Below are 226,978 nucleotides of genomic sequence, written 5' to 3'. Positions count from 1 at the left end.
CAACTTAGTAGTTCAGTAGAACGACCGGCAAGCCACCCCCCGCCCACTACGATGAGCCGGACGACAACGGAACGAGGAACGGAACGGCAGTGCGCAGACTCGGCGACCTGGAGGCGGAGATCATGGACCGCCTGTGGACCTGGGGCCGCCCCGCCACCGTCCGCGAGATCGTCGACGACCTCAACCGCTCCCGGCCGCTCGCCTACACCACCGTGATGACGGTTGCCGACATCCTGCACCGCAAGGGCATGCTGCGCCGCGAGAAGTCCGGCCGGGCCTGGAGCTACCGGCCCGCCTGCACCCGCGAGGCGTACAGCGCCGCCCTGATGCGCGACGTCCTCGGCGAGAGCCCCAACCCCACCGGCGCCCTCGCCCACCTCGTCGAACAGCTCACCCCCGCCGAACTCGACGCCCTGCGCGCCGCCCTCGACTCCGTCGACCGCGATCAGACCGATCAGACCGAGCCGACCGGCAGCGGCGAGCAGACCGCCGACCGCGAACGGACCGGCAGCGGCGAACAGGCCGGCAGCGGCAAGCGGGCCGGCAGCGGCAAGCGGGCCGGCAACGGTGAGCCGGGGAGCCCGCGGTGACCGCCGCGCTCGCCCTGCTCGGCTACGCGCTGCTGGTCGGCGTCCTCGCCCCGCTGCCGCTGGCCCGGGCGCACTGGACGCACCGCGCGCCCCGGCTGGCCGTCGCGCTCTGGCAGGGGCTCGCGCTGTCCTTCGTGACGGCGCTGGTGCTGGCCGTCCACCACCTCGCAGTGCCGGGTGGACACCTGCACCTCGGGCTGGCCGGGCTGATGCACCTGTGCGGCGTCGACCATCCCGACGGGCAGGCCCTGGACGGCGGTTGGCGACGGCTGGCACCCGTCGCGGCCGCGCTCTGGCCGCTCGGCCGGTACGCCGCCGTCCTCGCCCGCGCGGCCCGGCACCGCCGACGCCACCGGCAGCTGCTCGACCTGGTCGCCACCCGCGACCCGGAGCTCGGCGCGCACGTCCTCGACCACGACACCCCCGCCGCGTACTGTCTGCCCGGCCGCCGCTCCCGGATCGTGCTCACCCGCGGCGCGCTCGACCTGCTGACGCCCCCGCAACTGGCCGCCGTGCTCGCCCACGAACGCGCCCACGTCACCGGCCGCCACCACCTCGCCCGCACCGCCGCGGACGCCTTCGCCGCCGCGTTCCCGTTCCTGCCGCTGGCCCGGCTGGCCGCCCGGGAGACCCCGCTGCTGCTGGAGATGGCCGCCGACGACCGCGCGGTGCGCCGACACCCGCGCACCGCGCTCGCCGCCGCCATGTACCGGGTGGCCGGCGGGCAGGTCCCGCAGGCCGCGTTCGCCGCCGCCGGCACCGCCGCCCTGCTGCGCGTCCGCCGGCTGCTCGCCCCCGCCGCCGCCCCGCACCCCGCGCTGCGCGCCGCCGCCGTCCTCGCCGCGGCCGCCGCCCCCGTCCTGCCGCTGCTCTTCACCTGCGGCCCGGTGCTGCCCTGAACCCGCGCCCGCCCCGCAACGCGCCGCGCCGCCCGCCCCGCAACGCGTCGCACCGCCCGCCCCGCAACGCGTCGCACCGCCCGCCCCGCAACGCGCCGCGCCGCCCGCCCCGCAACGCGTCGCACCGCCCGCCCCGCAACGCGCCGCGCCGCCCGCCCCGCAACGCGTCGCACCGCCCGCGCTCGGACGCGTCGCACCGCCCGCGCTCGGACGCGTCGCACCGCCCGCGCTCGGACGCGTCGCACCGCCCGCCGGGGGCGGACCCGGGCGGGCGGTGCGGCGCGTTGCGGTGCGGCGACGGCGGCCTACATCGGCTTCGGCTTGATCATCGCGAACGGCGCGCCCTGCGGGTCCGTGACCACCGTCATCCGGCCCGCGACCATGTCGAACGGCGGGGCCAGCACGGTGCCGCCGGCGCGCACCAGGGCGTCCACGGTGGAGTCCACGTCGTCCACCGAGAAGTACGTCAGCCAGTGCGCGGGTGTGCCGGGCGGGTCGTTGGCGAGCAGCGTGACACCGCCGACGTCGCGGCCGCCGACCTTCAGCGACCAGTAGTTGTCCGCGCCCTCCATCGGCTCGATGTCGGCGCCGAACGCGTCGCCGTAGAAGGCGGTGGCCGCCGGGACGTCACTGGTGTGCAGCTCGTTCCAGGTCACCGCGCCGGGCTCGTTGACCACCTTGGCGCCGAAGAACTCGCCCGGCTGCCAGACGCCGAACACCGCGCCCTGCGGGTCGGACGCGATCAGCATCCGGCCCAGCTTGCCGACGTCCATCACCGGCGCCAGCAGCGTGCCGCCCGCCGCGACGATCGCGTCCTGGGTGGCCTGCGCGTCGGTGGTGGCCAGGTAGCTGGTCCACACGGTCGGCGGCTCCGGCATGCCCTCGGGGGCCATCGCCGGGCCGATGCCGGCGACTGCCTTGCCGTCCAGCTCGCAGACCGCGTACCCGCCGAACTCGGCCGGGCCGCGCTTGCCCTGCCAGCCGAACAGGTCGCGGTAGAAGTCCAGCGCCGCCTGCTGGTCCTTCGCCATCAGATCGACCCAGCACGGCGTGCCGGTCGCGTACGGTGTGGTGACTTCGGGCATTTCTCGCTCTTTCCGGTGAGGCGATCCGGTGTACCCCCGACAGTCACCCTCGCGGCCCGCCCCGCGATCCGCCACCGGACGTGCGCCGACGGCGGCCGGGCCGCGCACCCGGCGGGCCGTCCAAGGTATGGACCAAGTCGAGTACTGTCGGGCGTCGTCGCTACGGTGGGAACGTCGCTGACGGACCGTCACTTCCGGAGGGCTGCGCCATGACGCTCACCACCTGCTCCCACTCCGCCACGCCCGCCGACGGCCGTACGACACCCGGGCCCGCGGCGCCGTGCGACGAGGTCACCGGCCAGCTGCTGCGCACCCTCGCGGCGGCCCGGCCGGGCGGACGCATCCTGGAACTGGGCACCGGCACCGGCGTCTCCGCCGGTTGGCTGCTGGAGGGGATGGACGCGGACGCCACCCTGCTCAGCGTCGAACAGGACCCCGTGGTGGCGGCGGTCGCGGCCGCGCACCTGGGCGCGGACCCGCGGCTGGAGCTGGTGGTCGGCGACGGCGCCGAACTGATCGACGCGCTGGCCGGCCGCCGCTTCGACCTGATCTTCGCGGACACCCGGCCCGGCACGTTCCACCACCTCGACCGGACGCTCGACCTGCTGGCCACCGGCGGCCAGTACCTGGTCGACGACCTGCTCCCGCAGCGGAACTGGCCCACCGACCACGCCCGCGCCGTCCGCACGCTGATCGACCGGCTCACCACCGACCCCCGCCTGCACACCACCTACCTGGACTGCTCCACCGGCCTGCTGCTCGCCACCCGCCGCCGCTAGGGCCGCCCAGGGCCGATGGGCCGGACGGGGGAGTGCGGGCGTGGGGGCGGGGGACGCCGATCGTGCCGGTGCCTACGGTGGCGGGCATGTGGCACGACATGTTCCAGGCAGGGATCTCGTACAGCGAGAAGACGCTGCGCACCGTGCTGGTCTACCTGGCGCTGCTCGTGCTGCTGCGGCTGATCGGCAAACGCGGCCTCGCCCAGCTGAACACCTTCGACCTGGTGGTCATGCTGCTGCTGTCGAACGTGGTGCAGAACGCGGTGATCGGCAACGACAACTCGCTGGTCGGCGGCCTGTACGGGGCACTGGTGCTGCTGCTCACCGACTGGGTGCTGGTACGGCAGGCCGCCCGCTGGGACTGGTTCAACCGGCTGCTGGACGGCACGCCGACGGTGCTCGGCCGGGACGGCGCGTACGACCGGCGGGAGGTCGCCCGGCAGGGCATCCGGGTGCCGGACCTGGACGTGGCGATCCGCCACCAGGGCGGCGACTCCGTCGAGGAGACCTCGCTGATCGTGCTGGAACCCGGCGGCACCCTGCTGGTGCGGCTGAAGGACGGCGACCAGGTCGCCGACAAGAACGACGTGGCGGCGCTCAGGGCCGTGCTGGCCGCCATCGAGGCGCGACTGCCCGCCACCGGCTGACCGTTCTGTCCCGATTTGGGGCGTCCTGATGCAGACATTGACGAATCCTTAACGGCAGGCGTTAACGCCGTCCAGGCCTTCGATTCGATCACCCGCACCCGCTCTGGCCTGCGGAAATGTGGTCAGTCCGACCATCGGACGGGCTGCTTGTCTTAACGGCGATGACGCATACGCTCCCGTGCTGTGTTCAACCTCCCCCAGGCGCTCAAGCGCCTCGTGATCGGCCGCGCCATGCGCAGCGAGGAGCTCGGCGAGACGCTGCTCCCCAAGCGGCTCGCGCTGCCGATCTTCGCCTCCGATCCGCTCTCCTCGGTGGCCTACGCGACCGGCGAGATCCTGCTCGTCCTCACCGTCGGCGGCACCGCCTTCCTCTACCTCACCCCCTGGGTCGGGCTCGGCGTGATCGGCCTGATGGCCGTGGTGGTGATGTCCTACCGGCAGGTGGTGCACGCCTACCCCAGCGGCGGCGGCTCCTACGAGGTGGTCTCCCGCAACCTCGGCGCCAACTCCGGCCTGGTGGTGGCCGCTTCGCTGCTGGTCGACTACGTGATGACGGTCGCCGTCTCGGTGGCCTCCGGCGTCGACAACATCATCTCCGCGTTCGGCTCGCTCGCCGAGTACCGGGTGGCGCTGGCCGTCGGCTTCGTCGCGCTGCTCACCGCGATGAACCTGCGCGGCGTCCGCGAGTCCGGCCGGGCCTTCGCCGCCCCCACCTACCTGTTCATCGGCGGCATCCTGCTGATGGTCGTCACCGGCCTGATCCGCCTGGCCTTCGGCGACAATCCGCAGGCCCCCACCGCCGCCCTCGGCGTCGCCGCCGTCGACGGCAAGGACACCCTCCAGGGCCTCGGCCTGCTGATGCTCGGCCTGCGCGCCTTCGCCTCCGGCTGCACCGCGCTCACCGGCGTCGAGGCGATCTCCAACGGCGTCCCCGCGTTCCGTGCCCCCAAGTCCCGCAACGCCGCCGCCACCATGACCGTGATGGGCGTCGTCGCCGTGGTGATGTTCGCCGGCGTCACGCTGCTCGCGCTCACCTCGCACGTCCACTACGTCGAGGACGCCTGCCGGTTGACCGGCCTGGCCGGCGACTGCCACTCGTACACCCAGCAGACCGTGATCGCGCAGCTCGCCGCGACCGTCTTCGGCGGCTCCGACACGCTGCTGTTCTACTTCATCCAGGCCGTGACCGCGCTGGTGCTGATCCTCGCCGCGAACACCGCCTTCAACGGCTTCCCGCTGCTCGCCTCGATCCTCGCCCAGCACCGCTACCTGCCGCGCCAACTCCACACCCGCGGCGACCGGTTGGCCTTCTCCAACGGCATCATCGCGCTGGCCGTGGTGGCCGGCGGACTGCTCTGGTTCTACAAGGCCGACGTCACCAGCCTGATCCACCTGTACATCCTCGGCGTGTTCACCTCGTTCACGCTCTCCCAGATCGGCATGGTCCGGCACTGGAACCGGGCCCTCGCCACCGAGACCGACCCGGCGGTGCGGGCCGGCGCGCAGCGCTCGCGCCTGATCAACGGCCTGGGCGCCGTCACCACCGCGCTGGTGCTGGTGATCGTCCTGATCACCAAGTTCACCCAGGGCGCGTGGCTGGCCGTGGTCGCCGCGCTGCTGCTCTGGCTCACCATGCGCGGCATCCGCCGCCACTACGACGCCGTCGCCGCCGAACTCGCCGTCGAGGACGTCGCCGCGGAGAGCTCCCGTCCGGGCCAGGTCCACGCCGTGGTGCTGGTCTCCAAGCTCCACAAGCCGACCCTGCGCGCCCTCGGCTACGCGGAGGCCTTCCGCCCGGACACCGTCGAGGCCGTCACCGTGGACGTCGAGCCGGAGGCCACGGCCGACCTGCGGGCGCAGTGGGACGCCAGCGGCCTGGACGTTCCGCTCCGGGTGCTGGCATCGCCCTTCCGCGAGATCACCAAGCCGGTCGTCGCCCATGTCCGCGAGCTGAAGGCCGAGCGGCCCGGCGACGCGGTGGCCGTGTTCATCCCCGAGTACGTCGTCGGCCGCTGGTGGGAGAACTTCCTGCACAACCAGTCGGCGCTGTGGCTGAAGAGCCGGCTGCTGTTCACCCCCGGCGTGATGGTGATCTCGGTGCCCTGGCAGCTGACCTCGGCGAGCCGCCGCACGGGCCGTCCGGCGGGGCGGGCGCCGGGCGCGGTCCGGCGCGGCGAGCCCACGAGGGGGCGGTAGCGCCGCGGAGCCCCCGACGCCCCCGGGGGCTGTCGGGGGCTCGACTGCGAGGTTTGGTGCACCCCTGTTCACCTAGACTTGTCCGGGTTGTCACGTTTCAGATGCCTTAGGTTGACTGACGGGGAACCCAGGACAAGGACCGTATGGCCGTGATCACCGATTCCGACACCGCGTTGTTCCGTGCCCGACCCGCCTCCCCGCCGCGGACGCTGGTGGATGTGCTGGCGGCGACGGCGGCCGCGTTCCCGCAGGAGCCCGCGCTGGACGACGGGCGGGTGACGTTGAGCTATGCCGCCCTGCTGGGCGAAGTCGAGCGGACGGCACGGCAGTTGGGGGACGCCGGGGTCGGGCTGGGGGACCGGGTCGGGGTGCGGGTGCCGTCGGGCGGCAACGAGCTGTACGTGGCGATCCTGGGGGTGCTCGCGGCGGGGGCGGCGTACGTGCCGGTGGACTTCGAGGACCCGGACGAACGGGCCGAGCTGGTCTTCGGCGAGGCGGACGTCAACGCAGTGATCGGCGCGGACCTGCGGCTGGAGAAGGTGAAGCCGTCGGGGCACGGGGCCGGGAGCCCGACGCCGGAGCACGACGCGTGGATCATCTTCACGTCCGGTTCGACGGGCCGGCCCAAGGGCGTCGCGGTGACGCACCGCAGCGCGGCGGCGTTCGTGGACGCCGAGGCGGCGATGTTCCTCCAGGACGAGCCGATCGGGCCCGGGGACCGGGTGATGGCGGGGCTGTCGGTGGCGTTCGACGCGTCCTGCGAGGAGATGTGGCTGGCGTGGCGGCACGGCGCGTGCCTGGTGCCGGTGCCGCGTGCGCAGGTGCGCAGCGGGGCGGACCTGGGGCCGTGGCTGGCCGAGCAGGAGATCACCGTCATCTCGACCGTGCCGACGCTGGCGGCGCTGTGGCCGGCCCGGGCGCTGAACGAGGTGCGGCTGCTGATCTTCGGCGGCGAGGCGTGCCCGCCGGAACTCGCCGAGCGGCTGGTCACCGAGGGCCGCGAGGTGTGGAACACCTACGGCCCGACCGAGGCGACGGTCGTCGCGTGCGGGGCGCTGCTCACCGGCGCGCAGCCGATCCGGATCGGACTGCCGCTGGACGGCTGGGAGTTGGCGGTCGTCGACGAGGCCGGCGCGCCGGTGCCGATGGGCGGCAGCGGGCAGCTGGTGATCGGCGGCGTCGGCCTGGCCCGGTACCTGGACCCGGTGAAGGACGCCGAGAAGTACGCGCCGCTGGCCTCGCTGGGCTGGGAACGGGCGTACCGCAGCGGCGACCTGGTGCGGGCCGAGCCCGAGGGGCTGGTGTTCCTGGGCCGGGCCGACGAGCAGATCAAGCTGGGCGGCCGGCGGATCGAACTGGGCGAGGTCGACGCGGCGCTCCAGGCGCTGCCCGCCGTGTCCGGCGCGGCGGCCGCCGTCCGGACGGCACGCGGCGGCAACCAGCTGCTGGTCGGCTACCTGGTGGTCCAGGACGGCTTCGACCGGGACGCGGCCGTGGCCGCGCTGCGGGCCGAACTGCCCGCCGCGCTGGTGCCGCTGCTCGCCCCCGTCGACCACCTGCCGACCCGGACGTCCGGCAAGGTCGACCGGGACGCGCTGCCCTGGCCGCTGCCCGACCTGGAGACCTCCGGCCCCGCCGCACAGCTGTACGGCACCGAGGCGTGGCTGGCCGAGCAGTGGACGCAGATCCTCGGCGCCCCGGTGCGCGGCGCGGACGACGACTTCTTCGCGATCGGCGGCGGCTCGCTCGCCGCCGCCCAACTGACCACCCTGCTGCGCGGCCGCTACCCGGCCGCCTCGGTGCTCGACATCTACCAGCAGCCGACGCTGCGCAAGCTGGCCCGACTGCTGGAGAGGTCCGCGCAGTCCGCGGGCCCGGCCCGCACCGTCGAACCGACGCCGCGCCGCGCCCAGCTGCTGCAACTGCTGCTGATGCTGCCGCTGGCCACCCTCACCGGACTGAAGTGGTCGCTGGCGCTGGCCGCCCTCGGCACCGTGCTCAACCTGCTCGGCGACTACCCGTGGGCGCCCACCGCGCCCTGGTGGCTGCTCGCGGCCGGCGCGGCGCTGCTGTACTCGGCGCCCGGCCGGCTGGCGATCGCCGCCGGCGGCGCCCGGCTGCTGCTGCGCGGCGTCGGCCCGGGCAGCTACCCGCGCGGCGGCAGCGTGCACCTGCGGCTGTGGACGGCGGAGCGGCTGGCGGAGGCGTCGGGCGCGGTGCAGCTGTCCGGGTCGTGGCTGGTCAGGTACGCGCGGGCACTGGGCTGCCGGGTCGCCCCGGACGTCGACCTGCACGCGCTGCCGCCGGTGACCGGCCTGCTGCGGCTCGGCAAGGGCTGCTCGATCGAGAACGAGGTGGACCTGTCCGGCCACTGGCTGGACGGCGACCGGCTGGAGATCGGCGCGCTGCGGATCGGCGCGGGCGCCGTGGTCGGCACCCGCTCGACGCTGCTGCCCGGCGCGAAGATCGGCAAGCGGGCCGAGGTCGCGCCCGGCTCCGGCGTCACCGGCCACGTCCCGACCGGCCAGCGCTGGGCCGGCGCGCCCGCCGTGAAGACCGGCAAGGCCGAACGCGGCTGGCCCAAGCAGCGCCCGCCGCGCACCCTGCGCTGGTCGGCCGTCTACGGCGCCACCGGCTTCGTGCTGTCCGCGCTGCCGCTGCTGTCCGCGCTGCCCGCCCTGCTGATCGCCGCGCAGTTCGTGCACCCCGGCGACAGCCTGGCGCAGGCCCTGAAGGGCGCGCTGCTCGCCCTCGTCCCCGCCACGCTCGCCTACGGGCTGGCGTACGCCGCGAAGGTGCTGATCGGGGTCCGGCTGCTGTCGCGGGGGCTGCGCACCGGCTACCACCCGCTGCACGGCCGGATCGGCTGGCAGGCGTGGACGGTCAGCCAGCTGATGGACCTGGCCCGGGAGACGCTGTTCCCGCTGTACGCAGCGCTGATCACCCCGGTGTGGCTGCGGCTGCTCGGCATGCGGGTCGGCAAGGGCGCCGAGGTGTCGACCGTCCTCGCGCTGCCCAGCCTGACCACGGTCGGCGACGGGGCGTTCCTCGCCGACGACACCCTGATCGCCCCGTACGAGCTGGGCGGCGGCTGGGTGCGGATCGGGCGGGCCGAGATCGGCGAGCGGGCGTTTCTCGGCAACTCCGGCATGACGGCGCCCGGCCGGGCCGTCCCGGACCGGGGCCTGGTCGGGGTGCTGTCGGCGACGCCGAAGAAGGCCAAGCGCGGCAGCTCCTACCTGGGCATGCCGCCGGTCAAGCTGCCCCGGGCCGCCGACACCGCCGACCTGGCGCTCACCTACGAGCCCCCGGCCCGGCTGCGCTGGGCGCGCGGGGCGACCGAACTCGGCCGGATCGTCCCCGTGCTGGCCTCCGCCGCACTGGCCGTGCTGACCGCCGCCGCGCTGTGCGCGCTCGACCGGCCGCTGCTGTCCGGACTGGTCCTGCTGGCCGCCGGCCTGGTCGCCTGCGCCGTCTCCGCCGCCGCGAAGTGGCTGCTGGTCGGCCGCTTCCGGGCCGTCGAGCACCCGCTGTGGTCCGCCTTCGTGTGGCGCAACGAGCTCGCCGACACCTTCACCGAGGTGCTGGCCGTGCCCTGGCTGGTCGGCCGCGTCGCCGGCACGCCCCTGATGACGCTGTGGCTGCGCTCGCTCGGCGCCCGGATCGGGCGCGGCGTGTGGAGCGAGAGCTACTGGCTGCCCGAGGCCGACCTGGTCACCCTCGGCGACGGCGTCAGCATCAACCGGGGCTGCGTCCTGCAGACGCACCTCTTCCACGACCGGATCATGCGGCTGGACACGGTGGAGCTCCGCGCCGGATCCACCCTGGGCCCGGGCGGGATCGTGCTGCCCGGCAGCACCGTCGGCGAACGCGCCACCCTCGGCCCGGCGTCCCTGGTGATGCGCGCCGAGACGGTGCCCGCCGACACCCGCTGGCTCGGCAACCCGATCGAGGCCTGGCAGCAGGAGGACGCGCAGCAGGAGGACGCGCACCAGGAGGACACGCAGCAGGAGGACGTGCAGCAGGAGGACACGCACCGGTGAGCGCCGACCCGTACTTCCCCCGCAACGGGGACCCCCGCTACCGCGCCCACCGCTACGAACTCGCCCTCGACTACCGGCCCGGCCCCAACCGGCTGGCCGCCTCCGCCCGGATCTCCGCCATAGCGGGACCGGAGCCGCTGCGCGAGTTCACCCTCGACCTGGCCGCGTTCCGGCTCGGCAAGGTCCTCGTCGACGGCCGGCCCGCGCACTACGCGCACCGCGACGGCAAACTGCGGATCAAACCCGCCAAGGCCCTCGCCGCCGGCGCGCACTTCACCTGCGAGGTGCACTGGTCCGGCAACCCGCGCCCGGTCCGCAGTCCGTGGGGCGGCGTCGGCTGGGAGGAGATCGAGGACGGCGCCCTCGTCGCCTCCCAGCCGATCGGCGCGCCGTCCTGGTTCCCGTGCAACGACCGGCCCGCCGACAAGGCCGCCTACCAGCTGACCGTCACCACCGCGACCCCGTACACCGTCGTCACCGGCGGACGGCTGCTCAGCCGCACCACCCGCTCCTCCGCCACCACCTGGGTCTACGAACAGCCCGCGCCCGCCGCGTCCTACCTGGTCGGGCTGGCGATCGCCCCGCTGCGCGAGTTCCCGCTGACCGAACGCGTCCCCGGGACCGTCCCGCAGATCGCCTGGGTGCCGCTGGCGCTGCAGGCCGCGTTCGAGCACGACTTCGGCCGGCAGCCGCAGATGATGAGCCTGTTCGAGGAACTGTTCGGCCCGTACCCGTTCGGCGAGTACACCGTCGCCGTGGTCGACGAGGAACTCGACGTCCCCGTCGAGGCCCAGGGCATGGCCACCTTCGGCCGCAACCACGTCGACGGGCAGCGCGGCTGGGAACGCCTGGTCGCCCACGAACTCGCCCACCAGTGGTTCGGCAACAGCGTCACCATCGCCGACTGGCGGCACATCTGGCTCAACGAAGGCCTCGCCAAGTACGCCGAATGGCTGTGGTCCGAGCGCACCGGAGGCCCCACCGCGCAGGCCAGGGCCGCCGACGCCCACCGCCAACTGCGCGGCCTGCCCCAGGACCTCGCCATCGGCGACCCCGGCAAACGGCACATGTTCGACGACCGGGTGTACGAACGCGGCGGCCTCACCGTGCACGCCCTGCGCAGCGCCCTCGGCGACGCCGCGTTCTTCCGCCTGCTGCACGGCTGGGCCACCGCCCACCGGCACTCCGTCGTCACCACCGACGACTTCGCCGCCCACGCCTCGCACTACACCGACCGCCCGCTGCGCCCGCTGCTCGACGACTGGCTGTTCCGGCACGCACTGCCCGACCTCCCCGAGCTCTGACGGTTCGTGACCTGATGTACTGACCCCATGGCCGCGAAGCCACCGTCGGTTGTCGAAGTCTTCGGAGGAACGAGGAACATGAGCACGCACTACGACGTGGTCGTCCTGGGCGCCGGCCCCGGCGGCTACACCGCCGCCGTCCGCGCCTCCCAGCTCGGTCTGCGCGCCGCCGTGATCGAAGCCAAGTACTGGGGCGGCGTCTGCCTGAACGTCGGCTGCATCCCCTCCAAGGCGCTGCTGCGCAACGCCGAGCTCGCGCACACCGTGCTGAAGGAGGCCGACCTGTTCGGCATCCGGGTCGAGGGCAAGGTGTCCTTCGACTACGGCAAGGCGTTCAGCCGCTCCCGGCAGGTCGCCGACGGCCGGGTCAAGGGCGTCCACTACCTGATGAAGAAGAACGACATCACGGAGTACGACGGCTGGGGCACCTTCGTCGACGACCACACCCTTCAGGTCGCGCTGCGCGGCGGCGGGTTCGAACTGGTCACCTTCGACCACTGCATCATCGCCGCGGGCGCCACCACCCGGCTGCTGCCGGGCACCTCGCTCAGCGAGCGGGTCGTCACCTACGAGGAGCAGATCCTCACCGAGCAGCTGCCGGAGTCGATCATCATCGCGGGCGCCGGCGCGATCGGCGTCGAGTTCGCGTACGTGCTGCACAACTACGGCGTCAAGGTCACCATCGTCGAGTTCCTGGACCGCATGGTGCCGCTGGAGGACGCCGACGTGTCCGCCGAACTCGCCAAGCAGTACCGCAAGTTGGGCATCCAGGTGCTGACCTCCACCCGGGTCGACGCGATCGACGACTCCGACCCGAACAAGCCGGTCCGGGTCACCGTCACCCGCGACGGCAAGCAGGAGGTGCTGGAGGCCGACAAGGTCCTGCAGGCGATCGGCTTCGCGCCGCGCACCCAGGGCTACGGCCTGGAGGTCACCGGCGTGCAGCTCACCGAGCGCGGCGCGATCGCCGTGGACGGCCGGGGCCGCACCAGCGTCGACCACATCTTCGCGATCGGCGACGTCACCGCGAAGCTGATGCTGGCGCACGCCGCCGAGGCGATGGCCGTGGTCGCCGCCGAGACCATCGGCAAGCACGAGACCATGGAGATCGACTTCGTGATGGTCCCGCGCGCCACCTACTGCCAGCCGCAGGTCGCCTCGTTCGGCTACACCGAGGCGCAGGCCCGCGAACTCGGCCACGACGTCAAGGTGCAGAAGTTCCCGTTCACCGCGAACGGCAAGGCGCACGGCCTCGGCCAGCCCGTCGGCTTCGTCAAGGTGATCTGCGACAACGCCCACGGCGAGCTGCTCGGCGCCCACCTGATCGGCCCCGAGGTCACCGAGCTGCTGCCCGAGCTGACGCTCGCCCAGCAGTGGGACCTCACCGTGCACGAGGTCGGCCGCAACATCCACGCCCACCCGACGCTCGGCGAGGCCGTCAAGGAGGCCGTGCACGGCCTGGCCGGCCACATGATCAACATGTAGTTCCCCTGTTCGGGTGAGCCCGGCCCGCCCCGGCGTCCTCCGTCCACCGACGGAGGACGCCGGGGCGGTACGTTCTCCGTCCACCACCCCCCCCGGACGCGAGGAGTCGGCCCGCATGGACGTCCCGTACCTGACGGTCGAGGAGCGCACCGAGATCGGCCGCGCCGCCCGCAAGCACGCCCCGCGCTCCACCGTCGGCCACTGGCGGGCCGCCGCCGACCGCCCCGACCCGCTCGACGTGCTGCGTGCGCAGGCCGCCGACCGGGTGCCCGAACTCGTCCCGATCCGCAATGGCCGGATGGCCGCCTCCCCGTTCGCGTTCCTGCGCGGCGCGGCCGCCGTGATGGCGAACGACCTCGCCACCGTCCCCACCAGCGGCCTCACCGTCCAACTCTGCGGCGACGCCCACCTGGTCAACTTCGGGCTGTTCGCCTCGCCCGAACGCGCCCTGGTGTTCGACCTCAACGACTTCGACGAGACCCTGCCCGGCCCGTTCGAATGGGACGTGCAGCGGCTCGCCGCCAGCCTTGCCGTCGCCGCCCAGGAGAACGGCGAGAGCCCCGAGGACGCCCACCAGGTGGTGCTGGACGCCGTCCGCGCCTACCGCGAACACCTCCGCGAACTCGCCCGCCTCGGCGAACTCGCCGTCTGGTACCGGCGCATCGACGCCCAGCGCCTGGCCGACGCCCTCAAGGGCAAGCCCCGCCGCCGGATCGAGGCCGACCTCGCCGCCGCCCGCCGCCGCGACAGCCTCCAGGCCGCCGGCAAGCTCACCGAGACCACCGCGAGCGGCCGCCGCCGCTTCAAGGACCAGCCCCCGCTGGTCGAACACATGGGCTTCGACACCGACGAGGTGCGCGGCCTGCTCACCGACTACGCCGACAGCCTCCCCGACGACCGCCGCCGCCTGCTCGACCGCTACCGCTTCGTGGACGTCGCCCGCAAGGTGGTCGGCGTCGGCAGCGTCGGCACCCGCTGCTACATCGTGCTGCTGGAAGGACGGGACGCCGCCGACCCGCTGATCCTCCAGGTCAAGGAGGCCCTGGCGTCCGCCCTCGAACCCCACCTGGCGCCCTGTCGGTACCGGCACCACGGCGAGCGGGTGGTCGCCGGGCAGCGGCTCATCCAGGCCACCAGCGACATCTTCCTCGGCTGGATGACCGGCCCCGCCGACCGCCACTTCTACTGGCGTCAACTGCGCGACATGAAGGGCTCCGCGGAGGTCGGCGCCATGGCCACCCGCGCCCTCCGCGCCTACGCGGCGCTCTGCGGCACCGCCCTGGCCCGCGCCCACGCCCGCTCCGGCGACCGCATCGCCCTCGCCGCCTACCTCGGCCGCGGCGACACCTTCGACCGCGCGATCGCCGCCTTCGCCCACCACTACACCCAGCTCAACGCCGCCGACCACACCCGCCTCACCGAAGCCGTCGCCACCGGCGAGGTCCAGGTCCAGGACGCCTGACCCCCACCGGCCGGCACTAGCGCAGGACCGGGCGGCCGGATTCCAGGTGGGCGAGGAGGCGGGCGCCGTGGACGCCCGGGGCGTCGAAGCAGCCGTCGTCCTCGTCCTGGTCGGTGCGGAGGAGGGCGGGGAGGAGGATCTCGGCGGCGGGCGGGGTGGCGAGGTCGTCGCGGTCCAACTCGGCCAGGGCGTAGGGCGGGGCGAGGACGGGGCCGGTCAGGGCGCCGGTGATCTCGTCGGGGAAGAAGCCGGCGGACAGGACGGTGACGCCCGCGTGCAGGTCGCCGCCGATCATCACCAGCTTGTCCGTCATGTGGCCGACGAACGCGCCGACCCGGACGGTGCCGCGGACCAGCAGCTTGGCGTCGCCGCCGAGGTAGATCGCGCCGGCGGTGAGGTCGCCGAGGACGACCAGCGCCGGGCAGCCGTCGTCCACGTTGAGGATCGCGCCGGTCACCTCCAGGTCGCCGTCGATCACGAACCCGGTGCCGTACGGCTCGGTCGCGTCCAGGTCGAGCGGGCCGGTGACGGTCAGGCTGCCGGAGTGGACGTCGTAGGTCTCGTCATAGAGGTTCTGGTAGCTGCTCAGAGGCAGTCCGCGGCTCTCGAAGAGCGCGCCGGATTCGTCCCAACTGTGGGGCGTGGCAGTGATGTTCATGGCGCGGAGTCTGCCACGCGGCACTGTCGGCGGAGGCTTCGGAGTGCTCTCGGAGTGCTCTCGGAGCGGGCCCTGGTGTTCTTGTCTCACACCGCACCGGCCGACCGGACGGGCGGAGGGAAACACACCGAGGAGCACACCATGGCGAACGTCCTGAACCTGCAGAAGATGATCACCGTCGAGGGTGGCAAGACCGAGCCCGAGGAGTCCTGGAGCATCTCCTCTTGCGACTCGCACAGCTGCTGATCCGTAGAGGCCTTCGGGGCCTCGGCGGCGCACTGCCGCCATGCCGCGCCGGCCGATCGGCCGGGCGGACGAAGCACATACCGCAGAGGAGCACACCATGGCGAACGTCCTGAACCTGCAGAAGATGATCATCGCCGAGGGCGACGCGACCAAGGACCAGGAGTCCATCAGCGTCTCGTCCTGCGACTCGCACAGCTGCTGACCCGCAGCGGTCTTCCGAAGTCCGGCGGCGCACTGCCGCCGCACCGCGCCGGCCGACCGGTCGGGCGGACGAAGTACACACCGCAGAGGAGCACACCATGGCGAACGTCCTGAACCTGCAGAAGATGATCGTCGTCGAGGGCGGCCCGATCGACGACCAGGAGGCCGTCAGCCTCTCGTCCTGCGACTCGCACAGCTGCTGACCGAAGAGGTCTCCCGGGCCCCGGCGAAGCGCTGCCGCCGGGGCCCACCCCTTGCCTCCGCACCATCCGTCCGGAAGGGAAACACCCGTGCTCTCCTGGCAATCGCTCCAGTACTACCTCCAGTTCGACCGCCGCTGGTACGAGACTGCCGACCGCCACCGCCCCGACCCGGCGCACCTCGCGGCCTTCCGTGAACTCGTCCCGGACGGCTGGGCGACCCGCCGGCGCGGCCTGTGGTTCATGGCCGACCCGCCGGGCCGCAACACCCCCGCACAGGGGTGGAAGCTGCACGTCACCGCGGAGGCGGCGGAGAGCGAGGAGGTACTGCGGCTCGCCCTGCCGGTGCTGTTCGCGCACAACGCGGCGTTCAAGTTCCTGATCGACCCGTGGTCGGTGGCCCTGACCAGCGGCAAGACCTTCTCCCGGACCGCCAGCGGCAAGTTCATCACGGTCTACCCGGCCGACGACGCCGAATTCCACGCGGTGGGCAAGGGGTTGGCCGAAGCGCTGGAAGGCCGCAGCGGCCCGTACATCCTCTCCGACCGGCGCTGGCCCGGCTCGACGGCCGTCTACTACCGCTACGGCGGCTTCTCCGCGATCAAGCGGCTGCGGGCCGACGGCATCAACGACCTGATGATCGCCACCCCCGACGGCACCCTGGTCCCCGACGTCCGCAACCCGTACTTCGAGTCGCCGGCGTGGGTCACCGACCCGTTCCCGCCCGAGGAGGCCGAGGGGGGAAGCGCGCTGAACGGGCGGTACCTGCCGACGTCCGCGCTGATGTTCGGCAACCGGGGCGGCGTCTACCTGGCCACCGACCGGGAGACCGGCGCGGAGGTGGTGCTCAAGGAGGCCCGCCCGGGCGTGCTGGTCGGGCGGCCCGGACGGGCGGCCGTCGAAGTGCTGGAGAAGGAGTACCAGGTGCTGTCGGAGCTCGCCGACACCGGGTACTACGTGAAACCGCTCGACTTCTTCCACGAAGGCGGCCACGCCTTCCTGGTCGAGGAGTACATCGACGGCCCGCACTACAGCCGCCACTGCATCACCACCAACCCCGTGATCACCGGCAAGTTGGACGGGGACAGCCTGCGCGCCTACTACCGCACGCAGCGCGACGTGTGGCGGCAGATCGCCGAAGGCATCGCCGCCGCCCACCGCCGCGGCATCCTGCTCGGCGACCTCTCGTACACCAACGTGCACATCACCAAGGACGGCCGGGCCGTGCTGCTCGACCTGGAGGCCGCCGTCCGCGAGGGCGTCGACCCGCACCTCGGCGTGCACACCGTCGGCCTCGCCAGCCCCCGGCTGCGCGCCACCAACCGCTACGACCGCGCCAACGACTGGCACTGCCTCGGCGCGCTGATCTTCTCCTCGATCATGGTGGTCAACAACATCACCGGCTTCCACCGCCCCGCCCAGGACCGGTTCCTCGACGCGCTCACCGAGGACCTCGCGCTGCCCGCCGAACTCTCCTCACTGATCCGGGACTTGACTGACCCGGAGGCCGTGGACGGCGACTTCGACCCGGACGAGCTGCTGAAGCGGATCGACGCCCTGCCGTTCGACGACCCGGCGCTGTGGACGTCCCCCGTCCCGCTCGCCGAGCCCGCCACCCGCCGCTACCGCGACCCCGAGGCCGTGCCCGGGCTGCGGGACGCCGACCTCGCCGCCACCGTCGAAGGCATCGCCGCCGAGATCGAGGCCGCCGCCGACGCGCAGCGCGCCGACCGGCTGTTCCCCAGCAACCCGCTGGTCCACCAGACCAACCCGCTCTCCCTCGCCTACGGCGCCACCGGCATCCTGTACGGCCTGCACCGGCTGCGCGGCAGCGTGCCCGACCGGCTGCTCGGCTGGACGCTCGCCAAGGACGTCGACCCCACCGCGTACCCGCCCGGCCTGTACCTCGGCCAGTCCGGCCTGGCCTGGGCGTTCGACGCGCTCGGCCACCCCGCCGTCGCCCGCGCGCTGATGGCCTCCGCCCGCCGCCACCCGCTGCGGCACGCCCTGCCCGGCGTCCTGCACGGCACCGCCGGCCACGGCCTCGCCGCCCTGAACCTGTGGCACCGCCAGCACGACCCCGAACTGCTCGCCGACGCCGTCGCCGACGGCGAACACCTCGCCGCCACCGCCGTGCACGGCCCCGACGGGCCGCACTGGCCGCAGGCCACCCCCGGCGACGACCGGCTCCGCACCCGGCTCGGCCACGGCCACGGCGCCAGCGGCATCGCCCTGTTCCTGCTCTACCTGCACCTCGCGACCGGCGAGGAACGCTGGTACACCCTCGGCCGCGCCGCACTCGGCCACGACCTCGCGCACGCCGGCCCGCTCCCCGGCGGCACCCTCGCCTTCCCGTCCCACGGCGGGCCCGCCGAAGGCCGCACCATCCTGCGCAACTACTGGGACGAGGGCACCGCCGGCGTCTCGGTCGCCGTCGTCCGCTACCTCGCCGCCCGGCCCGACGACGAACTCGCCGCCGTCGCCGAGGAACTGCTGCTCGACTCGGCCCGCCGCTACGCCGTCTTCCCGCACCTCGCGCACGGGCTCGCCGGACTCGGCAACGTCCTGCTCGACGCGGGCGAACTGCTCGGCGAACAGCGGTGGCTGGACGAAGCCCGCCGGGTCGCCGACGGCATCCTGCTCAGCCGGATCGAACAGGACGGCGAGATCCCCGGCGGCGTCGGCTTCCCCGGCGAACAGGCCCTGCGGGAGAGCTGCGACCTGGCCACCGGCTCGATCGGCATCGCGCTCTTCCTCGACCGGCTGCGCCTCGCCCGCCCCGGCACCCGCACCGACTTCCACTTCACCGTGGACGGACTGCTGCCGTGACCACCGACGTTGCGGCCGACGTTGCGCCCGACGTACGACCGGACCGGAACCGGCGCCTGCTGCGCCGGTTCCGGCTGGTCGGTGCGAACCCGATGTTCCGACGGCTGTGGATCGGCCAGTTCACCTCCGAACTCGGCAGCTCCATGAGCGTGTTGGCGGTGCCCATGCTGGCCGTCGCGGTCACCGGATCGCCCGGGAAGGCCAGCGTGCTCGCCACGCTGGGCTTCCTCACCACCTGGCTGACCGCCGCCCCGTGCGGCCAACTCGCCGACCGGATCGCGCCGCGCCGCCTGATGCTGGCCTGCGACACCGCCCGGCTCGCCGCCGTCAGCACCGTCGCCGTCTGGGCGCTGGCGGGCGGCCCGCCGCTGTGGCTGCTCGCCGTCACCACCGTCGTCTCCGGCACCGCGCTCACCGCGTTCGGGCCCGCCGCCGGCAAGATGCTGCGCACCCTGGTGCCCGCCGACCAGCTGCCCGAGGCGGTCTCCGCCAACCAGGTCCGCGGCTACAGCGCCTCCATCGTCGGCCCCGCCGCGGGCGGCGCACTGTTCGGCGTGGCCCGGGCGGTGCCGTTCGTCGCGGACGCCGCCAGCTACCTGGTCTCGCTGGCCTGCGTCCGCGGCCTGCCGTCCGGCGCCGGGGACGCCCCGACGGCGCGCGGCTGGCCCCGCCTGGGCGAAGGCTTCGCCGTCATCCGGCGCACCCCGTTCCTGCGGGCCAGTCTCGCCTACTCGGTGCCCGGCAACCTCGCCGTCTCCATGCTGATGTACGTGCTGCTGCTGCGGCCCGACGCGGCCGGCGGGGGCACCGGCCTGGCGTTCAGCGCCGCCGCCGTCTGCGGGCTGCTCGGCTCGCTGTTCGCGGCGGGCGCGTTCCGCCGCTGGGGCCTGTGGCGGCTGATGGCGGCCACCGCCTCGCTGCGGCTGCTCGCCGCCCTGGCCGCGGGCGTGCTGAGCGGCGGCCAGCTCGGCCCCGCGGCCGCCCTCGCCACCGTCCTGCTGCTCTCCCCCGTGGTGGGCGCGGCGCTCGGCACCACCACGATGCTGGTCGTCGAGTACGAGGTGTACGGCCGGGTCACCGGCACCACCTCGTTCATCGGCGGCGCGCTCCAGCCGCTCGCCCCGCTGGCGGCCGGCGCGCTGCTCCAGTCGGCGGGCGCGGGCGCGGCGCTGACCGTGGTGGCCGCGCTGTTCGGCGTGGCGCTGACGGCCGTCGTGCTGGGGCGGCGGAGCCTGGACGTGAAGCCGCCGGAGCCGGCCGGCCCGACCGCGTGACGAGGACCCCCGGCGCCGGTCGGCGGCAGGGGTCCTCGACGTCGGTCGCTGCGGGCGGGGGCTCAGCCGGTGCCGAAGACGCCCTCGGCGGCGGCGGTCGCGAAGGCCGCCCAGGCCTCGTTCGAGAAGCGCAGCTGCGGGCCGCTCGGGTCCTTGGAGTCCCGGACGGCCGTGGTCGCGGCGTTCGGCACCGCGATCTCGACGCACGCGCCGGAGCCGCCGCTGTAGCTCGACTTGCGCCAGGTCAGCTCGTCGGTGGTCCTGCTCATGGGGGTCGCTCCTCCAACTCGGCGTTCGGCATGGCGATCCACGGATCCGGAAGGGTCCGTCGATCTGAGGAGATCATAGGGACGTGGACATGCCGAAACATCGACCGGGCGAAGATCGGCCGCCCGGAAGTCCGATCATCGGCATTAACGGTGTCCGGGCGGTCCGGGCGTGGGAGGATGCTGCGGCCTCTGCCCTCGTGGCGTCAGGCGGGCGGCGTCAGGCGGGCTGCTTGACCGCCCAGGCCGGCTCCGCCGCGAGGGTCGGGTCGTGGACCAGGACGCGCCGGGTGAGGTGGGCCAGCTCGGGCCCGGGATGGACGCCGAGCTCGTCGCGCAGGGTGCGGCGGGCGGTGTGCAGGACGGCCGCCGCCTCGGCCTGGCGGCCGCTGCGGTACAGGGTCCGGGCCCGCAGGGCCCAGCCGGACTCGCGCAGCGGGGCCTCGGTGGTGAGCAGCGCGCACTCGGTGACGGCGAGGTGGTGGGCGTCCAGGGCGAGCAGCGCGGCGGCGCGGATCTCCCGTGCGGTGCAGCGCAGTTCGGCCAGCCGCCAGCGCTCGGGGTCGAGGAAGGCCAGGTGGGCGAGGTCGGAGAAGGCCGGGCCGCGCCACAGGGCGAGCGCCCGGTCCGCCGCGGCGAGCGCCTCCGCGGGGCGCCGGGCGTGGGCGGCCGTACCGGCCCGCTCGACGAGGGCGGCGAACCGGCGGGCGTCGAGCGCGTCCGGGCCGAGCCGCAGGCGGTAGCCGCCGGGCCCGTGGCACAGCACCGACGACGGGTGGCCGGCCGGGCGGCCGGGCTCCAGGGCGCGGCGCAGGTCGGTCACGCAGGTGTGCAGGGCGTGGCGGGGGTTGGCCGGCAGGCGTTCCTCCCAGACGGAGTCGATCAGGTGCTGCTCGGGGACGACCGCGTCGCCCGCCGCGACCAGCGCCGCCAGCACCGCGCGCGGCCGGGGTCCGCCGAGCCGCACCGGAGTCCCGTCGACCGAGGCCGCCATCGGGCCGAGGACCTGCACCGTCGTCTGTGTCATGGTCGCATCCATGGGAAGAGCCTGACGCCCGGAAGGCTCCGTTCCCATCCGGGCGGCGCCCCCGATTTCCCTACGTACCGGCGGCCACCCGCCGCCCGTGCGCGGGAATATGGGGGCCGCCCCCCATGTCCGCGAACCCGCAGCTCGCCATGCTCATAACCATGACGGATCCCACAGCCACTTGGGGCCGGGACGGCGACGGCCCCTGGTGGGCACCGGCGTTGAGCCTGACCGAACGCCTGCCCGGCGCAGCCGACGAGCACCCGCCGCACCCGGCGGGGCGCTCGGCCGGAGCGCCGCGCACGGAGCCCGCCGAGCCGGCGGAGCGCCGACTCGCCGTCTGGCAGGGAGAGTTCGACGGCAGACTCGACGAGTGGCTGGCCGACCAGGGCGCGGACCGCGCCCGACTGCGGGCGCTGCTGGCCGAGCCGGCCGAGAGCCTGGCGGCGCGGGTCGCGGAGACGCCCGAGTGGGTCGGCTTCGTCCGGCACGCGGTCGCCGCCGCGTCCCTCCCGACGGGCGCCGCCGAGGAGTTGACGCCGTGGGCGGCCGGATTCGCGACCGTGGTCGCCCCGTTCACCGCCGCCGCACTGGCGGCGCTGCGGGCCGAACCGGACTGGAAGGCCGTCGGCGAGGTCGCGGAACTCCCGAACCTGGAACGGGACTTCGAGTGCAGCCTGACGTCCCGGCTGGTGCGGGTCGCCGACCGGACGCTGGTGCTGGAACTGAACATGGCCCGGATCGGCGGCGCCCTGCGCGGGACGAACGGCCAGGAACGGTTCGACGACTTCGTCCAACAGGCCCGGACGCCGCAGCGGTTGACCGCACTGCTCACCGAATACCCGGTGTTGGCAAGGCTGTTGGCGCACTGCTGCCAGGACGCGGTGGCCGCCTGGACCGAACTGGCGAACCGGTTCACCGCCGACCGGACAGCTCTCGCACAGGAGTTGTTCGCCGACGCCGACCCGGGCCGGCTGGTCCGGATACGGACCGGCGCGGGGGACCGGCACGCCCACGGACGCACCGTGGCCGTCCTGGAGTTCGCCGACGGGCGGCACGCCGTGTACAAGCCGCGCCCGCTGGCCGTCCACCGGCACTGGAACGAACTGCTGCGGCTGCTCGCCGAGTCGGTGCCGGACGCCGCGCTGCGCACGCTCACCGTGCTGGACCGGGGCGACTACGGCTGGCTGGAGTTCGTCGGGGCCGGGCCGTGCGCGGACCGGCACGGCGTGGACCGCTTCTACCGGCGGCTCGGCGTGCAACTGGCGCTGCTGCACGTCCTCGGCGGCACCGACATCCACTACGAGAACCTGATCGCCGCCGCCGACCAGCCCGTCCTGGTGGACCTGGAGACGCTGTTCCACCCCGACCAGGCGCCGGCCGAGCCGCTCGGCGACGACCCCGCGCGGCGCGTGCTCGCCGACTCCGTGCAGCGGATCTCGCTGCTGCCGTTCCCGATGTTCGGCGAGCACGGCGCACTCGACATCTCGGGCCTCGGCGGGGACGACGGCGCGCCCCTGCCGATGTCCGTGCCCGGCTGGGCGGACGCCGGCACCGACCGGATGCGGCTGGTGCGCGAACAGGGCCGGCTGCGGCGGGCCGACAACCGGCCCCGGCTCGACGGGGCGGACGTCGACCCGCAGGAGTACACCGAGTCACTGGTCGCCGGATTCCGCGCCGGCTACCGCGCACTCGCCGACGCCGCCCCCCGACTCGCCGCCCCCGGAGGCCCGTTGGAGAACTTCGCGGCCGACACCGTGCGCGTCGTGGTCCGCCCCACCCGGCGGTACGCGACGCTGCTGGAGGAGTCCACCCACCCCGACGCGCTGCGCGACGGCCTCGACCGCGACCGGCTGCTTGCCCTGCTCTGGCGCGAGTCCGCCGATGACCCGCACCGCCGCCCGCTGGCCGCCTCCGAACACGCCGAACTCTGGCGCGGCGACATCCCGCTGTTCACCGCCACCGCCGGAGACGGACGCCTGCACGCCGACGGCCGCCCCTGCGGCCCGGCCGCCGCCGACAACGGCGTCGACCGGACCCGGCAGCGGCTCGCCGCACTCGACCGCACCGACCTCTACGACCAGGAGTGGATCGTCCGCGCCGCGCTGGCCACCCGGTCCGCCGGACCCGGCTCGACACCGGCCGCCCCGCCCGGACAGTCGCGCCCGCCCGTCGCCCCCGACCCCGACCGACTGCTCGCCGCCGCCTGCGACCTCGCCGACCGCATCCTGGCCCACGCCCACGGCGACCGGCGCCGCGTCAACTGGCTCACCCTGGAACCCATCACCGACCGCCAGTGGGCCCTGATGCCGCAGGGCGCGGCCCTCGACGGCGGCTACCTCGGCACCGCACTGTTCCTCGCCCAGCTCGCCGCCCTCACCGGCACCGCCCGCTACGCCGAGACCGCGCGCCGCGCCGTCCGGGCCCTGCCCCCGCTGCTCGACGCCCTCGCCAAGGACCCCGCCCACCTCGACGCCGTCGGCGCGGGCGGCTTCACCGGACTCGCCGGCATCGCCTACGGGCTGGCCCGACTGGACGCCCTGCACCTCGACGACACCGGCGCACTGGCCGAGGCCGCCCGGACGGCCGTCCGGCTCACCGCCCGCGCCGCGAACGCCGCACCCCTCGAAGACCCGCACCCCGACGGGCAGTTGCTCTCCGGCGACGCCGGCTGCCTGGCCGCCATGCTGGCCGTCCACCGGCTCACCGGCGACCCGGCCGCCGCCACCGCCGCCGACCACTGCGCCCAGCGGCTCGCCGCCACCCCCGACCCCACCCCCGACGGAGCCGCGCACCGCCGCTGGGCCCTGCACCGCTACGCCGCCACCGGACGCAGCATCCCGCTGCCCGGACCCGCACCCGCCCGGGTGCTCGGCCCCGCCGCCCGCCTCGCCGCCGCCCACACCCCCGGAACCGCGCCGCCCCCGGCGCCCGTCGCACCCGCCGCCGACCACAGCCTGCTGCACGGCGACAGCGCCACCCTGGAACTCCTGCTCACCGGCCACCCGACCTGCACGGCCACCCGCGCCGCCGCCCTGCTCGGCGAGCTCGACCACGCCGGGCCCCGCTGCGCCACCCCGTCCGGCATCCCCACCCCGGGACTGCTCACCGGCCTCGCCGGCATCGGCCACACCCTGCTGCGCCTCGCCCACCCCGCGGACGTGCCCTGCGTCCTGCTGCTGGAGCCCCCGCGCAGCTGACCGCCCGCAGCGCCGATCCCGGCCGCGAGCCGTCGCCACACTCCCGCACCTCCCCCGCTCCGACGATCCGTCGGACGACACTCCCGCCGCGGCAGCCCCACCCGGCATGCCGTTCACCACGCCACCCAGGAGGACCACCATGACCACCGCCACCCTCGTCGCCCCGTGGGAGATCTCCGAGTTCGGCGCCGACATGCGGACGCCGCACCCCGCCGGCGAGATCGTCCCGGCCCTGCGCGGAACCGAACTCCCGCGGATGCGGCGGGCGTTGGTGCTGTCGGGATGGGTGGCGCCGGAACTCGGCACGTTCGACATCAGCACCAACGACACGACCGCGCCGTCCACCCTCACCTCCCTCTCGTTCACCGAGGACTGAGCAGGGTACGAAAAGTCCCCATGGCCCGATGACGGCGCGGGCGGCTAGCCTGCGTGAATGCTCACCTCCTCGCCCTATGTCGTGGGTCGCGCCGAGGAACTTCGGGTCCTGCTCGACGGGTTGATCGACGCCCGTCGGAGGATGGGCCGCGCGGTGTTCGTCGGCGGCGAAGCGGGAATCGGCAAGACCCGGCTGACCGCCGACTGCGCCTACCGGGCGGTCGCGGACGGGATGGCGGTGCTCCGCGGCCGGGGCAGCAGCGCCGGCGCGCCGGTGCCGTTCCGGCCGATCGCCGAGGCGCTGCTGTCGCTGTTCCGGGTGAGCGGGCCCCCGCAGGACCCGGCCCTCGCCCCGTACCGGTCCGCGCTGGCGGCCCTGGTCCCGGACTGGCGGGGAGAGCAACGTCCGGCCGCACCACCGTCGTTGACCGACATCGCGGAGGCGCTGCTGCGCCTGCTCGGCGCGGTCGGCCGGGCCGACCCGGACCGGCCGCCGCGCGGCTGCCTGCTGATCGTCGAGGACCTGCACGAGGCGGACGCGGAGACCCTGGCCGTACTCGACTACGTGATCGACAACCTCGACGGCCTGCCCGTCCTGCTGGTCGCGACGCTCCGTCAACACCCCGGACCGGCCCTCGACCTGGCGCTCGACACCGCCGCCCGCCGGCAGGCCCGGCGGCTCGACCTGCACCCGCTGGACGACTCGCAGACCGCCGAACTCGCCGCCGCCTGCCTGTCCGCCGCCCCCGGCGCGCTGCCCGCCGCCGTGGCCGAGCGGGTGGTCCGGGACGCCGGCGGAAACCCGTTCGTGATCGAGGAGTTGCTCACCGGCATGGTCACCGCCGGGGCGCTGCGCCGCGACCCCGAACGGGGCTGGGAGGTGTTCGGCGACCTCGGCATCGAGGTGCCCACCACGGTGGTGCGCAGCGTCGTGCAGCGCGCCGCCCGGATCGACCCGGCCGGCCGGGAGATGCTCAACGTCGCCGCCGTCCTCGGGCGGCGCTTCGCGCTGCCGGTGCTGCAACTGGTCACCGGCCTGGACGACCGCAGCCTGCTGATCCACCTGCGGGCCGGCATCGACGCCCGGCTGCTGTCGCCGAGCGGGCCGGTCGCCGACCGGTACGAGTTCCGGCACGCGATGGTCGCGGACGCGCTGCTGGCCGACCTGCTGCCCGCCGAACGGGCCGCGATCGCCCGCCGCGCGGCCGGCGAGGTGGAACGCGCCTACCCCGGACTGCCCGGCGAGTGGCGGCAGTTGGTGGCCGTCCTGCGGCAGGCCGCGGGCGAACCGGAGGCCGCCGCCCGACTGTTCGCCGAGGCCGCCGAGGAGGCCCGGCAGAGCGGGGCGACCGAGTCCGCCGTCGCACTGCTGGAACGCGCCCTGGAACTGGTCGGCGGGGACGGCGCCGCCACGGCCGCCGCCAGCGCGATCCGCGAGCAGCTGGTGCACGCCCTCGCCGACAGCGGCCGCTTCGACCAGGCCCGCGACCTCGCCCGGACGCTCCCGCTGGGCGGCCCGGCCGCGCTCGGCGACGACCGCACCGCCGCCCTGCACCTGCGCCTGGCCCGGGCCGCCGCCACCGCCGGCCGCCTCGCGGACGCCGCCGAACAGACCGCCCTGGTCCGCACCCTGCTCGGCCCGGCGGCCGGCCCGGAACGGACCTGCGCCCTGGAGGTGGTGGAGGCCCACCTCGCGCTGGCCGGCGTCGGCAGCGCGGCGCCGGACAGCGGGCTGCCGGAGGGCGGGGTGGCGGAGGGTGAGCTGCGCACCGCCGCCGCCGAACGGCTGGCCCGCCGCGCCGCCGAACGCGCCGAGGCCGCCGGGCTGACCGAAGTCGCCTGCCAGGCCTGGCAGTTGCTCGCTCTGCTGGAACGCCGCAAGGGCTTCGACCGGGCCGACGCATGCCTGCGCCGACTGCTCGACCTGGCCGCCCGGCACCGGCTCCCCGGCTGGCAGGTCGACGCCCAACTCCGGCTCGGAGTCAACGAGTTCATGCGGATCGGGGAGTCCGTCCAACTGGAGCGGGCGCACCGGGCAGCGGTCGACCTGGGGGCGCTCGACCTGGTCCGCTCCGCCGAGGCGACGCTCGCCATGCACGCCGTGCTGCGCGGCGACTACGCCCGGGCCCGGACCCTCACCGACCAGGGCCTGGAGGCCAGCGCCCGGCTGCGCAACGTCGACCACCACCATTTCCTGCTGCTGACCAGGGCGATGGTGGCCGCCCACCAGGGCCGGCGGACCGAAATGGCCGACGTGCTGGCCGAGTTTGACCGCTGGGACGGCGCGGACTCCTTACAGCTGCCGCTGGCCCACGGCAACTGCCGGGCGGTCTGCGCACTGCTGGAGGAGGACCGGGCGCTGGCCCTCGCCGAGTTCGACCTGGCCCGCCGCTGGGAGGCCCGGCACCCGTCCGTCTTCTACCTCAACGGCGCGCACGGCCTGTACCCGCTGCTGCGCGCGCTGGCCGGCGCCGAGTCCGCCGAGGAGCACGCCCGGACGGCCGCCGACCACGCTGCCACGCTGGCCTGGAACCGGCAGTTCGAACGGCTCGCGCACGCCGTCCACCTGGGCCGGGCCGGGCAGGCCGGGGCCGCCGCCGAGGCCGTCGCGGAGGCCGCCCGGGCGGCCCGCCCGTTCGAGATGGCCCGCCACCTGGGGCTGCGGCTGGTCGCCGAGGCCGCGCTCGCCGACGGCTGGGGCGAGCCGGTGCTCTGGCTGCGCAGCGCCGAGGAGTACTTCCACCGGGCCGGCGTGCCGGCCGTCGGCGCCGCCTGCCGCCGCCTGCTGCGCGAGGCCGGGGCGAGCGTCCCGCAGCGGCGCACCGGTACCGAGCAGGTCCCCGAGCCGCTGCGCGGACGGCGGGTGACGGTGCGCGAGTACGAGGTGGTGCTGCTGGTCGCGCAGCGGCTCGGCAACCAGGAGATCGCCGCCCGGCTCAGCATCTCGCCGCGGACGGTGGAGAAGCACGTGGCCAGCCTGCTGGAGAAGGCCGACCAGCCCAACCGGGCCGCCCTCGCCAACTGGGCGGCCCGGGTCACCTCGCCGTGACTCGGTACTGAGGTGACCCGGTACGGCGTGCGTCGGCCCGAGGCGGATCAGGACGGCGCGGGTTCGCCGATGGAGACGACCAGTTCGCCGTCCCGGGCGTCCGCGACGATGGTGTCGCCGGGCTGCGCGTCGCCGGAGAGCAGCATGCCGGCGAGCCGGTTGTCCAGCTGCGTCTGGATGGTGCGGCGCAGCGGCCGGGCGCCGAACTCGGGCTGGTGGCCGCGGTCCACCAGCCACTTCTTGGCCGCCTCGGTGACGTCGAGTTCCAGGCCCTGCGCCTTCACCCGCCGCTCGGAGTTGCCCAGCATCAGGTCGACGATCCGCAGCAGGTCGTACTCGCCGAGCGCGTCGAAGACGATGATGTCGTCGATCCGGTTGAGGAACTCCGGCAGGAAGCGGCCGCGCAGTTCGGTCATCAACCGGTCGCGGATCTCGTCGGTCTCGCCGCGGTGGGAGAGGATCAGCTGCGAGCCGATGTTGGAGGTCATGATGACCACGGTGTTGCGGAAGTCCACGGTGCGGCCCTGGGCGTCCGTCAGCCGCCCGTCGTCCAGGACCTGGAGCAGCGCGTTGAAGACGTCCGGGTGGGCCTTCTCGACCTCGTCGAAGAGCAGCACGCTGTACGGGCGGCGGCGGACGGCCTCGGTGAGCTGCCCGGCCTCCTCGTAGCCGACGTACCCGGGCGGGGCGCCGACCAGGCGGGAGACGGTGTGCTTCTCCTGGAACTCGCTCATGTCGAAACGCACCAGGCGGTCCTCGTCGCCGAAGATCAACTCGGCCAGGGCCTTGGCGAGTTCGGTCTTGCCGACGCCGGTCGGGCCGAGGAACAGGAACGAGCCGACCGGGCGGTTCGGGTCGGCCATGCCGGCCCGGCTGCGGCGCACCGCCTCGGAGACCGCGACCACCGCCTTGTCCTGGCCGATCACCCGGGCGTGCAGCTGCTCCTCCAGCTTCAGCAGCCGCGCCTTCTCGTCCTCGGTGAGCTGGGAGACCGGGATGCCGGTCTGCCGGGACAGCACGTCGGCGATGTCGTCGACGGTGACGGAGACGACGCCCTCGCGGCGCTCCTCGATCTCGGCGTTCTGCGACTCCAGGTCGGCGATCCGGGTCTTCAGCTCGGACGCCCGGGCGAAGTCCTCGGCGGCCACCGCCTCGTCCTTCTCCCTTTGCAGCTTGGCGAGTTCGTCCTCCCGGCCGATCACCTCGGTGGAGCGGCCCAGGCCGCGCAGCCGGACCCGGGCGCCGGCCTGGTCCATCAGGTCGATCGCCTTGTCGGGCAGGAACCGGTCGGAGACGTACCGGTCGGACAGGTCGGCGGCGGCCCGCAGCGCGTCGTCGGTGAACCGCACCTGGTGGTGCGCCTCGTAGGAGTCGCGCAGGCCCTCCAGGATCTGCACGGTCTCCTCGACGGACGGTTCCGGGATCAGCACCGGCTGGAAGCGCCGCTCCAGCGCCGCGTCCTTCTCGACGTACCGGCGGTACTCGTCGATGGTGGTGGCGCCGATCACGTGCAACTCGCCCCGGGCCAGGGCGGGTTTGAGCATGTTGCCGGCGTCCATCGCGCCCTCGCCGCCGGCACCCGCGCCGACCACGGTGTGCAGCTCGTCGATGAACAGGATGGTCGAGTCGGCGGCCTCCCGGACCTCGTCGATGACGCTCTTCAGCCGCTCCTCGAACTCGCCCCGGTACTTCGCGCCCGCGACCAGGCCGGACAGGTCCAGCGAGACCACCCGGCGGTCCTTCAGGGTGGCCGGGACGTCGCCCGTGACGACCCGCTGGGCCAGGCCCTCGACGATGGCGGTCTTGCCGACGCCGGGCTCGCCGATCAGCACCGGGTTGTTCTTGGAGCGGCGGGAGAGGATCTCGATGGTCTGCTCGATCTCCTCGGCCCGGCCGACCACCGGGTCGAGCCTGCCCAGCTTGGCGTCCTCGGTCAGGTCGCGCCCGTACTCGTCGAGTGTGGGCGTTCTGCTCTCCGGCTTGGCCGGGACGCCGCGCTCGCCCCGGGCGGCCGCCGCCTCCGCGCCGCGCTGCAGCCGGGACGCGTCCGCGCCGTGCGCGGTCAGCAGCCGGCCCGCCGCCGAGTCGGGGTCGTCCAGGAGAGCGGCCAGGATGTGCTCCGGCCCGATGTACGAGACCCCGGCGGCCTGCGAACGGGCGTGCGCGCCGATCAGCACCCGCTTGGCGGCCGGTGTCAGACCGGGCTCCACGGAGGGGTCCGCCTCGCCCGCCGGCAGCGTGCGCTCGATGGTGGCGGCGAGCTTGTCCGGGTCCGCGCCGGCCTGGGCCAGCAGCGACCGGGCCGGGTCGGTCAGGGCCGCCGCCCACAGCAGGTGTGGCGTGTCGAGGTCGGCGCTGCCGTCCTCCTGGGCGCGCAGCTCGGCCCGGCCGATCAGGTCCCGGGCGGACTCGGTGAGCAGCCGCCCGATCGGGACCCGCTGGACGGCGGGCGGGGCGGCGGCCGGGTTCAGGCCGAAGAAGCGATTCAGCAGTTCGGAGAAGGCGTCGTTGGGGCCGAGCGAGCCGAAGCCGGGCATGGTCATTGTGAGGGCACTCCCATGGGCGGACGGGCAGCAGTCCCCCAGAACTATGCCAATCCGTTACAAATGCCGCAAAGCGGTGTGATCCGGACAGGTGGTGCGTATGCGCCCCGGCCCGCGCCGAGCCCGTTCCCAGGAACCTTTCAGGAATTTGGGACAGCCATTACTGCCGCATGGGACGCTGATGACCTGAACTCCGACGGGCATCCCGGGCCGAACGCCCGGGGTGCCCGTCCGTGCCACCGGTCGAGGGGGAAGCCATGCCGACCACGGATCGCGCCGCCCGGCGCCGGGGGATCGACGCCCTGCTGCGACACTCCCCGCTCCAACCCGTCTTCCGGGCCCGGGCCGCCCGCCGCCTCGCCGTCCTCGCCTACCACGGCATCGACGACCCGGTCGCCTTCCGTGCTCAGATGGAACGCCTCGCCCGCACCGCCCACCCCGTCGGCCCCGAACAGGTCGCCGACGCCGCCGAACGCCGCCGGCCGCTCCCGCCGCGCAGCGTGCTGGTCACCTTCGACGACGGCGACCACACCGTCCTCACCCGCGCCCTGCCGATCCTCGCCCGCCTGCGCATCCCCGCCGCCGCGTACGTCATCACCGACCTCGTCGACACCGACCGCCCCTACTGGTGGACCGAGGCCGCCCACCTCGTCCGGCACGGCGGCCGCACCCCCGCGCTGCACGGACTCGGACCCGCCGCCGCCGTCCACCGCCTCAAGACCCTCCCCGACGCCCAACGCCTGCTCTCGCTGGCCGAGTTGCGCGCCACCGCCCGCCGACAGGCCCCCGGGCAGCGGCAGTTGAGCGCCCCCGAGATCCGCACCCTCCTCGACGGCGGCCTGACCATCGGCAACCACACCGCCTCCCACCCCTGTCTCGACCGCTGCGACGACGACCCCCTCGACGCCCAACTCGTCGACGCCCACGACCGGTTGACCGGCTGGCTCGGCCACCCGCCGACCACCTTCGCCTACCCCAACGGCAACCACGACCCGCGTGCCGAGACCGTCCTGCGCACCCTCGGCTACCGCACCGCGTTCCTCTTCGACCACCGCCACGCCGATCTCGTCCCGACCCACCGCCTGCGCATCAGCCGCCTCCGGGTCAACTCCCACACCGGCCCCGACCGCTTCGACACCATCCTCTCGGGCCTCCACCCTGCCGTTCACCGCCTCCGCGGCGGCCGGTGAAGACCGCGCCGCGGAGCCGGTCGCGGGTCGAACTGCCCAGGTGTCGGGGAGAGTTCGCCGTCGAGAAAGGGGAATCTGCTGTGACGGATGCGCCGGAGATCCTGCGCACGCCCGACCTGGACGGCGAACTCGTCCGCCAGTGGCGGGAGTTGATCGCCGACGACCCGGACGGGTCGTGGTTCGCCGGGCCGGACTGGGTGCTGGCGTGGTGGCGGACGCTCGGCGCCGGGCAGCGGGGCGAGGTGGCGGTCTGGCGCGGGCCGGACGGGCGGGTCGAGGCGGTCGCGCCGCTCGGCCGGGCGCGGGTGCGGGCGCACCACCGGGTGCCGGTCGCGGTGCCGGTGCTCACGCTGCTCGGCGCCGGGCCCGGGGCCGCCGACCACTGCGGGCCCGCCGTCCGGCCGCACCGGCGGGGCGAGGTGGCCGAGTGGCTGGCCCGGCAGGCCCGCCGGAGCACCCTGTGGCTGCCCTCGTGGGACTCGTCGCACGAGGACCTGCTGCCGCCCGGCGCCCGGCCCGTCACCCGGACCGCCTGCCCGCGACTCGACCTCGCCGCCGGGCCCGACCGCCTCGGCTCGCGCGACTTCCGGGCCGCCAATCGCCGCGCCCACCGCCGACTGGCCGCCGCCGGCGTCACCTTCGAATGGCTGCCGCCCGCCGCCGCCGGGCCCGCCCTGCTGGACGAACTGCTGCGCCTGCACCGGCTGCGCCGCCAGGCCGCCGCCGGCGGGGTGAGCAGCTTCGACGCGGGCCGGCTGCCACTGCACCGGGCACTGCTGGAGACCGCCCGGCCCGACTGCGGACCGGCCTTTCAACTCGCCCGCCACGACGGCGAGTTGATCGGCGTGCTGTACGGCTTCCGGTGGGCCGACCGGTTCGCCTACTACCAGATCGGCTGGGACCAGCGGTGGGCCGCCGAGTCGCTGGGCACCGCCCTGATCGACGCGGCGATCCGCACCTGCGCGGCCGACGGCGTGCGGGTCTTCGACTTCCTGCGCGGCGACGAGCCGTACAAGTACCGGTTCGGCGCGCAGGACCGCACCGACACCGGGTGGCTGTTGCCGCGCGGCGCGGGCGGGGCGCTGCTCGGCCTCAAGTACCGCCTGCTCAGGGCTGGATGACGCCGTCCAGGTAGACCCACTCGCCCCCGTGGCGGACGAAGCGGCTGTTCTCCTGCATCGCGCCGGCCCGCCCGCGCTCGCGGAAGTGGGCGCGGAACTCGACGGTGCCGTCCTGGTGGAACGGGCCGCCGTCGCCGGCGCCGAGGATCTCCAGGCGCTCCCAGCGCAGCGACGGGTCGAAGTCCACCGAGGCGGGCCGGGTGTCCGGGTGCCAGGACCGCAGCAGGTACGGCTCGTCCCGCACCGCGAAGGCACTGAACCGCGAGCGCATCAGCTGCTCGGCGCTGATCGCCGTCGCCTCGCCGCGGTGCAGCCGCCCGCAGCAGTCGTCGTACGCGGCGGGCAGCCCGCACGGGCAGGCAGTCGGAGCGGCAGGGGCGGAGGGGGTGCGTCGGCGGGCCATGGCGACCATTATCGCCGCCGCGCGAACGGGGCCTTTCGCTGCCGCACGAGCGGGCCTGTCGCTGCCGCGCGAGCGGGGTCGCGGCCATGCGGACGGGTGTGCCGGACAGGCGCACCGCAGGCCTCGCGGGGCAGGATGGGCGGGGTTGAAGCGACCGTCGGCGAAGGGGACCTGCGATGAGCGACCACCACCACAACGTGCTGCTGCTCGGCTTCACCGACCGGGCGGCGTGCCGGCGGGCGTACGAGGACGCGATGCACCTGCCGGGGGTCCGGCAGGTCGCGGTGCTGGAGCGCAGCGACGAGGGGATCGTCGACATCCCGGAGAGCCACATCCGGGGTGCGGGCGTGCCGACCGTCGGCTCGGGGCTGGTGGGCGGGCTGGTGGGGCTGCTCGGCGGTCCGATCGGGGTGCTGCTGGGCTTCGCGGCGGGCGCGGCGATCGGCAACGCCGCCGAGCAGACCGAGATCACCGACGGCGGCGCGGGCCTGATCGTGCTGTCGTCCCGGGTGGAGAACGGCCGGGCGCTGCTGGTGCTGGACGTGGTCGAGCACGACAGCGCACCCGTCGACGAACTGGCCGCGAGATACGGGGCCCCGGTGGAACGGATCTCCGCCGAGCAGTTCGCCGAGCAGGTGCGGATCGCCAAGGAGCGGGCCGAGCAGGGCTGAAGTCCGCTCAGGATTACGGGCGGTGGCCGTCGCGGAGCTTCTCCAGGTCGCGGCGGTCGCGCTTGGTGGGACGTCCGGTGCCGCGGTCGCGCAGACCGACCTCGGCGGGGCGTTCGGTACGCGGCGGCGGGGGCGGGCTGTGGTCGACGTAGCAGGTCTCGGCGACGGGCGCGCCGACCCGCTTGGCGATCGGCCGGACCACCCGGACGATCCGCTCCCGGCCCTCGACCCGCACCCGCACGTCGTCGCCCGCCTTGACGTGCTGCGCGGGCTTGGCGGTGGCCCCGTTGACCTTCACGTGCCCGGCCCGGCAGGCCGCGCCCGCCGCCGAGCGGGTCTTGATCAGCCGGATCGCCCAGATCCAGCTGTCGATCCGCACGCTCGCCTCGTCCGTACTCATGGCCCGACTCTATCGCCGAGCGGTCGCCGCCCAGCTTTGTGCAACTAGTTGCAGAGAAAGTCCGCCGCCCCCTACCGTTGGGTAACAAATCCTGACCGGAGGCGTCGATGACTGCTGCGTACCCCCACCTGCTGGCCCCGCTCGACCTGGGCTTCACCACCCTGCGGAACCGGGTGGTGATGGGTTCCATGCACGTCGGCCTGGAGGAGGCCGAGCACGGCTTCGAGCGGATGGCCGCGTTCTACGCCGAGCGCGCCCGCGGCGGCGTCGGCCTGATCGTCACCGGCGGCATCGCCCCCAACGAGGCCGGCCGGCCGTGGGGCGGCGGTGCCAAGCTCACCACCGAGCAGGAGGCCGCCGACCACCGCGCGATCACCGACGCCGTGCACGCCGAGGGCGGAAAGATCGCCCTGCAGATCCTGCACTTCGGCCGCTACGCCTACCACCAGGACCTGGTCGCCCCGTCCGCCCTCCAGGCCCCGATCAGCCCGTTCGTTCCGCACGAGCTGACCGAGGACGAGATCGAGCAGACCATCGAGGACTTCGCCCGCTGCGCCGAACTCGCCCGCTCCGCCGGGTACGACGGCGTCGAGATCATGGGCTCCGAGGGCTACCTGATCAACGAGTTCATCGCCCGCCAGACCAACCACCGCACCGACGGCTGGGGCGGCTCGTACGAGAACCGGATGCGCTTCCCGATCGAGATCGTCCGCCGGGTGCGCGAACGGGTCGGCGCGGACTTCATCGTCGTCTACCGGCTGTCCATGCTCGACCTGGTGCCCGGCGGCTCCACCTTCGACGAGGTCGTCCGGCTCGCCCAGGAGATCGAGGCGGCCGGCGCCACCATCATCAACACCGGCATCGGCTGGCACGAGGCCCGCATCCCCACCATCGCCACCTCCGTGCCGCGCGGCGCGTTCGCCTGGGTGACGAAGAAGCTGATGGGGAAGGTCGGCATCCCGCTGGTCACCACCAACCGCATCAACACCCCCGACATCGCCGAGGAACTGCTCGCCACCGGCCACGCCGACCTGGTCTCGCTGGCCCGCCCGATGCTCGCCGACGCCGCCTTCGTCAACAAGGCCGCCGCGGGCACCCCCGAGGCCATCAACACCTGCATCGGCTGCAACCAGGCCTGCCTCGACCACACCTTCAGCGGCAAGATCACCTCCTGCCTGGTCAACCCGCGCGCCTGCCACGAGACCGAACTCGTCCTCTCGCCCACGCAGCTGCGCAAGCGGATCGCCGTGGTCGGCGCCGGCCCCGCCGGCCTCGCCTTCGCCGTCTCCGCCGCCGACCGCGGCCACCACGTCACCCTGTTCGACGCCGCCGAGGAGATCGGCGGACAGCTGAACGTCGCCCGCCGCGTCCCCGGCAAGCAGGAGTTCGACGAGACGCTGCGCTACTACCGGCACGAACTCGCCCGCACCGGCGTCGAGTTGCGCCTCGGTACGCTCGCCGACGCGGAGGCCCTCACCGGCTGGGACGAGGTGGTGCTCGCCACCGGCGTCACCCCGCGCGTCCCCGAGATCGACGGCATCGACCACCCGAGCGTGCTCGGCTACCTCGACGTGCTGCGCGACGGCGCGAAGGTCGGCGACCGCGTCGCCGTGATCGGCGCCGGCGGCATCGGCTTCGACGTCGCCGAATACCTCACCGCCCCGGGCGCCGACTCCGACTTCCTCGCCACCTGGGGCGTCGACCCCGACCACACCACCCCCGGCGGCCTCGCCGCCCCCGCCCGCCCCGCCGTCCCGCGCAGCGTCCACCTGCTCCAGCGCAAGACCGGCAAGGTCGGCGCCGGCCTCGGCAAGACCACCGGCTGGATCCACCGCACCGAACTGCGCCACCGCGGCGTGGTCATGGTCCCCGGCGTCGAGTACCGCCGCATCGACGACGCCGGCCTGCACGTCGTCGTCGACGGCGTCGAACAGACCCTCCCCGTCGACACCGTCGTCCTCTGCGCCGGCCAGGAACCCCGCCGCGACCTGGTCGAGGCCCTCCACGCCCGCGGCATCACCCCGCACCTGATCGGCGGCGCCGACCTCGCCGCCGAACTCGACGCCAAGCGCGCCATCGACCAGGGCACCCGCCTGGCGGCCACGCTCTGACACCAGGTCAGCAGTAGGTGAGCGGGCGGCCCGTGCGCAGACAGCGCCGGGCCGCCCGCAGGCACATCGCGACGTAGAACGGCGCCGACACCGCGGCGGAGCGCCCTTTCCCGCTCACCCCCGGCCCGGTCCGGTCCGCCCGGTCTGTTCGGTCCGCCCGGTCTGTCCGGAGTGGCGAGGGGCGGTCGGGACGGGGTTCGCGCGCATCGCCCTGCGGTACCGGACCAGCCAGACGATGTCGAAGAGGCCGCGGGTCGCCGGGTCGCCGCGCATCAGCGGAGGGAGGCCGAGGTTCGCCCGCAGGCCCGCGTCCAGGACGGCGTCGGTGCGCCAGAACGAGGTGACCAGCCCCGTCGCGCACGCGAACCCGAAGCCGGTGGGCCCGATCCCGGCCGGGCGGAGCAGCAGGCCCACGGCGACCAGCACCGCGCAGACGACGAACAGCGGGACTCGCCGCCGGGCACCGGCGTAGCCGGCCAGAGGCAGCCCGACGGCGCCGAGGACCGCCAGTGCGGTGGCCGCGTTCACCGCGCACCTCCAAGTCGTCCGAGCCGCGCGACCTGCGCGGGTGCCGCCGAGAGCGCCGAATCGGCAGCCCCGCCCGCCCGATGTGCCGCCGTGGCCCGGCTCACTGCGCGCCCGTCAGCAGCCACACCGCGACGGCGAGGACCGGAAGCAGCAGCAGATCGGCCCACTCGACGCGGAACGTCCGTACGGCGCGGGGGAGTTCGGCCGTCGATGACGCCGCGGCCCGGGCCTCCCCGGCAAGGCGGCGCACCGTCCGCCGGGCGTCCTGCACCCGTCGGCCGTCGAAGACGGACGCCGACATCGCCCACAGGTGGACCTCGCCCAGCCCGTCCACGGCGATCGCGCTGCCCCTGGAACGCCCGACCGGGTGGACCGAGCGCAGGGGGACGCGGTAGGTGACGAAGGGGTTCACCACGACGAGGCGGTCGCCCTCGGTGTACACCCGGGGCGACACTCCGATGCGGCGGAAGCTCCAGGCTGCGGCGGCCGGCAGGGTCGTGACGAGCACCGCGTCCCAGGGCCGGGTGAGCCCGCCGCCGTCCATGAGCTGGAAGACGAGGACGAAGGGCTGCGCGCCGATCAGCGCCCAACTGGCCACGGCCAGCGGCAGGTTGCGGTACTTCACGAGAGGCCCGCCGTCGACTCGGCGTGGCGGGCGGCGAGTTCGGCGTCCGGCGTGGCGGCGACTGCGGTCAGGGCGTCGGTGCCGCTCGCGAGCGGGACCGGGCCGAGAGCGACGAGCCCCGGCCCGATGAGGTGGTGCGAGGGGTTCCGGTACGTCCGGGTGTTCATTCGGTGCGTGTTCCTTACGGTGGTGCCGGTGGGGCGCCGCCCGGGTCGGGCGCCGCCCCACCGTGTGGAGCGGGGGATCAGTAGAGCGAGACGCCGTACGCCGAGAGGGCCGCCGTGACGGGCTGGAAGAATGTGGTGCCGCCGCTGGTGCAGTCGCCGCTGCCGCCGGAGGTCAGGCCGATGGCCTTGGTGCCGTCGTAGAGGGGGCCGCCGGAGTCGCCGCCCTCGGCGCAGACGTTGGTCTGGATCAGGCCGCGGACGGTGCTGCCGTCGGAGTAGCGGACGGTGGCGTTCAGGGCGGTGACGGTGCCGCCGTGGGTGCCGGTGGTGGAGCCGGTGCGCTTGACGGCCTCGCCGACGTACGCGCCGGCCGCCGACCAGCCGCCGGGGTGGCTGGTCGAGCTGTACTTCACCAGCGCGTAGTCGGTGCCCGGGAAGCTGGAGCTGACGGTGGAGCCGACCACCGTGGACTGGCCGGAGTTGCTGTACCAGGTGCTCGCGATGTTGCCGCAGTGGCCGGCGGTCAGGAAGTAGTACACGCCGCCCTTGACCACGTTGAAGCCCAGCGAGCACCGGTAGCCGCCGCCGTAGATGGCTGCGCCTGCGGAGAGCAGCGGGTTGAACGTTCCTGCGGTGCGCTCGATCTTGAGGTGCTTGGAGCCGGCGGCCTTGCCGAGCTCGGCGAGCGCCGCGGGGGTGACGCTGCTGTCGGCCGTCACGACGACCTGGCCGGTGGCCTGGTCGGTGTGCCAGGCGATGCCGTTGACGCCGGCCTGCTCGACTGCGCTGCTGACCTGGTCCAACGCGTCGGCCGCCGGGGCGGCGGCGATGGCGCCGGGTGCCGCGAGGGCGGTCGCCGCGGCGAGTGCGACGGCGACGGCGAGCACCCGTCCGCGGGCGCGGGACGGGGTGGTGGGGGTGGTGCGCATGGTCCTCACAGTTCTCCTCCTGGGGTGTGGGGGAGGCCCGGACAGTCGACGGGCCGTGAGGCGCGGGCAGGCGGCGATCGCGGTCCGGTCGACTACCGCCGATTCCCGGACCCAGTTCTGATCTGCCCCTGACAAGCGCTGCAGGGAGTATTTCGGCACCGGCCGAACCGGCGCAAGACCCCCGACCGGACGTTGGCAGAGTCAACTGCCATTCTGTTGAGCCGACTTGAGGCAGTCGTTCAACTCCGTCGCGGTGCGCTCGACGTAACTGCGGGGGTGGTTCTGCGTCCACACCCCCAGGGCCGCGATGCTGCGGCCGTCCACCAGCTCGACGACCAGCCAGCCCTCGTTGCGGAAGCCGGCGATCTCCGACCAGCACAGCTCGTGGCTGCGCCAGAAGCCGCGGACCAGGACGCCGTCCGGGCCGCGCCGGACGCACAGCCGGGTCATCCGGGCGGAGACGGCCAGCAGCGCCGGGAACAGCGTCAGGCAGACTGCGAACTGGTCGGCCGCCATGGTGTGGAGCTTGCGCAGGGTGTCGATCGCCATGACCGCGCAGACGAGGGCCATCACCAGCCAGAGCGGCGCGGACGGCGTTCGGTACCTCTTCACGGCTGCGGGCTCCTTCGGGTGGCGGTGTGAAGAAAGCGTAGAGAGCGGTGAATCGGTCAAATCACGTCAATTGGTGCCGAATTCGCGCCAATCGAAGGTCAAGGGTTGGCAATTTTTACCAAGCTGTGATTCTCGACGACGGCCGCCCGCCCCGTACCATCGCCGCATGTCACTGCCGCACGCGATCCTCACCGCCCTGCTGGAGAAGCCGTCCTCGGGGCTGGAGTTGACCCGGCGGTTCGACCGGTCGATCGGGTTCTTCTGGTCGGCCACGCACCAGCAGATCTACCGCGAGCTGGGGCGGCTGGAGGGCGAGGGGCTGGTGCGCGCGTCGGGGCCGGGGGCGGGGCGCGGGCAGCGCAAGGAGTACGAGGTGCTGCCGGCCGGGCGGGAGCGGCTGCGCGAGTGGGTCGGGCAGGCGCAGGACCCGAAGCCGATCCGGGACCCGCTGCTGCTGCGGCTGCGCGCCGCGGCGGTGCTCGGCGTGGACGGCCTGGGCGAGGAGCTGGCGCGCCACCGGGAGCTGCACCGGGCGCAGTTGGCCGAGTACCTGGAGATCGAGCGCCGCGACTTCCCGCCGGAGAGGGCGGAGACGGAGAACCGCCTGCAGCACATGGTGCTGCAGGCGGGCATCCAACTGGAGTCGTTCTGGCTGGCCTGGCTGGACCAGGCACTGGAGCAGGACTGACCGGAGCGGAACCGGCCGGAGCGGAACCGGCCGGACCGGAGCCGGGGGTGCGTCAGACCAGGCGGGCCAGGTAGCCGTTGTCGACCAGCCAGCCGACGTTGATCCGGTTCGGCGCGCCCGGCACCAGTGCGGCGTCCAGCTGGTACTGGAGACCGAGGCCGGGCTGTCCGAACCAGGGGGCGATCGGGCCGGAGTGCACGGTGAACGCCTTGAGCACCCGGTAGTCGTGGTAGTTGCAGCCCGCGGCCGGGTTGCCGTCCAGGCTGGACGGCGGGATCGAGCGGGTGGCGTACGGCAGGCCCTCGGGGGCGAGGAAGGAGCCGTACTCGCTGCCGTAGCGGTCGATGTTCTGGCCGGGCCGGAGGGTGGTGTTGTACTCGATCGGGGTGCCGTCGGGCGTCAGCAGGTAGCCGTCGGACGGCGGGTACTTCCAGCTGCCGGCCGCGCTGTCGTAGTAGGTGGCGAGGAACTGCTGCTCGCCGAGCAGGCCGGTGCGGAAGTAGCCGATCAGCTGGCGGCCGACGGGCCCGGCGTTGGGCAGCTGGTCGGGGCCGAGGCGGGAGTCGCTGTGCCGGAAGTCGGCGGAGCACTCGGTGGAGACGGTGATCCTCAGCTCGGCCGGGGTCGCGGCGGCCGCGGTGGGCGCGGCGGTCACGGCGGTCGCGAACAGGGCGACGGTGGCGACGAGCGGGGCGAGGAACTGGCGCAGGCGCACGGACACTCCGGTGGGAGGCGGACGGCAGGGAGGGTGTCGGGCGGGCGGCCGGTGACGGTCCGCGCCCGAAAGCGTGCCCCAGGTAAGCGGAATGTCGGACCATCAGTCAACTCTGCGTATCCGATCAACTGCCGAGAGTGTCGGCGTTTCGGTCAACCGGCCGGGAATCCTGGCGGGAACAGATCGGAGTGGCATCGCGTTGCAGCGAGTGGTTGAATGTTGAATCAACCGAGAAGGAGTTGAGAGCGGTGCAGTTCGGCATCTTCAGCGTGGGCGACGTGACCACCGACCCCACCACCGGGCAGACCCCCAGCGAGCACGAGCGCATCAAGGCCATGGTTGCCATCGCGCTCAAGGCCGAGGAGGTCGGCCTGGACGTCTTCGCCACCGGCGAGCACCACAACCCGCCGTTCGTGCCGTCCTCGCCGACCACGATGCTCGGCTACATCGCGGCGAAGACCGAGAAGCTGATCCTCTCCACCTCCACCACGCTGATCACCACCAACGACCCGGTGAAGATCGCCGAGGACTTCGCGATGCTCCAGCACCTCGCGAACGGCCGGGTGGACGTGATGATGGGCCGCGGCAACACCGGCCCGGTCTACCCCTGGTTCGGCAAGGACATCCGGCAGGGCATCCCGCTCGCCGTCGAGAACTACGCGCTGCTGCACCAGCTCTGGCGCGAGGAGAACGTCGACTGGCAGGGCCGCTTCCGCACCCCGCTGCAGTCCTTCACCTCCACCCCGCGCCCGCTCGACGGCACGCCGCCGTTCGTCTGGCACGGCTCCATCCGCAGCCCCGAGATCGCCGAACAGGCCGCCTACTACGGCGACGGCTTCTTCGCCAACAACATCTTCTGGCCCAAGGAGCACTTCCAGCGCCTGATCGAGCTCTACCGCGAGCGCTACGCCCACTACGGCCACGGCACCGCCGAGCAGGCGATGGTCGGCCTCGGCGGCCAGGTGTTCATGCGCAAGAACTCCCAGGACGCCGTACGGGAGTTCCGCCCGTACTTCGACAACGCCCCCGTCTACGGCCACGGCCCGTCGCTGGAGGAGTTCACCGAGCAGACGCCGCTGACCGTCGGCAGCCCGCAGGAAGTCATCGAGAAGACCCTGGCCTTCCGCGAGACCTTCGGCGACTACCAGCGCCAGCTGTTCCTGATGGACCACGCCGGCCTGCCGCTGAAGACCGTCCTGGAGCAGCTCGACCTGCTCGGCGAGGAGGTCGTCCCCGTGCTGCGCGAGGAGTTCGCCAAGAACCGCCCCGCCGAGGTCCCCGACGGGCCCACCCACGCCGCGCTGGTCACGGCCCGCGCCCAGGCCCACGAGCGGGCCGACGCGCAGGCCCACGGGCAGGCCCACGAGAAGGAGGAGGTCGCCAAGTGAGCGCGCTGAAACTGGTCGTGGTGGCGGCGGGGCTGTCCGTCCCGTCCTCCACCCGGCTGCTCGCCGACCGCCTGGCCGGCGCCGCCGCCCGCGAACTGGGCGCCGCCGGACGGGAGGTGGACGTCCGGGTGGTCGAACTGCGCGAGCTCGCCCGGGACATCGCCGACAACCTGATCACCGGCTTCCCGCCGCCCGCGCTGCGCGATGCCCTCCGGGCCGTGGAGGAGGCGGACGGCCTGATCGCCGTCACGCCGATCTTCTCCGCGTCCTACAGCGGCCTGTTCAAGTCCTTCGTCGACGTCCTCGACCGGGACGCGCTCACCGGCACCCCCGTGCTGATCGCCGCCACCGGCGGCACCGCCAGGCACAGCCTCGCCCTCGAACACGCCATGCGCCCGCTCTTCGCCCACCTGCGGGCCGTGGTCGTCCCCACCGCTGTCTTCGCCGCCTCCGAGGACTGGGGCGCGAACGGCGCCGACGGCTCGCTCGCCGGACGCATCGACCGCGCCGCCGGCGAACTCGCCGCCCTGCTCGCCGGGCGACCCGCCGCGACGGGCCCGGTCGAGCGAGTGGTGCCCTTCGAACAGCAACTCGCTGCGCTACGGGCGCACTGACCGCCCGTCGATGCCCTATCGTCCGACCGACAGCCTCGAGAACCAGGAGCAACCCGCGATGGAACCCCAGGTCAGCGACAACATCGAGCAGTCCCGCTTCGAGATCCGCACCGACGCCGGACTCGCCGGATTCGCCGAGTACCAGCGCCGCGACGGCGGGCAGATCGCCTTCGTGCACACCGTCATCGACCCGGCGTTCGAAGGCCAGGGCCTCGGCGGCAAGCTGGCCCGCGCCGCCCTCGACACCGTCCGCGGACGCGGCGAGGCCGTCCTGCCGTACTGCCCGTTCATCCGCGGCTGGATCGCCAAGCACCCCGAGTACGTCGACCTGGTGCCCGCCGACAAGCGGGCCAAGTTCGACCTCTGAGCCGCTGCGCGGACGGCGGACGGCGGACGGCGGACGGCGGACGGCGGACGGCGGGCGCCGGGGACGAGGGCCGGCGCCCGCCGCGCGGCCGGGGCCGGAGCCGGGGCCGGAGCCGGGGCCGGTCCGGCCGAAGGTCCGCCGGTGGGGCGCTTCTTGACGGAATGTGCCGAGGCAGGACGGACCGTGGACGAAACGTTCCGCCCAAGCTATCGTCGCCCGTCGTGACCTTCTCCATCGTCGCTCGGCACGGCAACGCCTACGGTGTCGCCGTGGCCAGCAAGTTCCTCGCGGTCGGGGCCCTGGTGCCCGCCGCCGAAACCGACATCGGCGCCCTCGCCTCCCAGGCCTGGGCCAACCTCGCCTACCGCCCGCAGGGCATGGCCATGCTGCGCAGCGGCGCCTCGCCCGCCGACACCGTCGCCGCGCTGCTCGCCGCCGACGACGGGCGGGTCCACCGCCAGCTCGGCGTGGTCGGCCCCGAGAGCGCCTTCACCTGGACCGGCGAGGAGTGCCTGCCCTGGGCGGGCGGCGTCGCCGGCCCGGACTACGCGATCCAGGGCAACATCCTCACCGGACCCGAAGTGGTCCGCGACATGGCAGCCGCCTGGCTCGCCTCTGCCGAACTCCCGCTCGCCGACCGCCTGTTGAAGGCCCTCGCCGCGGGCGACGCGGCCGGCGGCGACTCCCGCGGCCGGCAGAGCGCCGCCCTGTACGTCGTCGACCCCGGCAAGGGCGTCGGCGGCTGGGGCGACACCTCGCACGACCTGCGGGTCGAGGACAACGCCGACCCGGTCGGCGAACTGCGCCGCCTGCTCGGCCTGCACGAGATCCTGCACGGCACCCCGGACCCGGCCACGCTGCTCCCGCTGGAGGGCGAACTCGCCGACGAGGTCGGCGCGTTGCTCGCCAAGGTCGGCTTCGACGACCTCGACCGCTGGGCCGGAGTGGAGAACCTCGAGGGCCGCCTCGTCGAGGGCCGCATCGACCCGCTGGTCCTCGATCACCTGCGCACCGTCGCCGGACGATGAGTCAGAGCGCCCTGGCGGCCGTCACCTCGTGCAGATGGATCAGCACGTCGTAGGCGGCCGCCGGGGCGAGCACCGGCACGGGCGTCGGGGTGTAGGTGGTCCCGGCGTCGTACGTGGGGTGCGCGGTCGCCAGCCAGCTGCTCGCGGGCGCGGGCAGCGGGCGCAGCGGCAGGTAGAAGTCGCGGTGGCGGACCTGGTCGAGGGTGTGTTCCAGGCTGCCGGGCGGGGCCGGCGGAACGCCGACGGGCTGCCACGCGCCGCCCGCGCCGTCCGCGGTGGTGAGGAACGCGCCCCGGTCGAAGGTGGTGCCGATCGCCAGGTAGCGCCCGTCGCCGAGGGCCTGGCGCAACTGCGCGCCCTGCGGGACCGGGTACAGCTCCGGCAGGGTGGACGCGTACCCGGCGTGGCCGTTGTGCGCGGACAGCAGGATGCGGTGGCCGGTCCGCCGCTGCCACCACAGGACGTTGTGCGTCATGGCGCGGTCGCGGAGCTGCTCGGCGGCGGCGACCGACAGCTCGTCGGCGGGGTCCATGGCGAGGAATGCGAAGGTGTCGGCGATCACCCGGGCGTGCTGCACGGTCTGCTCGTCGCCCACGGCGGAGACCAACTCGAAGGCTCGGCGGCCGAGTTCGGCGTTCGCCCGGCGTTCGGCGAGCGGACGCCGGGTGAGGTAGCCGACGGCGTCGTCCAGCGGGCGAAGCGGCGCGTACAGGTCGGCGAGCCGGGCCGCGTACTGCGGGCGGGCGGCGCGGACCGGGTCGAGGACGCGCCGGAAGACCGGGTCGCCGAGGGCGGGCAGCCCGAGGTCGGCGCCGAGGAAGCGGACGGGACGCCGCGGGGTGCGGCGGTTGTGGTCGCGCATCCAGCTGATCAGGTCGGCGAACTCCTCGCGGTGCCACGGCGATCCGGCGAGGGTGCGGTCGGCGACCCGGCGGGCGTCGCCCTCGCCGCCGAGGAGGAACTCGTCGATCTCCAGGCCGGCCGTCCAACTCGCCTCCAGGGCGAAGGCGGTGAAGCCGCGCTCCTCGACCAGGTACCGGAACACCCGGTGCTTGAGGGTGAAGAACTCGTGGGAGCCGTGGGTGGCCTCGCCGAGGCCGACCACCTCGGCGTCGCCGATCAGCTCGCCGAGCGCCTCCAGGTCGGTGCTGCGGCCGCCCGGCGCGGTGGAGCGCAACGGGTGCGCGGCGGCCTCCAGTTGCTTCACCACGAGCAGCTCCTGCCGGTCGGTCCGGTCGGCCGCCGCGGCGGCCGGGAGGCGCAGGGCGGGGACGGCGGCAACCGCCGCCGCGGTGAGCAGTCCGCGCCTGGTGAGGCGTCGCCGGTGGGCCGTCATGCCGCTGTCTCCCTGTCCGGGCCGCGCGGTGCGGCCCCGGTGACGAGCATGGCCGGACGGGGCTCTCCGGCGCGCTGGGGTGCGCCACCGGACCGGTGCGGGGGTTTTCCCCCGCACCGGGCGGTCCGGCTACCAGATCAGCGCCTTGCCGAGGTCGGCCTCCAGGTCGGCCGGGTCCTCCAGGCCCACGGAGAGCCGCAGCAGTGCCGGGACGGGCTTGTGGGCGTCCGCGACCGGGCGGTGGGTGAGCGAGGCCGGGTGCTGGATCAGGGTGTCCACGCCGCCGAGCGAGACCGCGTGGGTGATCAGCTCGCAGCGTTCGGCGATCGCCGCGGCGTGGTCGAAACCGCCCGCCGCCTCGAACGCCAAGGTGCTGCCACCACCCAGGAGTTGACGTCCGAGCAGCGGGGAGCCGGAACGGCCGGGGTAGTGCACGGCGGACACCTCGGGCTGCTCGGCCAGCCAGTCGGCGAGCCGGGCGGCGCTCTCCGAGGCGGCCCGCACCCGCAGCGGCAGCGTCTGCAGGCCGCGGTGCAGCAGGTAGCCGGCCAGCGGGTGCAGGATCGCGCCGGTGACGGCGCGGACCCGGCGCAGCCGCTCCGCCCACTCGGTGGTGCAGGCGACGGCGCCCGCCAGCACGTCGCCGTGCCCGCCGATCGACTTGGTGGCGGAGTGCAGCACCAGCGCGGCGCCGAAATCGGCGGGGCGCTGCAGCACCGGGGTGGCGAAGGTGTTGTCGACCAGCAGCGGCGCGTCGCCGCAGGCCTCGGCGATCGCGGCCAGGTCGACCAGGTCCAGGGTGGGGTTGCCGGGCGTCTCGACCAGCACGAGCCCGGTGTCGGGACGGACGGCGTCGGCGACGGTGTCGGGTGTCGCCCAGCCGACCTCGGTGCCGAGCAGCCCGGAGTCGAGCAGGTGGTCCGAGCCGCCGTACAGCGGGCGCACCGCGACCACGTGCCGGCGGCCCTCGGCGGCGGCGGCCAGCAGGCAGGCGGTGAGCGCGGCCATGCCGGAGGAGAACGCCACCGCCTGGGCACAGCCCTCGAGTTCGGCCAGCGCCTGCTCGAAGCGGGCGACGGTGGGGTTCCACAGCCGCTGGTAGACCAGCCCGCCGTCGGCGGGCGGACGGCCGCCGGTGGCCAGTGCCTGGTAGGCGTCGCCGCCGGCGGCGAGGTCGGGCACCGGATAGGTGGTGGACAGGTCGAGCGGGGGGACGTGCGCGCCGAGCGCCGCGAGGTCGTCGCGGCCGGCGTGCACGGCTCTGGTGTCGAGTCGGCTCATGGGCGTTGATGGTGAACTTGCCGACGGGCAAAGGCCAGAGCGGCAGTCGATCATTCGGCAGGAGGGGGTGCGGTCTTGCGGATGTTCGGTCCGGGCCGCCACGCTGGGTGCGTGCCGAACATTCCACGGGCCCGGGCGGCGCTGGACGAGACCGACCTGGCGATCGTCCGGGCGCTGCTGGGCAACGCCCGGATGGCGAACAACGCGCTGGCGGAGCTGGTCGGGATCGCCGCGTCCACCTGCCTGGCGCGGGTGCGGGCGCTGCGCGAGCGCGGAGTGATCCGCGGCTACCACGCGGAGGTGGACCTGCCGGCCGTCGGCCTGACCCTGCAGGCGATGATCTCGGTGCGGCTGCGGGCGCACACCCGGGAGCAGAACGGCAGCTTCCGCGCCGCCGCACCGCACCTGCCCGGGGTGCTGGCGGTGTTCCACATGGCCGGCAGCGAGGACTACCTGCTGCACGTGGCGGTGGCCGACCCGGAGGCGCTGCGGTGCTTCGTGGTCGAGCACCTGACGACCCATCCGGCGGTGGCGCAGACCCGCACCAACCTGGTCTTCGAACGGATACCCGGCGCGGAGCCCGTCATCTGAGCCGGTCGCCCGAGCCGGTCGCCCGAGCCGGTCGTCCGAGCCCGTCACGTGACGCCGAACGGCGGTGCGCGGGTGGCGAGTTGTGGCCACTGTCCAGCATCCGCCGCCGCAGATGGGCCCGTTCGGCCGTACCGTACTGATTATCGGTAGTCTGTCCGGTTCTTCTCGGGCGGGGCAGGGCCGCCGAGCCCCCACGCGGCCGGACGACGGCGCACCCCGCACCGACCCCGGTCGCCCCCGCCGTGAAGGGACCGACCATGGCTGTCGCGGACCCACCCCAGACCGTGCGGTACAGCCTGAGCCTGGCGACCGTACCCGCGTCCGTCCCCGAGGCACGTCGCAGCGTGCGCGCCGAACTGGCGGCCCGCGGCCTGGACGCGGACCACCCGCTGACCGACGCCGTGCTGCTGGTGGTCAGCGAACTGGTCACCAACACGGTCCGCCATGCCGCCCGGCGCTCGCCCCGCACCACGCTGCAACTCGACTTCGGGCCGGACGAGTTGACCGTCCGGGTGCACGACCGGCACCCGCACTGTCCGCGCCGCCGCGACGTGCCGTACCCGGACGGCAGCGGCGGCTGGGGGCTGAACCTGGTGCACGAGACGGCGCTGCTGGCCGGCGGCGGGACCGCGACGCTGGCCGACCCGGACGGCGGCGGCAAGACCATGGTGGTGCGCCTGCCGCTCGGCTGACGCCGCGACAGGGACGCCGCGGCGGGGGGAGGGGGCTGCTGCGGGGAGGAGGCTGGCGCGGGGCCGGCGCCGTGTCCCGGCGGACGCCGGTTGGGAAGACGATCGGAGGACGACCCCGCGGCCCCACTCTGCTGCATGCACTCAGTTATTGCAAGTAAGTCGCAATAAGGCGGGCAGGCGTGGGCTCAGCAACGCCGCAACGCCCCCGGCGCCCGCAGCGACTCCACCGACGGATAGCCGTCCACCGCCATCAGCAGATCCGCCTCCGCCAGCAGCGACCGCAGCACGTGCACCACCCCCGCCTCCCCGCCCAGCGCCAGCCCGTACACGTACGGCCGGCCCACGCCCACCGCCGTCGCCCCCAGCGCCAGCGCCTTCACCGCATCCGCACCGCTGCGCACCCCCGAGTCGAACAGCACCGGCAGGCCGTCCGCCGCCGCCACCGCCTCGGCCAGCGACTCCAACGCCGGAAGCCCGCCGTTCGCCTGCCGGCCGCCGTGGTTGGAGCAGTAGATCCCGTCCACGCCCGCGTCCTTCGCACGGCGCACGTCCTCCGGGTGGCACAGGCCCTTGAGGATCAGCGGCAGGTCGGTCAGCGAACGCAGCCACGGCAGATCGTCCCAGGTCAGCGGGTTGCCGAAGATCTGCACCCAGTCCATCACCGCGCCGCGCGGATCCCCGTCCGGGTCCTTCAGTCGGGCCCGGAACACCGGGTCCGAGGTGTAGTTCGCCAGACAGTGGCCGCGCAGCTGCGGGAAGCTGCCGCTGCCCAGGTCGCGCGGACGCCAGCCGGTCACCCAGGTGTCGAGCGTGACCACGATGCCCCTGAACCCGGCCGCCTCCGCCCGGTGCACCAGCGACTCCGCGAGCGCCCGGTCGGTCGGCGTGTACAGCTGGAAGAACCCCGGCGTGTCGCCCAGCTCCGCCGCCACCTGCTCCATCGGGTCCACCGACAGCGTCGACGCCACCATCGGCACCCCCGTGCGGGCCGCCGCCCGGGCCGCCGCCAGATCCCCGTGCCCGTCCGGCGCGCACAGCCCCAGCACCCCCACCGGGGCCAGGAACAGCGGCGACGGCGACTCCAGGCCGAACAGCCCGGTGCGCAGATCCCTCTCCTTCGCACCCACCAGCATCCGAGGCACCAGCCCCCAGCGCTCGAACGCCGCGACGTTCGCCCGCTGGGTGTGCTCGTCGCCCGCGCCGCCCGCCACGTACGACCACACGTCCGGGGGCAGCGCCGCCTGCGCACGCTCCGCCCAACCCGCGTACGTCATCGGGTACTTGGGGGAGACGCCGAACAGCGCCTCGAAGTAGATCTCGTTCTGGTAGTCGCCGAACTGCGGGGCCATCCGCGCTCCTCGATGGGTGATCGACCGGTGGCGGCCACCCTCCATCCGCTACTGGCGGGTGGTCAAGGGGATGCCGTGCGGGAGAGCGCCGCGAACGGGGCTGCCGCACGAGGGGCGCCGCGCAGCACCAGGCGGGTCGGCACCGTCTCGGTCCGCGGCGGCGAGACGTCCCCGTCCAGCCGCGCCAGCGCCAGCCGGAGCGCCGCCGCACCCAGCTCCGCCGGGGCCTGCGCCACCGCCGACAGCGGCGGATCCAGCGCCTCCGCCAACGGCAGGTCGTCGAACGCCAGCAACGCCACCTCCCGCCGGCCCGCCCGCGCCAACGCCAGCACCGCGCCCGTCGCCGCGTTCACGTGCGACGCGAACAGCGCCGTCGGCGGATCCGGCAGCGCCAGCAGCCGCTCCACCGCGAGCTCGGCGTCCGCCGCCGTCCGGGCCGCCGCGAGCAGCGCGCCGTCGCGCGGGACGCCCGCCCCTGCGAGCGCGTCCTCGTACCCCGCCAGCCGCTCCCGGCGGGTGTACAGCTCCGGCGGCAGATCGCCCAGGAACGCCACCCGGCGGTGCCCGGCCGCCAGCAGGTGGGCCACGCCCTCGCGGGCGCCCGCCCGGTTCGAGGACAGCACGCAGTCCGCGTCCGGGCCCGGCCGGTCCACGAACACCAGCGGCACCCCGGCGCTTGCGGCCTGCTGCGCGGACGCCTCCCCGTCAGTCGCCGGAACCACCAGCAGCGCGGCCGTCCGACGTGCCAGGAAAGCGCTTACCACGTCCGCTTCGCGCACCGGATCACCGCCCGAACACCCCAGCAGCACCGTCAACCCGCGCGCCCGCGCCGCCTCCTCCACCCCGCCCGCCAACGCCCCGAAGAACGGATTGCCCAGATCCGGCACCACCAGGCCCACCGTCGAATCCGGGCCGCCGGTGCGGATACTGCGCGCCAGCAGATTCGGCCGGAACCCCAGCCGCTCCGTCGCCGCCAGCACCCGCGCCCGGGTCGCCGCCGCCACCGGGCCGTCCCCGTTCACCACCCGCGACACCGTCTTCGCACTCACCCCCGCCTCCCGCGCCACGTCGTGCAAGGTCGAACGCCGCTCCATCCCGCTCCCCTCCCGTCCCGCCGTTGCACCGACCGTACCGCCGCCCTCCCGGCGGAAGATCCACCGGAGGTAGCCTGGCTGCGGATGTGGTGAGCATGCGAGGCAGTGACAACCCGACGTCCGGGACGACGATCCCCGAGGTCCCGTTCGCCGCGCCACCCGGCGGACCGGTCGGCGTCGAAGTGATGACCCTCGCCGAACTGCGCGCCCGCCGCGCCGCCGCCACCGACCGGGCCTTCCACCGCCCCCAGCGGCCCGCCTTCCACCACCTGCTCACCCTCGACCGCGGCGCCCTCCGCCACACCGTCGACTTCACCGAACACGACGTCCGCCCCGGCAGCTGGCTCTGGGTCCGCCCCGGACAGGTCCAGCAGTGGGGCGAACTCGGCGACGCCGACGGCACCCTCGTCCTCTTCGAACCCGGCTTCCCCGACCCGGCGACGGTCGCCGCCGCCCACCTCGACGACCCCTTCGCCGCAGCCGTCCTGCACACCGCCGGCCCCGCACGCGACGCCCTCCGGCAGGCGCTGCGCCACCTCCACCAGGAGTTCGCCGCCGGCGCCGACCTCCCTGCCGACATCCACCACGCCCTGCTCCGCCACCTCCTCGCCGCGCTCCTCCTCCGGCTCGCCAACCCCCCGAGCCCCTGCGGCACCACCACCGCCGCCGAACCCGGCGAGACCTACCGCCGCTTCCGCCACGCCGTCGAACACCACTTCACCCGCACCCGCCGCGTCGACGACTACGCCAAAGCGCTCGGGTACTCCCCCCGCACCCTCTCCCGCGCCACCCTCGCCGCCACCGGCATCGGCGCCAAGGAATTCGTCGACCGCCGCGTCATCCTCGAAGCCAAACGCCTCCTCGCCCACAGCGACACCCCCGCCGCCCGCATAGCCGACCACCTCGGCTTCGCCGACGCCGCCAACTTCGCCAAGTTCTTCCACCAACGCACCGGCACCACCCCCATCGCCTTCCGCACCACAGTCCGCGGCACCCCCGACGAGCCATAGCCCCCGGCGGTGCAGGGCAAGGCAGTTGAGTCGGGTGCTCGGGTGGGGCGGGTCGGTGGGGTCAGAGGGCGGCGTGGATCGAGGCTGCTGTGGAGGCCGCGTGGGCCGCGTCGCGGTAGTGGGTGCGGGGCCAGAAGAAGCCGCGGAGGCCGTCCTTGGGGTTGCGGGGGACGACGTGGGTGTGCAGGTGGGGGACGGACTGGCTGATGCGGTTGTTGGTGGCGACGAAGCTGCCGGCCGCGGACATGCCGCGCTCGACGGCGGCGGTCAGCCGGCGGACGCGGGTCCAGTAGGGGCCGGTCTCCGCGTCGGTGAGGTCGGTCAGGGTCGGGACGTGGCGGCGGGGGATCACCAGCAGGTGGCCGGGGAAGAGCGGCCGGTGGTCGAGGAACGCGACGACGGACGAATCCGCGAAGACGGTCTCCACCGGGACGTCGCCGGCCACCACGCGACAGAACAGGCAGTCCATCGCCCCATCATCACGACCCGGGCGCGCCGGTGGGAGCACCGGCGCGCCCGGGTCGGGCGTCAGGCGTGCGACCAGTTCGCGGCGGCGACCAGCGCGACGACCTGGTCCTCGTCGAGCGCACCCGGCCCGGTGGCGTGCTGGTTGCCGGTTCCGGGCGTCCACAGCTTGACGGTGACCACGGTGCGGCCGGGGAACTGTGCGGCGGCGAACCAGTCCGTGCCCTGGGTCTCGGGCGTGTGGCCGGGACCGGCGAGCGGGATCTTCTTGAGGAAGGCGTCGATGCCGTTCACGGTCTGGTGGATGTTCGCGGTCGAGCCCATCTGCTGGAACCTGACCCGCTCGTCGCCGGGCAGGCCGTACTGCCAGTTGTGCGCGACGGTGGCGACCACGTTGCTGGTGCGCCCGTTGAGCGTCACCGTTCCGTGGATCCGGCCGGGGACGTTCTGGGTGTCCTTGCCCGGGTCGAACACGGCCCCGGCGGGCAGCGCCTCGCGCAGGGCGGCGGCCACCTGCTCGGTGGTGACGGGCTCGGTGAACACCCTTCCGGGGGGCAGCTGGTCGAAGGCCGGCTTCCAGTCGTCGGAGGTGGCGATCTTCTGCAGGCCGTCCATCGGCAGCGGGGGCTGCTCGCGGTCCGGGTCGTCGGCGAAGCCGGTGACGATCTCGAAGGCGCGGATCATCCGGCCGTCGGGGGTGGAGAACGTCGCCGTCCAGGTGCGGGTGTCGCCGTTCCAGCGCGGGGCCTTCGCGGCGGTGACCAGGCGGGAGCCGTCCGGCCGGGCGGTGACGTGGCAGGTGGTGGTCGGCTGCTCCAGGGTGTCCGGGCACTGCAGGGCGGGGTCGGCGTCGGTGAGCGGCGTGACCACCCGTTCGGCGGTCACGCCGACCTGGGCCGGGCCGTGGCCGTCGTCGTACTCCGCGGAGGCCGACGGAGTCATCGACCTGTCGGTGCTGGAGATCTTCTGGGCGTCGACCTTGCCCTCCTTGGGCAACAGCGAACGCAGGGTGTGGGACATGAACCCGTCGGGGGGCGTCGGCGCCGCGGCCGACGGGGTGTCCCCGGCCGCGGAAACGTCCGCGGGCGTCCCCCAGGGCAGCAGGGCCAGCGCGCACCCGGCCGTGGCGACCAGGGCGACCGCGGAGGCCCCGGCCGCCCGGCGGCGCAGTACCCGGTTGCGGCCGCGGAGTTCGGCGTTCAGGGCGAGCAGGTCGCCGGCCGGTGCGGGGGCGAGTTCGGCGGAGGCCCGCAGCGCGCGGGCGAAGTCCTCTTCGGAAGTCATCGGTGGTCTCCGGAAAAAGTGCTGAAGGATCGTCAGATGCGGGCGAGTTCGGCGTACTCGCTGCCGAGGCGGTCGCGCAGGCGGCTCAGCGCCCGGGACGCGCGGGAGCGGACGGCGGTCGGGGAGAGCCGGAGTACGGCGGCGGTCTCCTCGACTCCGAGGTCCTCCCAGTAGCGTAGGACGAGCACCGCCCGGTCCTGCTGCGGGAGTTCGCCGAGCGCGTGGAGCAGGGTGAGGCGCAGGGCGGGGTCGGCGACGGGCACGGCGGACTCGACGAAGGTGTCGGTGACGTGTTCGCCGCTGCTGCGCCGGCGCCGGTGGCTGATGAAGGTGTTGACCAGGACGGTTCTGGCGTATCCGGCCGGGTTCGCCATCCGGGAGACCCGCCGCCAGCTGCCGTAGAGCTTGCCGAGGGCTTCCTGTGCGAGGTCCTCGGCGAGGTGGGCGTCGCCGCCGGTCAGCAGGTACGCGGTGCGCACCAGGTGCCGGCCGCGGGCCGCCGCGAAGTCCCGGAATTCGAGGGGTTCGGGGTGGTTCCCGGTCGTCGTCGTCCTGTCCATGTCCCTCTAACGCGGTGGGACTTCACTCTTGTCGCACCGCCGTACGGGCGCGGATCGATCATTCTTCGCCGAACGGGGTGTCGGAACGGGCAGAACGGGTCAAAGTGTGACGATGTCGCGGTGACCACCACCAGCGAGACCAGCCCGGCGGCCCCGCCCGTCCTCGACCGGCGGCAGCGCAACGTCGTGTTCGGCACCATCGTGCTCGGCATGCTGCTGGCCGCCCTCGACCAGACCATCGTCGGCACCGCGCTGCCCACCATCGTCGCGGACCTCGGTGGCGCCGCGCACATGTCCTGGGTGGTGACGTCCTACCTGCTGGCGGAGACCGTCACCACGGCGCTGGTCGGCAAGATGGGCGACCTGTTCGGCCGCAAGGTGGTCTTCCAGATCTCCGCGATCGTGTTCATCACCGGCTCGTTCCTGTGCGGCCTGGCCACCAACATGACGCTGCTGATCGCCTGGCGGGCGGTGCAGGGCGTCGGCGCGGGCGGTCTGATGGTCACCTCGATGGCGCTGATCGCGGACGTCATCCCGCTGCGCGAACGCGGCAAGTACCAGGGCGCGATCGGCGCGGTGTTCGGTGTCGCCACCGTGATCGGGCCGCTGCTGGGCGGGCTGTTCACCGATCACCTGTCCTGGCGCTGGGCGTTCTACGTCAACGTGCCGATCGCGATCCTGGTGGTGATCGCGGCGGCCCGGAACATCCCGGTGGTCCGCTCCGCGTCCCGGCCGGTGGTCGACTACCTGGGCATCGTGCTGGTCGCGATCGGGGCCAGCGCCCTGATCCTGGCGACCAGTTGGGGCGGCAACGAGTACGCCTGGGGCTCGCCCGTCATCATCGGCCTGTTCGTGGGCGGCGTGGTCGCGCTCGGCCTGTTCTGCTGGGTGGAGACCCGCGCCGTCGAACCCACCCTGCCGATGCGGCTGTTCCGCAACCAGGTGTTCACGGTCTGCTCGGTGCTCAGCTTCATCGTCGGCTTCGCGATGCTCGGCGCGATGACCTTCCTGCCGACGTTCCTGCAGTACGTGGACGGCGACTCGGCGACGGTCTCGGGCGTGCGGACCCTGCCGATGGTGCTCGGCCTGCTGATCGCGTCGATCTTCAGCGGCAACGTGGTCTCCAAGACCGGCACGTACCGGATCTTCCCGATCGTCGGCTCGCTGGTGATGGCGGTCGGGCTGTACCTGCTGTCGCGGCTGAACCCGGGCACCAGCACCTGGCTGGCCAGCCTGTACATGTTCGTGCTCGGCGTCGGCATCGGCCTGTGCATGCAGGTGCTCACCATCGCGGTGCAGAACACCGTCGACTACTCCGACCTCGGCACCGCCACCTCCGGCGTCACGTTCTTCCGCACCCTCGGATCCTCGTTCGGCACCGCCGTGTTCGGCACCATCTACACCAACACGCTGAAGACCAACCTCGCCGACGGCGTCGCCGCGGCCGCCCGGGCCACCGGCAGCAGCCCCGAGCAGATCGCGGCCGCCGCGCAGAGCCCGCACGGCGTGCAGGGCCTGCCGCCGGCCGCGGCCGAGCCGGTGATCCGGGCGTACGCCGACTCGCTGCACACCGTGTTCCTGTGGACGGTGCCGGTCGCGCTGCTGGGCTTCCTGGTGGCGCTGTTCCTCAAGCAGGTGCCGCTGCGCGACTCCGCCCGGGCCGGCTCCACCGACATGGGCGAGGGCTTCGCCCAGCCGTCCTCCGGCGACTCCGCGCGGGTGCTCGAATTCGCCGTCGGCAAACTCCTCGGCACCGCGGGCCTGGAGACCGCCCGGCAGATCGTCGCCGACTCCGGCACCCGGCTCGACATGGCCGGCGCCTGGGCCGTCATGCAGGTCGACCTGTTCACCCGCACCGTCGGCCACGCCACCCTCAACCTGATCGCCGCCCGCCGCCGCGTCCCGCCGGAGGTCCTCCGGCCGGTGTACGACCGGATGGTCGCCGAAGGATTCCTGGAGGCGCACGGCGACTTCTACGCGCACACCGAGGCCGGCGAACGCGAGGCCGCGACCATCACCCGCGCCTGGGGCCAGTGGCTGTGCCACCGCCTGGAGCAGGACCTCGGCCACCCCAGCGGCGCCGAACTGCGGGCCGCCGCCGACACCATCGCCAAGCGCATGATCGCCGAGGACCTCACGGAAGGGTTCCCGCAGGGCGGCGCGCTCGCCCGCCGCTGACCTGGCGGATCGTCACATCACTGCGGCGTTGGTCCGATTGTCGGGCCGGAGATGCCCGGATTCGGAGGGCGTCGGCCACAGCGCTTTGCGTCGGTGCCTAGGCTGGACCGCATGCTTCTGTATGCTCCCGCGGTCTTCTTCCTCCTGCTCGCCGCCGTCGGCGTGCTGCGCGACCGACGTCGCTTCAGCAATGCCGTGTACCTCGGACTCGCCCTCACCTTCCTGGCGTTCGCCCTGCTCGTCACGCTCGGGAAGGTCGACTCCGTCCTCGCCGAGGTCGTCCTGATCGTCGTCGTCCTCGCCCCGGCGCTCGCCACCCTGGTGCTCGCCGGGCTGTTGATCGCCAACGGTTTCAAGATGATCCGCAAGGAGGGCCGGCGGGTCGCCAACCTGCTGTCGCTGCTCTGCGGCGTCGCCATCCTGGCGGTCGTCGCGCTGCTGGTCGCCGCCCCCCAGGCCGACTCGCCCGCACTGTCGGTGGTCGCCCGCACCGCCCTCCTGCTGACCTGCTACCTGTCGTTCCTGTTCGTCTGCTTCATCGGCTACGCCTACCTGTACGGTCGGCTGATGCCCCGTCAGGACGTGGACTACGTCGTCGTCCTCGGCTCCGGACTGCTCGGCGGCACCCGGGTCCCGCCACTGCTGGCCAGCCGCCTGGAGCGCGGCCGCGCCCTGTACGAGCGGCAAGCCGCGAACGGCCGCCCGCCGCTGCTGATCACCTCCGGCGGGCAGGGACCCGACGAGCAACTCCCCGAGTCCCACGCGATGGCCGCCTACCTCACCGACCGGGGCTTCCCCGCCGACCGGATCGTCCTGGAGGACCGCTCCCGCACCACCGAGGAGAACCTGCGCTTCTCCCGCGAGCTGATGAGCGCCGCCGACCCCGACTACAGCTGCGTGGTGGTCACCAACAACTTCCACGCCTTCCGCGCCGCCCTCCTCGCCCGCCGGCAGGGCGTCAACGGCCAGGTCGCCGGCTCGCCCACCGCCGCCTACTTCTGGCCCAGCGCGACCATCCGCGAGTTCGTCGCCGTGCTGGTCGCCTACAAGTGGATCAACGTGACGGTCTGCGGCCTGCTGACCCTGGTCTCCGTCGCCGCGTAGCGACGGTGTCAGGCGCTGCTCTCCGCGGCGACGAAGGTGTACGCGCCGAGTTCGAGGAACAGCGCGTCCGCGAGCCCGGGCACACCGGCGAGCGGGACGGCGAGCCGGCGTTCGAGCGCCCCGGCGTTGTTGGTCACCGGGTTGTACGCCCGCAGCACGATCCGGGCGTCGCACGGCAGGGGCTGGTCGAACCGGACCACGACCGTGACCGTGCCGGAGTAGTTGGCGGGCAGCAGGACCGAGCGCGTGTACCCCTCGTCGGTGCCGGGCGCGTAGACCTGCGCGGTCAGGCTGAACGGCGCCCGCTGGTCGGTGTTGGAGAAGGTCGCGGTGCCGTTCGGCAGGTCGGTGCCGGAGATCCCGAAGACGAACCGCGTCGGGGTGTTGTTCAGGTTGCAGATCGCCAGGTTGGCGAGGACGTACTCGGTCTGCCGGCACGGGATCACGTCGATGTTGCGCCAGCCGACGTTGGGGTTGTACCGGACCCAGTTCAGGTAGTCGACGAGCGAGTTGAACGTGGGCAGGGTCGCCGACATCGGGTGGGCGGGGGAGTCCACGGTGGTGATCGTGCAGTAGTGGCCCGGCGGTGTCTGGCTCGGGAAGAGGAAGGCGGTCCTGGTGACGCAGATCTGTCCGGGCGGGATCTCCCGGGAACCGCTGCGGACGACGAACGGGACGCTGGTGCCGCCGCCCTCGACGGGGATCGGGGTCCAGGCCCGCGGGTCCAGGAGCAGCCCCCCGGGGGCGAAGTACAGCCGGACGTCGCCGGAGCTGGGGCAGCCCGTCCGCAGGTTCTTCCCCCGGACGTAGATCCGGTTGAGCTGCCCCTGCACGATGGGATGGCTCACGCCGAGGTCCGGGCCGTGGTAGCTGGACTCCAGCAGGTCGAAGCCGAGGATGTCGCTGCCGAAGGGGATGATGTCCGGCGATTCCCACACCGGGTCGGTGGTGGGGGTCTGCCCGATGTCCTGGAAATTGTCCCGGACCAGGATGTCGTCCCAGTTGGCGGCCGCGTTCATGGTTCCTCCCGAGAATGGTCGCGCCGCGGGCGTGCGTCGGTTCCGCGCGCGGCGGCGGGCTGTTTTCCGTGCTCGTCGGGGCGGTGCGAGCGCCGTCCCCGGAAAGGACCGGCGGCAGAAGCGGCCGTCCTCGTCGGCGGCCGAATGCGGGGCCGCCTGATTCGTCGGTGAGTCGGTCCGGTCGGACCGGGACGGCGAATACACCCGTTCGGGGGAGCGTCCCGGCGAATTCACTGTACGTGCTCGAACCATTCGGCCCAATGCCTCGGAAGAGTGAACGCGGGTCGGAGTGAACGCGCGTCAGGCACCGCCGCCAGCCCGAACTCCCTTCGGAACTAAGGAAGTTCGGGGCGCGTCAGGGCCGTCGCGAAGGGCTCGCCCGTTCGGCGTGCGTGCGTCATCCGCTCACGGACCTCGCTCAGGGTGCGCGGGCGGTAGCCGGGGCCGCCGCCGCAGCAGCCCTTGTGGAAGCGGATGCCGGCGTTCAGCAGGACCGACAGCGTCCGCCAGCCGGCGGTGTCGCGCCGCCTGGGCGCGGCGAACGCGGAGCCCGTGTGGATCAGCGGCGCGGCGCAGCGCGGGCAGCGCCGCTCGTGGCCGTCCGGGAACGGCTGCTTGTAGGAGGCGCGGCAGGGCAGGCAGACGTAGGAGGTCCTGGTGTGGGCCATGGCCGTCAGCGTAGGGCCCTGCCCGGGGGCCGTTCGAGTTGATTTCCTTCGCCGCGGCGGGAGTTACCAGCCGGTGGGTGGCGTCGCGCCGAGCCGGGCGGCGGTCAGGGAGTGGCGCAGGCGGCGGTAGGCGTCGTCGTCGAAGCGGCCGGCCCGGGGGTGCAGGACGGTGGCGGCGGACAGCGCCACCGCGTCCGGCAGGATCGCGGGCCAGCCGGCGTTGCCGGACAGGCCGGCGGCGAGCGCGGCGACGGCGGAGTCGCCCGCGCCGGTGGGGTTGCCGGCGACGGCGGCGGGCGGGGCGCACCGCCATGCGCCGTGGGCGTCGACCGCGAGCAGCCCGTCCGGCCCGAGCGAGGCGAGGACGGACTCCGCGCCGCGCCGCAGCAGGGTGCGGGCGGCGTCGTACGGGTCGGGCAGGCCGGTGGCGGAGGTCAGTTCGGCGGCGTTCGGCTTGATCGCGGTGGGCCGGGCGGGCAGCGCGGCGAGCAGCGCGGGGCCGTCCGCGTCGAGCACCACGGGGACGCCGAACTCGCGTCCCAGCGTGACGAGTCGGGCATAGCCGTCGGCGGGGGCGCCGGGCGGGAGGCTGCCGGAGAGGACCAGGACGGAGGCCTGCGGGAGGTGGCGTCCGGTCTCGGCGAGCAGGGCGTCCCACTCGGCGGGGGAGAGCGCCGGGCCGGGCTCGTTGAACATGGTGGCGTCGGCGGTGTCGACCACGGCGACGGTGCGGCGGGTGTCGCCCGCGATCGGGACGGCGGCGTGGTCGAGCCCGGCGGCGGCGAGTTCGGCGCGCACCGCCTCGCCGGTGGGCCCGCCGAGCGGGAGGACGCAGCGGGCGGGGCGGCCGAGCGCGGTGAGCACCCGGGCCACGTTGACGCCCTTGCCGCCGGCCTGCGCGGCGATCCCGGTGACCCGGTGGCTGGTGTGCGGGCGGAAGTGGGGGACGGTGTAGGTGACGTCCAGCGCCGGATTGGGTGTGACGGTGAGGATCACGACGGACGCCCCCAGAGAACTCGACTTGACTGTGTGAAACTGCTTGATCATAGCGAGATTCGCGCAGCTTCGAGCACAATGGGGCTGTTCACTTGAGCAGCCGGGACAGCCGGCGGTCCGCCAGCACCCGTCCGCCGGTCTGGCAGGTCGGGCAGTACTGGAGCGAGGAGTCGGCGAAGTTCACCGAGCGCACGGTGTCCCCGCACACCGGGCAGGGCTCGCCGGCCCGGCCGTGCACCGCCAGGTCGGCCTTCTTCTCCGACTTCAGCCCTTCGATCGGCACCGCCCTCAACTGCTCCAGCGCGCCGCCCAGTTCACGCCCGATCGCGGCGTGCAGCCGGGCCAGCCGCCCGGCGTCCAGGGAGGCCGCCAGGGCGTACGGGGAGAGCCGGGCGACGTGCAGGATCTCGTCGGAGTAGGCGTTGCCGATCCCGGCCAGCACGCTCTGGTCGGTGAGGAAGGTCTTCAGCCGCTGCCGGGCCCCGGCGGCCAGCGCGGCCAGCTGCTCGGGCGTGGCGGCGAGCGCGTCCACGCCGAGGCGGGCGATGCCCGGGACCTGCCCGGGCTCCGTCACCACGTACGCGGCCAGCCGCTTGGTGGTGCCCTGTTCGGTGAGGTCGAAGCCGCTGCCGTCGTCCAGCACCAGCCGCAGCGCGAGCGGGCCGCGCCGGCTCGGCGGCTTGGCCGGGAAGGACGCGCGCGGGTGCACCCAGCCGGCCCGGGCCAGGTGCACCACCAGGTGCGGGCCGCCGTCGGTGGCCAGGTCGAGGAACTTGCCGTGCCGGGTCACCGCGTCGACGGCCCGTCCGGTGAGCGCCTGCACCGGCGGGTCGAAGGTCTTCAGTGCGGGGATCGACAGCACGTCCACGCGCTCCAGGACGCGTCCGGCGCAGGCGGCGGCCATCCGCTCGGCGAGCGCCTGCACCTCGGGGAGTTCGGGCACCCGTCCAGTCTTGCCCGCCCCCGGCCGGGCGGGCCACCGGGGCGGTGCTGGGCGGGCGACGGCGGCACGCTAAGTTGTCTGTACAAGTTGATGGTCGGGGAGCTGTCGGAGGGAGACGCCGGTGAGTCAGGACGCCGTACCGGTCGTGGTGTTGGCGGCGGCACTGCTGCACGCGGTGTGGAACGCGCTGGTGCACGGGGTGCGCGACCGGCTGGCCGGGGTCGCGCTGATGAACGTGGTCTTCGTGGCCTTCGGCGCCGCTTTCGCGCTGGTCGTGCCGCTGCCGGGGCTCCGTGCCGTGCCCTACCTGCTGGCCTCGACCGTCCTCCAGGTCGGCTACCAGCTGCTGCTGGTCCGGGCCTACCGGCTCGGCGACTTCGGGCAGATGTACCCGATCGCCCGCGGCACCTCCCCGGCCGTGGTCGCGCTGCTCGCCGCGACCGTCCTGCACCATCCGCTCCCGGCCGGCCAGGTCGCCGCCGTCGCCGTCATCTCCCTCGGCCTGGCCGGGCTGGCCTTCGGGCCTGTCCGGCCGCGCCGCGACCAACTCCCCGCGCTGGCCGCCGCGCTGGGCACCGGCGTGCTGATCGCCGGCTACACCGTGGTGGACGGGAGCGGGGTGCGCGCCGCGGCCTCCACCGGCGGCTACATCGCCTGGATGTTCCTCCTCCAGGGCCTCGGCGTGCTCGCCGCCGTGGCCGCTGTCCGGGGCCGCACCCTGCTGCCCGCGCTGCGCGAGGGCCGCGCCGTCGCGGCGGCCGGCGGCCTGATGTCGCTCACCGCGTACGGCCTGGTGGTGTGGGCGCAGACCGTCGGCGACCTGCCCACCGTCGCGGCCCTCCGGGAGACCTCCATCGTGATCGCCGCCCTGATCGGCGCCTTCGTGCTGCGCGAACGCCTCGGCCCGCTGCGGCTGGCCGCCAGTGCCGCCGTGCTCACCGGCATCGCCCTGCTGGAGTTCGCCCACTGACGGCCCGGCCCCGACGCCCCCGACGCCCCAAGCCGTAGCGGTCGGCCGAGGTCAGCCCAGGGAGGCCAGCGCGGCGGCCAACCGGCCTGCGGCGTCCGTCAGTTGGGCGTGGTTCTCGGCGCCGCAGAAGCTCACCCGGATCCGCGGGGCCGGCTCCGCGGTGAAGTAGGCCGCACCCGGGGAGATCGACACGCCGTGGCGCAGCGCGGCGGCGGTGAACCCGACCGGGTCGAGCGACGCGGGCAGGGACAGCCACAGATGGAAGCCGCCGTACGGGAGCCGGGCCGCCGGCAGACCGGGGACGCGGCGGGCCAGCGCGGCCGCGAACAGCTGTCGGCGGTCGGCCAACTCCCGGGCCAGCAGCCGGAGATGACGGGGCCACTCGGGGGAGGAGACGAGTTCCAGCGCGGCCTCCTGGAGCGGGCGCGGGACGAAGAACGAGTCGACCGTCTGGACCGCCCGCAACCGGGCCAGCGCCGGTCCGCGCGCCACCAGCGCCCCCACCCGCAGGCTCGGGGAGGCCGCCTTGGTCAGCGAACGCACGTGCACCATGGTGCCGTCCGGGTCGTCGGCGGCCAGCGGCGCCGGCAGCCCGGGTGCGTCGGCGTGCGCCAGCAGCCGGGAGAAGTCGTCCTCCACCACGAACGCCCCGGCGCGCTTCGCGGCGTCCAGCACCGCACGCCGCCGGCCGGCGCCCAGCACCGCGCCCGTCGGGTTGTGGAACAGCGGCTGACAGACGAACAGCCGGGCCCCGGACACCGCGAACGCCTCTGCCAGCCGCTCCGGACGCACCCCGTCCTCGTCCACCGGGACCGGCACCGGACGCAGCCCCGCCGCCCGGGCGATCGCCAGCACGCCCGGGTAGGTCGGGGACTCCACCAGCACCGGCGCGCCCGGCGGGGCCAGCGACCGCAGCGCCGTGGTCAACGCGCTCTGCCCGCCGGCCGTCACCAGCACCTCCGCCGCCGTGACCCCGCCGCCGACCTCGCGGGCGAACCAGCCGCGCAACTCCGGCAGTCCCTCCACCGGCGGCCGCCCCCATGCGCCCGGACGGCGGCCCGCCCGCGACAGCGCACCGGCCAGCGCCCGTTCCGGCAGCAGCGAGGGATGCGGGTAGCCGCTGTTCAGGTCGATCACCTCCGGCGGGGCCGGGGCGAGCGCCGACAGCACCCCGGCGGCGTCCACCACCCGGGCCGGCGGCGCACCCGCCTCCGCGCTCAGCGCCACCTCCTGCCACGAGAAGTCGCCCTGCGGGACGGCCGCCGGGCGCGGCTCGGCCCGGAACACCCCCGCGCCCGGACGCGACACCACCACGCCCTCCGCGACCAGCTCGCGGATCGCCCGGGACACCGACACCGGACTCACCCGGTAGCGCTCCACCAGCTCCCTGCTACTGGGAATCCGCTCACCCGGCGAGTAGCGCAACACGGTGCTGCGCAGCGCATCCGTCAGCTCCTGCACGGTCATTGACAGGCCTTCCGATCGGCTCGGGTCAACTGCTACCGTCCTGTATGTCGGCACAGAATAGCGCTATCGCCCCGCTTCCAGTAGCGGTCACCGGAACGGCCCAGGCCGCCCTGGGGTCGCTCGCCTTCTCCTTCACCTTCCCCGCCACCCGCTGGGCCCTGGACGGCTTCGGCCCGTGGACGCTCACCGGCCTGCGCGGCGTCGTGGCCGCGCTGCTGGCCGGCGCCTGCCTGCTCGCGACCGGCGCGCGGGTGCCGCCGCGTTCCGCCCGGCCGGGTCTGGCCGCCGTCGCGGTGGGCTGCGTGATCGGCTTCCCGGTCCTGTCGACGCTCGCGCTCCGGGCCTCCTCCACCGCCCACTCGGCCGTGGTGATCGGCCTGCTGCCGCTGGGTACCGCCGCCGTCGCCGCCCTGCGCTCCGGCTCCCGCCCGCCGCGCCCGTTCTGGCTCGCCGCCCTGGCCGGGGCGGGCGCGGTGCTGGCCTTCACCGTCCAGCAGAGCCACGGGGCCGGCCTGACCACCGCCGACCTGCTGCTCTTCGCCGGACTGCTGATCTGCGCCGTCGGCTACGCGGAGGGCGGCCGGCTGGCCCGCAGCATGCCCGGGTGGCAGGTGATCGCCTGGAGCCTGGTCGCGGCCCTCCCCGCCACCGTCGCCACCACCGCCCTCGGCCTGGCCGCCGAACCGCTCCGCTGGACCTGGCCCGCCGTCGGTGGCCTCGCCTGGCTGGGCGTGGTCTCCCAGTTCCTCGGCTTCGTGGTCTGGTACCGCGGCATGGCCGCCATCGGCATCCCCCGGGCCAGTCAACTCCAGCTCGCCCAGCCCCTGTTGACCCTCTGCTGGGCCGTCCTCCTGCTCGCCGAACCGCTCCCCGGCACGGCCGTGCCCACCGCCCTCGCCGTGATCGCCTGCATCGCCGTCACCCAGCGCACGGCGGACGCCGGGCCGGGGCGTCGGAGCTGATCCGGCGGCGGCTCAGCCGGTCGGCCGGTAGTACAGCGACTGGCCGGCGGCCGTCGCCCGGTGGGCCAACTCGGCCAGGGCGCCCAGGAGTTCGGGTTCGATGGCGGGTATGGCCGGGTCGTAGGGGCGCAGCGCGGCCAGCTCGTCCGGGTCCGCGGCCGTCAGGGCGTCGCGGACGGCCGGGGTGAACTCCCAGGTCCAGGGGTCCTCGGTGTAGTTCGGGGCGGCCGACACGAAGCACCCCCACGCGGCGAGGTCGATCTCGGGCCAGACCAGGCCGGTGGTCAGCGGGGCGTCCGGATCGGGGGCGATCAGCTGCTCCAGCAGGTCCAGCACGTCCACCGGCGCGGTGAGGGCGTCGTATGCGGACAGCGCGGAGCCGCCGCCGAGGGTGGTGAGGACGGCGGCGGCGTCCGGGGCGCGGAAGATTTCGATGCGTTCGTTCAAGGTCAGCCGGAGAGGCAGCAGTACAGGTGCTGCTGGGCCTTCTGGGCGCGGCGGGCCAGGACGCCCAGGCGGTGGATCAGCTGGACGAGTTCGGCGGTCGCCAGCGGGCGGAGCTCCTCGGCGCGGCCCCAGCGGGCGGCGAGTTCGGGCAGCCGCTTGCGTTCGATGGCGGCGAGGACGTCGCGGGTCTCGTCGGAGAGTTCCACCACCCAGGGCCCGGTCATCCACGGGTTCTCCCGGTCGACCTCGGTGGGCTCGTCCTCCGTCACCCAGGGCTGCGGCCCGGTCGGCCACACCGAGCGGTCGGGCGTCCCGCCGGCCTCGAACTCCTTGATCTCCACGGCGGCGACCAGGCGGCGCAGCACGGTGGTCGGGTCGATCCGCCGGGCCCGCACGGATTCGAACGCCTCGGCGGGCTTCCCCTCCTTGTCGGCCAGCACCGTCCGCACCGCCGTCTCGTCGGCGGCCCGGAAGTAGTCGGTCTGCAGGTCAAGGTCCAGGATCATGTCGCACGCTCCCCTCGCTCGGCAAGGTGCCCAGTGGACCACGGGAGGCGGACGCTTGGGTACCGGGCCGCCGGTTCGCCGCCGTCCTGTGATCTACCGGTCAGGTGGAAGGCGCTTTCCGGCAACGTGCCTGGGGGTGCGGGCCGCGCGACGCCCCCGCACAAGGGAGTCGCGCGGCCCGTCCCGGTCAGTAGTTGCCGGGGATGTTCGCGGCGTGGCAGGCCTGCGCGAACTGCGGGGTGCAGATCTCCTCGGCCTTGTACAGGCCGCCCGCGACGATGGTCTCGGCGACCTTGGCCTTGGTGACGACCACCGGGCTGAGCAGCATGGACGGGATCTGCAGGCCGTTCGACTCGGTGGTCGCGGAGGCCACCGAGGTGAGGTCGATGCCCTTGACCAGGTAGACCGCCATGTCGGCGGCGGCCTCGGCCTCCGGCTGGTACGGCTTGTAGATGGTGTAGGCCTGCTCGCCGGTGAGGATCCGGCGGACGGCGTCCAGCGAGGCGTCCTGCCCGCCGACCGGGACATCGGTGCGTCCGGCCTTGTGCAGCTCGTCGATGATCGCGCCGGCCATGCCGTCGTTGGCGGAGTAGACGGCCTGGAAGCCGTTCTTGCCGAGCTTGTTCATCGCCTCGTTCATCCTGGCGGCGGCCACCTCGGGCTTCCACTCGCCGGACTGCTCGTAGGCTATTCGCTTGACCTTGCCGTCCAGCGCGTGGTGCGCGCCGGCCTTGAAGTCGCCCGCGTTCGGGTCGGTCTCCGCGCCGTTGATCATCACGATCTCGGCGCCGGACGCCCTGCTGCCGAGCGCGTCCAGCAGGGCCCGGCCCTGGAGTTCGCCGGTGCGCTGGTTGTCGAACGAGATGTACGCGGAGACCTTGCCGGCGGCCAGCCGGTCGTACGCGATGACCTTGGTGCCCTTCTTGGCGGCCTCGTCGATCCACGGCGCGGTGGCCGCGGCGTTCACCGGGTCGAGCAGGATGACCTTGACGTTGCGGGCCAGCAGCGCGTCGAACTGCTTCTTCTGGGCCTGCTCGTCGCCGTCCGCGTTGGCGTAGTCGATGGTGCACTTGGTGCACAGGCCGCTGACTGCCGTCTCGATCAGCGGCTTGTCGAACGCCTCGTACCGGGTGGAGGAGGCGCGCTCGGGCAGCAGCAGGCCGATCGCCTGGTTGCCCGACGAGGAGCTGTGGCCGCCCCCGCAGGCGGCCAGTGACAGCGTCATCGACACGGCGGCGGCGCCGATGACGAGTCGACGCGACATCGAATTCATGGTGGGTGGTGCCTCCCTGACGGCGCCGCGTCCCTGCGGCGAGGTGAAGGGGAGTCAAGCCCACCCGTCATGTGTCGTCAAGAAGTAAATCATTGGTCGGGGTAGTGGAGGCAAGTCGTTACCTTCTTGAAGGCTGGGCGGGCGGCAGGCCCGCCCGGCGTTCAGCGTTCGTTGCGGGCCACCAGGAACACCCCGGCGACGACTATCGCGCCGCCCAGCAGGATCGGCCAGGTCAGGGCCTCGGAGGCGAACATCCACCCGAGGAAGACCGCCACCACCGGGTTGACGTACGCGTAAGTGGCAACCAGCGGAAGCGGCGCGCGCTGCAACAGCCACGCATAAGACGTGAACGCGACGATGGAGCCGAACAGCACCAGGTACCCCAGCCCCACCCAGGACGCCGTGGACACCGCCGCCGGATCGAACCGGCCCGGCTCGCCCCGCAGGAACGACAGCGCGAACGCGCCCACCGCGCCCGCGAGCATCTCGTACACGCTCGCCACGAACGGATCCGCCGGCATCGGCAGCCGGGCCGCCAGCACCGAGCCCAGCGCCCACACCACCGCGGCGGCCATCACCGTCAGCAGCCCCGTCAGCCCCACCTGGCCGGTCAGGCCCGGCGCGCTCAGCACCACCAGGCCCACCAGGCCGACCAGCACGCCCGCCACGGTGGCCGGGCCGGTCCTCGTCCCGAACGCCCGGCGCAGCACCACCACCCACAGCGGCACACTCGCCACCAGCAGCGCCGCCAGCCCCGACGGGACGGTGCGCTCCGCCAGCGACACCATGCCGTTGCCGCCGACCAGCAGCAGCACGCCCACCAGTGCGGCCGAGGCGAACTGACGCCACGTCACCCGCAGCACCCGCGGCCCCCGGCGGGCCGCCAGACCCACCGCCAGCAGCACCCCCGCCGCGGCGAACCGCAGCGAGCCCGACAGCAGCGGCGGCATGGTCTCCACCACCACCCGGATCGCCAGATAGGTCGATCCCCACAGCACGTACACGATGCCGAGCGCCGCCCACACCGCCGCGCCCAGCCCGGCCCGGCGGTCGCCCGGGAGGGGCGAACCGTCGGCGGGTGAACAGTCGGGGTCGGCGGCGGACCGCGGAGAGGTCGCGGACATGTGCGTCTCCTTCACTTGCTCCTGACATGGACTCGGCGGAATGACACCACACTCCGTCCCCGCCCGGCAGGGAGTTTCAGCAGCCGATACGCGCGAACCCCGGCCCGCGCACGCCGGGCGCGGCCGACCGGATGAACCGGCGCACCACCGCACCCCCGACGGCCCCACCGCATCCGCCGCAGGTGGTAGGCATGGGGGCGGCCCGAGCGCAGCCGACCGACCCGAGGAGCGGCCGCATGGCGTGGTTCGCCGCCCCCGAGTACCGGCTCGCCCGCGAGCTGTTCCTGCGCCTGCTCGCCCTCGTCTACCTGTGCGGATTCCTCGCCGCCGGACGGCAGTTCCGCGCCCTGCTCGGCAGCCGCGGCCTGCTCCCGATCCCCCGCTTCCTCGCCCGCGTCCCCGCGCGGCACGCCCCCAGCCTGTTCCACTGGCACTACAGCGACCGCCTCTACGCCGCCGTGTCCTGGACGGGCGCGCTGCTCGCCGCCGCCCTGCTCGGAGGTGCGGCGAACCTGGTGCCGCTCGGCGCCGCCATGGCGCTGTGGGCACTCGCCTGGGCGCTCTACCTGTCCATCGTCAACGTCGGGCAGACCTGGTACGCCTTCGGGTGGGAATCCCTGCTGCTCGAAGCCGGCGCACTCGCCGTCTTCCTCGGCAACGCCGACACCGCCCCGCCCGTCCTCGTCATGTGGCTGCTGCGCTGGCTGCTGTTCCGCGTCGAATTCGGCGCCGGACTGATCAAATGGCGCGGCGACGCCTGCTGGCGCAAACTCACCTGCCTCTACCACCACCACGAGACCCAGCCCATGCCCGGCCCGCTCAGCTGGTACTTCCACCACCTGCCCCGGCCGCTGCACAAGGCCGAGGCCGCCGCCAACCACCTCGTCCAACTCGCCGTTCCCGTCGCCCTGTTCCTCCCGCAGCCGATCGCCTCCGACGCCGCCCTGCTGATGGCCGTCACCCAGCTCTGGCTGATCGCCTCCGGCAACTTCGCCTGGCTGAACTGGCTCACCGTCGCCCTCGCCCTCGCCGCCCTTGACACCGGCACCCTGCGGCGCGTCCTGCCGATCGCCCCCGACCCGCACTACCCCGCCCAACCCGCCTGGTACCAGGGCCTGGTGGCCGCGTACACGCTGCTCGTGGCGGTCCGCTCCTGGGGGCCCGCGCGCAACCTGCTCTCACCCCGCCAGCAGATGAACCGCTCCTACGACCCGCTCCACCTCGTCAACACCTACGGCGCGTTCGGCTCCGTCAACCGGGTACGCCACGAGATCGTCCTGGAAGGCACCTCGGACCCGGACGGCGCGCACGGCTGGCGGGAGTACGGATTCCACGGCAAACCCGGCGAAGTGCGAAGACTTCCACGACAGTTCGCGCCCTACCACCTGCGCCTTGACTGGCTGATGTGGTTCGCCGCGATCTCCCCCTCCTACGCCCGCTCCTGGTTCCTGCCACTGCTCGCCCGGCTCCTCGTCAACGACCCCGACCTGCTGCGGCTGCTGCGGCACAACCCGTTCCCCGACACCCCGCCCGTCCTCGTCCGGGCCCGGCTCTACCGCTACCGCTTCACCACCGGACCCGAACTGCGCGACACTGGCGCCTGGTGGCACCGCACCCCGCTGCGCGACTACCAGCGGCCCGTCGGCCTCGCCGAACTGGGACGACTCCTCCCCGAAGCGCCCGGGTGACCGTTGCCGACCCGACCCAACTCCCGTCCGCCGCCCCGGAAAGGCGTACTGTCGGTGCCGCTCCCTACCGTACGGACCACGCGAACGGGCCCAGGCCCGCCGCCACCGGTCCAGCGCGGCCCGGCAATTCACGGGGTCAGGTGCGTGCAAGCGTCGAACGCGCACCCGTATTCTGGCCTCCCGCGACGCCACCGCCGCCGCAACCACCCCGCCCGCACCCCTGCCCGCCACAGCCACGAACCGGACTTCACATGACAGTGCGCACCCTGAACGACGCCGACGACGCCGCGTCCGAGACCGCGTCCGCGACGGACGGCGAGACCCGCCAGAGCACCCGTGAGGAGCTCGGCCGGTTCGCCGACCAGGGCGGCTTCACGCTCAACCACGAGACCAACCCCTGGCTGGAGGCCGCCGAGACCCTCGCCGGCCCCGAGGACGCCCGCGCCGCGTCCACCGTCCTCGCCGAACTCCGCAGCCGCGACACCCGCGCCGTCGGCAAGGCCGCCAACGCCATCGCCGACAAGGCCGCCCTGCGCATCCCCGACACCCTCGGCGGCCTCACCACCCTGCTCGACCTGCTCCAGCGCGTCTACGCCACCACGCAGACGCTGCGCGTCGACGCCTACCAGCACGACCTGCACGAGCTCGCCGCCGCCACCGGCACCGGCACCTACCGCAAGGAAAAGGGCGCCAAGCTCGGCTGGAACCGCCGCCGCGTCCTGCGCGGCCAGGCCCGCGCCCTCGCCGCCGGCACCCGCGCACCCGGCCGCGCCGACCTCCACACCGCGCTGGTCGCCGCCGCGGCCGCCCACCGCGACTGGCTGGCGCTCGCCGCCGACACCGCGGCCTCCCGACCGTCCGTGCCCGTCGACGGGGCGCTGCTCACCGAGACCGCCAACGTCGTCGAGTCCCTCGCCGACGCCGTCCGCTCGCTGGCCCGCCTCCTCCCCGAACGCGCCCTCGACTCCCTGCCGCTCGGCGAACTCGCCGACCTCGTCGACCGCCTGGCCGCCGACGAAGGCACCCTCTACCGCCTGTCCGCCCTCCGGCAGCTGCGCCTCGAACTCGCCGAGCAGGGGCTGACGGAGCTGCTGGACGAGCTGACGGAGCGTCAAGCCGACAAGGACGCTGCGCTGGCCGCCTACGACCGCCACCAGTCCGCCCGCGCGGCCCTGGCGGCGGGACCGCGACAGTCGACGGACGAGGCTGCTGCGGTGGCCGAGGCCGAGGCCGAGGCAGAGGCAGCGGCTGAGGTTGAGCCGGTTGTCGAGGTTGCGGCCGAGGTCGTGGTCGAGCCGGTCGTCGAGGCTGAGGATGTGGTCGAGGAGCCGGTGACCGAGACTACTGACGAGGTCGAGCCGGAGGCCGTCGTCGAGGCCGCGGTTGAGACGGTTGCCGAGGTCGAGGCCGAGGTTGAGGCGGAGGAGCTTGCGGCGGAGGTTGAGGCCGAGCCGGTCGCTGAGGCCGAGCCCGTTGCTGAGGCTGAGCCCGTTGTCGAGGTTGCCGAGGCTGAGGCCAAGCCGGCGGCGGAGCCGGTCGCTGAGGCTGAGCCTGAGGCCGAGATCGTTGCCGAGGCGGAGACTGAGCCGGTCGTCGAGGTGGTGCCCGAAACCGAGGTTGAGCTGGTCGCCGAGGCCGAGACCGAGGTTGTCGAGTCCGAGGCTGAGCCGGTTGTTGAGGCGACGGCCGAGGTTGAGGCCGAACCGGTCGCGGAGGTTGTCGAGTCCGAGGCTGAGCCGGTTGCGGAGCCCGTTGCTGAGGCGGAGGTTGAGCCGGTCGTCGAGGTGGCACCCGAGACCGAGGCTGAGCCGGTGGCCGAGGTTGAGGCCGAGTCTGTGGCCGAGGTTATTGTCGAGCCCGTTGCCCAGGCGGAAGTTGAGCTGGTCGCCGAGGCCGAGCCGGTCGTCGAGCCCGAGGCTGAGCCTGTTGTGGAGCCTGCCGCTGAGGTTGAGGCGGAGCCTGTCACTGAGGAGTCGGTTGTCGGGCTTGCCGAGTCCGTTGCGGAGCCCGTTGTCGAGGCGGAGGTTGAGCTGGTCGCCGAGGTGGCACCCGAAAGCGAGGCTGAGCCGGTCGCCGAGACCGAGGCTGTCGAGTTCGAGGCTGAGTCGGTCGCCGAGGCGGAAGTTGAGCTGGTCGCCGAGGCCGAGCCGGTCGTCGAGCCCGAGGCTGAGCCCGCCGTAGAGCCTGCCGCCGAGGCCGAGGCGGTCGCTGAGGTTGAGGCGGAGCCTGTCGCTGAGGAGTCGGTCGAGGTCGTGGCCGAGCCGGTTGTCGGGCTTGCCGAGTCCGTTGCGGAGCCCGTTGCCGAGGCGGAGGTTGAGCCGGTCGCCGAGGTCGCTGAGGCCGAGGCTGAGACCGTTGCGGAGCCTGCCACCGAGGTCGTGGTCGAGTCTGTCGCCGAAGCCGTCGTGGAGCCTGCCACCGAGGTCGAGCCTGTGGCCGAGGCTGTCGAGTCCGAGACTGAGCCGGTCGCCGAGGTTGAGGCGGAGCCTGTCGCTGAGGTCGTTGCCGAGCCGGTTGTCGAGGTCGCCGAGCCCGACACCGAGCCGGTGGCTGAGGTTGCTGCCGAGTCTGTCGCTGAGGCGACTGTCGGGGCGGGGGCGGTTAAGCCGGAGTTGACGGCCGGGAAGCCGATCACTGGGTACTCGGCGGAGGAACTGGTGGCGCTGGTGGCGTGGTTCGACGCGGACGGGACTACGCGTACGGACGACGAGCTGCTGCGGGCGGCGATGAAGGAGCTCGGGTTCGCCCGGCTCGGGCCGCGTATCAAGGAGGCACTGGGGGCCGCCGTGGCCACCGTGCGGAGCTGACGCAACGGGTCAGGAAGTGCCACCGCGCCCGTCGTTGTGCGATCTCGTGCAGCGGCGGGCGCGGTGGCGTGCCGGGCGGGGGAGAGGAGGCCCGGGGCCGTCGTGCTCCCGTTGCGGCCAGGGCACCTGTCGCTGCTGCAGGCCCGCCGTGTCCGGCAGCAGGCTTGATCAACTGGCCTAGAGTTCGCGCATGAACACGACGCTCCGGCTGGAGACCCTCACCCCCGGCAACATCGATGCCGCGATCGGCCTGAAGGTGCGGCCGGACCAGGAGCACCTGGTGGCGCCGGTGGTGAAGTCGCTGGCGGAGGCGTACGTGCACCCCGGGACGGCGTGGCCCCGGCTGTTGGTCGACGGGGAGCGGATCGTCGGGTTCGTCATGGCGTTCTTCGACATCGACTTCGCCGGCGGCGGCGGGGGTGCCGACCTCCGCTCCGGGCTGTGGCGGCTCAACATCGCGGCGGGCGAACAGGGGCGCGGGTACGGCCGCTTCGCGGTGGAGGCCGTGGCGGCCGAGATCCGGCGGCGCGGCGGCACGCGGCTGACGACCACCTGGCACCCGGGCGAGGGCGGCCCGGAGCGGTTCTACCTGGGGCTCGGCTTCCGGCCGACCGGGGAGACCAGCGGGGATCAGGTGGTCGGTGAACTCGACCTGTCCTGAGGCCCGTTGTGGCGGTCGGCGAGGGCTGTGACGCGGGCCGCGAGCGGGGCGAGCGTCGGGTCCTGCCGGGTGGTGGCGGCGGCGAGGCGGTGAAGGTCCAGGTGGGGGTCTCCGGTGGCGGGGTGGGGAAGCCCGAGGCGGGTGAAGGCGCGGGCGATCAGGGCGTGTGCGGTGTCGGGGCGGCCGCGGGCCAGGGCCTTGACGGCCGCGACGGCGTTGGCGAGGGCGCTGGCCGGTCGCGACCACTCGCTGTCGTCGGCGCGGGCCGCCGGGTTCCCGGTGTCGTAGTCGGGCTCGTCGGCGACGGACGTCGCGCGCACGTCCAGGTCCAGCCGCCAGAACAGTGGGACGCCGGCGAAAAGGACGAAGAGCAGGCGGCGGCGGTCGGAGTGCAGGAAGTCCGGGTCGCAGCGCACCTGTTCGACGGGTCGGACGCGGGCGAGCGCGGCCGCCCCGGCGGTGAGGCAGGCCGGGAAGGCGTCGTCCGGCACCACCCAGCACACGTCGATGTCGCTGAACCGGTCGGCGGTGCCGGCGGCCAGGGAGCCCCGCAGCCGGGCGGACGAGCCGGGGCAGCACCGTTCGAGGGCGGTGCGGACGGCCGCAGCAAGCGCGTCACGGGTCATGCGCCGATGTCCTCCTGCCAGAGGTCGGGGCGGGCCGTGACGAAGTCCGTCATCAGCTGTACGCACTGGGGATCCTCCAGCAGGGTGATTCCGGTGCCGTGCTCGGCCAGCCAGTCGTGGCCGCCGGTGAACGTGGCGGACTCGCCGATCACCACGTGGCCGATCCCGAACTGCCGTACCAGGCCGGAGCAGTACCAGCATGGAGAGAGCGTGGTGACCATCACCGTGTCCCGGTACCCGCGCAGCCGGCCGGCGGCCCGGAAGGCGGCCGTCTCCGCGTGCATCGACGGATCGCCGTCCTGGACACGGCGGTTGTGCCCGGGCCCGAGCAACTCGCCGTTCAGCCCGAACAGTGCCGCACCGATCGGGATGCCGCCCTCGGCCAGGCCGAGTCGCGCCTCTGCCACCGCGACCGACAGCCACTCCCGGGCCTGTTCCACCGACACCGCCGCCTGACCGACCACCGGCCACCTCCTTCCGTCCGCGACCGGTCTACCCGCCCGCGCCCGTCCCCAACGCGCTGCAAGCGTTCTTCGCTCGATCGAGTGTTCGGATCAAGCGGGGCTGACGGACGGTCCCACGGCGACACGGTCGAGGCCCCCGCCCACGGCCGCCCCGGCGTCCGGCTGCGGAGGCACTGCTTCACCGGCGGCTCGACCCGCACACCGACAGCGCCGACAGCGCCGACAGTGCAGGCAGCTCAGCGCAGGATCGCGGCGAGCAGGTCGCTGCCGAGCTCGGTGGTGGCCGGCAGGTCCAGCGCGTGGTGCACGTAGCGGCCGTGCCGGCGGGCGGTGAGCAGCCCGGCGCGGCGCAGCACGGCGAGGTGGCGGGAGACCTCGGGCGGGGTGAGGTCCCAGGCGTGGGCGAGTTCGCCGGTGGTGTGCGGGCCGCGCGCCAGGGTGCGCACCAGCCGCAGCCGGACGGGGTGGGCGAGGGCGTCGAGGCGCAGCTGCAGGGTGTCCAGCGGGACGGCGGCGGCGGGTTCGCCGCCGGTCGCGGGGTACTGGACGACGGGCTGCCAGCCCGGGGCGTGCACGGCGATCAGGTGCGGGTGGCCGAAGGCGCTGGGCAGGAAGGTGACGCCGGCCGGTCCGGCGGCGGTCGCGCTGTCCTGGAGCTTGTCGAGGACCAGGGAGTCGCCGTCGGCGGTGAGCGCGACCGCCGCGGACACCTCGGCGAGCGCCGCGGACAGGCCCTGGCGGCGGACCAGCTCGGTTTTGCGCCGCACGTCCTGGCCGAGCCGGACGGCCAGCGCGGGCCACTCGTCGTCGAAGAAGGCCTCCGCGCACTGCTCCAGGGTGTCCCGGACGCGGGCCCGGACGGCCGGTGGGTCGGTCAGCAGGCGGGTGGCGAACGCCTCCTGCCGGGGGCCGCGGGCCTGGGCGCGGTCGAGGGCGTCGGCGCGGGCGTCGGGGTCGGTCAGCGGCGAGCCGCCGGCGAAGGTACGGCGGTTGGTGCCGCAGGTGCTGACCAGTGCGGCCAGGGCGTACCGGTCGTCGTCGATCCGGTCGACCTCGTCGAGTTCGGCGGCGAGGGTGGCGCGGGGGCGGGCGGGCACCAGGAAGTCGGCGCGGGAGGAGCGCCACAGGAACTCGGCCTCGTGCAGCCGGTCGGCGAGTTCGGGCCGCAGGCCGGCCCAGACGCCGGCGGCCCATCCCGCGTACTGCGGGTGGTGCTCGGGCGCGGCCAGGACGTGCAGCATCGCGGCGAGTTCGGCGAGCGGGGAGGCGGCGAACCGGATCCGCTCGGGCGGCGTCCCGGTCAGGTCGATGCGCAGGGTCACGCGTCCATCCTCTCCGCCCGCCCGGCCGCACTCCGGGCGGGGTCGGCGAGAGGACGCCGTGGCTACGGCAGCTCGGGGCCCTCCAGGACGACCGGGAGGACCCGGTGCCCGTTGGAGATCAGCGAGTCGACCGGCTCCAGCTCGACGCCGGGCGCGAACGCCAGGCGCGGGAAGCGTTCGAACAGGGCGCGCAGCGCCGTGCGCGCCTCCAGCCGGGCCAGCGGCGCGCCCAGACAGAAGTGCGGGCCGTGGCCGAACGCCAGGTGGTCCTTGGCCGACCGGGTGACGTCGAACACCGCGCCGCTGTCGCCGTGCCGCGACGGGTGGCGGCCGGCGGCGCCGTAGGAGGCGATGATCGCCTCGCCGCGGTGGACGGTCACCCCGCCGGGCAGCTCGATGTCCTCCAGGGCGTACCGCATCGGCAGGTGCGCCAGCGGCGCGTCCCGGCGCAGCGACTCCTCGACCACGTCGTCCCAACTGGCCTTGCCATCGAACACCAGTTCGAGTTGAGAAGCATGCGAAAGCAGCAGCGCGATCGAGTTGTCGATCAGGTTGACGGTGGTCTCGTAGCCGGCGGCGACCACCAGCATGAGCGTGTCGAACAGCTCCGCCTCGGTGAGGGCGCTGCCGTCGCCCTCGGTGTCGCGGGCGGCGATCAGCAGGGAGGTCATGTCGTCGGCGGGCTGCTCGCGCTTGGCGGCGACCAGGCCGGAGATCACCGTGTAGAGCGCCGCGTTGTTGGCCTGGGACTGCTCGGGGGTGAGGGTGGTGTCGAAGACGCCGTCGACGTACCGGCAGAAGCTGTCGCGCAGCTCGTCGGGCAGGCCGAGCAGGTACGAGATGACCAGGATCGGCAGCGCCCGGGCGAGCTGTCCGCGCAGGTCCACCGGCGTGCCGTCGGCACCGGCGGCGGCGATCTCGTCGAGCAGCCCGGTCGTCATCTCCTCGATGCGCGGGGTGAGGGCGGCGATCTGGCGGGGGGTGAGCGCGGTGCTCACCAGCCGGCGCAGCCGACGGTGGTGATCGACGTCGGTGGTGGACATGTTGCGGGCCGTCACCCAGAGCGCGAGCGGCCAGCCGGCCGCCACCGGCTCGTAGTCCGGCCAGTGCTGCAGGCCGTCCTTGGCGATTCTCGGGTCCTTGAGCAGGTCCGCCAGCACGTCGGGGTCGGACACGGCCCACACCTGCACCCCGAGGACGTCGGCGGGGCAGGCGGGCCCGCGCGCGATCAGCTCGGCGGTCTCGGCCTCACGGGCCCGGCCGGTCGGGTCCAGGACCAGCATCGAGTGGTCGACGGGGCACTTCAGCGGACGGTTCAGCGAGGGGGTCGTCGGGTTCTCCAACTCACGTTCCACAAGGGCTCCTTGAGACGGATCGACACGCCCGGTTCACAACCGGACTCATCGAGCATCACCTGCAGCTCGCGGCATGTCGAGTGCGCATCGGCCCGCCCCACGCGCCCCCCGACGCGCCCCCGCCGGGCGGCCGATTCCGGCCCGGATTGACGAGGACCGTCAACCCGCGTGACCGGCGGCGGCCGGGCGGACGACGGTGGGCGGCATGACGACGATCACGACGACCCGGCCGACGCCACGCCAACTCGTCCGGGCGAGCGGCGGGGCGCGCTACGCGGTGGCGCTGGCGGTCGACGCCGTCGGCACCGGACTGCTGCGGCCGTTCCTGCTGCTGTACGGAATCACGGTGCTGGGCCTGGGCGCGGCCGCCACCGGACTCGCGATGACGCTGGGCATCGTCGCCGGCCTGGCCGCGATGCCGCCGCTCGGCCGCTGGCTGGACCGGGGCGCGCGCAGCACGGCGGTCGCGGCGTCCATGCTGGTGCGGGTCGCGGGCGTCGCGGTGCTGCTGGCCGTGCCGCACGGCAACGCGGCGCTGTTCGCGCTGGCCGCCCTCGTCCTCGGCGTCGGCAATCAGGCCTGGCCCGCCGCCCACGCGGCGCTGATCGCCACCGTCGCCGAGGGCCGACTGCGGGACGCGGCACTCGCCGCCGGCCGGGCCGTGCGCAACGCCGGACTCGGCGTCGGCGCGCTGCTCGCCACGGTCTGCCTGGGCGGCGGCGCCCCCGCGCTGCGGGCCCTCGCCGCGGTCTCCGGCCTCGGCTTCCTGGCCGCCGGCCTGCTGGCCCGCTCGGTGCGGGTGACGGCCGCCCCCGCCGCCGCCCGGACGGCCGGGCGCGCGGACGCGGCCGGGCCCGGACTGGGCGCCGTCCTGGCGGCGAACGTGGTGTACGTGTTCTGCCTGAACGTTCCCGAAGTGGCGCTGCCGCTCGTCCTGGTGACGGTGCTGCACGCCTCCCCGGCCTGGTCGGCGGCCGTGTTCGTGGCCAACACGGTGCTGGTGGTGGCCCTCCAGGTGCCGCTGACCACCTGGGCGGCGGCCCGCTGGTCGCGCGGGACGGTGCTGGCCGCGTCCGGCGTCGTGCTGGCCGCCAGCTACCTCGGCTTCCTGCTGGCCACGCCGTTCGGGCCGCTCGCCGTGGCCCTGGGTCGCGGTGCCGTGCACGCTCGGCGAGATCCTGTACGCGGGCAGCGCCACCGCCCTGGTCACCGCGCTGGCCCCGCCGCCGGTGCTGGGCCGCGCACTGGCCCGGTTCCAGCTCTCCACCGGCCTCGGCCTGGCGCTCTCCCCGGCCGCGATCACCGCCCTCGCCGCCGCCGGCCCGCTCGCCCTGTGGGGCACCCTCGCCGCCGCCACCCTCGGTGCGTCCGCCGTCGTCGGACGCACGACGGCCGGACCGGCGCCGGGTGGGAACGGACCGGATGCCCGGGCGATTTGACGGTTCCTTTAAGGTGCGGGAATGCGAGATTTCGGGGCGGGACTGCGATTCCTGTTCAACGGACAGCGGTGGGTGGCACGACACGGCCGCTGGTGGGGTTTCGGGATGATTCCGGCCCTGATCACCCTGGTCGGCTACCTGGCGGCACTGGCCGCGCTGATCGTCCACGCGAGCGACCTCGCCGCCTGGGCGACACCCTTCGCCGACGACTGGTCCGACCTGTGGCGCGGGGCCGTCCGGGTGGCGGTCGGCGCGGCCGCCGTCGGCATCGGCGGACTGCTCGCCATGATCACCTTCACCGCGGTGACGCTGCTGATCGGCGAGCCGTTCTACGAGTCGCTGTCCGCGGCGGTCGAGGAGGGCGAGGGCGGCGGCCCGCAGGGCCCCGACCTGCCGCTCTGGCGCGAACTGTGGACCGGCCTCAAGGACAGCCTGGCTGTGCTGCTGCGCGCCGCCGGCTTCGGCGTCCTGCTGTTCCTGTGCGGGTTCATTCCGGTGGTCGGCCAGACCGTGGTGCCGGTGATCGGCGTCTGCGTCTCCGGGTTCTTCCTGACCGTCGAACTGACCGGCACGCCCCTGCAGAAGCGCGGCCTGGCGCAGAAGGAGCGGCTGCGCCTGCTGCGCTCCCGGACGTCGCTGGCGGTCGGCTTCGGCGCCGGCCTGGTGCTGCTGTTCCTGATCCCGGTGCTGACCGTGCTGGCGATGCCCGGCGCGGTGGCCGGCGCGACGCTGCTGGCCCGCGAGATCGCCCCGCACGAGGAGCCCGCCGAGGAGCCTGCCGAGGAGCCGCAGGACGGCCCCGGCGACGCCCCGGGCGGCGCGCACCCGCACCCGCAGAACCCCTACCAGCAGCCGTACCAGGCGCAGAACCCCTACCAGCAGCCGTACCCCGCGGACCCGCGGCAGGGCTGATCGAACTGCTCACCGAACGTGCACGACGATTTGACGTAGCGTCACCGACTGCGCGATAACGTCCCCATGCCCGTATCCGTGGACGCCGCCCCGCGCGGCATTGACCTCGGCGACCCCGCGTTCTGGCGGCTCCCCGAGAAGTTGCGCGCCGAGGCGTTCGCCCGCCTGCGGGAGCGCCCGGGCCCGGTGGCGTTCACCGACCGGGCGACGGGGCGGCGCTGCTGGGCGCTGGTCCGGCACGCCGATGTGATGACGGCCAGCCGGTCGCCCGAGGTGTACCTCTCCGGGCCCGGCGTGACCTCGCCGGAGCCCGCCCGCTGGGTGCGGGCGGTCTTCGGCGACTCGATGGTCAACCTCGACGACCCGCACCACGCCGACCTGCGGCGGGTGGTCGGCCGGGCGTTCACCCCGCGCCTGCTCGCCGAGGTCGAGCAGGACATCGCACGGACCGCCGCCCGCCTGGTCGACCGGCTGGAACGCGAACGCCCCACCGACTTCGTCGCCGCCGTCGCCGGGGAACTCCCGTACCAGGTGATCTGCTCGATGATGGGCATCCCCGAGGAGCAGCGCCGCAACATCCTGGCCCGGATCAACCGGGCCTCCGCCTCGGCGGGCGTCACCCGGCGCGGTCTGCGGGTCCCCGGCCGGGGGCTGCACGCGCTGGCCGCGATGCACCTCACGGTGGCCGCACTCGGCCGCGAGCGCCGCCGCCGCCCCACCGGCGACCTGATCTCCGCCCTGGTCACTGCCGACGTGGACGGCCGCCGCCTCGGCTCCCGCGAACTCGGCGCGTTCTTCTCGCTGCTGCTGGTCGCCGGCGTCGAGACCACCCGCAACGCGCTCGCCCACGGCCTGCACCTGCTGACCGGCCACCCCGAGCAGCGCGACCTGCTGCTCGACGACCTGGACGCCCACCTGGGCGGCGCGGTCGAGGAGATCGTCCGGCACTCGACGCCGATCGTGCAGTTCCGCCGCACCGTCGCCGTCGACCACAAGCTCTCCGGCATCCGGCTCGCCGCCGGCGACAAGGTGGTGCTGTTCTACGGCTCCGCCAACCGCGACGAGGCGGTGTTCGAGCGGGCCGACGCCTTCGACATCACCCGCTCGCCGAACCCGCACCTGGGATTCGGAGGCGGCGGCCCGCACTTCTGCCTGGGCGCCCACCTCGCCCGCCAGGAGATGCGCACCCTGCTGCGCGAACTGTTCACCCGCCTCCCCGGGATCCGCTCCACCGCCGAGCCGGAACTCGTCCCGTCCTCCTTCGACCACCGGGTCCGCACCCTGCGCTTCACCTTCTGACCACGCGGAACGGGCGGCCACCCGGCCCGGGTGACCGCCCGTTTCCAGGAGATCTCGCAGGTCAGCCGGGGTGGGCGCCCACGGCGTCGCGGACCTCCGCGCCGAGCACGCTGTTGGCGCGGGCACAGTTGGCGCAGCAGAAGAACCGGCCCGCGACCTCGACGCCGTGGCCGACGATCCGCACCGAACACTGCTCGCAGCGCGGCGCCAGCTTCTCCATCGCGCACTCGAAACTGTCGAAGACGTAGGTGTCACCGGTGATCGTCTTGATCTCGAAGGACAGCCAGTAGTCGTTCTGGCACACCACGCAGACCGCCATGTCGGGCTCCTCTCGCCGTACGGGTCCACCGCCGAGTCTTGGCCCGCACCGCACCGGCGGCAATCGGCGGCGGTCCGAACGGCTCCCACCGGCCGAGCAGTCCGATAATGGTCAGCAGGGTCCCGGGTCAGCCGAGGAGGCCGAGATGATCATTCGAATCTGGGAGGCACAGGTCTCCCCACTCCGGGTCGAAGAGTTCTGCGCCAGACTCGCCTCCACCGTGCTGCCCGAGTTCGACCAGTGGGACGGCTTCCTCGGCGGAGAACTGCTGCGCGCCCTGTCCGACGAGGACCACCGCGTCCAGATGATCACCCGCTGGCGCGACGAGGCCGCCCTGCGCGCCTACGCCGGGCCGATGTGGAAGATCCGACCGGTCTGGGCCGAGGGCGAACTCCACGAACTCGAACACCCGCCCACCGTCGGCCACTTCGAGTCGCTGCGCCGCCTCGACACGCTCCCCGGCGACTGACCGCTCAGCCCCGCTGCACGGGGATGCCGCCGTCCGCCTTCACCTGCTTCATCGTCAGGTGCGAATGCACCTGCGCGATGCCCGGCAGGCCCGACAGCACGTCCGTGACGAAACGCTCGTACGCGGCCAGGTCCGCCACCGCGACCCGCAGCAGATAGTCCGGGTCGCCGAACAGCCGGTGCGCTTCCACCACCTCCGGCAGCTCCGCGACCCGACGCTCGAACTCCGCGACCGTGGACCGGTCCTCGTGCCGCATCACCACCGTCACGAACGGCTGGAAACCCTTGCCCACCGCCACCGGATCCAACTGCGCCCGGTAACCGCGGATCACCCCCTGCCGCTCCAACTGCCGCACCCGGCGCAGGCACGGCGACGGCGTCAGGCCCACCCGGTCGGCGAGCTCGGCGTTGGTGAGCCGCCCGTCCTGCTGGAGCTCGTGGAGGATTCTGCGGTCGAGGCGGTCCATGGCGCAACATTCTGCCCCATCGGCGGGCTGACCAGCGAAAACGGGACATCGGCTGCCAACGCCCGACGGATAGCGTCCAGGACGACCCTCTCCGACGACTCACCGAAGGCCCACCCATGGACCCGCACGCCCTGCTGCTCTTCCTCGGAGTGGACCTGCTCCTGGTCTGCACCCCCGGACCGGACTGGCTCTACATCGCCGCCCGCGGCCTCGGCCAGGGCCGCACCGCAGCCCTCACCGCCGTCGCGGGCGTCTGCGCCGGCTACGGCGTGCACACCCTGCTCTCCGCGGCCGGCCTCGCCGCCGCGCTCCGGGCCCTGCCCGGACTGCTGCCCGTGCTGCGCCTGGTCGGCGCGGGCTACCTCGCGTTCCTCGCCGTCACCATGCTGCTCACCCTGCGCCGCGAGGGCCGCGAGACGCTCACCGCCGCCCGGCCGCAGCCCGCCCGCGTCGTGCTGCGGCAATCCCTCCTCACCGCGCTGCTCAACCCCAAGGGCCTGCTGCTCTACCTCTCCCTCGTCCCGCAGTTCGTCACCCCCGACGCCGGCCTCCCCGTCGGAGCCCAGGTCGCCACCCTCGGCGCCGTCAACGTCCTGTGCTGCGCCGCCGTCTACACCGCCGTCGCCCTCACCACGGCCCGCCTCGCCACCCGCCTCACCGCCACCCCCACCGCCGCCCGCCGCCTCTCCGCCGTCTCCGCGGTCCTCCTCCTCGCCGTCGCAGGCGTCACAGCCGCCGCCTGACCCCGCCGGGGGCCCGCCCACCCACCCACGCTGCTGCCCTCCGCGAGGCTCACGCGCAGCAGCGATGCCGTTGGTCTCCGGGGCCCGGCCTGCGGGGCCCGCTCGCGCGCAGCACCGAAGCTCTTCGCCGTTCCGCCGCGCGCAGCGCCGCCCCTTCCCGTGCGGCGCGCTGTTGTGCGTTGCCGTTCGGCAGGCGCGCGGTGTTGTTGTTCCCCGCGGTGTCGCCCGCGTGGCAGCGCTGTCGCTTCTGCGCTTGCCGTCGGCGCGTCCTTGCGGCTCGGGCGCAGTGCCGGTGGTTCGTCTCCCGCCGCGCGCGGTGCTGTTCCTTGGCGGGAGCCGCGCGGAGCGTCGGTGTTCTTCGCCACCCTGCTCGCGCGCAGCGCCGCCCCTTCCTGCGCGGCGCGCTGTTGTGCGTTGCCGTTCGGCAGACGCGCGGTGTTGTTGTTCCCCGCGGTGTCGCCCGCGTGGCAGCGCTGTCGCGTTCCGGGCTTGCCGTCGGCGCGTCCTTGCGGCTCGGGCGCAGTGCCGGTGGTTCGTCTCCCGCCGCGCGCGGTGCTGTTCCTTGGCGGGAGCCGCGCGGAGCGTCGGTGTTCTTCGCCGTGTCGCCCGCGTGGCAGCGCTGTCGCTTTTCGGGCTTGCCGTCGGCGCGTCCTTGCGGCTCGGGCGCAGTGTCGGTGTTCTTCGCCTCCTGTCGCGCGCAGCGCTGTCGTGGTGTCAGGTGCCCGTTGTGTCGAGGGCGGTGAGGGCGGCGTGGAGGGTGAGCAGGTCGGGGCCGCGGACGGTGTCGAGGCCGGTGAGGTGGGTGGTGCGGCGGAGGCGGTAGTCGACGGTGTTGGGGTGGACGAGGAGGCGCGCGGCGGTGCGGCGGCGGTCGAGGCCGCAGGCGAGGAACGCGCGGAGGGTGTCGAGGAGTTCGGGCCGGTCGGTGAGCGGGGCGAGGAGTGAGGCGAGCGCCTCGCGGGCCGGCCCGGGCCGGCTGAGCTGGTAGGCGAGCAGGACGTCGTCGAGCAGGTGCAGCCCGCCGCCGCGTCCGGTCGCGGTGGCGAGCTGCCGGACCTCGGCCGCCAGCCGGGCGGCGTCGGCGACCGCCGACGGGGGAGCGGAGGTCGCGCCGGCGACCAGCGGTGCGCCGCACGCCCGGCCGAGGCGTTCGACCAGTGCCGTCAGGGTGTCCCGGTCGAGCGGCCCGGAGGTGGGCAGCAGTACCGTCCCGCCGTCCGCGGCCAGTGCGGCGAGCGGGACGCCGTCCGGCCGGCTGCGCTCCAACTCGGCGCGCAAGCGGCGGAGTTTGCGTCGCGCGGCGACCGAGCGGTTGACGCCCGGGCGGGACTCGTCGGGGTGCGGGCCGATGGCCAGCGCGAGTACGACGTAGCGGTCGGGCAGCCGGATGCCGGCCCGGTCGGCGGCGGCGCGCGGGTCGCCGCCCTCCAGCAGGCGGGACAGCAGGGCCTGCCGGGCGACCTGTTCGTCGCCGAGTGCGGCCTGCCGTTCCTGCACGTAGCCGGCGGCGACGGCGCAGCTGACGACCCGCAGGTAGCCGAGCAGGCGGTCCTGCGCGGTGGCGATGTCGGGCAGGTCGGCGGGCGCGGCCTCGGCGAGCAGCCGGGCGGCGCACAGCTGCGCGCCGAGGTGGTACGCGCCGACCACGGACTCCAGCGGGACGCCCTCGTCCGCCCGCCGCGCGGACGACTCGCGGATCCGGGCGAGATCGTCCTCGCCGGGCGGTCGGCCGGTGCGCATGACGTCGACGAACGCCCGGACGCAGCGTTCGACCTGGCGGGTGATCTCGCCGCGGAGCTGCTCGGGCGGCAGCGCGTGGTGGGCGGGGAGGCGGTCGAGCAGGCGGGCCGCCACCTCGGCGGCGAGCGCGGGGGCCAGGGCGAGCAGCCGCAGGTGGACCGGGGTGCCACCGAACTGCGGTTCGGGCGCGGCGAGTTCGGCGTTGGGTGCGGTCACAATCCACCTCGCGAATCTCTGTGCAGCGGCCCGGCGACGTGGGCGGGCGACGCGTCCATGATGGTTTCCCGGCACGTTACCTACCCGCAGGTAACTCGCGCGATCCCCCCACGTTCCCCCAGCAGGTCGCGCACCCCCGCCCCCAGCCAGAAACGGAAGAGCCATGTACCGAGCCGTCGCCCGGACGATCGCCACCGCCCTCGCCGCCGCCGCCCTCGCCACCGCGGCCCCTGCCGTCACCGCCGCCGCCGCTTCGCCCGACGCGTTCTACACGTACGACGGCAGCGCCCCGCTGTCCTCGCTCGCCCCCGGCACGGTGCTGAAGACCCGCACCCTGTCGTACCACCTGCTCGGCATACCGACCCCCGTGCAGGCCGTGCAGCTGCTGTTCCGCACCACCGACGCGCAGGGCCGCCCGTCCGCCGGAGTGACCACCGTGGTGCGGGGCCTGGGCAGCGACGGGTCGAAGGCGGTGTCGTACCAGTCGTTCTACGACTCGCTGAACCCGGCCGACTCCCCGTCCCGGGCGATCGCCGGGGGCCTCACGCTGGGCGGGGCGATCCCCAACGCGGAGGCGCTGTTCGTGGTGCCGTTCGTGCTGCAGGGCTACGACGTGGTGATCCCCGACACCGAGGGCCAGCGCGCCGACTTCGCCGCCGGACCCGAGTACGGCACCACCACCCTGGACTCCGTCCGCGCGGTCTCCGCCGCCGCGGCGACCGGCATGAACGCCGACACCCGGTTCGGCCTGCTCGGCTACTCCGGCGGCGCGATCGCCACCAACTGGGCCGCCGCCCTCGCCCCCGGCTACGCCCCGGACGTCAACCGCCGACTGGTCGGCTTCGCCGAGGGCGGCCTGCTGGTCGACCCCGCGCACAACCTCAAGTACGTGGACGGCAGCACGGTCTGGGCCGGCGTCATCCCGATGGCGGTCATCGGCGTGGCCCGCGCCTACGACCTCGACCTGACGCCGTACCTGAGCGACTACGGCAAGCAGGTGTACACGAAGATGCAGGACGCGTCGATCGTCAACGCGCTCGGCCAGTACCCCGACCTGACCTGGAAGAAGCTCGCCAAGCCGGAGTACGCCGACCCGAACTCGGTGCCCCCGTTCCTGGCCGCCGTCAACAAGGTCAACCTCGGCTCCGCCCCCACCCCCACCGTCCCCGGCTACCTCGCGCAGGGCAACGCCGGAGTGCTGGAAGGCACCTTCAGCAACGTGTCGGGCATCGGCACCGGCGACGGCGTGATGGTGGCCGGCGACGTCCGCGCCCTGGCCCGGCAGTACTGCGCCACCGGCAACTCCCGGATCGCCCACCAGCAGTACGACCTGCTCAGCCACCTCGGCACGGCCGTCCCGTGGGCGCCCACCGCCGTCGGCTACCTGAACGACCGGTTCGCCGGGAAGACCGCGCCCAGCGACTGCGGCCACATCGCCCCCGGCAACCCGCTGACCCCCGAACAGCCCCGATGAGCAGCGGGAGGGCCCGCACCGGGTTGAACGGCGCGGGCCCTCCCCACCTGCCGACGGACCTTCAGAGTTCGCGCGGATACAGCTTCGCGCCGCGCCGGATCTGCAGCGCCGCGACGATCTCCGTCAGGCCGATCACCAGCAGCGCGCACGCGCCCAGCACCGCCAGCGCCGTGATCGAGTGGGCGGGGAACACCATCAGCAGGATGCCCGCCAGCAGGTACAGCGCCCCGATGAAACCCTGCCAGCCGCGCGCCGGCATCAACGGGTCGGACGCCACCGCCGCCAGGTGCGTGATCCCCCGGAACAGCCAGCCGATGCCGATCCACAGCGCCAGCAGCAGGATCGACTGCGCGGCCGAGCGGAAGCACAGCAACCCCAGCAGCACGCAGATCGCGCCGCTGACGAACGCCAGCACCCGCAGCGCCGTCGAGGAGTGCGTGCCGAACGCGGCGACCAGCTGCACGATGCCGATCACCAGCAGGTACACGCCGAACAGCACGCCGATCACCCACAGCGTCTGCTTCGGCCAGACCAGGATCACGACGGCCAGCGCCAACGAGATCAGACCGCCCGCCAGCACCACCTGCCAAGCCAGCCGCGCCAGTTGCTGGAACGGGCCGACCGGCCCGGGACGGTCGTCGGTCCGATAGGGGTCTGCCATGGCTCCTCCGAGGTGCCGCTGCGGAACAGGGATCACCCACCAGCCTCGACGCCCGCCCCGCCCTCCGGCGCGGCGGATTCCACCGAACGGGTGAGTTTCCCCGCCGCATCCGCACCCGGATCCGATACCGGCTGTTCACCCGCACGTCCTGACGGGCCGTCTACCATCTGACGCTATGACGGATCAGGGGCGGGGGAGCCCACCGGCCGAGCCGGGCGACGGCAGCACGATCGAGGGGCACTACATCGTCTGCGGCGGCAACTCGCTCGCCCACCGGCTGATCCTCGAACTCACCGAACAGTACGAAGTGCCGGTGGTCGCCGTCGTCCCCGACCGCTCGCGCGAACACGGCCCCGCCATCGCCCAGTTACCCGGCGTCGCCGCCGTCCTCGAGTACTCCACCCTGACCGGCGAGGCACTCGGCGCGGCCGGCGTCGAACGCGCCCGCGGCATCGCGCTGATGGACGGCACCGACCAGGAGAACATCCACGCCGCGCTCGCCGCCGAGAACCGCAACCACGGCGTCCGCATCGTGCTGCGGATCTTCAACCAGCGGCTCGGCGAACACCTGGAGAAACTCCTCCCCAACTGCGCCGCGCTGTCCGCGTCCGCCACCGCCGCACCCGCCTTCGCCAACGGCGCCCTCGGCCGCCCGCACTCCGTCGAGGTCGGCGGCCGACACCTCTGCGTCGCCTACGACGAGGACATCCACAGCAACCAGATCTGCCTGGTCGCCGACCGCATCGACCGCCAGGACCTCACCCGGCTGCGCCTGCTGCCCGACACCGCCGGCCGGGCCGCCGACTTCATCCGGATCGCCGAACGCTTCGGCAGCGGCGAAGGCCCCATCGAACTCGGCCGCCCCGACCTCGCCCCCGCCCGCGAACCCGGCGGCCTCGCCGCCCTGCAACCCCTCGACGCCGAACCGGCGCTGCGCCAGCCGCTCGGCAAGCGGATCAAGTGGTGGCTGCTCGACAGCCTCAAGTACTTCACCAACACCCGGCTGCGGATGATCCTGGTCACCGCCTTCGCGGCGATCGTGGTCGGCGCCGTCGTGCTCTACTTCCGCACCCAGCACCCGCCCGGCCTCGGCTGGACGCTCTACTCCACCCTGCTCGACGCCGCCGGCGCCGCCCAGCCCGACCTGCCCGGCGACCAGGCCCTCGGCGACCCGTGGGCCCGCGCCGCCCAGGTCCTGATCACCTTCTGCGGCATCACCTTCGTCCCGCTCGCCACCGCCATCGTCGTCGAGGCCCTCGCCAGCGGACGCCGCGGCCTGCCCCGCCCGCCCGGCGCCCGCACCCGCGACCACGTCATCGTGGTCGGCCTCGGCAATGTCGGCACCCGCGTCGCCACCCTGATCCACAGCACCGGACTGCCCGTGGTCTGCCTCGAACGCGACCCGCAGGCCCGCGGCATCGCCGCCGCCCGCGCCCTCGGCATCCCCGTCCTGATCGGCGACGGCCCCCTGGAGGCCCAGCTCAAGCAGGCCCGGGTCCAGCACGCCCGGGCCGTCGCCGCCGTCACCTCCGACGACGCCGCCAACCTCGAAGCGGCCCTCGAAGCCCGCGCGGTCCGGCCCGAAGTCCGCATCGTGGTAAGGCTGTTCGACGACGACTTCGCCCACCACGTGTACGCCACCCTCGGCAACGTCGCCTCCCGCTCGGTCTCCTACCTGGCCGCCCCCGCGTTCGCCGCCGCCCTGATGGGCCGCGAAGTCCTCGGCACCCTCTCGGTGTTCCGACACGTCCTGCTGGTCGCCGAACTCACCGTCGAGGACGGCTCCACCCTCGACGGCCGGAACATCGGCGACCTCGAAGCCGCCGGCGGCGTCCGCGTCGTCGCCGTCCGCCTGCAACGCCGCGCCGACGCCTACCAGTGGAACTTCGCCGACCGCTCCCGCCGCCTCGTCCCCGGCGACCACATCGTCGTCGCGGCCACCAGGGCCGGGCTGGCCCGTATCATCCAGTAGCCGGGACGGCCCGCCAACCCGGCTGTTCTGCAAACGATCTGACGGGGCGTCGATGATCAGTGCGATCCTGAACAACAATGCCGGCTTGATACCGGTCTTCCTGGTGCTGGCCCTGCTGATCGGCGCCGCCGCGTGGTCGCTCGCCCGCCGCCGCGGGCTGCCGCGGTGGCCCACCGTGCTGCTCGGCGCCGCGCTGGCCGGCGAACTCACCGCCACCCTGTTCCCGACCGGGCCCGGCGGCGGCCCGGACCCGTCCTGCACCTGGGGCGCCGACCTCTCCTTCACCCTGCACGCCACCCAGGGGCAGCTCAACCTGCTGATGTACGTCCCGATCGGCCTGCTCGCCGTCCTCGCCTTCGGGCGGCCCGCGCTGGTCGCGGTCTCCGTCCTCGCCCTGACCGGCGTCACCGAGACCGTGCAGGGCCTGCTTCCGTGGATCGGCCGCGCCTGCGACAGCGGCGACCTCGCCGCCAACGCCCTCGGCGGCCTGCTCGGCGTGCTGCTCGGCTGCCTGGCCCGCCTCGCGCAGCGCCGCCGGGTCCGGCCCGCCGGGCGGGAGTTGATGGCCGGCGGCGCGGTGGTGGCGGCGCTCGGGGTGCCGGTGCTGCTGGTGCAGTCCCTGGTGCTGGAGCCGACCGCCGCCACCGGCGCCTCCGGGGCGACCCGCGCCCAGCGCGAACTCGCCAACCACGACGCGGAGTTGCTGTGGGGGTCGGGCGCCCGGGTGGTCGCGGTCCAGCACGAGATCGGCGGCCCGGGGGTCGACCGGGTGGTCGTCACAGGTGAGCGCCAGAGCTTCACCCTGGACTGGCCGTCCGGGCAACTGGTCTCCCTCGACGGCGGTTTCCTCCCGGTCGAACCCGACCCGGCCCCCGCCACCGAGCAGCAGGCCCGGGACACCGCGGACCGCTTCCTCGCCCAGTGGTACCCGGGCCACACCACCACCGCCGAACCCCGCTACGCCCCGAACGGTGGACAGGGCGGCCGCCGCCGCTTCACCTACACCTTCGACACCGGGACGTTCCACCTCGACGTCGACCGCACCGACCGGGTCGTCGAGTTCCGGCGCGACTGACCGCCACCGCCGCCGCCACCGCCGCCGTCCCCGCACCACGCCCGGCAGCCGCACGGCGCGCTTCGGCAGTCCGATTCCTCGTACGCCCCCGCCCCCGCGGGCGGTCGCGGGGGCGGGGGCGCTGAGGGCTACTTGTTGGTGAAGGCGGCCGGGCGCTTCTCGGCGAAGGCGGTCATGCCTTCCTTCTGGTCGGCGGTGGCGAAGGCGGCGTGGAAGAGCCGGCGTTCGAAGCGGACGCCCTCGGCGAGGGTGGTTTCGAAGGCGCGGTTGACGGATTCCTTCATCATGACGGCGGCGGGCAGGGACATGGCGGCGACGGTCTCGGCGACGGCCAGGGCCTCGGTGAGGAGGTCGTCGGCGGGGACGATGCGGGAGACCAGGCCGGCGCGTTCGGCTTCCTCGGCGGGCATCATGCGGCCGGTCAGGCAGAGGTCCATGGCCTTGGCCTTGCCGACGGCGCGGGTCAGGCGCTGGGAGCCGCCGATGCCGGGGATGACGCCGAGCTTGATCTCGGGCTGGCCGAACTTCGCGGTGTCGGCGGCGATCAGGATGTCGCAGAGCATCGCCAACTCGCAGCCGCCGCCGAGGGCGTAGCCGGCGACGGCGGCGACGACGGGCTTGCGGAGGCGGCCGAGTTCGTCCCAGGGGCCGAGCCAGTCGTCGAGGTAGACGTCGGGGAAGCGGTTGTCCTGCATCTCCTTGATGTCGGCGCCCGCGGCGAAGGCCTTCTCGGAGCCGGTGATCACCAGGGCGCCGATCTCCGGGTCGCGGTCGAAGGCCTTGGCGGCCGCGACGACCTCGGTCATCAACTGCGCGTTGAGCGCGTTGAGCGCCTTGGGGCGGTTGAGGGTGATGATGCCGACCCGGCCCTTGCGGTCCACCAGGATCGTCTCGTACTCGGCTTCGTACTCGGTCATCGCCGCTTATCCTCTCCACGCTGGGCGAACACTGACGGTGGATACGATCTCGGAACGCCGCTCCGGATGCCAGTCTCGACAGGCGAGACGATGGTCACCCCGCCAGCCCGAGGTCGCCGTCCACGGGGACGGCGAAGAACCGGGCGACGTCGTCGGCGGTGACCTCGGCGAGCGTGGCGGGGTTCCAGCGCGGGTTGCGGTCCTTGTCGACGACCTGCGCGCGGATGCCCTCGACGAGGTCGGGGTGGGTGAGGGCGGCGCAGGAGACCCGGTACTCCTGGTCGAGGCCGGCGGCGAGCGAGGGCAGGGCGCGGGCCCGGCGCAGCGCCGCGAGGGTGACCTTGAGCATGGTGGGGGAGTGCGCGAGCAGCTGCTCGGCGGCCTCCTTGGCCTCGGGCAGGTCGGCGGCGTGCAGGCGCTCGACGATCTCCTCGACGGTGTCGGCGGCGTAGCAGTGGTCGATCCACTCGCGCTGCGCGGCGAGCCCGGAGGCGGGCGCGGCCTCGGCGAGCGCGGCGACGGCGGCCACCGGATCCTCGGAGGCCAGCAGCGCGGGAAGGGCGGAGCCGGGGAGGCAGTGGTCGGCGAAGCCGCAGTACAGGGCGTCGCCGGCGGTCATCGCGGTGGCGGTGAGGGCGAGGTGGGTGCCGAGTTCGCCGGGGGCGAGGGCGAGCAGGCGGCTGCCGCCGACGTCGGGGACGAGGCCGATGCGGGTCTCGGGCATGGCGACGGCGGAGCGTTCGGTGACGACGCGGATCGCGGCGTGCGCGGACAGGCCGACGCCGCCGCCCATGGTGATGCCGTCCATCACCGCGACGTACGGCTTGGGGTAGCGGGAGATCAGCTCGTTGAGGCGGTACTCGACCCGGAAGAACGCCCGGTCGCCGGCCCCGCCGAGCCTGGCGTCGTCGTGTATGGCGCGGATGTCGCCGCCGGCGCACAGGCCGCGCTCGCCGGCGCCGGTGAGCAGGACGGCGGTGACGCGGTCGTCCTCGACCCAGTCGTCGAGGGCCTCGCGGACGGTCTGCAGCATGCCGAGGGTCAGCGAGTTGAGGGCGCGCGGGCGGTTGAGGGTGATCCGGCCGGTGCGGCCGATCCGCTCGATCAGCACGTCCTGCGGGGTGTCCAACGCCATTCCTGTCACCGCTCCCGTCCGGAAAGTACGACGATCTTCCCGTGCACGGTACCGGGCCCGTCCAAACGGTCGGGCGGGCGGGGTCAGCAGGGATGCAGCGGCGTGGCCAGCAGGACCGGGCCGGTGGGGGCGGCCGGGCGGGAGGCGAAGCCGCACAGCTTCACGGGGTGCGGGGTGAGCGGGAACGCCTGGGCCTGCGGGACGGGCATCAGCAGGTTGGCGGCGGCGAGCGCGGCTCCGCAGACCAGGGTGCGCAGCTTCATCATGGGGTCCTCCGGGCAGCGAGTCGTCCGCGAACGGCCGCGGCCCGGCCTGCTGGAAGGGCCGCGTGATGTCGCGTCAACTTCTAGCGGCGGACGGGTTTGGAGCCCCGCAACCTCACCCGAACAGCGGCGAGCTGCGGGCGCGCCGTTGACGCGCGCACCCGCAGCTCGCAGCCGGGACGAACAGGCAGGTCAGCCGACGATCCGTCCGGTGACCTCGCCGAAGCCGACCCGCAGCCCCCCCGGGCCGGGGGCGGTGGCGCCGATGGTCACCTCGTCGCCGTCCTCCAGGAAGGTGCGCTCGGTGCCGTCGGGGAACTTCAGCGGGTGCTCGCCGTTCCAGGTCAGTTCGATGAGCGCGCCGCGGGTGTCCGGCTCGGGGCCGGACACCGTGCCGGAGGCGCACAGGTCGCCGGTGCGCAGGCTCGCGCCGTTCACGGTGAGGTGGGCCAGCTGCTGGGCGGCGGTCCAGTACATGGAGGCGAACGGCGGGCGGGAGACGGTGCGGCCGTTCAGCACGACCTCGATCGCCAGGTCCAGGCCCCAGGGCTCGGCGTCCCGGTCGTCCAGGTACGGCAGCGGCTCCACATCGCGGGCCGGCGGGGCGATCCGGGCGTGCTGGAGGGCGTCCAGCGGCACCACCCACGGGGAGAGGGAGGTGGCGAAGGACTTGCCGAGGAACGGGCCGAGCGGCACGTACTCCCAGGCCTGGATGTCGCGCGCCGACCAGTCGTTGAGCAGGCAGACGCCGAAGACGTGCTCGGCGAAGTCGGCGAGCGCCACCGGGCTGCCCATGGCGCTGGGCGTGCCGACGACGAACGCGACCTCGGCCTCGATGTCGAGACGGCGGCTCGGCCCGAACGTCGGCGCCGCGTCCGCGGGGGCCTTGCGCTGGCCGTGCGGGCGGGTCACCGGGGTGCCGGAGACCACGATGGTGCCGGAGCGGCCGTGGTAGCCGATCGGCAGGTGCTTCCAGTTCGGGGTGAGCGGCTCCGAACCCGGGCGGAAGATCTTGCCCAGGTTGGTGGCGTGGTGCTCGGAGGCGAAGAAGTCGACGTAGTCGGCGACCTCGAACGGCAGGTGCAGCTCGACGTCCGCCAGGTCGAGCAGGCAGGGCTCGACGGCCGCCCGGTGGGCGGCGTCGGTGAGCCACTCGGTGAGCGCGCCGCGCACCGCCTGCCAGGTCGGACGGCCCGCCGCCATCAGCGGGTTGAGCGTCTCGGCCGCGAGCAGGTCGAGCAGCTCGGACGGGGCGCCGGCCGCGCGGGCGGCCGCGCCGGCGTCCAGGACCTGCTCGCCGATCCGGACGCCGATCCGCCGACCCGGCCGGTCGGGGGCGGTGAACACGCCGTAGGGCAGGTTGTGCACGCCGAACGGCGAGTCCGCGGGCAGATCGAGCCAGGTGGTGGTGGTCACGAGTTCTCCAGGAGGCCGAGTCGGGCGAGGTCTTCCAACGGCTCGGCGATGCTACAGGTGCCGAAAGCGGTGAACGCGGAACGGATCCGGGCCCTCTGGTGCTCCGTCAACGACTGCACGGCGGTCGCAAGGCGGGCCCCGTCGCGCTCGGCGAGCAGCTCGGTGGCCTCCGCGCGGTCCGAACTCCCGGCCGCCAGCAGCACGTTCAGGAAACCGTGGTGCTCGTAGCCGGTGCCCAGGTCGGTGTGCCGGACGGCGTGGTGCAGGCCGGCCGTGCACTTGTACGGCAACTCGCGTTCGGCGCAAGCTACTTGGAACGCGGCGAGCTCGGCGACGCTCGGGAACGCCGCGAAACTCAGGCCGCCGGTACGGTACTTGGCGCGGTAGCGGGTGCCGGCCAGCGCGTCCAGCGCGTCCGGCGGATACGAGCGCGGCACCTCGACGGCCGCGGTGACGCCGTCCGGCAGCAGCGCGTCCAGCTCCGCGACCGTCGCCCGCACGTCCTCGCCGGCCACGTACTCGACGCCCGCCAGCGGCAGGCCGGACGCGGCCTTCAGGGCCTCCGCCAGCCGGCCGGTCGGCACCGTCACCACGACCGGGAACTCCGGTGCGGCGGCGGCCAGTTCGTCCAGCCTGTCGATCGGCGCGAGCAGCGGGCCGACCGCCGCCGCGTAGGCGGCGGCGCGGTGCGCCGCGTGCGCGGGGACGGCCTCGGCCAGCGGCAGGTCGCCGGGCGGGAAGACCGCCGCGTCGTCGAACAACCCCCGGTACAGCTCGGGTACGTTCATCACTTCGCCCAGGTCCACGCGTAGTTCGGGTCCTCGCTGGCGGTGGCGGCCTCGCCGAGCTCCAGCGGGCGGAAGGTGTCCACCATCACCGCCAGCTCGTCGAAGAACTCCACGCCGATCGAGCGCTCGTACGCGCCCGGCTGCGGGCCGTGGGTGTGGCCGCCGGGGTGCAGCGAGATCGACCCCTGTCCGATGCCGGAGCCCTTGCGGGCCTCGTAGTTGCCGCCGCAGTAGAACATCACCTCGTCGCTGTCCACGTTCGCGTGGTAGTACGGAACGGGGATCGACAGCGGGTGGTAGTCCACCTTGCGAGGCACGAAGTTGCAGATCACGAAGTTGTTGCCCTCGAACACCTGGTGCGCCGGCGGCGGCTGGTGCACCCGGCCGGTGATCGGTTCGAAGTCCGCGATGTTGAACGCGTACGGGTACAGGCAGCCGTCCCAGCCCACCACGTCGAACGGGTGGTTCGGCACGGTGTAGCGGGTGCCGACGACGCCGCCCGGGCCGCGGTGCTTGACCAGCACGTCCACCGCGCCGCCCTCGACCAGCAGCGGGCCCTCGGGGCCGCGCAGGTCGCGCTCGCAGTACGGGGCGTGCTCCAGCAGCTGGCCGTACTTGGAGAGGTAGCGGCGGGCCGGGGTGATGTGGCTGTTCGCCTCGACGCAGTAGGCGCGCAGCGGCTCGTCCCCGGTCGGCGCCCAGCGGTGCGTGGTCGCCCGGGGGATGATCACGTAGTCGCCCGGGCCGACCGTCAGGGCGCCGAACACCGTCTCCAGCACGGCGGTTCCCGACTCCACGTACACGCACTCGTCGCCCAGCCCGTTGCGGTACAGCTCGCTGGGCGCGCCGGCCGCGACGTAGGAGATCCGCACGTCCGCGTTGCCGAGCACCAGCCGGCGCCCGGTGACCGCGTCGACGGACTTCCACTCCTGGCCGGGGAACAGCTCGTGGAGCTTCAGGTGACGAGGGAGCAGCGGGAGGTTCGCGGTGGTGGACTGGTCCGGCAGCTCCCACACCGAGGCGGCCGTGACCGCCGACGGGATGTGCCGGTGGTACAGCAGCGAGGAGTCCGAGAAGAACCCCTCCTCGCCCATCAACTCCTCGTAGTAGAGGCCCCCTTCGGGGGTGCGGTGCTGGGTGTGCCGCTTGGGCGGCACCGAGCCCAGCTGCCGGTAGTACGCCATCGTCCCGCTTCTCCCTCGTCGCCGTGGTTGCCGACCGCCTGTCAGAGGTTGCCGCGCCGGTCCTGCTCGCGCTCGATCGCCTCGAAGAGCGCCTTGAAGTTGCCCTTGCCGAAGCCCAGCGAACCATGCCGCTCGATGAACTCGTAGAACACGGTCGGCCGGTCGCCGATCGGCTTGGTGAAGATCTGCAGCAGGTAGCCGTCCTCGTCGCGGTCGACCAGGATGCCGCGGGACTTCAGCTCCTCGATCGGGACCCGGACCTTGCCGATGCGCTCGCGCAGCTCCGGGTCGTCGTAGTACGAGTCCGGGGTGTTGAGGAACTCGACGCCGCGCGAACGCAGCACGTCGACGGTGGTGAGGATGTCGTTGGTGGCCAGCGCCATGTGCTGGCAGCCCGGGCCGGTGTAGAACTCCAGGTACTCGTCGATCTGCGACTTCTTCTTGGCGATCGCCGGCTCGTTCAGCGGGAACTTCACCCGGTGGTTGCCGCTGGCGACGACCTTCGACATCAGCGCCGAGTAGTCGGTGGCGATGTCGTCGCCGACGAACTCCGCCATGTTCACGAAGCCCATGACCCGGTTGTAGAACGACACCCACTCGTCCATCTTGCCGAGCTCGACGTTGCCCACCGCGTGGTCCAGCGCCTGGAACAGCCGCTTCGGCGCGCCCTCGGGGCGGACCACCATGGACTCCCTGGCGATGTAGCCCGGCAGGTACGGGCCGGTGTAGCGGGAGCGGTCGACCAGGGTGTGGCGGGTCTCGCCGTACGCGGCGATCGCGGCGCGGCGGACGGTGCCGTGCTCGTCGGAGACGTCGTTCGGCTCCTCCAGGACGGTGGCGCCCTGGGCGCGGGCGTGCTCGATGCACTTGTCCACGTCCGGGACCTCCATCGCCAGGTCGACGACGCCGTCGCCGTGGCGGCGGTGGTGGTCCAGCAGCGGGCTGTCCGGCAGCACACCGCCCTTGATCACGAAGCGGCAGGAACCGGAGCGCAGCACGAAGGCCTTGCGGTCGCGGCGGCCGGTCTCCGGGCCCGAGTAGGCGACCAGTTCCATGCCGAACACGGACTGGTAGAACTGGGCCGTCTGGGTCGCGTTGCCGACCACGAAGACGACCGCGTCCTGGGCGGTCACCGGGAACGGGTCGGTCGAGGCGTCGTACTCGACCAGGCCCACCAGAGTGCGCAGCTGCTCGGCCGTCAGTCCGGCCTCCAGCTCCTCGGGCGTCAGTTCAACAACGGCGTCGGCGGTCATCGGTGCATTCCTCCACGTCGAGTCGGTTGCGAGGAGCTTCCTCCTGCTCGATGGGGTGGGCAACAGGTCCGATTCCTGCTGCTCAATGTGTACAAGATGAGCATCCGGGGGCCGGACGGACTGGGCGGATTGCTCAGTGGCGCGCCCGATCGCCGCCCTGTCGACCCGCCGCCAGGTGCCGGGCGAACCACTGCGCGGCCAGGTCGGCGACCGCCTCCAACGCCCCGGGCTCCTCGAACAGGTGGCCCGCGCCGGGGACGATCTGCAGGGCGCTCTCGCACCGCAGTTCGGAACGGGCCTGCCGGTTCAGCTCCACCACCTCCTGGTCCGCGCCGCCCACGATCAGCAGCGTCGGCGCGGTCACCAGCGGCAGCCGGGCCCGCGCCAGGTCCGGACGCCCGCCCCGGGAGACGACCGCGCCCGGCTCGGCGTCCCGCTCGGCCGCCGCCCACAGCGCCGCGGCCGCGCCGGTGCTCGCCCCGAAGTAGCCGAACGGCAGGCCCGTCAGCGGCGGATGGCGGCGCACCGTGCGGGTCGCCTCCGAGAGGCGCCCGCCCAGCAGACCCGGGTCGAACACCTTCCGGCGGTCCTCCGCCTCGTGCGGCGTCAACAGGTCGAACAGCACGGTGGCCAGGCCCTCCCGGTGCAGCCGGGCGGCGACCCGCCGGTTGCGCGGGCTGCCCCGCCCGGAGCCGCTGCCGTGCGCGAACAGCACGACGCCGACCGGGTGTTCGGGCACCGCGATGGCCGCCGGGCCGGTCGGGAACGCCAACTCGTGCTCGCCGACCACGACCGGACGCGACCGGCCGGCCCGCTCCAGCGCCGTCAGCACCTCGGCGTCCTCGACCTGCCGGAAGTCCCGGTAGAACTCGCCGACGGCCAGGAACTGGGACGGGGTGTGCACCGCGACGAACGCGTCCGCCGCGCCGGCCAGCCGGGACGTCCAGTCGTACGGGGCGACCGGCACCGCCAGCACCACCCGGGCCGCGCCGCGCGCACGCACCAGCCGGCAGGCCGCCAGCGCCGTCGAACCCGTCGCCACCCCGTCGTCCACCACCACCACGGTGCGCCCCGCGAGCGGCACCGGCTCCCGGCCCTCGCGGTAGGCGGCCGCGCGGCGGGCCAGCTCGGCGCGCTCGTGGGCCTCCACCGCCGCGAACTGCTCGGGGGTGACGCCCGCCGCGTCCACCACCGTCTGGTTCACCACCCGGGTGCCGTCCTCGCCGACCGCGCCCATCGCGACCTCCGGCTGCCCCGGCACCCCCACCTTGCGGATCACGCACACGTCCAGCGGCGCGTCCAGTGCGGCCGCCACCTCCACGGCCACCGGCACCCCGCCCCGGGGCAGGGCCACCACGACGGCGTCCTGCGCGAGGGTTCCGGCCCCGGTGAGGGCGGCGGCGAGTCGGCGTCCCGCCTCGGTCCGGTCGGTGAAGTCCATGGGTGGGACCCCCTCTCCGTTCTCCACCGTACGCGCGGCGGGAGGGGGCGGAGAGGTCGGGCATGGCTGGACAGAGCGGGTGATAAGTAAAAAATAAGAACAAACCGGTAGGTAGCGTTATTTTCACCTCGGACCGGGTAGCGACCAAGTGGTTTCGCATTGGCCCTACTACGAGGAGGTGATCCAGGTGTCCACTCAGCTGCCGTCGGGCATGGAGCATCACCCGGACATTCTGGAGATGCGTGAACACGCCGAACGGGCGACGTCCACGACCGCGGGGCAGGGAACGGAAGCACTGGCGATCTGCGCCGGGCTGTTCCTCGCCATCTCGCCGTGGGTGGTCGGCTTCAGCGGCTTCACCGGCCTGGCCATCAGCAACCTGGTGCTCGGCATCGCCTACGCCGTCCTGATGGCGGGCTACGGCCCCGCGTGGGGTCGCACGCACGCCCGCGCCTGGGCCTGCGCCGCCATCGGCGCGTGGACGATCGTCGCGCCCTGGGCCGTCAACGGCGGAGCGCACATCCGCCGGACCATCCTGACCAACGTGATCACCGGCGGCGTCATGACGCTGCTGGCGCTGGCCGCGGTCGGCATGGTGTTCGCCGGAGCATCCGGCGTGGCCTCGCGACGACGCCACTGACCACGTCGCGCGAGACACAACCCCCCTCCGCCTCGGCCCCTCGGCCGGGGCGGACTGCCGTGCCCGCCGGGGCCGGTCGGTCAGGGCCGGTCGGCCGGGCGGGTCATCCGCAGCACGTCGAGGGCCTCGTCGAGCTGCGCCTCGGTGAGCAGGCCGCGGTCCAGGTAGCCGCGTTCGACCACGACCTGGCGGACGGTCTTGCGCTCGGCCAGCGACTGCTTGGCGACCTTCGCCGCCTCCTCGTAGCCGATGTACCGGTTGAGCGGCGTCACCACGGACGGGGAGGACTCGGCGTACTCGCGGGTGCGCTCCGCGTTCGCGGTGATGCCGTCGACGGTGCGGTCGGCCAGCAGCCGGGCCGCGTTCGCGAGCAGCCGGACCGACTCCAGCACGTTGCGGGCGATCACCGGGAGCATCACGTTCAGCTCGAAGTTGCCGCTCGCGCCGGCCACCGTGACGGTGGCGTCGTTGCCGATCACCTGCGCGGCGACCATCAGCACCACCTCGGGCAGCACCGGGTTGACCTTGCCCGGCATGATCGAGGAACCCGGCTGCAGGTCCGGCAGGTTGATCTCGCCCAGGCCGGTGCGCGGGCCCGAGCCCATCCAGCGCAGATCGTTGGCGATCTTGGTGAAGCCGACGGCCACCGTGCGCAGTTGGCCGCTCAGTTCGACCAGGCCGTCGCGCGCGCCCTGCGCCTCGAAGTGGTCGCGGGCCTCCGTCAGCGGCAGGCCGGTGGCCCGGGCGACCTCGGCGATCACTGCGGCGGAGAACCCGGGCGGGGTGTTGATGCCGGTGCCCACCGCCGTTCCGCCGAGCGGCAGTTCGGCCACCCGCGGCAGCGTGGAGGTCAGCCGCTCCACCCCGTGGCGGACCTGCGCCGCGTACCCGCCGAACTCCTGGCCGAGGGTGACGGGCGTGGCGTCCATCAGGTGCGTGCGGCCGGACTTCACCACCTCGGCGAACTCCTCGGCCTTCGCCCCCAGCGCCCCCGCCAGGTGCTCCAGCGCCGGGATCAGCTCGTGCGTCACCGCGCCGGTGGCCGCGATGTGGATCGAGGACGGGAACACGTCGTTCGACGACTGCGAGGCGTTGACCTGGTCGTTCGGGTGCACCGGGCGGCCCAGGCGCTCGCTCGCCAGGGTGGCGATCACCTCGTTGGCGTTCATGTTCGACGAGGTGCCGGAGCCGGTCTGGAACACGTCCACCGGGAACTCGTCGTCCCAGCGGCCCTCGGCGACCTCCTCCGCCGCCGAGCGGATCGCCGCCGCGACCGGCTCCTCCAGCACGCCCAGGCGCGCGTTCACCGTGGCCGCCGCCGCCTTGATCCGGGCCAGCGCCGCGATGTGGGCGCGCTCCAGGCGCTGCCCCGACACCGGGAAGTTCTCGACCGCGCGCTGCGTCTGCGCCTGCCACTTGGCCGCCGCCGGCACCCGCACCTCGCCCATCGAGTCGTGCTCGGTCCGCCAGCCCTGTTCGTTCCTGCTGTCCGCCATGGTGGGACACCTCCTCGACCCGTCAGCCTTCCACGGCCGCCGGGCATTCCCGCCGCGCCCCGGGCGCGTGTCGGCCCGCGCCGTTCCTCGCGGAGGTGCGGGCCGGTGGTACGGGCCGGTGGTGCGGGCCGGTGGTGCGGGCCGGTGGTGCGGGCCGGTGGTGCGGGCGGGCGGGCGGCGCGATGCTCCTGTGGATGGTCAGCCGTGGTACGAGGCGACGAGCTTCGTGAAGGCGTACGCGGACTGGCTGATCCCGCTGCAGGTGTCGCCCGCCGAGGTGCCGGACGGGCACGGGCGGTCGCGGTTGACCGCCCAGAAGGTGAACCGGGCCAGGTGGTGGGCCTTGGCGTAGTTCAGGATCGTGGTGAAGTCGGCGGTGGAGACCGTCTCGTCGGACTCGTCGGTCCTCCCGTTCATCGAGGAGATCCCGATGTGCCGGTAGGCCGTCGCCGAGTCGTAGCCGTAGGCGCTCGCCACCGCGTTCTTCAGGCCGTCGGCGGCCTGGGTGGAGACGGCGCCCATCGCGCCGCTGTGGCCGCCGAAGTCGAACGGCATGATCGTCCAGCCGTCCACCGCGAGGCCCGCGGCCGCGCCCTTCTTGATCAGGTCGGTGCCGTCGGAGTCCGGGCCGGTGGGGGTGGTGCCGAAGGTGACGTACACCTTCAGCGCCGGGTTGTTGGCCTTGACGGTCTTCAGCGCGCCGATCACCCGCTGGCGGACCGTCGCGTTGGCGGCCTCGGTGTTCTCGATGTCGATGTCGATCGCCTTCAACTTGTAGGCGTCGATGACCTTTTGATACGCGCCGGCCAGCGCGGCGGCCGAACTGCACTTCTCGCCGAGCTTGTTGCCGCTCCAGCCGCCGAAGGAGACCAGCACGTCGCCGCCGGCGTTCCGGATCGCGTCGATGGTGCTCTGGTCGCTGCCTCCGGTGAGCGCCCGGGAGCCGTCCCACTTCGGGTTGCAGCCGCCGTCGGAGAGCATGAACGCCAGGGTGAACTGGATGGCGCCGGTGGCCTGCATCACCTGCACCGGGTTCTGCGGACTGCCCCAACCCAGGTACTCGTAGGGGGCGTTGAGGCCGACCGGGTCCGGCGGGGCGGCCTGCCCGGCGGGGGCCAGGGCGAGTGCGCCGGCGGTCAGGGCGGCGGTGGCGGCGAGGGCGAGCAGCGGACGGGCGGGGGAGCGCTTGGCCATGGGTCACCGTTCCGGGAGTCGTGGACGCGGCCGCGCGGGGGCCCGACCGCTCAACTGTTAGGAAAGTTTCCTGACCTGAAAGGGAATCAGCTCGCTCCGGGCGCGTCAAGACTCCCGGCCGGGCGGGCGGCATACTCCTCGGTAGCCCCGTTCCCCGCAACCCTCCGAGGAGCCCGCCCGATGGCCACCGCCCCTGCCGCCTCCGCCGCCTCCGCCGGCCGACCCGACCCGCTCGACCTGCTCGGCGTCGACGAACTGCTCACCGAGGACGAGCGGTTGATCCGCGACACGGTCCGCGCCTTCACCGAACGGCACATCCGTCCGCACCTCGCCGACTGGTTCGAGGCCGGCACCTTCCCGGTCCGCGAGATCGCCCCCGAACTCGGAAAGCTCGGCGTCCTCGGCATGCACCTGGACGGCTACGGCTGCACCGGCTCCACCGCCACCGAGTACGGCGTCGCCTGCATGGAACTGGAGGCCGCCGACTCCGGGCTGCGCAGCTTCGTCTCGGTGCAGGGCTCGCTCGCCATGCGCTCCGTCCACGCCTTCGGCTCCGAGGAGCAGAAGCAGCGCTGGCTGCCCGAACTGGCCGCCGGACGGGCCGTCGGCTGCTTCGGCCTGACCGAGCCCGAGGTCGGGTCCGACCCGGCCGCGATGCGCACCCGGGCCCGGCGCGACGGCGGCGACTGGATCCTCGACGGCGCCAAGATGTGGATCACCAACGGCTCGGTCTCGGACGTCGCCGTGGTGTGGGCCGCCACCGAGGACGGCGTGCGCGGCTTCCTCGTCCCGCGCGGCACCCCCGGGTTCACCGCCCACGACATCCCCGGCAAGCTCTCCCTGCGCGCCTCCGTCACCAGCGAACTCGCCTTCGACGGCGTCCGGCTGCCCGCCGAGGCGATGCTGCCCGCGGCCCGCGGTCTGCGCGCCCCGCTGTCCTCGCTCGGCGAGGCCCGCTACGGCATCCTGTGGGGCACCGTCGGCGCCGCCCGCGACTGCTACCGGGCCGCCGTCGAGTACGCCCGCGACCGCGAACAGTTCGGCCGGCCCATCGGCGGCTTCCAGCTCACCCAGCAGAAGCTCGTCGACATGGCCCTCGAACTGGAGAAGGCCTACCTGGTCGCCGTCCGGATCGGCCGCCTCAAGGACGAGGGCCGTGCCCAGCCCGCCCACATCTCCTTCGGCAAGCTCAACAACGTCCGCACCGCGCTGGAGATCGCCCGCACCGCCCGCACCATCCTCGGCGCCAACGGCATCACCACCGCCTACCCCGTCCTGCGGCACGCCAACAACCTCGAGTCCGTCCTCACCTACGAGGGCACCTCCGAGATCCACACCCTGGTCCTCGGCGAGGCCATCACCGGCGAATCCGCCTACCGCTGACCGTAAAACCGCTGGCCGGGCCGCCCGCCGCCGCTCTACCGTCGTCCCCATGACGACGCGACAGCCCCCGACCACGACCACCCTCTGGCGCCCCACCGGCCCCGAGGAACTGGCCCTGGTCGCGGCCTCCGGCTGGCGCGCCTGGCCCCCGCGGCTGCCCGAGCAGCCGATCTTCTACCCCGTCCTGAACGAGGACTACGCGATCCGGATCGCCCGCGACTGGAACGTCCCCGCCGCCGGCGCCGGCTACGTCACCCGCTTCGAGGTCGACACCGAGTTCCTGAAGCGCTACCCCGTCCAGCAGGCCGGCGGCCGCACCATCCTCGAACTCTGGGTCCCCGCCGAGGAACTGACCGAGTTCAACCGGCACATCGTCGGCGGGGTCCAGGTGGTGCACGAGTTCCGCTGATCCCCCTCCGGGCGGGGCGGTACCTTCCGAGTGCGGCCCGGCACCCGGAAGGGGATCAGGATGACGCAGTGGAGTGACTGCACCACCGGCGAGCGCATCAAACTGCTGTGCGGACCGGACCTGACGGTGATACGCCCCGTTCGTTCACCGAAAGTACGCGCCCGGCCACAGTCGGTGCATGCTGATGCCCCGTCAAGGAACGCCCCGTCCACCGGGTGTGGCCACCCTGCGCCTGCGATGAGCTGGTGGCCAACGCCGTCGGGACCGGACGCCGGACGCACCGTCGGAGCGAGATCCGCCTGCAGCTCGACGAGGTGGCCGGGTTCGGGTGGAACCGCCTGGATCCCGGGCAGTACCGCGTCGCTGCTGAGCGGATCATGTCGGGAGCGCCCGCAGGAAGCCGGCCGGCGAGGACTTGACTCCCCCTTGCGGGTGGGGTGGGCTCCGCCGGAAGTCGGGGGTGGGGGGTGGGGGGTCAGCCTGGGGGACGACTCCGGTCGGTACCTGGTGCGCATGTCCGGGGCGTGGTGGCGGGGCCACCATGGAGTGGACGGTGAGCGGCGGGAGGGGCGGGCGGAGATGAGTGCGCGGCAGGCGACGGCGGTGGTGGCGGGCGGGGCGGCGGTGGCGGCGTTGCTGGTGATGGTCGCGCCCGCCGCGATCCAGGACGCGCAGGACCGGATGGACCAGACGCTGCGGTACCCGACGGGGGCGGCGGCCAAGGCGGGCGGGGCCGAGGTGCCGAACTGGCTGCCCGACACGGCGGTGCGGGTCGCGTTCCTGACGGGCGGCGAGAAGGGCGACCGGCTGATCCGGGCGACGCTGCCGGACCGTTCGCTGCCGGCCGGCTGCACCGCGGGCGGGCCGGTAGGGGCGGTGCACCTGCGGGCGCACTGGTTCCCGACGGACGTGCCGAAGAAGGCCGGCGCGCACTGCGGGCTGTACGACGTCGTGCTGATCGGCGACCAGCTGTACGGGTGGCAGGACGCGGCGGTGGTGGCCGGCGCCCGGCCCGGCGGAATGCCGCTGCACTGAACCCCGGTCTGTCGGGCGGCCGGGCGGATGCGATAGGACGGTGCGCATACCCGCCACCCCGAGGAGCACCATGCCAGGCCCGACCGTCGACGTCGACGGCGACCAGAACGTCCCCACCGCCCCCGGCCGATCCGACACCGCGAACAGCACGGCGCCGTTCGCGGCGGCCACCGTCGCCGTCCTGGGCAGCCTCGCCGCGCTCGGGCCGCTGACCACCGACCTGTACCTGCCCGCCCTGCCCGCGCTGACCGCCGACCTGCACTCCACCGCGCCCGCCGCCCAGTTGACGCTGACCGGCTCGCTGCTCGGCATAGCCTTCGGCCAGCTGCTGTTCGGCCCGCTCAGCGACCGGACCGGCCGGCGCCGCCCGCTGCTGGCCGGGCTCGCCCTCTACACCGCGGCGAGCGTGATGTGCGCCCTCGCCACCTCGATGCCGATGCTGGTGGCGGGCCGCGCGCTGCAGGGCGCGGCGGGCTCCGCGGGGCTGGTGATCGCCCGGGCGATCGTCCGCGACCGCCTCGAAGGCGTCCCGATGATACGTTTCCTCGCAACCATGGGCCTGATATCCGGCCTCGCCCCGATCCTGGCCCCCGTCGCCGGCGCCCAGCTGCTCCGGGTCACCGACTGGCGCGGCACCTTCGTCACCCTGGCGGTGCTCGGCGCGCTGCTCACCGTCGGCTCCGCGCTCGGCATCCGCGAGACCCTGCCGCCCGAACGCCGCCACGGCGACGGCCTCGGCAGCACCGTCCGCGCCATCGGCGGGCTGCTGGCCGACCGGCCGTTCCGCAGCTACCTGCTGACCAGCACCTTCGCGTTCGGCGCGCTGTTCGCGTACATCGCCGGCTCCTCGGTGGTGCTGCAGGACGTGTACCGGATCTCCCCGCAGACCTACAGCCTGGTGTTCGCCGTCAACTCGATCGTGCTGCTGGTCGTCACCCAGCTGAACGGGCGGGTGCTGGTGCAGCGCTTCCGCGGGCCGGTGCTGCTGGTCGCCGCGCTGGTGGTGGCGGTGGCGGCCGGCGCGGCGGTGGTGCTGTGCACGACCGTGTGGGACACCGGCCTGGCCGGGGTGTGGCCCGCGCTCGCCGTGCTGATGGGCACGATGGGCGTGATCCTGCCGAACGCCAACGGGCAGGCCCTCACCATGGCCCCGCACGCCGCCGGTTCGGCGTCCGCGCTGCTCGGCACCGGCACGTTCCTGTGCGGCGCGCTGGTCGCCCCGCTGAGCAGCATCGGCGGGCACCCGTCCGCGACCGCGCTCGGCGCGGTGGTGCTGGGCTGCTCGCTGCTGGCGCTGCTGACCGCCCTGCCGCTGTACCGGCGCGGCTGACGGACCCGCCGGAGGAACGACCGCGCCCGGCCGGTGGGGAGTCCCACCGACCGGGCGCGGCTCATTGCTCGACGGATCGTCAGGCGATGGAGAAGTCGTCGCCGTAGACCGCGCCCTGGCCGTACCAGCCGTGCAGGTAGACCGTGACGGTGCCGCTGGCGCCGGTGGTGAACGGGACGCTCACCTTGGTCCACGAGGTGCCGTTGGCCCAGGTGGAGGCGGTCGCGCCGCCGCTGACGCCGACGTACGAGTACGGGCCCTGGACCCAGGCGGTCAGGGTGTACGCGTGGTTCGGGGCGAGGGTGACGGTCTGGTCGCACTCGCCGGTGGCGCCGGCGGTCGGGGTGACCTGGAGCGCCTTGGAGCCGCCGTGGACGGGGCTGCCGACGACGGCCGCGCCGCTCTGGCAGGTCCACGGGGCGAGCGAGCCGGTCTCGAAGTCGCCGTTGACCAGGCCGCCGGTCGGGGTGGTGCCGGTGACGGTCAGCGCGTACGTCGCGGTGTGGGTCTTGCCCGCGCCGGTGCCGGTGACGGTCAGGGTGTAGGTGCCGGGGGCGGCCGCGGCGGTGGTGGAGACGTTCAGCGTGGCGGAGCCGCCCGCGGTGACGCTCGCCGGGTTGACGGTGGCGGTGACGCCGGCCGGGGCCCCGGAGACCGACAGGCCGACGGTCGCGGCGGCGCCGGAGGTGACGGCCGTGTTGATCGTGCCGGTGGCGGAGGAGCCGGCCTGCACGGTGCCCGCGGCGGGGGACAGCGAGACCGAGAAGTCGGAGGCGGTGGTGCCGCCGGTGACGGTCAGGGTGTACGTCGCCGAGTGGGTGCCGCTCGCGCCGGTGCCGGTCACGGTCAGCGGGTAGCTGCCGTTCGGCACGGCCGCGGTGGTGGTGACGTTCAGCGTGGCGGAGCCGCCCGCGGTGACGGTGGAGGCGCTCAGCGAGGCGGTGATGCCGGCCACCGGCACGGTGGACACCGACAGGTTGACGCTCTGCGCGGAGCCGGAGGTGACGGCCGTGTTGACGGTCGTCGACGCGGCGGAGCCCGCCGCGACCGAGCCGGAGGCCGGGTTCAGCGCCACCGAGAAGTCGTTCGCCGGGGTGGTCGAGCTGGTGAACTGCGAGAAGATGTGGCTGAAGTCCCACTTGTTCTGCGCGATGCCCGAGCAGTCGTCGCGGGCGCCGGTCCCGGGGCAGCCGCCGTTGTCACGCTGCAGCGCCCAGAAGGACAGCGTGTTGATGCCCTTGGAGACGGCCCAGTTGTAGACCGTGGTGGCGTTGGCGACGGTGAAGGTCTCGGCGGCGCCGAAGTCGTCGATGCCGGGCATCTCGATGATGCCGATCATGCCCCAGAGCTGGGCGGCGGTCTTCGTCGGGTACAGCTTCGCCAGCTGGTTGTACAGGCCCTGCGCGGAGGTCTGGGTGTCCGCGGCCATGTCGTGCGACTGGTTGTCGTAGTAGTCGAACGTCATCATGTTGACGACGTCGATGCGCGCGTTGTTGGTGACCGCGTTCTTCAGCACCGCGAGGCCGCTGGAGGCCAGGCCGGTGGTGGTGGTCGGCAGGGTGTAACTGAACTGGATGTTCCGGCCGTTGGCGGCCGCCCAGTCCTCGACGATCTTGATCGCCTTGTTGCGGCGGTCGATGCCCGCGGTGTTGGTCAGCGAGTTGTCCTCGATGTCCAGGTCGATCCGGGAGACGTCGTAGGTGGTGATGACGTTCTCGAACTGGGCGGCGATCTGGTTGACGTCCGTGCAGGAGTCGGCGATCTCGGTGCCCGTGTTGTCGGCGGTGTAGCCGCCGAAGGACGGGATCACGTCGCCGCCGTTGGCGCGGATGGTCGCGATGTCGGCGCCGAAGACCGAGTTGGACACCGGCATCGAGGTGTCGCCGTTCCACAGCGCGGTGCAGGAGCCCTTGGTGGCGGCCTGCAGGAACGCCATGGTGAGGTGCTTGACGCCGGACTGGGCGGCCAGCGCGGCCGGGCTCTCGCCCGTCCAGGACTCGAAGTACGGGGCGAAGACGTGCTGCGGCAGCGGGGTGGCGGCCTGCGCGGGGGCGGAGATCAGCCCCAGCGAGGCGGCCGCCATCGCGCCCGTGGCGAGCAGCGCTTGGAGTGGTCGGTGAAGGCGCATCGAGGCTCCATCAGGCATGGGAGGATGGCCTCGTGCCGCAGTTCGGGCACGGGGCAAGGGTCGGCCTGGTTCAGGGAGTGCCGGGGTGGTGCGGGGCGTACGAAGCCCCGGCCGGTGGTCACACCCCCACGATGCTTTCCGGTCGGGAAGAACAACGCTCCCATGGTTGGTCTGGACCACTCATCTGTCAAGACTCCTAACTGTCCGTCCCACCAGGTGTCCTGACATGCCGTCGGCCCCGCACCCGATGCCGAGGGGTGCGGGGCCGACGGGCGGTGCGGGTCAGTTCAGGCCGTTGCTCTTCAGCCAGTCCTTGGCGACCGCCGACGGGTCCTCCTTGTCCACCGCGACGCGCTTCATCAGCGCCGTCAGCCCGGCGGTGTCCAGCTTCGCCGAGACCGCGTTCAGCGCGGCCGCCCCGGTGGCGTCCAGGCCCGCCCTGTTGACCAGCGGGGTGACGTTCTGCGAGCTGAACAGGTTCTTCGGGTCGCTCAGCGACACCAGCTTCAGCTGGACGATCTTCGGGTCGGTGGTGAACACGTTGCCGACCTGGACAGTGCCGTCCTTGAGGGCGTTGGCGGTGGTGTCGGCGGTCGGCTTCCACTCCTTGAAGGTGAGGCCGTACACGTCCTTGAACTGCTGCTCGCGCCGCGACTTGAACTCCGGCGGGCCGCCGACCACCAGGTCCTGCGCCTTGCCCGCGAGGTCGCCGATCGACTTCAGGCCCAGCCGGTCGGCGGTGTCCTGGGTGACCGTCAGCGAGTCCTTGTCCTCGGCCGGCGCGGAGTCGAGGATTCCCAGCGCGGCGGGCAGCTTCGCGGTCAGTTCGGTGTTCACCGCGTCCTTGCCGGTGGCCGTCGACTTGGCGTCCAGGTAGCCCAGCAGCGCGCCGTTGTACTCCGGCAGGACCGTCAGCGCGCCGGACTGGAGCTGCCCGTACAGCACCTCCCGGCTGCCGATGTTGAACTTCTCCTCCACCTTCACGCCCTTGGCCTGCAGCGCCTGCGAGTAGATCGACGCCAGCAGCACGTTCTCCGGGAAGTTCGCCGAGCCGACCACCACGGTCTTCCCCGAACCCCCTTGCGCGGCGGGTGACTTCGCGGCCAGTGGGTCGCCTCCGCCGGAGGAGGAGCAGGCCGCCGCGCCGAGCATCAGCACGGCGGCGGCGACGGCGGTTCGGACCGGACGGGTCGTCATATCGATTCCTTCGACAGCGCGGGCGAAGAGCCCGCTGGTTCATCAACACGGACGGTGCGCGCGCCGCGTGGGGTCGCGTACCGGATGAGCAGGGCGAACAGCAGTTGGACGGCGACGGCCAGCAGCACCACCAGCAGCGCCCCGCCGACGGTGGTCGGGAAGTCGCGGGTGGCGAGGCCGTCGATCACGTAGCGGCCGAGCCCGCCGAGGCCGACGTAGGCGGCGACGGTGGCGGTGGCGATCACCTGGACGGCGGCGGTGCGGGCCCCCGCGAGCAGCGTCGGCAGCGCGGCCGGCAGGCAGACCTGGAACAGCGTCTGCGGATGCGTCAGACCGATGCCGCGGGCCGCGTCCCGGACGTCCGGATCGGTGCCGCGGATGCCCTCGGCGGTCGCCACCAGCAGCGGCGGCGCGGCGAGCGCCGTCAGCGGCAGCAGCACCGCGGTGTCGCCGACGCCCGCGAGCAGCACCGCCAGCGTGACCAGGCCCAGCGTGGGCAGCGCCCGGGCGATGCCGGTCAGCGCCGTCACCAGGAACAGGCCGCGCCCGGTGTAGCCGATCAGCAGGCCCAGCGGCACCGCCAGCAGCGTCGCCAGGGCCAGCGCCTCGGCGGAGAACACCAGGTGCTCCAGGACCCGGTGGAGGACCGAGTCCGGCCCGGAGCGGTGCGCCGGGGCGGCGAAGAAGTCGTTCAGCCAGGTCAGCCAGTTCACCGCGCCACCCCCGCCGCCCACGGCGCGAGCAGCCGGCGGGCCGCGACCAGCACCAGGTCGCAGACCAGCGCCAGCAGCGCCACCAGCACGATCCCGGCCAGGATCGGCGTCGGGAACGTCCGCTGGAAGCCGTCCACGAACAGGTAGCCGAGACCGCCCCGGCCGATCAGCGCGCCGATCGCCGCCAGCGAGATCGAGGACACCGCGGCGACCCGCAGGCCCGCTATCAAGTACGGTACGGCGGACGGGAGTTCGACCGCCGCCAGCCGGTGCCACGGACCGTAGCCCATCGCGGTCGCGGCCTGCCGCACCGGCTCGGGCACCGCCCGCAGCCCGTCCACCGTGGTCGGCAGCAGCACCGCCAGCGCGTAGAACGTCAGCGGCACCATCACGGTCTCCCGGGTGGCCAGGCCGGTGTACGGGATCAGCACCACGAACACCGCCAGCGACGGCAGCGCGTACACCACGTTGAACACCGCCGCCAGCGGCTGGTACAGCCGCGGCCAGCGGGTACAGGCCAGGCCCAGCGGCAGCGCCAGCAGCAGGCCGATCAGCACCGGGACCAGCGCGATCACCGCGTGGTCGCCGGTCAGGCCGGCCAGATAGCCGAGGTGGTCGCCGAGCCAGCGCCAGCGGACCAGCGGCTCGCCGTCAAGCATGGTTCACCTGCGCCCCCGCCCCCGCCTGGGGCGACGGCGCGGCGGACTCGGCCAGCGCGGCCACCACGGCGGCCCGGCTCGCGGCGCCGACCGCCCGGCCGTCGGCGTCCACCGCCACGGCGTGCCCGGACGGGGCCAGCACCGCCGCGTCCAACGCCGACCGCAGGGTGTCCCGCGCCGGGTCGAACACCGGCACCGGGTGGGAGCGGCCCCCGTGCACCCAGTGCACCGGGCGGCCCTCCGGGTCCAGCGTCAACTGCCATCCGTCGTAAGCCGGTTCGAGCTTGGCGAGCGGAACCTCGGCGGCCGGGCGCAGACCCAGGCCGCGCAGGCCCCGGTCACGGCCCAGGAAGGCGGCCACCCCGGCATCCGCCGGAGCGGTCAACAGGGTGTGCGGATCGGCGAGTTGGGCGATCTCGCCGTGCTCGCGCAGCACCACCACCCGGTCGCCGAGCCGCACCGCCTCCTCGATGTCGTGCGTCACGAACAGCACCGTCTTGCCCAACTCGGCCTGCAGGCGAAGCAGTTCCTCCTGCAACCCGGCGCGCACCAGCGGATCGACCGCACTGAACGGCTCGTCCATCAGCAGCACCGGCGGATCCGCCGCCAACGCCCGTGCCACGCCCACCCGTTGCTGCTGACCGCCGGACAGCTGCGCCGGATAGCGGCGCGCCGTCTCCGGCGGCAGACCGACCAGCTCCAGCAGCTCCGCCGCCCGCGCCCGGGCCCGCTTGCGGTCCCAGCCGAGCAGCCGGGGCACCGTCGCCACGTTGTCGATCACCCGGCGGTGCGGGAACAGCCCCGCCTGCTGGATGACGTACCCGATGCCGCGCCGCAGCTGCGCCGCCGGGAGGGTGGCGACGTCCGTCCCGTCCAGCAGGACCCGGCCGCCGGTCGGCACCACCATCCGGTTGACCATCCGCAGGATGGTGGTCTTGCCGCAGCCGGACGGGCCGACCAGGACCGTGGTGCGGCCCGCCGGGACCTCCAGGTCCAGGCCTCGGACGGCAACCGTGCCGTCGGGGTGGCGCTTGGCGGCGCCCTCGAATCTGATCACGGAAGGGTCCTAGCGATGGCCGAGCGGATTATCGAACACTGATCGGAATATGTCTGTCCGGCTTCCCGGGTCGCCGTCACCGCAAACCCTGATCCACCGAACGGGTGGGCAGACCGGCCGCCGCCCAGGCGACGAAGCCGCCGGCCAGGTCGGTCGCCCGGAACAGCCCCAACTCCCGCAGCGAAGCGGCCGCGAGAGACGAGGCGTAGCCCTCCGAGCAGACTACAATCCACGGCACGTCATGTCCGGTCGCCTCGGGAATCCGGTGACTGCCCGTCGGATCGAGCCGCCACTCCAGCACATTGCGTTCGATGATCAGCGCCCCCGGAATCTCACCCTCCCGGGCGCGCTGCGCCGCCGGACGGATGTCCACCAGCCGGGCGCCGGCCGTCACCGCCGCCCACGCCTCCTCGGGCCCCGGCCGCTCCAGCCCCGCCCGGGCCCGCGCCACCAGCTCGTCCACCGTGGTCACCACTGCTCCGGTCCTTCCGTCGCCGTCCGCACCAGGCCGCCCGCCCGCAGCTCGTACCGGGACATCTCGGCCAGCGGCGGCGAGTACGCGTGCAGCGTCACCGCGGGGCCCGGCGAGGTGTTGCGCACATCGTGCAGGTACTGCGGCCCGAACGCCCGCTCGGCGCCCGCCGCCAGCCGGCGCACCGACAGCCCGTGCTCCGGGCCGGCCAGCGCCAGCTCCTCCAGCTCGCCCAGCGCCACTGCGAACGCCCCGCGCGAGCCGCCGTGGTCGTGGAACCCCGTCGACTGCCCCGGCAGCCAACTGATCAGCCACACCTCGTAGTCCTGCGCCAGCTCCAGGCGCTCGTACCAGCGCTCCTCGGCGGACAGCCGGACCCGGTGCAGCCAGCGCTCCGGCCGCTCGGCCAGGTCGCGGACGATCCGGCGCAGCGCGTTCGGCGACAGCGGTGGGCGGGGCGGGGCGTCGAGGACGGGGGCGGCCGGGACGGTGAGCATGGGTCTCCTCCGGGGATGCCGCGACGGCCGGCGCCGGGGGGACGGCGGACGGCGGGCGGCGGGAACGGGACGGCGAGGGTCGCACCGCCGAACGGGCGGATGCGGGGTGCTGCGCGAGGCCGCGACCGGGCCCTGGCTCAACTCACAGGGACGCGTGCGGGGACCGTGCGGGGAAGGTCAACAGGCACACATGTCGCTCGCCTGGCGTCGCAGATCGACGTGCAGGCGGCAGACCAGGAAGGTGCCGGGATTCATGCCGCCGATGCTTCACGACGCGGTGGCGGCGCGTCAAGTTCCGCCACGCTGGTGGTCGAACAGCGGACGATTCCGTCTCGAATGGTGGGAAAGGCGACGGCCCGCGCTCCTGGGGGGAGGGCGCGGGCCGTCGTCGGTTCCCGGTGGTCAGTTGTCCTGGCCGGCGTTGTCGTCGGCCTGGGCGGCGGCGCTCTCCGCCGCGTTCACCTTCTGCTGCATCTGCTGGACCTGCCCGGTGTCCGGGCCGCTCGCGGGCGGGGCATCCGGGCCGCAGGCCGTCAGCAGGGCCGAGGAGGCCAGCGCGAGGGCGGACAGCGCGACGAACGCCGCCGCCGCCCGGCGGGTCACTTGCCGGCCGCCGGGGCGTTCTTCGCGCACCAGCCCGCCACCGACTTCAGGTCCGCCTTGCGGGTGTCCAGCGTCGACCCGAGGGAGCGGCGGACCGTCAGCCGGTCGTTCAGGTACTTCTCGATCTCGCTGTGACCCGCCTTGTGCGCGCTGTCCACCCGCTGCTCCAGCCGGGCGATCGACCCGTTCACGGAGGCGTCCCCGTGCAGCCGGGCGAGCGCCTTGTCGACCCGCTCCTCGGTCTTCGGCAGCCGCTTGCAGATCGCCTTCGCCCCGTCGCCCTTCGGCGCCCCGCCCGCCGCCTGCGCGGGCCCCGCGGCCAGCACCGCACCCGCCAGCGCGAGCACCCCGGCCGCGGCGACCGTCCGGTTGATCCGCATGGCATTCCCCTTCCCACTCCGTTGCGCACGACCGGAGCGCCCGGCCGTGAACGGCACCGTACGGAGGCTTCTTGTGGAAACCCTGTGGGACGGGCTCAGTGCTCCTTCGGCATCAACCAGGCGGTGGGCGACGGGAGTCGAGGGGGCGGGGCGTGGTCGCCCAGCAGCGGGAGGCGGACGTCCAGGCGGCAGCCCGGGGCGTCCGGGCGGGTGGTGGCGGTGGCGGAGCCCCGGTGGAGGGCGGTCTGTTGGGCGACCAGGGTGAGGCCGAGGCCGGAGCCCGGGCTGTCCGGGCGGCGGTGGAAGCGGTGGAAGACGGCGGCGCGCTCGGCGGGCGGGATGCCCGGGCCGCGGTCGTCGACGGTGAGGTGTGCGGTGCCGCCGTCGACCCGCAGCCGGACGTCCACCTCGGCGGGACGGCCGGCGCCGCCGCCGTGCACGGCCGCGTTGCCCAGCAGGTTGTCGAGCAGGATGCGCAGGCCCGCGTCCCAGCCGAACACCCGCGCCTCGGGAGGGAGTTCGGTGCGGAATACGGCCTGCGGGTGGCGGCGGGCGGCCTCCGCGACGGCGGCGTCGACCAGCTCCGCGAAGTCCACCGGGCCGAACGCCGACACCTCCACCAGATCGCCCCGGGCCAGCATCGACAGCGCGCCCAACAGGTCCGCCGTGCGGGCGTGGTCCTGCTGCAACTCGGCCAGGATCTCGGCGCGTTCGGCCGCCGGCAGGTCGGGGTGCGCGGACAGCACGTCCAGGTTGGTGCGCAGGCTCATCAGCGGGGTGCGCAGCTCGTGCGAGGCAGCCGAGGAGAACGAGCGCGCCGTGTCCAGGGCCTGCGCGGTGCGGGCCGCCTGCTCGTCGTACCGGGACAGCAACAGTGCGATCGCGCCGGAGAGTTCGTCCACCTCGGCGGTGCCCGTCCGGGTGTGCGCGAACACCGCGTGACCCGTCCGCGGGTCCAGCACGGCCGCCCGGCGGCCCAGGCGGCGCAGCGGCAGGGTGGCGCGCTCGGCCAGGGCGAAGGCGATCAGCCCCGAGAGGGGCGCGGCCGGCAGCGCCACCAGCAGCACCCGCCGCCGCACCGCCCGCAGTTCGGCCGCGGGCTCCCCGGCGGGGGAGAGCACCCAGAGCGTGCCGGTGGTGGCGCCGCTGTTCAGCTTCACGGCCAGGACGCGCCAGGCCTGCCCGTTCTGCCGGATCGTCATCGTGCCGGTGGCAGGCAGGAGTTGGGGGTCGTCGGGCTGCGAACCGGCGGCGAGCAGGAGGGTGCCGTCGGCGGACGTGACGCGGACGCCCGCGTCGAGTGCGGCGTCGAGGACCTTGCGCTGCTGGTTCTGCTCGGCCTTCGGGCGGCCCTTGGTGTCGGCAGTCAGCAGGGCGCGGGCGCTCGGGAGCAGCGCGGCGGCGCGGTCGTTGAGCCGACTGTCCTGGCGGCGGTGCAGGTCGGCGTCGACCAGCGGCAGGAGGAGCGCCGCGGCGGCGGCGACCAGCAGCGGGACCAGCAGGGCGGCGCCCACGGCGATCCGGGTGGAGAGCTTCACCGGCCCTCGCCCCCGGGGGAGTCGGGGACGCGCAGGACGAAGCCCACGCCGCGGACGGTGTGGATGAGGCGGGGGCGCTGTCCGGACGCCTCCAGTTTGCGGCGCAGGTAGGAGACGAAGGTGTCGACGGCGTCGCTGCGGACGTCGAAGTCGTAGCCCCAGACCCGGTCCAGCAGCAGTTCGCGGGAGAGGACGATGCCCGGGTTGCGGGCGAACTGGGTGAGCAGCTCGAACTCGCGGCGGGTGAGCCGGAGTTCCTCGTCCGCCCAGAACGCCTGATGGGTGTCCGGGTCGATCCGCAGCGGGCCCACCCGGAGCCGGTCGGAGAGCGCGGGCGGGCGGCGGCGCAGCAGGGCGTGCAGGCGGAGGACCAGTTCCTCCAGGGCGAACGGCTTCACCAGGTAGTCGTCCGCTCCGGCCTGCAACCCGGCGACCCGGTCGGCGAGTTCGTCCAGCGCGGACAGCATCAGGACCGGCGTCTCGTCGCCCTGTGCCCGCAGCGTCCGACAGACCTCCGTCCCCGCGAGACCCGGCAGCCCGACGTCGAGGACGACGACATCCGGCGCCGCCTCCGCGAGTTGCGCGAGCGCACCGGGCCCGTCCGCCGCCAGCACCACGGCGAACCCGCTCAGCCGCAGCCCCCGCTCCAGACTCCGCCGGATCGCCGCATCGTCGTCCACCACCAACACCCGACCCACCACCCGCCCACCTCCGGTCCGCCCGCACCCTGCAAGGGCACCGACTTTCGCACAGTGAGACGAGGGGGAGACGGGAGGGGCGGTGGACGGGCTTGCGGGGGTGTGTGGGTCGGTGGGGGGGGTCAGGCCTGGTCGTGCCAGGAGAAGGCGGCTATCCGCCAGCCGTCGGGGGTCCGGGCGAACTGGAAGGTCTTGGTGCCGACGCCCTCGTAGGGTTCGCCGTTGAGGAGGCCTGCCTTGCCGAAGCGGCCGATGCGGCAGGCGACGGTGTCCATGACGTCGGTGTGCTCGCTGATCTCCCACTCGTGGAATTCGGTCAACCGGCCGTCGGAGAGCAGGAGTTCGCGCGGGGCGATGAACTCCTCGACGGTGTAGGTGCCGTAGTTGGGCGTGGTGACCACGATGACCGCCTCGGGGAGCATCAGGCGGCGCAGGCGGGCGACGTCGGCCTTGCGGCCGTCGCGGTTGTCGAAGGCGTCGAAGAACTCGGCGGTGAGGCGGTCGAGTTCGGCCTTGACCTCGGGAAGCGGGAGCGGAAGCGACATGATCGGAACAGTACTGCCCACGGACGGTCGGTGGGCAGAGAAATACGGACGGGCCCGCCAGAAGTGACGGGCCCGTCCGGGCGATCGGTCGGGCGTCAGGTCAGTGGCGCTGACCCTTGCGGCGCCACCAGATCAGTCCGCCGCCGAGCAGCACCAGCGATCCCGCTGCGGCCGCGGCCGGAAGGGCCAGGTCGGAGCCGGTCTCGGGCAGCCGCCCGTGGTCGTGCTCTTGCTCGGGCTTGGCGGGCTTGGTGGGCTTGGGAGTCGGGCTCGGGCCGGGGGACGGCTGGTTGACGGTCGTCTCCGTGGCGCAGGTGCTCGCGCAGGTTCCGGGCTCGCCCGGGGTCGCGGTGTTGTGCAGCTTGCCGTTGCCCTGGACGGGGTTGTTGACCGTGAAGCTGTAGGTGACGGTCGTGCCGGCCCCGGCGGCCAGCGGGCCCGACCAGGTCAGGGTGTTGCCGGTGACGGTCGCGCCGTTGGTGGCGTCGTTGTTGTACGTCGCGTCGTCCAGCACGTCCGTGAGGTCGTCCGTGAACGAGGCCGGGTTGGCGGCGCCGATGTCGGCCGTGCCGGTGTTGGTGACGGTGACCGTGTACGTGACCTTGTCGCCGGGGGCGGCCGTTGCGGAGGACACCGTCTTGGCGATGGTGAAGCTCTGCAGGTTCGTGGTCGTGGTGCAGTCCGCGGTGCTGGTGCAGGTGCCGTGCCGGCCGGGGGTGGCGAGGTTGGTCAGCTTGCGGTTGCCGGTGTCCGGGTTGTTGACGGCGAAGCTGTAGGTCACCGTCGTGGTGGCCCCGGCCGCGAGCGGGCCGGACCAGCTGAGGGTGTTGCCGGTGACGGTGGCGCCGTTGGTGGCGTCGTTGTTGTACGTCGCGTCGTCCAGCACGTCCGTGAGGTCGTCGGTGAACGAGGCGGGGTCGGCGGCGGTGAAGTCCACCGTGCCGTTGTTGGTGACGGTGACCGTGTAGGTGACCTTGTCGCCGGGGGCGGCCGTTGCGGAGGACACCGTCTTGGCGATGGTGAAGCCCTGGACGGTGGTGGTGGTGGTGCAGTCGGCTGCGGTGGTGCAGGTGCCGTGCTCGCCGGGGGTGGCGAGGTTCTGCAGCCGGTGGTTGCCGGTGTCGGGGTCGTTGACCGTCACGCTGTAGGTGATGGTCGTGGTGGCCCCGGCTGCGAGCGGGCCGGACCAGGTCAGGGTGTTGCCGGTGACGGTCGCGCCGTTGGTGGCGTCGTTGTTGTACGTCGCGTCGTCGAGGACGTCCGTGAGGTTGTCCGTGAAGGAGGCCGGGTCGGCGGCGGTGAAGTCCGCGTCGCCGGTGTTGGTGACGGTGACCGTGTAGGTGACGGTGTCACCGGGCGCCGCCGAGCTCGCGGAGGCCTGCTTGGCGACCGTGAACGACCGGGTGAGCGGCTGTACGGGCGTGCTGGTGGTGCAGTCGGCCGCCGAGGTGCAGTGGCCGTACCGGCCGGGCGTGGCGAGGTTGGTCAGCGTCGCGTTCGGCCGGACGTTCGGGTTCGCGGTGACCGAGTAGGTGAGGTCGAGGGTGTCGCCGACGGGCAGGCTGACGTCCCAGGCCAGTGTGTTGCCGGTCAGGGTGCCGCCGTTGCTGGCGTCGTTGTTGTACGCGGCGTTGTCGAGGACGTTGGTCAGGTCGTCGGTGACGTGCGCGGGCGGGGCCGAGTCGGGGCCGTTGCCGAACGGGACGGCGCCGGTGTTGGTGACGGTCAGCGTGTAGGTGACGACGCCGCCGGCGGAGACCGAGGTGGGCGTGGCGCTCTTGCTCAGCGAGAACTCGGCGACGGGCGTGTCCTGCGTGCAGGTCTCGGCGCAGCTGCCGGTGCCGCCGGGGACGGCCGCGTTGCGCAGCACGTGGTTGCCGGTGCCGGGGTTGTTGACCACCACGGCGTAGGTGACGGTGTGGGTCGCGCCGACGGCCAGCGGGCCGGACCAGGTGACGCTGCCGTTGACGGACTGGGCGCCGCCGGTGAGGGAGGCCGGGTCGAGGGTCGCGTCGTCCAGCACGTCGGCCAGGTTGTCCGTGAAGGACGCCGGATTGGCGGCCGTGTAGTCGACCGCGCCGGTGTTGGTGACGGTGACCGTGTACGTCACCCGGTCGCCGGGGCCGGCGAAGTTCGGGGCCGCGATCGAGGCGGTCTTGCCGATGGTGAACGACGGCACGGGCGTGCCGGCCGGGCAGGCGGTCGAGGTCGCGGTGTTGTTGGTGAGGTCCGGGTCCTGCTCGTTGCCGATGACGGTCGTGGAGTTGGTGATCCCGTCGGTCGTGCAGTCGGTGCCGGCCACGGCGGGCGCGGTGCCCGTGACCGTGATGTCGGCGCTGTTCCCGGCGCCCAGGGCGGCCCCGGCGCACTGCAGGACGTGGTGGCCGTCGTCGTCGACGGTGATCTCACAACCCGCGGTGCTGGTGGTCGGGTTGAGCACGGTGTCCGGGAGGACGTCGTTGACGACGTAGCCGGAGGAATCGCCGGGCCCGTTGTTGGTGACGGTGAGGGTGTAGCTGATCGTCTGGTGGGGGGTCCACTCGGCGGGCCCGGACTTGGCGATCGCCAGGTCGACGGGCTGGCCGGGGTAGGACGCGCCGTCGTTCTGGCTGTTGGAGGGGCCGCGGGTGGAGGAGATCAGGATCGCGGACGGGTTGGCCGAGGTGGGGTTCACCAGCTGGAGCTGGTAGACCGTGCCGGTGACGTTGTTCGAGATGCCGATGTTCCCGTTGCCGTACACCCACTGGGCGCCGTACGGGTTGGCGGGCAGCTTGGGCGAGGCGAACGAGATGACGTTGCCGTTGGTCGGGTCGATCCGGTAGATCCGGCCGCCCTCGCCGTACACGCCCCAGAGGTAGCCCTGCGCCCAGACGAAGTCCGAGAGGTTCGGCACGCTGGAGGAGAGCGCGATGTGGGTTGTGGTGCGGGAGACCACGTTGACCGCGTACAGGTCGCTGTTGGCGGTCGCCAGGCGGACGTACAGCAGGTCCCCGGTGGGGCCCTGGCCGAAGGTGCCCTGGTTGTAGTTGGCCGAGCTGGACGGCAGGCCGACCTGGCCGTAGTTGACGCCGACGCCGCCCTGGCCGATCCGGACCAGCCCGCCGTTGTCGTTGATCGCGTACAGGTACTGGTCGCCCAGGTGGAAGCCCATCGCGTTGTAGCCGAACGCGGCGGTGCCCTGCTTCACGAAGGTGATCTGGCCCGGGCCCTGCACCGCCTCGTACAGCGTGGTGGGTTCACCGCGGGCGGGGCCCTGGGCGACGAAGACCAGGCCGGGACCGACCGGGAACGGGTCTCCCGCTGCCGCATTGGCCACCTGGGGCGGCCCCAGTAGCGGGAGTGAGGCGGCTCCCAGCCCGCCCGCGACGATCAGTCCGACCCACCATCGACGCGCCATTGCGGCCGCCCTCCATTCACTGTCCGGGAATAAATGGATCGTAAAATGACGAAACATCAGAGAAGTGGTCAAAGCGGGCCGAACGAGGGCGTGGCGGCGGTGTGAAATCTCATTGCGGGGCCGAATGGGTGCAGGCGACAATCCGCGCCATGAGCTCTGTGATTCGCCACGTGACCATCGACTGCCTCGACGCCTACACCCTCGGATCGTTCTGGGCGCAGGCGTTGGGCCAGCCCCTGCACCCCGACGACCTCCCCGGAGACCCGGAGGCCCTGATCGAGGGTGCCGGACTGCTGTTCGTGACCGTTCCCGAGCCCAAGGCCGGCAAGAACCGCCTGCACTTCGACCTCCAGCCGCAGGACCGCACCCGGGACGAGGAGGTCACCCGGCTGCTCGGCCTCGGCGCCGTCCTGGTCGACGACCGGCGGAACGAGGACGGCACCGGCTGGGCCGTGCTGGCCGACCTGGAGGGCAACGAGTTCTGCGTGGAGCGCAGCAAGGCCGAGCGCGCGGCCTGAGACCCGGCCGGCCCGGACCGGAACAATGACCGGGACATTGGCCGGCGCATTCGCCGGAACATTGCTCCGGCCCGGGCCGAATCCTTTTCGGGGGTTCTCCTCTCTTACGGGCACATGGACCGGCGGACCGCCGCCGGACGCGACAGCTCGGAGGAAATCCCATGGTGGTGGCCATCGCCGTCGGGGCCGGCGCAGTGCTGATCTGCACCTGCGTGCTCGTGCTCAAGTCGAAGCGGGGCAGGCGTGGTTGAGACGGACTGGCCCAGCGCGGCGGTCATCGACGCCGCACGGTGCGGCGACCCCGACTCGTTGGACGCGCTGGTGGCGGGCGCCCACCCGCGGGTGCGCCGGTTCGCCCATTCGTTGTGCGCCAGCCCCGAGGATGCGGAGGACGCCGCGCAGGAGGCGCTGATCATCCTCTACCGGCGGATCGGCATGCTGCGGGCCACCGGGGCGCTCGCGTCCTGGCTGTTCCGGATCGTCCGCCGCGAGTGCCTGCGGCGGATCCGCGTGCTGCCCGCCGCGGCCGAGCTGCCGGCCGGGCCGGTGGACTCCGCCGAGCAGGAGGCGCTGCGACGGCTGGACACCGCGCGGGTCGGCGCGGCGATCGCCGCACTGCCCGACGACCAGCGGCGGGTGCTGATCATGCGTGACCTCCAGGGCTGGACCGGGCCGGCGGTCGCGGAGGCGCTCGGGCTGAGCACCGCCGCGATGAAGTCCCGGCTGCACCGCGCCCGGGCCGCGGTCCGAGCCTCCGTCCGGGCCGAACTCGGGCCTGTCCGGTCGGGCCCCCGATGAGCGGGCGGAACGACTTCGCCAGTTCCTCGCTGACGCGGCATCTGGTGCGCGGCGGGATCGGCTTCGGGGGGATCGCCGCCGCGTTCGCGCTGATGCCGCTGACCGGACCGCTCTCGCTGGTGCTGGCGCCGCTCGGCCTGGTCGCACTGCGCGGCTGCCCGATGTGCTGGGCGATCGGGCTGGCGCAGACGCTTTCCCGGGGGAAGCTGCGACGCGAGTGCCACGACGGGCAGTGCACCCTCGGGCAGGCACGACCGGGCCCATGATCGGACGATCGGGGCGGATCGGCCGGGCGGGGGAACGGCCGCCGGTTCTGCGCCGTCCGCCGGGGGCGGTCGACCAGACTTCGTCACGTCGATCGCCCCCGAACGGCGGAGGAGCCAGCCCATGACGAGTCCAGCCACCACGACCGGGCCGCTCGCCGAACTGCTCGCCCGGACGCCCGCGTTGGCGCCGCATCCGCACGGCGAGGCGCTGCGCTCCGAGATCACGCACTGGCTCGCCGGCACCGGCCTCGCCACCCCCGCCGACGGCAGCCTGGACCTCGCCGCGCGCTGCTGGGGCGACGTCCCGGCCGGGCCCGGGCTGCGGGCCGCCACCAAGTGGCTGGTGCTGACCCGGATCCTCGACTCGCACCTCGCCGACGGATGGGCCGGCGAGCAGAGCGGCATCGCACGGCGGACGGTCGGCGCGCTCCAGGCCCTGCTGGGCGGCGGTCAGGTGCCGGGGACGCGGACCTGCACGGACACGGACACGGACACGGACGGCGTGGCCGCGGGGCTGGTGCGGGCGTTCGAGTGGCTGTGGCGGGAGAGCACGACACTGGCCGGGCCGGACTGGCAGGCCCGCTGCGCCGCGGACTTCCGTTCCCACCTGGAGAGTTCACTGGCCCGCCGGGAATCCGGCGTGACGTTGACCGTTCCGCAGTACCTGACGCACGGCGGTCGCACCGGGGCGGCCGGGTGGGTGGAACTCGCCCACGGCCTCGACCTGCCCGACCACCTGCACCGCCACCCCCAGCTCACCGACCTGCGGACCCGCTTCCAGCACCTCGTCCGCTGGATCGACGACCTCGGCTCCGGCCGGCACCTGCTGCGCGCCCTGGAAGTCCACCGCGGCCTCCCGCCCCACGCCGCCGCCGCCACGGTCGCCGCCCTGTGCGCCGCCGAACTCACCACCCTCGAATTCCTCGCCGACGGCATCGCCCGCGGCTCCCACTGGCCCACCCAAGTGCGCCGCCACGCCGAGTCGTCGGTGCGCTACGTGCATGCGCTGATCCACTGGACGGCGGGCGCGACGGGCCACCGTCCGGCGCCGGTCGCGACGATCGGCACGCCGGGACCGAAGTGACCTCGGTGGTCAGGGAGTTGCGTCGAGCAGCAGGGCGAGGACGCCGACCAGGGTGGCGCTGCTGACGATCTCGCGGCGGGCGATCATCCCGCGCAGGTCGGCGAGCGGCACCCACGCGATCCGGTCGGACTCGTTCTGCTCGGTCGGCGGGCCGGTGAGCTCCACCGGGTCGGCGCGGAACACGAAGTGCTCGGAGTCGGTGATGCCCGCCGCCGGTTGCGCGTAGATCAGCGGGCGGACGCCCGACACCCGCCAGCCGGTCTCCTCCAGCGCCTCCCGGGCCGCGGCCGCCGCCGGGTCCTCACCGGCCTCGACCAGGCCCATCGGCAGCTCCCACGCCCAGGTGTCGGTGATGAACCGGTGCCGCCACAGCATCAGCACCTCGCTGCGGTCGTTCACCACCGCCGCCACCGCGAGGTCGCGCAGCTTCACCAGATGGTGGTCGAAGCGCTTCCCGTCCGGGAGTTCGACGTCCGCGACCCACACGTTCAGCCACGGGTCCTGGTACACCGGGCGCTCCCCGTACACCTTCCACCGCACCGTGCCACCCCTCTCGTCCCGGGGACGGTACCGCAGCAGGCGCACCGACCCGGCCGGAACCGAACGGCTGAGCCATTCGTCCTTGTCGACGAGAAGCACGACGGGATTGGCCCTCGTGGCGCAGGGCAGGAGAACGGCATGGGCATCATCAGTTGGATCATCCTCGGGCTCCTCGCCGGAGCCGTCGCCAAGCTGCTGCTTCCCGGCAAGGACCCGGGCGGCATCGTCATCACCACCCTGATCGGCATCGCCGGCTCCTTCATCGGCGGCTGGCTGTCCTCGAAGATCCTGCACAAGTCGGTGAACGTGCACTTCTTCGACCTGCCGACATGGATCTCCGCGATCGCCGGAGCCCTGGTCCTGCTCATCGTCTACCGGCTGCTGTTCGGCAAGTCCCGCGACTGACGCGCACCGCCAACAGGGAGCCCCGGCCGAGGAGTTCGGCCGGGGCTCGGTCTTTTTCGGAGGTCTTGTGCGGAGTCTTGTGCGGATCGGCGGGTCAGAGGTCCGGCAGCGGCTCCTGCGCGGCGGACCAGGCGGGCGGGACGGCGTCCGTGCCGGAGCGGGCGGCGACCACACCGGCGGCGATCGCGCAGGTGGTGTCCATGTCGCCCCAGCCGGCGACCGTCCCCCAGAGCGCCTCGACCAGGTCGTCGAGGTGCCCGGCGGCGGACCACAGGGCGAACGGGACGGTGTCCTGCGCCGAGACCAGGTGGCCCGAGCCGAGCACCACCGCCGCGTGCCGGACGCTGGTTCCCGCCGGCAGACGCGCGGCGATCCGCAGACCCGACCGCACGTCCGTGGCCGGCAGCAGCGACGCCACCTCGTGCAGGAACTCCGCCCGGGGGACGGCCAGTTCGCCGCGCGAGCGGACGGCCAGCGCCGCCGCCAGCGCGACCGCCTGCGCCCCCGCCACGGCCTCCGGGTGCGCGTGGGTGGCCCGGGCGGAACGCTCGGCCTGCTCGGCGACGACCGCGAGATCGTCCGCGAACCACGCGCCGAGGGGCGCGACCCGCATCGCCGCGCCGTTGCCGTGCGAGCCCTGACCGCCGAACAGCGCACCCGTGACGGCGACATGGTCCTCGCCCGCGTGCACCGCGCGCAGCACCTGATGCATCGACGGCCCGTACTTGCGGTGCGGCACCGCCGTGTACTCCGCCGCGAACTCCCGTGCCAGCGCCGCCGATCGGACCTCCCCGTGCGCGCGCAGGTGGCACACCAGGACGAGCGCCATCGCGGTGTCGTCCGTCCAGTGCCACGGCCCCGGGCGCACCAGCCGGGACGCGACCTCCGCCGAGGCCTCGTCCACCGGCGGGTGGAACCAGCGGTCGCCGAAGGCATCCCCCAGGGCCAGGCCGCGCAGGCTGTCGAGGACGGGCGGCGGGACGGTGCGGGACATGGAGACTCCTCGGCGACTCCTCGGCGAACGGACGGACGTCGCCGATTCTGGCCAGCCACGAGGGCGCCCGTCGAACCGATTACGGGCGTCACCCATCGGGCGGGGTTCGCTCGATCGTGGGCGATTCGTGCTGCCGATTCGCCCTCGCGGGTTCAAGGTGAGAGCGGGACGTGCCCGCAATCCGCGTCCCGCTCGGCGCACCGGACCCCGGGCCGCAGCCCCCTCCCGGGCCGATCAGGACGGGTCGGACGGCGAGTTCGCATGCGGAGGCCACCTCGCAGGGAGCTGAACGAATCTTCTAGGCTCGCTTCCCGGTCCCTGCCACGGTCGCCCGTTTGCACCGAGGAGGAGACCGACCGTCCCCGCGAACCCCGGGTCGAGCCGGGGTCCGCGGACCGAAGCGAGGAGGACGCAGTGCTGCCCAGCCCCACATCGCACCGGACACCACAATCGAGCCCCGAACCGCAACAGATCCCCGCCACGCCCGTTCCCGCCATACCTCCCAGTGCCTCGCGCCCCACCGGGGGTGAACGATGAGCGCCCATACCGTGGCCCCCGAGCCGCACCGCGCCACACCCCAGACCGACGACGAACCGCCCACCGCCGCACCGGCGTTGGCCACCGCCGCACTACCGGGCCTGCCCCGCACCCTGACCAGCAGAGCCCGCACCCTCGCGGCCGCCGTCCGCAGACGCTGCGAAGACCTCGCCAGGATCGAAACCCCGTCCGGCGACGCACCCCGGCTGAACACCCTCGCCGAAGAACTCGCCGCCGGCTACACCGCCACCGGCGCCACCGCCGCCCGCGAGGCCTGCGACCACGGCGACCACCTCGTCCTCGACTGGCCCGGCCGGCACGAAGACCTCCCGCACCTGCTGGTCGTCGGCCACCACGACACCGTCTGGCCCGCCGGCACCCTCGCCGACTGGCCCGTCGAGGAACAGGACGGACGCCTCACCGGCCCCGGCGTCCTCGACATGAAGGGCGGACTCGCCCTGCTGGAAGGCGCGTTCGCCCTCCTCGCCGACCTCGGCCAACGCCCGCACCGACCCGTGCGGATGATCGTGGTCTCCGACGAGGAGATCGGCAGCCCCGACGGCCGCCGCCTGTTCGAACAACACCTGCGCGGCGCGGCCGCCGTCCTCGGACTCGAACCCGCCCACCCCGACGGCCGCCTCAAGACCGCCCGCCGAGGCACCGCCCGAGTCCGCCTCAGCGTCACCGGACGCGAGGCGCACGCCGGCAACGACGCCGCCGACGGCATCTCCGCGATCGACGAACTCGTCGACCAACTCATCGCCGTCCGCGGCCTCACCCGGCAGCCCGGCACCGAACTCAACACCGGACGCATCGACGGCGGCACCCGCGCCAACGTCGTCGCCGGCCGCGCCCAGGCCGAGATCGGGCTGCGCTTCGCCACCACCGAAGCCCAGCTGCGCACCCTCGACACGCTCGCCCACCTGACCGCGAACCGGCCCGGCGCGAACGTCCGCACCGAGGTGCTGTCCTCGCGGCCCGCGTGGCCCGAACGGCCCGCGAATCCGCTGCTGCGGCACGTCCGCTCGCTCGCGGCGGCGCTCGGCCAGCACCTCGACGGGGCGCCGGCGGGCGGGGCGGGCGACACCAACCTCGCCGGGGCGCGAGGAGTGCCGACGCTGGACGGGCTGGGCGCGGTGGGTGCTGGGCCGCACGCGCGGCAGGAGCATGTGCGGATCGATCAGCTGGGACCGCGAATTGCCTTGCTGGCGGCTCTGCTTGCGGTGCCGTTGCCTCGCTTGAAGTGAGGGGGCGGGGCTGAGGGCGAACTGCGCGACAAGCGCCGACGGATCCGTAAGGTCGCGAGCACATGCAAGTCATTGCCCGCGTCGCGATCTTGCGGTCGGCGCGTTCCCCCTCGCGCAGTTCCCCGCGCCCCTGGTTGTGCTCTCCCTGGTCGCGCACTCTCAATGGTTGGGAAACAGGTACTGGTCCGCGGGGCGGGTCGTGCTGTGGGCCCAGGCGGTGAAGAAGGGGGTGAGGTCCTGGCCGGAGACCTTTGCGGCCAGGGCCTCGAACTGGGGGAACGACGCGTTGCCGTAGGCGTGTTCGGCGGTCCAGCGGCGGAGGGTGGTGAAGAAGGCGTCGTCGCCGACGGTGCGGCGGAGGGCGTGGAGCATCAGGGCGCCCTTGAAGTAGAGGCCGGAGTCGAGTTCCTTGCCCGCGCCGGGGTCGTAGAGCTTGGTTGACCAGTAGGCGGGGTTGTCCCGGTTGGCGGCGATCTCGGAGGCGTAGAAGCCGGTGTCGAGGTCGGCGCCCTTGTGCTCCTCCCACAGCTGGTTGGCGTACTGGGCGAAGCACTCGGCGAGGCAGCCGTCGCGCCAGTCGGTGAAGGAGACGCTGTCGCCGAACCACTGGTGGGCGTTCTCGTGGACGACCGCCGCGTCGAAGAAGGCACCGCTGTAGGTGGGCCGGCTCTGGGTCTCCAGGGCGATCGGGCCGGGTCCCGGGTCCCGGGGCATGCCGACGATGATCGCGCCGGCCGAGGAGAACGGGTAGGGGCCGAACTTCGAGGCCAGGAAGGTCAGGATCTCCTGCTGTTCGGCCTCCGCCGCCGGGTCGACGGTGGCGTCCGGGCTGTAGGCCGTGATGACCGGTGTGCCGTCGGGGAGTTGGGCGCGGTGGACGGTGAAGCGGTCGATGGCGACGGTGCTGAGGTAGGTCGCCAGCGGGCGGTCCTCGTTCCAGCGGAAGGTGGTGGTGCCGTTGCCCGTGGTGGTCGGGCCGGGCAGGCCGTTGCCGATGGCGGTCCAGCCGTTCGGGACGGTCGCGGTGAGGGAGAAGGTGGCCTTGTCCGACGGGTGGTCGTTGGACGGGTACCAGGAGGTCGCGGAGTGCGGTTCGCCCGCCACGTTCGCGCCGCCGTCGGCCAGGGTGTGCCAGCCCTCGGCGTCGGGCCTCCCCGCGTACCTGACGCGGACGGTGAACTCGGCGCCCCTGGCGACTCGTTGCGCCGGGACGACGTTCAGCTTGTGCGCGCCGGAACGGGAGAACGAGCGGGCCGGCGTGCCGTTGACGGTGACCGAGGCGACCGTGAAGCCCTTCAGGTCCAGGCTGAGGCGGTCGAGGGCCCGGGTGGCGCGGGCGGTGACGGTGGTGTCGCCGTCGAGGTGGTCGGTGCGGGCCGGGTCGTAGGCGATCCGGACGTCGTAATGTCCCACGTCGTAGCCGGAGTTGCCGTCGTCGGGGAAGTACGGGTCGCCGAGGCCGGTGGCCGCCGACGCGGGCAGGGCGGTCAGGGCGACGCCGAGGGCGGTCGCGATCGCGAGGGCGGTGGCGGTGCGTCGTGTGCGCATCAGGGTGTCCCGGGGTGTGAGGCGGTCAGGGGCGGGTGGTGGCGGCGAGTTGCCACACCACGCCGATCAGGGCGTTGGTGCTGGTGGTCTCGGTGGCCGGGTCGACGTTGGCGAGGTTGTCGCAGGCCTCGTGGATGCAGTCCGAAATGCCGGTGCTGAAGCCGGAGGACGGGATGCCCGCCTTGCCGAACGACTCGTTGTCGGAGCCGCCGACGCCGATGTCGAAGGTGGCGAGCCCGCGGGCCGCGAACCAGGAGGCGAAGGCCTGCCCGGCCGCTTCGTCGGCCCCCGGCCCGTCCTGCACCACGAGCCACTGCCGGGTGTTCCGGCTGCCGGTCTGATCGAAGTTGAGGTAGAGGTCGATCGCGCTGCGGTCGGCGGCGGACAGGCCGTCGACGTAGTTCGCGGAGCCGAACAGCCCGCCCTCCTCCGCTCCCCACCAGGCGAACCGCAGGTGCCGGGCGGGCTTCAGCCGGGCCTCGGCGACCTTGAGGGCGGCGGCCAGCACCGAGGCCGAGCCGGAGCCGTTGTCGTTGATGCCCGGGCCCTGCTCGACGCTGTCCAGGTGGGCGCCGGTGAGCAGCACGTGGCGCGGGTCGCCGCCCGGCCAGTCGGCGATCAGGTTGTAGCCGGCCCGGCCGTCGGCCTCGAAGCGGCGGAGCTCGGTGCGGAACCCGGCCCGGTCCAGCGCGTGCCGGACGTACGCCACCGACTCCGTGTACCCCCGGGTGCCGTGCGCGCGGTTGCCGCCGTTGCGGTCGGCGATCTGCTGCAGGGCGCGCAGGTGCGGCATCACGTCCCGCTCCGCGACGCTCGGGGCTGCGTGGCCGGCGGGTGCGGCCATGGCGGGGACGGGGAGGAAGGACAGGGCCAGGGCCGCCCCGAGGGGCAGCAGGCGGAGCGAGGACTTCACACGGAGGCCTTTCGGAGCGGAACCGGGAATCGTCCCGGCGGACTCCGCCACACTGGCCGGTCGGTGTCAGGAAGTTGTCAGGAACCGGTCCGGAAGCGGTGCCCGCGGTCCGGACCGCGACCGACGGACCGTCAAGTGCAGGCCGTTCTACGATCATCGGCATGTGTGCACATGTCGTCGTCGCCGAGGACGACCCCAAACAGGCCGACCTCGTCCGCCGGTACCTGGAACGCGAAGGACACCAGGTCGTCGTCGTCCACGACGGCCGCGCCGCGCTCCGCGAGGCCCGCCTCGGAACGGCCCAACTCCTGGTCCTGGACGTGATGATGCCCGAGCTCGACGGCCTCGACGTCTGCCGGGCACTGCGCGCCGAGTCCGCCCTGCCGGTCCTGATGCTGACCGCCCGCACCGCCGAGGACGACCTGCTGCTCGGCCTCGACCTCGGCGCCGACGACTACCTCACCAAGCCCTACAGCCCCCGCGAACTCGTCGCCCGGGTCCGCGCGCTGCTGCGCCGCGGCTCCGCCGCCGCGATCCGCGAGGCCCCGGCGACCGGGGTGCTGAGCGTCGGGCCGCTGACCGTCGACCCGCTGCGCCACGAAATCACCGCGCACGGACGGCCCGTCGACTGCACCCCCGCCGAGTTCCGGCTGCTGGAGGTGCTGGCCGGCCGGCCCGGCCGGGTCTTCACCCGGGCCCAACTGCTGGAACACCTGAACGGCATCGACCGGTACACCACCGCCCGCACCGTCGACACCCACGTGATGAACCTGCGCCGCAAGATCGAACCGCAGCCACGCCGCCCCACCACCCTGCTGACCGTCTACGGCATCGGCTACAAGATCGCCGAGGTGCCGCGCCTTGCGCCGTGACACCCCGCTGCGCCGCAGCCTGACTGCCCGGCTGCTCGCCCTCTCCGCGCTGGTGTCGCTCTGCTCCATCGCCGCGACGGCCTGGCTGGCCGCCCGCACCACCACCGGCGCGATCCAGCAGGAACAGACCCAGGCCGTCGCGGACCACACCCGGATCTACCGGCAGCTGCTCGGCTACGCCGCCACCCACCCCGACTGGAGCGGCGCGCAGGACACCGTGCGGCAGCTCGCGGCCGCCACCGGGCAGCGCATCGTCCTCGCCACGCCGCGCTTCGAACCGGTCGTCGACTCGGCGGCTGCCGGGCCGCCCGTCCAGGGCCTCGCGGCGGACCGGACGCCGACGGCCATCGTCGACCCGCTCTCCGTCGACCTCGCGATGCTGCCCGACGCGCCCGCCGACCGGATCGACGTCCGGGCGGTGGGGCCGTTCCGGCTGACGGCGGAGGAGCACGAGGCGCTGCGGAACGAGCTGGAGCAGCAGGCCGGCTGCGTGCGCTCGCTGCTCGGCGTCGAGGCGACCGTCGTGGACGACCTCGCCGGGCGGCCGCAGCTGCGCACCGCCGACGGCCGGACCCTCGGCAGGCGCTGCACGACCCCCCTGGTGGTGAGCGCCCCCACCCGCACCGAGGCGGCCGCCCTGGCCGACCTCACCGACCTCGCCAACGCCTGCCTGGCACGCCGGCAGCTCCGGCCCGTCACGCTGTCGCTCGGGCCGGACGGGGCGCCCGACGACTCCGGGCAGGACCGGGCGACGTCCGCGTGCGTCACCAACGCCCGGCGGCAGCAGCTCGTCCAGTACGTGGCGCCGCCCGTGCTGCTGTTCGTCGGCACGCCGACCGCCGCCTCCTCCGGCGGGCCGCCCGTGCTGACAGCCGCCCACCCCGGGCGGGTCACCGAGGTGTCGGCGCTGGTGCTGGCGGTGACGGTGGCCGTCACCGTGGCGGTCGGGCTCCGGCTGTCCAAGCCGCTGCACGCGCTCACCCACGCGGCCCGGCGGATGGCCGACGGGGACCTCACGGCGCGGGTGCGGGTGACCGGGCGGAACGAGATCTCCGGGCTCGCGGCCGCGTTCAACGCGATGGCGGAGCGGCGGGGGCAGCTGGAGGAGCTGCGCAAGGCGATGGTCGGCGACATCGCGCACAAGCTGCGCACCCCGCTCAGCAACATCCGCGGGTGGCTGGAGGCCGTGGAGGACGGGGTGGCGACCGCGGACCGGGCGTTGACGGGTTCGCTGCTGGAGGAGGCGATGCTGCTGCAGCACCTGATCGACGACCTGCGGGACCTGGCGGCGGCCGATGCGGGGGAGCTCGTGCTGTACCGCGAACTCGTGGACGTGGACGAGATGTTGGGGCAGGTCGCGAGCGCGCACGGGGCCCGGGCGGGCGAGGTGGCGCTGACCGTCGAGGCGGAGGCGCCGGAGGTGTTCGCGGATCCGGTGCGGCTGCGGCAGGCGCTGGGGAACCTGGTGTCCAACGCCGTCCGGTACACGCCGGCGGGCGGCAGCGTGGTGCTGCGGGCACGGCGCGGGACGGACGCGGTGCTGATCGAGGTCGCGGACACGGGCAGCGGGATCGCGGCGGAGGACCTGCCGCTGGTGTTCGAACGGTTCTGGCGGGCGGAGAGGTCACGCAGTCGGCGCAGCGGGGGGAGCGGGCTCGGGCTCGCGATCGTGCGCAAGATCGTGGAGCTGCACGGGGGCGAGGTCCGGGTGGCCAGCACGGTGGGGGAGGGATCGGTGTTCACCGTGCGGCTGCCCGCGCCGCCGGTTTCGTGACCGTGCTTGTCACGGGGTGCGCCCTGTGTACAGAATGGAACCGACCGAACGGTCAGTCGGGAGGTGGGTGGTGGAGGCTACCGCGGAAGCACAGTCGCGGTTCGAGGCGGTGATCGCCAACGAGCAGCGGGTGGAGCCCCGGGACTGGATGCCGGAGGCGTACCGGGCGACGCTGGTGCGGCAGATCGCGCAGCATGCCCACTCGGAGATCATCGGGATGCAGCCGGAGGGCAACTGGCTGACCCGGGCGCCGTCGCTGCGGCGCAAGGCGATCCTGCTGGCGAAGGCACAGGACGAGGCCGGGCACGGGCTGTACCTGTACGCGGCGGCGGAGACGCTCGGGGTGGACCGGGCCGAGCTGACCGAGAAGCTGATCGACGGGCGGCAGAAGTACTCGTCGATCTTCAACTACCCGACGCTGACGTTCGCCGACGTCGGCGTGATCGGCTGGCTGGTGGACGGCGCGGCGATCTGCAACCAGGTGCCGCTCTGCCGGTGCAGCTACGGGCCGTACGCGCGGGCGATGGTGCGGATCTGCAAGGAGGAGTCCTTCCACCAGCGGCAGGGCTACGAGCTGCTGATGACGCTGATGGCCGGCACCGAGGCTCAGCGCCGGATGGTGCAGGACGCGGTGGACCGCTGGTGGTGGCCGTCGCTGATGATGTTCGGCCCGCCGGACGGGGCGTCGCCGAACAGCGAGCGGTCGATGGCGTGGCGGATCAAGCGGCACAGCAACGACGACCTGCGGCAGCGCTTCGTCGACATGACCGTTCCGCAGGCCGAGCACCTCGGGGTGACACTGCCCGACCCGGCGCTCGCCTGGAACGAGGAACGCGGCAGCTGGGACTTCGGCGAGCCGGACTGGTCGGAGCTGATGCAGGTGATCAAGGGCCAGGGGCCGTGCAACGCGCAGCGGATCGACCGGCGGCGCACCGCCCACGAGGACGGCGCCTGGGTGCGCGAGGCGGCGTCGGCGTACGCGGCCAAGCACGCGGCGCGGAAGGGGAGTGCGGAATGAGCGGGGAACGGGCGTCCTGGCCGCTGTACGAGGTGTTCGTGCGGCCGCGACGGGGTCTGAACCACGTGCACGTGGGATCGCTGCACGCGGCGGACGACCGGATGGCGCTGCTGGCGGCACGGGACCTGTACACCCGGCGCAACGAGGGGGTGAGCCTGTGGGTGGTCCGCTCGGACGCGATCACCGCGTCCAGCCCGGACGAGCAGGACCCGTTCTTCGCGCCGAGCGGCGACAAGGTGTACCGGCACCCCACGTTCTACCCGATCCCCGAGGACGTTCCGCACATCTGACGCACCGTCAGTGATCAAGCAGGGAAGGCGACATGACCGACGACCACGTGTACCTCTCACTGTCCGACGCCGCGGGTGAGCCGGACGGCGAGGCCCGCTGGGCCTACGGCACGGGGTTCGCCGATCCGCTGCTGGGCGTGGACGCCGCGCCGCCGTCGGGCATCGACCCGGCGGACCTCGCGGCGTACTGCCTGATGCTGGGCGACGACGCACTGGTGCTGTCCCAGCGGCTGATCCAATGGGTCACCCGCGCACCGGAGTTGGAGGAAGAGGTCGCGCTCGCCAACCTCGGCCTCGACCTGCTCGGACAGGCCCGCCGACTGCTCACCCGGGCCGGGCAGCTCGACGGCACCGGCCGAAACGAGGACGAACTCGCCTACTGGCGCGACGAGTTCGACTACCGCAACGTGCGGCTGGTGGAGCTGGAGAACGGCGACTTCGCCCAGTGCGTGGCCCGGCTGCTGATGTTCGCCACCGCCCGCGAGGAGCTGTACCGCCGGCTCGCCGACCACGCCGACCCGGTGCTGGCCGCCGTCGCGGCGCTCGGCGTCAAGGAGTTGGCGTACCACCGGGAGTACGCGCAGTCCTGGGTGCTGCGGCTCGGCGACGGCACGGAGCACTCGCGGCGGCGGATGCAGGACGCGCTGGACGCGCTGTGGCCGTGGCTGGACGAGCTGTTCACCCCGCACGAGGTCGAACTGCGGCTCGGCGTCGACCCGTTGCAGCTGCGCGAACCCGTACTGGACCGTCTCGCAGGGGTGTTGGGCGTCGCCACGCTGAGCGTGCCCGAGGCCGCGCCGCGGGCGTACGTCAACGGGCGGGCCGGGCGGCACGGCGTGCACACCGAGGAGCTCGGCCCGCTGCTGGCGGAGCTCCAGGTGGTCGCCAGGGCGCACCCGGGGGCGACATGGTGACCACCGTCGAACGGGCCAGGGAGGTCGCCGCCGCCGTGCCCGACCCCGAACTGCCCATGCTCACCCTGGCCGACCTGGGCATCCTCGCCGACGTCGAGGAGCACGACGGGACGGTCACCGCCTGGATCACCCCCACCTACTCCGGCTGCCCGGCGGTCGCCGAAATGGCCGGCGACGTCGCCCGGCGGCTGCGCGCGGCCGGATTCGAGCACGTCGAGGTGCGGCTGCGGATCGACCCGCCGTGGTCGAGCGACCGGATCAGCGCCGAGGGCCGCCGCAAGCTCGCCGAGGCCGGCATCGCCCCGCCGGTTCCCGGTGGGCTGCTGACACTCGGCCCGACCCGGCTGGCCGTGCACTGCCCGCAGTGCGGCTCCACCGACACCGAGGAGCTGTCCCGGTTCGGCTCCACCGCCTGCAAGTCGCTGTGGCGGTGCCGCAGTTGCCGCGAACCCTTCGACCGGATCAAGGAGATCTGATGGCCGCCCGCCGCCCGCAGTTCCACCCGCTGCCGATCGGCAACCTGGAACGGCTCTGCGAGGACGCCGTCGCGGTGACCTTCGAGGTCCCGCCCGCGCTGGCCGAGGAGTTCACGTTCAAGCCCGGGCAGACGCTGACGCTGCGCCGGATCGTCGACGGGGTGGACGAACGCCGCTCGTACTCGCTGTGCTCGCCGGTCGGCGGGCCGCTGCGGATCGCCGTCCGCGAGGTGCCCGGCGGGCTGTTCTCGCACTGGCTGGTCGACCAGGCCGCGGTCGGCGAGACGGTCGAAGTCCTGCCCCCCAGCGGGATGTTCACCGCCGACCCGGCCGAGCCCGGCGAGCACGTGCTGATCGCGGCGGGCTCCGGGATCACCCCGATGCTGTCCATCGCCGCCTCCGTGCTGGCCGGCCACCCCGACTCGCGGGTCACCCTGCTGTACGGCAACCGGCGCAGCGACACCGTGATGTTCGCCGACGAGCTGGCCGACCTGAAGGACCTCCACCTGGGCCGCTTCCAGCTGGTCCACGTGCTGTCCCGGGAGAGCCGGGACGCCGAACTTCTCACCGGCCGCCTCGACCCCGACCGGGTCAAGGCGCTGCTGGAGGCCCTGGTGGACGTCCCCGCGGTCGACCACTGGTGGCTGTGCGGGCCGCTGGGCATGGTGGCCGGCACGAAGGACCTGCTCGCCGAACTCGGCGTCCCCGCCGGGCGGGTGCACCAGGAGCTGTTCCACGCCGAGGACGAGCAGGCCGAGGAACGGCACCTGGAACCCGTCCCCGACGCCGCGGCCAGCGAGGTCACGCTGGTGCTCGACGGGCGCTCCAGCACGCTCGCCCTGCCGCGCGACCGCTCCATCCTGGACGGCGCCCAACGCGCCCGCCCCGACCTGCCGTTCGCGTGCAAGGGCGGCGTCTGCGGCACCTGCCGGGCGCTGCTGTGCGAGGGCAAGGTCGAGATGCGCCGCAACTTCGCGCTGGAGGAGTCCGAACTCGCCGCCGGCTACGTACTGACCTGCCAGGCCCGGCCGGTCTCCGACCAGGTCACCGTGGACTACGACCGCTGACCCGCGCCAGGGCCGGTCCGGAAAGATCGGCCGGACAGGCCCTACACGAGGGCCGGTGCGGGCTCGCTGTCGCGCAGCAGGTGGACGATCTCGTTGACCGCTGCGCGACCGGCCCGGTTGGCGCCCACCGTGGACGCCGACGGGCCGTAGCCCAGCAGGTGGACGCGCGGGTCGTCGGCGACGTGCGTGCCCGACATCCGGATGCCGCCGCCCGGGCCGCGCAGCGCCAGCGGCGCGAGGTGGGTGAGCTCGGCGCGGAAACCCGTCGCCCAGATGATCGCGTCCACCGGCAACTCCCGGTCGCCCCAGGCGACTCCGTGCTCGGTGAGGCGGTCGAACATCGGCCGGCGGTTCAGCACGCCGAGCTCCTCGGCCCGGCGGTAGGCGACGCTCGGGCCCAGGCCCGTCACCGAGACCACGCTGCGCACCGGCAGGCCCGCCTCGACCCGCTCCGCCACCCTGGCCACCACCTCGCGGCCGTACTCGGGGGTGAACGGCCCCTGGTGGACCACCGGTTCGGTCCGCGTCACCCACACCGTCCCGGCGACCGCGCCGACCTCCGACAGCACCTGGATCGCCGACGCGCCGCCGCCGACCACCAGCACGCGCAGGCCCGCGAACTCCGCCGGGCCCCGGTAGTCCGCGTAGTGCAGCTGGCGGCCCGCGAAGCGGCCCGGGTAGCGCGGCAGGAACGGCCGCGTCCAGGTGCCGGTGGCGTTCAGCAGCGCCCGGGTGATCCAGCTGCCGGAATCGGTCTCGACCAGCAGCCGCCCGTCCGGCCGGTCGCGCACCGCGAGGACCTTCACCGGCCGCACCACCGGCAGGGCGTGCCGGGCCTCGTACGCGGCGAAGTAGCCCGGCACGGCGACCCGGGCCTCGGTGGCCGGGTCGGTGGCGGGCAGGTCGAAGTCGGGCAGGTCGTGGAAGCCGTGCACGGTGGCCATCGTCAGCGACGGGGAACGGTGCGCCCAGGCGCCGCCGGGGGCGTCGTCCGCGTCCAGTACCACGAAGCCGGTGTACGGGGCGAAGCCGCGGCGGCGCAGGTGGTAGGCGGCGGACAGGCCGGCCTGGCCCGCGCCGATCACCAGCGCGTCCACCTCGCGGGCCGGCCCCTCGGGGGTCGGATCCTCGCGGGCCGGCCCCTCGGGAGCGATCGTTGCACGGTCAATGGTCACGGCCGTGGAACAACGGCCCGCGGCCGGGTGTTCCCGCCGCCCGGCAGCAGGCGCAGCGCGGCGGCGGCCAGCGCCTCCGGGCCGTCCGGGCGCAGGTCCAGGAACAGCCGGGGCTCGGTGAGTTCGAGCTCGATCAGCACCGGCCGCCCGTCCGGCAGGCGCACCAGGTCGACCCGGGCGTACAGCAGCTCGTCGCGCTCCGGGACGGCCGCCAGAACCCTTTCGGCGAGGGCGAGTTGGTCGGCGTCGGGCTCACGGGCGGCGTCCTCGAAGCCGCCGCCGAGCATCGGGCCGCGGCGCACCGCGTGGCTGAACTCGCCGCCCAGGAACAGCAGGGAGGTCTCGCCCTCGACCTCGACCATCGGCAGGTACGGCTGCACCATCGCGGTGCGGCCGGCGGCGGTGAGGGCGGCGACGTGCGCGACGGCCTCGGCGCGGTCGGCGGTGCGCACGGTGTCGCGGGCGCCGGAGGAGACCGTCGGCTTCACCACCAGCTCCGGCCAGTCGGCGCCGGCGAGTTCCTCGCCCGGGGCGACCCAGACGGTGGGGACGATCGGCACCCCGGCCCCGGCCAGGTCGCGCAGGTAGGTCTTGTCGGTGTTGCGCTCCAGCACCGACACCGGGTTGGCCACCCGGGTCAGCGCGGCCGTCCGGCGGGACCAGGCCAGGAACGCGTCCCGGTACAGGATGTAGTCCCAGACGCTGCGGATCAGCACCAGCTGGTAGCCGCCCCAGTCGACCTCCGGGTCGTCCCAGAACACGGCCTCCGCGGCCACCCCGGCCCGGGCGAACGCGGCCAGCACGGGGAGCAGCTCGACGTCCTCGATGCCCCGGCAGGTGGCGTACGCGACCCTCGGGCCGGGCGGCGGGGTGACGGGGTTCAACGGAGTGCTCACGGGTGCTCCTGGCGGTGCGCGGGAAGGTCCGGCAGCGAGGCTCTAATGCACCCGTGAGCAGTGTCAATCGCTTTACCGACTGTCGGATCGGCCGACTGTCGGACGAGACGACCGGCCTGTGGTCGTCTGCGACCGTTGTCCGAGGTCAGTTGATCAGGTCAGCCGATCGGGGAGATGACCGCCGCGGTGCCGTACGCGCACACCTCCGTGCCGACGTCCGCGGCCTCCGTCACGTCGAACCGCATCATCAGCACGGCGTTGCCGCCGCGCGCCCGGGTCTGCTCGACCAGCCGGTCCATCGCCTGGTTCCGGGTCTCCACCAGCGTCTTGGTGAGACCCTTCAACTCGCCGCCCATCAGCGACTTCAGGCCCGCGCCGATCTGCGAGCCGATGTGCCGCGAACGGACCGTCAGCCCGAATACCTCACCGATCACCCGATCCACCTTGTAGCCCGGCACATCGTTGGTGGTGACCACCAGCACGCCGCCGGACGGGTCCTGGCCGCCGCCGAAATCGTTCAGTTCACTCATGTGCTCCACCTTCCGTCAACGCCCGGTCCGCACTCCGGTCCGGCACGCCGGGAAAGCGTATTCCGCACCGCCCCGGCGAGGCCCTTCGGCATCGGATCCGGAGAGCAGATGGACACCGGACCCCCGGGTTTGTCAACCTTGAGGCATGGGCGAGCGAAGCGATCATCCACAAGGGCCGGGCGCGGCAGAGGACTCCGGCGCGCAGGAGATCGAGGCCACCGTGGTGCTGGGCATCCGGATCACCGACTGGCCGGCGCTGCGGGCCGCCGCGCAGGCGGCCGTCGAAGACCTCGACTTCGCCGGGATCGACCCCGACGGGCAGCGCAGCCAACTGCTGCGGGAAGTCTCCGAGGACCCCAACGCGGCCCTCGGCGCGCTGCTCCACCCCGACCGGCTGGTCGCCGCCATCCCCGGCATCGAAGCCCTCGGCGGCACCCTGGAGATCAGCGTCACCGACGACTTCGCCCCCGACTTCGCCGAACTCTTCCCGCTCGACGACGACAGCGACACCGGTGACTGGACCCTCACCCCGCGCACCGCGTGTCTGCTGCACACCCAGCTGATCAGCCTCTCCGACGCCGCCTACGAAGACCTCGACGAACACGGCGACGACCCCGTCACCGTCGTCGACGACGGAGACTGGACCGTCTTCGGCCGCCTCCAGCAACGTACTTGGAACCTGCACCGCGGCTGGCGACGCGCCTTCGCCCGCGCCTTCGACGACCTCGCCGACGACCTCGCCCTCGGCGAATGGCCACTGCCCCGCAGCCTCGCCGAGGACGTCGCGCTGCGCCTCGCGCTCGCCGACGCCCGCTTGCTGCTCGGCTCCCAACCCGAGTCCGTGGCCGACATGATGGGCGACCTGCCCGCCGACCTGTACGACTACGACTGGGACGGCTGCAGCGACGAACTCTTCGGCGTCTACGGCCCCGAGGAGGACGAGGACGACGGCCTGGGCACCGGGGAGCGGATCGACCAACTCCTCGCCGCCACCCATCCCGAGGGCTGGTTCCTCGGCTACCAGGACGCCGAGGAGCGCGACCCCGGGCGGGGCTACCGGCGCTGAGCTGGCATGCTGGACGGGTGAGCTCACCGAACGAACCGACTGCCGAGGCCCCCGACGCCGCCACTCCGGCCGCAGCTCCCGCCGCCGCTCCCGCGGTCGGCGGCGGCGCCGAGGACCGGGACTCCCACGACCAGTACGTGCTGCCGCTGGTGGTGCGCCTGGAGCGGGCCACCCCGCCCGGCCGGACCGACGCCCTGGAGACCTCCGCGCGCGCCGTGCTCACCCTGCTGTCCGACCCGCGGGTCACGGCCGACGACGGCGAGTGGGCGGAGCGCGTCCGGGCCTGGGAGGACGCCCGGATCCGCAAGGTGGTGCGGCGGGCCCGCGGCGGTGAGTGGCGCAAGGCCGGCGAGCTGCCCGGCATCACCGTCACCGGCGAGAGCGCCGAGGTGCGGGTCTTCCCGCCGGTCCCGCTGGACGGCTGGCCCAAGGAACTCGCCAAGCTGCAGGTCTCGGGCACCGAACTCGACGACTCCGACCCGCCCGGCCCCGCGCCCGAGGGTGTCCCCGTGCTGTGGCTCAACCCGGAGCTGGAGATGAGCGCCGGCAAGACCATGGCGCAGACCGGCCACGCCGCGCAGCTCGCCTGGTGGCAGCTGGACGACGCGCAGCGCAAGGAGTGGGCGGAAAGCGGTTTCCCGTTGGCCGTCAGGAAGGCCTCCGCCGCCGACTGGCCCACCCTCACCGACGGCCGCCTCCCGGTGGTCCGCGACGCCGGCTTCACCGAGATCGCCCCCGGCAGCTGCACCGTCGTCGCCGACCACCCGGCCCTCCGCGCCCGCTGACGGGGTGCCAGGGGGCGGGCGCTCCTTGCCCCGCCCCGCGCCTTCGGTAGCCGTGAACGCGCCACTGTGACCCCGACCTGTCCGTTGGACGGGCGGTGGTGGGCGTTGGCGGGCGGTGGTCGCCGGGCAGGTCAACGGCGTGTCGGGCTGCTGTCTCGGCAGACCTGGTCCGCAGGCCGTCGAGCGCGGCGAGGGCTCCCGTGCGGATGTCGTCACCCGGAGAAGCACTACCGGGAATCAGGACGCGACGAGCTCCTTCTCGCGGGCCGGTGTCTTGATCTTGGGCTTCTTGTTCGGCAGCGAGAGCCGGAAGACCTTGTGCCACGCGGAGAACACCTGCTTGGGCAGCGGCCCGGTGATGTACTCCAGCTCGTACTTCTCGAACAGTGCGCGCACCTTCACCGCGACTTCGGCGTACCGGTTGCTCGGCAGGTCCGGGAACAGGTGGTGCTCGATCTGGTGGGACAGGTTGCCCGTCATGAAGTGCATGGCCCTGCTGCCGCTGATGTTCGCCGAGCCCATCATCTGGCGCAGGTACCACTGGCCGCGCGTCTCGCCCTCGACCGACCGGCGCTCGAAGACCTGTACGCCCTCGGGGAAGTGCCCGCACATGATCACCGAGTGGGACCAGATGTTGCGGACCAGGTTCGCGGTGAACGTGGCGGCGAGCGTGGTGAGGAACGACGGGCCCGACAGCAGCGGGTGGATCACGTAGTCCTTGAGCACCTGCTTGCGGATCTTGCGGCCCACGGCCTTGGCCCGCGCGCGGAACTCCGGGTTCCTGCGGCGACGCTTGTGCAGGTTCTTGCCGAGTTCGAGGTCGTACGCGGCGATGCCGTACTCGAAGAAGCAGGCGTTGACGAGGTTCCACAGCGGCTGGCCGAGGTGGAGCGGGTGCCACTTCTGGTCCTCGTCGACGCGCATGATGCCGTAGCCGAGGTCGTTGTCCTTGCCGATCACGTTGGTGTACGTGTGGTGCAGCTCGTTGTGCGAGTGCTTCCACTGTTCGGACGGCGAGACGTGGTCCCACTCCCAGGTGGTGGAGTGGATCTTCGGGTCCCGCATCCAGTCCCACTGGCCGTGCAGGACGTTGTGGCCGATCTCCATGTTCTCCATGATCTTCGCCACGGACAGGCCGGCGGTGCCGAGCAGCCACGCGGGCGGGAAGATCGAGAACAGCAGCACGCCCCTGCTGGCCAGTTCGAGCTTGCGCTGCGCCGAGATGACCTTGCGGATGTAGGCGGCGTCCTGCTCGCCGCGGGCGGCGAGCACCTCGTCGCGGATCGCGTCCAGCTCGCGGCCGAGCTCCTCGATCTGCTCCGCGGTCAGGTGGGCGGTGGGGTCGATGGCGGTCAAGGCGCTTCTACCGTTCGATGTCGCAGGGGCCCGCCGCGGCGGACACGCAGGTCTGGATGAGGACGCCCGGCTCGGCCTCGGTGATCTCGCCGGTGCGCAGGTCGCGGACGGCGCCCGCCTTGAGCGGCGTGACGCAGCCGAAGCAGATGCCCATGCGGCACCCGGAGGGCATGAGCACGCCGGCCTCCTCGCCGATGTCCAGCAACGGCGTGGCGCCGTCCGCGTCGACGGTCTTGCCGGTGGTGCTGAACGTGACCGCGCCGCCGTCGCCGGCGACGACGATGCGGGGGCGGAAGCGTTCGGTGCGCAGGCGCTCTCGGACGCCGTTGTCGGTCCAGTGCTCCTCTGCGGCGTCGAGCAGGCCCGCGGGCCCGCAGGCCCAGGTCTCGCGCTCGGCCCAGTCGGGCACGAGTTCGCCGAGACGGGCGACGTCGAGCCTGCCGTCCATGGCGGTGTGCACCTCGGTGAGGCGCAGCTTCTTGTCCGCGACCAGGCCGTGCAGTTCGTCGCGGAAGAGCACGTCCTGCGGCTGCGGCGCGCAGTGGACCAGGACGACGTCGTCGACCTCGGTGTCGCGCAGCATGCCCATCACGGGCGTGATGCCGCTGCCGGCCGTCAGGTAGAGCACCTTGGCGGGCTTGGCATGCGGCAGCACGAAGTCACCGGTCGGCTGGTCGAGCCGGATCAGCGTGCCCGGTCGCGCCCTGTGGACGAGGTGGTTGCTGACCTGGCCGTCCGGGATCGCCTTCACGGTGATCGTGATGCGGCCGTCCTGGCGGTCTGTCGGCGAGGTGATGGAGTAGGCACGCCACAGGCGCCTCCCGTCGACGTCGACCCCGATCCGCACGTACTGGCCGGCCGTGTGGCGGCGCCAGCCCCGTCCCGGCCTGATCACGAGGGTCGCGGCGTCAGCCGTCTCGGGGTGCACGGCCTCGATGCGCCCACGCAGGTCGGCGCCCGCACGCAGCGGGCTGACCAGGTCGAGGTAGTCCGACGGCAGCAGCGGTGTGGTGACCATCTCCAGCAGTTGCCACGTTCTGCTGCGGAGGGTTGCACTCGTCATGACTCCAGCTTGCTGCGCCTCAGGGCGTAAAGTCCTGACCGTAGGGCGTGAATCTGGTCGGATGAATTGTTCGCAGGGAACAAAAACGTGAGTCATGCAATCCGGAGGGCCAGTGAGCTGGTCCTGGACGAGACGACGGTCGCCGCGCTTCGGGCCGCGCTGGCGGCCACCGCCGACGAGGTCGTCGAGGCGATCATCGACGAGGTCCCTCCCTACGCCAACGCCCTGTCGGGCCGTATGGGCGGCACCATCCGCCGAGCCGTCCGCACCGCCCTGGGGCACTACCTGGACCTCGCGAGCGGGAACGCCACGGGTGGCGACGCCGGTGACGCAGCCTACGAGCTGGGCCGCGGCGAGGTGCGCGACGGCCGTTCGATGGACGCTCTGCTCGGCGCCTACCGCGTCGGCGCCCGGGTGGCCTGGCGATGCCTGGCAGCGGGTGCCGTGCCCGCAGGTCTGCCCGCCGCCGAGGTCGCCAAGTTCGCCGAGCTGACCTTCGCCTACATCGACGAGCTCTCCGCCGCGAGCGCCGCGGGCCATGCCGACGAACTGGCCGCCCGGGGCAGGGCCCAGGAGCGCCACCTGGAACACCTGGCCCGCGACCTCCTCGCCGGCGCGAGCCCGGACGTGCTGCTGGCCTCTGTTCAACGCGCCGGGTGGCAGCCTCCGGTTTCGCTGACCGCGGTCCTGCTGCCCGCCGCCCAGGCCCGGCCCGCCTACCGCGGGCTCGACCCGAGCACTCTCGTCCTCGACGACCTGCCGGACGCCACCGGTGTGCTGCTCGTCCCCGATGCCGACCGATCACACCTCTTGCGGCAGCTGACCGACCGCACCGCCGTGGTCGGCCCGGCACGGCCATGGACTCGTGCGTCCGCCTCGTACGCCCGGGCCGTCCGCGCGCGCTCCCTCTCCGCCGAGATTCGCGACACCGAGGACCACCTGCCCGAGCTGGTGCTGAGCGCGGACGTGGATGCGTTCGCAGACCTGCGTGCCCGAGCCCTCGCGCCGTTGCGGACCGTGCCTGCCGCGACCGCAGGGCGGCTGGAGGAGACGTTGCGGGCGTGGCTGCTGCACCAGGGCAGGCGCGACGAGGTGGCGGCGGCGTTGTTCGTCCATCCGCAGACCGTCCGGTACCGGATGTCGCAGCTGCGGGAGCTGTTTCCGGATCTCGCCTCGCCGGACCGGGTCCTCGAACTGACCCTGGCGGTGGGTCTCCGGGGCAGCTGACGCGTCCTTCGACCGTCCACGACTGCGTCCGCGACCGGGCCAGGCCAACTGTTGCGCTTGAAGGCGGCGAGCGCTACTGGCCCCACCCCGCGCCTTCGGCGCTCGTGAACAGACCACGCCGGCCCTCAAACGGCAACGTAACAGGTGAGGCATTCGCGTTCTTGTCGCATGCCTCCGACGGGCCCTGTTCGACCTGCGATGTCGCGTGCTGTCGGCTGGGGAATGACCCACTTTCCGACCGCGTGTGAGATCTGTCGTAGCCGTGGGCCGGGACGCCCGTTGAGTTCTGCGTGGGTGGTTCTGGGGGTGGCTGTCCGTCGGATCTGACGGACGCACAGTGGGCGCTGGTGGAGCCGTTGCTTTCGTCGGCGGGAGTGGGGCCGAAGGGCGGGCGTCGGGAGAAGCACCCGCTGCGGAGGATCGTGGATGCGATCTTTTACGTGGTGCGGGCCGGTCAGGACGACGATCTCGTCCAGGCCCTCGGGGTGGGGCCAGGCTGCTTGGCGCAGCAGGCGCGGGCCGTTGATGCCGACGACGGTGGAGCCCTTGGCCGGGGCGCACCGGTACGATCTTTGCATGAATGCGCAAGGAGAAGCGTGGGACGCGGACGCGGCGGAGCGCGCGGTGGCGGTGCTGAAGGCGGTCGCCGACCCGTCGCGCTACCGGTTGCTGTGGGCGCTGAGCCGGCGGGAGCTGCCGGTGAGCGAGCTGGCGCAACTCCTGGGCGCCCACGTGGCGGCCACCTCGCAGCATCTGGCGAGGCTGCGGGCGGCGGGGCTGGTGGTGTCGCGGCGGGAGGGGACGCGGATTTTCTACCGGGCTGCCGACGTGGGCGGGCTGTTGACGGAGGCGGCGCTGGTCGCCGGCAGGATGCCGGAGCACGGGGGCGGCGGTGACGGAGGCGGCGGCGGGGAGGCCGCGGTGGGCGTGCCGGTCGAGGCGCAGGGTGCTCGGTCGGCCCGGTTGGGGCGGCGGCGCCCGGCGACGGGGCAGGCGGGTTGAGAGGTGCGGTACGGGAGGGCGCGGGACGGGGTGTCCCTCGCCGTCGCGCGTCAGCGGGGGAGGTCGGCGTTTTCGTCGAGCCGGTACTCCTGGGGTGCGGAGTCGTAGCTGAACAGTTCGGCGTAGCGGCCCCAGTCGGTGGCGGTCTCCAGCTGCCGCTCGACCTGTTCGCTGGTGTAGTGGTGGGCGAGCAGGTCGCGGAAGAAGCCGGCGCGGACGGTGGCGTCGGGCTTGCCGCGCAGGCTGTTGGTGATCAGCTTGACCAGCGGCACCTCGAGGGCTGCGCTCGCGAAGATGGTCTTGGACTTCTGGACGTCGGCACCGGCGAAGGCGGTGCCGGTGTCGGTGAGCAGGAGGTCGTCGCCGCTGATCTCGGCGAATCCGAGCAGGTCGAGGGCGTCGACCTGGGGAAGCATGTCGTCGATGTCGAGGCCGAGTTCGTCGGCGAGGTCGGCGAGGTCGCAGCGGTTGCCGCGGTGGGCGATCATCTCGGCGAGGCCGGAGAGACCATCGACGCTGGCGGTGGGCAGCGGGGTGTTGGCGACGGTGCGCTTGTCGAGTCGGACGGCCTCGCTGCGGCCGGGCAGGCGGGTCTCCTTGGGACGTCCGGTCATGATCCGGTAGACGCGGTCGACGAGTTCGTCGAAGGCGGCGGAGTCGCGGTCGCGGGGCCGTTCCAGGGCGACCTCGACGGTTTCGCGGATGGTGCCGTAGGGGCGTGAGCCGAGGACGACGATCCGGTCGGCCATCATCACCGCTTCCTCGATGTTGTGGGTGACCAGGACGACGGCGCGGGTGGGGAACTGGCCGGAGTCCCACAACTCCATCAGTTCGCCGCGCAGGTTCTCGGCGGTGAGGACGTCGAGGGCGGAGAACGGCTCGTCCATCATCAGCACGTCGGGTTCGACGACCAGGGCCCGGGCGAAGCCGACGCGCTGGCGCATGCCGCCGGAGAGCTCCTTGGGGTAGGCGGACTCGAAGCCGTCGAGGCCGATCAGGTCAATCGCCCGGACGGCGGCCTCGGCACGCTCCTGGGGGCTCACCCCGCGGGCTTCCAGGCCGAGTTCGACGTTCTGCTGGACGGTCAGCCAGGGCAGCAGGGCGAAGGTCTGGAAGACCATGGCGGTACCGGGGTTGGCCCCGGTCAGCGGGGCACTGCGGTAGGAGACGGTGCCGGAGCTGGGCGGGAGCAGGCCGGCCAGGCAACGCAGCAGGGTGGACTTGCCGGAGCCGGACTTGCCGAGCAGCGCGACGATCTCGCCGGCCTGCACCTGGAGGTCGATGCCGGAGAGCACCGGCAGTTCGCCGTCGGCGCCTGCGTAGGCCTTGGTCAGGCCGACGGTCTCCAGCAGCACCTCGCCGTCGGCGGGGCGGCCGGCGGTGGCCGGGGCGGTCCTGGCGGCGGTGTCGGTGTCGGTGGAGCGTCGGCCGAAGAGGGTCTTGAGGCTCATGGAGGTTCTCCGTGCGAAGTGGTGCGGGCGGGGCCTCGCGTGACTGGTCAGAGGGAGTAGCGGGTCTCGGCCAGCCGGTAGAGGCGGCGCCAGAACAGGCGGTTGACGGCGACGACGTACAGGCTCATCACGGCCACGCCGGCGAGCAGGTGCGGGTAGTCGCCGCGCTCGGTGGCCTGCGCGATGTACGCACCGAGGCCGGTGGCGGTGAGGGTGGTGGTGCCGAAGGTGACGACCTCGGCGACGATGGAGGCGTTCCAGGCGCCGCCGGAGGCGGTGATGCCGCCGGTGACGTAGGCGGGGAAGATCCCGGGGATGATCAGGCGCCGCCAGCGCTGCCAGCCGTGCACGCCGAGGTCGTCCATCGCCTCGCGCAGGTCGGTGGGGATGGCCATCGCACCGGCGATGGTGTTGAAGAGGATGTACCACTGGGCGCCGAGGGCCATCAGCAGGATGCCGCCCACGTCGATCGACAGGCCGGTCTTCAGCAGCAGCCACACGACCAGCGGGAACAGGAAGTTGGCGGGGAAGCTGGCCAGCACTTGGACGACGGGCTGGGCGACGCGGGTCAGCTTCGGGGAGAATCCGATCTTCACGCCGATCGGTACCCAGACCAGGGTTGCCACCGTCACCAGGACGACCACGCGGGCGAGGGTGGCGAGGCCCAGCAGGAGGGGCTCGCCGAACACGCCGAGGCCGGTGCTGTCGTACAGGTAGTGGCCGAGGTCGAACAGGCCCCACAGGATCAGACCGCCGGCGACGACGGCGAAGGCCACGTCTCCGGTGCGCTGCCGGGTGGTGGCGAAGGCCAGTGGACGGTCGTCGGTGCCCAGCAGCCTCCCGGCGCGGGACAGCACCCGGCCCACCGGGCGCAGCAGGCGGCCGAACAGCTCGGGCCAGTGCGAGCGGCGCAGGAAGTCGAGGACGACGGAACGCTGGATCTCGGTGGCCTCGGACTGCTCGTTCTTGAACCTCTCCGCCCACGCGGTCAGCGGTCGCCAGAACAGGAAGTTCACGGCGATCACCATGACGGCCATGGTGGCGATCGCCCAGCCGACCTTGCCGAGGTCGCCGTCGGTGATGGCGGCACCCGCGTAGGAGCCGACGCCGGGCAGCGCGTACTTCTGGTTGTTGACGCTGATCGCCTCGGAGGCGACCAGGAAGAACCAGCCGCCGCCGAAGCTCATCATGCCGTTCCAGACCAGGCCGATTATGCCGGCGGGCACCTCGACCTTCCAGAACCGCATCCACCGGGTGAAGCGGAACGAGCGGGACAACTCGTCGAGTTCACGCGGCAGCGACGTGAGGGAGTAGTAGAACCCGAAGGTCATGTTCCACGCCTGGGATGTGAAGATCGCGAAGATCGCCGCGAACTCCAGGCCGAGCATGGAACCGGGGAACAGCGCGATGAAGCCGGTCACCGCGACGGTCAGGAAGGCCAGGACGGGCACGGACTGGAGGATGTCCAGCGCGGGGATCAGGATGCGCTCCAGGCGGCGGCTCTTGGCCGCGGCGTAGGCGTAGGCGAAGGTGAAGACGACCGAGAGCACGAGTGCGGCGAACATCCGCAGCAGCGAGCGCGCCGCGTCGTACGGCAGTCGTGCCGGGTCGGTGTCGACGCCCGCGTCCTGGCCGGTGGAGAAGCGGACGGTGGTGCCCTGTCCGACTCGCAGGGCGAGGTAGAGCAGGACCAGGACCGCGGCGGCGACGACCACGTCCACCCACGTCATCCGGGACAGCCGGCCGGCCATCCGGGCGGGCAGCGAGGTCCGGGACGCGGCCGGGGCCGACTTCAGGAACGACATGACGAGAACCTCCGGGCGCGCACCATCGGCCCTGGCCGCCTCGACCACGGGCCGGGGAGCGGGGGAGCGGAGCGCGTACGTGAACAGGCAGAAGCCGGAGAACAGGACCGGACGGCGGTGCATCCCACAGAGGGACGCACCCGCCGTGTCACGCCGCGTGCCGCGTCAGGCGCGGGCGGCGAAGGGAAGGCGGCCGGGACGGCACCGGGTACTGGGAGGGTCTTCGCCCATGGCTGCCTCCTCCGGTTCTGCCTGGGTACGCCGATGCCGGGCAGGCTCGCGCACTGCCGGGACGGCACACAGGGGTGCCGTGGGAAGTCTCCTATCTCTTGCGTCGATACGCAAATATGCATCTCGGCCACCTGGAGGACGCCGCCGTAGAAGGCGTGCAGGAGGGTTTCGCTTCCGGGTGGTGCCGAGAGCCGGACGTGGTCGAAGGCCGTGATCACTACGGCCTCCTCGCGTTGGGGCGGCTCGGGCCGGTCGGGCGCGGGCGGTCGTCAGTCGTTCGGGTGCGCGGTGTCGGCAGCGGGGGAGGAGTGTCGTCGGGCAGCGTCGACCAGCAGTCGGGCGGTGGGCACGGGCAGGTCGAGATGGCGTGCGATCCACGGGGCCTCGTGGCCGTGGGTGGCGAACACCCAGGCGGTGTACAGCCGGTTCAGGCCCGGGCCGCCGGACGCGAGCAGCAGTGGCCGTACCTGTTCCATGGGGAAGCCGTCCAGCGTGCGGGCGGTGTACCACCGGGTGTCGTCGTTCGCCGGCAGGGCGAGTGTCCGGTGGAGCGTGCGGGCGAGGAGCAGGGCGACGACCAGTCCGGCGGTCGAGGAGCCGAGCAGGACGCCGCCGAGGAAGGATCGCAGGCCGGCGGGGGCGGTTCCCATGGCGGTGGCTTCGAGGACGAGGAGCAGCAGGACGCCGGTGAGCGCGGCGCCTCGGCCCGTCCACGGGTACAGCGCGATTCTCGTCATGGTGGTGGCCTCCTTCTACGGGTGCGGTTCGGGGGTGCGCGGTCTCGTTCGGTGGGGTTCTCAGGCGAGCGCCGGGCTGCTGGGGTCGTCGGACTCGGCGTCGAGGTGCCAGTGCAGGTCGTGGACTCCCGGTTCCAGGGAGAGCCGGGTGACGACCTGCTCCAGGGCCGGGGCGACCTGCCCGGTGATGGCGACGGTGGCCCGCAGGCTGGTGGCGTCGCCGTGGTCGGTCCGGCGGGCGCGCAGTCCGGTGGGCGCGAGGCCGGAGGCTGTCATGGCCTGGAGCAGCAGGGCGCGGATGTGGGTCTCGGCCGTGCGGTCGCACTCCAGGTGGACGGTGGCGCGGACGCTGGAGTCCGGGTCGCTGCCGGCTTGCGGGGCTCGGTCAAGGAGTCGGCCGGCCGGGCGCAGCACCAGGTGGACGGCGAGGACGGCCAGTGTGCCGAGGACGGCGAATTCCAGTTGGCCGGAGGCAGCGAGGACGCCGACGGCGGCCGAGCACCACAGGGTGGCGGCGGTGTTGAGACCGCGCACGCCGGCGCCGTCGCGCAGGATGACGCCGCCGCCGAGGAAGCCGATGCCGGAGACGACGTAGGAGGCGACCCTGGTCGGGCTGCCGGCGTCGCCGACGGCCTCGCTGTAGAGGACGAACAGCGTGGCGCCGGCGGCGACCAGGGCGTTGGTGCGCAGGCCCGCCATCCGGGCGCGCCACTGGCGTTCGACGCCGATCAGCGCCCCGCAGCCGACGCCGGTGGCCAGTCGGACCAGGAAGTCGAGGGTGGTCAGGGTGTGCACGGGGCACCTTCTCCATGGGTCGTGAGCGCCCTTGTCGGTGAGGGCTCAGGTGGCGGCCAGGCGGGGGTCGTACGTGTAGCCGATCTGGCGGACGATGGCGATGGCGGGGCGGTGGCCGGGCGGTGGGTGGTGCCGAGCTTGCTGCGCAGCCGGGCGATATGGGTGGAGATGGTGCGGGTGTCGCCGTTGTCGGGCCGACCCCAGACGCTCTCCATCAGCTGGCTGCGGGGCTCTTGGCGCGGCGCGCTCAGGCGCGCGGGCCCCGGGCCGCTTCGGTGATGCGGTGTGCGGCGGCCAGCGGCAGGTCGGCGAAGTCGGCGAGCCGGCCGGGGTCGTGGCCCTGACACGCCAGCAGGTAGGCGAGGTGCACGCGCGGCTCGTAGGCGGACCGCACGGTGTTGGCGGTGCCGGAGTGCGGGCAGGCGCCGGGGTCGTCGAGGCGGTAGGCGCGCTCGGTGCCGTCGTGCAGGGCCAGGGTGACGCTGGGGCAGGTGTGCGGCTGTTGGGCGGCGTGGTTCGGGGTGCGGCGCACGGTGGTGCCCTCCTTCCTCGGAGCGAGGGTCGGTGAGGGGGCCGGCTTCCCCGGGGGCGGCGAGGTGCGTGCCCGCCGCCCCCGGGGAGCTGCGGTCAGCTGCCCGTGGCGGTCTGGACGATCTTGATGACGACCAGGACCATCGCGATCAGCAGGTAGGTGCGCAGGGCGCCCATGCCGATCTTGTAACCGGTGGAGACGGTCGGCTTGGCCAGGGTCTCCAGCGGGGGCATCCGCCATTCGTCGCGACCGGTGCGGTCGACCGGGTCCTCCTTGGTGCCGGTGCGTCGGCGGGTGAAGGCGTACCCGGCGGCCAGGACCCCCGCGACGCCGCAGCAGGCCATGATCGTCATGATCGTGCCGGAGTCGATGTCCGGGAACAGGACGGCGGCGGTCAGGATGATCGACAGGGTGACCAGGATGCCGACGACGGCCGCGGTGAAGGCGTTGGTCTTCGGGCCGTTCACCCAGGGGCCGAGCACGGCCTTGTCGTTGCACAGCAGCAGGAGGAAGACGCTGGCGGAGGGCAGCAGCACGCCGGCCAGGGTCTGGACGCCCTCGGTGAGCAGGCCCAGCGGCGAGCCGGGGATCAGCACGATGGCGGCGGCGACGACCACCAGTCCGGCGTAGACGGCGTAGAAGCCCTTGGCGCCCTTCACCCCGCGGTGCAGGGAGTGCTTGATGCCGAACACGTCGCCGATCGCGTACGCGGTGGAGAGGGAGACGGCGAACGCGCCGATGATCGAGGCGTCGAGCAGGGCGACCGCGTAGAGCGCGCCGGCAAGCTGGCCGGCGTTGTCGGCCAGGCCCTTGGCCACGCCCGCGCTGTCCTCGAACCGGCCGAAGCCGTCGGTGCCGGTGAAGGCGGCGGCGGTGAAGCCCATCATGGCGGCGCCGCCGACGATGACGATCGCGATGCCGATGACCAGGTCGGCCTTCTCGTACGTCATGAAGCGCGGGGTGATCCGCTTGTCGATGACGTACGACTGCTGGAAGAACAGCTGCCACGGCGCGACGGTGGTGCCGACGATGGCGATGATCAGCAGCATGACGCTGGACAGCTCACCGGAGCCGCCGGGCATGTTCGGCACGACGAAGTCGCGGGCCATCTGCGAGGCGGACGGGTGGCACAGGAAGTACACCGGGATCAGGAGCAGCGATCCGACGCACAGGGTGACCACGATCCGCTCGAAGCGCCGGAACGAGCCGGTGAACCCCGAGGCGATGATGACCGCCGCGGCCAGGACCACCGAGGCGACCTTCGGCAGGCCGAGGTAGCCGGCGGCCAGGGTGATGCCGATGAACTCGGTGACCAGGGTGAGCGCGTTGAGCAGGAACAGGTCTATCACCGAGAAGGCGCCCCAGAACCTGCCGAAGCGTTCCAGGATCAGCCTGGCGTGCCCGACGCCGGTCACGGCGCCCAGGCGAAGCACCATCTCCTGGTTGACGTAGAGCACCGGGACGAGCAGGAGCAGCGTCCACAGCAGGTGGGTGCCGTAGTCCTGGCCGGCCTGGCCGTAGGTGGCGAACGCGCCGGCGTCGTTGTCGCCGACCATCACGATCAGGCCGGGTCCGACGATCGCGAGCAGGGTCTTGAGCTTGGCGGAAAGCCCCTGGCGGGGCGCGGTGTCGTCGTGGCGGATGGTGCCGAGCGCGCCCTTGATGTCGCCGACGTGCGCGTCGTCCAGGACGGCGGAACGCGGGGCGGGAACGTTCGAGCTGAGGGTGGCATTGGTGGTCATGACGGGCCTCCCGTGGCCCCGTGACAGGCGGGGCGGTTCGGGGGCACGCGGCAGCATCCCCCTGCGGCAGGGCACGGCGCATCGCGCCGCGACGACGTGAGGCCACCAGGGTGTGGCGGAGCCGTCGGGCGGGCGTGACGCAGCGGCAGGTGTGCGCGCAGGGAAGGTGGTTACCGCGTGCCGGAGGTGTGCGAGGGCAAGCGGGGGCAGGGGCAACTGTGGCCCGGACTACTGCAATCCATGTCTCTCGCCTCCTCCCGGTCGACGCACCCCGTGGTGCGTGTGATCGACGCGGCAAGGAGTTCACCGACGCGCGAAACCGCCGGCTCACCCCAACTCGTCAGAGCTTTGGCACTCCACGGCGTGATCCGGCCCGGTCGGCCGGAAGCCACTTCGGATCAACCCTTAGGTCGGGAGGATCTGTCCTAACCCTGGGCGTCTCTCGACGTCGTCGGATCAGTGGCCTGTGTCCGTGAAGAAGCCTCACCGAACGAGGTGCCTTCTTCAAACCTCGAAAAGCATAGACCCGCACCCGGGCCAAACTTGCATGCTTGGTAGAATCTTTACCTTTGGTGGCGGCCCGTCGACCGCCGGCAGCAAGCGCAGCGCGGACCGTGGCCGCCGCTGCACAAGTGACGCACAGCCCGGCCCGAACGTGGAGCCCGCGGCCCTCGCGCCGACGATCGGGACCACGCTGTCGAGGGCGGCGCCGCAGGCTGGGCGGGCCGCACGAGCTTGAGCGGGGCGTAAACGAGATCGCCTCCGGCAGCTGCGCCCTTGGCGGCGGTTCGTCAATTCACTGGTCGCTACTGGACGTTCGCGGGCGCCTCCCAGGACGACTGCGCCCATGTGGTCACCTACGCAGGCAACGGCGGCGCCAACCAGCTCTGGACATTCCTGAGCCAGGCGCGTCCTCGCCGTTCCCGCTCGCGTACCCACGCGCGTGGAGGCCCGTGCCGGGGCACGGGCCTCCTGTGGTGCCGGGTGTCAGTTGCCCATGCCGGTCGCCGCGTTGAGCAGGGTGCTCGACGAGTCGTCGCCGTCGAGGGAGTAGATCATGACGCCTCCCAGGCCCATGGTCTTGATGTACTGCCGTTTGTCGGCGAGGGAGTCGGGGGTCTCGATGCTCCAGAAGTTGGTGCCGTCGTAGATCCAGGTGCTCCTGGCCTGTTGGTCGTAGTAGTAATTGCCGGTCAGCCCTGCTGCTTTGAGTTCCTTCCAGACGGCGGTGCCGGGCTGCTGGGAGAGCGGGAAGGGGGCGGTGGGGCCGGTGACGGACTGGTAGCGGCCGTGCTGTCCGCCGTCGGGTGCACCGGTCCAGCCGCGTCCGTAGAACGGGACGCCCAGGGCCAGCTTGCCGGCGGGGAAACCGCCGCCGAGGTAGTGGGTGATCGCGTCGTTGACGGTGAAGCCGGTTCCGAAGGCCGGGCTTGCCGGGCTGTCGTACAACGGGGCCTGGAAGTTGGTGGGCCCGTTGGTCTCGAAGGCGCCGTGCATGTCGTAGGTCATGACGTCGCCCAGGTCGAGGGCGCCTGCGATGCTCGGGAGGTCCAGGTTGTTGATCTCGCGGGGCCCGGCGGGCAGCGCGGACGTGAGCATGTGCTGGCCGCCGAGGGCGTTGAGTTCGCTGCGGAACTCGTTGAGCAGGGCGGTGTAGTTGGCCCCGTCCTGCGGGGAGACGTGGTTGCCCGCGTGGCCGTTGGCGCTGCCCGGGAACTCCCAGTCGATGTCGAAGCCGTCGAAGACCCCGGCCGCGGCGCCGGTGCCGCCGGCCGGGTCGTTGCCGACCGTCGGCAGGTTGCCCTTGATGTACATGTCGATGCAGGAGCTGACGAACTTCTTGCGGGCGTCGTCGGTGGCGGCGGCGTCCGAGAAGTACTTCGAGTAGGTCCACCCGCCGATCGACACCAGGACCTTCAGGTTCGGATACTTGGCCTTCAGCTGCTTGAGCTGGTTGAAGTTGCCCCGCAGCGGCTGGTCCCAACTGTCGCTGCTGCCGTCGACGCTGATGTCGGAGGTGTAGATCTTCTGGTAGTCGGCGTACGCGTCGGCGGAGCCGTCGTTGCCGGTGGTGTCGCTCTCGTCCGGCGACGACGGCTTGTTCGCCGCCATGCAGGTCAGGTTGACCGGGTCGATGTTCTCGAACGCGTAGTTGAGGACGGTCAGCTTGCCCGCGATGCCGTCGGTGTCGAGGTTCTTCGGGTAGAAGGCATTGGCGTACGTCGACCAGCCGGTGTAGTAGCCGACCCGCTGCGCGGGCTGACCGGGGTCGGGGGTGGCGATGCGCAGGTACGACTCGAACCGGTCGGGGTCCGTGTCGCGCTGCGGTGAGCCGGTCAGGTCGAACGGGCTGAGGATGAACTGCTGGTTGGGGTTGGCGTTGCAGTTCCAGGCGTCCAGGTAACCGTTGTCGGGGTTGCTGGGAGCCCCCGCGACGTCCATGCACAGGTCGGGGTAGAGAACGCTCTGCAGGACCACCTGACCGTCGTCGAGCTGATAGGCGTGCCAGAGCTGGCTCGTCCCGCCGCTGCAGTCCCACAGGACGAGCTTGCGGCCGGCGGTGACGTTCCGGTCGCTCTGGTAGATGTCGACGCAGCGGTGGCTGCCCACGCCCTCGAACGTGACGATGTTGTCTCCCCGCCAGTGGGGGATCCAGCCCTGGTTGCTCAAGCCGTTGCGGTGCCAGGAGACGATGTCCGTGTCGTTGGCGGTCCGCTCGTGGTAGGCGTCCAGGACGCCGCCGGAGATCGCGGCCCCGATCGTGACCGTCGCCGGCGTGATCCGCGACAGGTCGTCAGGGTGCGCGACCTGCGTGTTGCTCGGGTGGGCGGGCGTGATGATCCACCGTTCGTTGGGGGTGTTCTCGCAGCCGTACAGGACGATGTTCGCGGTGAGGTTGGGGTCGCTCTGGCCGCCCTCGATGTTCATGCACAGACTGGGCAGCAGCACGCTCTGGAACTGGTACTGGTCGTTGCCCAGAGGCACGGGTGTCCACCGCTGGCTGGCCGTGTCGGAGCAGTCCCAGAGCGAGAGGGAACGGCCGGAGCCCGGATTCTGCTCGCTGTTGGTGATGTCGATGCACCTGCCGCTGCCCTCGCCCTGGAAGCGGACCGTGCTGTCGCCGTAGAAGTCCAGCGTCCAGCTCTGGTTGCTCTGGCCGCTGCGGACGTAGGAGTCGATGGGAGTGAGGTTGGCGGTTCTCTCGTGGTACACGTCCAGTACGCCGCCGGCGGCCATGCTCTCCACCGCCCGTCCCCCGACGGACTGCGTGTGGGTCGCCGCGGCTGTCAACTGGCCGACGAGCACGGGCATGTGATCGGAGTCGAGGAAGTCCCGGTTGATGTTGACCATCGGTGCGACCATCACACCGCCCGGATTGCCGTTGGAGTACACCGCGTAGTCGAGCTCACCGGCGTCCCGATGGGTCGCGTGCTCGCTGCTGAAGATGCCGGCCCCGGCAGGCAGTCCCGCCGCCTGCAGAGAGGCCGGCTCCCGGTTCCAGTCGCCGAGGGCGACCCAATCCTCGCCCTGCCCGCGGTTCGCGACGAATCGGCCGATGTTCGCCAGCAGCCCGGGAGCGTCACTGCCGTGCGAGCCGGACAGGGCATGGACGGTGAAGTACCAGGTGCCGCCGAATCGCAGGCCCAGCGTCGCACGCGCCGCCCAACCGGTCTGCGGCCCCAGGGGGTTGGGCAGGACGACGACGTCGTCCGCCCCCCGTTCCGTGACGAAGCCGAGGTTGACACGCCCGCCGCCCCAGGAGTCGCCGTTGGGGTCCGTCTGCAGGAAGTACACGTCATGGTTGATGCCGCCGGAGGCCCACTGGCCGTGGCGCACCTCCTGCGGACCGCCCGGGTTCGCATAGGGCGGCAGGGTGCCCTGGAGGCCGGCCGCGGCCGGCACGGGCAACAGGCCGCCGTTCGCGACGGTGAGGTTCTCCCTGGTGGTCCCGCGCGCCTGCGGCGGCAGGCCCGATCCCATCTCCTGAAGCGCCAGGATCGGGGGCGTGACCGCCCCGTTGACCATGTTGCCGATGTTGACGGTCCACTTGCTCTGGCCGCCCGCCTGGGCGCCCTGCATGTTCCAGGTGATCAGCGGCGGCGAGCCGGGAACGGCGGCAGCCGGCGACGCGGTCACAAGGCCCAGCAGGCCCGCCGCCAGCGTGAGCACGAGCGAGACGGCGACATTCCGCCGTCGGCCACGGCCTGTTGAATCGGTCGAAGCAGATATCTGCATTGCCAGGTACTCCCATTTCAAGGACATGTCATGCGCAGAAGGCTGCCCTTCAACGACCTGCGGCATGCTGGCGGATGCTCCGGTGGCCGCCGCCCGTGAGAGTGCGGCGGGCGCCACCGGGGCGACCACGACCGGGCTTCGCCAAGTCTGGGCCGGCCGGCGGGTTCCGCTTTGTCCGCCGGCGCACCCGAGTCGGTCCCGGAGTGCACCGACAGCGCCGCGTCTGCTTCAGAGGCCCCGGCATCTCCGCCACGTCCTGGCGCGGCCCGACCCGGGCCGGTGATCGCAGAATTGACGCCACGTCACATCACTTGCAGCAAGGCGATCGGCATGCCGACCGGCCGACCGGCCGACCGAGACGTTCGGGAGGAGGGCACGCAGTTCTGGCTCCGGCTGGGCGGTCGCACGGTGGGGGCCGGCAAGGTCGTGCGGATCGTCGAGTAGCCCGCCCTGTTCACCCTCGTCGCGACGCCGGCGCCGTGCCGACCCGGGTCCGACGGCCCCTCGTAGCCAAGGAGACCCGACACATGTTCATCCGACGCGCCACCGCGGCCCTGATCGTCGCGATCTTCACGGCGGGCCTGGTCGCAGCCCCGGCCCAGACCGAGAGCCGGACCCAGGCCCGACCCGCCGCCTCCCAGTGGCCGTCGCCCCACGGGGACTCCGGCCCGTGTCGCCCGGCGGTGGCGGACGTGGCCGCGGCAGCACCGTGTCTGTGGAGATCGGCGCGGCAGGAGGGGCCGTCCCCCCGCGGGCGCGAGGAGCAGGCCTGACCCGGCTGACCGTTGACGTACGGTCCGGGGCCGCGGGCGCTGGAAGCAGCACCGGGCCCACGCCGGGCGCGGTACGGGTCGAGCGGGGGGACTATCGTCGCCCCTTCCGGTGGGGGCGGCGTGGGCGGACGAAGGCGTCGAGGCCGCCCACGGCCGCGCGGATGTGGGCCGGGCCGCGACGTGACCGTTCTCCCGCGCACGACCAGGACAACTGCCCGTCCGCGTCCCGCGGATGCATGCCCAGGCCGTGTTCGGCGCACAGCGGCCACGCCCGCCGCAGGCGTTCGGTGACGGTCTCCTGGGCGGCGTCGGCGACGGCGGCCAGTGCGGCGGCAGGGTCGTCCGCCGACTCCGGGTCGAGGGAATTGCCGTGCCACTCGCCGTTGGCCAGGGCGACGTGGACGTTCTCCGGCCCGTCCTCGTCGTGGGACGGAAGGGCCAGCAGTTGCAGGGAGCCCTGCTCGGGAAGGGTCGCCGCCAGGTCGCGATTGAGGAGGGCGAGGGCCCGGTCCCACGCGGGGTGCTCGCCCGGCAGGACGTGGCGGGGCTCGGGGTGGTCGAAACGTGCGCGCATGGGCACCATCCTCCGCGATCCGGCGGCGGCGGCCGGGCGGGGTCGAACGTCCGGTGATCGGAGGTCACTTGGCGGACAGTGCGTCGAAGGACCGTTCGATGGCTTTGCAGGTGGCCGCCAGGTCGTCGGCGGTGACGGCGGCGGAGACGAACCAGCAGGCCAGGCCGTAGGCGTTGGTGTGCACGCCGTGCTTGAGCAGTTCGTGGCGGAAGGCCGCGTAGCGGGCGGTGTCGGCGTCGAAGAGGTCCCGGTACTGCGTCGTGGGGGTACCGCCGGGAGTGAACACCACCTGGAAGAGCGCGCCGACGCCCTGGACGGCGCAGGGCACGCGCCGGTCGTGGGCGGCCCGCCGGATGGTCTCCATGATCCGGCGGCCGGTGGCGTCGATGTGCTCGACGACCTCGGGGCGGTTCAACTCCCGCAGGGTGGTCAGGCCCGCGGTGGCGCACAGGGGGGAGGAGTTGTAGGTGCCGCCGTGCTTGAGGCGACCGGTGGCGAGCGGTTCCATCAGCTCGCGCCGGCCGGCGAAGGCGGCGATGGGCAGACCGCCGCCCAGGGCCTTGGAGTAGGTCGCGAGGTCGGGAACCACGCCGAACAGGGCCTGCGCGCCGCCCGGTGCGGTCCGGAAGCCGGTGCAGATCTCGTCGAAGATCAGCACGATGCCGCGCCGCGTGCACTCCTCGCGCAGCAGTTCCAGGAAGCCGGGCGCGGGCATCGTGCAGGCGTTGTTGGCGACGATCGGCTCGCAGATGACGGCGGCCAGTTCGCCCCGGTGGGCGTCGAGCACGGCGCGCAGGGCGGCGGGGTCGTTCCACGGGCAGACCACCACGTCGTCCACGACTCCGGCCGGGATGCCCGGCGAGTGCGGCACCGGGTGGGGGTGGTCGTAGGGGCCGGCCTCGTCGGCGCCGGGCCGGTTGGAGACGGCCAGCACGTCGGTCCAGCCGTGGTAGTGGCCCTCGAACTTGAGGATCTTCGTCCGCCCGGTGTGGCCGCGGGCGGCGCGGACCGCCCCCTGGACCGCCTCGCTGCCGGAGTTGGCGAACCGCACCAGGTCCGCGCAGGGAACCATCTCCTGTATGAGTTCGGCGAGTTCGACCTCCGCGGTGTTGCAGGTGCCGAACATCGTGCCGCCGTGCAGCACCGGTTCCAGGGCATCGGTGAGGACCGAGGGAGCGTGGCCGAGGACGGCGCTGCCGTAGGCGGCCAGGTAGTCGATGTACTCGTTGCCGTCGACGTCGCGGATCCGCGCGCCGCGTCCGCCGGCCATGTACAGGGGGTACGGGTGCGGACCGGTGGAGGTCAGCCGGGCGGAGGAGCTGATGCCGCCGGCGAGGGACGCCTGTGCCCGTTCGTACCAGGCGCGGCTGCCTTCGGTGCCGCCCAGTGCCTGGATGTCGCCAATCATGTGTCGCTCCCGGTTCGAGGGTGGGGCCGGTGGGCACGCTCGGGTGGCGCGCCCAAGTGGGCTTTGTGGAGAAGGAGATGACGGATGGTCAGCAAGACCGCGATCGTGACGGGAGCGGGGACCGGCATCGGGCGGGCCTGCGCGCTGGGCCTGTTGGCCGACGGCTGGACGGTGGTGCTCGTCGGGCGTCGCGTCGAACGGCTTGAAAAGACCGCCGCCCTCGCCCCGGTCGACTTGCGTGACCGTGCCGTCCCCATGGCGGCCGACATCACCGACCCCGACGCCGTGGCAGCCCTCTTCGACACGGTGGCGGACCGGTTCGGGCGGCTCGACCTGCTCTTCAACAACGCCGCCGACACCATGCCGTACGTCCCGGTCGAGGAGGTGAGCGCGGCGGACTGGAACCGGGTCATGGGATCCATCGCCACCGGCACCTTCCTCTGTTCGCAGGCCGCGTTCCGGTTGATGAAGCACCAGGACCCTTGCGGCGGACGGATCATCAACAACGGCGCCCCCTCCTCCCAGGTGCCTCGGCCGGACTCGATCGCGTTCACCGCGGCCAAGCACGCCGTGGCCGGCCTGACCCGATCGCTGTCCCTCGACGGCCGTCGCTTCGACATCTCCTGCGGCCAGATCGACATCGGCAACGTGACCCCCGAGGACCGGCCCCAGCCCGCCGTGCGGCAGGCGGACGGGTCACTGCGGGTCGAGCCCACGATGGACGTGCGCCACGTCGTGGACATGGTCCGGGCGATGGCCGCCCTGCCGCTCGGCGTGAACATCCAGTCGGTCCTGGTCATGCCCAGCGCCATGCCCTACGTCGGACGGGGATAGCCCCGCGACGTACGCCGGCGTCCAGCGGCCCGGAGTCAGGCGCCCGGCCGTGGCCCAGGCGAGCATCCGGTGCAGACCGTCCAGATGGATCAAGTCGTGGCGCCCCGAAAGGAGTTCGTAGTCGGGGCCGGGCATCGGCGCGGTGCTCAGGAAGAGCGGCAGCGGTGGGGCATCGGTCTGCTGCCGGGCGAGCTTGGCCGCGCACAGCGGATTGGTGGTGGCGTAGGTGGCGTGCAGACGGCTCAGCCGGCGGGCGGCATCGGTCACCGTGAGGCCCGTGCGAGGGACCAGCTCGACCTCGCCGGCCTCGCCCAGGTGCCAGGGGAGCGCCACCCGCAGGACCTCCGGCCCGTCCAGGAGCACCTTGTGCCAGCGGCCCCGCAGGATGCGCTGCGCGTTGGTGACGTGGCGCAGGGCCTCGTCATTGGAGTTGGCCGCGTCCGACGGGTCGTGCGGGTGCTGCCGCGAGAAGTGTTCCATCACCGCCTCGAACGGCACGGCCTCCAGGACCCTCATGCCCTTGCCCCTTCCGCCGGGCGGACGTACTCCGTGAAGTGCCGTGCGGCGAACAGCTCGGGCCAGCGGTCGCGGGCCAGACCGCGGCGGTTCGCGGCGTTCAGGATCTGCCGCCAGTACGGCTTGACCGGCGGCCACTGTACGCCGGTGCGGCAGTAGGAGGCGTCGATCATGTAGCGCGCCCCGGTCTCCGGTGCGACAGGAGCCCGACGGGTGTGGAAGAGGGCGGAGTGCAGGATCACGGTCGATCCCGGCGGCAGGTCGTCGATCAGCACCTCGCCAGGGAGCGCGTCGGTGCCCAGGTGGCCGCGCGCGTCCTTGCCGAGAGGCTCCCGGTGGGAACCGGGCAGCACCGCCAGCCCGCCCATTCCCGGACGCAGCCCGTGGATGTAGTGCAGGGTGTGGACCATCGGGTGCCGGCGTCCGCCGCCGGCCGGCTGCTCGTAGTCGTGGTGCCAGCTCTTGCCGCCACCGGCGCACGGGCGGCGGTCGCTGTGCAGATGGTGGAAGACGAAGGAGCGGCCGAGCAGTTCGTTGCGGGAGATCAGCTCCAACAGCTGTGGATGCACGGCCAGTTCGCCGTGTGCGGCCAGATCGAGCTCCACGACCTCGGGCGCCTCGCCGTCGGCGGGGCGCCCACAGGCATCGATCGATCGCTGCCGCCAGCCCGCGTCCACCCAGAAGTCCACCTCCTGCGCGAGGCGTTGGACGAAGTCGTCCGAGAGCCAGCCCGGCAGGACCAGGTAGCCCCGCTCGCGAAAGCCCCGTAACTGCGAATCGACTGTTGCGACATTCACCATGCGTTGACACATCCTTGTGTTCATTCACATGTAGCCCGGAAGACGCTCAGGTGCCTGAGAGTGTGTATCCGGCGACTGAACGTGTCATGCGTGTCGACTCGCATCTGACCGAAAACGGACCGATCCGCCCGAGGACTGCGACGCTTCGAAGCACTACGCCGCGATGCGGCTGGACTGCGTCGGGGCGGGCGCGGCGTTCACGCGGCGTCGTCCGGTGCCGGGGGTGGGAAGGAGTCGGTCCAGCCGTGGTCGATCCGCCAGGTGCCGCCGTCCGGGCCTGCGCCGCGCACGCCGTCCAGGACGCCCGGTCCGGCGAGTGCGGTGGCGGCCGGTTCGGCGAGGGAGGCGAAGCCGAAGGTGCGCTCCGGGCGCCAGGGGGTGCTGCGGGCGAGGCGGCGGGCGAGTTGGGCCCAGCCGAGCGGGGCGGCGGCGATGACGAGGGCGTCGGGTCCGGGGTCGGTGAGGCGGTGGGCGGGCCGCAGCCAGGAGGCGGCCTGCTCGGGCCAGTCGACGACGGCGAGGACGGTGCGGCCGGCGGCGCGCCAGGCGTCGGCGAACGCGGTGGCGGCCGCGCGGGAGGCGTCGTCGCGACTGTGGCCGATCGTGACGCTGTGCAGGGGCGGGCGGCGGTGCTCGGTGAGCAGGCGCAGCAGGGCGGCGAGTTCGGCGGCGGTGTGCGGGGCGGGCGCGGGCAGCGGCCCGTGGGCGGCGGCCTCGGGGGTGGGGATCAAGGGGGAACGGACGTTCACGATTCGGGGGTCCCTCGGGTCTTCCACTGCCGGTACTTCTCGGGCAGGCACTTGGCGCAGGGCCGGTAGCCGGCGGCGATCGCGGTGGCCTCGTCGGGGAAGAAGACGCGGTTGCTGACGTAGCCGCCTGCGGCGATGAACCGCAGGGCGGAGGGGCAGTCGAGGCGGCCGTAGAGGCGATCGCGGCGGTAGCCGCCGAGAGTGCCGGGAGTGGTGCTGGTGTACGGGCGGCCGTCGGGGCCGATGAGGGTGTAGGTGCGTGCCGGGGCCGGGGCCGGGGCGGGTATGTCGTCGTTGATCATGGTGAGCAGTGTGTCAGGCGTCGTGGAAGACCAGGCCGAGAGTGTGGCGGCGGCCGCTGCGGACGGTGCTGACACCGTGCCGGACGGGCGCGGCGTAGTGGCCGCGGGCGGAGGGGACGGGGCGGTCGCGGGTGGTGAAGACCAGGCCGTGGCCCTGGGGCAGGACGGTGGCGGTGCCGCGGGACTGGGCGCGGGGCCGCTGCTCGACGAGGAGGAATTCGCCGCCGGTGTAGTCGGTGCCGTGCACGTCGAGGCCGACGACGACCTGGAGCGGGAAGACGAGGTCGCCGAAGACGTCGCGGTGCAGGGCGTTCCAGTCGCCGGGGCCGTAGCGCAGCAGGATCTGGGAGCTCTTGTCCTGGCCGGCCGCGTGGCAGCCGGCGGTCCACTCGGCCAGGGTGTCGGGCCAGGGCGCGGGGCGGCCGAGCCGGTCGGCCCAGGCGCGGGCGACGGTCAGCAGGCGGGGGTAGAGGGCCTCGCGCAGGGCGGCGACCGGCTCGGGCAGGTCGTGGGTGAAGTAGCGGTACTGGCCGGAGCCGAAGCGATGGCGGGCCATGTCGACCGTGCTGCGGAACAGTTCGGGCCGGTCGTAGAGCGCGGCGAGCTGCCGGCACTGGGCGGGGTCGAGCAGGCGGGGCGTCAACGCGCAGCCGTGGGAGTCGAGTTCGACGGTCAGCGCGGACCAGTCGGCGGTGCCGAGGGCGCGTTCGGCGGCGGTCGGGGCGGTGGCGGTGTGCACGGGATGTCCTCGGGTGCGGGTCGGGCGGCGGTACGGAGACCGGGGCCGTCCCGCCCGTGAGCGGGACGGCCCGTCGGCGAGGGCGGCGTCCACGGGGGCCCTGCGGGGGCGGGGCGGCGCAGTACCGGAGGGTTTCGATCCTCGTCCGACCGGGGGCCGGGTGCTGGCGGCATTCGGACCTCGCGTCCCGGCGGGCTGGCGTGGGGACGGGCGCCGGTACCGTGCGGCTCCGGGTGCCGCAGCGCCTCGCCGACGGACCGGTGGGGACGGCGGCGATGCCTCGGTCGCAGGACGGTCACCGGACGGCCGCCGGATTGCCGCGGTGGGCGGAGGGGGTGGGGGAGGAGGGGCCGGCCGCGGGTGCCGCTGCTTCGGCGGGCGGACGGGTCCGACGCCGGCGTCATCGCCTGCCCCGTGCGCACAGCAGCTGGTGTCGGTCGGTCAGGAGGATGCGGCGGCGAGGAGGGCGTCGAGCAGGCCGGGGTAGCGGGTGTCGAGGTCGGTGCGGCGCAGGCTGACGAGGCGGTTGCGGCCGGCGACGCGGGTGGTGGTGACGCCGGCCTCGCGCAGGACGCGCATGTGGTGGGAGACGGTCGACTTGTGGAGGTGCTCCAGGCCGAGGCCTCCCGGGTCGCAGGAGTGCTCGGCGCCGTCGGCGTAGCTGAGCAGCAGCGTCATGCGCACGGGGTCGCCGAGGGCGTGCAGGACGGTGACGAGGTCGATGTCGGCGGCGGCGGGCTGGGGAAGCCGGTCGGTGTCGGTCACGGTGGCGCGTGCTCCTCGGGGCCGGGGCCGGGGCGGTGATTGTTTGACAATTATCCACCCATCCCCGAATGTTTGACGAGCGTCCAACTGTTGCATGCTCGTCCAACGGTTGGTGGCGCAGTCCTGCCATTCGCCGAACCCGTTCCTGCGCCCCGGGGGGCTTCCCGTGCCCGTACGTCTGCTCCTGCTCGCCCTCGGCACTTTCGCCGTGGGCACCGACTCGATGGTGGTGGCCGGCATCCTCGGCCCCGTCTCCGCCGACCTGGGGGTGTCGGTGCCGGCCGCCGGCCAACTGGTCACCGTCTTCGCGCTCGGCTACGCGCTCCTCGCCCCGGTGCTGGCCACGCTCACCGCCCGCTGGCCGCGCCGGCGCCTGCTGCTGACCGCGCTCGTGGTGTTCAGCGCGGCCAACGCGCTCAGTGCGCTCGCCCCCACCTACGGGCTGCTGCTGGCCACCCGGGTGCTGGCGGCGGCCGGCGCCGCCCTCTACACGCCGACCGCCAACGCGGTGGCCACCACCCTGGTCGCCCCCGAGCGGCGCGGACGGGCGCTGGCCACCGTGCTCGGCGGGATGACGGTCGCCACCGCGCTGGGCGTGCCGGTGGGGACCTGGGTCGGGCGCGCCGACTGGCGGCTGACGATGTGGCTGGTCACCGCGCTGGGACTGGCCGCGCTCGCGGGCCTGGCCCTGCTGCTGCGCGACCTGCCCACCCCCGTCGCCGCCCCCACCCTCCGGTCGCGCCTCGCGCCGCTGGCCCGGCCCCGGGTGCTTGGCGCGGCGGCCACCACGCTGGTGTTCTTCCTCGCCTTCCAGAGCGTCTACATCTACCTGGCCACCGCCGTCTCGGGCGCCACCCGCGGCGACGGCGGTCGGCTGAGCGTGATCCTGCTGACCGTCGGTCTGATGTCGGTGGCCGGCAGCTGGCTGGGCGGACGCCTGGTGGACCGCCTCGGGGTGCGCCGGGTGCTGCTGGCCGGCTCGGCGGCAGCGGCGGGCGCGTTCGCCGCGCTGCCCTGGCTGGGGCGCTCCATGCCGGGGGCGCTCGGGTACGCCCTGGTGGTGCCGCTGGCCGGGTGGGCGGTGTCGGTGGCGCTGCCGCACCGCCTGGCGTCGATCGATCCGGCCAGCGCGCCACTGCTGATCTCGCTGAACAGCAGCGCGCTGTACCTGGGCACGGCGGCCGGCGGCGTGGCCGGGTCGGCGGCGATCGGGCTGCTGGGCGGGCGCTGGTTCCCGCTCGCGGCGGCGGCACTCGCGCTGGCGGCATGCGCGGTGGCCGCGGCGACCACCCGCGACGAACGGACGCCCCGTTCCCGACGCGGGGCGGCGGAGCCCGTCCAGGCCTGAGCCCGTCCAGGCCTGGGCGCGAACTCGGGCAGGCGGCGGGAGGCGGCGTTCGGGGAGCCGGGTGTGGTGGCAGGCGCGGGTTCGGCGTCGATGACGGCCCGTCCTTCTGCGCCGGTCGGCCGCTCCTCGCCTGTCAGGCCGGGTAGGCGTGGGTCTGGGTGGCCTTGATGGCGGCCCAGACGGGGGTGCCGGGGGTGAGGTCGAGGGCGGTGGCGGCGGTGGGGGTGAGGTCGGCGGCGAGGGGGAGGGGGCCGGTGAGGTCGACGCGGAAGCGGTCGCCGTGGAGGTCGAGGCCGGCGACGGTGCAGGGGAAGAGGTTGCGGGCGCTGGTCTCGGGGCGGTGGCGGTGCAGGGTGACCGCGTCGGGCGGGAAGGCGACGAACGCGGGGCCGGTCAACTCCTGGTCGGTGGTGAGGACCTGGCCTTCGGGGAGGGTGACGCGGCGGCCGTCGGCGGTGCCCTGGTAGAGGTTGAGTCCGACCAGGCGGGCGATGTAGTCGGTGCGCGGCCGGCGGGCCACCTCGGCGGGGCGGCCGGTCTGGACGACCTGGCCGGCCTCGATGACGACGAGGCGGTCGGCGAGCACCATCGCGTCCAGCGGGTCGTGCGTGACGAGCACCGCGACGGCTTCGAACTCGGCGAGGTGGCGGCGGAGTTCGGCGCGGATGTCGAGCCGGGTGCGGGCGTCGAGCGCGGCCAGCGGTTCGTCGAGGAGCAGCAGGCGGGGGCGGACGGCGAGGGCGCGGGCGAGGGCGACGCGCTGGGCCTGGCCGCCGGAGAGCTTCGCGGGGCGCTGCCCGGCGTGCTCGGCGAGGCCCATGCGTTCGAGCCAGGGCAGTGCCTCGGCGCGGGCTGCGGCGCGCCGAAGTCCCTTGCAGCGCAGGCCGAAGGCGACGTTGTCGAGCGCGGACAGGTGCGGGAAGAGCAGGTAGTCCTGGAAGACCACGCCGATCGGGCGCTGCTCGGCGGGAACGAAGACGCCCGCGGAGGGGGAGTCCCACTCCGAGCCGTCGAGGGCGAGTCGGCCGGAGGTGAGCGGGAGCAGCCCGGCGAGGGCGCGCAGCGCGGTGGACTTGCCGGCGCCGTTGGGCCCGAGCAGGGCGAGGACTTCGCCGGGCTGCGCGGAGAACGCGACGTCGAGGGTGAAGGTGTCACGGGCGACGCACAGGCGGGCGTCGAGGGCGGCGGTCACGGCGTGGACATCCAGCGGTCGCGCAGTCCGGCGAGGACCGCGACGGAGACGGTGAGCAGGATCAGGCTGAGCGCGATGGCCGCCTCGGGGTCGGACTCCATGGCGAGGTACACGGCGAGCGGCATGGTCTGGGTGCGGCCGGGGAAGTTCCCGGCGAAGGTGATGGTCGCGCCGAACTCGCCGAGCGCGCGCGCCCAGGCGAGCACAGCGCCCGCGCCGATGCCGGGGGCGACCAGCGGCAGGGTGACCCGGCGGAACGCGGTCAGCCGGGACGCGCCGAGGGTCGCGGCGGCCTCCTCGTAGCGCGGGTCGGCGGCGCGCAGCGCGCCCTCCACGCTGATCACCAGGAACGGCATGGCGACGAACGCCTCGGCGACGACCACGCCGGCGGTGGTGAACGGGAGGGTGATGCCGGTCGCGGAGTCCAGCCAGCGGCCGACGATGCCGTTGCGGCCGAGCACCAGCAGCAGGGCGACGCCGCCGACCACCGGCGGCAGCACCAGCGGCAGGGTGACCAGGGCGCGCAGCAGGCGGCGGCCGGGGAAATCGGTGCGGGCCAGCAGCCAGGCCAACGGGACGCCGAGCAGCAGCGAGACGCCGGTGGCGGCGGTCGCGGAGATCAGCGACAGCCGCAGCGCCTGCCACACCTCGGGGCCGGTGAGCAGCTCGGGCAGCGCGCTCCACGGCGCGCGGATCAGCAGGCCGAGCAGCGGCAGCACCAGGAAGGCGAGGCCGAGCAGGGCGGGCAGCAGCAGCGCTGCCGGGACACGGGGGGTCCCCCGGGGCCGCCGCCGGCCCCGGGGGTGTGGTGCGGTGGTGGTTCGGGGAGTGCTCACGGCACCTGGAAGCCGGCGTCGGTGAGCACCCGGCGGGCGTCCATGGAGTTCAGGTAGCCGAGGAACGCGGCGGCGCCGTTGGCGTTGGGCGCCTTGCCGAGGGCGACGACCGGGTAGTCGTTGACGGCCTGCGCGGCCTCGGGGAACTCCACGCCGTCGATCTTCGCCGCGTCCGCCTTCACGTCGGTGCGGTACACGAGCGAGGCGTCCACCTCGCCGAGCTCGACCTTGGTGAGCGCGCCCTTGACGTCCTGCTCGTAGGTGGCGGGGGTGAGCTCGACGCCGGCGGCCTTCAGCGCGGTGACGGCGGCCGCGCCGCACGGCACCTCCTTGGCGCACAGCGCGGTCTTCGCGCCGCCGAGGTCCTTCAGGCCGGCGATGTGCTTCGGGTTGCCCTTGGCGACGGCGATCTCCAGCGTGTTGCGGACGAACACCCGCGGGTCCTGGCCGGTCAGCTTGGCGTCCGTGACGGTCTTCATGGTGGCCGGGCTGGCCGCCGCGAACACGTCCACGGGCGCGCCGGAGACGATGCTCTGGGCGAGTGCGGAGGAGCCGCCGAAGTTGAAGGTCACCTTGGCGCCCGGGTAGGCGGCCTCGAAGCGCTTGCCGAGCTCGGTGAAGGACTCCTTGAGGGAGGCCGCCGCGAACACCGTCACCGTGCCCTCGACCTTGGGCGCGTTCTGCGCCGAGTTGTTCGACGGGGAGTTGTTGGCGGTGCACGCGGTCAGGCCCACCGCGAGGGCGAGCACGGCGGTGGCGGCGAGGAGGCTTCTGGCGCTGCGCATGGAGGGGTTCCCCTGGTCGTGGTGGGCGGACACGGCGGTGGTCGGGGGCCGATCAGCAGATCATAGTGTCGCAGCATAGTGCCGCAGCTGCGGGGCTCGACAGCCCCGCGCCCTCGCACCAGCGACCTTAAGGCCAACTTAAGGGCCGCATGTGCCGCCCTCAAGCGCCGGATCCGGCCACCGCGCACATTCCTCGCCAAACCGCGTCCCACCAGGGAATACTGACGCGCAGTCAGCGTGCCCCTGCCGTGCGGGGGTTCGCCCGCCGACAGAGGGGGAATTCCATGACCGCGACCACCCGCGTGCCCGGCCCGGCCGGACTGCCGTTGATCGGCTCGCTGCTCGACCTCAAGCGCGACGCGCTCGCCACCTACCTCGCCGCCCGCCGCGAACACGGAGACGTGCTGCGCATCCAGGCCGGCCCGCCCGGGCTGCGCGCCCAGCTCTACCTGGTCGCCTCGCCCGAGGGCGCCCAGCAGGTGCTGGCCACCGAATCGGCCAACTTCCGCAAGGACAACGTCTTCTACGGCGAGATCCGGGCCAGCTTCGGCAACGGCCTGCTGACCTCCCAGGACGAGGACTACCTGCGCCAACGCCGCCTGGTCCAGCCGCTGTTCACCCGCCGCCGGGTCGACCGGTACGCCGACGCCATCGCCGTCGAGACCGAATCGCTGATCGGGCGCTGGGCCGCCCGGCCCGACGCCACGGTCGAGCTGTCCGAGGAGATGTCCGGCTTCGCGCTGCGCACCGTCGCCCGCATCCTGTTCGGGCAGGACGTCGAGCAGGCCGTGGAGACCGTCCACGACGCCTTCCCGACCCTCGCCGCGTTCGTCCGCAGCCGCGGCATGTCCCCCGTCCGCCTGCCGCGCGAGTGGCCGCTGCCCGGCCACCGCAAGGCGCTGGAGGCCGAACGCACCCTGTACGCGGTGTGCGACGGGATCATCGCCCGGCGCGCCGCCGAGGGCGTCACGGACGACCGGGACGGCGAGGACCTGCTCGGCCTGCTCGCCAAGGCCCGCGACGAGGACGGCAACCAGCTCGACGCCACCGAACTGCGCGAACAGGTGCTGATCTTCCTGCTGGCCGGCCACGAGACCACCGCCACCTCGATGACCTTCGCCCTGCACCTGCTCGGCAAGCACCCCGAGGAGCAGCGCCTGGCGTACCGGGAGGCCGCCGACCTGCTCGCCGACGGCCGTCGCCCCACCGCCGCCGACTACGCCGAACTCCCGTACCTGACCAAGGTGTTGAAGGAGACGATGCGGCTCTTCCCGGCCGCGTACTCGGTCGGCCGGCGGGCCGTGAAGTCCACCGTGGTCGGCGGCGTCGAGATCCCGGCCGGCGCGGACGTGCTGGTCGCCCCGTACGTGACGCACCGCCACCCCGACCACTGGGAGGACCCCGAGCGCTTCGACCCCGAGCGGTTCACCCCCGAGCGCGAGGCCGCCCGGCACCGCTACGCCTGGTTCCCGTTCGGCGGCGGCCCGCGCGCCTGCATCGGCCAGCACTTCTCGATGATGGAGTCGGTGCTCGCGCTGGCCATGCTGCTGCGGGAGTTCGAGGTGAGCGCCGTCGACACCGACGTCCCGCTGGGCACGGGCATCACCCTGGAGGTCCGCGGCCCGGTCCGGGTGAAGCTGACGCCGCGCGGCTGAGCGACACGCGACCGCCCGCCCCCGGCGTCGCGGGGACGGGCGGTCGCGAAATCCGGTCAGGAGGTGTGCTGCACCTTCCGCAGGCAGAGCGTGACCGGGTGGGCGCCGGTCTCCCGGACGAGCCGGCTGTCGGTCTTCGGGTAGGCCTCGCAGGCGTCGTCACCGGTCGAGGTGGAGCGGCCGACCACCTCGGCGTCGGCGTTCGCCGCGCCGCAGGGGACCACGACGATGAACGTGCGCTCGGAGTTGCCGAGCTGGTGCAGGCACTCGCCGACCTTCACGTTCGCCGGGTCGGCGGCGCTGCTGGTGGGGCTCGGGTAGGTGCCGACGTTCACGTGCGTCGGCGCGCCGATGCTCGTGTCGTCCCGCTGGTGGCCGACGTTCCAGACGAGCGCCGCGACCAGCAGCACCGGCAGCAGCAGGCCGAGGACCTCCGCCCGCTGCCACAGCGGACGGCCCGGCGCGGCCGGGGTGCCCGGCGCGCCCGGCAGCGGCGGGGACAGGCGGCGGATCTTCGACCAGGCCACCAGGTTGTACAGCATGGTGACCGGGTTGACCACCATCGAGCCGTAGCTCCACCAGCCCTGCCACATGCTGCGCGCGGTCATCCGGCGCACCGTCGCCAGACCGCAGTCGCGGCAGAACGGGCCCCCCAGCTTGAGGAAGCGCATGATCACCACGATGCCCTGGTGACCGCGGACGGTGGCCTCCACGGCGGGGACCGAACCGCAGAAGCGGCAGAACGGCCCGGCGAACGGCCCCTGCGGGCCGGCTGCGCCCTCCGCGCCCGGAAAGGCGCCCATGGGGGCGCCGAACGTACCGGTCGGAGGGGGCGGGACAGGATAGGACAACGGACACCCTCGAATTGATGTTCCAACAGGGAAGCACGCGGAGGGTATCGGCTCCGGCCGACAGTTCGCACCCGAGACAGCCGCCGGCGGTACGCGGAGCACGCGCCGGGGCCGGCGGGGCATGCAAAGGGCATAGGCCGCAGGCCCATTCGAGCACACCGCCCCCACGACGCGTGGTGCTTTTCAGATCTTCTGGTGACCATCTCTCAACTCTGGGTAGCGTCCAGCGTCCCCGGATCACAGGAGCCCTGGCACCCGGGAGCCCTGCACAACACCAGAGTGGGCGAGCGCCGCCGGGCACTCGCGGGAGGCACCCATGGGATCGATGGACCACTTCAGTTTCGGCTGGCTCACCCCAGTCCTCTCCTACGCGATGGCCTGCGTGGGCGCGGCCCTCGGCCTCCGGTGCACCCTGCGTGCGCTCTCCGCCACCGGCGCCTCCCGCCGCAACTGGCTGCTCACCGCCGCCGCCGCGATCGGCTCCGGCATCTGGACCATGCACTTCGTCGCCATGTTCGGTTTCACCGTCGGCGGCACCGAACTCCGCTACGACATACCGCTGACGGTGCTCAGCCTGCTGGTCGCCGTCGCCGTCGTCGGCCTCGGCGTGTTCGTCGTCGGCCACGGCCGGCACCGCGGCCGCAGCCTGCTGCTCGGCGGCCTCACCACCGGCCTCGGCGTCGCCGCCATGCACTACATCGGCATGGCCGCCGTCCGCATCCACGGCGAACTCCAGTACCGGTTCGGCACCGTCGCACTGTCCGTGCTGATCGCCGTCGGCGCCGCCACCGCCGCGCTCTGGGCCGCCGTCACCATCCGCAACGTGTACGCCGCCGCGGCCGCCTCACTCGTCATGGGCATCGCCGTCAGCTGCATGCACTACACCGGCATGGCCGCCGTCCACGTCCACATGGAACCCGCCCGCAGCGGACTCGGCGGCGCCACCCCCATGCAGTTCGTCTTCCCACTGGCCGTCGGACTCGGCTCCTTCCTCTTCCTCACCGCCGCGTTCGTCTCGCTCTCCCCGACCGCCCAGGAGAACGCCGCCTACCGCGAAGCCGGCGAAATCGCCGTCGAAGAACTCGGCCGCGCCGCCTGACCGCCCGTCCCCCCGAAAGGCCCTCCCGCCCATGCGCCCGCCCCGCGGCACCGCCCGCAACGGCCCACCCGCCCCCAGCACCCCCCGCGGACCCGCCCGCGGCAGGCCCGGCGCCCCCCGCCGCGGCGCCCACGCCGGACCGCCCGCCGACGAAACCCCGCTCCCCGCCGCCCCGCCGACCCGGCCGAGCCTGCGCCCGCGCACCGTCCGCGCCCGGATCGTCGCCGTCCTGATCCTCCCCGTCGTCGCCCTGATGGCCCTCTGGTCGTTCGCCACCGTCAGCACCGCGAGCGACGTCTGGAACCTGCTGCGGATCAAGGACGTCGACACCACCCTCCGCGGCCCCCTCGACCACACCGTCACCGCCCTGCAGGCCGAACGCACCGCCGCCGGACAACTCCTCGCCACCACCGGCCCCGACCCCGCCCGCGACGCCGAACTCCGCACCGCCGCCCAGAACACCGACCGGGCCGCCGCCCCGCTCGCCCTCGCCTCCGGCTACAACCTCGCCGACGCCGAAGGACTCGGCGCCGAACCCGCCGACCGCCTCGACACCCTGACCCGCTCCCTCGCCGCGCTCCCCGCACTGCGCCGCCAGATCCTCGGCCACGGCGTCCGCTGGGACGACGCCTGCACCGCCTACACCACCGCCGTCGACCACGCCCTCGCCGTGGCCGGCTCGCTCACCGCCCTGCAGGACCACCGGGTCGCCGCCGACGCCCGCGTACTGCTCGAATTCGCCCGCTCCCGCGAACAACTCGCCCGCGAGGACGCCCTGTTGCGCGCCGCCGCCCGGGCCGGACGACTCGACGACCCCCAGTTCCGAGCCGTCCAACAGGCCGCCTCGGCCCGCACCCAGTTCGAACAGGCCGCCGCCCCCGACCTGCGCCCCGCCGACCGCACCGCGCTGGCCGCCGTCACCGACGGGAGCGACTACCGGGAACTGCGCCGCTACGAGGACGCCCTCACCGCCGCCGCCGACCCGCGCGCCGCGCTCGCCGCCGTCCCCGCCGACCGCTGGAACACCGTCGCCGCCACCACCGCCCAGGACCTCGCCGCCGTCGAACACCAGGCCGGCCAGGCCGCCGCCGAACGCGCCGACCCCTACGCCCTCGGCCTGTTCACCACCTCCGGCGCCACCGTGCTGCTCGGCCTGCTCGCCGTCCTCGCCGCCCTGCTGATCTCCGTCCGGATCGGCCGCGGACTGGTCGCCGAACTGCACGCCCTGCGCAACTCCGCGCTCGAACTCGCCGGACGCCGACTCCCCGCCACCATGCGCAGGCTGAGGTCCGGCCAAGAGGTCGACGTGGACGCCGAGGCGCCGCTGCGCGACCACGGCGGCGACGAGATCGGCCAGGTCCACCAGGCCCTCGACACCGTGCAGCGGGCCGCCGTCACCGCCGCCGTCGAACGCGCCGAAGTGCTCTCCGGCGTCTCCGGCGTCTTCGTCAACCTCGCCCGCCGCAGCCAGGTCCTGGTGCACCGCCAACTCACCCTGCTCGACGCCATGGAACGCCGCACCGAGGACCCCGCCGAACTCGACGACCTGTTCCGGCTCGACCACCTCACCACCCGGATGCGCCGCCACGCCGAAGGCCTGATCATCCTCTCCGGCGCCGCCCCCGGTCGCGCCTGGCGCAAGCCCGTCCCGCTCACCGACGTGGTCCGCGCCGCCGTCGCCGAGGTCGAGGAGTACGCCCGGATCGACGTCCACCGCCTCCCGCACGCCGCCGTCACCGGCCCCGCCGTCGCCGACCTCACCCACCTGCTCGCCGAACTCGTCGAGAACGCCACCGGGTTCTCGCCCCCGCACACCAAGGTGCACATCCGCGGCGAACAGGTCGGCACCGGCTACGCCGTCGAGATCGAGGACCGCGGCCTCGGCATGGGCCCCGAAGCCCTCGCCGACGCCAACCGGCGGATCGCCGTCGGCGACCGGATCGACCTGTTCGACAGCGACCGGCTCGGCCTGTTCGTGGTCAGCCGCCTCGCCCAACGGCACGGCGTCAAGGTCGCCCTGCGGCCGTCCCCCTACGGCGGCACCACCGTCGTCGTGCTGCTCCCCACCGACCTGCTCGACCCGCGCGGCGCGGACGACGGCGCGCCCGCCGAGCCCACCGCGGATGCCGAACTCGCCCGCCCCGAACGGCCGTTGACGCCGCCGGCGCCTGAAACACGGCGGTCCGCCACCGCGCTCGCCGAACCGCCGGCGCCGGTGCTGCCGCCGGCGCCGGTGCTGCCGCCCGCGCCGGTGCTGCCGCCCGCGCCCGTGCTGCCGCTCGCCCTCGCGCTGGCGCCCGCCGCGTTCCCGCCGGCCGCCGACGGGGAGGACCGACTCCCGCGCCGGGTCCGGCAGGCCAGCCTCGCGCCGCAACTGCGCGAAGCCCCCGCACCGGACGCCCGGCCCGGGCTGCGGTCCGCCGCACCCGCCGAACGCGACCCCGAACAGGCCCGCACCGCCATGGCCGCCTTCCAGCGCGGCTGGGCCCGCGGCAGCGCCCCCGACCCTTCCGACGCAGGAGACCGCCACCGATGATCGGCACCACCTACCACAGCGGCGAACTCAACTGGCTGCTCGACGAGTTGGTCACCCGCACCGCCCAGGTCAGGTGCGCGGTGATGCTCTCCGCCGACGGCCTGTCGATGGGCAACTCGGCCGGCCTGGCCCGCGAGGACACCGAGCACCTGGCCGCCGTCGCCTCCGGCTTCCACAGCCTCGCCAAGGGTGCGGGCCGGCACTTCGACGCCGGCCGGGTCCGCCAGACCATGGTCGAGCTGGACCGCGGCTACCTGCTCGTCGCGGCCGCCGGACAGGCCTCCTGCCTGGCCGTCTTCGCCGGACCCGACGCCGATCTCGGCCTGGTCGCCTACGAGATGGCCCGCCTGGTGCGCCGCGTCGGCGAACACCTGCACGCCGCCCCGCGCGACCCCCGGGAAGGGTGAGCCCGTTGGCCTACCCGCCGCGCCACTACCTGCCCGGCTCCGCGTCCGGCTACCCGCCGCCGCCCGACCGCCCCGTCCAGTGGTACGACGAGGCCGCCGGCCCGATGGTCCGCCCCTACGCGCTCACCAAGGGCCGCACCCGCCCCGGACAGCCCTTCGACCTGATCGCCCTGGTCGTCACCGACGTCCCCGACCCGGCCGTCCTGCCGATCGGCCCCGAACCGGCCGCCATCCTGCACCTGTGCCGCGGCAACGCCCTGTCCGTCGCCGAGATCGCCGCCGACCTCGACCTGCCGCTCGGCGTGGTCCGGGTCCTGCTCGGCGATCTCCTCGACGCCGAACTCGTCCGGGTCAGCCGCCCCGTCCCACCGGCCCTGCTCCCGCACGAACACATCCTCCAGGAGGTCGTCCATGGACTTCGCGCGCTCTGACAGCACCGACCTCGCCCTGAAGATCCTGGTGGCGGGCGGCTTCGGCGTCGGCAAGACCACCCTGGTCGGGGCCGTCAGCGAGATCAGACCGCTGCGCACCGAGGAGCAGTTGACCAGCGCCTCCGCCGGCATCGACGACCTCAGCCACGTCTCCGGCAAGACGACCACCACCGTCGCCATGGACTTCGGCCGCATCACCCTCGACGAAGACCTCATCCTCTACCTGTTCGGCACCCCCGGACAGGACCGCTTCTGGTTCATGTGGGACGACCTCGTCCGCGGCGCCATCGGCGCCGTCGTCCTCGTCGACACCCGCCGCCTCGCCGACTGCTTCCCCGCCGTCGACTTCTTCGAGCACCGCCGCATCCCGTTCGTGGTCGCCGTCAACCACTTCGACGGCACCCGGACCTTCCACCCCGACGAGGTCTCCCGGGCGCTCGACCTCGACGGGGACACCCCCGTGGTGCTGTGCGACGCGCGGGAGCGGGGTTCGGGAAAGACCGTGCTGATCACGCTCGTCGAGCACGCCGGGAAGGTGCACGCGGCCAGAGTCCTGGCGGAGACCGGTGCCTGAAACCGCCGCCTGAACCCGCCGTCCGAACCCGCCGACGCCCCCGGGACGATCCGGTTCGCGGGGACCGGACCGCAGGGGGAACCTGGACGAGGGGCCACACTCTCGTACCGCAGGAGGACGGCATGACCACGGCCAAGGACATCATGCACCCCGGTGCCCACTGGATCACCAGGAACGAGACGCTGCAGCGCGCCGCGCAGCTGATGAACACGCTGAACGTGGGCGCGCTGCCGGTCGGCGACGAGACCCACGACGAACGGCTCTGCGGCATCATCACCGACCGGGACATCGTCGTGAAGTGCGTCGCGCGCGGCCAGAACCCGGCCGAGTGCACGGCGGCCGACATCATCGAGGGCATGCCGCGCTGGATCGACGCGGACGCGGGCCTCGACGACGTGCTCCGCGAGATGGAGAGCCACCGCATCCGCCGACTCCCCGTGATCGAGAACAAGCGGATGGTCGGCATGATCAGCGAAGCGGACCTGGCCAGGCACCTCCCGGACGAGCAGTTCGCCGAGTTCGCCGAGCGCGTCTACGCGGCCAGCCCGGTGTAGGTCACTCGGGGTCAGCCGGCGGTCGGCGCACCCGCGACGCGGCGCTCGCCGCCGTTGCGCTGCTGCCACAGGCGGTAGACGTCGACGGCGTCCGCCCGGTCGTCGTGCCGCATCGGCAGCCGGCGCTCCTGCCACGGCTTGGCGAACTCCCCGTAGAACGAGTCGAGTTCGAAGTACTTCCGGTCGTCGACGTAGTGCGGCCGGTACGCGTCGCGGGTGGTGAGGAAGACCACCTCGTCCGGCGAGCAGTAGTAGAGCGAGCCCAGGCACATCGGGCACGGGTGGGCCAGCACGTAGATGGTGGTCCCGGTCAGGTGCTCGGTGCCGAGCCCGGTGCAGGCCTCGCGGATGGCGAGGATCTCGGCGTGCGCCGTCGGATCGCCGGTCTGGGCGACCAGGTTGGGGCTCTCGGCGAGGATCTCGCCGTCCTTGACGATGACGGTGGCGAAGGGGCGGCCGCCGTCGAGGACGTTCCGGCGGGCGAGGTCGATGGTGCGGCGGGCGAAGTCCACGATGGCTCCTCGGAGTCGGGAGGGGCGGGCCGGTCGGCCCGCCCCTCCGCGTGTGCGGGGTGTCGGAACGTCGGAACGGTCCGGTGGTGTCAGAACGGCTTGGTGGGGAGGTACTTGCCGTCCAGGGTGATGACGGCGCGCTCGCCGCCGTCCGGGTCGGCGACCTTCTTCACGTCCAGCCGGAAGTTGATGGCGGAGATGATGCCGTCGCCGAACTGCTCGTGGACCAGGGCCTTCAGCGTGGTGCCGTAGACCTGGAGCATCTCGTAGAAGCGGTACATCGTCGGGTCGGTCGGGATGCGGTCGGGCATCGAGCCGCGCAGCGGGATGGTCTGCAGCAGCCTCGCGTCGTCGTCGTCCAGGCCGAGGAGCGCGGCGACGGCCTCGGCGGACTCCTTCGGCAGCGGGTGCTGGCCGAGGACGGCGGCGGTGGTGAAGGCGACGGACAGACCCGACGCGTCGGCGATCTGCTGCCAGCTGAGGTCCTTGCGGGTCTTGGCGTCGACGGCCTTGGCGGCCAGGGCCTCGCGGGCGGTCGGGGAGAACTGGGCGTGGGGCATGGCGGATTCCTTCGGGGATCAGGCCGCGACGGCGGCGGGGGTGAGGTCGTCGATGCGACCGGTGGGGATGTCGTAGACCCAGCCGTGCAGCGCGACCCGGTGCGCCGCCAGGGCGCGGGCCACCGACGGGTGGGTGGCGAGATTGGCCAGCTGGGCGAGGACGTTCGCGCGGACCAGGGCCGGGACGCCGCCGTCGGCGGCCGTGCGCGCCACGGAGGCGTCCGCGTGGCGCAGCCAGGACGCGACGGCCGGTGCCGCGGTGAGGTCCCGGCCCTCGGCGAGGGCGGTCATCGCGCCGCACGCGGAGTGGCCGCAGACGATGACGTCCCGCACCTCGAGGACCGCGACGGCGTACTCGATGCTGGCGGAGATCCCGTCGGCCCCGGGCGTGTAGGCGGGCACGAGGTTGCCGGCGGTGCGGACGACGAACAGCTCGCCGGGTTCGGTGCCGGTGATCAGCTCCGGGACGACCCGGGCGTCCGAGCATCCGATGAACAGCGTGTCCGGGGTGTGGTGGGTGGCCAGACGGGCGAAGAGGTCCCGCTTGGCCGGGAAGACGTCGCGTTGGAAACGGGCGACGCCGTCGGTGATGTCCTGCATGGTGGTGGTCACTCCCTTCGAGAGCGAGTACCGGCCTCGGTGGGCCGGTGAGATCCACCATGCATGACCTGCACCCATAGCGTCCAAGAGCTGTAAGCCATGGTTGTTATTGGTCGTATCTATAGTGGTGGGCATGGCTTCCCTGACTTCCCCGGTCTCCGTCGAACTGCGTCACCTGCGCTACCTGCTCGCCGTGGCCGAGCAGGGCAACTTCACCCGCGCCGCCGAGGAGCTGCACATCTCGCAGCCCACGCTGTCCCAGCAGATCAAGCAGCTGGAGAAGACCCTCGGCGTCCAACTGCTGGACCGCACCGGCCGCAGCGTGCGACTCACCGACGCCGGCGCGGTCTACACCGACCACGCCCGCCGCGCGCTGCGCGACCTCGCCGCCGCCGAACGCGCCGTCCACGACGTCCAGGACCTGAGCCGCGGCCACCTGCGCCTCGGCGTCACCCCCACGTTCACCGCCTACCTGGTCGGCCCGCTCACCGCCGCACTGCACACCCGGCACCCCGGCGTCGGCCTCACGCTCACCGAGACCACCCAGGACCGCGTCGAAGCCGCCCTCCTCGCCGACGAACTCGACCTCGGCATCGCCTTCGCCGGCACCCACCTGCCCGGCGTGGCGGGCACCGCGCTGTTCACCGAGACGCTCGGCCTGGTCGCCTCCGCCGAACGCGCCCGCACACTGCCCGACCCACTGCCGGTGAGCGCCCTCCGCGACGAACAACTCGCGCTACTGACAGGTGACTTCGCCACCCGCGGCCACATCGACGAGTACTTCGCGCGGCACCGCAGCACCCCGCGCATCACGGTCGAGGCCAACTCCATCCAGGCCCTCACCGAGATCGTCCGCCGCACCGACCTGGCCACCGTCCTGCCCGACGCCATCACCGACGACCACCCGCACCTCGCCCCCGTCCCGCTCGACCCGCCCCTGCCGACCCGCACCGTCACCCTGCTCCACCGCGAGGGCGCCTACCGCAGCGCGGCAAGCCGGGCGTTCACCCGCCTCGTACAGGACCTGGTGCGGGCCCGCGGGTACACGCCGGCGTGACGGGCATATTCGCTGGACGGCGTTCGGACCCCGTCGGCTAGCATTCCCGGCATGTTCCTCCTCCGTGACTAGGACCCCGCGCGGCGACCGCCCACCAGGACCGGTGGCGCGGTGCCTTCGGCGTCCCTGTTCACCGGCGCGCGCTGCGCCGTCTTCTTCGAGGAACTCTTCGATGTCTTCGTCCTATTGGGCTGTTCTGCGCACCCCTGGTGCGGCTCGCCTGTTCGGCGCGGCCCTGATCGGCCGCCTCTCCTACGGCACCGTCTCGCTGTCGCTGCTGCTCGCCGTCGCCGGCACCACCGGCTCGTACGCGCGGGCCGGCTGGGTGATGGCGGTGTTCTCCACCGTCAGCGTTCTGCTGTCCCCGGCCCGGGCGGGGCTGGTCGACCGGTACGGGCCTCGGCGCGCCCTGCCGCCGATGGCCGCCGGGTACGCGCTCACCCTGGTCGGGCTGGCCGCCGCCACCTGGAGCTCCGGCACCCCGTACCCCGTCCTGCTGGTGCTGGCCGCGGCGGCGGGCGGGTGCGCGCCGCCGCTCGGGCCGGTCACCCGTGCGCAGTGGAGTCGGCTGGTGACGGACCCCGAACTGCGCCGCCGGGCCTACAGTCTGGACACCGTCGCCGAGGAACTCCTGTACGTCACCGGCCCTTTGCTGGCGGGCGTGCTCGCGGCGGCGGCCCGTCCGGCGGCCGGCGTGCTGCTCAGCGCGGTGCTCGTCCTCGGCGGGACGATCGCGCTGGCGGTCACGGTGCCGCGCGAAGCGGCGGTCGATCGGGCCGACTCTGCGGAGGAGAGCGGCAGTTCGAGCACGCGGGGGCTGCTGGTCCGGGCCCGGCAGCCGCTGGCGGCCGCCGCCGGCGTCGGCGCGGGTCTCGGCGCGTTCGGCCTGCTGGCCGTGGTGTTCGCGGGCCGGCACGGGCGGGACGCCGACGTCGCCTGGGTGGAGGCCGCGCTCGCCGCGGGCAGCGCGATCGGCGGCCTCGCCCTCGGTGCCGTCAACTGGCGTGCGGCGGCCGGGAATCGGCTCGCCGTGCTGACCGCCGTGCTCGGCGCCGCACTCGCCCTCGCGGCGCTCGCCCCGAACCTCCCCGTCCTGGCCGTCGTCGCCGCAGTCGCCGGCCTGGCCGTCGCCCCGACGCTGACCACCGCCTACCTGCTCACCGACGAGATTGCCCTGCCCGAGCAGCGCACCCGGGCCGGGGCCTGGGTCAACACGGCCTTCAACGCGGGCGGTTCGGCCTCCACGGCGCTGGTCGGCCTGCTCACCGAACACGTTCCCCTCTCCGTCTGCCTCCTCCTCGCCGCCGCCCCCGTCCTCGCCGCCCTCGCCGCCGCCCCCACCTGGCGCCCGCGCCCCGCCCACGACCGCACGGTCCCGGCGAAGGGCTGACGCCAGGCCGGGTCCCGGACGGGGGTCATCACTCGTCCGGGGCCGCTCGGCCTCAACTCTGTTGCGTGTCAAGGCGGTTCTTCGGTCGCTCGGCAGCAGGGGCGGGCCGGCGGCGGGGACGATGACGTTCTCGGCGTCGGCCGACGAGGTGAGCGCGTCGATCAGCACGGTGCCGTCCTCGGTGAGCACGGCCATCGAGGAGACCCAACCGGCGCTCAGCATCGCCAGGTTGTCGAACAGCATCACCGGGGCCGGCGCGGGCGGGAGCGTCGGGTGGGGGAGACCGGGGGTCAGTGCGTCCACCAGGGCGCACAGGACGGTGTCGTCGCCGGCCAGTTCGCAGGCCCGGTCGTCGTGGGTCTGCGGATCGCCGTCGTCCGCGGTGGCCTTGGCGGCGGGCAGGAAGGAGGCGCGGCCGGCGAGAGCGGGGGCGATGGTGGTTCTCCTCGCGAATCGCGGTGTTAGGCGAGGGAGTTGAGGGCGGCCCCGGTGGCCTGGGCGATCAGGGCGTCGTCCGAGGCGGCGTCCTGCCGGGGTCGGTCGGACAGCACGGCGACGACCACGGGCGCGCGGCCGCCGTCCGGCCAGAGGACGGCGATGTCGTTGCGGGTGCCGTAGGCGGCGTTGCCGGTCCGGTCGCCGACCTTCCACCCGGCGGGGACGCCGGCGCGGATGTACGGGCCGCCGGTGGTGTTGGCGACCATCAGCTCGGTGAGCAACTGCCGCCGGGCGGCGGGAAGGACGTCGTCGAGGACGTACCGGCGCAGGTCGGCGGCGAGGGCGCGGGGCGTGCTGGTGTCCCGGGTGTCGCCCGGGGTGGCCGAGTTGAGGCCCGGCTCGGTGCGGCTGACCTCGGTGGTCGGGTCGCCGAGTTCGCGCAGGGCCTGCTGGAGCGCGGCAGGGCCGCCGAGTTGGTCCGTGACGAGGTTGGCGGCGGTGTTGTCGCTGTAGTCGAGGGACGCGGCCAGCAGGTCGCGCACGGTCATGCCGGTCGCCACGTGTTCCGAGGTGACCGGCGCCCACGTCAGCACGTCCTCCTGGCGGTACGTCACCACCTTGTCGAGGTCCGCGTCGGACGCGCGGCGCAGCAGCGCGCCCGCGGCCAGCGCCTTGAAGGTGGAGGCGAACGCGAACCGCTCGTCCGCCCGGTAGGCGACCTCCCGCCCGCTGCCGGTGTCCAGCACGTACACGCCGAGGCGGGCGCCGAAGTGCTGCTCCAGCCAGCGGAAGGACTCGGCCGTCGGCGCGACCGAAGCGGTGGGCGCGGCGGTGGGCGCGGCGGCGACGGGCCCGGCCGTGGGCGTCGGCTGTGCGCATCCGGCCAGCAGGCCGGCCGCGAGCAGCGGGGCCGCGAGCAGGGCGGTGCGGGGCTGCGCGGTGCGGGGCTGCGCGGTGCGGCGCTGCGCGGTGCGGGGCTGCGCGGTGCGGGGCTGCGCGGTGCGGGGCTGCGCGGTGCGGGGCTGCGCGGTGCGGGGCTGCGCGGTGCGGGGCTTCGTGAAGAGCATGGCCGACAGCCTGCCGCCGCCCGACCCATTCACACAAAGACAGAACCGGCACCTTTCATGCGTTCTCCGCATACGCTGCGGTGGGGGGCCGGGAACTGATGCGCCGTACTGTCGCCGCCCTGTCGGCGCTGGTCATCGGCCTGCCGCTGCCGACCGCCTGCGCCTCCGGGGAGTCGGCCGCCTCCGGGGGCCTTCCGCCTCGGGGCCGGTGGCCGGACCGTCCACCGGCCGACCGAAGCTGGAGATCGCGCTCCCCACCGACAGCGAGGCCTGGAACGCCACCGCGTCCAGGTCACCGTCCGCTGATCCGGTCGTTCGGCCCATCCGCCGGCCCGGGAGTCGGGTGGGTTGAGGACGGCCCGGGAGCCGGTCGGTCGACTGCCGCCGGCATCACCGGCCCGTTGAGGGGAGTTGGCCGACGCGGTCGACGGCGGCCTTCGCGAGGACCGCCGAGGCGCCGACCACCGTCCCGGCCGGCCCTGCCTCGCCGGCCTCGGCGAGGACCGTGCGCTCGCCGAGGAACGCGTACGTGGTGCGGTCGAAGACCCACTGAGTCTGCTGCCCGTGCGCCGTACGCGCCACGGCGACGCCTTCGCGTCCGGCGGCGTCGACGGCCGAAGCAACCTCCGTGACCCCCGGAATCCGCCCGGCGGCCCGGTAGAGCGCGGCGCTGACCTGCGGCGGCGCCCAGGTCTCGGCCAGCAGGTCGCCGATCGCCGTGAACGCCCGCTGGTCCGGGTCCTGGCCCTCGCCGCGGGTCTGTTCCCTGATCAGCTTCAGCAGGGCGTCCGGGTCGGTGGGCAGCGAGGCGACGTACGCGTTGGTCGGTTCACCGATCGACGGACCGTTCCCGCGCGGGGTGTCGGGCCCGGCGGTCTCCCCCGGCCGGTCGAGGTGGAGGACCGGTCCGTTCTCGCCGAGCCGGGTGTCGGGCCCGCCCTCCTCGCGCAGCAGACCGGGGCGGCTGCCGTCGGCGGACAGCCAGACCTGCCGGGTGTGTACGGGAGTCATGGTCACGGGACCGCCTGCCGTGCTCTGAGCCGCGTAGGCGACCCTGCTCTCGACGTAGACGAACTGGTCGGCGCGGACCGTCGACTGCTCCGCTCCGGCGGCGGCTAGCGCGATGTGGTCGAGCAGCCGTACCGCGTGGGAGGTGCCGGCGGCGCCACCCCCGGTCACCGCCGCGCGGTCGTGTCCGGCCGAACCCCCACGGTCCACCGTCACGACGCCGACGACCGCGAGGGCGCAGGCGAGCGCCGGCACCGCGATCCGGACCGGACGCCGGTACCGGGCCGGACGCCGGGTGGTGCCGCCCCGCGGTTCGGCGGACGCGGCGGCCCTGCGCAACACCTCCCGTCTCAGCAGCAGTTGACGATCCGCGTCCAGGCCGGGCACCGCCGGCGGGGGCAGCAGCTCGGCGAGTTCGCGGCGCTCGTCCGGTGCGGAGGACGGACACTGCGTATCGCGCCGTGGGGTGGCGTTCATCCGTGGCTCTCCTGGATCGAGTGGATCGACGGCCGGAGCGCGGGGATGCGGCCCGGTACGGGCAGGGCGGTGACGGCGGAAGGGGTCCGCCCCTCCGCCGCGGGGGGCTTTCCGGTTCCGGTGTGCCGGTGCCGCGCCGACGGGACGCGGGCCTCGGCCCTGGCCCTGGCTTCGACCTTGGCCTGGGCCCGGGCTTCCGCCTCGGTGAGTTCACGCAGTCGGGCCCGGGCCCGGGAGAGCCGCGAGCGGACGGTGCCGACCGGCGTGCCGAGCGCCTCGGCCGCGCTCGCGTAGTCCAGCCCGGCCCACACCACGAGGGTGAAGACCTCCCGGTCGCGGTGCCGGAGCCGGGCGAGCGCGCGGTGCGCGGCACGCAGGTGCTCGACGTCCGCGAGGTGCGCGACCAGGTCGTCGGCGAAGTCCGGGACCAAGCCGCGTTCCGGGAGCCGGGCGAGCGCGATGTCACGGCGCCGGCGGGCCCGGGCGGTGCGGCGCATGATGTTGGTCGCGATCCCCAGCAGCCACGGGCGCAGCCGGTCACCGTCGGGGTGCAGTTTCTCCCGGCCCCGCCACGCCTCCAGGAAGGTCGTCGAGACGACGTCCTCGGCCTCCGCCCAGTCGCCCGTCACGCGGAGGGCGTAGCGGTACAACACCTGGGCGTGCTCGTCGTACAGCTCGCCCAGGACGTCGGGGTCGCCGCGGCGAAGACGCGTTCTCATGAGTGCTTCCACACTCTGCCCTGCCCGGTCCGCCGCGCAGGTTCCGGTGACCTGCGTCATAGGCGCCGGCCGCGCCCCCGGGGGCCGCCCCGCTCCGGATGTGGTCCGGCTCACAGGAACTCCGGAGCCGGTCCGAGCAGTACAGAGCATGACCACTACGTCCGCCCCCCGCTCCGTCCCTCGTTCCGTTCCCCGCCGCGGCGCCCTCCGGGCCCTGGCCGTCGCCGTCGCCCTGGTCGGCGCCTCGACTCCCGCCTTCCGCAGCGCGGCCTTCGCCGCGGAGCCGCAGACGTACACCCTCACCATCAAGCACGTGGACCGCGCCGGCCAACCGGCCACGAAGTACCGCACCCATGTCGCCGGGGTCTTCAAGGACGGCGGCGAGGAGTTCCTCGAGCAGCAGGACGCCTCCGGCGTCACCACCGTGCGGCTGCCCAAGGGCCGGTACCTGCTGGACAGCACCCTGAGCTCGACCCAGGGGGCGAACGGCACGATCGGGACGGACTGGATCGTCCAGCCGCGCCTCGACCTCGACCGGGACACCACCGTCACCGTCGACGCGCGGACCACCGTCCCCGTCGACGTCCGCCCCCCGGACGGCTCCGCGAGCTTCGTGTACGGTTCGACGTTCGTCGAGGTCACACACAAGGGTGTCACCAGGAGCGGCAACGTCTTCAACGGGTCGCCGAACCTGCGCGTGGCCCACCTGGGACCCGAGACCGAAACCGGGGCGCTGAAGCAGTGGATCGACGTCAACTGGAAGACCGACACCGTCAACTACGCGCTCGGCCGGACCTTCACCGGCACCCGTGCGCTGACCGGGCTCACCCGGCACTACTCCGCCCAGGAGCTGGCCACCCTGAACATCCGTAGCGCCGTCGGGCCGGGCAGCACGGGGACCACGCGCTTCAGCCTCCTGCCGACCGACGGAACGGCCCTCGGCGTCTCCCGGTCCATGCCGACACCCGGCACCGCCACCTTCCTCGTCGCACCCGAGCGCGGCACCTGGGACATCGGCTTCACCGCCCCCCGCGCCGATGGCACCGCGCCGAACTACTACACCGCCGACCGCATCGCCGTACGGGCCGGGGCCACGATCACCCAGACCTTCGACGGCCCGGTCTTCGGCCCCGCGCTCACCGACCGTCCCGCCGTCTCACGCGACGGCGACCGAATCACCGCGAACGTCCCGCTGCTCGCCGACGGCGACGGCCACGCACCGTGGAGCCCGTTGTTCGACACCGCGTACACGTCGCTGTACCGCGACGGCGTGCTGGTCGGCGCCGCGTCCGGCGCACCCGGACGCGGCGAGTTCACCGTGCCCTCGGGCAAGGCCTCGTACCGCCTGGCCACCACGGTGACCCGCAAGGCCGCGGCCGGCGCGACCACCCGCGTGAACGCGCTCTGGACCTTCGCCTCGGCCACCACGACCGGGCCGACCGCGCTCCCGGTGAGCGTCGTGCGGTTCTCTCCCGAGCTCGGCCCGGCCGGCACCGCGGCGGGCGGCAGTGCGCTCCGGATTCCGGTCACCGTGCAGGGAGCCGCCGCGGACGGACGCACTCGCTCGCTGACCGTCTCGGCCTCCACCGACGGCGGCGCCTCGTGGACCCGCCTCCCGCTCGAAGCGGGCGCGGTGACGGTCCAGAACCCGTCGGCCGGCACCGGTGTCTCCCTGCGCGCCGAGCTGACCGACGCCGATGGCAACACCCTCGACCAGACCATCACCGACGCCTACCGCACCCAGTGACGCCGTCGGCCGCCTGAGGCCCCTCCGGGAACGGCCGGGCCGATTCGGCCTCGCACGGCGCGGATCGCACATGGTTGACGGGTGGCCGGACCACTTTCCCGGTCCGGCCACCCGTTGCGGTCACCGGCCTGCGACTCGTCCAGCAGCTCTCCGGCGCCCGGGGTCACGAGGCCGGCACGTGCCGCCTGCGGGCACGCTGAGGCGGGAGATCCCGTGACGGACCGTCACCGCCGCGTCGCCGGGCCGCGCCCGCGGTGCGGCCGTACATTGAGCGGATGATCGTCGACAGCAGGACGGGGCCGGGGCGGTACGGGTGGGGGCCGTCCGGGCAGTGGCTCGCCGCGCGGGGGCGGTGGGAGGAGCTGGTGGAACGGTTCCGCCTGGCCAGGGCACTCGGCGACGCGCTCGCGGCGCCGCTCGGGCACCTGGTGGCGTACGGCGCGCCCGCCGCGATCGCGGCCCGGCTGTTCGACCCGGCCGCCGGGCCCGGCGCGGCGGCGACGGCGGCCGACCACGACGCCGGTCCGCTGTGGGAGGTGCTCGCCACCCGCCACCCCTGGCCGGTGCTGGCCGCACTGCCGCTGCCGCCCGAGATCCGCCGCCTGGCCGCGCACACCCGCGCCCTGCTCGGCGAGGACGGAGACGGGGGCGGCGTCGAGGAGGCGGACGGCGTGGAGGACGAGGCGGGCGTGCCGTACCGGCTGCGTCCGTGGGAGGACGTCGGGTGGGAGCGCGACACCCGGGTCCGCGAGTACCTGCCCGGCGGCGGCGCGCGGCGCGCCCTGCACCTGGCGCCGCCCACCCGCGAAGGCCTCGGCGTCATCGAACTGCCGTCCCCCGGAGCCCGGTTGACCGGCCTGCCGGCGACCGCGCGGCTCGCCGCGCTGGCCGACTGGACCACCGCCGTGTGCGTACGCGGCCGCGCCACCGACGCCGCCGCGCAGCTCGCCGCCGGGCCGGACGTCACCGGCGGGCAGCTGCCGTTCGCCGCGCTGTACCCGGCCCTGGTCCACCTCGCCTCCGCCCGCCGTGACCGCGGCGCGGCCCAAGGGCGGCTCGCCGTCCGGCAGTTGCTCGTCGCGATGGACTGCACCGCCACCCCGGGCGCAGCCGCCGTCGACGCCCTGGTCGGCCGCCTGCACTGCCTGGCCTGGACCGAGCCCGGCGACGAGCTGCGCCACCTGCACCTCGCCCTGGAGGACCCCGCCACCGGCCTCGCCTGGGCCCTCTCCGGCACCACCTCCGAGCCGGCCTGACCCCCCCGAGCCGGCCTGGCCCCCCCGAGCCGGCCCGACCTCCGAGCCGGCCCGACACCCATGAGCCGGCCCGACACCCATGAGCCGGCCCGACACCCATGAGCCGGCCCGACACCCATGAGCCGGCCCGGCATCCGCGCGGAGAACGGCGACGCCCCCGCCGGCGTCCGGGGCGAACCCGGAGCGCCGACGGGGGCGTCGACCCGTCTCGGACGAGGCCGTCAGGCGGCCGGCGCCACCGCCGGGGCCTGCGCCTGGGCGGGCACCGCGGCGTCCGCGGCCGCAGCCGCGTTCTCGTCGTACGGCAGCGCGCCGGACAGCACGGCGTTCATCCGCTCGCGGTCGAGCTCGCCCGTCCAGTGGCCGATCAGCACGGTGGCCGCGGCGTTGCCCGCGAAGTTGGTCATCGCGCGGGCCTCCGACATGAAGCGGTCGATGCCGACGATCAGGCCGACGCCGTCGACCAGCGCGGGCTTGTGCGACTGCAGGCCGCCGGCCAGCGTGGCCAGGCCCGCGCCGGTGACGCCCGCCGCGCCCTTGGAGGCGATCACCATGAACAGCAGCAGGGACAGCTGCTCGCCGATCGACATCGGCTTGTCCATCGCCTCGGAGATGAAGATCGACGCCATGGTCAGGTAGATCGCGGTGCCGTCCAGGTTGAAGCTGTAGCCGGTCGGCACGGTGATGCCGACGACCGGACGGCTCACACCGAGGTGCTCCATCTTGGAGATCAGCCGGGGCAGCGCGCTCTCGGAGGACGAGGTGGACAGGATCAGCAGGAACTCGCGGCCCAGGTAGCGCAGCAGCGAGAAGACGTTCACCCCGGCGGCCAGCCGGAGCAGCAGGCCGAGCACCACGACCACGAACAGCACACAGGTCACGTAGAAGCCGATCATGATCACGGCGAGGCTCTTCAGCGCGGCCGTGCCGGTCGCGCCGACCACCGCCGCCATCGCGCCGAACGCGCCGATCGGGGCCACCCACATGATCATCGACATCACCCGGAACACCAGTTTCTGCAGGTGCTCCACGCCGCGCAGGATCGGCGCGCCGGCCTTGCCCATGCCCTGCAGCGCGAAACCGACCAGCAGTGCCACCAGCAGCGTCTGCAGCACCTGGCCCTCGGTCAGCGCCGACACCAGGGTGTGCGGGATGATCCCGAGCAGGAAGTCGGTGGTGGACGACGCGCCCGCCACGGCCTGCGCGTGCCCGGACTTCGCCAGCGCCGCCGTCAGGTGCAGCCCGCTGCCCGGCTCCAGCAGGTTGCCCACCAGCAGGCCGATGCCGAGCGCCACCGTCGAGGTCAGCAGGAAGTAGCCGAGCGCCAGGCCGCCGACCCGGCCGACCTTCGCCGCCTTGGAGACCGAGCCCACACCCAGCACGATGGTGCAGAAGATCACCGGGGAGATCATCATCTTGATCAGGTTGACGAAGCCGGTGCCGACCGGCTTCAGCTCCACCGCGAACTTCGGCGCGGCCAGACCCACCACGATCGCCGCGATCACTGCGGCGATCACCGCCAGGTACAGGTAGTGGGTCCGGTCCGATCTATTCTTCGGCTTCCCGTTCGTGGTGGGGGTGGCGGTCATCCGCTCGGCTCCTTCGCCGCTAGGCTCGCACCGCGTCCTCGAGGGGGGTGGACGCGACCGGCCCGTGGGTGGCGGGCCGCGCATGACTATTCGCCCCGCCGTGAGGGACGTCACGGTTACGTTCATAGTGTTCACGGGTACCGCGGACGTCGTGACAGGCCCGTGACCGGGCACACTTGGCGTCATGCACCCGACCGGCCCGACCCCCGCTGCCGCCCGCCCGCGCAGGCGCCGCAGCCTGGCCGGACGGCTGTTCGCCGTCCAGGTGGTCATCGTCGGGGCCGTGGTCGCCGGCGGCGCCGTCCTCGCCTACCTGTTCACCGCCGGCCGCGCCGAGGACACCGCCCGCCACGAGGCCACCGCCGTCGCGCTGTCCGTCGCCGCCTCCCCGACCGTCCGCACCGCCGTCACCGGACCCGACCCCAGTGCCGTCCTCCAGCCGTACGCCCAGCAGGTCCGTTCCGACACCAGCGTCGACTTCGTCACCGTCATGGACACCGACGGCATCCGCTGGACCCACCCCGACCCCGCGCAGATCGGCCGGCCCTTCCTCGGCCACATCGACCAGGCCCGGCTCGGCCGCCTCCAGCAGGAGACCTACACCGGCACCCTCGGCCCGTCCGTCCGCGTCGTCGCCCCCGTCTACGACGACGGACACCACGTGGTCGCCCTGGTCAGCGCCGGCATCACCGTCGACAACATCTCCGCCCGCCTGCGCACCCCCCTGCTCGCCCTCGCGGGCATCGCCGGCGGCGCCCTCGCCCTCGGCGCCACCGCCAGCTACCTGGTCGCCACCCGGCTGCGCCGCCACACCCACGGCATGGACGCCGAGGAACTCGCCCACCTGTACGACTACCACCAGGCGACGCTGCACTCGGTGCGCGAAGGACTGGTGCTGCTCGACCGCGACCAGCGCGTGCTGCTGTGCAACGACGCCGCCCGCGAACTCCTCCGACTCGACGACAGCACCGGCGAGTTGACGGTGCGTCAGCTCGGGCTGCCGAGCTCGCTGAGCCGGGCGCTGGAGTCCGCCGAACCGGTCCGCGACGAAGTGCACCTGACCGCCGAACGCGTCCTGCTGGTCAACACCTCGTCCGTCGGACCCGGCCTCGGCAGTGTGGTCACCCTCCGCGACCACACCGAACTCCAGGGCCTCACCGGCGAGTTGGACACCGTCAAGGGCATCGCCGCGGCCCTCGACGCGCAGGCCCACGAAGCCGCCAACCGCTTGCACGCCGTGGTCTCGCTGATCGAACTCGGCCGCCACCGCGAGGCCGTGGAGTTCGCCACCGCCGAACTCGCCCTCGCCCAACGGCTCACCGACCAGGTGGTCGGCGCCGTCGGCGAACCCGTGCTCGCCGCCCTGCTGCTCGGCAAGGCCGCCCAGGCCGCCGAACGCGGCGTCGAACTCCACCTCACCGAGGACAGCCGGATCGACGACGGCGTCCTGCCCGACCGGCTCACCCCGCGCGACCTGGTCACCCTGCTCGGCAACCTGATCGACAACGCCGTCGACGCCGCCATCGAGAACGCCGCCCACGCCGCCCCCGAAGTCCGCGTCACCGCCCGCACCGACGACGGCCACCTGCTGCTCCGGGTCGCCGACACCGGCGCCGGCGTCGACCCCGCCGCCGCCGACGAGGTCTTCCGCCGCGGCTGGACCACCAAGCAGCACGGCCGCGGCCTCGGCCTCGCCCTGGTCGCCCAGACCGCCCGCCGCAACGGCGGCGACGTCCGCCTCGGCGATCCCGGCCGCCACGACGGCGGCGCGGTGCTCACCGTCCGACTCCCGCTCCAGCACCCGGCGGTGGACGCATGACCGACCGACCCGAACAGCGGCCGATCCGGGTCCTGGTGGTCGAGGACGACCCGGTCGCCGCCGACGCCCACGCCCGCTACGTCGCCGCCACCCCCGGCTTCGCCGTCGCCGCCGTCGCACACTCCCGCGTCGAAGCCGCCCGCGCCCTCGACCGCGCCCGGGAAGCCGACGCCCCCGTCGAGCTGATCCTGCTCGACCTCTACCTGCCCGACGGCCACGGCCTGCACCTGTGCGCCGCGCTGCGCGCCGCCGGGCACAGCGCCGACATCATCGCCGTCACCTCCGCCCGCGACCTCGCCACCGTCCGGCAGGCCGTCACCGCCGGCGTCGTCCAGTACCTGCTGAAGCCGTTCGGCGCCGCCGCCCTCGGCGACCGCCTCGGGCAGTACGCCCGATACCGGGCCAGCCTCGGCCGCGACGGCGAGGCCCTCGGGCAGGACGAGGTCGACCGGGCCCTCGCGCTGCTGCGCGGCACCGACCGCACCAGCCTCCCCAAGGGCCTGACCGCCGCCACCCTGGACACCCTCGCCACCGCCCTGCGCACCGCCCCCGACGGCCTGTCCGCCGGCGCCGCCGCCGAGGCCACCGGCGTCTCCCGGATCACCGCCCGCCGCTACCTCGAACACCTCGTCACCACCGGCCACGCCACCCGCGAACCCCGCTACGGCCAGGTCGGCCGCCCCGAACTCGGCTACCGGTGGAAGCGCGACTGAGGCGTTGTCAGGCGCGCTCGGCGAGGACCAGGAAACGCTCCGGTTCGTCGGTGTAGGAAAGCGGTTTCCAACCGGCGGCCGTCAACCGCGGGAAGAGATTGTCGCGGGCGCGCAGGTCGTCCGGGGTGATCGGACGGCCGTGGCGGGCGGCGAGGGCGGCGCGGCCCACCGGGTGGTAGAGGGCGAGGCGGCCGCCCGGGCGGGTGACGCGGGCGAGTTCGCGCAGGCCGGCGTCCGGGCCCGGGAGGTGGGAGATCAGGCCCGCCCCGAAGACCAGGTCGGCCGCCGCGTCCGGGAGCGGAAGCCGGGTGCAGTCGGCCCGGACCAGGGCGGCGTCGGCGCGGTGGGCGGCGGCCTGCGCCAGCATCTCCGGCGTCAGATCCACGCCCAGGACGGTGCCCGACGGCCCGACGGCGGCCCGCAGCAGCGGCAGCGCCCGGCCGGTGCCGCAGCCCGCGTCGATGGCGAACTGCCCTGCGGCCAGGCCGGTTTCGGCGATCGCGGCGGCGTAGCGCGGGCCGTCGTCCGGGAACTTCGCGTCCCAGCCCGCGGCGCGCTCGGCGAAGAACGCACGGGTCTCGGCGAGTTCGTGGGCGTGGGTGTGGGTGTGGGCGTGGGCGGCGGTGCGGGCGCGGGTGTCGGCGTGGGTGCGGGTGTCGGCTTCGGGGGTCGGATCGTCCATGGCGGCAGGGTACTTGGGCGGCGGCCGTGACTTGACGTGGCCGCGCTCGTTGACGGGGTGGTGCCGGAAGTGGTGCGTACTCACTCGGACGAGTGATCCAGGTCGGGTGGGGCCGGTGCGCGAGGGCCGCGATAGTAAGGTGAGGCTTACCTAACTTCCACAAGGGAGCTCCGCTGTGACCCTCACCGTCGGCACCTCCGCCGCGCCCGCCGCCGACGCGATCCTGCGCCGCCAGCGCATCCGCGAGTCGGCCGCCCGCACCTACGCCCGGTCATTCCCGATCGTCCCGGTGCGCGCGAACGGCATGACCGTGGAGGGCGCCGACGGCCGCCGCTACCTCGACTGCCTCTCCGGCGCCGGCACCCTCGCCCTCGGCCACAACCACCCCGTGGTGCTCGACGCGATCCGCCGCACCCTGGACAGCGGCGCCCCGCTCCACCTGCTCGACCTCGCCACCGCCGAGAAGGACGACTTCACCACCGCGCTGTTCGAGAGCCTCCCCGAGAAGTTCGCCGCCAAGGCCCGGATCCACTTCTGCGGCCCCGCCGGCACCGACGCCGTCGAAGCCGCCCTCAAGCTCATGCAGACCGCCACCGGTCGCCGCGGCGCACTCGCCTTCACCGGCGCCTACCACGGCATGACCGCCGGCGCCCTCGCCGTCACCGGCAACACCGCCGTCAAGGCCCCCCTGCCCAGCGGCGGCGACGTCACCCGGCTGCCCTACCCCTACGCCTACCGCTGCCCGTTCGGCATCGGCGGCGAGCGCGGCGCGCAGCTCGCCTCGGCCTACACCGAGCGGCTGCTCGACGACCCGTCGGGCGGCGTCCTCCCGGCGGCCGCGATGATCCTCGAACCCGTCCAGGGCGAGGGCGGTGTCGTCCCCGCCCCCGACGAGTGGCTGCGCGAGATGCGGCGGATCACCGCCGAACGCGGCATCCCGCTGATCGTCGACGAGGTGCAGACCGGCGTCGGCCGCACCGGCCGGATGTGGGCCGTCGAGCACAGCGGCATCGAGCCGGACGCGATGGTGCTCTCCAAGGCCATCGGCGGCAGCCTCCCGCTCGCGGTCGTCGTCTACCGCGAGGAGTACGACGGGTGGCGGCCCGGCGCGCACACCGGCACCTTCCGCGGCAACACCCTCGCGATGGCGGCCGGCGCGGCCACGCTCCGGCACATCGCCGCCAACGGGCTGGTCGCCCGCGCGGAGACCGTCGGCGCCCGGATCGCCGCCCGCCTCGACGGCGCCCGCGACCGCCTCCCCGTGATCGGCGACGTCCGCGGCCGGGGCCTGATGCTCGGCGTCGAACTCGTCGACCCGGCAGGCGAGTTCGACAGCTGCGGCGCACGCCCCGCGAACCCGGCGCTCGCCGTCCGGGTCCGCGAAGCCTGCCTCGCCCGCGGCCTGATCGTCGAACTCGGCGGCCGCCACGACGCCGTCCTGCGGCTGCTCCCGCCGCTCACCATCACCGACGAACAGGCCGACGCCGTCCTCGAACGGCTCTGCGACGCCATCGAGTTCGCGATGCGGGAGCCTGCGGCGGCAGACCTGGCGGGCTGACGGGGGAAGGGGGAGGGGGAGGGGAAGGGCGGGCCGGGGCGGGAAGGCTGCTCCGGACAGACGTCGAAGTCGCGTGCTGATCGAACAGTTGGAAGTGAACGGACATGGTGGGGTTAACCGAACTCTCCGGTGGTGTGGGTGGGCCCGAGGCGTTGCGGCCGCTGCTCGCACAGGTGTTGGCGGCGCTGACCGCCGGCGCGGTACGGCGGGGCGGGCCGGTGCCGGCGGGGGAGCCGGTGGTGATCGGCGAGGTGGTGCGAGAAGCCCTCGCCAGAGCCCAAGGACCAGGCGCACTCGGCCAGTTGGTGGAGCTGTTGGCGCACGGCGCGGCCGACCCGGCCGACCCGGCGTGCGCCGCGCACCTGCACTGCCCGCCGCTGGCCCTCGCGGTCGCCGCCGACCTCGCCGTGAGCGCCCTCAACCCCTCCCAGGACTCCTGGGACCAGGCCCCCGCAGCCACCGCCCTGGAGGCCGAACTCCTCGCCGAAATGGCCCAGTTGGTCGGCTTCCGGCCGGACCGCGCGGCCGGCGTGCTGACCACCGGCGGCACCGAGTCCAACCTGATGGGGCTGATGCTGGCCCGCGACCAACGCCTCGGCCCCGACGTCGAGTTGAACGGCCTCCCGCGCAGCGGCCGACCCCGGATCCTGGCCTCCGAGGCCGCCCACTTCTCCGTCCAGCGCGCCGCCGCCCTGCTCGGCCTCGGCGAACGCGCCGTCCGCGTCATCCCCGTGGACCGCCAACTCCGCATGGACCCGGCCGCGTTGGCCGACGCGTTCGCCGAGATCGGCTGGGAGGGCGCCACCCCCGTCGCAGTGGTCGCCACCGCCGGCACCACCGACACCGGCGCCATCGACCCCCTGCACGCCGTCGCCGACCTCGCCGCCCGACACGGCACCTGGCTGCACGTCGACGCCGCGTACGGCGGCGGCGCACTCTTCTCCGACCGCCTCGCCCCACTGCTCGACGGCCTCGACCGGGCCGACTCGATCTCCCTCGACTGGCACAAACTCGGCTGGCAGCCCGCCGCGGCAGGCGTCTTCCTGGTCCGCGACGCCCGCACCTACGCCTCGCTCGCCCGCCGCGCCGTCTACCTCAACCCCGCCGACGACGAGGACGCCGGCTACCCCAGCCTGCTCGGCCAGTCGCTGCGCACCACCCGCCGGCCCGACGCCTTCAAGCTCGCCGTCACGCTACGGGCATTGGGCCGGGAAGGACTCGGCGAACTGGTCGACCGCTGCCACGACCTGGCCCGGAAGGCCGCCGAACTCGTGCGCGCCGAATCCGAGTTGGAGCTGCACTGCGACCCGATCCTGACCACCGTGGTGTTCCGGTACGCCGCGGCTTCGGCCGGGGCCGCGGCCGAGGACAGCGACCACGTCAACGCGGAACTCCGCCGCCGCCTGCTGCGCACCGGTCGGGCCGTCGTCGGCCGCACCGAACTCCCGGGCACCGGCCCCGGCCGGGTGCGGCTGAAGCTGACGCTGCTCAACCCGCACACCACCGAACGGGAGGTCGCGGCGCTGCTGTCGGCCGTGGTGGCGAGCGGGCGCGCGGTCAGAAACCCCTGAGCAGGATCTCCCGGAGCGTCTCCCACTGGTCCGGGTCCGCCGCGACCAGCAGGCCGTCGGTGCCGCCGGGAGGCTCGGGCAGGTAGGGGGAGCCGTCGAAGCGGGCGGAACGGCCGCCGGCCTCGGTGATCAGGAGGGAGCCGGGGGCGTGGTCCCAGGGGAGGGTGCGCCAGTACAGGATGAAGTCGCGCTCACCGGTGGCCACCAACGGGTACTCGATCCCGGCGGCGCGGCGGCCGGGATCGAGCGGGCCCAGCGCGCGGGCGTTGTCGAGGAGGCGGTGGCTGGTCGGCGGAGCGAAGTAGCGGGTCTTCAGGATGCCGGTCCACGACTCCGGGCCGGTCGTGATCGGCCCCCGGACCAGGCGGCTCCCGTTCTGCCAGGCCCCGGCGCCGAGTTCGGCGGTGTACGCGGTGCCGGAGCACGGCTGCCAGATCCAGGCGGCGACCGTGCGGCCGCTGCGCACCAGCGAGGCCATCACCGCGTACGAGGGGTCGCCGGCGACGAAGTTCTTGGTGCCGTCCACCGGGTCCACCAGCCAGGCGGCGGGCTCCTCCAGCAGTGCCCGGGCGAGCGCCGGGTCGGCGGCCACGGCCTCCTCGCCGACCACCGGGACGGGGAGCAGTTCGCGCAGGCGGCGAGTGATGATCCGCTCGGCATCCCGGTCCGCGACGGTGACGACGTCGCCGGGCGCCTTCTCCATCACCTCGCCCTCGGCCAACGCACGGAACCGCGGCTCGACCGCCTCCGCCGCCGCCTCCACGAGGATCTCGGTGACCTTCTCCATCAACACGCCCGGGCTCCCTTCACCGCCCCCACTCTCCCATGCCGGGGTGGGACGGGTGGTGCGCAGGTGGCTGGTGGGAGAGGAGATGTGGCGGAGGAGGTGTGGGGAGTGCCGGAGAACCAGTGGTGGGGAGGGGTGTCGGGTGCCGGGGTGGGGTGGGTGGCGGCGCGGGTGGCGGGGGTGTCGGGTGCCGGAGTGGGGCGGGCGACGGCGCGGGTGGGGGAGGGGCAGGACAGTGCGGCTGCGGTTCCGGGCAGTGCTGCGGGCCGGGGAGGGGTCACCGGCCGTCGAGGCGGTCGTACTCGGCGCGGACGCGGCGGTCCATGGCCAGGGCGAACTGGGCGTCGTTGACGGCGCGGGCGAGGGGGCGGATGCGGTGGATGCGTTCGGTGAGGCGGGCGGCCTCGGCGGGGGTGAGGTCCTGGACGTGGGTGAGCGCGCCGAGCAGGCGGTCGCGGATCAGGGCGACGAAGGTGTCGGCCATCGCGTCGGCGTACTCGCTGGCGCGCCGGCTGACCTCCAGCACGGCGGCGAGCGGCACGCCCTCGTCGACCAGTGCGACGGAGGCGTCCATCAGGCGGCGGCTGATGTGGGTGATGCCCTCGGAGTCGACGGTGATGAAGCCCTGGGCGAGGGACTCGGCGGTGTTGGCCTCGGTCAGCTCGTCGCCGAACGCGGCGTACAGCTCGTCCCAGGTCAGGTGGACGGGCGTCTCGTCGGACCAGGGGGCGACCAACGCGGCCTGAAGACCGATCAGTTCGGCGACGTCACGGCCGTCCTCGCCGGCGCCGATCAGTTCGGCGATGCCGCCGAGCGCGTGGCCGCGGTCCAGCAGTTCGGCGATCAGGCGCAGCCGGGCCAGGTGTTCGGGGCCGTACCAGGCGATCCGGCCGGCCTTGCGGGGCGGGGGGAGCAGCCGGCGTTCGCGGTAGAAGCGGACGGTGCGCACGCTGAGGCCGGCTGCCTCGGCGAGTTCGGCGATGCGGTACTCGCGCGGGGGCTCGCGGTCCTTCTCGGTCTCGGCCACGCCGGTCAGCATAGGGCCCGTCCGGACGAGTCGAACACACGTGCAATCCTCGCCGTCCGCGCTATTCCACTCGGTGTCAACAAGGACTACTCTGCCAAACGCGCCAGTGATTACTGGCAGCTTCCAGGGCTCCACCCGCACCCCCACCCCCGCACTTCCGCGCGCCCCTGCGCACCGCGCAGCGCAGCGCCGCACCGGCTCGTGCCGCCCCACCCTCGCCAGGAGGACCCGCCCATGGCACCCCGCACCAAGAAGTCGCCCGCCCCTGCCGAGACCGCCCCTGCCGAGACGGCACCCGTCGAGACCGCATCCGTCGAGACCGCACCCGCCGAACCGCAGCAGCCGGTGCCGCACGTGCGGGTCGCCGTCATCGGCTCCGGCTTCGGCGGCCTCGGCGCCGGCGTCCGGCTGCGCCGCGCCGGGATCACCGACTTCGTGATCCTGGAACGCGCGGGCTCGGTCGGCGGCACCTGGCGCGACAACTCCTACCCCGGCTGCGCCTGCGACGTGCCCTCCCACCTGTACTCGTTCTCGTTCGCGCCGAACCCCGAGTGGCCGCGGGTGTTCTCCGGGCAGCCCGACATACGCGCCTACCTGGAGCGGATCGCCGACACCTTCGGACTCCGCCCGCACCTGCGGTTCGGCACCGAAGTCCGCGAGCTGCGCTGGGACGAGGAACGCACCCGATGGCACGTCACCACCTCGGCGGGCAGCTGGACCGCCGACGCCGTGGTCTCCGCCGCCGGCCCGCTCGCCGAGCCGCAGATCCCGGACCTGCCCGGCCTGGACGCCTTCCCCGGCAAGGTCTTCCACTCCTCCCGCTGGGACCACGACTACGACCTGGCCGGCAAGCGCGTCGCCGTGGTCGGCACCGGCGCGTCCGCGATCCAGATCATCCCCGCCGTCCAGCCCACCGTCCGCAGCCTGACGGTCTTCCAGCGCACCCCGGCCTGGGTGCTGCCGCGCGCCGACCGCGAGGTCACCGGCGTCGAGAAGTGGCTGCACGGCAAACTCCCGCCGACCGGCCTGCTGAGGCGCGCCGGACTGTTCGCGATCCGCGAGCTCCAGGTGGACGCCTTCGTGCGCCGTCCGCAACTCCTCGCGCTGGTTCAACAGGTGGCACTCCGTCACATGCACCGGGCGGTCGCCGACCCGGCGCTGCGCGCCAAGCTCACCCCGGACTACCGGATCGGCTGCAAGCGGATCCTGCTCAGCAACACCTACTATCCGGCCCTCGCCGCCCCCAACACCGAGGTGGTCGCGGCCGGTCTGCGGGAGTTGCGCGGCAGCACCCTGGTCGCCGCCGACGGCAGCGAACACGAGGTGGACGCCGTGGTGTTCGGCACCGGGTTCCACACCACCGACCTGCCGATCGCCGAGCGGGTGTACGGCGTCGGAGGCATGGCGCTGGCCGAAGCGTGGAAGGACGGTATGGAAGCGCTGCGCGGCTCCACCGTCCGGGGATTCCCCAACCTGTTCTTCGTGATCGGCCCGAACACCGGGCTCGGCAACAACTCGATGATCCTGATGATCGAGTCCCAACTCAACTACCTGATCGACGCGCTGACCACGCTGGATTCCATCGGCGCCACCGCCATGCAGCCCACCGAACGGGCCCAGCGGCAGTGGAACCTGGAACTCCAGCACCGGATGAGCCGCACCGTGTGGACCACCGGCGGATGCCGCAGCTGGTACCTCGACGAGGACGGAAAGAACACCGTGCTGTGGCCGGCCTCCACCAGTGCCTTCCGCCGTGCCACCCGGCACGTCGACCTCGCCGAGTACGAACTCCTCAAGCGCACCGCCCCGTTGGGCGACGCGCGCGACACCGAGGTGGTGCCCGTATGAGCCCCCGTATCCCCGCCGACTGCGTCCTGCCGGACCCTGCGGCCGTCCACACCGTCCGCTCCGCCGACGGTGCCGAACTCAACGTCGAGGAGTACGGGCCGGAGGGCGCGCCGCTGATCGTGCTCGCCCACGGCTGGACCTGCGCCACCACGTTCTGGGCGCCCGTGATCAACCGCCTCGCCGACGACTTCCGGGTGGTCGCCTACGACCAGCGCGGCCACGGCCGCAGCCCCGCGCCGGCCGACGCCGCCGGGTACGGCACCGGCAAGCTCGCCGAGGACCTCGAAGCGGTGCTGACCGCGACCGTCCCCGCCGGACGCCGCGCCGTGGTCGCCGGACACAGCATGGGCGGTATGACCATCATGGCGGCCGGTGGACGCCCCGAGGTGGCCGCCCGCACCGCCGCCAACGTGCTGCTCAACACCGGTGCGGGCGAACTCGTCGACGAGCAGACGGTGCTGCCGCCCTTCGTGCGCGGACGGGCGCTGCGGCGGCTGCTGAGCCGGCCGGTGCTGCAGTCCCGGCTGTCGCTCGGGCCGATCAACGGCATCAGCCGGGCCGTCCTCAAGTACGCCACCATGGGCCCCGCCACGCCCCCCGACCGGGTCGAGGCCTGCGCGCAGGTGGTGCACGCCTGCCCGCCCAAGGTGCGTCACCGCTGGTCGATCGTGCTGGACGTGCTGGACGTGCACGCCGAACTGGCCCGGATCACCGCGCCCACCGCCGTCGTCACCAGCAGCAACGACAAGCTGACCCCGCCGGTGCACTCGCGCCGGATCGCCGCCGCCCTGGCCGACCCGCGCGGCCTGCTGGAACTGGACGGCGCGGGCCACATGAGCCCGCTGGAGCGGCCCGCCGAGGTCGCCGACGAGATCCGCCGGGTCGCCGCGCTGGTCGCCGACGAACTCGCGGCGGGCGCTGCGGCGGACGCTTCGGTGGGCGTCGCGGTGGGCGTCGCGGCGGGCGTTGCGTTGAGCGATGCCGAAAGCAGTGCCGTCGAGCGCGCCGCCGCCTTCGACATCCCGTCCCAGTCCGCCGCCGTGGAGGAGACCGCATGACCCCGCCGCTGTCCTCGCAGGTCGTCGTCATCACCGGAGCCGCCCGCGGCCTCGGCGCGCTGATGGCCCGCAAGCTCGCCGACCGGGGGGCCAAGGTCGCGCTGGTCGGCCTGGAACCCGCCGAGCTCAAGGCCGTCGCCGCCCAGTGCGGCGAGCACGCCTCCGCCTGGGAGGCCGACGTCACCGACCTGGACGCGCTCACCGAGGTCGCCAACCGGATCAAGGACCGCTACGGGCGGATCGACACCGTCGTCGCCAACGCCGGCATCGCCCTCGGCGGGCCGATGCAGGACAGCGACTTCCGGGCCTGGAGCCGCGTCGTCGAGGTCAACCTGCTCGGCTCCGTCGCCACCGCCCGGGCCTTCCTGCCCGCGCTGGTGGAGAGCCGCGGCTACCTGCTGCAGATCGCCTCGCTGGCCGCGCTCACCCCCGCCCCGCTGATGACCGCCTACTGCGCCTCCAAGGCCGGCGTCGAGTCCTTCGCCCACGCGCTGCGCGCCGAGGTCGCCCACCAGGGCGTCAAGGTCGGCGTCGGCTACCTGAGTTGGACCGACACCGACATGGTGCGCGGCGCCGACCAGGACACCGTGCTGCGGCAGATGCGCGCCAAGCTGCCCTGGCCCGCCAACAAGACCTACCCGATCGGTCCGGCCGTGGACCGCCTGGTGGCCGGCATCGGCCGCCGCTCCCCGCACGTCTACGCGCAGGCCTGGCTGCGCGGCATGCAGCCCGTCCGCTGGATGCTCCCCGGCCTGATCGCCGCCGTCGGCTCCCGCGACGTCGCCAAGCTGGCACCCGAGCTGAAGGCCACCGCCGACACCCGGCTGCGGCCGGTGGGCGCGGGCGGGGACGCCGACCGGAACGCCCAGGCCGCCAAGGCGGAGTGACAGTCGGACCATCAACAGTCGGACCATTACAGAATGACGAGCGGACAATCGGTTCGGAGAGAGACCGATTGTCCGCTCGTCGTATCCGTGGCCGCCGGGCGGCGCCGGGTCAGCTGCCGTGCACCGACAGCTCGTACAGCGAGTACCCGTACTGGGTGGCCCGCGCCGTGCCGTGGAAGCGCACGTACCGGGCCGGGGTCGGCGCGAACGCGGCGGTGTCCAGCCCGCCGTCGCCGGCCGTGGTGGACCAGACGGTGCGCCAGGTGCTGCCGTCCGTGGACACCTCGATCCGGTAGCCGGTGGCGAAGGCGCGCTCCCAGTCCAGCGTCACCCGGTCCACGGTGCGCACCGCGCCGAGGTCGACCCGCAGCCACTGGTCGTCGCTCCAGTCACTGGCCCACCGGGTGGAGCGGTCGCCGTCCAGCGCCCGGCCCGGCTGGTAGGAGGTGAACGGGTTCCACTCCGCGGAGCTCGCCGTGGCGCTCGCCGTTCGGGTCGCCAACTCCCGCCCGGGAGAGTGCTGTTCGGTGGCGCGCCAGGTGGTCAGGTAGGACTGCGAGCCCTTCATCAGGTCGTCCACCACGCCCTGCCCGCCGCTGAGCCGGATCTGTTCGATCCAGTCCGGCAGCAGCCCGGCGTGCGCCACGCCGTCGGTGTTGACGTCCCAGGTGCGGGAGCCCGTCACCTGCCGGTCCAGCACCGAACCGCCGTCCGCGCTGCGGAACGGGTACGTCACCGCGTTCGGCGCGCCCGCCCCGACCGGCCCCGGCCAGCCGCCCACACCGTTCAGGTCGCTGCCGTAGCCGTAGCCGACCCGGTAGGCGTCGCGCAGCGCCTTGGTACGGTTCGCCTCTGCCACGAACCCGTTCGCGTCGTGCGGGTACTGCGCGGCGAACCCGCCCAGCTTGTACAGGCGTTCGGTCCAGTTGAGGTCCATCCAGCTGTGGCTGGAGATCACCCCCGGGTACGCCTGCGACTCCAGGAGCTCGAACGCGCTCTTCGCCGCCTTGACGCTCATGTGGTCGACTTCCAGCATCATGTGGCGCTTCATCATGCCGCGAATCGCGTAGTCGCCCAGCTCGGTCAGCCCGCGGGTGTTGCACTGCGCGGACGCCGAGTACGTCGGCAGGTTCACCCCGGCCGGCAGCATCCCCTGCGCCTGCGCGGTCGGCAGCCCGATCGGATTGTCGTGCTGCGGGCCGGTGCACTGCTCGGTGGTCCAGAACGTGCCGGTGGACAGGAACTGCCCGGCGTTCACGGCCACCCCGGTGGTGCCCTCGTCGAACCGCACCCCGCACAGCGCGTTGTCGAACTTGTGGCACAGGAACATGCTGCGCACCCCGAGCGCGTACAACTCGTCCAGCCCGCGGTCGATCGCGGCCCGGTCGCACTGCGGGGCGTCCAGGATCTGCTTGCAGCCGAACGGTTCGGAGGTCTCCACCCCGAGCACCACCGCCAACTTGCCCTGCTCGATCACCGAACGGGCCTGGTCGGAGTCGGTGACGATGCGGAACCAGCCCTTGCCGGGCCCGCCGTACATGGCGTCGATGTACGCCTGGAGTTCGTACGACTTGCGCGCCTCGGTGCGGATGGCGTCCATCTCGTCGCAGCCGCGGTCCTTGTACGGGTAGATCGAGCACAGCAGCCCGTTGGTCACCAGGTCGTTGACCAGCACCCGTTCGCCGCCGCGCCAGGCCCGCTCCACCCAGGCGTAGTAGTCCTGCTGGTGGCTGAGCGAGTCGTGCGCGGGCCAGTCGGCGAAGGTCGGCCAGCCGACCGGGTCGTGGTGGCCGTTCGCGCCGCCGGTGACGTTCTCGAACAGCGCGAGCGAACCGTCCGGGTAGTGCTCCGGACAGTCCTTCAGCGCGTCCGCGGCGCCCTGCGGGGAGAACGCGGCCCCGCAGATCACCCGGCCGCCGAACCCCTCGGCGGACATCAGGTGGTTGTGCGCGTCGACGAAGCCGCGGACGCTGCCGTCGGCGGCGGCGCCGCGGAACGGCTCGCCCGTGACGTTGATCTGCGAGTCCGGCGCCGGACGGGCGGTGGGATTCCACCACCCGTCCGCGGCACGGGCGTTCGGGCCCGGCACGGTGCCGGTGACGAGGGCGGCCGCGAGCAGGAGCAGCGGCAGCAGACGGAGGAGGACGTTCCTGGCGCGATGGTTCCCGATCATGGTCACCTCTTGGGTCGGGGAGGCGGCGGTTTTCCCGAGAATCCCGATCTGTTGACACTCCGTCAATAGATACGACCGGATTACTTACCGGTCAGTACGCGGTGGGGGGTGGGGCGAGGAGGGTGGGCGATTTGTCGATGTATTGCTCTTTCTTGGCATGCGCGCGGGCCCGGCCCCGTGGGGAGGGGGCCGGGCCCGGGCGGGCGGAAGGCGGGTCCGGCCGTCAGGACCGCGAGGGTCGGGGACGGGCCGGACGCGCGACTTCTATCCAGAAGGGGTGGAGCTGAACAAGCATCGGTTTCTCTCCCGAGCGAGGCGGACGCCGCGTGGGACGGCGGCGATGCCCGAACCGTAGGGTGATCGGACCGGTGCCACGACGGGGCGCGCCGCCGACCCGGGGCGCGTCGCCCGAAGGGCCGACGGGCGTTCCGGGGGCGGATTCGCACCGGATCCGACTACCGGCCGGTACGGTCTGGTCCATGACCACAGCCCTCATCACCGGCGCGACCGCCGGCATCGGTGCCGCCTTCGCCGACCGCCTCGCCCGCGACGGCCGCGACCTGGTGCTGGTCGCCAGGGACACCGAGCGCCTGCGGAAGTCCGCCGCCGAACTCACCGCCCGCTACGGCGTCCAGGTCGAGACCCTCGCCGCCGACCTCGCCACCGACACCGGCATCGGCGCCGTCGAGGACCGCCTGCGCGACGACGCCCGGCCCGTCGACCTGCTGATCAACAACGCCGGCTTCGGCAACCGCGGCGCGTACCTGGACGTGCCCGTCCAGGACGAGCTCAACATGCTCAAGGTCCACATCGAGGCCGTCCTGCGCACCACCACGGCCGCCGTCCCCGGGATGCGCGAACGCGGCTTCGGCGGGATCGTCAACGTCGCCTCGGTCGCGGCGTTCGTCCCGCGAGGCACCTACGGCGCGACGAAGGCATGGGTGGTCAACTTCACCCTCGGCATCGCCCGCGACCTGGCCGGCAGCGGAGTGCGCCTCCAGGCGCTCTGCCCCGGCTTCACCCGCACCGAATTCCACGAGCGGGCCGGCATGGGCACCTCCTCCATCCCCGCCTGGGGCTGGCTCACCGCGGAGCGGGTCGTCGACGACTCCCTCCGCGACCTCGCCCGCAACCGGCCGCTGTGCGTCCCCGGCAAGCGCTACAAGGCGGCCGTGACGGCGGCCCGCCTGCTGCCGGTGGGCGGACTGGGGAAGCTCTCGACCACGGCGGGGCGCGACTACCGCAAGCGGTAGCGAGGGGGGTCGCGCTCACGTGCAGGTCATTGTACTGCGTCGCGATCTTGCGGACGTGGTGCCTTCCGCTTCGCCGAGTGATCCGGGTTCACACCTCTGGAGTGAGCCCCCGTGTCGACCGCCCTCGCCCCCGCGTCCCGCACCCGTAACACGCACTCGTCCCCCTCCTCCGAGGGTATGGACAACGCAAGCAGTGGCCTTCCCGGCACCGAGCGCACCGTGTTCGCCCGGCCCCTCCGTGGGGTCCGGGCGATCCGTCTTTCCGTTCTCACCGACGAAACCACCAGCCCGGAGCGTCAGCGCGATTCGTGCGACGCTGCCGCCGCGCAGTTGAACATCGACTTCGGCGAGGGCGAGAACCTGCGCGAGGCGGTCGACCTGGCGGTGTCGGCGAGCAAGACCGCGCCCTGGCAACGCCCCGAGTTGGGCGAGTGGCTCGCCCGCCCCGACGAGTGGGACGTGTTGGTGTGGTGGCGCTTCGACCGGGCGGTGCGGTCGCAGGGCGACATGCACGAACTCGCCACGTGGGCGGCTATCCACGGGAAGATCATCGTGTTCGCCGAGGGTGTCGGCGGCGGCATGCAAACATTCGACTTCCGGGACCCGCTCAACCCGGTCACGCGCATGATGCTCAACCAGTTCGCGTTTGCCGCCGAGATGGAAGCGTGGTCCATCAAAGAGCGCGTCACTGGAGCACACGCCGCGCTGCGGAACATGAACTACCGGCACGCCACCGGCACCCCCGCCTACGGGTACAAAATCGTGCCCATGCCCGCCGAACTCGGCGGTGTCGGTAAGACCCTGGTGCAGGACGAGAGCGCCGTGAAGGTGCTTCTGCGGATCATCAAAGACCTGCTGGACGGGGTGACCATCCAGAAACTCTGCGAGGACCTGGCCGCCGAAGGGGTTCTCACGCCCCGCGACCACTGGGCCCAGCTCAAGGGCAAGGCGACGACCGGCGGGAAGGTCGGCGCGGGGCGCAAGGGGTCGAAGGTGGTGGACAAGTTCCGCTGGACCCGCCATTCCGTCCGGCGCATCCTCACCACGCCCGCGCTGCTCGGCTGGAAGATGCACCGAGGCAACCCCGTCCGCAACGCGCAGGGCGAGCCGATCATGGCCACCGCGGAACCGATCCTCACCCGCGAGGAGTTCGACGTCATCGGCAAGCTGTTCGACGAGAAGCGCGCCACGGGCGGCAACCAGCCCGAAGCGCCGTCGGACGCGTCGAAGCTGCTGCACGTCGCCCTGTGCAACACGTGCGAGGCCCCGATGTACAAGCAGGGCCGGGCGCGCTCCGTGAACCAGGCCGACACCTACCGGTGCAGCAGCAGCGCCAACCACACGCCGTGCGCCGCCCCGACCACCATCCGGGCCGACTGGTTGGAAGAGTGGGTGGAAGCCCGGTTCCTGGACCTCGCCGGCCGGATACCCGTGATGAAGACCCTGATCACGCCCGGCTACGACCCCCAGCGGGAGTTGGACGCCGTGACCGCCGAGTACGAGACGCACCAGGAGCTGAAGGGAGAGCAGCGCTCCCGCGCGGCCCTCAAGGCGTGGGAGCAGCGTCTCGCCGCGCTCGACAACCGGATGGTGGAGCTGGAAGCGACCCCGGCACGGCCGGAGAAGCGGGAGCGGTTCGACACCGGACAGACCATCGCCGACGTGTGGACCGACGCCGACGACGAGACCCGCCGTGGACTGCTGGTCGAAGCAGGGTTCCGGGTCCGCGTCGGCAAGGCCCGTCCGGGCGGGTGGCGGCGACTGGATGAGACACGGCTCCACCTGTCCGTGGTCGGCGAGCTGGACCCGGCGATCGAGTCGTGGATGGGGCTTCGCGACGAACTCGGCATGGGCCCGGACGGCAAGGCTGTGGCGGGCAGCAGGATGCGGATCGGGTCGGCCGTCGGGCTCGCCGCGTAGGGCATCAGCGAGGGTGGGTGGTGACGGGGTGACGGAGGAGACGGCAATTTCAGTTTCTCTATACGCGTGTAAGAGAAACAGGATTTTGCCTCACCAGCGTCACCCCGTCACCACCGCTGGAATCCGTCCCCCTCCTCTACTGCCGGGAGAGGGGAAGGACGACCCGGACGGTGCCGCTCGGCGGGCCGCTGGAATTCGTCCCCCTCCTCTACTTCCGAGAGACGGAGTGCAGGACTACCGCGCACCCCACCGACGGGAACCGGCGGACCGAGTGCCCGCACCCCTCTCTCGCTAGCTCTGCCCGTGCACCACGCACCCCACGTCACCGGGGTGGCCGCAGGGGTCGTGAGGCAGAGCGCGGGGACCGCACACCATCCGATCGTGACCGTCCGCCAGGGCGCCAACGGGGGCGGGTGATGCTGCGGTCCCCACCCGGACCGGCCCGCGCCGGCGAGGGGTACCAGGCCCGTCTAGCCCAAACGGCGAGGCAGCGTGTGTAAGCACGTGTCATCCCGGTTCGAGTCCGGGGGCGGGCACCGTTGCGAAGCGAAATCTTGGCCGGATGACTCGGACCACCAATGTCGTCGTATTCGGCTTGTTGCAGCTCGCTACCACCCTTCCGGACCCGGCAGACAGGGGGCACCGTGCGCTGTATCGACTGCCTCTCACCCCCGACCCACCGGGGCCGCTGCGAAGCTCACCACGGGGCCTACGAAGCCCGCCCGAGTGTCCGCGCACGTCGTCGGCTGCTCGCCCTGGTGATCCGTCGCCACAGCGGCGCTGAACGGCTTCGCCGGCGGGTCGACCGGGACGGCTCCGCGGTGTGCGGGCTGTGCGGCGAGGACGTGCCCGCCGAGCTGGTCGACGTCGACCACCGGCTACCGCTCGCCCACGGCGGCGAGGACACCGACGACAACGTGTGGACGCCGTGCCGGACCTGCCACCGAGGGAAGACGGAACGGGACTTCGCCGAGATGGTCTAGGACGGCGGGAGTTGCCGTCGGCGCTCCACCTCCTTGCGGCGGCGGGCGCGTTCGCGCTGCCACTCCTGCCACAGCTCTTTGCGGTGGACGGAGTTCTGCGGCCAGACGGCCCGGAGCAGTACGGCGAAGCCGGAAATTAGGGTCGCGGGGACAGTAACGACCAGCACAGCCCACCACGGGGCCGTGGACAACAGGTTGAGCACAACAAGCCTTCCGACCGGAAGCGGTCGGCGGGTCACCTACGCAGCTAGTACGGCGCTCCCCAGCGCGCTGCCACGACGCCCGCCCCGGTAAGTGCACACGGGGAAGAAGGAGTTCGGTCCGCGGGGTGTGATCTGTGGTGACTCTTCGATCGGTTCCGGCTGCCATGTGGGTACGTCGGCGGTACGGGTTCGGGCCAGCGCGCCGGACAGCAGTCGCAGCAGGGCTCGGACCAGGAAGCGCAACAGGCACGCAATCAGTTCTGCGAGCGCGGCGAGGAATTCCCGAGCGGCGGCGCGTCGCTCTGTCGCCGTCTGTGCGTGGCGCAGTCCATCGACTGCAATGTTCAGCTGGCGCCTTGCAGGGTGTGAGACCTCTTTGAGATCGACAATAAGATTGCCGAATTGAATGTCAGGAAGGCGGTAGGGCCCTGTCGGATCAGGGTCTAACCGTGCGTCGCCCGCTCCCCATCGTCCCGTCGCAAGAATCTCTGCGAACTGCTTGACGCGCTCCGGGTTGACCTGCCTGGGCGGACCTTCTGGAGCCCAACGCCCTAGCGTGGCCATGGCGTTTGAAACTAGCCCGGACAGTGCCTCGTGTCCCATTTTCACCCCCTCGGCCTTGAGCAACAGCAGGAGTCTAGCGCCGCCGTGCGACAGGACATTTTCGGCTGAACCGGAGGTAGCTCCGTACACCGGAAGACCCGCCCCCGTGCTCGCCCCCGGGCGCCCGAGCTGACCGCCCGGGGCCTGACTGCCTGCTCGGCTACTTCGGCGCCCACCACGCCGCGAGGATGCCACCGCCAGCTGTGACTGCGGTGATGAGCCACGTAGGGATGCGCTGGATGGTCAAGTGCAGCCCATGGCAGCGGAGTTCGAACTGTGGGCGCTGGCTTTCGTGGAGTGTTCGTCGCGTCATGCGGCCAAGTTGAGCAGGTATCCGCCGGTAGCCGCTTCACGTCCACCACCGAAAAGTGACCGCCTTACCACGAACGAGTGAAAGTCGGGCATGCGAACCCCACTACCTTGTTGACGGAGGCGCCCCCATGCTCAGACGACCCCGGCCCCCTTGCTCGGCGCCCGGGTGCCCCGAGCTGACTGCCCGCGGTGGTCGTTGTGCCGCTCTCACGAGCGGGAAGTCGAGGCGCTGCGGGGGAGTTCTGCTGCACGGGGCTACGACACCCGGGGCAGCGCATCCGGAAGGCGCACCTGTACCGCAATCCCTGGTGCGTGCCGTGCGGCAAGTCCGCCACTGTGGCGGACCACTTCCCCGCGAGCCGGCGAGAGCTGGTGGCACAGGGCGCGCCCGCCCCGGACGCGCCGAACAGGCTTCGACCGCTGTGCACTCTCTGCCACAACAGGGAGACCGCCGCCCGGCAACCGGGTGGCTGGGCTACGGCGAATGCCAAGCCCGTACGTCGTTGACCTGCGATTTTACCAGGGGGGACTCCCCTCCCATCCCGCCATTGACCGGCAGGGAGGGGGGAAACTCCGATGGCTAATACAACCATTCTTGCGGGGCGCTAGCGGCCCAACTCGCTTTCCATGTCCGGAAGTTGAGGTAATCGCTAAAGGCTCGCTTCGCCTTCGCGCGTCGTAACCGAGCGGTGAAGACGACATATGGGGACTGAACTCCCCACCCTGCAAAGAGAATCAGGAGAAACACTGCCATGGCACTCACCCTTGCCGAGTCCGCGAAGCTCTCGACGGACAACCTTCAGCGCGGCGTGGTCGAGACCTTCGTCCAGGAGTCACCGATCCTCGACCGGCTGCCGCTGATCCAGTTCGAGGGCACCGCGTTCCGCTACAACGAGGAGGCCGCCCTTCCCGGGGTGTCGTTCCGTGCGGTCAACGAGGCGTACCCGGAGAGCGTGGGTGCGGTCAGCCCGCGTATCGAGACTCTGGCGATCCTCGGCGGCGACAGTGACGTCGACAAGTTCATCGTCAAGACTCGCGGCAACATCAACGACCAGCGCGCGATCCAGGAGACCCTGAAGGTCAAGGCCGCGTCGGTCCACTTCTCCGACCAGTTCTTCAACGGTGACACGCAGGTGAACCCGCTCGGCTTCGACGGTCTGCGCAAGCGCCTGATCGGCCGCCAGGTCCTGGACGCCAAGGGGGCCGGGCCCGTCTCCGGCGGCTACGACTTCTTCGACGCCCTGGACGCGCTGACCGCGCAGGTGCAGGGGATCACCAGCCAGAACGGCGCGCTGTACATGAACGCCGCGATCATCGCGAAGATCCGTTCCGGGTTCCGCCGGCTCGGCGGCTCCGAGCTGCTGACCGCACAGATCCACGGAAGTCACCATGTGGAACGGCATCCCCATGCTCGACCCCGGCCAGAAGCTCGACGGCACCGACGTCCTCCCGCTCACCACGGGTACGGGTGGCAAGGAAACCGGTGACATATACGCCGTCCGGTTCGGCAGCTCCGACGCGGACGGGGGAGTCACCGGTCTGACCAACGGTGGCATTCAGGTGACCGACCTTGGCGAGGCCCACGACAAGCCGGTGTTCCGGACCCGGATCGAGTTCTATTGCGGTATCGCGCTGTTCGGTGGCAAGGCCGCCGCCCGCCTGATGAACGTCCTCGCCGGCTGACCCCGCAACGCGCAACAACGGCCCCGCCTTGTCCTCCCCTTGCGGGTGGTCGAGGCGGGGCCTTTGTCGTTTCCGGGGGCTTCTGGCAGGGCAGCTACGCGGCGAGGTGCACCGGAACCAGCGTCCGAGCCCGTTCGTACAGGTTGCGTGCGTACTCGTTCCGAGGATGCGCAGCCAGCAGCCCCATCATGATCCGCACCCGGTCGTCCGCGCGTCCGCTCTGGACCTTCGGGTAGTCGTCCAGAGCAAGGTGCCACGTGCGGCATGCTTCCTCCAGATGACCGAGCTGGAGTTGCCGTTCCGCCAGAGTGGCACGGTGACGGACACGGCCGCGCTGGTAGACGGAGTAGCGCAGTCGGTCAGATTCGAGCATCGCCGCAACGGAACCACTTACGTCCTTGATGGCGTAACGGACTTGCGCTACGTGGTAGTTGAGCGAACTCGGATCGTATGATCCGAACGCTCTGCTCTCCGACTCCGCGACGTCCATTGCCCGTTCTGCGTCTGCGAGGTGGCGAAGTGCCGTGTTGGTGTCGCCCGAAACTGCGGCTGAATGCGCCTGCTGACCGGCGAGGAACGCCCGCATCCTCGGGCCCGCCACGGGAGACGCCGCAGCAGCAGCGTCGGCAAGTTGCATCGCCCGTCGCCCGTGCCCAAGGTCGACCGCTTGCACGCTCATCCCACGGAGGGTGGTGCAGTAGGTCAAGTGATCTTCGGCGACCCCGGCGAGTTCAAGTGCCTTGACGTAGTACTGCTGCGCGAGGCCGTGCAGCCCTTCGTCAACCGCCATGTATCCCGTCAGATAACACAGGTCGCTGGCGGCAGACATCATCGCCTTCCGCACGGCGTCCGGGGCTTCGGCGCGAAGGTACGGCCCCACGGTATTGACCAGGTAGCTGGCTGCCATCGGGCGTGCGGCCCGTCCGCCGAACTCGTCGTCAATGCTGCTGAGACGCTCGGTCATTGCTATGACGGATGCCACCTCGGGCATCCCTATCCGGATGGTCTGGCCGCGCTGGATGGACTCAGCTCGGGCAAGAACGTCTTGCCAGCCGGGAACGGTCAGCGCGACGGCGAACAGGCTTGCGCCGAGCACTCCACGGCGCGAGGGGTCCATGTCCTGCCTCCCCAGTTCGATCAACCCTTCGACAGTACCTGTAAGGGCGGGTTGGTCGGCGGGTGGCGGGAAGCCCGCTTCTGCGTGGGTCACGAGTCGGCCGAGCCGGCGAGTCAGGGCTTCGAGGATCGCAGTCTGGGCCGGGGGCTCGGGAACCGTCCCGCCGAGCCACTGGGAGACGGAGGGTTGGCTGTATGTCGTCGGTCGGCCGTTCTCAGTGCCGACCGCGTTCACGGCCCGCGCAAACGCGCTTTGTGTGTACTGACTGTCAGTCAAGAGCGCTGCTAGTAAACGGTTTGGCTTCCGTTCTGCCATGGGTGGGACTTCCCGCTCTTATGGGTCTTATATCTCCCGACACCTGCGAGCCTAGCGCGCAGCGTGGTCGTGCGGTTGCGTAGAGCCAAGGAGCTAACCAGCAACCAAGGGGCCATCGTGGCAAACCGCATGCTGCGCGGGATCGTCAAGGAACGGCGCAGGGAGGCAATCGAGGCGGGCGAAGCCTTGCGCGAAGTCTTCGAGGAGATCGGCGTTCCGCTCCCGGGGCTCACCATCGACCCGCGGGAACCGGTCACGGGTGATGTGCGAGTGAGTCCGGGGCGAATCGCGGCGAACGACGTGCTGATGGTCGTTGGCGTGCTGAGGGATGGGCTCGCCGCCCGCGATGCCGCGGTCAACTCGGTCACTCCGATGCCCTGTCCCAAGGTCGGTGACTTGGTGGTGGACACGGCGGCGGGCCGGTGCGGGACGTTCCAGGACGTGGACGGCGACCGGTGGCGTCTCGCCCCGGTGTTCGGCGACGGCGAGCCGTGGACGGCCGACCCGCATACGGTGCGGAGCGCGACCCTCAACGAACTGGTGCGGGTGGGCATGACGGCAAAGGTCAGCCACCACCAGAAGGCGGGGTAAACCGTGACGCGCTTGACGGCTGTGACGGGCGTAGTGGCGCTCGGCTCCGCCGTGTCGGCGGGTGGGGCGCTCGCCTTCGCCATGCTGGCACCGGATGACGGGGTGCGGTGGGTGGCGTGCTTCGTCGCCCTGGCGGTCGCGATGGTCGGTTGCTCATTCGGCCCGGACTGGTTCGAGTCGTGGCAGCGCCGCAGACGGGCCCGCACCGGCGCCCCGAGCCGCTGACTCCGAAGCGTCGTTCACAGATTCCCGCCAACGCCAGTCGCCACCTTCACAGACACCGCCCTACCCAACGGGCGGTGCCGGTTTCGGCGTCGGACAGCCGAGATCGGCAATCCCGCCCCGGGCGTACAGCACCAACCCCCGCGCCCGGGGCGGTCATCAATCGCCAACTCGATTCATGGGGTGGGAAGTTGAACGGTTCGAAGTTCGCCACCGAGGAGAAGGCCAACGCCGGCTATCTGGACGTGGCCGCGAACGCTCACGGCGAGGAAAAGGGACTGCTGACCTACCAGGCGTTGCAGCGGATCGACACGGAGCGCCCGCGTGTGGTCGAGATCGGCCCCGGAGGCGGCTCCGCCGTGGACTACCTTGCCTCGCGGCTCGCCACGGACAGCAGGGGCGGAACGGTGGATCTCACGCTGGTCGAAGTTCCCGGAGTGCAGTCCGCGACGTTGGCGGATGCCATGGTGAAGTACCGGAAGTCCGGCGGTCCGGTGGAGTTGATGGCTGGGTTCGCACAGGATCTCGGGTCGCTGCTTTCCGAGCCGGTGGACGTGATCTCGGCGTCCGCGCTGATGCACGAGGTGTACAGCTACGGCGGCGGGTACGGCGGACTTCACGACGTGATACGGACCCTGCCGACCGTGCTCCGGCCGGGGGGCCTCTTCGCGTACCGCGACGTGTACGCCGTCGACGCCGAGTCGCTGCACGTCCGGGTAACTCAGACATACGACCGGCGACCGTGGACCCAGTTCCTGCGCATGTTCCTGCCCTTGTACCTCAGCGACGGAACGCACCCCTACCACGGTGCCCACGACGAAGTGGTGATCCGGCAGGACTCCCGACTTGCGCCACTGCGGGACATCGCCCCCGACCGCCCCGTGATCGTCGGCGCCCCGGTGGGGGTCTGCCGCGAGGTTCAGCGGCACTTCATCACGATGCGCGACTGTGCGTGGCGGTCCGGTGTGCTCGGCTTCTCGCCCTACCTCGACGGCCAGTTGGCGGCCGACTGGAACAGCCGGCGCGCCGGACACAAGCAGGTGCACTACCGACTGACGGAAAGCCGCCTGTCCGAGTCGCAGCGCGGCATGATGCTGGCGCTCAGCGAGCCGTTCGGAGACCACCTGACGGTGGACGGCGACGTCTTCGACATGTGCTCGGACATTGCCCTGTCCCGCTTCCTGGCGCTTGCCGAAGCTGGCGACGACCAGTGCCGCCCGGTATGGGAGGCGTGGTGCGTCCGTGAAGGTCGAGAGACGTACGCCTACCTGACGCTGGACGCGCTGCTGTCCGCGGTCGCCGTCAGCTCCACGGAATCGACCGGCAGCGACCCGACCATCCTCATGCCGGTGCACGTGTCGGACGTGACGCGCCGCAATCGCACCTACTACAACCGGTACTTGCAGCGCACCCTGTCCAATCCGCTGCGCGACGCCAAACAGCTCGTGCTTTTCTCGAACATTCGGCTGTCCGACACGGACCGGCTCCAGTCGGCGATGGACGCCATGCAGCGATGGTGCAGCCGCTCCACGCTGGCTCGCGTGTACTCGGCGGCCAGTACGGCAGGATGACGGCATGTCAGATTTGACGGAGATCGAGCGCAAGCGGGAACTCCCCGACCGGCAGGCACTGGCGGAACTGCTGATCGAACTCGGCTACACGGCCGACGCGCCCGTGACGGAGGTGGACACCTACTACAGCCGACCGGACGTGGACTACATGGCGACAGTCGAGTGCCTGCGGGTCCGCCGCCGAGACGGTGCCGCGGAGGTGACGTACAAGCCCGCGTCCACCGGGACCACGCACAGCGCGGACGACGTGGTGTCCAAGACCGAGACGAACGTGATCCTCGCCGAAGCCGACCAGGCTGCCGCAGCCGAACGGCTGCTCGCCAACATCGGCATGCGTGAGCTGGTGCGTGTGGTGAAGACCCGGGTCACCTACCGGCACCCCGACCTGCCGGGCGTGACCGTGAACATCGACACCGTCGGCGGGGCCGGGGTGTTCGTGGAAACGGAAGTCCTTCGGGACACCGCCGCCGGCGCGGTCGAGCTGATCGGAGAGGTGGAGAAGTCGTTGGGGATCTTCGGGAACTCGACAGTCTCCCTCCCGTACCGCGATCTGGTCATGCGGGCGGGAAGCTGACTTCGGCCCCGATGCTCTGCGCGTGGGGCGCGTCCGCATGAGCAGTAGCGGGCGGGGCCTACGTGTCTGCCCTCGCCGCTAGCCGGGAGCGCAGACCACTCTCCTACGCCCCGTCCCGCCGGTGAACTTCGGCAGGGCGGGGCTCGCTGCTGCCCCGGGCTGCCACGTACGTGCCGCGCTGGGGCACGGTGTAGACCCACCCCTCTTCCCGGAGATACCGGACGGCATTCCGGGCTGTCTCACGGGCGACCCCGAAGCGCTGCGTAAGTGCGGACTCTGACGGGATCTTCCTGTCGGCAGCCAGCGCGTTGCGCTCAATGTCGGCGATGATCAACGCCGCAATCTGCCGGTAGACCGGAGTAGGCGCGTCGTGGTCGATCTCGGGTTGGTCCATGACTTCAAGCGTAGACAGCCACAGTTGTCCACCTTTGGTTCTATACGTCTATAGGCGTCGATAGACGTAGGTAGACAAGTTGAGTACGGTCGGGGGCGACAAAGCCCCGGTAACCGGTCCTACGCGGTTACCAGGGCAAGAGCCGAAGTCCCCGGGAGGACTCCGACATGACCGACCCTATCGGGTGGACGCTGTGCACGTTCCTGCCCCTACTACTGGCCAGCGTCGTGGCCTTGACGCTGTCCGGCGTCACCGACGAACCGACAGGCGCACCCCAAGAGCCCTTCCGCGTCGACGTCGCGGGGAACCGGCTCCCGAGCTGGGCCACCTATGACCGGCCCGTCGATATGGACGCACGCCGAAGGCAGGCCATGTTCGACGCACACAGCAGGACGGTTGCAGAACGGTTGGCGCGGGAGCAGCACAGGGCCGTTCTCCGGGCACAGGTTGAGAACCTGTCCCGCCATCGCGCCGAGCTGTTTGCCACCGCGTACGAACTCCCCGATCTGGCCGGGTTCGAGCACGACCTACGCCGCACCGCCTAGTGCGACCCGAGCCCCGTCCGGCATCGTCCGGACGGGGCTTCCGCTTGTCAGGGTTGGGCACTCTCACCACTTTCAAGGGTGTAGGGTCCACCCCCGCGCCCCTGTCGGTGCTCTCCTTGGTTGTGTGCTTCCGCTTGCGGAAATATCACGTTCGGCAAAAAGGTTAGGTTTGCTAATGGTGAGTGAAGCTCGTTAAGCTCGCCATGCCCTGTCCGCCGACCGTCTGGAGGTCTCCGTGCGATTGAACCGGATCGACTGGGAGCCGCCCGAGGGGGCGGAGAAGCAGCCGGCCCAGGTGCGGCGGATCGTGGGGCTGTTCAGGCCGTACGCCGGGCGGCTGGCCGTGGTGGGGCTGTTGGTGGCGGCGTCGGCCGTGGTGTCGGTGGTGACGCCGTTCCTGTTGCGGGCGGTGCTGGACGTCGCGATTCCCGAGCGGCGGACGGGCCTGCTGACGCTGCTCGCCCTCGGGATGATCGCGGCGGCCGTCATCACCAGCGTCCTCAACGTCCTGCAGACGCTGATCTCCACCACCGTGGGCCAGCGCGTCATGCACGACCTGCGGACGTCCGTCTACCGGCACCTGCAGCGGATGTCGCTGGCGTTCTTCACCCGGACCCGCACCGGCGAGGTGCAGTCGCGGATCGCCAACGACATCGGCGGGATGCAGGCCACCGTGACCGGCACCGCCACGTCGCTGGTGTCGAACCTGACGGCGGTGATCGCCAGCGTGGTCGCCATGGTCGCCCTGGACTGGCGGCTGACGATCGTCTCGCTGCTGCTGCTCCCGGTGTTCGTGTGGATCAGCCGCCGGGTCGGCCGGGAGCGGAAGAAGATCACCGGGGAGCGGCAGCGGCAGCTCGCCAAGCTGTCGTCCGCAGTGCAGGAGTCGCTGTCCGTCAGCGGCATCCTGCTCGGTCGCACGATGGGGCGTTCCGCCTCGCTGACCAAGGAGTTCGCGGATCAGTCGGACGAGCTGGCGGCCCTGGAGGTGCGCTCCAGCATGGCGGGCCGGTGGCGGATGTCGACCATCGGGATCGTGATGGCCGCGATGCCCGCGCTGATCTACTGGGCGGCCGGCCTGGCCACCTCGGCGGGGGCGCCGATCGTCTCGCTGGGCACCCTGGTCGCGTTCGTGTCGCTGCAGCAGGGGCTGTTCCGGCCCACCGTGAGCCTGCTCTCCACGGGTGTGGACGTGCAGACCTCGCTGGCGCTGTTCCAGCGGATCTTCGAGTACCTGGACCTGCCGGTGGAGATCGACGAACCCGAGCGGCCGGTCCACCTGGAGCGGATCCGGGGCGACGTGCGCTTCGAGGACGTCGAGTTCCACTACCGGGCCGACCAGGACCGTCCCACGCTGGCCGCGATCGACCTGACCGTGCCGGCCGGCGGCTCGCTCGCGGTGGTGGGCGAGACGGGGTCGGGGAAGTCGACGCTGTCGTACCTGGTGCCGCGGCTGTACGACGTCACCGGCGGGCGGGTCCTGATCGACGGGGTGGACGTGCGGGAGCTGTCGTTCGAGACGCTGGCCCGGGCGGTCGGGGTGGTCTCGCAGGAGACCTACCTGTTCCACGCGTCGGTCGCCGAGAACCTGCGCTTCGCCAAGCCCGAGGCCACCGACGAGGAGCTGGTCGCGGCCGCGAAGGCCGCCCAGATCCACGACATGATCGCCGAACTGCCGGACGGCTACGACACCGTGGTCGGCGAGCGCGGCTACCGCTTCTCCGGCGGCGAGAAGCAGCGCCTGGCGATCGCCCGGACGGTGCTGCGCAACCCGCCGGTGCTGATCCTGGACGAGGCCACCAGCGCGCTGGACAACCAGACCGAACTCGCGGTGCAGCAGGCGCTGGACGCGCTCGCCGAGGGCCGCACCACGATCACCATCGCGCACCGGCTGTCCACCGTCCGGGACGCCGACCAGATCGCCGTCCTGGACCGCGGCACGATCGCCGAACTCGGCGCCCACGACCAGCTGCTGGCCCGCGGCGGCCGCTACGCGGCGCTGCTCGACCGGGAGGCGTTGCAGCCGGCGGTAGCCTGAGGGCGGTCAGGCCGCCTTCGGGGACTCGTTGTACTGGTCGGCGAGTTCCTGCCCGGACAGGGCCTGGATGGCGGCCATCACCTCGTCGGTGACCTGGCGGCGGGCCTTCGCGGAGCGGGCCTGGCCGTGCAGGGCGTCGAAGTGCAGCGGTTCGCCGAACCGGACGGTGATCCTCCGCAGGCGCGGAATGCGCTTTCCGACCGGGAGGATGTGCTCCGGGCCCTCCAGTGCGACCGGAATGACCGGGACGCCGGCGGTCAGCGCCAGCCAGGCGACGCCGGTCTTGCCGCGGTACAGGCGGCCGTCCAGCGAACGGGTGCCCTCCGGGTAGATGCCGAACGCCCGGCCGGAGTCGAGGATCTCCAGCCCCTCCTCCAGCGACGCGGTGGCCGCCCGGACGCTGCCGCGCTCCACCGGGACGGCGTTGATCACATGGGTGAAGAAGTACCGGGATATCGCGCCCTTGAGGCCCGTGCCGGTGAAGTACTCGGCCTTCGCCAGGAAGAACACCTGACGCGGCGCGGCCAGCGGGATCACCACGCTGTCCACGAACGACAGGTGATTGCTCGCCAGGATCACCCCGCCCTTGCGCGGCACGTTCTCCAGGCCCTCGATGGTCGGCCGGTAGACCGCCCGCGCGAGCGGCTTGAGCACGAGCTTGGTGACGAGGTCGATCAACTGGCCCTCCCTGGCCGCGAGTTCGGACCGGCCGCAGCCCAAGGGCGCAGCCCGCCGAGGGGCGAGGCGCGCGGCTCGGACGGAGGTCGGACCACTGGGTTCGAACGGCAGACTACGACATCGCCCCTGCCGCCCGTCCAGCTCCCGTCGCCATCGCGCCACTGCGATCCTCGTCACGCCCACCTGGTGGGAAAGCGCCCTCTCACCAGGTGAGACGGGTCGGTGTCCGCCGGGTCTACTTGCGGACCGGGAAGATCCGGCTGACCACCCGCTCGGCGGCCCGGCCGTCGTCCCACGGGCAGAACCGCTCCCGGAAGCGCTGCCGGGCGGCCGGCTCCGGGTCGCCCGCGAGCAGCGCCTCGGTCAGCGCGTCCTGCTCGGTGGCGACCGCGCCCGGGGGCTCCTTCATCAGGTCGAAGTAGACGCCCCGGACCTGCTGGTACTCCTCCCAGTCGGGGGCGTACACGGCGATCGGACGGTCCAGCACCGCGTAGTCGAACATCATCGACGAGTAGTCGGTGACCAGGGTGTCCGCCGCCAGGTACAGGTCCTCCACCGACGGGTGCTCGGAGACGTCCAGCAGCCGGGCCGAGCCGGGGCGGGCCGTCAGGTCGCCCGCGCCGCCGTCGTGGAAGTAGTGGGTGCGCACCATCACCGTCCAGCCGGTGCCCAGCCGCTCGGCCAGCGCCGGCAGGTCCAGCAGCGGCAGGTAGCCGCCCCGGGCCTCGCGGTGGGTCGGCGCGTACAGCGCGGTGCGCTGCCCCGGGGCGATGCCCAGTTCGCGGCGGACCCGCGCGCACTCGTCCGTGGTGGCGTGCACCAGGCGGTCGTTGCGGGGGTAGCCGGTGTCCAGGATCTGGTAGGTGCCGGGGAAGGCGCGGGCGAAGTGCTCGCTGGTGTGCGGGTTCGGCGACACCAGGTAGTCCCAGCGCGCCACCGCCTCCTTCAGCCGCTCGAAGTCCATCCCGTCCGCCGCGACCGGGTGGTCCTGCAGGTCCATCCCCATCGCCTTCAGCGGCGTGCCGTGCTGGGTCTGCACGTGCACCGTGCCGGTCCGCTTCGCCATCGTGTGCGGGAAGTTGACGTTGTTGACGAAGTACTTGGCGGTGCCCATCGCCTTCAGGTACGCCGGGGTGTTGACGATCACGTACGGCACCCCCTCGGGCAGCGTCGCGGCCCGCGCCGCGTTCTCCACCACCCACACGCCGCGCACCTGCGGGGCCAGCTCCCGGGCCTTCTCGTAGATCGCCGCCGGGTTGCAGGCGTACCCGCGGTGCCAGTACGCGGCGTACACCGCCAGGTGCTCGTCTATCGGCAGCCGCCGGAACGCGTTGTACGCGGTGAAGCGGGCGCCGCTGCGCACGGCCTTCTTCACTCCGGGCGCGACCGCCCTGGTGCCGCGCTTGACGGCGCTCGGCAGCTTGCCGCCGCGGCGCAGTTCGGCGTAGGCGCGACGGGAGCCGCGGGCGGCCAGCCGGTACTGGATGCCGCGCACGCCGGCCGGGAAGCGGTAGCCGTCCGGGCGGTGCTTCGCGAAGTGCCCGGTGATCCGGGCGAAGAACTCGGCGCGCAGCTCGACCGGGACGAGCCCCGGGGTGTCGTAGATGGTGAGGGCCTGCTTGACGGTGCGGTCGAAGACCAGGGTGCGCAGCCGGTTCGCCCGCTCGTTCCGGTCCAGGAAGGCGAAGATCGCGTCGTACTGGGCGAAGGCGTCGGCGTGCTTGGGGGAGGAGGTGGCGGTGATCGCGCCGGGGCGGCCGCGCCGGTAGCGGTAGCAGGGTCGGTCGAGGTAGACCAGCCGGTCGGCGGCCAGCAGCAGCGGGTAGGTGACGGAGATGTCCTCGTAGTAGCCGCGGCCGAAGTGCACGTCGAGGTCGAGCAGGTACTGCCGGCGCATCACCTTGTTCCACACCGCGAGCACCGAGTTGAACAGCGCCGGGTGCTCGGCGGCGGTGCAGCCGGAGACCAGCGGGGAGCCGGCCAGCACGTGCCGCCAGGGGTTCGGCTCCTCGCCGCCGTCGTGGTAGACGTGCGTGAAGTCGGTGAGCAATACGTCGGCGGGCAGGTCGCGGGTGGTCTCGGCGCGCAGCTCGGCGAGGATCGCGTCGATGGTGCCCTCGGGCAGCCAGTCGTCGCTGTCGACGAACCAGACGTAGGTGCCGGTGGCCTCGGCCAGGCCGGCGGTGCGGGCACCGCCCAGGCCCTGGTTCTCGGCGAGGTGCAGGACCCGCATCCGGGGGTCGGTGGCGGCGTGCGCGTCCAGCAGGGCGCCGCTGCGGTCGGGGGAGCGGTCGTCCACCGCGATCAGTTCGACCTCGCCGGGGGCGGCGCCGTCGGCCCGGAGCGACTCCAGGCACTGCGGCAGGAAGCGCTCCACGCCGTGGACGGGCAGGACGATGCTGAGCAGGGGTGGCACGTGCGTTCACTCCGCGAGGGGATGGGGTGGCTGCGGCGGATCCGCCCGGTCCCCGCCCACTCTACCGAGCGCCTACGGGCAGGCCTCGGGCGCGGCCGGAGCCGCGGCACCCCGGGCGCAGGTGGTCGGGGTGTCCGGGGTGCCGCGGACGGTGCACAGCGCTCACCGGCAGGAAACGCGACCGCCGGTGCCGCGCCGTGTCAGCGGCGGCACCGGCAGTCCGGTTGGCGATCCGACCGACCCTCAACGGTCGACCGCCGGTCCGTGCACCACGTCGGAGTCGGGCCGCCGCAGCGTCGAGACGGCCGGAAGTGACTCGCTGTGGTGCCGGAAGCTTGCCAGGTGATGACCAGGTGATTCGTTCATACTCGAACTCATCCGGCCGGGTGAAGGCGAGTATGACCCGTGATCCCTTGCCCATGGAAATATTGCTTGGAGGTTCTCGCGGCGTCAATCCCTCGTATGTGTTCAATTTCTGAACTCTTGGTGCCGGGGCGCGGCACCTGCGGGGGGCCGCGGGCCCGGGGGCCGGCGGGGGTCGAACCGGCGTCAGGGCGGCGGACGTTCGTGCGCCGGGCGCACCGGGAGGCCGCGGTGCGCCTGTGAACGCCCCAGGCCGCTGCGGCGTCTGACGCCCGGTCATGCTTGGATGGTGCACCATCAACCGATGCGCAGTCGTGACCGGGAGCACCGTACTCGGGTGGAGCGTCAGTTCCGTTCGCACGATACGGTGGCAGAACACCAGGACGGTTGTGTGAAGGCCGTCATAGCCGGATAGTCTTCGCCTCACGGCCCTGGCGCCTCGTAGGGGTGGGAAACAGATGGAACAGATTCAAGTGCGGACGCGGCCCCGGGTGCCCGCGATCCAGTGCGGTGTCGGCGCGACCGGCCGCCGGATCGACCGGCACCTCGCGGTGCTCGGCGCCCCCGCGCTCTCGACGGTGGACACGGCGGAAGCGCTCGGCCTGATAAGGGAACTGACGCCGCGTGGACCCAGCGTCCCCGTCGCGGTGCCCCGGCGCTCTGTGCGGGTGTCGCTGATGGCTCCGCTGCGTCGGCTCAAGCGGAGCATGTTCGGCAGCCGCGGCTGAGCGCACCGACGTGAGGACGGGCGGACCTCCGCTCGTCGGCACGAACCCGACGGACCGTGGGCCCGTCGGGCCTTCGGCGTGTCCGGGGGCGGAAGGCCCAGCCATGGCGCGCAGTTGCGATGCGCTGGCGCGCCCTGGCGGGCGGCCTTGCGGTCGGGTGGCGTTCGGCGAACACCCCTTCGGGACGGGCCGCAAGATCGGCCAGGATGGCCCCATGTCCGACACCTTCCACACCACCACACTCGACATCACCACCGGCCGCAGGGAAGTCGCCCTCGACGTCACCGACCGCTGCCACGACTTCCTCCGGGACGTGGCCGGCGGACGCGACGGCCTGCTGAACGTCTTCGTCCCGCACGCCACCGCCGGCATCGCCGTCATCGAGACCGGCTCCGGCAGCGACGACGACCTGCTCACCACCCTGCGCGCACTGCTGCCCGCCGACGACCGCTGGCGCCACCGCCACGGAAGCCCCGGCCACGGCCGCGACCACGTGCTGCCCGGGCTGGTCGCCCCGCACGCCACCCTGCCGGTGGTGGGCGGCCGACTCGCGCTCGGCATCTGGCAGTCCGTGGTGCTGGTCGACACCAACAGCGACAACCCCGGACGCACCCTGCGGCTGTCCTTCCTCGGCTGAGCCGACCCGTCCTCCCCGCGCACCTGTTGCACCGGGCCCCCGAGAGTGGGGGCGGGGCCCGGCCGGCAGGGGACGTACCCTGGAGGCATGGCAGAGGAGCAGCCGGACACCGACAGCGCGGAGCAGGTCTGCGAGGTGTCCGCCGACCCGGAGCAGGCCCGACGCGGACTGCTGCCCGGCGGGCCCGGGGAACGCGCCGCATGCGTGATCTGCGGCGAGCGGACCGAGTACCCGGCCGCGACGCCCGGCGCCACCCTCTGCCCCGTCTGCACCTGGCAGCAGGCCCAGCGCGGCGCATGCTCCGGCTGACGGCGGCCCACCTCCGATGACCGTGATCGCGCCGAGCGCCGGGCTGCTGGAACGCCCGCACGCCACCCTCGCGTTCGAGATCACCGGCGCCGGCGGGCGGCTCGCCGTGCACGCGCACGGCTCGCTCTCCAGCCGGGCCCACGAACGACGCTCCGGCCTGTTCGACTGGGCGCCGCTGACCGGGACCCACCGCCTGGCCCGCTACGACGCGCGCGGCCACGGACTCTCCACCGGCCGGCCGGTGGCCGAGGACTACAGCTACCCGGCGCTCGCCGCCGACCTGCTCGCGCTGTGCGACCACCTCTCGCCGGCCGCCCCCGTGAGCGTGCTCGGCGCATCCATGGGCGCCGCCACCGTGCTGTGGGCCGCGCTCGCCCGACCCGAGCGGTTCGACCGCCTGGTGCTGGCGATCCCCGCCGTCGCCTGGGAGGCCCGCGAGGCGCGCCGGGGCAGCCTGCGGGCCGCCGCGACGATGGTGGAACGGCGCGGGACGGGCATGCTCAGGGCCGCCGCGAAGATCGGCGGGCCGCCCGCCGTGCTCGCCGAAGCCCCGTACTACGCCACCGAGTTCGACGCCGCCGAGGCCCTCGTCCCGTCCGTCCTGCGGGCCGCCGCCGAAGCCGACCTCCCCACCCCCGACCGGCTCCGCGAGCTGCCCCACCCCACCCTGGTCCTCAGCTGGCCCACCGACCCCGTCCACCCGCCGGCCACCGCCCGCACCCTCGCCGCCCGCCTTCCGAACGCCCGCCTCCACGAAGCGGAATCCCTCGCCGACGTCCGCACCTGGGGCCGCCTCGCCGCCGACTTCCTGGCGGCGTCCCGCGGCTGAGCCCGAGGGGGTCAGGTGTCGGCGTTGGTGGTGTGGTGGGCGGTGGAGCCGTGGCGGTGCTTGCGGATGAGGAGTTGGGCGGGGATACGGGTGCGGAGATCGGCGACGTGGCTGACGATGCCGACGGCGCGGTCGCGTTCGCGCAGGGAGTCGAGGACGTCCATGACCTCCTCGAGGGTGTTCTCGTCGAGGGTGCCGAAGCCCTCGTCGATGAAGAGGGTGTCCAGGGGCATGCCGCCGGCCTCGTCGGTGACGACGTCGGCGAGGCCGAGGGCGAGGGCCAGCGAGGCGAAGAAGGACTCGCCGCCGGAGAGGGTGGCGGTGTCGCGTTCGCGGCCGGTCCAGGCGTCGACGACGTGCAGGGACAGGCCGGAGCGCTTGGTGCCGGAGACCAGGCCGTCGCTGTGGACCAGGGTGTAGCGGCCGCCGGACATCTTCAGCAGGCGCTGACTGGCCGCCGCCGCGACCTGCTCCAGGCGGGCGGCCAGCACGTAGGACTCCAGGCGCATCCGCAGGGCGTTCTCGGCGGGCGCGCCCGCGAGCAGCGCGGCGAGGCGGCTGATCCGGGCGTACGCGTCGAGGACGGGCGCGAAGGCGTCGGCGAGGACGGTCAGCGCGTCGGCGATCCGGGCCAGCGCCGTGACCCGGTCGGCGGCGGTGCGGTGCGCGGTGTCGGCGGCGCGCAGGACGGCGGTGGCGTGCTCCTCGGCGGCGTGCGCCGACTCGGCGTCTGCGGGCGGGAGTTCGGCCGCCGCCCGCAGGTCCGGGTCGGCGCGGCGGGCCGCGGCCTGCTCCAGCGCGGCGTCCAGCTGCTCGAAGTGCCGCTGGAGCGAGACGCGTCGCTGGGCGGGGAGTTCGGCGTCGGCGAGTTCCGGCAGGCCGGCGAAGCCCGCGTCGGCGGCGGCCTTCGCCAGGGCGTCGGTGGCGTCGTCGAGCCGGGCGGTGGTCTCGGCGGTGGTGCGGGCCGAGTCGAGGACGGTCGTGACGGCGGCGGCGAGGGCGTCCACCGCGGCGGCGCGGGCCGCGACCGACGGCGCGTCGCCCCGGGCGGCGGCGATCTTCCCGGCCAGCGCGTCGAGTTCGGCGGCGACGGCGCCCAGCCGGTCGGCGAGGACGGCGCCGCGCTCGCCGGCCTGCCGCAGGCGCTCGCCGCGGGCCCGGCGCTCCTGCTCCAGCCGCTCCACCTGCTGGCCCAGCGGCACCAGCCGGTCCGCGGTGTGCAGCGCGACGCGCCGCTTGGACGTCAACTCGTCCAGCAGCGCGGTGAGTTCGGCGACCGAGCGGCCTGCGGCGGCGGTCTCGGCGGCCGCCGCGTCCACCTGAAGGACGCCCAACCGGCGCTTGGCGGCGTCGAGTTCGCCCTCGGCGGCGTGCTGGGCGGCGCGGGCGCGCTGCTCGTCGGCGGCCGTGACCTGGCCGGCGGACGGGCGGGCGGGGTCCGGATGCTCGGGCGAGCCGCACACCCGGCAGGGCTCGCCGGTGGCCAGCTGGGCCGCCAACTCGGCGGCCATGCCTGCGAGTCTGCGCTCCTGGAGGTCGAGGGTGCGGGATCGGGCGTCCAGCGCGGCGTCGGTGCGGGTGCGGACCTCCGCCTCGGCGGCCGACCGCACGGAAAGGAGCCGGTGGTGGCGACGCGCCGCGTCCTGACGGGCCGTCAACTCGGCGTGCTGGGCGTCGAGTCGGGCCAGCAGGGCGTGCGCGTCACGGGCCTCGTCGAGGTCGGCGTGCAGCTGCTTCAGCTGGTCCTCGTAGCCGGCCAGCCAGTCCTGCGACTCCTCGGCGAGGTCGTCCGCGCGCTTCTGCTCGGCGGCCAGCTCGGCGCGTTCGGCGCGCAGCCGGGCGTGCCGCTCCTCGTCGGCGCGGGCCTCCGCGAGGCGGGCCGCCCCGGTGTGCAACGCGCGCTCGGCCACGGCGAGTTCGGCGGGGGAGCGGAGGTCGCCGAGCAGCTCGGCGGCCCACGGCGCGGCCGACCGGGCGGCGAGCGCGGCGCGGTGCGCGGCCTCGGCGGAGCCCGCGGCGGCGTGCGCGGCCAGCGCACCCCGGTGCAGGGAGCGCAGCGGGGCCAGCGCCTCGGCGGCCAGCGCCAGCCGCAGGCGGGCCCGGTCGGCGGCCGACTCCCCGTCGGCGGCGGTGAGTTCGGCGTGGTCGCGGGAGGCGGAGCGGTGGCGCTGCTGGCGGTCGGCCAGGGCGCGCTGCGCGTCCAGGTGCGCCCGGGCCCGGGTACGGGCGGACTCGGCGACCTCCAGCGCGAGCGCCGTCGCGGTGACGCGTTCGGCGGCCGTGCCGCGCAGCATCGCCGCCCAGGCCAGCACGTCCGACGCGGCGGCGTCCTCGCCGGGCCGGTGCGCGGCGGCGTCCTCGGCGAGCGGGCCGGCCGCCTCCTCGGCGCGGGCCGCCAGGTCGCGCAGCCGCTGCCGCCCGGCCTGCACCTCGTGCTCCTGGCGCAGCCGCCGCTCGGCCGTCCACCGCTCCAACTGCTCGAAGCGGCCGGTGTCGAACAGCTTGCCCAGCAGGTCGGCGCGCTGCCTGGAGTCCGCGCGCAGGAACCGCGCGAAGTCGCCCTGCGGCAGCAGCACCACCTGGCAGAACTGGTCGCGGCTCATGCCGAGCAGCCTGGTCAGCTCCTCGCCGGCCTCCTGGTGCGAGCGGCTCACCGCGGCCCAGCCCGGCACGCCCTCGCCCGCGTCGGCGACCCACTCGCGCAGCAACGTCTGCGCCTTGTCGAGGGTGAAACCCGAGCCGCGCTTCTTCGGCCGGGACTGCTCCGGGCTGCGGGTGATCTCCAGCCGCCGCCCGCCGAGCGTCGCCTCCAGCACCACCTCGGTGCGCCGCCCCTGGTCGGCGTGGTCGCTGCGCACGCCGTTGCTCTTGCGCGAGCCCGGCAGTTCGCCGTACAGCGCATAGCAGACCGCGTCCAGCACGCTGCTCTTGCCGGCGCCGGTCGCGCCGCGCAGCAGGAACAGACCGGACGCGGTGAGCCGGTCGAAGTCGACGCGCTCCGTCGAGGCGAACGGGCCGAACGCGGTCACGGTGAGCTGGTGCAGCCTCATCGAGCAGTCCCCTTCACAACGTTCATCGGCCGTTCTCCTCGGCCCGGTCCGCGGCCGTCCGGCGCACCGACTCCAGGCCCTCCAGCAGCCAGGACCGCTCGGTGCCGTCCAACTCCCGCCCCGGGCGGACGTGCGTGACGAAGCCCTCCACGACCTCCTGGTCGCTGCGCCCGCTGACCCGCTCCGCGTACGACCGCGCGGCGGCCTGCTCGCCGCCCTCCGGTTCGAACAGCAGCTGCAGGGTGTGCGGGAAGCGGGCCCGCAGCCGCTCCATCGGATCGGTCGGCCGGACCGGGTCGGTGAGGGTGGCCTGCACCCAGGCGTCCTCGGCCCACGCGTGGCCGTCGGCGGTGAGCAGCTCCTCCAGCCGGCCGCGCAGCCGGGCCAGCGCCCGCGGCTGCGGGCAGGGCACCCGGGTGGCTTCGACGGCGCCCTCGGCGTCCAGGTCGACCAGCCACATCGACTTGCGGTGGTCGGTCTCGGAGAACGAGTACGCCAGCGGGGAGCCCGAGTAGCGCAGGTGCGGGGCGAGGGTCTGGCAGCCGTGCAGGTGGCCGAGGGCCACGTAGTGCACCCCGTCGAACACCCCGGCCGGCACCGACTGCACGCCGCCCACCGCGATGTCCCGCTCGCTGTCGCTCGGCGCGCCGCCCGTCACGAAGGCGTGCGCCAGCACCACGGCCCGGGTGCCCGCCGGGCGGGCCGCGAGGTCCGCCCGGACGGCGTCCATCGCCGCCGCCAGCACCTGCTCGTGCCCGCCCTTGGCCAGGCCCAGCCGCTCCCGCACCAGCGCCGGCTCCAGGTACGGCAGCCCGTACACCGCGACCGGGCCGTGCGCGTCCGCCAGCAGCACCGGCTCGGCGAGCGCGCCCGGATCGGTGCGCAGGTGGATGCCGGCCCGCTCGATCAGACGGGAGGCGACCCCGAGGCGGCGCGCCGAGTCGTGGTTGCCGCTGATGAAGATCGTCGGAATGCTCCGCTCGGCCAGCCGCCACAGCACGTCGTCGAAGAGCGCGACGGCCTCCAGCCCGGGCAGCGCGCGGTCGTACACGTCGCCCGCGACCAGCACGGCGTCCACCCGCTCGGCGACGGCCGTCGCCACCAGGTGGTCGAGGAACGCGCGCTGCGCCTCGTGCAGGTTCTCGCGGTGGAAGGAGCGGCCCAGGTGCCAGTCCGAGGTGTGCAGCAGCCTCACGCCGAAGCTCCCCGCAGCATGTCTGTCACTCCCCGTCGCTTTCATGGTGGTCCGGCCGGTACCGAGTATCACAGGTACGGGTGACAGGCCGGGTCCGGAGAGGCTGCGGAGGACGTCGGGACAGGTGGGACGGTGACCCGGGTGGCGGTCGGGGCTGTTCATCGGTCGGGTGTTCGGGGAAGATCATCAGGTGGCGTGGGCGGCCGCCCGGAGTGCGGAAGGAGTGGCATGGGCATCGAGTACAGCCCGGAGATCTCCGAACTGCTCGGGCGGGTCCGACGCCGGCCGAACGCCGGCTGGCCGTGGCACCCGGGGGTCCCGGTGCCGGAGGGGCTGCCGGTGAAGCAGTCCTGGGGCTGGCTGTTCGCCCCCGACGGCCGGGTGCTCACGCTCGTCAACCCGCGCGACGGCGTGGTCGGCCTGCCCGGCGGCTCGCTGGAGGCGGAGGACGCGGGCGACCCGGGCGCCGCGCTGGCCCGGGAGGCCGGCGAGGAGGCGCAGGCGATGATCGGTCCGCCGGTCTACCTGGGCTACCTGTACGACCGGGTCGGCTCGGCGAACAACGGCCACGAGTGCGCCCGGGTCCGGATGGCCGCCGCACTGCACGGGGTCGGCCCGTCCGCGCCCGACCCGGCCTCCGGCCGCCACTACCGGCGGCTGCTGGTCGCCCCCGGGCTGGCCGTCGAACTCCTCGGCTGGGGCATGCCCGGCCTTCAGCAGGCCCGTGCGGCGGTGGCGGCGGCGGTGACGCGGCTGGGCGTGCCGGCGGCCGCCGACGAGACGATCGAGGAACTCCCGCCGGCCGGCTGCCGGCTGCGCTGAGCCTACGGGCGGTCGGGCGTCGGGCCTCCCGGGGGGGCTGTGGCGAGAGGCGCGGCGAGGAGGGATCAACTCGTCGGCGGGGGGCCGACTTTCGAGGGGAGCGAATCCGGTGCGGGGGGTGCTTGGTGGGCGTAATAAGTCAACTGCTTTTTGCGCTGATCGAGTTGGTGAATCGGTAGATACCATCCGCGATATGACGGACATTCAGGAACTCGACGCACGCGCACTGCGGATCACCGAGGCCGTGGTCGGCCGGGTCGAACCCGGCCGACTCGATCTCCCGACGCCCTGCGGGAAGTGGACACTCGGCGAGCTGCTCGCCCACATGACGGGACAGAACCACGGCTTCGCCACCGCGGCCGGCGGCGAGCTGCACGGACGCGAGGCGTGGTGGGACCGCCCGGTCGGCGACGACCCGGCCGGGGCGTTCGCCGCGTCGGCGTCGGCGGTGACCGCCGCATTCGCCCAGGAGGGCGTGCTGGAGCGGGAGTTCTGGCTGCCTGAGGTGCGCGGCGGAAAGTGGTTCCCGGGGGCCGTGGCGGTCGGGTTCCACCTGGTGGACTACGTGGTGCACGGCTGGGACGTGGCGGCTTCGCTCGGCGTCGGGGTCGCGTTCGACGAGGAGCTGCTGGCGGCCGCGCTGGTGGTCGCCGAGCAGGTGCCGACGGGTGCCGTCCGCGAGCGCGAGGGCTCCGCGTTCGCGCCCGCGCTGGAGGTGCCGGCCGGGTCGGAGGTGCTCGACCGGATCCTGCGGGT

General features: G+C 73.2%; 204 protein-coding genes, 1 tRNA gene, 4 pseudogenes and 1 riboswitch (1 of these 210 cut by a window edge). Of the genes and pseudogenes, 102 read left to right on the top strand and 107 right to left on the bottom strand.

The genetic code is table 11. The features are described from left to right. Window positions 1-89 precede the first annotated feature (89 nt). Together AMK19_RS08200 and AMK19_RS08195 are read left to right on the top strand one after the other, a co-directional pair. A pseudogene (locus AMK19_RS08200) lies at window positions 90-443 on the top strand (BlaI/MecI/CopY family transcriptional regulator); the annotation flags it as partial. Window positions 444-586: 143 nt separating this feature from the next. Further along, window positions 587-1,489, top strand: a complete 903-nt coding sequence (locus AMK19_RS08195) for a M56 family metallopeptidase (protein ID WP_073809306.1) — start codon at window positions 587-589, stop codon at window positions 1,487-1,489. A gap of 305 nt (window positions 1,490-1,794) precedes the next feature. Here the strand turns inward: AMK19_RS08195 and AMK19_RS08190 are convergent, their stop codons facing one another. Next, window positions 1,795-2,574 carry a VOC family protein gene (locus AMK19_RS08190; protein ID WP_073809304.1) on the bottom strand — a complete coding sequence of 260 codons (780 nt, stop codon included), beginning with the start codon at window positions 2,572-2,574 and terminating at the stop codon, window positions 1,795-1,797. A gap of 209 nt (window positions 2,575-2,783) precedes the next feature. Here AMK19_RS08190 and AMK19_RS08185 point away from each other — a divergent pair, with 209 nt between their 5' ends. The 7 genes from AMK19_RS08185 (at window position 2,784) to AMK19_RS08155 (ending at window position 14,490) form a co-directional block, all read left to right on the top strand. After that, window positions 2,784-3,353 carry an O-methyltransferase gene (locus tag AMK19_RS08185; RefSeq protein WP_073809301.1) on the top strand — a complete coding sequence of 190 codons (570 nt, stop codon included), beginning with the start codon at window positions 2,784-2,786 and terminating at the stop codon, window positions 3,351-3,353. A gap of 86 nt (window positions 3,354-3,439) precedes the next feature. Continuing rightward, on the top strand, window positions 3,440-4,000 hold the full coding sequence (locus tag AMK19_RS08180; protein WP_073809298.1) for a DUF421 domain-containing protein: 561 nt from the start codon (window positions 3,440-3,442) through the stop codon (window positions 3,998-4,000). Window positions 4,001-4,231: 231 nt separating this feature from the next. Next, complete coding sequence (locus tag AMK19_RS08175) at window positions 4,232-6,196, top strand: APC family permease (RefSeq protein WP_198953266.1); 1,965 nt, start codon at window positions 4,232-4,234, stop codon at window positions 6,194-6,196. Between the two features lie 149 nt (window positions 6,197-6,345). Next, complete coding sequence (locus AMK19_RS08170; RefSeq protein ID WP_241844293.1) at window positions 6,346-10,239, top strand: Pls/PosA family non-ribosomal peptide synthetase; 3,894 nt, start codon at window positions 6,346-6,348, stop codon at window positions 10,237-10,239. After that, window positions 10,236-11,543, top strand: a complete 1,308-nt coding sequence (locus tag AMK19_RS08165; protein WP_073809293.1) for a M1 family metallopeptidase — start codon at window positions 10,236-10,238, stop codon at window positions 11,541-11,543. Before AMK19_RS08170 ends, AMK19_RS08165 begins: the two co-directional genes overlap by 4 nt. A 78-nt stretch (window positions 11,544-11,621) precedes the next feature. Continuing rightward, a complete protein-coding gene (gene lpdA, locus AMK19_RS08160; RefSeq protein WP_073809291.1) occupies window positions 11,622-13,028 on the top strand; it encodes a dihydrolipoyl dehydrogenase in 1,407 nt (468 codons plus the stop codon). Between the two features lie 115 nt (window positions 13,029-13,143). After that, a complete protein-coding gene (locus tag AMK19_RS08155; protein ID WP_073809289.1) occupies window positions 13,144-14,490 on the top strand; it encodes a DUF2252 domain-containing protein in 1,347 nt (448 codons plus the stop codon). Between the two features lie 16 nt (window positions 14,491-14,506). On the opposite strand, the gene AMK19_RS08150 is transcribed toward AMK19_RS08155, so the two are convergent. Next, window positions 14,507-15,148, bottom strand: a complete 642-nt coding sequence (locus AMK19_RS08150) for a hypothetical protein (RefSeq protein WP_073809286.1) — start codon at window positions 15,146-15,148, stop codon at window positions 14,507-14,509. A 737-nt stretch (window positions 15,149-15,885) separates the two neighbouring features. Between AMK19_RS08150 and lanKC the strand changes: the two genes are divergently transcribed. Both lanKC and AMK19_RS08135 read left to right on the top strand, forming a co-directional pair. Then, window positions 15,886-18,624 (top strand): class III lanthionine synthetase LanKC, encoded by a 2,739-nt coding sequence (gene lanKC, locus AMK19_RS08140; RefSeq protein ID WP_073809282.1) that lies wholly within the window; start codon window positions 15,886-15,888, stop codon window positions 18,622-18,624. Beyond that, window positions 18,621-19,898, top strand: coding sequence for an MFS transporter (locus AMK19_RS08135; RefSeq protein ID WP_073809279.1), 1,278 nt, complete (start codon window positions 18,621-18,623; stop codon window positions 19,896-19,898). The genes lanKC and AMK19_RS08135 overlap by 4 nt, the downstream gene beginning before the upstream one ends. 62 nt (window positions 19,899-19,960) lie before the next feature. Here the strand turns inward: AMK19_RS08135 and AMK19_RS08130 are convergent, their stop codons facing one another. Beyond that, complete coding sequence (locus AMK19_RS08130) at window positions 19,961-20,167, bottom strand: DUF397 domain-containing protein (protein WP_073809277.1); 207 nt, start codon at window positions 20,165-20,167, stop codon at window positions 19,961-19,963. A gap of 217 nt (window positions 20,168-20,384) precedes the next feature. Then, window positions 20,385-21,191: an AfsR/SARP family transcriptional regulator gene (locus AMK19_RS08125; RefSeq protein WP_073809275.1), complete on the bottom strand. Its 807-nt coding sequence runs from the start codon at window positions 21,189-21,191 to the stop codon at window positions 20,385-20,387. A gap of 161 nt (window positions 21,192-21,352) precedes the next feature. Between AMK19_RS08125 and AMK19_RS08120 the strand changes: the two genes are divergently transcribed. From AMK19_RS08120 to AMK19_RS08110, 3 genes are all read left to right on the top strand, one after another. Then, window positions 21,353-24,391, top strand: a complete 3,039-nt coding sequence (locus tag AMK19_RS08120) for a type 2 lanthipeptide synthetase LanM family protein (protein ID WP_158071877.1) — start codon at window positions 21,353-21,355, stop codon at window positions 24,389-24,391. Between the two features lie 139 nt (window positions 24,392-24,530). Beyond that, a complete protein-coding gene (locus AMK19_RS08115) occupies window positions 24,531-24,767 on the top strand; it encodes a hypothetical protein (RefSeq protein ID WP_073809271.1) in 237 nt (78 codons plus the stop codon). 57 nt (window positions 24,768-24,824) lie between these two features. Further along, complete coding sequence (locus AMK19_RS08110; protein WP_073809269.1) at window positions 24,825-27,815, top strand: helix-turn-helix transcriptional regulator; 2,991 nt, start codon at window positions 24,825-24,827, stop codon at window positions 27,813-27,815. Between the two features lie 47 nt (window positions 27,816-27,862). Here AMK19_RS08110 and AMK19_RS08105 read toward each other — a convergent pair whose 3' ends face one another. Beyond that, window positions 27,863-30,358 carry an ATP-dependent Clp protease ATP-binding subunit gene (locus AMK19_RS08105; protein ID WP_073809267.1) on the bottom strand — a complete coding sequence of 832 codons (2,496 nt, stop codon included), beginning with the start codon at window positions 30,356-30,358 and terminating at the stop codon, window positions 27,863-27,865. Window positions 30,359-30,615: 257 nt separating this feature from the next. On the opposite strand from AMK19_RS08105, the gene AMK19_RS08100 reads away from it, so the two are divergent. Next, on the top strand, window positions 30,616-31,548 hold the full coding sequence (locus AMK19_RS08100) for a polysaccharide deacetylase family protein (RefSeq protein WP_073809265.1): 933 nt from the start codon (window positions 30,616-30,618) through the stop codon (window positions 31,546-31,548). A gap of 80 nt (window positions 31,549-31,628) precedes the next feature. Next, window positions 31,629-32,669 carry a GNAT family N-acetyltransferase gene (locus AMK19_RS08095; RefSeq protein WP_073809263.1) on the top strand — a complete coding sequence of 347 codons (1,041 nt, stop codon included), beginning with the start codon at window positions 31,629-31,631 and terminating at the stop codon, window positions 32,667-32,669. Here AMK19_RS08095 and AMK19_RS08090 read toward each other — a convergent pair. Beyond that, complete coding sequence (locus tag AMK19_RS08090) at window positions 32,656-33,072, bottom strand: YchJ family protein (protein WP_143200091.1); 417 nt, start codon at window positions 33,070-33,072, stop codon at window positions 32,656-32,658. The genes AMK19_RS08095 and AMK19_RS08090 overlap by 14 nt on opposite strands. Before the next feature lie 176 nt (window positions 33,073-33,248). On the opposite strand from AMK19_RS08090, the gene AMK19_RS08085 reads away from it, so the two are divergent. Beyond that, complete coding sequence (locus tag AMK19_RS08085; protein WP_073809260.1) at window positions 33,249-33,743, top strand: hypothetical protein; 495 nt, start codon at window positions 33,249-33,251, stop codon at window positions 33,741-33,743. Between the two features lie 13 nt (window positions 33,744-33,756). On the opposite strand, the gene AMK19_RS08080 is transcribed toward AMK19_RS08085, so the two are convergent. Then, window positions 33,757-34,143: an RNA-binding S4 domain-containing protein gene (locus AMK19_RS08080; protein WP_073809258.1), complete on the bottom strand. Its 387-nt coding sequence runs from the start codon at window positions 34,141-34,143 to the stop codon at window positions 33,757-33,759. Between the two features lie 107 nt (window positions 34,144-34,250). Between AMK19_RS08080 and AMK19_RS08075 the strand changes: the two genes are divergently transcribed. After that, the gene (locus AMK19_RS08075; protein ID WP_073809257.1) at window positions 34,251-36,254 is read left to right on the top strand and encodes an oxidoreductase; all 2,004 of its coding nucleotides are present in this window, start codon (window positions 34,251-34,253) and stop codon (window positions 36,252-36,254) included. A gap of 114 nt (window positions 36,255-36,368) precedes the next feature. Here AMK19_RS08075 and AMK19_RS08070 read toward each other — a convergent pair whose 3' ends face one another. The 5 genes from AMK19_RS08070 to AMK19_RS08055 all read right to left on the bottom strand — a co-directional run bounded on the left by AMK19_RS08070 (window position 36,369) and on the right by AMK19_RS08055 (window position 39,115). Continuing rightward, entirely contained in the window at window positions 36,369-36,782 is a 414-nt protein-coding gene (locus AMK19_RS08070) for a hypothetical protein (protein WP_073809255.1), read from the bottom strand. Between the two features lie 100 nt (window positions 36,783-36,882). Next, entirely contained in the window at window positions 36,883-37,407 is a 525-nt protein-coding gene (locus AMK19_RS08065; RefSeq protein WP_073809254.1) for a hypothetical protein, read from the bottom strand. Continuing rightward, window positions 37,404-37,574 carry a hypothetical protein gene (locus AMK19_RS35885; RefSeq protein WP_158071876.1) on the bottom strand — a complete coding sequence of 57 codons (171 nt, stop codon included), beginning with the start codon at window positions 37,572-37,574 and terminating at the stop codon, window positions 37,404-37,406. Before AMK19_RS35885 ends, AMK19_RS08065 begins: the two co-directional genes overlap by 4 nt. A gap of 77 nt (window positions 37,575-37,651) precedes the next feature. Continuing rightward, on the bottom strand, window positions 37,652-38,512 hold the full coding sequence (locus AMK19_RS08060) for a S1 family peptidase (protein WP_073809252.1): 861 nt from the start codon (window positions 38,510-38,512) through the stop codon (window positions 37,652-37,654). A gap of 192 nt (window positions 38,513-38,704) precedes the next feature. After that, on the bottom strand, window positions 38,705-39,115 hold the full coding sequence (locus AMK19_RS08055) for a PH domain-containing protein (RefSeq protein ID WP_073809250.1): 411 nt from the start codon (window positions 39,113-39,115) through the stop codon (window positions 38,705-38,707). A 166-nt stretch (window positions 39,116-39,281) separates the two neighbouring features. Between AMK19_RS08055 and AMK19_RS08050 the strand changes: the two genes are divergently transcribed. Beyond that, window positions 39,282-39,803, top strand: a complete 522-nt coding sequence (locus AMK19_RS08050) for a PadR family transcriptional regulator (protein ID WP_073809248.1) — start codon at window positions 39,282-39,284, stop codon at window positions 39,801-39,803. A 52-nt stretch (window positions 39,804-39,855) separates the two neighbouring features. On the opposite strand, the gene AMK19_RS08045 is transcribed toward AMK19_RS08050, so the two are convergent. Then, the gene (locus AMK19_RS08045) at window positions 39,856-40,518 is read right to left on the bottom strand and encodes a TNT domain-containing protein (protein ID WP_073809247.1); all 663 of its coding nucleotides are present in this window, start codon (window positions 40,516-40,518) and stop codon (window positions 39,856-39,858) included. Window positions 40,519-40,766: 248 nt separating this feature from the next. Between AMK19_RS08045 and AMK19_RS08040 the strand changes: the two genes are divergently transcribed. The 4 genes from AMK19_RS08040 to AMK19_RS08025 all read left to right on the top strand — a co-directional run bounded on the left by AMK19_RS08040 (window position 40,767) and on the right by AMK19_RS08025 (window position 43,915). Beyond that, window positions 40,767-41,906 (top strand): LLM class flavin-dependent oxidoreductase, encoded by a 1,140-nt coding sequence (locus AMK19_RS08040; protein ID WP_073809245.1) that lies wholly within the window; start codon window positions 40,767-40,769, stop codon window positions 41,904-41,906. Continuing rightward, window positions 41,903-42,520 (top strand): FMN reductase, encoded by a 618-nt coding sequence (locus tag AMK19_RS08035; protein ID WP_073809244.1) that lies wholly within the window; start codon window positions 41,903-41,905, stop codon window positions 42,518-42,520. The genes AMK19_RS08040 and AMK19_RS08035 overlap by 4 nt, the downstream gene beginning before the upstream one ends. Before the next feature lie 58 nt (window positions 42,521-42,578). Then, window positions 42,579-42,887: a GNAT family N-acetyltransferase gene (locus AMK19_RS08030; protein ID WP_073809242.1), complete on the top strand. Its 309-nt coding sequence runs from the start codon at window positions 42,579-42,581 to the stop codon at window positions 42,885-42,887. 221 nt (window positions 42,888-43,108) lie between these two features. Further along, the gene (locus AMK19_RS08025; protein WP_073809241.1) at window positions 43,109-43,915 is read left to right on the top strand and encodes a DUF1028 domain-containing protein; all 807 of its coding nucleotides are present in this window, start codon (window positions 43,109-43,111) and stop codon (window positions 43,913-43,915) included. Window position 43,916: 1 nt separating this feature from the next. Here the strand turns inward: AMK19_RS08025 and AMK19_RS08020 are convergent, their stop codons facing one another. Beyond that, window positions 43,917-45,251, bottom strand: coding sequence for an erythromycin esterase family protein (locus AMK19_RS08020; RefSeq protein ID WP_073809239.1), 1,335 nt, complete (start codon window positions 45,249-45,251; stop codon window positions 43,917-43,919). Between the two features lie 129 nt (window positions 45,252-45,380). Further along, entirely contained in the window at window positions 45,381-46,532 is a 1,152-nt protein-coding gene (locus AMK19_RS08015; protein ID WP_083646565.1) for a trans-sulfuration enzyme family protein, read from the bottom strand. 111 nt (window positions 46,533-46,643) lie between these two features. On the opposite strand from AMK19_RS08015, the gene AMK19_RS08010 reads away from it, so the two are divergent. Continuing rightward, the gene (locus AMK19_RS08010; RefSeq protein ID WP_241844292.1) at window positions 46,644-47,123 is read left to right on the top strand and encodes an Lrp/AsnC family transcriptional regulator; all 480 of its coding nucleotides are present in this window, start codon (window positions 46,644-46,646) and stop codon (window positions 47,121-47,123) included. 257 nt (window positions 47,124-47,380) lie between these two features. Next, window positions 47,381-47,815 carry an ATP-binding protein gene (locus AMK19_RS08005; RefSeq protein WP_073809234.1) on the top strand — a complete coding sequence of 145 codons (435 nt, stop codon included), beginning with the start codon at window positions 47,381-47,383 and terminating at the stop codon, window positions 47,813-47,815. Between the two features lie 185 nt (window positions 47,816-48,000). Here AMK19_RS08005 and AMK19_RS08000 read toward each other — a convergent pair whose 3' ends face one another. Beyond that, window positions 48,001-49,164, bottom strand: coding sequence for an alpha-hydroxy-acid oxidizing protein (locus AMK19_RS08000; protein ID WP_073809233.1), 1,164 nt, complete (start codon window positions 49,162-49,164; stop codon window positions 48,001-48,003). A 62-nt stretch (window positions 49,165-49,226) separates the two neighbouring features. Further along, on the bottom strand, window positions 49,227-50,258 hold the full coding sequence (locus AMK19_RS07995; protein ID WP_073809231.1) for a LacI family DNA-binding transcriptional regulator: 1,032 nt from the start codon (window positions 50,256-50,258) through the stop codon (window positions 49,227-49,229). Between the two features lie 95 nt (window positions 50,259-50,353). Between AMK19_RS07995 and AMK19_RS07990 the strand changes: the two genes are divergently transcribed. Next, window positions 50,354-51,268, top strand: a complete 915-nt coding sequence (locus tag AMK19_RS07990; protein ID WP_143200090.1) for a helix-turn-helix domain-containing protein — start codon at window positions 50,354-50,356, stop codon at window positions 51,266-51,268. Window positions 51,269-51,329: 61 nt separating this feature from the next. On the opposite strand, the gene AMK19_RS07985 is transcribed toward AMK19_RS07990, so the two are convergent. From AMK19_RS07985 to AMK19_RS07975, 3 genes are read right to left on the bottom strand one after another with little or no spacing between them, the layout of a single operon-like run. After that, the gene (locus tag AMK19_RS07985) at window positions 51,330-51,737 is read right to left on the bottom strand and encodes an HIT family protein (protein WP_073809228.1); all 408 of its coding nucleotides are present in this window, start codon (window positions 51,735-51,737) and stop codon (window positions 51,330-51,332) included. Window positions 51,738-51,796: 59 nt separating this feature from the next. Then, window positions 51,797-53,017, bottom strand: a complete 1,221-nt coding sequence (locus AMK19_RS07980; RefSeq protein ID WP_073809226.1) for a hypothetical protein — start codon at window positions 53,015-53,017, stop codon at window positions 51,797-51,799. A 32-nt stretch (window positions 53,018-53,049) separates the two neighbouring features. Further along, window positions 53,050-53,577, bottom strand: a complete 528-nt coding sequence (locus AMK19_RS07975) for a SigE family RNA polymerase sigma factor (RefSeq protein WP_073809225.1) — start codon at window positions 53,575-53,577, stop codon at window positions 53,050-53,052. Window positions 53,578-53,697: 120 nt separating this feature from the next. Between AMK19_RS07975 and AMK19_RS07970 the strand changes: the two genes are divergently transcribed. Further along, complete coding sequence (locus AMK19_RS07970; protein ID WP_073809224.1) at window positions 53,698-55,755, top strand: MDR family MFS transporter; 2,058 nt, start codon at window positions 53,698-53,700, stop codon at window positions 55,753-55,755. Window positions 55,756-55,866: 111 nt separating this feature from the next. Further along, a complete protein-coding gene (locus AMK19_RS07965; protein WP_073809222.1) occupies window positions 55,867-56,859 on the top strand; it encodes a YdcF family protein in 993 nt (330 codons plus the stop codon). Between the two features lie 8 nt (window positions 56,860-56,867). On the opposite strand, the gene AMK19_RS07960 is transcribed toward AMK19_RS07965, so the two are convergent. The 4 genes from AMK19_RS07960 to AMK19_RS07945 all read right to left on the bottom strand — a co-directional run bounded on the left by AMK19_RS07960 (window position 56,868) and on the right by AMK19_RS07945 (window position 60,485). After that, window positions 56,868-57,878, bottom strand: coding sequence for a hypothetical protein (locus tag AMK19_RS07960; RefSeq protein ID WP_073809221.1), 1,011 nt, complete (start codon window positions 57,876-57,878; stop codon window positions 56,868-56,870). A 335-nt stretch (window positions 57,879-58,213) separates the two neighbouring features. Continuing rightward, entirely contained in the window at window positions 58,214-58,546 is a 333-nt protein-coding gene (locus tag AMK19_RS07955; RefSeq protein WP_073809219.1) for a deoxyxylulose-5-phosphate synthase, read from the bottom strand. Between the two features lie 63 nt (window positions 58,547-58,609). Next, complete coding sequence (locus tag AMK19_RS07950) at window positions 58,610-59,542, bottom strand: 1-phosphofructokinase family hexose kinase (protein WP_073809218.1); 933 nt, start codon at window positions 59,540-59,542, stop codon at window positions 58,610-58,612. 88 nt (window positions 59,543-59,630) lie between these two features. Beyond that, a complete protein-coding gene (locus AMK19_RS07945; RefSeq protein ID WP_073809216.1) occupies window positions 59,631-60,485 on the bottom strand; it encodes an Fpg/Nei family DNA glycosylase in 855 nt (284 codons plus the stop codon). Between the two features lie 121 nt (window positions 60,486-60,606). Here AMK19_RS07945 and AMK19_RS07940 point away from each other — a divergent pair, with 121 nt between their 5' ends. Beyond that, window positions 60,607-61,455, top strand: a complete 849-nt coding sequence (locus tag AMK19_RS07940) for a DMT family transporter (protein ID WP_073809215.1) — start codon at window positions 60,607-60,609, stop codon at window positions 61,453-61,455. A gap of 51 nt (window positions 61,456-61,506) precedes the next feature. Here the strand turns inward: AMK19_RS07940 and AMK19_RS07935 are convergent, their stop codons facing one another. Continuing rightward, window positions 61,507-62,922 carry an aminotransferase-like domain-containing protein gene (locus AMK19_RS07935; RefSeq protein ID WP_073809213.1) on the bottom strand — a complete coding sequence of 472 codons (1,416 nt, stop codon included), beginning with the start codon at window positions 62,920-62,922 and terminating at the stop codon, window positions 61,507-61,509. Between the two features lie 44 nt (window positions 62,923-62,966). Here AMK19_RS07935 and AMK19_RS07930 point away from each other — a divergent pair, with 44 nt between their 5' ends. After that, a complete protein-coding gene (locus AMK19_RS07930) occupies window positions 62,967-63,884 on the top strand; it encodes a DMT family transporter (RefSeq protein ID WP_073809212.1) in 918 nt (305 codons plus the stop codon). 12 nt (window positions 63,885-63,896) lie between these two features. Here AMK19_RS07930 and AMK19_RS07925 read toward each other — a convergent pair whose 3' ends face one another. The 4 genes from AMK19_RS07925 to AMK19_RS07910 all read right to left on the bottom strand — a co-directional run bounded on the left by AMK19_RS07925 (window position 63,897) and on the right by AMK19_RS07910 (window position 67,234). Next, on the bottom strand, window positions 63,897-64,331 hold the full coding sequence (locus tag AMK19_RS07925; protein WP_073809210.1) for a hypothetical protein: 435 nt from the start codon (window positions 64,329-64,331) through the stop codon (window positions 63,897-63,899). A 2-nt stretch (window positions 64,332-64,333) separates the two neighbouring features. Then, window positions 64,334-64,837, bottom strand: a complete 504-nt coding sequence (locus tag AMK19_RS07920; protein ID WP_073809209.1) for a hypothetical protein — start codon at window positions 64,835-64,837, stop codon at window positions 64,334-64,336. Between the two features lie 187 nt (window positions 64,838-65,024). Beyond that, window positions 65,025-66,110, bottom strand: coding sequence for a sugar ABC transporter substrate-binding protein (locus AMK19_RS07915; RefSeq protein ID WP_073809207.1), 1,086 nt, complete (start codon window positions 66,108-66,110; stop codon window positions 65,025-65,027). Window positions 66,111-66,271: 161 nt separating this feature from the next. Further along, the gene (locus tag AMK19_RS07910; RefSeq protein WP_073809206.1) at window positions 66,272-67,234 is read right to left on the bottom strand and encodes an EamA family transporter; all 963 of its coding nucleotides are present in this window, start codon (window positions 67,232-67,234) and stop codon (window positions 66,272-66,274) included. Window positions 67,235-67,470: 236 nt separating this feature from the next. Here AMK19_RS07910 and AMK19_RS07905 point away from each other — a divergent pair, with 236 nt between their 5' ends. From AMK19_RS07905 to AMK19_RS07895, 3 genes are all read left to right on the top strand, one after another. Beyond that, a complete protein-coding gene (locus AMK19_RS07905; protein ID WP_073809204.1) occupies window positions 67,471-68,922 on the top strand; it encodes a lipase maturation factor family protein in 1,452 nt (483 codons plus the stop codon). 251 nt (window positions 68,923-69,173) lie between these two features. Then, a complete protein-coding gene (locus AMK19_RS07900) occupies window positions 69,174-71,729 on the top strand; it encodes a hypothetical protein (protein WP_073809203.1) in 2,556 nt (851 codons plus the stop codon). Between the two features lie 190 nt (window positions 71,730-71,919). After that, complete coding sequence (locus AMK19_RS07895) at window positions 71,920-72,390, top strand: GNAT family N-acetyltransferase (protein ID WP_073809201.1); 471 nt, start codon at window positions 71,920-71,922, stop codon at window positions 72,388-72,390. Here AMK19_RS07895 and AMK19_RS07890 read toward each other — a convergent pair. The 4 genes from AMK19_RS07890 to AMK19_RS07875 form a co-directional block, all read right to left on the bottom strand. Further along, the gene (locus AMK19_RS07890) at window positions 72,360-73,016 is read right to left on the bottom strand and encodes a nucleotidyltransferase domain-containing protein (RefSeq protein WP_073809200.1); all 657 of its coding nucleotides are present in this window, start codon (window positions 73,014-73,016) and stop codon (window positions 72,360-72,362) included. The two genes, AMK19_RS07895 and AMK19_RS07890, sit on opposite strands and share 31 nt — an antisense overlap. Further along, complete coding sequence (locus tag AMK19_RS07885) at window positions 73,013-73,462, bottom strand: nucleoside deaminase (RefSeq protein ID WP_073809691.1); 450 nt, start codon at window positions 73,460-73,462, stop codon at window positions 73,013-73,015. The genes AMK19_RS07890 and AMK19_RS07885 overlap by 4 nt, the downstream gene beginning before the upstream one ends. A 254-nt stretch (window positions 73,463-73,716) precedes the next feature. After that, window positions 73,717-74,802, bottom strand: a complete 1,086-nt coding sequence (locus tag AMK19_RS07880; protein ID WP_073809198.1) for a DUF5937 family protein — start codon at window positions 74,800-74,802, stop codon at window positions 73,717-73,719. 62 nt (window positions 74,803-74,864) lie between these two features. Next, on the bottom strand, window positions 74,865-76,085 hold the full coding sequence (locus tag AMK19_RS07875) for a cytochrome P450 family protein (protein WP_073809689.1): 1,221 nt from the start codon (window positions 76,083-76,085) through the stop codon (window positions 74,865-74,867). A 277-nt stretch (window positions 76,086-76,362) separates the two neighbouring features. Between AMK19_RS07875 and AMK19_RS07870 the strand changes: the two are divergent. From AMK19_RS07870 to AMK19_RS07860, 3 genes and pseudogenes are all read left to right on the top strand, one after another. Continuing rightward, window positions 76,363-77,596, top strand: a pseudogene (locus AMK19_RS07870) (MFS transporter). Between the two features lie 21 nt (window positions 77,597-77,617). Beyond that, window positions 77,618-78,508, top strand: coding sequence for an EI24 domain-containing protein (locus tag AMK19_RS07865; RefSeq protein ID WP_073809197.1), 891 nt, complete (start codon window positions 77,618-77,620; stop codon window positions 78,506-78,508). 66 nt (window positions 78,509-78,574) lie between these two features. After that, complete coding sequence (locus tag AMK19_RS07860) at window positions 78,575-79,807, top strand: cytochrome P450 (protein WP_073809195.1); 1,233 nt, start codon at window positions 78,575-78,577, stop codon at window positions 79,805-79,807. A 61-nt stretch (window positions 79,808-79,868) separates the two neighbouring features. Here the strand turns inward: AMK19_RS07860 and AMK19_RS07855 are convergent, their stop codons facing one another. Continuing rightward, window positions 79,869-80,126: a Prokaryotic metallothionein gene (locus AMK19_RS07855; RefSeq protein WP_073809193.1), complete on the bottom strand. Its 258-nt coding sequence runs from the start codon at window positions 80,124-80,126 to the stop codon at window positions 79,869-79,871. A gap of 145 nt (window positions 80,127-80,271) precedes the next feature. Here AMK19_RS07855 and AMK19_RS07850 point away from each other — a divergent pair, with 145 nt between their 5' ends. Then, entirely contained in the window at window positions 80,272-80,595 is a 324-nt protein-coding gene (locus AMK19_RS07850) for an antibiotic biosynthesis monooxygenase family protein (protein ID WP_073809192.1), read from the top strand. Window positions 80,596-80,599: 4 nt separating this feature from the next. Here the strand turns inward: AMK19_RS07850 and AMK19_RS07845 are convergent, their stop codons facing one another. Next, complete coding sequence (locus tag AMK19_RS07845; protein WP_073809190.1) at window positions 80,600-81,061, bottom strand: Lrp/AsnC family transcriptional regulator; 462 nt, start codon at window positions 81,059-81,061, stop codon at window positions 80,600-80,602. Between the two features lie 116 nt (window positions 81,062-81,177). On the opposite strand from AMK19_RS07845, the gene AMK19_RS07840 reads away from it, so the two are divergent. Continuing rightward, the gene (locus tag AMK19_RS07840; protein ID WP_073809188.1) at window positions 81,178-81,804 is read left to right on the top strand and encodes a LysE family translocator; all 627 of its coding nucleotides are present in this window, start codon (window positions 81,178-81,180) and stop codon (window positions 81,802-81,804) included. Window positions 81,805-82,518: 714 nt separating this feature from the next. On the opposite strand, the gene AMK19_RS07835 is transcribed toward AMK19_RS07840, so the two are convergent. Beyond that, window positions 82,519-83,760, bottom strand: a complete 1,242-nt coding sequence (locus AMK19_RS07835) for a PucR family transcriptional regulator (protein WP_241844291.1) — start codon at window positions 83,758-83,760, stop codon at window positions 82,519-82,521. A gap of 163 nt (window positions 83,761-83,923) precedes the next feature. Between AMK19_RS07835 and AMK19_RS07830 the strand changes: the two genes are divergently transcribed. Then, window positions 83,924-85,234, top strand: a complete 1,311-nt coding sequence (locus tag AMK19_RS07830) for a lipase family protein (RefSeq protein ID WP_073809187.1) — start codon at window positions 83,924-83,926, stop codon at window positions 85,232-85,234. A 61-nt stretch (window positions 85,235-85,295) separates the two neighbouring features. On the opposite strand, the gene AMK19_RS07825 is transcribed toward AMK19_RS07830, so the two are convergent. Continuing rightward, complete coding sequence (locus AMK19_RS07825; RefSeq protein WP_073809185.1) at window positions 85,296-85,895, bottom strand: HdeD family acid-resistance protein; 600 nt, start codon at window positions 85,893-85,895, stop codon at window positions 85,296-85,298. Window positions 85,896-86,070: 175 nt separating this feature from the next. Between AMK19_RS07825 and AMK19_RS07820 the strand changes: the two genes are divergently transcribed. Together AMK19_RS07820 and AMK19_RS07815 are read left to right on the top strand one after the other, a co-directional pair. Continuing rightward, on the top strand, window positions 86,071-87,867 hold the full coding sequence (locus tag AMK19_RS07820; RefSeq protein ID WP_073809184.1) for an NAD-binding protein: 1,797 nt from the start codon (window positions 86,071-86,073) through the stop codon (window positions 87,865-87,867). 52 nt (window positions 87,868-87,919) lie between these two features. Beyond that, window positions 87,920-88,942, top strand: coding sequence for a VanZ family protein (locus AMK19_RS07815; protein ID WP_073809182.1), 1,023 nt, complete (start codon window positions 87,920-87,922; stop codon window positions 88,940-88,942). Window positions 88,943-89,070: 128 nt separating this feature from the next. Here AMK19_RS07815 and AMK19_RS07810 read toward each other — a convergent pair whose 3' ends face one another. The 8 genes from AMK19_RS07810 to AMK19_RS07775 all read right to left on the bottom strand — a co-directional run bounded on the left by AMK19_RS07810 (window position 89,071) and on the right by AMK19_RS07775 (window position 97,339). Next, on the bottom strand, window positions 89,071-89,859 hold the full coding sequence (locus AMK19_RS07810) for an enoyl-CoA hydratase (protein ID WP_073809181.1): 789 nt from the start codon (window positions 89,857-89,859) through the stop codon (window positions 89,071-89,073). 94 nt (window positions 89,860-89,953) lie between these two features. Then, window positions 89,954-90,994 carry an enoyl-CoA hydratase/isomerase family protein gene (locus AMK19_RS07805; RefSeq protein ID WP_073809179.1) on the bottom strand — a complete coding sequence of 347 codons (1,041 nt, stop codon included), beginning with the start codon at window positions 90,992-90,994 and terminating at the stop codon, window positions 89,954-89,956. An 83-nt stretch (window positions 90,995-91,077) separates the two neighbouring features. Then, the gene (locus tag AMK19_RS07800; RefSeq protein ID WP_073809178.1) at window positions 91,078-91,260 is read right to left on the bottom strand and encodes a hypothetical protein; all 183 of its coding nucleotides are present in this window, start codon (window positions 91,258-91,260) and stop codon (window positions 91,078-91,080) included. A gap of 189 nt (window positions 91,261-91,449) precedes the next feature. Continuing rightward, window positions 91,450-92,673, bottom strand: coding sequence for a fumarylacetoacetase (gene fahA, locus AMK19_RS07795; protein ID WP_073809176.1), 1,224 nt, complete (start codon window positions 92,671-92,673; stop codon window positions 91,450-91,452). Then, the gene (locus AMK19_RS07790) at window positions 92,670-93,479 is read right to left on the bottom strand and encodes a hypothetical protein (RefSeq protein ID WP_241844290.1); all 810 of its coding nucleotides are present in this window, start codon (window positions 93,477-93,479) and stop codon (window positions 92,670-92,672) included. The genes fahA and AMK19_RS07790 overlap by 4 nt, the downstream gene beginning before the upstream one ends. Continuing rightward, entirely contained in the window at window positions 93,461-94,645 is a 1,185-nt protein-coding gene (locus AMK19_RS07785) for a homogentisate 1,2-dioxygenase (protein WP_073809175.1), read from the bottom strand. The genes AMK19_RS07790 and AMK19_RS07785 overlap by 19 nt, the downstream gene beginning before the upstream one ends. Before the next feature lie 41 nt (window positions 94,646-94,686). Further along, window positions 94,687-95,898, bottom strand: a complete 1,212-nt coding sequence (hppD, locus tag AMK19_RS07780) for a 4-hydroxyphenylpyruvate dioxygenase (RefSeq protein WP_073809173.1) — start codon at window positions 95,896-95,898, stop codon at window positions 94,687-94,689. A 133-nt stretch (window positions 95,899-96,031) separates the two neighbouring features. Continuing rightward, window positions 96,032-97,339: a phosphoribosyltransferase family protein gene (locus AMK19_RS07775; protein ID WP_073809172.1), complete on the bottom strand. Its 1,308-nt coding sequence runs from the start codon at window positions 97,337-97,339 to the stop codon at window positions 96,032-96,034. A gap of 187 nt (window positions 97,340-97,526) precedes the next feature. On the opposite strand from AMK19_RS07775, the gene AMK19_RS07770 reads away from it, so the two are divergent. Beyond that, window positions 97,527-97,979 (top strand): SPW repeat protein, encoded by a 453-nt coding sequence (locus AMK19_RS07770; protein WP_073809680.1) that lies wholly within the window; start codon window positions 97,527-97,529, stop codon window positions 97,977-97,979. A gap of 80 nt (window positions 97,980-98,059) precedes the next feature. On the opposite strand, the gene AMK19_RS07765 is transcribed toward AMK19_RS07770, so the two are convergent. Continuing rightward, the gene (locus AMK19_RS07765; protein ID WP_073809170.1) at window positions 98,060-99,475 is read right to left on the bottom strand and encodes a class II fumarate hydratase; all 1,416 of its coding nucleotides are present in this window, start codon (window positions 99,473-99,475) and stop codon (window positions 98,060-98,062) included. 198 nt (window positions 99,476-99,673) lie between these two features. Then, window positions 99,674-100,669, bottom strand: a complete 996-nt coding sequence (locus AMK19_RS07760; RefSeq protein ID WP_073809169.1) for a chitinase — start codon at window positions 100,667-100,669, stop codon at window positions 99,674-99,676. Window positions 100,670-100,849: 180 nt separating this feature from the next. On the opposite strand from AMK19_RS07760, the gene AMK19_RS07755 reads away from it, so the two are divergent. The 4 genes from AMK19_RS07755 to AMK19_RS07740 all read left to right on the top strand — a co-directional run bounded on the left by AMK19_RS07755 (window position 100,850) and on the right by AMK19_RS07740 (window position 104,826). Next, entirely contained in the window at window positions 100,850-102,052 is a 1,203-nt protein-coding gene (locus tag AMK19_RS07755; protein ID WP_073809168.1) for an acyl-CoA dehydrogenase family protein, read from the top strand. Between the two features lie 49 nt (window positions 102,053-102,101). Continuing rightward, window positions 102,102-102,461 carry a hypothetical protein gene (locus AMK19_RS07750; RefSeq protein ID WP_073809166.1) on the top strand — a complete coding sequence of 120 codons (360 nt, stop codon included), beginning with the start codon at window positions 102,102-102,104 and terminating at the stop codon, window positions 102,459-102,461. Window positions 102,462-103,040: 579 nt separating this feature from the next. Then, window positions 103,041-103,496, top strand: coding sequence for a hypothetical protein (locus tag AMK19_RS07745; RefSeq protein WP_073809164.1), 456 nt, complete (start codon window positions 103,041-103,043; stop codon window positions 103,494-103,496). Window positions 103,497-103,566: 70 nt separating this feature from the next. Continuing rightward, on the top strand, window positions 103,567-104,826 hold the full coding sequence (locus AMK19_RS07740; protein ID WP_073809163.1) for a multidrug effflux MFS transporter: 1,260 nt from the start codon (window positions 103,567-103,569) through the stop codon (window positions 104,824-104,826). A 79-nt stretch (window positions 104,827-104,905) separates the two neighbouring features. Here AMK19_RS07740 and AMK19_RS07735 read toward each other — a convergent pair whose 3' ends face one another. The 13 genes from AMK19_RS07735 to AMK19_RS07675 form a co-directional block, all read right to left on the bottom strand. Further along, the gene (locus AMK19_RS07735; protein ID WP_073809161.1) at window positions 104,906-106,954 is read right to left on the bottom strand and encodes a glycosyl hydrolase family 18 protein; all 2,049 of its coding nucleotides are present in this window, start codon (window positions 106,952-106,954) and stop codon (window positions 104,906-104,908) included. A gap of 282 nt (window positions 106,955-107,236) precedes the next feature. Continuing rightward, on the bottom strand, window positions 107,237-108,151 hold the full coding sequence (locus tag AMK19_RS07730; protein ID WP_083646561.1) for an ABC transporter substrate-binding protein: 915 nt from the start codon (window positions 108,149-108,151) through the stop codon (window positions 107,237-107,239). Then, complete coding sequence (locus tag AMK19_RS07725) at window positions 108,148-108,864, bottom strand: ABC transporter permease (protein ID WP_073809675.1); 717 nt, start codon at window positions 108,862-108,864, stop codon at window positions 108,148-108,150. The genes AMK19_RS07730 and AMK19_RS07725 overlap by 4 nt, the downstream gene beginning before the upstream one ends. Further along, window positions 108,861-109,523 (bottom strand): ABC transporter permease, encoded by a 663-nt coding sequence (locus tag AMK19_RS07720; protein WP_073809160.1) that lies wholly within the window; start codon window positions 109,521-109,523, stop codon window positions 108,861-108,863. The genes AMK19_RS07725 and AMK19_RS07720 overlap by 4 nt, the downstream gene beginning before the upstream one ends. Next, complete coding sequence (locus tag AMK19_RS07715; RefSeq protein WP_073809158.1) at window positions 109,516-110,580, bottom strand: ABC transporter ATP-binding protein; 1,065 nt, start codon at window positions 110,578-110,580, stop codon at window positions 109,516-109,518. The genes AMK19_RS07720 and AMK19_RS07715 overlap by 8 nt, the downstream gene beginning before the upstream one ends. A 76-nt stretch (window positions 110,581-110,656) precedes the next feature. Further along, on the bottom strand, window positions 110,657-111,055 hold the full coding sequence (locus tag AMK19_RS07710) for a rhodanese-like domain-containing protein (RefSeq protein WP_073809156.1): 399 nt from the start codon (window positions 111,053-111,055) through the stop codon (window positions 110,657-110,659). After that, window positions 111,049-111,549 (bottom strand): cysteine dioxygenase, encoded by a 501-nt coding sequence (locus AMK19_RS07705; protein ID WP_073809155.1) that lies wholly within the window; start codon window positions 111,547-111,549, stop codon window positions 111,049-111,051. Before AMK19_RS07705 ends, AMK19_RS07710 begins: the two co-directional genes overlap by 7 nt. Window positions 111,550-111,951: 402 nt before the next feature. After that, window positions 111,952-112,152, bottom strand: a complete 201-nt coding sequence (locus tag AMK19_RS07700; RefSeq protein ID WP_073809153.1) for a hypothetical protein — start codon at window positions 112,150-112,152, stop codon at window positions 111,952-111,954. Further along, window positions 112,149-112,532 (bottom strand): hypothetical protein, encoded by a 384-nt coding sequence (locus AMK19_RS07695; RefSeq protein ID WP_073809152.1) that lies wholly within the window; start codon window positions 112,530-112,532, stop codon window positions 112,149-112,151. The genes AMK19_RS07700 and AMK19_RS07695 overlap by 4 nt, the downstream gene beginning before the upstream one ends. Before the next feature lie 95 nt (window positions 112,533-112,627). After that, a complete protein-coding gene (locus AMK19_RS07690) occupies window positions 112,628-114,070 on the bottom strand; it encodes a sensor histidine kinase (protein ID WP_073809150.1) in 1,443 nt (480 codons plus the stop codon). Next, window positions 114,067-114,771, bottom strand: a complete 705-nt coding sequence (locus AMK19_RS07685) for a response regulator transcription factor (RefSeq protein WP_073809148.1) — start codon at window positions 114,769-114,771, stop codon at window positions 114,067-114,069. Before AMK19_RS07685 ends, AMK19_RS07690 begins: the two co-directional genes overlap by 4 nt. A gap of 119 nt (window positions 114,772-114,890) precedes the next feature. Continuing rightward, window positions 114,891-115,313, bottom strand: coding sequence for a nuclear transport factor 2 family protein (locus AMK19_RS07680; protein WP_073809147.1), 423 nt, complete (start codon window positions 115,311-115,313; stop codon window positions 114,891-114,893). 100 nt (window positions 115,314-115,413) lie between these two features. After that, window positions 115,414-118,710 carry a DUF11 domain-containing protein gene (locus tag AMK19_RS07675; RefSeq protein ID WP_073809145.1) on the bottom strand — a complete coding sequence of 1,099 codons (3,297 nt, stop codon included), beginning with the start codon at window positions 118,708-118,710 and terminating at the stop codon, window positions 115,414-115,416. A gap of 149 nt (window positions 118,711-118,859) precedes the next feature. On the opposite strand from AMK19_RS07675, the gene AMK19_RS07670 reads away from it, so the two are divergent. The 4 genes from AMK19_RS07670 to AMK19_RS07655 all read left to right on the top strand — a co-directional run bounded on the left by AMK19_RS07670 (window position 118,860) and on the right by AMK19_RS07655 (window position 121,376). Beyond that, a complete protein-coding gene (locus tag AMK19_RS07670) occupies window positions 118,860-119,228 on the top strand; it encodes a VOC family protein (protein WP_073809144.1) in 369 nt (122 codons plus the stop codon). Window positions 119,229-119,471: 243 nt separating this feature from the next. Then, a complete protein-coding gene (locus AMK19_RS07665; RefSeq protein ID WP_073809142.1) occupies window positions 119,472-120,026 on the top strand; it encodes an RNA polymerase sigma factor in 555 nt (184 codons plus the stop codon). Further along, complete coding sequence (locus AMK19_RS07660; RefSeq protein ID WP_073809141.1) at window positions 120,023-120,292, top strand: hypothetical protein; 270 nt, start codon at window positions 120,023-120,025, stop codon at window positions 120,290-120,292. Before AMK19_RS07665 ends, AMK19_RS07660 begins: the two co-directional genes overlap by 4 nt. A gap of 121 nt (window positions 120,293-120,413) precedes the next feature. Further along, window positions 120,414-121,376, top strand: a complete 963-nt coding sequence (locus AMK19_RS07655; RefSeq protein ID WP_073809139.1) for a terpene synthase family protein — start codon at window positions 120,414-120,416, stop codon at window positions 121,374-121,376. 9 nt (window positions 121,377-121,385) lie between these two features. Here the strand turns inward: AMK19_RS07655 and AMK19_RS07650 are convergent, their stop codons facing one another. Beyond that, window positions 121,386-121,916, bottom strand: coding sequence for an NUDIX domain-containing protein (locus tag AMK19_RS07650; protein ID WP_073809672.1), 531 nt, complete (start codon window positions 121,914-121,916; stop codon window positions 121,386-121,388). A 138-nt stretch (window positions 121,917-122,054) separates the two neighbouring features. Here AMK19_RS07650 and AMK19_RS07645 point away from each other — a divergent pair, with 138 nt between their 5' ends. Further along, window positions 122,055-122,321: a GlsB/YeaQ/YmgE family stress response membrane protein gene (locus AMK19_RS07645; protein WP_073809137.1), complete on the top strand. Its 267-nt coding sequence runs from the start codon at window positions 122,055-122,057 to the stop codon at window positions 122,319-122,321. Between the two features lie 94 nt (window positions 122,322-122,415). Here AMK19_RS07645 and AMK19_RS07640 read toward each other — a convergent pair whose 3' ends face one another. Next, on the bottom strand, window positions 122,416-123,315 hold the full coding sequence (locus AMK19_RS07640) for an ADP-ribosylglycohydrolase family protein (RefSeq protein WP_073809134.1): 900 nt from the start codon (window positions 123,313-123,315) through the stop codon (window positions 122,416-122,418). Window positions 123,316-123,848: 533 nt separating this feature from the next. Between AMK19_RS07640 and AMK19_RS07635 the strand changes: the two genes are divergently transcribed. After that, window positions 123,849-125,099, top strand: a complete 1,251-nt coding sequence (locus AMK19_RS07635; RefSeq protein ID WP_083646560.1) for a M20 family metallopeptidase — start codon at window positions 123,849-123,851, stop codon at window positions 125,097-125,099. A gap of 159 nt (window positions 125,100-125,258) precedes the next feature. Here the strand turns inward: AMK19_RS07635 and AMK19_RS07630 are convergent, their stop codons facing one another. Next, a complete protein-coding gene (locus AMK19_RS07630) occupies window positions 125,259-126,647 on the bottom strand; it encodes a M1 family metallopeptidase (protein WP_073809132.1) in 1,389 nt (462 codons plus the stop codon). 25 nt (window positions 126,648-126,672) lie between these two features. Continuing rightward, window positions 126,673-127,560 carry a M20/M25/M40 family metallo-hydrolase gene (locus AMK19_RS07625; RefSeq protein ID WP_241844289.1) on the bottom strand — a complete coding sequence of 296 codons (888 nt, stop codon included), beginning with the start codon at window positions 127,558-127,560 and terminating at the stop codon, window positions 126,673-126,675. A gap of 161 nt (window positions 127,561-127,721) precedes the next feature. On the opposite strand from AMK19_RS07625, the gene AMK19_RS07620 reads away from it, so the two are divergent. The 7 genes from AMK19_RS07620 to paaE are packed head-to-tail and all read left to right on the top strand — an operon-like array spanning window position 127,722 to window position 133,971. Next, a complete protein-coding gene (locus tag AMK19_RS07620) occupies window positions 127,722-128,432 on the top strand; it encodes a response regulator transcription factor (protein WP_073809126.1) in 711 nt (236 codons plus the stop codon). Continuing rightward, entirely contained in the window at window positions 128,422-130,206 is a 1,785-nt protein-coding gene (locus AMK19_RS07615; RefSeq protein ID WP_073809125.1) for a sensor histidine kinase, read from the top strand. Before AMK19_RS07620 ends, AMK19_RS07615 begins: the two co-directional genes overlap by 11 nt. A gap of 34 nt (window positions 130,207-130,240) precedes the next feature. Continuing rightward, complete coding sequence (gene paaA / locus AMK19_RS07610; RefSeq protein ID WP_073809123.1) at window positions 130,241-131,224, top strand: 1,2-phenylacetyl-CoA epoxidase subunit PaaA; 984 nt, start codon at window positions 130,241-130,243, stop codon at window positions 131,222-131,224. Beyond that, a complete protein-coding gene (paaB, locus tag AMK19_RS07605) occupies window positions 131,221-131,514 on the top strand; it encodes a 1,2-phenylacetyl-CoA epoxidase subunit PaaB (protein WP_033257582.1) in 294 nt (97 codons plus the stop codon). Before paaA ends, paaB begins: the two co-directional genes overlap by 4 nt. A 32-nt stretch (window positions 131,515-131,546) precedes the next feature. Further along, complete coding sequence (paaC, locus tag AMK19_RS07600; protein ID WP_073809122.1) at window positions 131,547-132,428, top strand: 1,2-phenylacetyl-CoA epoxidase subunit PaaC; 882 nt, start codon at window positions 131,547-131,549, stop codon at window positions 132,426-132,428. Further along, on the top strand, window positions 132,422-132,904 hold the full coding sequence (gene paaD, locus AMK19_RS07595) for a 1,2-phenylacetyl-CoA epoxidase subunit PaaD (protein ID WP_073809120.1): 483 nt from the start codon (window positions 132,422-132,424) through the stop codon (window positions 132,902-132,904). Before paaC ends, paaD begins: the two co-directional genes overlap by 7 nt. After that, complete coding sequence (gene paaE / locus AMK19_RS07590; protein ID WP_073809119.1) at window positions 132,904-133,971, top strand: 1,2-phenylacetyl-CoA epoxidase subunit PaaE; 1,068 nt, start codon at window positions 132,904-132,906, stop codon at window positions 133,969-133,971. The genes paaD and paaE overlap by 1 nt, the downstream gene beginning before the upstream one ends. 41 nt (window positions 133,972-134,012) lie before the next feature. On the opposite strand, the gene AMK19_RS07585 is transcribed toward paaE, so the two are convergent. The 3 genes from AMK19_RS07585 to AMK19_RS07575 form a co-directional block, all read right to left on the bottom strand. Beyond that, window positions 134,013-135,125 carry an NAD(P)-binding domain-containing protein gene (locus AMK19_RS07585; RefSeq protein WP_073809666.1) on the bottom strand — a complete coding sequence of 371 codons (1,113 nt, stop codon included), beginning with the start codon at window positions 135,123-135,125 and terminating at the stop codon, window positions 134,013-134,015. 17 nt (window positions 135,126-135,142) lie between these two features. Next, window positions 135,143-136,042: an ATP-grasp domain-containing protein gene (locus AMK19_RS07580; RefSeq protein WP_083646559.1), complete on the bottom strand. Its 900-nt coding sequence runs from the start codon at window positions 136,040-136,042 to the stop codon at window positions 135,143-135,145. Between the two features lie 158 nt (window positions 136,043-136,200). After that, window positions 136,201-136,572 (bottom strand): YbjQ family protein, encoded by a 372-nt coding sequence (locus AMK19_RS07575; RefSeq protein ID WP_073809117.1) that lies wholly within the window; start codon window positions 136,570-136,572, stop codon window positions 136,201-136,203. A gap of 145 nt (window positions 136,573-136,717) precedes the next feature. Here AMK19_RS07575 and AMK19_RS07570 point away from each other — a divergent pair, with 145 nt between their 5' ends. Further along, complete coding sequence (locus tag AMK19_RS07570; RefSeq protein ID WP_143200087.1) at window positions 136,718-137,638, top strand: hypothetical protein; 921 nt, start codon at window positions 136,718-136,720, stop codon at window positions 137,636-137,638. A gap of 17 nt (window positions 137,639-137,655) precedes the next feature. After that, window positions 137,656-138,423, top strand: a complete 768-nt coding sequence (locus AMK19_RS07565) for an aminoacyl-tRNA hydrolase (protein ID WP_073809113.1) — start codon at window positions 137,656-137,658, stop codon at window positions 138,421-138,423. A 237-nt stretch (window positions 138,424-138,660) separates the two neighbouring features. Here the strand turns inward: AMK19_RS07565 and AMK19_RS07560 are convergent, their stop codons facing one another. Continuing rightward, on the bottom strand, window positions 138,661-139,779 hold the full coding sequence (locus tag AMK19_RS07560; protein ID WP_073809111.1) for a fatty acid desaturase family protein: 1,119 nt from the start codon (window positions 139,777-139,779) through the stop codon (window positions 138,661-138,663). 7 nt (window positions 139,780-139,786) lie between these two features. Then, a complete protein-coding gene (locus AMK19_RS07555) occupies window positions 139,787-140,842 on the bottom strand; it encodes a ferredoxin reductase (protein ID WP_073809110.1) in 1,056 nt (351 codons plus the stop codon). An 87-nt stretch (window positions 140,843-140,929) separates the two neighbouring features. Here AMK19_RS07555 and AMK19_RS07550 point away from each other — a divergent pair, with 87 nt between their 5' ends. The 3 genes and pseudogenes from AMK19_RS07550 to AMK19_RS07540 all read left to right on the top strand — a co-directional run bounded on the left by AMK19_RS07550 (window position 140,930) and on the right by AMK19_RS07540 (window position 143,071). Next, window positions 140,930-142,069, top strand: coding sequence for a PucR family transcriptional regulator (locus AMK19_RS07550; protein WP_073809108.1), 1,140 nt, complete (start codon window positions 140,930-140,932; stop codon window positions 142,067-142,069). A gap of 290 nt (window positions 142,070-142,359) precedes the next feature. Beyond that, a pseudogene (locus AMK19_RS07545) lies at window positions 142,360-142,524 on the top strand (transposase); the annotation flags it as partial. Window positions 142,525-142,645: 121 nt separating this feature from the next. Beyond that, window positions 142,646-143,071, top strand: a complete 426-nt coding sequence (locus AMK19_RS07540) for an ArsR/SmtB family transcription factor (protein WP_073809661.1) — start codon at window positions 142,646-142,648, stop codon at window positions 143,069-143,071. Window positions 143,072-143,121: 50 nt separating this feature from the next. Here the strand turns inward: AMK19_RS07540 and AMK19_RS07535 are convergent, their stop codons facing one another. From AMK19_RS07535 to AMK19_RS07485, 10 genes are all read right to left on the bottom strand, one after another. Then, entirely contained in the window at window positions 143,122-144,522 is a 1,401-nt protein-coding gene (locus AMK19_RS07535) for an ABC transporter ATP-binding protein (protein WP_083646558.1), read from the bottom strand. Window positions 144,523-144,569: 47 nt separating this feature from the next. Next, on the bottom strand, window positions 144,570-146,273 hold the full coding sequence (locus tag AMK19_RS07530; RefSeq protein ID WP_241844304.1) for an ABC transporter permease: 1,704 nt from the start codon (window positions 146,271-146,273) through the stop codon (window positions 144,570-144,572). Between the two features lie 554 nt (window positions 146,274-146,827). Next, on the bottom strand, window positions 146,828-147,295 hold the full coding sequence (locus tag AMK19_RS07525; protein WP_073809106.1) for a hypothetical protein: 468 nt from the start codon (window positions 147,293-147,295) through the stop codon (window positions 146,828-146,830). Between the two features lie 60 nt (window positions 147,296-147,355). Then, on the bottom strand, window positions 147,356-148,090 hold the full coding sequence (locus AMK19_RS07520; RefSeq protein WP_073809105.1) for an MgtC/SapB family protein: 735 nt from the start codon (window positions 148,088-148,090) through the stop codon (window positions 147,356-147,358). Beyond that, entirely contained in the window at window positions 148,078-148,305 is a 228-nt protein-coding gene (locus AMK19_RS07515) for a winged helix-turn-helix domain-containing protein (protein WP_073809103.1), read from the bottom strand. Before AMK19_RS07515 ends, AMK19_RS07520 begins: the two co-directional genes overlap by 13 nt. A gap of 32 nt (window positions 148,306-148,337) precedes the next feature. Beyond that, the gene (locus AMK19_RS07510; protein WP_073809101.1) at window positions 148,338-148,622 is read right to left on the bottom strand and encodes a hypothetical protein; all 285 of its coding nucleotides are present in this window, start codon (window positions 148,620-148,622) and stop codon (window positions 148,338-148,340) included. A 95-nt stretch (window positions 148,623-148,717) separates the two neighbouring features. Further along, window positions 148,718-150,364, bottom strand: a complete 1,647-nt coding sequence (locus AMK19_RS07505) for an NRAMP family divalent metal transporter (RefSeq protein WP_073809100.1) — start codon at window positions 150,362-150,364, stop codon at window positions 148,718-148,720. Window positions 150,365-150,688: 324 nt separating this feature from the next. Beyond that, window positions 150,689-150,866: riboswitch (M-box (ykoK) riboswitch) on the bottom strand. A gap of 485 nt (window positions 150,867-151,351) precedes the next feature. Then, window positions 151,352-154,534, bottom strand: a complete 3,183-nt coding sequence (locus AMK19_RS07500; protein WP_073809098.1) for a glycosyl hydrolase family 18 protein — start codon at window positions 154,532-154,534, stop codon at window positions 151,352-151,354. Window positions 154,535-155,464: 930 nt separating this feature from the next. Then, complete coding sequence (locus AMK19_RS07490) at window positions 155,465-155,947, bottom strand: hypothetical protein (RefSeq protein WP_073809095.1); 483 nt, start codon at window positions 155,945-155,947, stop codon at window positions 155,465-155,467. A gap of 64 nt (window positions 155,948-156,011) precedes the next feature. Continuing rightward, a complete protein-coding gene (locus AMK19_RS07485; RefSeq protein ID WP_073809093.1) occupies window positions 156,012-157,355 on the bottom strand; it encodes an aspartate aminotransferase family protein in 1,344 nt (447 codons plus the stop codon). An 84-nt stretch (window positions 157,356-157,439) separates the two neighbouring features. Here AMK19_RS07485 and AMK19_RS07480 point away from each other — a divergent pair, with 84 nt between their 5' ends. Then, window positions 157,440-158,189: an SDR family oxidoreductase gene (locus AMK19_RS07480; RefSeq protein WP_073809092.1), complete on the top strand. Its 750-nt coding sequence runs from the start codon at window positions 157,440-157,442 to the stop codon at window positions 158,187-158,189. Window positions 158,190-158,231: 42 nt separating this feature from the next. On the opposite strand, the pseudogene AMK19_RS36935 reads toward AMK19_RS07480, so the two are convergent. The 6 genes and pseudogenes from AMK19_RS36935 to AMK19_RS07455 all read right to left on the bottom strand — a co-directional run. Beyond that, a pseudogene (locus AMK19_RS36935) lies at window positions 158,232-158,669 on the bottom strand (DUF6309 family protein); the annotation flags it as partial. A 32-nt stretch (window positions 158,670-158,701) separates the two neighbouring features. Beyond that, window positions 158,702-159,505 (bottom strand): phytanoyl-CoA dioxygenase family protein, encoded by an 804-nt coding sequence (locus AMK19_RS07475; RefSeq protein WP_073809090.1) that lies wholly within the window; start codon window positions 159,503-159,505, stop codon window positions 158,702-158,704. 197 nt (window positions 159,506-159,702) lie between these two features. After that, window positions 159,703-160,254 carry a hypothetical protein gene (locus tag AMK19_RS37955; RefSeq protein WP_274536959.1) on the bottom strand — a complete coding sequence of 184 codons (552 nt, stop codon included), beginning with the start codon at window positions 160,252-160,254 and terminating at the stop codon, window positions 159,703-159,705. Beyond that, window positions 160,251-160,556, bottom strand: a complete 306-nt coding sequence (locus AMK19_RS07465; protein ID WP_073809089.1) for an Ada metal-binding domain-containing protein — start codon at window positions 160,554-160,556, stop codon at window positions 160,251-160,253. Before AMK19_RS07465 ends, AMK19_RS37955 begins: the two co-directional genes overlap by 4 nt. 13 nt (window positions 160,557-160,569) lie before the next feature. Then, the gene (locus tag AMK19_RS07460; protein WP_073809087.1) at window positions 160,570-161,295 is read right to left on the bottom strand and encodes a 2OG-Fe(II) oxygenase; all 726 of its coding nucleotides are present in this window, start codon (window positions 161,293-161,295) and stop codon (window positions 160,570-160,572) included. Between the two features lie 441 nt (window positions 161,296-161,736). Then, entirely contained in the window at window positions 161,737-162,060 is a 324-nt protein-coding gene (locus tag AMK19_RS07455; RefSeq protein ID WP_073809086.1) for an ArsR/SmtB family transcription factor, read from the bottom strand. A 166-nt stretch (window positions 162,061-162,226) separates the two neighbouring features. On the opposite strand from AMK19_RS07455, the gene AMK19_RS07450 reads away from it, so the two are divergent. After that, the gene (locus tag AMK19_RS07450) at window positions 162,227-163,408 is read left to right on the top strand and encodes an MFS transporter (RefSeq protein ID WP_073809650.1); all 1,182 of its coding nucleotides are present in this window, start codon (window positions 162,227-162,229) and stop codon (window positions 163,406-163,408) included. A gap of 133 nt (window positions 163,409-163,541) precedes the next feature. Here AMK19_RS07450 and AMK19_RS07445 read toward each other — a convergent pair whose 3' ends face one another. Genes AMK19_RS07445 through modA form a run of 3 tightly spaced genes read right to left on the bottom strand, consistent with a single transcriptional unit; the run spans window position 163,542 to window position 166,221 of the window. Continuing rightward, window positions 163,542-164,615: an ABC transporter ATP-binding protein gene (locus tag AMK19_RS07445; RefSeq protein WP_073809648.1), complete on the bottom strand. Its 1,074-nt coding sequence runs from the start codon at window positions 164,613-164,615 to the stop codon at window positions 163,542-163,544. Then, window positions 164,597-165,436: an ABC transporter permease gene (locus AMK19_RS07440; protein WP_073809084.1), complete on the bottom strand. Its 840-nt coding sequence runs from the start codon at window positions 165,434-165,436 to the stop codon at window positions 164,597-164,599. Before AMK19_RS07440 ends, AMK19_RS07445 begins: the two co-directional genes overlap by 19 nt. Further along, window positions 165,433-166,221 carry a molybdate ABC transporter substrate-binding protein gene (gene modA / locus AMK19_RS07435; RefSeq protein WP_073809082.1) on the bottom strand — a complete coding sequence of 263 codons (789 nt, stop codon included), beginning with the start codon at window positions 166,219-166,221 and terminating at the stop codon, window positions 165,433-165,435. The genes AMK19_RS07440 and modA overlap by 4 nt, the downstream gene beginning before the upstream one ends. 284 nt (window positions 166,222-166,505) lie before the next feature. Here modA and AMK19_RS07430 point away from each other — a divergent pair, with 284 nt between their 5' ends. Beyond that, on the top strand, window positions 166,506-167,876 hold the full coding sequence (locus AMK19_RS07430; protein WP_073809080.1) for a cytochrome P450: 1,371 nt from the start codon (window positions 166,506-166,508) through the stop codon (window positions 167,874-167,876). 56 nt (window positions 167,877-167,932) lie between these two features. Here the strand turns inward: AMK19_RS07430 and AMK19_RS07425 are convergent, their stop codons facing one another. Continuing rightward, on the bottom strand, window positions 167,933-168,679 hold the full coding sequence (locus AMK19_RS07425) for an LppU/SCO3897 family protein (RefSeq protein ID WP_073809079.1): 747 nt from the start codon (window positions 168,677-168,679) through the stop codon (window positions 167,933-167,935). Window positions 168,680-169,043: 364 nt separating this feature from the next. Between AMK19_RS07425 and AMK19_RS07420 the strand changes: the two genes are divergently transcribed. The 6 genes from AMK19_RS07420 (at window position 169,044) to AMK19_RS07395 (ending at window position 174,328) form a co-directional block, all read left to right on the top strand. Further along, window positions 169,044-169,826 (top strand): MHYT domain-containing protein, encoded by a 783-nt coding sequence (locus AMK19_RS07420; RefSeq protein ID WP_073809077.1) that lies wholly within the window; start codon window positions 169,044-169,046, stop codon window positions 169,824-169,826. Window positions 169,827-169,857: 31 nt separating this feature from the next. Further along, entirely contained in the window at window positions 169,858-172,362 is a 2,505-nt protein-coding gene (locus tag AMK19_RS07415) for a nitrate- and nitrite sensing domain-containing protein (RefSeq protein WP_073809076.1), read from the top strand. Further along, window positions 172,359-172,769, top strand: a complete 411-nt coding sequence (locus tag AMK19_RS07410) for a roadblock/LC7 domain-containing protein (protein ID WP_073809074.1) — start codon at window positions 172,359-172,361, stop codon at window positions 172,767-172,769. Before AMK19_RS07415 ends, AMK19_RS07410 begins: the two co-directional genes overlap by 4 nt. A 104-nt stretch (window positions 172,770-172,873) precedes the next feature. Then, window positions 172,874-173,200, top strand: coding sequence for a DUF742 domain-containing protein (locus AMK19_RS07405; protein ID WP_083646596.1), 327 nt, complete (start codon window positions 172,874-172,876; stop codon window positions 173,198-173,200). Then, on the top strand, window positions 173,181-173,774 hold the full coding sequence (locus AMK19_RS07400) for a GTP-binding protein (protein WP_073809073.1): 594 nt from the start codon (window positions 173,181-173,183) through the stop codon (window positions 173,772-173,774). The genes AMK19_RS07405 and AMK19_RS07400 overlap by 20 nt, the downstream gene beginning before the upstream one ends. A 122-nt stretch (window positions 173,775-173,896) precedes the next feature. After that, window positions 173,897-174,328, top strand: a complete 432-nt coding sequence (locus AMK19_RS07395; protein ID WP_073809072.1) for a CBS domain-containing protein — start codon at window positions 173,897-173,899, stop codon at window positions 174,326-174,328. A gap of 11 nt (window positions 174,329-174,339) precedes the next feature. On the opposite strand, the gene AMK19_RS07390 is transcribed toward AMK19_RS07395, so the two are convergent. The 3 genes from AMK19_RS07390 to AMK19_RS07380 form a co-directional block, all read right to left on the bottom strand. Further along, a complete protein-coding gene (locus AMK19_RS07390; protein ID WP_073809070.1) occupies window positions 174,340-174,840 on the bottom strand; it encodes a nucleoside deaminase in 501 nt (166 codons plus the stop codon). 89 nt (window positions 174,841-174,929) lie between these two features. Next, the gene (cynS, locus tag AMK19_RS07385) at window positions 174,930-175,400 is read right to left on the bottom strand and encodes a cyanase (RefSeq protein WP_073809069.1); all 471 of its coding nucleotides are present in this window, start codon (window positions 175,398-175,400) and stop codon (window positions 174,930-174,932) included. Window positions 175,401-175,418: 18 nt separating this feature from the next. After that, window positions 175,419-176,000 carry a carbonic anhydrase gene (locus AMK19_RS07380; protein WP_073809642.1) on the bottom strand — a complete coding sequence of 194 codons (582 nt, stop codon included), beginning with the start codon at window positions 175,998-176,000 and terminating at the stop codon, window positions 175,419-175,421. A gap of 133 nt (window positions 176,001-176,133) precedes the next feature. Here AMK19_RS07380 and cynR point away from each other — a divergent pair, with 133 nt between their 5' ends. Both cynR and AMK19_RS07370 read left to right on the top strand, forming a co-directional pair. Next, the gene (cynR, locus tag AMK19_RS07375; RefSeq protein ID WP_073809067.1) at window positions 176,134-177,057 is read left to right on the top strand and encodes a transcriptional regulator CynR; all 924 of its coding nucleotides are present in this window, start codon (window positions 176,134-176,136) and stop codon (window positions 177,055-177,057) included. A gap of 172 nt (window positions 177,058-177,229) precedes the next feature. Beyond that, window positions 177,230-178,447: an MFS transporter gene (locus AMK19_RS07370; RefSeq protein ID WP_073809065.1), complete on the top strand. Its 1,218-nt coding sequence runs from the start codon at window positions 177,230-177,232 to the stop codon at window positions 178,445-178,447. Between the two features lie 461 nt (window positions 178,448-178,908). Here the strand turns inward: AMK19_RS07370 and bla are convergent, their stop codons facing one another. The 3 genes from bla to AMK19_RS07350 form a co-directional block, all read right to left on the bottom strand. Further along, window positions 178,909-179,952, bottom strand: coding sequence for a class A beta-lactamase (bla, locus tag AMK19_RS07360; RefSeq protein WP_083646595.1), 1,044 nt, complete (start codon window positions 179,950-179,952; stop codon window positions 178,909-178,911). 390 nt (window positions 179,953-180,342) lie between these two features. Next, window positions 180,343-181,437 (bottom strand): CU044_5270 family protein, encoded by a 1,095-nt coding sequence (locus AMK19_RS07355; RefSeq protein WP_073809056.1) that lies wholly within the window; start codon window positions 181,435-181,437, stop codon window positions 180,343-180,345. Next, window positions 181,434-182,156 carry an RNA polymerase sigma factor gene (locus AMK19_RS07350; RefSeq protein WP_143200086.1) on the bottom strand — a complete coding sequence of 241 codons (723 nt, stop codon included), beginning with the start codon at window positions 182,154-182,156 and terminating at the stop codon, window positions 181,434-181,436. Before AMK19_RS07350 ends, AMK19_RS07355 begins: the two co-directional genes overlap by 4 nt. A 148-nt stretch (window positions 182,157-182,304) precedes the next feature. Here AMK19_RS07350 and AMK19_RS07345 point away from each other — a divergent pair, with 148 nt between their 5' ends. Together AMK19_RS07345 and AMK19_RS07340 are read left to right on the top strand one after the other, a co-directional pair. Continuing rightward, a complete protein-coding gene (locus tag AMK19_RS07345; protein ID WP_073809054.1) occupies window positions 182,305-183,903 on the top strand; it encodes a hypothetical protein in 1,599 nt (532 codons plus the stop codon). Between the two features lie 275 nt (window positions 183,904-184,178). Further along, window positions 184,179-185,159: a hypothetical protein gene (locus AMK19_RS07340; RefSeq protein ID WP_143200085.1), complete on the top strand. Its 981-nt coding sequence runs from the start codon at window positions 184,179-184,181 to the stop codon at window positions 185,157-185,159. 221 nt (window positions 185,160-185,380) lie between these two features. Here AMK19_RS07340 and AMK19_RS07335 read toward each other — a convergent pair whose 3' ends face one another. Next, complete coding sequence (locus AMK19_RS07335) at window positions 185,381-186,748, bottom strand: cation:dicarboxylate symporter family transporter (protein ID WP_073809051.1); 1,368 nt, start codon at window positions 186,746-186,748, stop codon at window positions 185,381-185,383. A 184-nt stretch (window positions 186,749-186,932) separates the two neighbouring features. On the opposite strand from AMK19_RS07335, the gene AMK19_RS07330 reads away from it, so the two are divergent. Beyond that, the gene (locus AMK19_RS07330; RefSeq protein ID WP_073809050.1) at window positions 186,933-188,567 is read left to right on the top strand and encodes an ATP-binding protein; all 1,635 of its coding nucleotides are present in this window, start codon (window positions 186,933-186,935) and stop codon (window positions 188,565-188,567) included. Further along, window positions 188,564-189,280, top strand: coding sequence for a response regulator (locus AMK19_RS07325; protein WP_073809048.1), 717 nt, complete (start codon window positions 188,564-188,566; stop codon window positions 189,278-189,280). The genes AMK19_RS07330 and AMK19_RS07325 overlap by 4 nt, the downstream gene beginning before the upstream one ends. A 7-nt stretch (window positions 189,281-189,287) precedes the next feature. Here the strand turns inward: AMK19_RS07325 and AMK19_RS07320 are convergent, their stop codons facing one another. After that, window positions 189,288-189,962: a class I SAM-dependent methyltransferase gene (locus tag AMK19_RS07320; protein WP_083646594.1), complete on the bottom strand. Its 675-nt coding sequence runs from the start codon at window positions 189,960-189,962 to the stop codon at window positions 189,288-189,290. Window positions 189,963-190,137: 175 nt separating this feature from the next. Between AMK19_RS07320 and AMK19_RS07315 the strand changes: the two genes are divergently transcribed. Then, complete coding sequence (locus tag AMK19_RS07315; RefSeq protein ID WP_073809047.1) at window positions 190,138-191,520, top strand: diaminobutyrate--2-oxoglutarate transaminase family protein; 1,383 nt, start codon at window positions 190,138-190,140, stop codon at window positions 191,518-191,520. 104 nt (window positions 191,521-191,624) lie between these two features. Then, window positions 191,625-193,091, top strand: coding sequence for a pyridoxal phosphate-dependent decarboxylase family protein (locus tag AMK19_RS07310; RefSeq protein WP_073809045.1), 1,467 nt, complete (start codon window positions 191,625-191,627; stop codon window positions 193,089-193,091). Here AMK19_RS07310 and AMK19_RS07305 read toward each other — a convergent pair. Both AMK19_RS07305 and AMK19_RS07300 read right to left on the bottom strand, forming a co-directional pair. Further along, on the bottom strand, window positions 193,078-193,878 hold the full coding sequence (locus tag AMK19_RS07305) for an inositol monophosphatase family protein (protein WP_073809637.1): 801 nt from the start codon (window positions 193,876-193,878) through the stop codon (window positions 193,078-193,080). The two genes, AMK19_RS07310 and AMK19_RS07305, sit on opposite strands and share 14 nt — an antisense overlap. 277 nt (window positions 193,879-194,155) lie before the next feature. Then, window positions 194,156-194,905 (bottom strand): MerR family transcriptional regulator, encoded by a 750-nt coding sequence (locus AMK19_RS07300; protein WP_338015773.1) that lies wholly within the window; start codon window positions 194,903-194,905, stop codon window positions 194,156-194,158. 234 nt (window positions 194,906-195,139) lie between these two features. Here AMK19_RS07300 and AMK19_RS07295 point away from each other — a divergent pair, with 234 nt between their 5' ends. The 3 genes from AMK19_RS07295 to AMK19_RS07285 are packed head-to-tail and all read left to right on the top strand — an operon-like array spanning window position 195,140 to window position 198,698. After that, window positions 195,140-196,753, top strand: coding sequence for a flavin-containing monooxygenase (locus tag AMK19_RS07295; protein ID WP_083646552.1), 1,614 nt, complete (start codon window positions 195,140-195,142; stop codon window positions 196,751-196,753). Further along, window positions 196,750-197,811 (top strand): alpha/beta fold hydrolase, encoded by a 1,062-nt coding sequence (locus AMK19_RS07290; RefSeq protein ID WP_073809043.1) that lies wholly within the window; start codon window positions 196,750-196,752, stop codon window positions 197,809-197,811. Before AMK19_RS07295 ends, AMK19_RS07290 begins: the two co-directional genes overlap by 4 nt. After that, window positions 197,808-198,698, top strand: coding sequence for an SDR family oxidoreductase (locus AMK19_RS07285; protein WP_073809042.1), 891 nt, complete (start codon window positions 197,808-197,810; stop codon window positions 198,696-198,698). Before AMK19_RS07290 ends, AMK19_RS07285 begins: the two co-directional genes overlap by 4 nt. 109 nt (window positions 198,699-198,807) lie before the next feature. On the opposite strand, the gene AMK19_RS07280 is transcribed toward AMK19_RS07285, so the two are convergent. Next, window positions 198,808-200,871 carry a discoidin domain-containing protein gene (locus tag AMK19_RS07280; RefSeq protein WP_198953240.1) on the bottom strand — a complete coding sequence of 688 codons (2,064 nt, stop codon included), beginning with the start codon at window positions 200,869-200,871 and terminating at the stop codon, window positions 198,808-198,810. 479 nt (window positions 200,872-201,350) lie between these two features. Between AMK19_RS07280 and AMK19_RS07275 the strand changes: the two genes are divergently transcribed. From AMK19_RS07275 to AMK19_RS07265, 4 genes are all read left to right on the top strand, one after another. After that, window positions 201,351-202,124: an SDR family NAD(P)-dependent oxidoreductase gene (locus tag AMK19_RS07275; RefSeq protein ID WP_073809040.1), complete on the top strand. Its 774-nt coding sequence runs from the start codon at window positions 201,351-201,353 to the stop codon at window positions 202,122-202,124. A 177-nt stretch (window positions 202,125-202,301) separates the two neighbouring features. Continuing rightward, a complete protein-coding gene (locus tag AMK19_RS07270) occupies window positions 202,302-204,044 on the top strand; it encodes a recombinase family protein (protein WP_073809039.1) in 1,743 nt (580 codons plus the stop codon). Between the two features lie 464 nt (window positions 204,045-204,508). Continuing rightward, window positions 204,509-204,580 (top strand) — tRNA-Tyr (locus AMK19_RS35880). Window positions 204,581-204,802: 222 nt separating this feature from the next. Next, window positions 204,803-205,027 (top strand): HNH endonuclease, encoded by a 225-nt coding sequence (locus tag AMK19_RS07265; RefSeq protein WP_241844287.1) that lies wholly within the window; start codon window positions 204,803-204,805, stop codon window positions 205,025-205,027. A gap of 239 nt (window positions 205,028-205,266) precedes the next feature. On the opposite strand, the gene AMK19_RS35045 is transcribed toward AMK19_RS07265, so the two are convergent. Then, a complete protein-coding gene (locus AMK19_RS35045) occupies window positions 205,267-205,857 on the bottom strand; it encodes a hypothetical protein (protein WP_143200084.1) in 591 nt (196 codons plus the stop codon). Window positions 205,858-206,897: 1,040 nt separating this feature from the next. Between AMK19_RS35045 and AMK19_RS07250 the strand changes: the two genes are divergently transcribed. Next, window positions 206,898-207,632, top strand: a complete 735-nt coding sequence (locus tag AMK19_RS07250; protein ID WP_241844286.1) for a major capsid protein — start codon at window positions 206,898-206,900, stop codon at window positions 207,630-207,632. A gap of 73 nt (window positions 207,633-207,705) precedes the next feature. Then, on the top strand, window positions 207,706-207,828 hold the full coding sequence (locus AMK19_RS37950) for a hypothetical protein (RefSeq protein WP_274536958.1): 123 nt from the start codon (window positions 207,706-207,708) through the stop codon (window positions 207,826-207,828). Window positions 207,829-207,922: 94 nt separating this feature from the next. Here the strand turns inward: AMK19_RS37950 and AMK19_RS07245 are convergent, their stop codons facing one another. Next, the gene (locus AMK19_RS07245; protein WP_198953237.1) at window positions 207,923-209,260 is read right to left on the bottom strand and encodes a tetratricopeptide repeat protein; all 1,338 of its coding nucleotides are present in this window, start codon (window positions 209,258-209,260) and stop codon (window positions 207,923-207,925) included. A gap of 117 nt (window positions 209,261-209,377) precedes the next feature. Here AMK19_RS07245 and AMK19_RS07240 point away from each other — a divergent pair, with 117 nt between their 5' ends. The 4 genes from AMK19_RS07240 (at window position 209,378) to cyaB (ending at window position 212,218) form a co-directional block, all read left to right on the top strand. Next, window positions 209,378-209,851 carry a hypothetical protein gene (locus AMK19_RS07240; RefSeq protein ID WP_073809034.1) on the top strand — a complete coding sequence of 158 codons (474 nt, stop codon included), beginning with the start codon at window positions 209,378-209,380 and terminating at the stop codon, window positions 209,849-209,851. Between the two features lie 12 nt (window positions 209,852-209,863). After that, window positions 209,864-210,076: a hypothetical protein gene (locus tag AMK19_RS07235; protein ID WP_143200083.1), complete on the top strand. Its 213-nt coding sequence runs from the start codon at window positions 209,864-209,866 to the stop codon at window positions 210,074-210,076. 188 nt (window positions 210,077-210,264) lie between these two features. Next, window positions 210,265-211,644, top strand: coding sequence for a class I SAM-dependent methyltransferase (locus AMK19_RS07230; RefSeq protein WP_073809031.1), 1,380 nt, complete (start codon window positions 210,265-210,267; stop codon window positions 211,642-211,644). Between the two features lie 4 nt (window positions 211,645-211,648). Next, the gene (cyaB, locus tag AMK19_RS07225; protein ID WP_073809030.1) at window positions 211,649-212,218 is read left to right on the top strand and encodes a class IV adenylate cyclase; all 570 of its coding nucleotides are present in this window, start codon (window positions 211,649-211,651) and stop codon (window positions 212,216-212,218) included. Window positions 212,219-212,321: 103 nt separating this feature from the next. On the opposite strand, the gene AMK19_RS07220 is transcribed toward cyaB, so the two are convergent. After that, window positions 212,322-212,612 carry a GntR family transcriptional regulator gene (locus AMK19_RS07220; RefSeq protein ID WP_073809028.1) on the bottom strand — a complete coding sequence of 97 codons (291 nt, stop codon included), beginning with the start codon at window positions 212,610-212,612 and terminating at the stop codon, window positions 212,322-212,324. A 167-nt stretch (window positions 212,613-212,779) separates the two neighbouring features. On the opposite strand from AMK19_RS07220, the gene AMK19_RS07215 reads away from it, so the two are divergent. Then, on the top strand, window positions 212,780-213,157 hold the full coding sequence (locus AMK19_RS07215) for a hypothetical protein (protein ID WP_073809027.1): 378 nt from the start codon (window positions 212,780-212,782) through the stop codon (window positions 213,155-213,157). Between the two features lie 235 nt (window positions 213,158-213,392). After that, window positions 213,393-215,195 carry an ABC transporter ATP-binding protein gene (locus AMK19_RS07210; RefSeq protein ID WP_073809025.1) on the top strand — a complete coding sequence of 601 codons (1,803 nt, stop codon included), beginning with the start codon at window positions 213,393-213,395 and terminating at the stop codon, window positions 215,193-215,195. A gap of 6 nt (window positions 215,196-215,201) precedes the next feature. Here AMK19_RS07210 and AMK19_RS07205 read toward each other — a convergent pair whose 3' ends face one another. Continuing rightward, entirely contained in the window at window positions 215,202-215,873 is a 672-nt protein-coding gene (locus tag AMK19_RS07205) for a lysophospholipid acyltransferase family protein (RefSeq protein WP_073809024.1), read from the bottom strand. Window positions 215,874-216,108: 235 nt separating this feature from the next. After that, window positions 216,109-218,289 (bottom strand): bifunctional glycosyltransferase/CDP-glycerol:glycerophosphate glycerophosphotransferase, encoded by a 2,181-nt coding sequence (locus tag AMK19_RS07200; protein ID WP_083646551.1) that lies wholly within the window; start codon window positions 218,287-218,289, stop codon window positions 216,109-216,111. A gap of 821 nt (window positions 218,290-219,110) precedes the next feature. Here AMK19_RS07200 and AMK19_RS07195 point away from each other — a divergent pair. From AMK19_RS07195 to AMK19_RS07180, 4 genes are all read left to right on the top strand, one after another. Continuing rightward, window positions 219,111-219,380 carry a hypothetical protein gene (locus AMK19_RS07195; RefSeq protein WP_073809022.1) on the top strand — a complete coding sequence of 90 codons (270 nt, stop codon included), beginning with the start codon at window positions 219,111-219,113 and terminating at the stop codon, window positions 219,378-219,380. 214 nt (window positions 219,381-219,594) lie between these two features. Beyond that, the gene (locus AMK19_RS07190; RefSeq protein WP_073809021.1) at window positions 219,595-220,017 is read left to right on the top strand and encodes a YjbQ family protein; all 423 of its coding nucleotides are present in this window, start codon (window positions 219,595-219,597) and stop codon (window positions 220,015-220,017) included. An 87-nt stretch (window positions 220,018-220,104) separates the two neighbouring features. Further along, complete coding sequence (locus tag AMK19_RS07185; protein ID WP_073809019.1) at window positions 220,105-220,326, top strand: hypothetical protein; 222 nt, start codon at window positions 220,105-220,107, stop codon at window positions 220,324-220,326. 16 nt (window positions 220,327-220,342) lie between these two features. Continuing rightward, a complete protein-coding gene (locus AMK19_RS07180; RefSeq protein ID WP_073809018.1) occupies window positions 220,343-221,155 on the top strand; it encodes an alpha/beta fold hydrolase in 813 nt (270 codons plus the stop codon). Between the two features lie 11 nt (window positions 221,156-221,166). On the opposite strand, the gene AMK19_RS07175 is transcribed toward AMK19_RS07180, so the two are convergent. Both AMK19_RS07175 and AMK19_RS07170 read right to left on the bottom strand, forming a co-directional pair. Beyond that, window positions 221,167-224,205, bottom strand: a complete 3,039-nt coding sequence (locus tag AMK19_RS07175; RefSeq protein WP_073809016.1) for an AAA family ATPase — start codon at window positions 224,203-224,205, stop codon at window positions 221,167-221,169. Window positions 224,206-224,227: 22 nt separating this feature from the next. Beyond that, window positions 224,228-225,400: an exonuclease SbcCD subunit D gene (locus tag AMK19_RS07170; RefSeq protein WP_073809015.1), complete on the bottom strand. Its 1,173-nt coding sequence runs from the start codon at window positions 225,398-225,400 to the stop codon at window positions 224,228-224,230. Between the two features lie 228 nt (window positions 225,401-225,628). On the opposite strand from AMK19_RS07170, the gene AMK19_RS07165 reads away from it, so the two are divergent. Beyond that, complete coding sequence (locus AMK19_RS07165) at window positions 225,629-226,222, top strand: hypothetical protein (RefSeq protein WP_198953234.1); 594 nt, start codon at window positions 225,629-225,631, stop codon at window positions 226,220-226,222. Window positions 226,223-226,415: 193 nt separating this feature from the next. After that, window positions 226,416-226,978, top strand: partial view of a TIGR03086 family metal-binding protein gene (locus AMK19_RS07160; protein WP_073809013.1) — the 5' portion only. 34 nt of this gene lie beyond the right edge of the window; the window shows 563 of its 597 coding nt (coding positions 1-563); the start codon lies at window positions 226,416-226,418; its stop codon lies beyond the right edge, outside the window.

Source organism: Kitasatospora sp. CB01950 (genome assembly GCF_001905465.1).
Lineage (GTDB): Bacteria > Actinomycetota > Actinomycetes > Streptomycetales > Streptomycetaceae > Kitasatospora.
The sequence above is the reverse complement of the archived record's forward strand: the minus strand, read 5'-3'. Positions and strand labels throughout refer to the sequence as shown.

Bases quoted from the DNA above. Each gene is read 5' to 3' on its own strand.
- AMK19_RS07465 (WP_073809089.1), bottom strand. From the start codon at position 160,556: ATGATCAACGACGACATACCCGCCCCGGCCCCGGCCCCGGCACGCACC.
- AMK19_RS07840 (WP_073809188.1), top strand. From the start codon at position 81,178: ATGGACCCGCACGCCCTGCTGCTCTTCCTCGGAGTGGACCTGCTCCTG.
- lpdA (WP_073809291.1), top strand. From the start codon at position 11,622: ATGAGCACGCACTACGACGTGGTCGTCCTGGGCGCCGGCCCCGGCGGC.
- AMK19_RS07370 (WP_073809065.1), top strand. From the start codon at position 177,230: ATGTCTTCGTCCTATTGGGCTGTTCTGCGCACCCCTGGTGCGGCTCGC.
- AMK19_RS35885 (WP_158071876.1), bottom strand. From the start codon at position 37,574: ATGAACACCCGGACGTACCGGAACCCCTCGCACCACCTCATCGGGCCG.
- AMK19_RS07245 (WP_198953237.1), bottom strand. From the start codon at position 209,260: ATGGCAGAACGGAAGCCAAACCGTTTACTAGCAGCGCTCTTGACTGAC.
- AMK19_RS07910 (WP_073809206.1), bottom strand. From the start codon at position 67,234: ATGTCCGCGACCTCTCCGCGGTCCGCCGCCGACCCCGACTGTTCACCC.
- AMK19_RS08125 (WP_073809275.1), bottom strand. From the start codon at position 21,191: ATGACACAGACGACGGTGCAGGTCCTCGGCCCGATGGCGGCCTCGGTC.
- AMK19_RS07395 (WP_073809072.1), top strand. From the start codon at position 173,897: ATGACCACGGCCAAGGACATCATGCACCCCGGTGCCCACTGGATCACC.
- AMK19_RS07865 (WP_073809197.1), top strand. From the start codon at position 77,618: ATGCGAGATTTCGGGGCGGGACTGCGATTCCTGTTCAACGGACAGCGG.
- AMK19_RS07270 (WP_073809039.1), top strand. From the start codon at position 202,302: ATGGACAACGCAAGCAGTGGCCTTCCCGGCACCGAGCGCACCGTGTTC.
- AMK19_RS07955 (WP_073809219.1), bottom strand. From the start codon at position 58,546: ATGGCCCACACCAGGACCTCCTACGTCTGCCTGCCCTGCCGCGCCTCC.
- AMK19_RS07845 (WP_073809190.1), bottom strand. From the start codon at position 81,061: ATGGACCGCCTCGACCGCAGAATCCTCCACGAGCTCCAGCAGGACGGG.
- AMK19_RS07490 (WP_073809095.1), bottom strand. From the start codon at position 155,947: ATGCGCGCACGTTTCGACCACCCCGAGCCCCGCCACGTCCTGCCGGGC.
- AMK19_RS07960 (WP_073809221.1), bottom strand. From the start codon at position 57,878: ATGAACGCGGCCGCCAACTGGGACGACATCCTGGTCCGGGACAATTTC.
- AMK19_RS08180 (WP_073809298.1), top strand. From the start codon at position 3,440: ATGTGGCACGACATGTTCCAGGCAGGGATCTCGTACAGCGAGAAGACG.
- cynR (WP_073809067.1), top strand. From the start codon at position 176,134: ATGGCTTCCCTGACTTCCCCGGTCTCCGTCGAACTGCGTCACCTGCGC.
- AMK19_RS08155 (WP_073809289.1), top strand. From the start codon at position 13,144: ATGGACGTCCCGTACCTGACGGTCGAGGAGCGCACCGAGATCGGCCGC.
- AMK19_RS07185 (WP_073809019.1), top strand. From the start codon at position 220,105: ATGGCAGAGGAGCAGCCGGACACCGACAGCGCGGAGCAGGTCTGCGAG.
- AMK19_RS08080 (WP_073809258.1), bottom strand. From the start codon at position 34,143: ATGAGTACGGACGAGGCGAGCGTGCGGATCGACAGCTGGATCTGGGCG.
- AMK19_RS07190 (WP_073809021.1), top strand. From the start codon at position 219,595: ATGTCCGACACCTTCCACACCACCACACTCGACATCACCACCGGCCGC.
- AMK19_RS07660 (WP_073809141.1), top strand. From the start codon at position 120,023: ATGAGCGGGCGGAACGACTTCGCCAGTTCCTCGCTGACGCGGCATCTG.
- AMK19_RS07745 (WP_073809164.1), top strand. From the start codon at position 103,041: ATGAGTGCGCGGCAGGCGACGGCGGTGGTGGCGGGCGGGGCGGCGGTG.
- paaD (WP_073809120.1), top strand. From the start codon at position 132,422: ATGGTGACCACCGTCGAACGGGCCAGGGAGGTCGCCGCCGCCGTGCCC.
- AMK19_RS07530 (WP_241844304.1), bottom strand. From the start codon at position 146,273: ATGGCCGGCCGGCTGTCCCGGATGACGTGGGTGGACGTGGTCGTCGCC.
- AMK19_RS07175 (WP_073809016.1), bottom strand. From the start codon at position 224,205: ATGAGGCTGCACCAGCTCACCGTGACCGCGTTCGGCCCGTTCGCCTCG.
- AMK19_RS08175 (WP_198953266.1), top strand. From the start codon at position 4,232: ATGCGCAGCGAGGAGCTCGGCGAGACGCTGCTCCCCAAGCGGCTCGCG.
- AMK19_RS08185 (WP_073809301.1), top strand. From the start codon at position 2,784: ATGACGCTCACCACCTGCTCCCACTCCGCCACGCCCGCCGACGGCCGT.
- AMK19_RS07670 (WP_073809144.1), top strand. From the start codon at position 118,860: ATGAGCTCTGTGATTCGCCACGTGACCATCGACTGCCTCGACGCCTAC.
- AMK19_RS07575 (WP_073809117.1), bottom strand. From the start codon at position 136,572: ATGAGTGAACTGAACGATTTCGGCGGCGGCCAGGACCCGTCCGGCGGC.
- AMK19_RS08100 (WP_073809265.1), top strand. From the start codon at position 30,616: ATGCCGACCACGGATCGCGCCGCCCGGCGCCGGGGGATCGACGCCCTG.
- AMK19_RS07860 (WP_073809195.1), top strand. From the start codon at position 78,575: ATGCCCGTATCCGTGGACGCCGCCCCGCGCGGCATTGACCTCGGCGAC.
- AMK19_RS07425 (WP_073809079.1), bottom strand. From the start codon at position 168,679: ATGGGCGCCTTTCCGGGCGCGGAGGGCGCAGCCGGCCCGCAGGGGCCG.
- AMK19_RS07275 (WP_073809040.1), top strand. From the start codon at position 201,351: ATGACCACAGCCCTCATCACCGGCGCGACCGCCGGCATCGGTGCCGCC.
- AMK19_RS07330 (WP_073809050.1), top strand. From the start codon at position 186,933: ATGCACCCGACCGGCCCGACCCCCGCTGCCGCCCGCCCGCGCAGGCGC.
- AMK19_RS07935 (WP_073809213.1), bottom strand. From the start codon at position 62,922: ATGACCGTGCAGGAGCTGACGGATGCGCTGCGCAGCACCGTGTTGCGC.
- AMK19_RS07995 (WP_073809231.1), bottom strand. From the start codon at position 50,258: ATGGAGCGGCGTTCGACCTTGCACGACGTGGCGCGGGAGGCGGGGGTG.
- AMK19_RS07420 (WP_073809077.1), top strand. From the start codon at position 169,044: ATGGGATCGATGGACCACTTCAGTTTCGGCTGGCTCACCCCAGTCCTC.
- modA (WP_073809082.1), bottom strand. From the start codon at position 166,221: ATGCGCAGCGCCAGAAGCCTCCTCGCCGCCACCGCCGTGCTCGCCCTC.
- AMK19_RS07400 (WP_073809073.1), top strand. From the start codon at position 173,181: ATGGACTTCGCGCGCTCTGACAGCACCGACCTCGCCCTGAAGATCCTG.
- AMK19_RS07485 (WP_073809093.1), bottom strand. From the start codon at position 157,355: ATGATTGGCGACATCCAGGCACTGGGCGGCACCGAAGGCAGCCGCGCC.
- AMK19_RS08130 (WP_073809277.1), bottom strand. From the start codon at position 20,167: ATGAGCAGGACCACCGACGAGCTGACCTGGCGCAAGTCGAGCTACAGC.
- AMK19_RS08120 (WP_158071877.1), top strand. From the start codon at position 21,353: ATGACGGATCCCACAGCCACTTGGGGCCGGGACGGCGACGGCCCCTGG.
- AMK19_RS07220 (WP_073809028.1), bottom strand. From the start codon at position 212,612: ATGGACCAACCCGAGATCGACCACGACGCGCCTACTCCGGTCTACCGG.
- AMK19_RS07410 (WP_073809074.1), top strand. From the start codon at position 172,359: ATGATCGGCACCACCTACCACAGCGGCGAACTCAACTGGCTGCTCGAC.
- AMK19_RS07310 (WP_073809045.1), top strand. From the start codon at position 191,625: ATGGTGGGGTTAACCGAACTCTCCGGTGGTGTGGGTGGGCCCGAGGCG.
- AMK19_RS07850 (WP_073809192.1), top strand. From the start codon at position 80,272: ATGATCATTCGAATCTGGGAGGCACAGGTCTCCCCACTCCGGGTCGAA.
- AMK19_RS08115 (WP_073809271.1), top strand. From the start codon at position 24,531: ATGACCACCGCCACCCTCGTCGCCCCGTGGGAGATCTCCGAGTTCGGC.
- AMK19_RS07430 (WP_073809080.1), top strand. From the start codon at position 166,506: ATGACCGCGACCACCCGCGTGCCCGGCCCGGCCGGACTGCCGTTGATC.
- AMK19_RS07930 (WP_073809212.1), top strand. From the start codon at position 62,967: ATGTCGGCACAGAATAGCGCTATCGCCCCGCTTCCAGTAGCGGTCACC.
- AMK19_RS07640 (WP_073809134.1), bottom strand. From the start codon at position 123,315: ATGTCCCGCACCGTCCCGCCGCCCGTCCTCGACAGCCTGCGCGGCCTG.
- AMK19_RS08085 (WP_073809260.1), top strand. From the start codon at position 33,249: ATGAGCGACCACCACCACAACGTGCTGCTGCTCGGCTTCACCGACCGG.
- AMK19_RS08090 (WP_143200091.1), bottom strand. From the start codon at position 33,072: ATGGCCCGCCGACGCACCCCCTCCGCCCCTGCCGCTCCGACTGCCTGC.
- AMK19_RS07735 (WP_073809161.1), bottom strand. From the start codon at position 106,954: ATGCGCCTTCACCGACCACTCCAAGCGCTGCTCGCCACGGGCGCGATG.
- AMK19_RS07570 (WP_143200087.1), top strand. From the start codon at position 136,718: ATGGGCGAGCGAAGCGATCATCCACAAGGGCCGGGCGCGGCAGAGGAC.
- AMK19_RS07250 (WP_241844286.1), top strand. From the start codon at position 206,898: ATGGCACTCACCCTTGCCGAGTCCGCGAAGCTCTCGACGGACAACCTT.
- AMK19_RS07720 (WP_073809160.1), bottom strand. From the start codon at position 109,523: ATGCTTGACGGCGAGCCGCTGGTCCGCTGGCGCTGGCTCGGCGACCAC.
- cyaB (WP_073809030.1), top strand. From the start codon at position 211,649: ATGTCAGATTTGACGGAGATCGAGCGCAAGCGGGAACTCCCCGACCGG.
- AMK19_RS07325 (WP_073809048.1), top strand. From the start codon at position 188,564: ATGACCGACCGACCCGAACAGCGGCCGATCCGGGTCCTGGTGGTCGAG.
- AMK19_RS07830 (WP_073809187.1), top strand. From the start codon at position 83,924: ATGTACCGAGCCGTCGCCCGGACGATCGCCACCGCCCTCGCCGCCGCC.
- AMK19_RS07990 (WP_143200090.1), top strand. From the start codon at position 50,354: ATGCGAGGCAGTGACAACCCGACGTCCGGGACGACGATCCCCGAGGTC.
- AMK19_RS07475 (WP_073809090.1), bottom strand. From the start codon at position 159,505: ATGGTGAATGTCGCAACAGTCGATTCGCAGTTACGGGGCTTTCGCGAG.
- AMK19_RS07630 (WP_073809132.1), bottom strand. From the start codon at position 126,647: ATGCGCACACGACGCACCGCCACCGCCCTCGCGATCGCGACCGCCCTC.
- paaE (WP_073809119.1), top strand. From the start codon at position 132,904: ATGGCCGCCCGCCGCCCGCAGTTCCACCCGCTGCCGATCGGCAACCTG.
- AMK19_RS08075 (WP_073809257.1), top strand. From the start codon at position 34,251: ATGACTGCTGCGTACCCCCACCTGCTGGCCCCGCTCGACCTGGGCTTC.
- AMK19_RS07165 (WP_198953234.1), top strand. From the start codon at position 225,629: ATGGGCATCGAGTACAGCCCGGAGATCTCCGAACTGCTCGGGCGGGTC.
- AMK19_RS07480 (WP_073809092.1), top strand. From the start codon at position 157,440: ATGGTCAGCAAGACCGCGATCGTGACGGGAGCGGGGACCGGCATCGGG.
- AMK19_RS07515 (WP_073809103.1), bottom strand. From the start codon at position 148,305: ATGGAGAGCGTCTGGGGTCGGCCCGACAACGGCGACACCCGCACCATC.
- AMK19_RS08150 (WP_073809286.1), bottom strand. From the start codon at position 15,148: ATGAACATCACTGCCACGCCCCACAGTTGGGACGAATCCGGCGCGCTC.
- AMK19_RS07280 (WP_198953240.1), bottom strand. From the start codon at position 200,871: ATGATCGGGAACCATCGCGCCAGGAACGTCCTCCTCCGTCTGCTGCCG.
- AMK19_RS07645 (WP_073809137.1), top strand. From the start codon at position 122,055: ATGGGCATCATCAGTTGGATCATCCTCGGGCTCCTCGCCGGAGCCGTC.
- AMK19_RS07905 (WP_073809204.1), top strand. From the start codon at position 67,471: ATGGCGTGGTTCGCCGCCCCCGAGTACCGGCTCGCCCGCGAGCTGTTC.
- AMK19_RS07740 (WP_073809163.1), top strand. From the start codon at position 103,567: ATGCCAGGCCCGACCGTCGACGTCGACGGCGACCAGAACGTCCCCACC.
- AMK19_RS08050 (WP_073809248.1), top strand. From the start codon at position 39,282: ATGTCACTGCCGCACGCGATCCTCACCGCCCTGCTGGAGAAGCCGTCC.
- AMK19_RS08190 (WP_073809304.1), bottom strand. From the start codon at position 2,574: ATGCCCGAAGTCACCACACCGTACGCGACCGGCACGCCGTGCTGGGTC.
- AMK19_RS07320 (WP_083646594.1), bottom strand. From the start codon at position 189,962: ATGGACGATCCGACCCCCGAAGCCGACACCCGCACCCACGCCGACACC.
- AMK19_RS07555 (WP_073809110.1), bottom strand. From the start codon at position 140,842: ATGACGAGTGCAACCCTCCGCAGCAGAACGTGGCAACTGCTGGAGATG.
- paaB (WP_033257582.1), top strand. From the start codon at position 131,221: ATGAGCGGGGAACGGGCGTCCTGGCCGCTGTACGAGGTGTTCGTGCGG.
- AMK19_RS07775 (WP_073809172.1), bottom strand. From the start codon at position 97,339: ATGGACTTCACCGACCGGACCGAGGCGGGACGCCGACTCGCCGCCGCC.
- AMK19_RS08000 (WP_073809233.1), bottom strand. From the start codon at position 49,164: ATGGCCCCGCAGTTCGGCGACTACCAGAACGAGATCTACTTCGAGGCG.
- AMK19_RS07620 (WP_073809126.1), top strand. From the start codon at position 127,722: ATGTGTGCACATGTCGTCGTCGCCGAGGACGACCCCAAACAGGCCGAC.
- paaA (WP_073809123.1), top strand. From the start codon at position 130,241: ATGGAACCGACCGAACGGTCAGTCGGGAGGTGGGTGGTGGAGGCTACC.
- AMK19_RS07380 (WP_073809642.1), bottom strand. From the start codon at position 176,000: ATGCAGGACATCACCGACGGCGTCGCCCGTTTCCAACGCGACGTCTTC.
- hppD (WP_073809173.1), bottom strand. From the start codon at position 95,898: ATGACCGCCGACGCCGTTGTTGAACTGACGCCCGAGGAGCTGGAGGCC.
- AMK19_RS07975 (WP_073809225.1), bottom strand. From the start codon at position 53,577: ATGGACAGGACGACGACGACCGGGAACCACCCCGAACCCCTCGAATTC.
- AMK19_RS08015 (WP_083646565.1), bottom strand. From the start codon at position 46,532: ATGAGCCGACTCGACACCAGAGCCGTGCACGCCGGCCGCGACGACCTC.
- AMK19_RS07760 (WP_073809169.1), bottom strand. From the start codon at position 100,669: ATGGCCAAGCGCTCCCCCGCCCGTCCGCTGCTCGCCCTCGCCGCCACC.
- AMK19_RS07305 (WP_073809637.1), bottom strand. From the start codon at position 193,878: ATGGAGAAGGTCACCGAGATCCTCGTGGAGGCGGCGGCGGAGGCGGTC.
- bla (WP_083646595.1), bottom strand. From the start codon at position 179,952: ATGCTCTTCACGAAGCCCCGCACCGCGCAGCCCCGCACCGCGCAGCCC.
- AMK19_RS07180 (WP_073809018.1), top strand. From the start codon at position 220,343: ATGACCGTGATCGCGCCGAGCGCCGGGCTGCTGGAACGCCCGCACGCC.
- AMK19_RS07195 (WP_073809022.1), top strand. From the start codon at position 219,111: ATGGAACAGATTCAAGTGCGGACGCGGCCCCGGGTGCCCGCGATCCAG.
- AMK19_RS07920 (WP_073809209.1), bottom strand. From the start codon at position 64,837: ATGATCCTGGACCTTGACCTGCAGACCGACTACTTCCGGGCCGCCGAC.
- AMK19_RS07695 (WP_073809152.1), bottom strand. From the start codon at position 112,532: ATGCGGATCAACCGGACGGTCGCCGCGGCCGGGGTGCTCGCGCTGGCG.
- AMK19_RS08005 (WP_073809234.1), top strand. From the start codon at position 47,381: ATGGCTGTCGCGGACCCACCCCAGACCGTGCGGTACAGCCTGAGCCTG.
- AMK19_RS08020 (WP_073809239.1), bottom strand. From the start codon at position 45,251: ATGACGGCCCACCGGCGACGCCTCACCAGGCGCGGACTGCTCACCGCG.
- AMK19_RS07915 (WP_073809207.1), bottom strand. From the start codon at position 66,110: ATGAATTCGATGTCGCGTCGACTCGTCATCGGCGCCGCCGCCGTGTCG.
- AMK19_RS07875 (WP_073809689.1), bottom strand. From the start codon at position 76,085: ATGCTGGTCCTGGACCCGACCGGCCGGGCCCGTGAGGCCGAGACCGCC.
- AMK19_RS07985 (WP_073809228.1), bottom strand. From the start codon at position 51,737: ATGGACTGCCTGTTCTGTCGCGTGGTGGCCGGCGACGTCCCGGTGGAG.
- AMK19_RS07765 (WP_073809170.1), bottom strand. From the start codon at position 99,475: ATGGCGGACAGCAGGAACGAACAGGGCTGGCGGACCGAGCACGACTCG.
- AMK19_RS07820 (WP_073809184.1), top strand. From the start codon at position 86,071: ATGACGGATCAGGGGCGGGGGAGCCCACCGGCCGAGCCGGGCGACGGC.
- cynS (WP_073809069.1), bottom strand. From the start codon at position 175,400: ATGCCCCACGCCCAGTTCTCCCCGACCGCCCGCGAGGCCCTGGCCGCC.
- AMK19_RS07415 (WP_073809076.1), top strand. From the start codon at position 169,858: ATGCGCCCGCCCCGCGGCACCGCCCGCAACGGCCCACCCGCCCCCAGC.
- AMK19_RS07680 (WP_073809147.1), bottom strand. From the start codon at position 115,313: ATGTCGCTTCCGCTCCCGCTTCCCGAGGTCAAGGCCGAACTCGACCGC.
- AMK19_RS07805 (WP_073809179.1), bottom strand. From the start codon at position 90,994: ATGGCGTTGGACACCCCGCAGGACGTGCTGATCGAGCGGATCGGCCGC.
- AMK19_RS07345 (WP_073809054.1), top strand. From the start codon at position 182,305: ATGACCACTACGTCCGCCCCCCGCTCCGTCCCTCGTTCCGTTCCCCGC.
- AMK19_RS07535 (WP_083646558.1), bottom strand. From the start codon at position 144,522: ATGAGCCTCAAGACCCTCTTCGGCCGACGCTCCACCGACACCGACACC.
- AMK19_RS07405 (WP_083646596.1), top strand. From the start codon at position 172,874: ATGGTCCGCCCCTACGCGCTCACCAAGGGCCGCACCCGCCCCGGACAG.
- AMK19_RS07855 (WP_073809193.1), bottom strand. From the start codon at position 80,126: ATGGCGGTCTGCGTGGTGTGCCAGAACGACTACTGGCTGTCCTTCGAG.
- AMK19_RS07980 (WP_073809226.1), bottom strand. From the start codon at position 53,017: ATGACTTCCGAAGAGGACTTCGCCCGCGCGCTGCGGGCCTCCGCCGAA.
- AMK19_RS07965 (WP_073809222.1), top strand. From the start codon at position 55,867: ATGCTTCTGTATGCTCCCGCGGTCTTCTTCCTCCTGCTCGCCGCCGTC.
- AMK19_RS07800 (WP_073809178.1), bottom strand. From the start codon at position 91,260: ATGATGAAGCTGCGCACCCTGGTCTGCGGAGCCGCGCTCGCCGCCGCC.
- AMK19_RS08030 (WP_073809242.1), top strand. From the start codon at position 42,579: ATGGAACCCCAGGTCAGCGACAACATCGAGCAGTCCCGCTTCGAGATC.
- AMK19_RS07890 (WP_073809200.1), bottom strand. From the start codon at position 73,016: ATGACCCGTGACGCGCTTGCTGCGGCCGTCCGCACCGCCCTCGAACGG.
- AMK19_RS08110 (WP_073809269.1), top strand. From the start codon at position 24,825: ATGCTCACCTCCTCGCCCTATGTCGTGGGTCGCGCCGAGGAACTTCGG.
- AMK19_RS08105 (WP_073809267.1), bottom strand. From the start codon at position 30,358: ATGACCATGCCCGGCTTCGGCTCGCTCGGCCCCAACGACGCCTTCTCC.
- AMK19_RS07810 (WP_073809181.1), bottom strand. From the start codon at position 89,859: ATGACCGAGTACGAAGCCGAGTACGAGACGATCCTGGTGGACCGCAAG.
- paaC (WP_073809122.1), top strand. From the start codon at position 131,547: ATGACCGACGACCACGTGTACCTCTCACTGTCCGACGCCGCGGGTGAG.
- AMK19_RS07825 (WP_073809185.1), bottom strand. From the start codon at position 85,895: ATGGCAGACCCCTATCGGACCGACGACCGTCCCGGGCCGGTCGGCCCG.
- AMK19_RS07215 (WP_073809027.1), top strand. From the start codon at position 212,780: ATGACCGACCCTATCGGGTGGACGCTGTGCACGTTCCTGCCCCTACTA.
- AMK19_RS07635 (WP_083646560.1), top strand. From the start codon at position 123,849: ATGAGCGCCCATACCGTGGCCCCCGAGCCGCACCGCGCCACACCCCAG.
- AMK19_RS07540 (WP_073809661.1), top strand. From the start codon at position 142,646: ATGAATGCGCAAGGAGAAGCGTGGGACGCGGACGCGGCGGAGCGCGCG.
- AMK19_RS07675 (WP_073809145.1), bottom strand. From the start codon at position 118,710: ATGGCGCGTCGATGGTGGGTCGGACTGATCGTCGCGGGCGGGCTGGGA.
- AMK19_RS07815 (WP_073809182.1), top strand. From the start codon at position 87,920: ATGATCAGTGCGATCCTGAACAACAATGCCGGCTTGATACCGGTCTTC.
- AMK19_RS07295 (WP_083646552.1), top strand. From the start codon at position 195,140: ATGGCACCCCGCACCAAGAAGTCGCCCGCCCCTGCCGAGACCGCCCCT.
- AMK19_RS07750 (WP_073809166.1), top strand. From the start codon at position 102,102: ATGACGACGCGACAGCCCCCGACCACGACCACCCTCTGGCGCCCCACC.
- AMK19_RS07290 (WP_073809043.1), top strand. From the start codon at position 196,750: ATGAGCCCCCGTATCCCCGCCGACTGCGTCCTGCCGGACCCTGCGGCC.
- AMK19_RS07335 (WP_073809051.1), bottom strand. From the start codon at position 186,748: ATGACCGCCACCCCCACCACGAACGGGAAGCCGAAGAATAGATCGGAC.
- AMK19_RS07505 (WP_073809100.1), bottom strand. From the start codon at position 150,364: ATGACCACCAATGCCACCCTCAGCTCGAACGTTCCCGCCCCGCGTTCC.
- AMK19_RS07900 (WP_073809203.1), top strand. From the start codon at position 69,174: ATGACAGTGCGCACCCTGAACGACGCCGACGACGCCGCGTCCGAGACC.
- AMK19_RS07350 (WP_143200086.1), bottom strand. From the start codon at position 182,156: ATGAGAACGCGTCTTCGCCGCGGCGACCCCGACGTCCTGGGCGAGCTG.
- AMK19_RS07895 (WP_073809201.1), top strand. From the start codon at position 71,920: ATGAACACGACGCTCCGGCTGGAGACCCTCACCCCCGGCAACATCGAT.
- AMK19_RS07705 (WP_073809155.1), bottom strand. From the start codon at position 111,549: ATGCTCACCGTCCCGGCCGCCCCCGTCCTCGACGCCCCGCCCCGCCCA.
- AMK19_RS07340 (WP_143200085.1), top strand. From the start codon at position 184,179: ATGATCGTCGACAGCAGGACGGGGCCGGGGCGGTACGGGTGGGGGCCG.
- AMK19_RS07655 (WP_073809139.1), top strand. From the start codon at position 120,414: ATGACGAGTCCAGCCACCACGACCGGGCCGCTCGCCGAACTGCTCGCC.
- AMK19_RS07285 (WP_073809042.1), top strand. From the start codon at position 197,808: ATGACCCCGCCGCTGTCCTCGCAGGTCGTCGTCATCACCGGAGCCGCC.
- AMK19_RS07525 (WP_073809106.1), bottom strand. From the start codon at position 147,295: ATGACGAGAATCGCGCTGTACCCGTGGACGGGCCGAGGCGCCGCGCTC.
- AMK19_RS07730 (WP_083646561.1), bottom strand. From the start codon at position 108,151: ATGACGACCCGTCCGGTCCGAACCGCCGTCGCCGCCGCCGTGCTGATG.
- AMK19_RS07355 (WP_073809056.1), bottom strand. From the start codon at position 181,437: ATGAACGCCACCCCACGGCGCGATACGCAGTGTCCGTCCTCCGCACCG.
- AMK19_RS07755 (WP_073809168.1), top strand. From the start codon at position 100,850: ATGGCCACCGCCCCTGCCGCCTCCGCCGCCTCCGCCGGCCGACCCGAC.
- AMK19_RS07785 (WP_073809175.1), bottom strand. From the start codon at position 94,645: ATGGCGTACTACCGGCAGCTGGGCTCGGTGCCGCCCAAGCGGCACACC.